The organism is Paenibacillus sp. B-A-8 (assembly GCF_048572915.1).
Lineage (GTDB): Bacteria > Bacillota > Bacilli > Paenibacillales > Paenibacillaceae > Paenibacillus_AQ.
In genome coordinates this window covers 4,210,022-4,440,707 of the sequence record NZ_CP183882.1, presented here as the reverse complement: position 1 = coordinate 4,440,707, position 230,686 = coordinate 4,210,022, and the positions used below count along the sequence as shown (strand labels likewise).

Genomic DNA, 230,686 nt, shown 5'->3' with positions numbered 1-230,686 from the left:
GCTGCCAAAACGATACTTCTGGATATGGAAGCGTTAGAGGAACAGCATAAAGAGGCTGAGAACCGAAAGCTGGTGCTGCATAAGAATCATGCCGAGCTCAGTGAGAAACATCGCTCTTATGAACGAGAGATTGATGAGCTTGGGGTACAGCTCGATTCTCAGACCTATAAAGAATCACAGTTATGGTCACAAATCGTTGTACTGCTGGAAATGTTTGATGAACATAATCGTTTGGGAGCTACCGGTCTTTTTGAAGAGAAGGATACGATTCAACTACGATTTATCCGCAAAATAGATGAGGTGGAGCAGCAGACTAAACGTTCAAGACGGGATTACTACAATCAGCTCATGGATGTGGAACTTCAAAATCAATCCTACTGGCTGCCGAATTCAGATATTTTGGCGGTTAAGGATACACTCGATTCGCTTAAAATTCAATCCACACCGGGCAGTTCCTATTTAAACGATCGTCCATATCTTGAACGTGAGGAAGAGCTAGAGCGTCATCCGCTTTTACCTTATAGTCTGATTGTAACCCGGCGTGAAGCTGATAAAATTAAACCAGATTTGCTGAAGGACACACTGCTAAAATCAGCGGTGCCTATCTTTATTCGTGAAGAAATGGCAGTTCTAGATCAAGTTTCTTTTAAGCTTTTAGCTAACCAAGGACCACAGATGGTACTGGAGCCAGATCGTTTCTTAAACTTTAAGAGCGGGATCCAGGCGAAGCTTAAGGAACAAGAACAGGTGCTTCAGGACGCAGAGGCTTATTTATCGAAGTTGAAATCTGTGCGTCAGGAATACGAGCGGTTATACCAAACAGAGAACACCGTGACGATTACAGTTAAACGCAATGCCCTTTTGAAACTGCAGAGTGAACTTCAGCAGCGCATTATCAGTCTGAGCAACGAGATGGATGAGAACGAGGGCACGCTTACTCGGATCGGTCGGGAAATCTCCGAGTATAAGTCACTTAGTGCAGAGCATGAGCAGAGGGCTATAGCGTTACAAGCCTGGATTGAACGTACGAAGAAGCATGAGCAGGCTCAAAAAGAGAAGAAAAATTATACAGATCGTAAGGGTCTGGTTAGCAAGGAAATGGCGAATAAAGACCAGCAGCTCGAGCATCTTGAAGCGCAAATGGTAAGCCTTGGCGGAGAGCGCGAGAAGTGGATGGGAGATGCCAAGTATGCTCTATTTCCTAGACTGCAGCATTGGTTTCCTGAGATTGTATTTCCGGCATATCACCAGCTTTCAGATGATATCGAAACCACACCAATTGATCCAGTAGAACAGAATCTTCTGTTGCAGCAGCTCAGTACCGTTGAAAGTCTGCAGCAATCGTTGACGGAGAATGAGCTTGAAATTCGAACAAGAGCCTCCCAGATCAAAGCGGCCAGCGAGAATCTAACAGAGCTTGAAGTCAGCCTGAACCAAGTTGATGTGGATTGGCGGAAGGTGGCAGAACCTGCTGAATCTACCGAATCCATTATGGCTGCAAGAAACCGTCAAAAGTCGGAAACCTCTTCGTTAGAAGAAGACTATCAGATGGTTCACGACTCTTTCATCCGTTGCCAGACCGAGTTGGACAATTTGCAGAAGGAACTGCGCAAGGTAGAAAAAGGAATCAAAGAGAAACACGAGCGTGCCGTAGAGATTTGGAATGAGCCACTCGAGCAAAAAGAGACTGACATTCAAGAGCGTTTCCAAGAGAATGAGCACATGCTTAATCAGTGTAAGCGATCTTTGGAACGAATGGATGCATTCATTCAGACGTTATCCAATCAAATCAAAATCATGAATGCACATATTGAGGAGCGGGTTAATTTACGGACTGTGCCAGAAGAATTAATGCTGAGTGTAAGAGAAAGCTGCGAGTCTCTCGTTGCTGACTGGCTTCTTCGGATTAAGGATAGCCGGGTTAGACGGGATGAGGTCTCCAGGAAAGTGAAGGAAGAGAAAAACTCATTAACCGGAAAACTTGCCAAGAATGAACGGAATTCTGAACTGGAGACCAAGATTCTGGATCGTTTAAATACGGTACATTGGGATAACTTCGCTATTGCTCAGCAAGTCCTAGATTCGATGTTACGTAGTTCGCGTGATCAGATTGAGAGCATTCAAAACGATAAGGAAGATATGGATCATTCCCGTAAGATGTGGGTAGCTCGGGCTTCTTATCGTGTAGTACAAATCATTGATATTATGAAGCGAATGGAACGACGGATGATTATTCATAATGAGAATAATTATGCCTTCCCGCTGGTACGACTGAATTATAAGAATATCAATGTACCGAGAGCAAGCGATGAAGTAGAGCCGATGGTGAGCGACTATTTCAATCGATGTATCCAGGAACTGCTTGCAAAATATCCAAAGATTGAACAAGTGCCAGCGGTGGTAATCAAAGAGGTTATTAATGATGGACGAATCGTCTATGCGGCACTTCAGAATCGCTTCCCGATTCTTCAGGTATATAAACCGGTAACGGAGAATTACTTCCTCTATGCCGCTCCGGAAGACTATCATTATTCCGACTGGGAGATTATCAATCGCGGTGCGTTGGATGAGGCTGTCGGCAGTGGTGGACAGCGTCAATCTGTACAGCTGCTGGTAGCCATGATGATCATGACGCATAAACGAGTGAATCGTGAGAACAAAGGATGGACGGTCTTTTTATATGACAATCCTTTTGGAGAAATGGTCTCTAATAACGTACTTGATCCCGTGTTTGAAATTTCTAAGGCTCTCAAATTTCAGTGGCTGATTGTTACGCCGCCGGAGCTTGTGAAGAATGACGTCAGCGTTCGCTTTGGTGTATACTGGCAGCTCTATTTCGGAGGTATGAAAGGGGACATGCTAGAATCCACTCTAGTCAAAGGAGGAAGAAAGCTCATTCCTGTTTCGCTTTTTTGATCACTTGCACCATAATGAAAGAAGTTCCAGCAGCTAATGCTACTGGAGCTTCTTTTTCGTTATACATTATCCTTATCATTCTCACTTATAACGCTTACCAGCTTTAAAGGAGGCCGAAGGCGTATATGCTTACTATAATAGAATTATAAAATTTCGAGATTGTGGAGAAATGTATGCGAAAAACCGAATGCAATGTGCCGCCGCTAACTAAACGAGTCAAATGTATGCGAAAAATCGAATACAATGTGCCGCCACTAACATAAACGAGCCAAATGTATGCGAAAAACCGAATACAATGTGCTAACGGTAACTTAAAGGAGCCAAATGTATGCGAAAAACCGAATACAATGTGCTAACGGTAACATAAACGAGCCAAATGTATGCGAAAAACCGAATACAATGTGCTGACGGTAACATAAACGAGCCAAATGTATGCGAAAAACCGAATACAATGTGCTGACGGTAACATAAACGAGCCAAATGTATGCGAAAAACCGAATACAATGTGCTGATGCTAACATAAACGAGCCAAATGTATGCGAAAAACTGAATACAATGTGCTGACGCTAACATAAACGAGCCAGCACCGTTATTCTCCCCAAATTACCCGGGAATGGACTTGTTAATAGGGAATAAGTGCAATACGGTCCGTTAAGCGGAACCTCACTACGAAGGTATGGATACTAGTATGAATAAGGATCATTCATTGTGGTTCATCAAATGCTAGATCGCAGCTTCCTCAGGCTCTAATATCATTGGAAGGGTTACTGTAAAAGTGGTACCTTGCTCAGGAATACTTTCTACTGTTATAGCTCCGCCATGATTATGTACAATATTTTGTGTGATCATAAACCCAAGGCCAGTTCCTGATTCTTTTGTCGTATAAAATGGTTTGCCAAGTGCTTTGATCTGTTCCTCTGACATCCCGCAACCTTCATCCTGTACACTAATTCGGGATTCACTTTCAGTTGTATGCACATGAATATATATGTTTCCTCCATTATTCATTGCTTCCATCGCATTTTTAAGTAAATTAATAAACACCTGCTTAAGCTGATAAGCCTCTCCATGAATCCAAATGGGTTGATCTGCACAGATAGGGAGAATCTTAAGGTTTCTTAGTGCAGCTTGACCATTCATTAATGTAGTAACTTGCTCGAGCAAAGATAATAAATCGACAGGTTTACTGATATGCGTCGTTTGTGGTTTGGATAAGACGAGCAGTTCGTTGACGATAAACTCGATGCGTTTCAATTCGGACTCTATAATGAAAAAATATTTATCATTCATGCGCTCGGAAGAGCGAAGCAGCTTCATAAAGCCGTTAATGGCTGTAAGCGGATTTCTGATTTCATGAGCAATTCCAGCTGCTAATTGCCCTGCGGTGGATAATTTCTCGGATTGGATTAGCCGTTCTTCTTCCAGCATTTGCTGTGAGATATCTTTAAAAATTCCAATAAATGCTTTGCTTCCATTGAAGATTATCGGTAGCGTGAACCCATCCACATATTTCTGCTGACCATTTAAGCAATTAATTAAGTAGCAAACGGAGCCTGACGTATTACCGCTGTGATATCTTTCCCTTCGTTCTTGAAGAATTTGATAATTGGAAAGGTCTACAATACTAGTAGTAGATGAACCTAATACTTGATCAAGGCTTTCCGCATGGATTAATTGTAAACCCGCTGAATTCGCATACTGAACAATCCCGTTTATTGTAATCACCACGGTCAGAGGTAATTCCTCTAGCAGCTGTAAGAAAGAATCATCTTTCTCCAACAGATTAGTTTCTACTTCCTGCAGCTGCGTTTCTATCTGCTTGATGATCGTCTTATTTTCGAATTGAATGAAATAATATTGGGGGGCACCATTGGTATCCGAAATAATAGAGATGGAGATCTCTAGGGATAATAGTTGTCCAGTTGGTTTGAAGTAATCCTGTTGGTATCGATACGGATGGATGTTCAACGAGGATAAAGACTCTTCAAGCTCAGCAATTTCACGGATCTGACTTAGAAGCGTACGAACAGATGAAGAGGATGTTAGTAACTCGCTATGATCATATCCCAAAAGGGCACTTAAGGCGGAATTCCATTTCAAGAGCGTTCCATCAAACGAAACAAGCGCCATTCCAATTACAGCATGTGTAAAAGCAAAATCGAAACTGTGCAATTCATAGGGCCGCACTGCTATTCACCTCTCATATTCTTTCCACCATATGTAATAGTCATAGTATAAAACATATATTCTATTAAAATATATAAATTTTTATGTAAACAAGTACCATTCGAAGCTATGTGTTGTTGTGAAAATAAGGGTGCAAGAGTCAAGTGGTTTCAGGTAATATTAGAGAATACGTGCATTTATAGAAAGTGGAGGGGTTGTACTGTGCAATCAATCGTTGGTGAAATCCGAGAAATTAACCGCTATCCAGTCAAGTCATTTGCAGGTGAACGATTGGAATCCTGTATGATAGAACCATATGGAATGCTTGGGGATCGTTTCTGTGCCTTTTATGATGAGTCAAAAGAGGGATGGTGGCGTTATTTTACGGCTAGAAATAATCCTAAAATGCTTACCTATCAAGCCCAATTTATCAATGGAGAAATTCATGTAAGAGCTTCGGATGGTCGAACCTTTGGGTGGGACGAGCGTTTGTTGGAAGAAATTCAAAGCCAAACTAAAACACAAATCTCCATGTCTACTATAAAAGCTTCGCATCCACAACCGGAGCATCCGCAACTGTTATCAGTGGATGGCGCTAGTATCTTACTCATTACGGATGCCAGCTTAAAGAAGCTTGAGGCATCATGGGGTAATTCCTTAGATCAGCGACGTTTTCGTGGGAACTTTGTTATCGCTTTAAATGATGAATCGCTTTTTGAAGGGGATTGGATCGGTCGGCAGCTTTCCATTGGAGAAGTGCAGCTACAGGTAGATAGTTTTTGTGAAAGATGTATGGTTATCACGATGGACCCGGATAGTCTGGAAAGAGACCCTAAACTATTGAAAAAACTGAACCAAGAGTTTGAACTCCACTTTGGAGTATATGCTTCTGTAGTTAAGACAGGGGAAATCAGAATCGGAGACAAAGTAGAATTAATGGATTAGCGTATGATATAAACTTACTTTACATTCTCATATGTATAAATTACCCTTAAAAGGAATGACAAATTCATAGAGGGAGGGAATGTATGAAGAAGAAAATAATATCCCTGTTGATGGTATTTCTGCTTTTAGTCGTGTATATTCCTACGAATGCTTTTGCAGCGGATAGTGGAAAAACGCAAACGTACGTGAACACTCAGAAGGTGGCGGCTGAGAAGGCAGCATTCTTAACGGAAAAGATAGGAACGACGAGTCTCCAATATGCTCTGATGGATGGGGATACAATCGTTGTGAGCGGCCAAGCAGGATACAGCCATGTGGAGAGCAAGACGGTACCAAGCTTTACAACGATGTATGGAATTGGCTCGACGAGTAAGGTGTATACGGCAGCTTCTATTATGAAGCTCGTAGAACAAGGGAAAGTTGATTTAGAGGCTCCCATTGTAACTTATTTGAATAATTTTACGATGGAAGATTCACGTTATAAGCAAATCACCGTACGTATGCTGTTGAATCACTCATCAGGTCTTGGGGGTTCGAACTTATCAAATTCTTTCTTATTTAATGATTCTGATTCTATCGCCAAAGATAATTTGCTAGCGACTTTGTCAACACAACGTCTAAAGGCAGATCCAGGAGCGTACTCTGTATATTGTAATGATGGATTTACGCTGGCGGAGTTGATTGTTGAGAAAGTCAGTGGCATGGACTTCACTACATTCATTCATCAAAATTTTACAGGTCCTTTAGGGCTTCAGCATACGAAAACGCCAGTAGATTCTGTGGATTCCAGCCAGCTGGCAAGTGTATACAATGCTACCTACCCAGCCGCTTTACCCAAAGAGACCATTAACGTAATTGGAACAGGGGGCATCTATTCCACGGCTGAAGATTTGGTGCGCTTTGCAACTATTTTCACTGGAGGATCGAAAGGGATTCTGTCAGAGAAATCAGTAAAAGCGATGGAGCAAGAGGAATATAAACGTGGAATGTGGCCAAAAGGAATCGATAATTCGTTCGCATATGGATTGGGCTGGGACAGTGTGAATTTATATCCATTCAATCAATACGAGATCAAAGCTCTGACTAAGGGCGGGGATACAAGTCTGTATCATACTTCACTTGTCGTGTTGCCAGAACAGCGGATGGCAGCAGCTGTGGTATCTTCTGGAGGATCGAGCACAACCGATCAGATGCTTGCTAACGAAATTTTGCTCAGTGCTCTACAAGAAAAGGGAGTTATCAAGGAACTGAAAGCTACGCCTACATTTAAAGCCACGAACAAAGAGAAGATGCCAGAGGATTTGTTAAGTTATGCAGGTGTTTATGCTGATTCTACGCAGCTAATGAAGATAGAAATTAGTAAAGCTGGGGAATTGAGTATCTCTTCGATCATGGCACCTACAATGCCAGCTCAGAAATTTTCGTATCATACGAACGGTGAATTCTTAGATGCAGTGGGTACGAGTAAAGTTAGCTTTGTGAAGGAGAGCAATGGTCGTATCTATCTTTGGAGTCAAGGGTACGGAGTCATTCCAGGGCTTGGTGAGACTGCCAGTACTCAATATGCAGCAGAAAAGCTAGAGGCGAATTCTTTATCCAGTGAGATTTTATCAGCATGGCAGCAGCGTCAAGGAAAAATGTATTTTGATGTCAGCGAGAAGTATAGCTCACAATTTTACATGAGTATGCCAGTAGCTGGTATTGCTATGTTCCCTGATGCACCGGGCTATATGGGCTCGAATAAAATAACTGGCCCGAATAAAGCTGAAATGACTGTGCAAATTCCAACTTTAGGTGGGCGCGATCTTGCGGATCTTGTTTTTGAAAATAAAGAGGGTGTGGAGTACCTTAAGGTTGGAAACCAATATTTTATATCACAGGATGCCATTAAACCTATCTATGCCGGCCCGCAATCATTGGTAACCATCCAAGCAGATGGATATGCGAGATGGTATGAAATACCTGAGACAGCATCAGGAAAGTTGATGACAGTAGAGCTACCAGCTAAAGGTTCCTTTGCTGTTTATGATCAGAATGGTATGTGTGTAAATTTCTCTACAATCAGCGGTCTTACGCAAGTTAAACTTCCGAGTAACGGGAAAATTGTATTTGTAAGCGATGTGGGTGCGAAGTTTAAATTGACAATCAAGTAGTAATAATCAATTTAATTTTTTTTATAAAAAAAGAATCCTGTTATCCAGATTATTTTATCTTGGTAACAGGATTTTTTATATATAAACGTTTACCGTCCTTATAGGGACGCAGAGGGCAATTATGCTAGTTGAAATTCTATCTTCCTATCTGAAATTCTTTGAAAACTCTTTTATTTTATCTACAAAAATCCCCTTAAGATGATCCGTTCCTTCCTTAGGAGCTTTATAGGCTTTGTAACCGCCAAAGGATTCGATGCATATTGCAGATTTTTTTAGATCATCCGGAAAATTCTTCTCTATTAATTCCTCAGTTGTTTTCGGTTTCTCGTTACAAATATAGTAGCCCATCTTCTTATTTAGTAACTCATCTTTATTTTTTTTGATAAAATCACGAATCGCTTTGTATATTTTCTCATCTCTTACTCCGGCACCTAAAATAATGCTATCAAATTCCTCAAGATTTGGTTTCTCTATTTCAATATTACAGATCTTACTCTGAGGAATCTCTTCTAATAATACCTTTGCGCATTGCTCTGTTGCTCCTGATTTTGTTGCATATAGAATAAGTACTGCCATTGTGGTTCCTCTTTTCAGCTTAAATTATTCAGGTTCCAAAAGACTCTTGTAATTCAATTATCTTGATTATCGAGATAATATATATATTATCGAAAATAGCGATCTTTTGTCAAGTTAACAGCAAGTTCTTATGTACTAATTCTACATCCTTATTATGGTATCATAGGAATAATTGATCTATCGTTAGCTATATCTTTAAAGAAATTACAATAAAAAGGGGTGTGGAGATAAGTTGAGTATCATCGTAATGCTAGTCATCTATTTTTTGCTTGGAGTAACCGTGATTAAATTAGGCATCGATAACTCTAGAAGTACGCAAATATCAAAGGAAATATTAAATGAGTTAAGAGAAATCAAAGAACTAATGATAAGAAATAAATACGAATAACTGCTTAGAAGGAGGGCAACAGGATTGGCCATTCCATTTTTAGTATTAATTCTTGCTTTTTCTGGTTTTTTTCTAAGGGTATGGATTGTTGGTCCGGATAAAGAAAAAATCTCTGACGACGGTAATGAGCTAAATATAAAAGGTAAATTAATACTCGGACTTATTGGATTAATTTCGGCAATTGTCATAATGATAGCTGATGGCGTACAGGGGATAGGAATGAAGTGGTTTTGGATTGTATTCATAATTATTGCCGTAGGATTTCAGTCATATATTGATTGGAAATTTTTAAAGCATACGAAACAACATATCGTTTCAATGATTTTGTTAGTCGAAGGTGTGGTGTTAGTTTATTTCTTTTTCTAATAGGTTGAACGATTAAAGCCTAATCCCCTGTCAGCATACATAAGGGATTAGGCTTTTTAATTTCACGACCTTTTTGGTACATGAGGTTCAGCTGGTGGAATGGATGCGCTTATGGCGGGGTTATTTACAACTGGACAGAATCCTGGGTTTGTTAAACATATCTGCTCGGAGTACCGTGGTTGGAGCTTTGAAAGTTCAGTAAAATAGTTGCCGATCATATGATTGCCACTTGCAGATCCATTCTGGAAAGAAAGTGATACGAAGGTATGGACATGACTGTAATAGTACTTCGTTTCCCGTTTAGGCAGCTTATATACATGTGGAGGAGCGTACGTAACAATATCAAAAAGATTGGCATAACGGTAACTCTTCCGGACATATGGTTTAAAAACATTAACAAAGTTCGGATCGCCTACACGTGGTGAACCATAGGTGAACAGATTAGGTGAGATGTGCGAGGTGTTGGCCGCAATATCTATAGCACATAAAGTGGCGAGTGCTCCACCTAGGCTGTGACCAGTAATGTATAAGGTTTTATCGGGAGATAGCTTATCAAGTGTAGAGATAATCCCATCGCGAGCTGATGCGTAGATATTCGTGAAACCACGGTGGGTAAGGGTATCTTCTTTAATGTATTTGAATCTCTCCTGTGAGGCCATAACGTTAGACATCCAATCGGTTGTGGAGCTGGTTCCCCGGAAGGCCACAATAATCTCTTGTGGAGATTCCAGAATAAATCCGAAGCGTTCCCATACCTCGCTGATGGATCTTGCTTCAATTGTATCCACGATCTGATAATCTAATGGAACGACGAACAAACCTTCTGTATTTGAGAACTGCGCATAGGTCTGTCCGCAGATGGCAGCTAGAAAGATAGCCCTTTGCTCTTGATCATTTTTGGTACCCATGTGCATCCCGCCCTCCTTCCTAAACTATATTAGGGGGACGAGAGAGAGATTCCTATATCATAGGAGGCCTTGTACCAATTAGAAATATCTAAATTTTACACAGTTAAATTGTTACTTCAAGTGATTTTATTTCGAAAGTCGAAGGTTCAGCGGCGCTTAATGATTTCATTTCTTCTCTTTGCTATGATTCCACTTTGTGCCTTCGGTTTTCTAGCTTACCATAAATCAAATGAAGCGATCGAAGCTAACTGCTCCCTAAATCACTTCTGGTGTTACTGCCCACCCATAAGGATTCCTTCGGAAACTTAACTTGCGACAAGGAAATCCATACAGTACACTTTCTTTAACTAGTACAAACCTAAGATAGCTTGGGAAAGAACTTTGAAAAAGGAAGTGTTAAATAGTGGATTTAGAGATGGTCATGCAGGAGCTGGAAGCGCTCGGCAAGGAACGAACCAAGAAAATATATATGTCCAATGGAGCAAAGGAACCACTATTTGGCGTGGCTACCGGAGCAATGAAGCCAATCTTCAAGAAAACAAAAATAAATCAGCCATTGGCTGAGGAGCTTTACGCGACGGGGAACTACGACGCCATGTATTTTGCCGGCATCATTGCTGATCCCAATGCAATGACGGAAGCGGATTATGACCGATGGATGGATGCGGCTTATTTTTATATGCTGTCCGACTTTGTAGTGGCAGTAACCTTGGCAGAAGCGGATATTGCACAACAAGTTGCCGATAAATGGATCGCGAGTGGTGAAGAGCTGAGAATGTCAGCGGGCTGGAGCTGTTACTGCTGGCTGCTTGGCAGTCGGCCGGATGTTGAGTTTTCCGAAAGCAAGCTTGCTGGTATGCTTGAGATGGTGGAAAATACGATTCATGATTCTCCAGAACGTACCCAATATTCAATGAATAACTTTTTATACACAGTAGCCGTATCTTATTCGCCACTACATGATAAGGCTAGCGAGACTGCAAGGACTGTAGGTCCAGTTGAAGTTGATAAGGATAAGGCAAAAAGTAAATTGATTCACGCGTACGCAAATATTCAAAAAGCAGTCGACAAAGCTCGGCTTGGTTTTAAACGCAAGCATGTAAGATGTTGATCTAGCAGAAGCTTCTAGAGAAGAAAAAGGATTCCCTGAAACTTCACTCTGCGTTACTATATAGAAATAACTCCAAGTGGGAGAGAAGGGGGAAAAGCATACATGGGCAACTTATTGGAAATTTTGCACAAGGAAGTCGTACCGGCAGAAGGCTGCACAGAGCCGATCGCAGTTGCGTATGCCGTCTCCTTGGCGGCAGAGCTTCTCGAAGAAGAAATAACGGGGATTCAGCTGCATCTCAGCGGTAATATTATTAAAAATGCAATGGGAGTGGGCATCCCTGGGACAGGCCAGACAGGTCTTCCTATCGCAGCAGCCCTTGGTGCGGTGGTCGGACGTTCGCACAAGGAGCTGGAAATCCTATCAGGCCTGACTCAGGATGAGCTAAAGCTGGCAAATGACCTGCTTGATCGAAAGCTGCTAAAAGTGGAGATAATGGACACTCCTGAGAAGTTATATATTGAGGCACAGGTGAAGACAGAGAATCATACGGCGATTGCCATCCTTGCTAAGGAACACACTAATATTGAATACCTAGCTCTAGACGGAAAAAAAGTGACACCTAAGAAGTCTAAAGCTGACTGTGGAAAGCCCGGTCTGTCCGATACTGAAGCTTATGAAGGCTCTGTAGATCGGATTTTCGAGTTTATAAGTACGGCTCCATTTTCAGACCTTAGCTTCCTCTTGGAAGGTGCTCGGATGAACAAAGCGATCTCCGATGAGGGACTCCGAGGCGATTATGGCTTGCAAGTAGGAAAGAAGATGAACCAGCAATCTGCGATGAATTTATTCGGCAATGATGTGGCGAACAAAATTATAGCGGCCACTGCCGCGGCTTCAGATGCTCGCATGGATGGCAGTGCAATGCCTGTGATGACAACAGCGGGCAGCGGTAATCAAGGCATCGCCTGTACGCTTCCTGTTATATCATTGGCGGAATTGCTCGGCAAGGATGAAGAGACACTGGCTCGGGCGCTTGCACTAAGCAATCTGGTCACTGTGCATATCAAGCATTATATCGGGCGGTTGTCGCCTTTATGCGGTTCAGGGATTGCTGGCGGGGTAGGAGCGAATAGCGGGATCATTTATCTCATGGGCGGTAGTCTTGAGCAAATTAAGCATGGGATACAGAATACAATAGCTTCTTTGTCAGGCATGATCTGCGACGGTGCGAATTCAACCTGTGCACTGAAGATTTCCACCTCCACCAATACAGCGATTCAGGCAGCCACATTGGCGATGAATAATATTGCCCCTACGACCAAGGATGGAGTTATTTTCGAAGAGGTGGAAGACACTATTCGCAACATGGAGCGACTGGTTCAAGAAGGTCTGGCGGATACTGACAAGACCATTCTAAATATCATGCTCTCCAAAGGTGGAGCGAAGTAACCTTATAGTAACTTAGATACAAAATAAGAGATCATGAATTAAGACCGCCCGGTTCCCTGCTTAAAATGGCAGGAGGCCGGGCGGTCTTTGTAATTCTGCGGCAAGGTCATAGGTTTATAAGAAGATTTGCATTAAATTTTAACATAACTTATTCTGAGATCATAAAGGCATAGACTGATGGTATAAAAAGGAGATATTATGACGGAGAAGATAGATATTGGATGGAACTTTGAGAACAGTTATGCTCATCTGCCGGAATCCATGTTTACAAGGATCAAACCTACTCCTGTGCGAAAGCCGGAGTTAGTTATTTTAAATGAACAGTTGGCTGCTACTTTAGGGCTGAATAGCACAGCACTACATAGTAAGGATGGTGTACAGATTTTTGCGGGCAATGAAGTTCCTAAAGGTACTGAGTCGCTTGCTCAAGCCTATGCTGGGCATCAATTTGGACATTTTACCATGTTAGGTGACGGCCGAGCTGTGCTGCTGGGTGAACAGGTCACTCCCCAAGGTGAACGCGTAGACATTCAGCTTAAAGGCGCGGGAAGAACGCCATATTCTCGTGGTGGGGATGGCCGAGCCGGACTTGGCCCTATGCTGCGTGAATATATCATCAGCGAAGCCATGCATGGCCTTGGTATTCCTACCACTCGCAGCTTGTCGGTGGTCACTACAGGAGAAACGATCATTCGAGAAACAGAGCAGCCCGGTGCTGTTCTTACCCGAGTTGCTGCCAGTCATCTACGGGTGGGAACTTTTCAATATGTTGCGGCATGGGGGACTGCGGATGATCTCCGTATTCTGGCTGATTACACGCTGCAAAGACACTATCCCGAAGTACCTATGGAAGAGAACCGATATCTTTTCCTGCTTCGGGAAGTGATTGGACGTCAGGCTGAACTGATTGCCAAATGGCAGCTTGTAGGATTTATTCATGGAGTGATGAATACGGACAACATGGCGCTTAGCGGAGAAACGATTGATTATGGTCCATGCGCATTCATGGATATGTATAATCCGGAGACCGTATTCAGTTCCATAGACCAGCAGGGTCGCTATGCCTATGGCAATCAGCCGGGGATTGCCTCTTGGAACCTCGCAAGATTCGCGGAGACTCTCCTGCCATTGGTGGCTGATGATCAAGAACAGGCGATTCAGCTCGCTGAAGAGGAGATTGCAGATTTTAAAGAGCGGTCTTATCATCATTGGCTCTCAGGAATGAGAGCGAAGCTCGGAATCTTCAACGAAGAGGTAGAGGATGTTGCGCTAATTGAAGACCTGCTAGATTTGATGCAGAAATACCGGGCGGACTATACCAATACCTTCCGTGCCCTAACTTTGGAGAAGCTGGAAGAAACCGCTCTGTTTAGTGCAGCGGAATTTACCAAGTGGCATGAGTTATGGCAGGCTAGACTTAGCAGACAGCAGCAATCGAAAGAGGTTTCACAGCAGCTAATGCGCAATAGTAATCCTGCGATCATTCCGCGAAACCACAGGGTAGAGGAAGCACTCCAAGCGGCAGTGCAACAGGGAGATTACAGTGTGATGGAGCGGTTGCTTGAAGCTCTTTCCAATCCTTACGCGTATACCCCTGAACAAGATGAATATTCGGCACTTCCTGAGGAATCAGCAAGACCCTATCGAACCTTCTGCGGCACGTGATTTGCAAATAATGATCTAAATAATGAGGTGAAGTAAGAATGTTTCATGCATATGATGTTCTGGCTAACCAGTTGCTAGCGAATGCGAATGATCCAAGTTGGTATGTGCCCTTTGAGGTAGCCGTAAAAGACTTAAGCGAAGAGGAAGCATCTTGGAAAGTAACAGAAGAAAGCAATAGTATTATTGAGATTGTGCAGCATCTGCTCTACTGGAATGAAGCTTGGCAAACAAGGTATAAAGAAAAGAGCGTCCATGCGGTTCCTTCTGTAGATAACAATGATACCTTTGTTGTTGCAGAAGGAGTAACGTTCCAAGAGCTTCAACAACAACTTTTAGAAGTTCTTCTACGTTGGCAGGAACTGATTACGAAGGACGAATTGGAAGCTGATGTTCAAGGGTTCCCAGACAGTCAGTGGTGGGAAGTATTAGGTAATGTGACGACACATAATGCTTATCACGTGGGGCAGATTGTTTTTATTCGGAAGATCCAAAAGAGTTGGAATCGTAATGTGAAGTGAATTGAAGGACGTTAACGGATGTATAGCCATCTGGATAACGTCTTTTTTTGTGAATATCAATGAGGATAAGTTATAGAGTATTACTTATAAATACTTACATAATTATATTTAATGCTTGTAAATGCTTATTAAATGACTTATGATGACTTTAGGAGGTGCATACAAGATGTTTCAAGAGGAGAGATTGTTGAAGATACTCGAATATTTGAAACAACACCAATCGATGAGTGTTCAAGAGATCTGTACTCAATTTGATGTATCCAGAGATACCGCACGTAGGGATATTGTTAGATTAGTACAAGAAGGTGTTGTGATCCGAACGCATGGAGGGGTATCGTTACCTGAGTTACAAAAAGAATTGTTATCTTATCAGGATCGATTGATCGATAAATCTGAGAGTAAGCAGAGAATAGGGAAGACTGCAGCTCAGCTTATTCAAGATCATGAGACTGTGATTTTAGATGTATCCACCACTGTACAGTTTGTTGCAGAACAAATCACCGCGAAGGATATTACGGTTGTTACACACTCGATTGATAACGTAGGGATCTTGTCCAAACGGGAAGATCTGCAAATTTATGTTCTTGGCGGTTACTTGAATGTGAAAAACCGCTTGTTATATGGTCCTTCCATTATCGATAAACTTAGTGAAATCCGTGCAGATAAAGCCTTTATTGGAGCATCCGCGATCGGTGCTGATGGACTCTACTATCCTTATGAAGAAGATGCGAGGGTAAAAAGAGAAATGGCGCGAAGATCGGATCAAGTGATTTTAGTGGCGGATCACAGTAAATTTAATGCCAAATCCTTTTATCGGCTAGACTTTGATTTCGTTGATATTTTAATTACCAATCGAGAACTCCCAAGTCAGATTAGAGAAGTTCTAGATCAGAAGAACATCACAGTTATTGAGTGTTCAGAAGAGACGGAAGAGGTTCAATCACAAGACTGATGACATAAAGGAGAAGGATATTTATGAATTGTATTTTACAAAATGTGCAATTGGTGCTTCAGGATCGTATTGTTCCAGCAGCTAATGTGTGGATTTTTGAAGGGGAAATCATAAAGATAGATGCAGAGGCCCTTTCGATTCCAGAGGGAGATTATGAACGGATAGATGGCGGTGGTCATTTGTTAGTACCCGGAATGATAGATGTTCATATTCATGGCGCTAATGGTTTTGATATGATGGATGGTACGGAAGAGAGCATTCAAGAAGTATCAAAGGCTTGTGCTGCGTCTGGTTGCACCTCATTTCTGGCTACATCTGTCAGTTCTACGCTAGAAGATCTTTTAGAAATGATTCGTAGTGTCAAGCGTGTGATAGGACATGAAGTGGGTGCAAAGATCGCAGGCATTCATTTAGAGGGACCTTACCTGAACCCGAAGCGAAAAGGTATGCAGAACGAAAAGTTTCTGCGTCATCCCAACTTAGAGGAAATGAACCTAATTTTTGAAGAAGCGGGTTCACTCATTAAGATGGTTACAATTGCTCCGGAGTTGCCGGGCGGGATGGAGCTTATTTCCTTTTTGAAAGAAAAGGGCGTAGTAATAGCCATCGCTCATTCGGATGCCACTTATGAAGAAGCTAAACAAGCCTTTGCGTCGGGGGCAAGTCATGTTACGCATTGTTTTAATGGCATGCGGCCTATCCATCATCGAGATCCAGGGGTAATTGTGGCTGCTTTTGAAGAGAAGCATGTAAGCCTTCAAGCGATTGTGGACAATGTCCATCTGCATCCTGCAATTATTCGATTAATGCATACCTTGAAAGGACCGGAAGGCATGGTCTTGATTACAGATGCACTGCAAGCTATGGGATTAGGTGATGGGAATTATATGTTTGGAGGCCATCATGTTACGGTATCCGAGGGGGTAGCGAGACTGAAGGATGGAACATTAGCTTCAAGCACCGTGACTATGAATGAAGCCTTACGTTATACTGTTGAAACTGGAATTCCATTGATCGATGCTGTACAGATGGCTTCAACTACGCCAGCCAATATTCTGGAGCTTCAACAGAAGGGGACGATAACAGCTGGTTTTGATGCTGACCTGGTCCTCTTGGATGATGAATTTAAAGTGCTCTGGACAATGGTGGATGGTCAAATTTTATAAATCACGATGAATACAGGTTACTTCTGCTCAATGCAGCTGTAACCTGTATTCATGTGCGGTTATGCCAAACACGCTTTTAAAATGCCGGTTCAAATGAGTTAGATCCACAAATCCACACTCTGCCACAGCTGCATAGATATCCTTGGTTTTCTCAATGGACTGTTTAGCATGCTCTACTTTGCAATTTAAGAAGAATTGATAAGGAGATATTCCTGTGTGCATTTTAAACGCTCGGATAAATTGATATTTGGATAGATCAAATTCTTTGCAGAGGTCGTCTAGCTTCAGCACATGGTCTAAACTGCAGTACATCATTTCCTTCGCTTTTTTGACTAGGTTACTATTTGTTCTGCGGTCGGTATCTATTTCAGTATGGGATACTAAATCGAGCAGAGTTAACAATAGCTCACTGCACAAGGACTCCTCTTTGCCATACTGTATGGCATGACTTAGCGCCAATATGCACTGTGCCAATTTGTTGTCGTATAGGATAGGAGAGGTGAACCGCAGTTCTTTTTTTCCTAGTATCTCTTGTATAATGGTGGGCTTGATATAAAGCATGACATAATCAATGCCTGCTTTGTCAAACGATCTGCCGTCATGTGTCTGCTCTGGATTGAAGAGCATAACCCCATTTTTATGGGAGGATTGCAAGCTACCGTCGAGGTTATATTGCTGAATGCCGCGAAGAGTTACACCGAGTGCATATTCCTCGTGGCAATGTTTTTTATAAGTGAAATCAGTCATGCTAGCTGACAAGGTTAGGATATCTGCCGATTTTTTATAGTTGAATGTTTCCACGTTCTTATCCTCCATGCCTTTATAGGATTCCCGATATCAAAATGGCCGAGTATACTAAAAAAAGTGCCATCAGGGTATTTAGAACTTTTTGATGATGTTGCAGAAAGCTTCTGAAGATCGCGCCAAAAATAATCCATGTTATGAAGCCAAGAAATCCGATTACAGTTACAATTATAACAAATAGGGTCAAGGTAATGGATGAAGTGTAGAATGGCATAACGTAGCTGGGAATGACGGTTAGTGTAAATAGGAGCACTTTCGGATTCACTAGCTGCATAAGAAAGCCTGGCCAAAAATCGGCATTTGAGTTAGACTGTTCTTCCATTGAACCCATTATAAAGATTTTATAAGCAAGATAAAGCATATATAAGCTCCCAATGATTTGCATAAAGATCAGAATATTTGGGATGACCTCAACAAGAACACGGTTAAGCAAGGTTGAAAGGATAAGCAGTAGTCCAAAAGCCACCGTAGCTCCATATACATAGTTCATAGTTTTTTTGGCCCCTGAACGCTGCACAGAAGAAAGAATAACAATATTGGTTGGGCCAGGTGTAAATGTAACGACGATGCAGTAGATTAAAAAGGAAATTATATTCATGATGACCTCCAGTAAAAGTAGTCTCATGAATATAAACCTCCTAGCTAGAATGGTTATAGTATATTATTGCAGAGGTGATCAATAGAATGAACGAGAAAAATCAATGTACCATAGCTGTTCTCACCATGGCTGATTATGAAACTACATGCCAGGTGTTTGAAGAATCGATATCAGATGCTTTTAACAAAGAGGGAATAGGTCACTTACAAGAGGATATACAAAGTGAAATTGACGATAAAAAGAAAAAGGCACTTTCCTCCCTGGATCAGGCAAACTCGGATACGTGTTTCTTTATCGCTAAAATCAATGGGACGGTTGTGGGTACGATTTCCTACGGTCCCTGCGGTGAGGCAATTCAAATCTGTGCAGAACATCAGTTGGATCATTTGGGGGAACTGGGTAGTTTATACGTGGTGCCACGCTTTCAGGGTCAGGGGATTGGCTCAGTATTAATTAAGGAAATGATGACATTTCTAAACGAACAAGGAATCGAGCAATTTTGCTTAGACAGTGGATATCAACGCGCACAAATCAAGTGGCAGCGTAAATTTGGGAAGCCTTATAAGGTGGTAAAAGACTATTGGGGACCCGATTCCGCTCATATGGTTTGGTTGTGTAATGTGAGTGATCATTTGAAATAAGCTTTTTAAAAATTGAAGCCTTTAGCTTTTATAGTAGAGGTTTCTTTTTTATGGATGAGCACTCCAGTGATAAAATGGAAATTGTATGTCATATGGATTGAACGTGTCGTAATATTATATATTAGATGTCGCATTTACCTACTAATAAAGCGCTTTATAATATGCTATTTTATTAATAGATGTCAGAATAACATATATACGGGAGGCACAAGCAAATGACGATTAGAATAGGTAAGATTAGCTATTGGCATGTTCATGCTTGGGACTATACGAAGCAAGCTCAAGAGCATGAGGATACTGTATTAGCTGCGGTTTGGGATGAAGATGCAGAGCGAGGGAAAAAAGCTGCCGAAAGCTTGAATGTTCCTTTTTTCGAATCACTGGATGACCTGCTTGCGCAGGAGGATATAGATGCCGTCATTGTGGATGCACCTACCAATGTGCATAGAGATGTAATCATTGCTGCGGCTAAAGCGGGTAAACATATATTTACGGAAAAAGTAATTGCCCCAACTCATAAAGAAGTCGAAGAAATCATTAACGCAGTTGAAGAGAATGAGGTGAAGTTGACCGTCTCTTTGCCACGTCTAAATGATGGATATACATTAACGATTCAAGAGGTTCTGAGTCAAGAGCTGCTCGGAGAGATCACTTACGTTAGAGTTCGTTTATCCCATAATGGAGCTACAGAAAACTGGCTTCCTGATCATTTCTTCAGTTTGGAACAATGCGGTGGCGGTGCTTTGATTGATCTTGGCTGTCATCCGATGTATTTGACGAAGCTTTTCTTAGGTCAAGATGTGACCGGTGTAAGTGCTAATTTTGGTTATGTTACGGGCAAGGAAGTAGAAGATAATGCAGTGGTGACTTTATATACGAATTCCGGAGCTATTGGTGTGGTCGAGGCTGGGTTTGTGAATAGTCATTCGCCGTTTACGATCGAGGTGCATGGAACCGAAGGTACGCTTCTTTACGGAACACCAGAGGATAAGCTTCTACTTAAAAGTAACAAATCTGCTGACAAAGAGGAAGGATGGAAAGAAGTAGCGTTGCACGCTAATCGTGAAAGCGCATTCCATCAATGGGTTAATCATATCCAAAAGGATACGTTCGCCACACAGAATGTTCAAACCGCTGTGGAGCTTACGAGATTAATGGAAGCGGCGAATCGTTCTGCTAAAGAAGCTCGTATGATTCGGTTAGCAGATTTGGACGCTTAATTGCTCTCCACCTGTTAGGAGGATTTAACATTGAGTAACTTTCCCTATGAGATGATGTTTGAGAAGCATGATATGCTCGAGAGATTGGATATTTCTATTCAATGGGGACATTACGAGATTACAGTGCTTAGATTTCATTTGATCTCTTTTCCGCCGGGAAGAGTCATAGATTTCCATAATCATTCTGAATTCGAATTTCATTTTATCCCACGAGGAAAAGGAGAAGTTATTCTAGGCGATCTAAAATACCCCTTGTCTGAGGGAATGCTCTATTTAACCGGACCGGGTGTGATGCATCGCCAAGAGGCGGACCCAGAAGAATCCATGGAGGAACTGTGTCTGCATGTGGACATCAAAGAGAAGTTCAGAGAGGATGCAGATCCTTGGGAGGTTGCGGAGGCAGAGACCTGTGTTCAGAAGCTAAAGGAGCTGCCACTAGTTCCGGCACAAGATTATCACGGCGCTATGAAATGTTTTCTCGAAGCCTATGAAGCTTGTGAAGGTAAACTGACGGGATATTATACTTCCATTAAACATCTTGTTATCAGCATTTTATTAAAAGCAGTAAGAACGTATGATTCAGGTGGAATTCGAACAGAAGCGCCTGTTAGGGATATGTTAACTTATCGGTATCACTATGCCATTCAATATATGGAAGCTAATTATTCAGGAGCCGTTACCTTGGAGAATGTTGCAGAAAAATTGAATATTAGCGCTAGGCAGCTGCAACGAGTGTTTAAGCAAGTGGATGCTGACAAATCTTTTAGTCGATCGCTTGAGGATATTCGATTACAAGCGGTCTGCCGAAAGCTTGAAGAAAGCAATTATCCGATAGAACAAATTGCTAAGTCGGAAGGATTTACGAATGCAACGTATTTGCATATCGTATTCCGCAAGCGTTTAGGCATAACTCCGGCAACTTATCGAAATGCAAAACAAACCAATTAGAAGTGAGGGTGAAAGATATGAGTAAAGTGTTTCGCGTAGGAATTATTGGATGTGGTGGAATTGCAAATGGCAAGCATCTTCCAAGTTTGAGCAGACAAAGTAAGGTTGAGATCGTTGCCTTCTGTGACATTATAAAAGAACGTGCTGAAGAAGCGGCGGAGAAATACGGAAGTGCTGAAGCTGTTGTCTATACGGATTATACAGAATTGTTGAAAGATCAATCTATCGATATTATTCATGTACTTACGCCGAATGATGCTCATGCAGAGATCTCAATTGCGGCTTTAGAAGCAGGAAAACACGTCATGTGTGAAAAGCCAATGGCTAAGACGGCGGCAGATGCCAAACGAATGGTTGAAGCAGCAAAACGTACAGGTAAAAAGCTAACCATTGGATATGACAACCGCTACAGAGAAGATAGCCTGTATTTGAAAAAAGCATGTGAGTCCGGGGAGCTTGGTCATATTTATTTTGCAAAAGCACATGCCATCAGACGGAGAGCCGTACCGACATGGGGAGTTTTCCTCGATGAAGAGAAGCAAGGGGGCGGGCCACTGATCGATATCGGAACCCATGCGCTGGACCTAACGCTGTGGATGATGGATAACTATAAACCGAAAGTCGTGCTGGGTACCAAATATCATGAACTGTCTCAAAAAGAAGAAGCTGCAAACGCTTGGGGACCATGGGATCCGAAGAAATTCACTGTAGAAGATTCAGCCTTTGGAATGATCGTGATGGAGAACGGCGCTACGATTATGTTGGAAGCGAGCTGGGCACTTAATTCACTGGACGTACATGAAGCGAAGTGCAGCTTAAGCGGGACGGAAGCTGGCGCCGATATGAAGGACGGACTTAGAATTAATGGAGAGAAATTCAGTAAGCTGTACACCAATGAAATCGAGCTTGGTGCAGGCGGTGTAGCCTACTATGAAGGTAAAGCAGAAAGTGCGCCTGACATCGAATTAAGAAAGTGGATCGAAGCTATTGAACAGGATAAAGACCCGGTTGTAACACCTGAACAAGCTTATGTTGTTTCGCAAATATTAGAAGCAATATATGAATCTGCACAAACAGGCAAGGCCGTGTATTTAGATTAGATTTTGACAAGCACAACGATTTAGAGTAATATCCACTTGTGATTTAATGATAAGGATTTGAGACAAGACTCTCTCTTTACAGGGAGAGTCTTTTTGCTTTTTTTGCTTGTTGAGTACGGAGGAATAGGGGGATAATCATGGATACTGAAGAACGCAATCATGTGCTTATTGTGGAAGATGATGATAATATTAGACGATTTATATCTATCAATCTAACGAATAATGGGTTTGTGGTTAGTGAGGCTGCTTTTGGTGAACAAGCATTGCAGAGCTTTAATGCGAACCGGCCAGACGTTATTGTTCTGGACATCATGCTGCCGGATTCGAATGGGTTTGAGATTTGTCGCAAGATCAGAGAGCAGGACCCCGGGGTCATCATCATTTTCTTAACTGCACGTGGACAGGACTTGGATAAAATCAATGGCCTAGAAATTGGTGCCGATGATTACATTGTGAAGCCTTTTAATCCACTAGAACTGGTGGCACGGATTAAAGCGATATTGCGTCGTACAGAAACAGCTCTAAAACCGCAAAGAACTATACTTCAATCTGGACCGATTCGCCTGGATCTGAACTCGAACAAGATGTTTAAGCAGGATGACATTATTGAATTAACTCCGAAGGAGTTTCAATTGATGAAGACCTTTCTGGAGCATCCGGATACAGCACTCTCTAGGAATGAATTAATGAATTTGGTCTGGGGTGAGGATTATATTGGCGATCCAAAGACGGTGGATGTTCACGTGCGTAAGCTAAGAGAGAAGATTGAAGAGGATGCTTCAAACCCGCATTGGATTGAGACTGTATGGGGGCTCGGATACCGCTTTAGAAAGGATGGTTGAAGAATGGGGATTCAGAAAAGATTAGTGGGAAGCTATTTTGTAGTGATCTGTCTTACTGTACTCATTCTTGAAGTTATTCTTAATATTTCTGTACGATATTATTATTTCCATAATATTGAGCAAACCCTGATGAATCAAGCAGAGCTGTCGGCTTCTTTTTATCAGCAATATTTTGGCGACGAGGATTTAGAGGAACAATCGGATAGATTGTTAAAGGGTTTTGCCAGCCATTCCGATGCACAGGTACAGATTTTTAATGCTGAAGGTCGGCTGTTGCAGGATTCAAATGGAATTCAAGGCGATTTTACCATGACAGATTACATGGATGTGCAAGAAGCGATGAAAGGGCAGCCTGGCAGTTGGAAGGGGGAGGACCCTGTAACTGAGGAAGCTATTTTTGCGGTATCCTATCCTTTACAAGCCAAAGGGAATATCGTAGGGGAAGTCAGATTTATTACGTCCTTAACGGAAACGATACATACAGTTAATCAAATTGCAGTTTTACTGATCGGGGTAGGTTTGCTAGTGATTGGTATTGTCACCCTGCTAGGATTATTGCTGTCGTGGACCATAACGAGATCCATTAAAGATCTAAAACTGGCAGCAGACCAAATGTCCGAAGGAGATTTCAGCATAAGAGTACAAAAGCGATACCAAGACGAGCTTGGTTCCTTGGCGGATACGTTAAATATGATGGCCAGTCGAATCTCGAAAAGTGAGCAGCTAAAGAATGACTTTATCACATCCGTATCCCATGAACTGCGTACGCCTCTGACCTCGATCAAAGGCTGGGTAATAACTTTAAAGGCGGCTGGAGGAAGTAACCAAGCTCTGTTTCATGATGGGTTAGATATCATTGAATCTGAAAGTGACAGATTAACTCATATGGTGGATGAACTGCTCGATTTCTCCAAATTGGATAACGGAAGAATCGCTATTCATCTCACATCTGTGGATCTAACGGAGCTGTTGCAGCATATTGGCAGACAACTCACGCCTAGAGCAACCCGGCAAGGCATTTCACTCGAAGTGAAAATAGAAGAGAATCTGCCGGTCATTCAAGCTGACGAGAATCGTGTGAAGCAAGTCATGATTAATCTCATCGATAATTCGCTTAAATTTACTAGTTCCTCAGGTCGAATCCTTATCAGCGCCCATACGGTTCCAGGGAAAGTTGTAATTACGGTTGAGGATACTGGATCAGGCATCGCAGAAACGGATTTAGAGAATGTGCGGCAAAAATTCTACAAAGGGGATCAACAAGCGTCAGGCAGCGGTTTGGGCTTGTCCATCTCCGAACAAATCATTACATTGCATCATGGTGAGCTGCGAATAAGCAGTACTTTAGGCAAGGGAACGATTGTCCAATTTGACTTACTGAGAAAATAAGAACTTAAATTTAACTATTTCATAACCACTTTCATCTCTATCACAGATAAAATACTATATATGCGGACAAGCGAGGAGTCGATGATCCAAATGCCGAGCAAATTCATAAAAATAGGTGCTATGTTAACAACGTTATTTTTGCTCGGAGGATGCGGAGTCCCGGCAACACCCGGAGAGCTGATTAAGCCTCCATCATCGGAAGCAAGCCTGCAGCGTGACAAAACGAGCCAGGAATTTATCAAATGGCTTCCCGACAAAGCTCAATTGATAACTCCGTTGGATGGACAAGAGGATAATGCGATCTCCTTTGGGGATATGGATGGAGACGGTATCGACGAAGCTGTAGTTGTATATGAGTACAGCAAAAACAAAGGTTCTTCTATAAAAGCAATGCTGCTTAGGCAGGAAAATGAAGCGTGGCAAAAGATTTCGGAGGTTGAGGGGTTTGGGTATGGCCTGGATTATGCCGGATTCTATGATGTCGATGATGATGGGCATAACGAGCTCGCGCTGGGCTGGTCATTGGGTGAGGCAGGGAACGGCCTGGATATTTATACGCTGAGTGAAGATCAATTAAAGCTGTTATCGAAGAAGGCGTATCAGGGCAAATTTGATCTGAGATAATCATTCAACCTAATAATCCGTAGCACTTCAGCTTCATCTTGAAAGAAGGTGTATATGTGCTCAGCGGATTATTTATGCTGCTCATTTTCATGCATGTATCCCGTACACAACAAGAAAAATACAGAAATTAAATAGAGGTTGGTTCATGATTATCTCCACCAAAATTGCAAAGCTGGACAGATCCGTACTTTTTCTCGTAACATGCCTGGTTGGTATTGGTACTGTTGCTATTTATGGAGCGACTACGGATACACGGTTAGACGGTCTTTACATTAGTTCTTTATATTTATTTGCTATATTTTGCATACCCATGTTATTCATTGCGTTGGTAGATTATCAGATTCTATTGGGTAGGTTAGCGTATCTCTTATATGGTGTGGGTGTAGGTCTTCTTGTGCTGGTTAAGTTGGTTGGAGAAAACCTCAACGGTGCCGTACGCTGGTTAAGTATTGGAAGCTTTCAACTTCAGCCCTCGGAGCTGGCTAAAATATGTACAGTGCTGCTCATTGCTCATCTATTGGGTAAACGAGAGGGGCAGCAGCTACGTTTTTTTCAAGATTTAGTGCCGGTTTGTTTCGTTTTTTGTATTCCTTTTATTTTGATCCTGGACCAACCTGACCTGGGTACAGCACTCGTTTTTGCTGGTATATTGCTAAGTATGCTTTGGATTGGTAACATCCGTGCGCTTTATATGCTCCTGATCCTCGGTGTTGTGATTATTTCGATCGGCACGATACTATGGCTGTATTATGCCAACTTCGACTTGTTATCCAAGATTGTCGAGCCCCATCAACTGTCACGAATCCAAGCGTTTTTGGACCCGCAGAGTGATCCTGATAAATCTTGGCATGTTAAAAACGCGATGATAGCCATAGGTTCCGGAGGATTATCGGGCAGTGAAGGTATTTTTTTGCGAAAAGGATATATTCCTTACGCGTATTCCGATTCGATCTATGTAGTCATCGGAGCAAAATACGGTTTTATAGGTTCATCCGTGCTGCTGCTGCTATATTTATTGCTCGTGTATCGAATGATCTTTATCGCGCTTGAAAGCAGGGATCGTGCGGGGGCATACGTTGTCACCGGATTTATCGCCATGATCATCTTTCAAGTTTCTGTTAACCTTGGAATGCATATGGGGTTGCTGCCCCTGACGGGGATATCATTGCCTTTTATTAGCTATGGAGGCAGCTCATTGCTCACTAATATGATTGCGATTGGCATAGTGCTAAGTGTCAAAGTTCATAAAGATGAAAGCTTGGATTGAAAAAGCTACTGGAACTGAGTGGAGGAAATTATGTCTAACAAACGCAAGTGGACAACAACCCGTAAAATTCTGATTAGCATTGGTCTTGTCATAGGAGCGACTATAATAGGGATTGGGGGGTATGCAGGGTATTTGTACAAAAAGACGGATGATGCGATTCAGCGTATGGCTGCTCCAGTCACCGTCCAGGCAACAGCTGCTCCAGAGGAAAAAAAAGAATCGGTATCGGTTGAACCAATGATTGTTCTGCTTGCCGGGGTAGATAGTCGGGACGGCGGTGGCGGGGTAATGAATACCGATGTGCTGATGCTTGTCAGCTTCAATCCGGATACCAAGTCGACGAGTTTCTTATCTATACCGCGGGATTTGTTGTTAAAACCTAAATCGTTACCTTCCCGCAAAGCCAATTATTATTATGCTTACCATTACATAAAAGACAAAACAGAGGCTATTCCTAATACAAAAGAGTTTTTCAGTAATTTACTGGGTCTGCCGATTGATCACATGGTTGTGGTGAATTTTGATGTGTTGCAGGAGACGGTGGATTTGCTTGGCGGACTAACCATTGATGTCGATATGGATATGAAATATACCGATTCGGCAGATGGGACGAACATCGACTTAAAGAAGGGCTTGCAGAAGCTGGACGGCAAACAAGTACTTGATTTTGTGCGTTACCGGAAATCGAATCAAGGAACGGCTGAATCCTCTGATTTTCAGCGCAATGATCGACAGCAGCAAGTAATTAAACAAATTGTGGATAAGCTAGGGAATTTCCAAGGCGTGTCCCAGTGGGGAAATGTATTGGATATCATTGGTGATAATGTGAAGACAGATATTCCTCAAGCGGATCTCCAGCAATGGTTATTGAACTTTCCGAAACTAAAACCAGACCATATTAATTCCTTACATGTGGAATCGCTTTGGAAGAGTCCATACGTGTATGTGAATAAAGAGGATCTTAAACAAGCGCTTACTACTCTGAGTACGGAAGCGGGCGTTAGCACCGAAAGCTCATTACATTTGGAGAATATTGGGACGGTAGATTAACATCAAGTTTGCAGAGAGTCTTCCCATTCCCATTCCTATTCGAAAATTGTTTCAATAAAATGTTGTTCTATAAACTGCTCTTAGGAGCAGTTTTTTGCGTGCTCTTCTATTAATCCCGATAACCGTTAAAGTTATCCGCTAAGAGGTAGAGGCCCGGCTTCCAGACATAGTACTATGAACACAGCGATTATGAATCGTATATTGTTTTGGTTTTGTTGGGAGGAGAAGGGGATTTCATGAAATACAGATTGAGTATTATGTTTCTAATCGTACTTACAGGGATGATATCAATAGCTGCATTTAATCCGATTATCGGTCCGCTTGCTCGAAATCTGGGACTTAGTGATTTTCAATCAGGATGTTTGGTATCAGTTGCGGGACTTTGCTGGCTGCTTGGAGGTTATTTCTGGGAAAAACAAACGTTCATGAGCCGAAAATGGCTGCTCTCTTCGATTATGTTCGTCTATATGGCAACACTAGTCATTTTTGCACTGTTGGCTGATTATGCAGTACATGCTGAGAGTAAAACTAGCCTATTTTGGAGTTTCTTTATACTTCGTGCAATCGCCGGCTTTTTCTTTGGAGGTATTCCGGCATTAGCACAAGCTTATGTTATGGGCTGGAGTACAAAAGAGACCCGTACACAGGGAATGGCATTATTCGGTGCAGCCAATGGACTTGGCTTCGTAGTAGGACCTGCAATGAGCGGAGGAATGGCTTCGCTGGGACTCACCTCACCAATGTACGCCGCAGCGATATGTTTATTCACCTTGGCTATTTTATTTCTAGTGTTTATTCCTAAAGAAAAGAATATCGAGATCGAACGGCAGGCGATTTCACTTTCACCCAACGACAAACGGATACGCCTCTATTTATGGATTGGACTATTGCTATCGTTTGCTCTGAATATCGTGCAGGTTACTATCGGATTTTTTGTGCAGGATAGCCTTGGATATAGTACCCAGCAAGCTACTCAGTTAATTGGAACAGGTCTGGCTATCTCGGGAATAATGGTGGTACTCTCGCAAATTGTGATCAGTAAATATCTCAAATGGCATCCTAAAAAGGTGCTGCTAGTAGGGCTATTATTTGTGGCTTTGGGGCTGCTAGGCTTGTTATTGTTTATCAGATTTGCTTATGTAGACTTTACATTTTTGGGAATTGGCATCGGCTTTACATTGCTTGGCTACAGTGCGGGTGCTTCAATGGCGGTTCAAGATCACGAGCAAAGAAGCGTTGCTTCCTTTATTGCGGCCCTGCAAGGGGGCGGATCATTCATAGGTCCAGTTATAGGAACAGCTTTATACACCGCAAATATGGCACTTCCGTATGCTCTCTGCGTGCTATTGATTAGTATTGTAGGTATCGCGAATTTGAAAAAAAGATCAGCGGATCGTGTGGAGAGTTGTTAAAAAGAAATGCTGCTCATAGAGTAGATTCGAAGCTGTCGAGGAAGTCTCGACAGCTTTTTATTCTGCAGCTTTCTGCTGGCAGTGGCTTTATGTAGAGAATAAGGAGAAAGAGTTTTTTACCTCGTAACTGCCTTCCAATTAATAGTATAATAAGAACTCGTAGGAGTTATTTGAAAAAAGTTGTATACATACTCATAATTGAGGAATAAGGAGATGAGAGCATGACTGTAAAGACTACAGCGGAACAAATCCGCATTATCGAATATGATCCTTCTTATGCTAGGGCGGTAGCAGAAATGTGGAACCGTAGCAATGAAAGCTGGGGTGGAGGCACCAATCAGAGAACAGAGGATACAGTGCGCCGCGAGATGGAGATCTCGTCCAATCTAAATGTGTTTCTCGCCGTTGATGGCGAGGAAGTGGTAGGCTTCTGTAGTTTTGCCCATTACCGTCAAGACGAAGGGGCTTTGTATGTACCGCTGTTGAATGTGAGACCTGATTATCACGGATACAAGGTAGGTCGTAACCTGATTTTGAACGCTGTTCGCAAAACAATTGAAGCGGGCTGGCCGCGTCTTGATCTGTTTACTTGGGCAGGCAATACGAAGGCTGTACCGATGTATAAGAAATGTGGATTCTTTTGGGAAAAAAATGAGGATTACGTACATCTAATGAACTTTATTCCAACGGTTCTGCAAACGGAAGCACTTGCTCCTTATTTTGAGCAGCTGGATTGGTATGCAGATAGTACCCGTGAACTGCCCATTCAGCCAGATGGTCGCCGGGAGCGTGGTTTTGATTTCTTCGATTACACTTGGCAAAAGGGAGAACTCTCCTTACGCGCAGAATTCGAGAAGACCGGTCGCGGCCTGACGGCTCTGGATACACCTGACTATGAAATCTCCACGGAGATTGACGATCACGATCTTGTCTTCGGTTCCACATATAAGATTCGTTATCACATCAAGAATCGTTCGGCGTCTGATCTGGCCATTGAGATCAAAGGCCAAAATGACAAAAATATTCGGTTTGCCTTGTCTGCTGCACCAACACTCGCACCAGGAGAAACAGTTATCGTAGAAGGTGAGTTCGAGCTTGATCCGATTCGTGAAGAGCAAAACGACAAGAAGACTCACCCTGTGGTTATGAGCAAATGGATCATCGGTGGCAAGCGCGCTGAGTTTCGTATAGGTATTGCTCCTAAATTCCCACTGAAAATGAGGATGGAGTTGCCAACACGTGAGCTGTATCCGGGTCTTCCCGCTGAGCTATACTTAAATGTTGAGAATAATTTTGCAGCGGAAGCGGAATTTTCTTTTAATTTGCCAGAGGAAGAGTTTTTGACGTGGGCGGATCGGGCAGTAAGCTTCTCGGTTCCAGCTAAAAGTAAGGCTTCCGTCCGAGTACCCTTTACCCTAAATTCATATGGCCTTTATTCACAGGATATTGAGGTGACAGCCGTTCCGGCTGGAGAGAAGGCAGTGTCCTTCATCAGCAAATTATCTGTGCTAATGAAAGGAACACATGGCCGCTTTGGCGGGGAAAACGGGGATCAGTGGGTGGCTGTAAACGGCGCCTACTCCGTACATCTTAATAATAACGACAATGGGATGTGGATTGAATATCCCGGCTCGAGCCATAATTTCTGGTTGACCCATCCGAAGTTAGGTAAACCATTCGCCGAAGAATTCTCGAAGAAACAGGCTAAAACAGTAAAGATCTATTCCGAAGGAGAGGGCCAAGTTCTAGAGACCCTTTATGAATCAGATAAATTCCCGGGTCTGGAGATAAAAAGAGTGGCTAAGCTCTTTGCGAACGGAATCGCTGAGTTTTATAGCGAGGTACGCAATACTAGTAACCAAACGTTGGAAGAGGATATGTATCTACTAACGAATTTCGGATTTTTTGGTAAACGCCTCATCCTGCCCTATCAGGGTCGTTACGTAGATATGGGCGATGCTTACTCAGGCGATCCTGGTAATTGGGACAGCGCTCAAATTACGGAAAATTGGTTGTTCAGCAAGGAAGAAAACGTCACATGCGGCGTTTGCTGGGACCCTTCGTTGAAGCTGCTTCGTCCGGAGTATCCACTTGGACTGGAGCATAATCTTGGTCAAATCCCTGCTGGAGATGTCGTACGAACAAAGACGCTGGTGTTCGCTTTAAACACCTTCCTGAAGTGGTCGGATTTCCGCACCTTTGCACGGAAGCAGCCGGATCCGATCACACCGGTGATGGATGATCATCTTGAATTAACGCTTGGCGGTGGAAACCTGTTTGCGGCGGGGGCGCTTCATGCGGAGTTACTCGAACGAAAGATGACTTCGCTTAATGGGAGCCTCGAGCTGTATGTACAAACGGATAGAGGAGAGGAGCAGAAAGTCGCTGAGATGGAACTGAAAAGAGAGCAGAATCTGCACTCCGCGGGCTTTGAGCTCTCATCTGAGGAAGCGGAGACTTCTTCAGAACACAGCCAATCAGGACAGAAGGTTCGAGTCGTCTATCGTGGAGAGGATCGTATTCAAGAGCGAACAGGCCTCTGGTTCCCTCAAACGGAAACAGCAGCCGTTGTCTGTGACACAGAAGAGGGACCAGCGGGTACTATATACACTGTGAGCAACGGAGTTCTTTCTATTGCAGCTGCTCCTGAGTTCGGCAGTGTTGTACATTCCCTGAAGCATCATGGAGAAGAATGGCTAGATAGCTCCTATCCGGAAGCAGCACCACGTTCCTGGTGGAATCCTTGGCACGGTGGACTCGGTGTGGGTATTTCAGGCATAGGTGGATTTAGTCGGTTGGAGGAGCCAAGGAGCGCAGCTTGGACCGAGCAAATGGATGCTCAGGGTAATGTATGGAAAGGATTACGTATCACTACTTCGATCGAGAAGCAGGAAAAGAACCGAGGAATTGTTGTTAATCAGCATTACCTTATGCTCCCAGGTGTCTCTGTGCTCTGTGTGTTGCATTCGGTGACCAATGACAGCGGAATGACCCTGCCGAATTATTCGTTGTCGGAGGAAAATTATATCCAACCTTCGCCAGTCTATGCCGAGGGATGGATGGAATTCTCCAAGGAGGGTAAGTTCTTATTAGGAACGGTTGAAACCTATCTGGAGGCCAAGGGACTATTGCGAATTGGTGCATCTTCGCGTAAGGATATGCTGCATTTGGTGAGCAATCATCCGAATCAGAGTGCCTCGGCGTATGTGAACAATAAAGTATTTAATCACGGGGTGCATCATCACCTTCCACTTCTGAATGGAGAAACTGTTTGGACACAGCCGACCTTCCTGATCATGGGAGAACTCGCTCTGAACTCAGAGGATGTCCGCAGTCTTTTGAAGCTGACCTTTGCCAGACCTACTGACGAAAAGGAGATCTCAAATGCCGATCATTGATATTCACATTCATCTGTCGGACATCGACAGCTTTCATCAAACAGCACTGGATCTCTCCAAAGTCGATTACACTGCTGCCGGGCTCAAAGCAGAGTTTGATAAGAACGATGTTGTTCTTGGTATTGGAATGGGGGTCACGGAGCAGACGAAGGGAGCTTTCCCTGACTCCACTTCCCCTAATCCGATGGGCCTTGACTTGGAAGACACTGTGCCGCCTTTCTTAATGGAATGCGTGGGGATCAATCCGAACATGCTCGGAGGTAAGGATGCTCAAGAGGAGCTGGACCGAATTGAGGCACGGCTGCAAGCGCCCGAGGTAGCAGGCATTAAGCTCTATGCCGGGTACTATCATCATTACGTTTACGACAAAATTTATTCGCCGATTTATGAGTTGGCGGCTAAGTATGGTACGCCTGTCGTCATTCATACCGGTGATACGTACTCGATGAATGGATTGCTTAAGTATGCTCATCCTCTTACCGTGGATGAATTAGCGTTCCAACGGCGTGATGTGAATTTTATGATCTGCCATCTTGGCGATCCCTGGGTGATGGACGCCGCCGAAGTGGTGGCCAAAAATCCAAACGTCTATGCCGATTTGTCCGGCCTTGTGGTCGGTGACCGGCCTCATTTTGAACGGTTCATGAATGAACCACTGTTCATGGATCATTTTCGACGGGCGCTGGTGTACTCCGATCATTATGAGAAAATGTTGTTCGGCACGGATTGGCCACTCGCGCCTATTGACCTGTATGCGGAATTTGTCCGCCGACTCGTCCCTGAGCAGCACCATGAGAAAGTATTTTACGAGAATGCCTTCGCCTTATTTCCGCGCATTCAGCAGCGGATTGCGGCGCTCTAAGCATTACGAACAAGCCATCCCTTAGGATATCTAAAGGATGGCTTTTTTTGTTTTTATTTTTTGAATTAGAGATGAATAATTCAATCGTGCTTAACAAAAACTTTATTCGATTCGTCATTACTTTACCAAATCAGGAGGGGTCGTTATTAAACCATTTATCGTAATAGTTGCGTTGTTACTCGTTACAGCTTGTTCGGGTAATCACTCAGCCAACAATCAAATGACTACTCAACAAACGAAGGTTGGACATCCTGCTGGCAAAATGGCTGCAACGTCAACCTTAACGCAAGCGTCTTCTATTTCCACAGAGAATGCAGGAAATTCAACGATTAAGGCTAAACAAGTACCTGGCGGAGATGTATCAAAATGGCTGGATGGGTTTATTCGTACTTCACCACCTACAGGTAGCACAGCGGATCAGACGACTTATCCGCAACCGTCCGCGAAACCACAATATTCGGCTTATCCACAACAATCTGTCAATCCACAACCGTCCGTCAATCCGCAGCAGCCTGCCAATACATCTGATTCCGTTCAGCAAGTGTTGAATTTGGTGAATAAGGAACGTACAAATGCAGGCTTGAAAGCACTAAGTCTGAATAGTGAGCTTTCAAAAATGGCTATGGCAAAAGCAAAGGATATGTATGACAACAATTATTTTGATCATCAGTCACCGACTTATGGTTCTCCGTTTGATATGATGAAGGCATTCGGAATTAGCTATAGCTCAGCAGGAGAAAACATTGCCAAAGGCCAGAAGAGCGCGGAGGAAGTAATGAATCAATGGATGAACAGTCCTGGTCATCGCGCGAACATTCTGAATAGCAGCTTCACTGAAATTGGGATTGCTTCATATAACACTGAATGGGTTCAAGAATTTATTGGTTTGTAAAAAATCAATAAAGCAATAAGGTTGATAAACAGCTAATATCAAGCCCATGTCATCTGACATGGGTTTTTATTATGATTAGATACAATGAAGTCAGCTTACATGCTTATCTACCGAATCGAGTCATCTTTTACTACTAAAGCTTGTGATATTGATGTATTGTGGATTGTGGATAGATATGGTTGCTTTTCTATTTGTTATTGGTCATTTTGTGTGAAAGTAAGTTGCAAGGGAGGTATGGAGTAATTTGAAATTTGGTATTAAGAATTTGAGTATGCATTTTTATTTCATGTAGATTAATAATCGTATAAGGGAGATACAGTATGCTACCATCACTCACATTTCTTAAACTTCAATTGGAAGGGATTCTGCGTAATAAATTTGAGCAGGGACATCAAACCTCCGGTTATTTAGCCAAGCTGGAACAGCTTCCCGCAAGCTATGATGCCTATCTGGAATTCGCCCATAGCTTGGCTGTCATTCCAATGAGGGATAATTGGCCTTACTATGAGCCGAACGATTTAGATGAGATATGGCGGGAAAGCGATCCGGCTCGACCTCTCGGGCAGATCGGAATTTTGAATCTGAAGGATAGCTCCAAGCGTGTGGAGGCTGGTTTTCTCGCTTCAGTCTGCGGTTCTATGCTGGGCAAAACAATAGAGGTAAACCCCAGCTTGTCGGAATTACGTCAAGCGTTAACTTCTGTAGGGGAATGGCCACTGAATGATTATATTTCTGAAGAAATTCTCCATGCGCTGGATCGTCGTCATTGGTCTTGGTTTGAGACTACACGAGGGCGAATTCGTTATGTAGCACCTGATGATGATATCAATTACACATTAATGGGAATGATGGTGCTAGAACAATTCGGTGAAGGTTTTACGAAAAGAGATTTAAGGGATTTATGGTTAAATCACCTTCCGATAAGTACAACTTGGGGTCCGGAAAGGGCAATTTTACTACGATCAGGGATTAGCTATTTGGAACATGATAAGGAATTATTCAATCATTCTGAAATAGAGGCTTGGCCTGATTTTATGGTACAGGGTACAGAGCTATGCGGGGCGGCGATTCGTGCAGATGCCTACGGCTATGCCTGTCCTGGTCAGCCTGCTCTGGCTGCTGAGCTAGCTTGGCGGGATGCAAGCTTTACACATCGCCGGACCGGCATTTACGCCACGATGTTCATTGCTGCTGCGATTGCTGCTGCTCACGTGCTGCGTGATCCCATTGAAATAATCAAAACTGCACTGCAATTCATCCCTAAAAGAAGCCGGTTCTATGAGATTACTCAGGATTGTCTTGAAATGGTAGCGAATGCAGATGACTGGCTGGAAGCATATCAGAGTATTAACCAAAAGTATGAGACTTATTGCCACTGTGAGGTTTATCAAGAAGTAGGAACCTTAATTAATACCCTGCGGTTTGCAGACAATGTTGGTGATGGGATATGCAAGCAGGTAATGCAAGGCAACGATACGGATAGCTTCGGGGCAACGGCTGGCTCACTGCTCGGGGTTTATTTCGGTCCAGATAGTTTGGAATCTAGATGGCTTAAGCCTTTTCAAGACCGGATTTATACGGGACTATCTAATTTTCATGAGCAAAAGCTTTCTACTTTAGCGGAGCGGATGGGGCGTTTACCAAAGCTGCTGAAAACCGGTCAACATCGAGTTCTACCTAGTGAACTTTATGTTAAGAAGAATACCGGCCTCGGCCTTTAATATCAATCAATAAACCTGAGCAAATACAACATACATAATAAGCCTACAAAAAGTCCACAGCAATAATGTTGCAAGTGGATTTTTTACTTTGCTTATACTACTGTTAGTGGGCTGGATTCAAGAGAAGAAGAAGCTGAAATCTGCACATTGAGAAGCTTGCTTTCTCTTTTGAAGCGTATAGAAGGGCTGGCTTATCCAACCCATTGGAGCCATCGCGTTACAGCATGCCGAGGAAGGCGAAATAGCTACTCTCCGAATTGCGAAAAGGGTAAGCTGAAGCAGATATAATATTTGACTGTGACTTAAAATTGGATTAGAACTGTTGATTCTTATGCTTTTTCATGTGGTATCGAATAAAAGTGACCAATCTCGATGACAATTCCTGCGACATTACAAAGCAAAAAACAAGTTTTTATCTTCTCCCTGATTTAGGAATTTATTCAGCGGGGATTGAGTGATTGAAATCTATGAAATTTATTTTGCGGCATTTTCATTCTTTTGATTTTATTATGAAGTAGAGGATAAATATAGAAGAAATCTGTAAATATATGATAAGATAGGGGTATCTTATGAATGAGGTGGATAATATGATACACGAGATCAGCGGCGGTACATCATCTCTTGAACTATACGAGGATTACCTAGTAATTAAGCCTAGTAATGTTCAAAAATTGGGAGGACAGACTCAAACGATTCCCTTGGATTCTGTCATTACGATCAGCATAGTTAAGCCCTTTTTGAAAGTTCCTTATTTACAAGTAATTACAGCCAACCTTCAAACATCGAAAAAGGATAATTTAAAAGGAGCGAGTGCTAACGTTGTTCTTATTCAACCGGGAAAAATGAAAATCGCCGAAAAAATTCGTGATTACATAGCAGTATATAAATCAGAAAAACACAATCGTCCTAATCCTCCAGCTCCTGTTGGGTCGATCGATGATTTGAGACAGCTAGCAGAACTTAAGGATTCTGGTATCATAACTCCAGAAGAATTTGAAGCCAAGAAAAAGCAAATCCTTGGATTATAAAATGGACTTTTTTTCATTCAATGCATGATCCGAAATACGAAGCCGCTTGTTCTCCAATTACGGAGAATAAGCGGCTTCATTGTCTTTTTAGAACTAATAAGATAACAGGCCCCCTCTCTATCCCATCTTTATGGGATTGTCCTTGTAAGGGATCTACTTATAATTGTTAGTAATTCTTAGACAATGATGAGTGGGGGCGGGATCAGCATGAGTATTGCAAAAAATACAGAGCTAACAGGTACGCGCAGGCAGCGGTTGGGTATGATGGCGGCTATTTGTATGGGGGCTTTTATTTCTCATTTTACTGCCGGAATTATGAATGTATCGCTTCCTTTTTTTATAAGTCATTTTCAAACTGAGCTTGCAAAAGGATTATGGATCACAACGGGGTATCTACTTGTGATTACTGCGCTTCTCCCTGTGATGGGGAAATTGGGTGATCGTTATGGTTTTCGCCGTATTCACAATCTCGGATATGTGATTTTTACGGTTGGTTCGATCATGGTCGCTTTTTCACCTAATCTGCCAATATTACTTGTACTTAGAGTTGTGCAGGGGATAGGAGCTGCGATGTTTCAAGCAACGAATATTGCGCTTATCAGCGTTCATATGCCGAAAGAACAGAGGGGACGGGCACTCGGAATTCTAAGTACGGCTGTCGCACTGGGCGGGATGACCGGCCCTATTGCAGGAGGTCTGATTGCGGAGTGGCTCAGTTGGCAATGGCTATTTTTGATCCATGTTCCTGTGGCAATTGTGGCTACAGTTATGGCCTATCGGTACATTCCGAGCCGTGTGCATGAGCACAAGTCGGGAACTGTAAGTATCGCGGGCGCGGGCTTGTTCATGGCGTGGTTTACCTTGCTACTTCTCGTTATTACAAATGGGAGCAAATGGGGTTGGGTGTCCACGCGTACGATGGCTAGTTTGATGGGATTTTTCCTGCTGTTGATTACGTATCTATTATGGGAACGGAGGCAAAAGACACCTTTTCTACCTCTTCGGGCGTTGAAAATTCCTGCTGTAGCGGGTGGCTTGATCGTTAGCTGTGCCTCTTTTATCCTTTCTAATACCGTGCTCGTCCTTATTCCATTTTATTTAATGGGAACAGCGGCTGGCTTCACTTCATCTAAGACAGGCTACATTATGGCAGCTTATCCCATTGCATTAGCATTTTCAGGTCCTCTTGCCGGTTACTGGTCCGATCGTTATGGTTCTCGTCGGCTGATGTTAATGGGGCTGAGCTGCATGGGAAGCGGGTTCATCCTGTTGCTAATATTTTTGGAGAATATACCGGTGTATGGAATCGCTGCGATTCTATGTCTTATTGGACTCGGGATGGGGCTTATTGCTTCACCGAATAATAGTTATATTATGAAGCAGACGCCCAGGGAACACGTAGGTTCAATTGGAGGATTAATTGCCTTAACACGAAATGCGGGTATGGTCTTTGGCTCAGCGCTTGGGCTAGGGCTAGGGATGGTGAGCGGGGAGATAGGGCAGAGGAATTCGATTCAGGCGTTCAAAATGGTTTTTGGGATTAATATTGTTATTTGTATAGGCGTTATTATATTGATGATTGTTATTAATAGACGGACATTAAAATCTCTTTGATATAAAAAAATGTGTGTGTAATCACAACTCAAGGTTTGGTGTTCTGTTACGTTGTGAGTAACGAAAGATTATCTCGATATGGAGGATAACGATATGTTTTGTTACCAATGTGAACAGACACCAACTGGCGGTTGCACCGTTGTGGGAGTATGCGGCAAAAATGAAACCATCGCGAGTTTGCAGGATACGATGATTTTTGCTCTAAAAGGAATTGCAGCCTATGCGACACATGCTCGGCAGCTAGGATATAGTGATCCCGAGGTGGACCGTATTACCCACGAAGCTTTGTATATGACCTTGACCAATTCTAACTTTAATACGCAGGAGCATTTGGAGATGGCGATGAAGGTCGGGGATGCGGCGGTTCGCGTCATGGATCTATTAGATCGTGCGCATACGGATCGCTTTGGGATTCCACAACCCATTACAGTCAGCCAGAACAAAATAGAAGGTCAATGTATTGTGGTGACAGGGCATAATTTGTATGCACTGGAGGAATTGCTGCGGCAGACGGAAGGAAAGGGCATCAACATCTATACTCACTCGGAAATGTTACCTGCCCATGGTTATCCGGCGCTTAAGAAGTATAAGCATCTGAAAGGCAATATCGGCAAAGCATGGTACGATCAACGCAGACTTTTCGAGCAGTTTCCCGGTGCGATTCTTGCAACTACAAACTGCGTGATGCCGATTAAAGGCACGTATGCAGACCGCTTTTTCTCATATGAGGTGGCGGGGCTGGAAGGTGTTGCAAAAATCACGAATGACGATTTCTCTCCTCTGATTAATCGTGCGTTGTCATTACCTGCGGCTGATGTAGAATCAGACTTGGTACTCACGACAGGATACCATCACGAAACAGTAATCGGGTTGGCACCAGAGATCATTCAGGCTGTTAAAGACGGGCATATTCGCCGGTTCTTCGTTATTGCAGGCTGTGACGCGCCAGGTAAAGGTGGGAATTACTACCGCGAGTTGGCGACTTCCTTACCGAACGATACCGTCATTTTAACCACTTCCTGCGGGAAATTCCGCTTTAATGATGTGGATTATGGAACCGTTGGAGATACGGGCATTCCGCGTTACATTGACCTTGGACAATGCAATAATTCCGGTTCTACGGTGAAGATTGCCTTGGCTTTGGCTGAAGCATTTGATTGTACGGTGAACGAGCTGCCTGTAAGCATCGTGCTGTCATGGTTCGAGCAAAAAGCGGTAGCCATTCTGCTGGGCTTATTCAGCCTAGGTATTCAAGACATTCGCATCGGGCCGAAGCCGCCGGAGTTCATCTCGGATGGTGTGTTGGATGTGCTAGTTGAACTTTTTGGATTGAAGCTGATTACCACTGCCGAGGAAGATATGAACGCGATGTTGGCTTTGTCGTAAGGTAATAAGGGCATTACATTTAATATTGCAAGACTAAGCTCAAGCTGAGGATAAAGCTTGGGCTTTTCTTGTGTCTTGTCGCTTATATAGGGTTATTTTCTACAGATATGAATTGTGTATTTTTATATTGTTGCGAAGTTGATCTAAAAATTTATTTGCTGCATTAGAAAACACCTGATGTTTTTTCCAGATAATATTTAAATTAGCCTCTAATTTGGGGGTTAAAGGTTTAAAGCAAAGCTTGCTATCTCCTGATGTATTAATAAGTTTATCCAAGCATAATGCATATCCAATATTTTCTTCGACCATTCGTGCAGCATTGTACAGCAGATTGTAGGTTGCGACAATATTGAGATCCTCAATATTCGCTTCAAACCATCCTGTGAATTCGTTACTGACAGCAGTTTGACGTGAAATCAAAAGTGGTTTATCTATTAAATCTATTGGCTGAATGAACTGCTTGTACGCTAAAGGACTATCTTTGCGCATTAAAACACCCCAAACATCAGTAGCGGGTAATTTTATGTAATCATATTTTTGTTTATCTGTGGGTTCTATGACAATGCCAAAGTCCAATAATCCACTGTCTAGCTTGCTAGTAATATCGTCAGCATTACCACTGTATAAATCAAATCGAATACTTGGATACTGTTCAAGTAATTCTTTTGATGCTCTGGCAATAAAATTCATAGCTTCAGTTTCACCACCGCCTATGTAAATTTCTCCGCTAATCAATTCTTTTGATTCTTTAAAATTTGCTTCAGTTTTATCTACTAGCTCAACGATTTCCTTCGCTTTTTTAAATAAGTATTTCCCTTCATCTGTTAAAGTGATTTTTCGATTTCCTCTTTCAAATAGAATGGCTCCTAATTCCGTTTCAAGGTCTTTTAATTGTCTTGATAATGTAGGTTGAGACAAATGCAGCTGTTTTGAAGCCGACGATATATTCTCTTCATTCGCTACAGCAATGAAATAGCGTAATACTCGAATTTCCATAACAGTCTCCTTATTTATCTATGCTTAAAAGGCATGAGAGAGTATTTAATATAAGTATTAGTTATTCGAATCATATCAACTTATGATGTGAAAGAAAAGGTTTAACTTTAAAGGAGGGTTTATAGATAGCTATAAAAGATAAAGTGATTATTATTATGGGCGCATCAAGTGGAATCGGTGAAGCAACTGCAAAGGTACTTGCAAAAAGTGATGCGAAGTTGCTCTTAGCTGCACGCCGCTTGGATCGTCTCGAAGCTATTAAAGAAGAATTTCCTAAATCAAATATTCTCATTCAACAAGCGGATGTGACAAACTATGATGATGTGAACAAGGTCGCTAGACTCGCATTAGACACATATGGCAGTATCGATGTTCTCTATAACAATGCGGGTATAATGCCAACAGCACCAATCGTGGAAGGGCGTCGTGAAGAGTGGAAGCAAATGATTGATATCAATATCATGGGTGTTTTGAACGGAATCGCTGCGGTGTTGCCAATTATGGAAAAACAAAAATCAGGGCATATTATTGCAACAGATTCTGTGGCAGGACATGTAGTATACCCTAATTCAGCCGTGTACTGTGGAACATAGTTTGCAGTTCGTGCCATTATGGAAGGATTAAGACAAGACATATGAATCGAATTATCAGAAGTATAAATAAATTAGGGTGGTGATTTTTAAAATGGATATGAATGATTTTATGGATTTTTGTAAGAAAGGAAATCCAATTTCGGGTGAGGATAAAGAATTACATGAATTATTAACTCAATGCAGTTATCAAGCCCAAAAGGTCACGATGGAATTGAATTCATCCTATCATTCAAAAGAAGAAATAGTGGAGATTTTTAGTGAACTTACGGGCACTGAAGTTGATTCGTCTTTTATGTGTTTTCCGCCGTTTTATACAGACTTTGGAAAAAATATTACTATAGGAAAGAATGTGTTTTTCAACACAGGCTGTTCCTTCCAAGATCGAGGAGGAATCAGAATAGGGGACGGTACAATGATTGGTATGAATGTCACGATTGCTACACTTAATCATGGATTACCTTTAGAAACGAGAAATGTAACCTACCCCTCTCCAGTTATCATTGGAAAAAATGTATGGATTGGGTCAAACGCAACCATACTGCCCGGGGTGACGATTGGAGATAACTCTGTTATTGCGGCAGGAGCAGTTGTCACTAAAGATGTTCAAGAGAATTCTGTCGTTGCAGGAGTACCAGCAAAAGAGCTCAAAAAAATTTAATAAATTTGGAAAACTGAATTTGTAGAGAGGGACGCATTGATAGAAAGATAAAAAGACCCCGTCAGTGATTATACTGGCGGGGTTTTGTTAAAGGATCATCCCCATTTCACGGAGTCTATCTTTAATTTTCTTTAAACGAGCTTCTTTTTCGGCAGCTTTAGTCAATAACTCCACTGATGTTTCGTTATACTTCTTAATAATCTTTTTTAAAGTTAATTCTTTCATTTCCTTTTTACTGTGGATTGTTACACGAGGGACGATGTTGTAGTTTTCTATGGTCTTGGGATCTGCAGAAATTCGTTCTAGTAAACGAAGCAGAAGCTTCAGTCTATTGTAGCCCAACCCCCGAACCTGGTATAGTTCTTTCCATGTGGAATTTAGTAAATGATCCAGGTTTGTATATCCCTTGGCGTATAGAGCATTTATGAGGCCCGTTAAATTTGCTCCCTGTTCTTCTACATAAGCCACAGCTACAAGACAAGCAATATCCTTACTATAAAGATGCGGTGGAATCGGGAAGAATTGTATTAATTCCCCGTTTCCTTTGATGATGTCATTCATGATGATTTACCCCCAATAAAAAATATGGTCACTATAACACTTCTAGTATTCTGATGAAGGAGTAGTTAGAGGATGCAGCCTAATTGGAGTCATCCTATTCCTCCTTTAGAGGGTCTGAAGCCCTTAAACATTATTAAACCCCATGCTACTGATCATTTTCTGAACACCAGCAAAGTCCATAGCATAAGCTCGTGGAATATGTAACAGAAATGTTATGATGGAGGCATCAATTTTGCGGGGGACACTGATATGGATATCCGAATTAAAGAACTAGTTAATGCTGCACAGGAAACGTACGGATTGGACAACTACTACTTACATACACATGAACTTTATCGCGAAGTTTCGATACTGGGAAAGACCGACTATTTGCTTAGTATGGAATGGTTTCCTTCACATATTACAGAGTGGAAGGAGGATTACAATCCGGAAGGAACGGCTGTCATCACTATAGACCTGCAATCCCGCAACTATAAAAGTGTGATTTTTGTGGGTGGGAAATCATATGCGAATGGGGCACCATTTCAAAATATTGATTTAAACGGCGTTATCCAGTGGATGGAAGCCGAGGCGGGGATCGTGTACGGTAAAGGATTCCACCTAATAAAGGAACAGGTAGGTGAATATCATTTTGCCGAATCTATAGACGGCGTGCCGGTCTCCCCCGGTGGGCGGATGGAGCTCCGCTTTGATGCAGAGGGGAGGCTTATTTTTTACAGTGTGTATGTCCAGTTTCCTTCTAGATCCCTTGTGCAAAAAGAGAACTATTCACTCACACTTCAAGCGGTAGAGCCGCAAGCCAAAAAACAGCTACAACTTATAGAATATCCGGTTTACGAGATGAAGCAATTCCTGCCGATCTATGGGATTGAAGAAATCTACATTACAAATGATGGAACCACCATCCCATTTGAGATTATTTCAGGCACGAAAGCACAACTGAATATAGATCAAGTAATCCATTGGGAGCAAGCGAATACGGAACCGTTTGTAAGGACGGAGATACGTCTGCAAGAAGTGGTTACAATCGAACAGGCAATAGCTCGTGAACCGCACCCAGACTCATTTCCTATCACAGACGCAGAATTATTCAAGTGTATAGCCGGAGTCGAAGCTGGTCTAAGCCAGCTCTATCCGGATGAATCCGGACAATGGATACTGAAGACGTTACATCGGGAAAGAGGACATATTCAAGCGACATTGAGGATGAATGCACCAAGTAATCGTATATTCCAGCGTAAGCTCCTCCTGTTCATCGATGCGAACCTTTATAAGGTTATAAACTATATGGATAACAAATCTCTGCTCGATACGTTTGATGAGTTCCAGAGCGAAGGAGAGATTACTGTAAGTCATAACGAAGCCTATAACAAGCTCCAAGGATGGCTCGAATTAACACCCGTCTATGTGTATGATTCTGGGCAGAAGAAGTATGTGCTGTGCGGGAAGCTGGATTGTAATTATGCCGTGAAGGCCACTAGCGGAGATGTGGTGGAGTTGGGTAGTTTGGAATGATAGTGAAAGCTATCTTATAGCTATATGATTAGATAAAGAGTCTAAGTGATAAGGGAGATATCCGTATCACTCAGACTCTTTTTTTTTGCTTTTTATACTCAGAGGTATAAGACTTAAGCAATTCTCCAACCCTATGAAGCTTTGTTTTTATCTTTTTGCTCCATGCTTTGTTCCATAGGTCATCAATCGCCAGACCTTTTCTAAAGGTCCCATGGAAAAGAACTTGAACCAGATGGTGCTAAAAATGATTTGAATCATATAAATCAGAACTGCGATGTAGAGAATATCTTTTGGTGAAACGACTTCGAGACCTATAATCGAAATGATTGCCGTCCCAATAATGCTTTGAGCTACATAATTTGTAAATGCCATTTGACCCACCCGGGATATAGGCGTCAGGAATTTCACCATTTGTTTGTTTTCTAATAGTAGAAATAATGTTGTTAAGTAAAACAAAGTGGTTGGAAGTGATCCTAAGCCCGTAACTGAATCTACATTGCTGCTCCCGCTTTGAGAAGCGTTCCAAATCCATAATGAGAAACCAACGAACACAAGAAATGATGCCATTTGAATCCATCTAATTGGTTTTGATAATTCCTGTATATGTGTCAACCAACCTGACTTTGCAGTTAAAAAACCAGCTAAAAACATAATAAAGATTAGCATAGCGTCATTAGAAAAAATATCAAGGATAGATGAGATTGTCCCTAGCGATGGTGAAAATATTTTTACCGTCAAGGAAATGATGTATATGGATGTCACACTAATAAGCCACTTTTTAAGTGTAGAAACCGTTGTGTGATAAAAAGGGATCAGAAACAATCCGATAATGGCGTATACGGGTAGAATGGTTCCCCAAAAGATAAACACATGCACGATTCCCAGCAGTAAGAGGGTTAGTAATCGTCTAGCCGTACGCCATCTTGGTTTATCTCCCCGGCTTTCGGCTCTTGAGGCAAAGATGAATAGACCTACTCCAAACAGGAATGAAAAAATAGAAAAGAACTTTTTCTGTACGAAGATGATTATCAAACTATTGATGATTCCATTAATGCCGCTATAGTCTGGTAAGGGATCTCCTTCAATAATAACTTTAAAGGCCCCGACATTTATAAGCAGTATGCCAAAAAGAGCAAATCCGCGAATGATATCGAGTGAAATAATTCTTTCTTTTTGTGAAATGGAGGGATTCATGTATGGTTCTCCTTTGAATAAAAATTTAATTATCTAGGAGTCAGTATAAGTTGCGAACCTTACATTAATTTGATGCCAACATTACAGAATCCTTAAATATGATAAAATGTTCCATTTCCAGTTGAATTAGAATCCGTTATATGGTTAATATAAATACTAAATCATTTTGGGGTGTGAACTAGAAATGTCAGCATATACTCAGCCAATCTTTGTGGCTGCAATCTTTTTTGTTCTTTTAGCATTTGCTTTATTTATTCCATGGCTCATTTATACGTATAGAAAATACAATTACCTGCCATTTTCTACTACTTTAATTTCATCTTCGTTTATTTTTTACTTTCTAGCAGCGTTATTTTTAGTATTGTTACCGTTGCCAGAGGTACGCAACACTTGTTCTCTTCAAAAACCGGGTACACAGCATTATTCACTTATGCCATTTCAATTTATTGTGAGCACCTTTGGGAATAGTGGTATCGTGTTATCACAGCCTTCAACTTATAGACTGTTATTTAGCCAACCTTCATTCTATCAAGCATTTTTTAATTTCTTGCTATTATTACCTTTTGGTGTTTATTTGCGATATTTTTTTCAAGAGAAGAAATACTGGAAAAAAGCGCTAGCAATCACGTTCTTATTAACATTATTTTATGAGGTAACACAGGTAACCGGCATTTATGGGATTTATAATTGCCCTTATCGCATTTTTGATGTGGATGATTTATTGTTGAATACTGCCGGCGGGGTGCTGGGCTTCTTTATTGCTCCAGCTGTATTAGCGTTATTCCCATCAAAAAAGAAAATTAATGAGAAAGCAGAAAGATTATTAGCTCTTGATGAAGTAAGAGGGATGTCTGTGTTGTTGGCAGTTATTATTGATCTATTGATCAGCAACATGGTAGTTAAAGTTGTGCTGAGTATGACCAACGTTAATATGGTTAGTGAATTTATTGCGAGTACAATTACGCTTTTTGTAACCTTCTTTATTATTCCATGGATTTGGAACGGATCGACAATCGGTACGAAAATAATGCGTTATCGCTATGACAGTAATATAAGTCGAGGGGAAACTAACAAGCGATTATTTAAACGTTTTGGTGCGATTTACGCGATGTACTTCATAACGGTCATTGCGAAAACTTTGAATAACGTGGAGCTATCAATGGACTCACCATTTTATAAGGCATCTATATTCTTAACACTAGGTGCTGGATTGACCTCTATCATTTTAACGATCGTGTTGTTCATCCATGTGATCTTAGTCGTGTTTGGCAAACAAAAACGCCGCTTTTACTTTGATGAAGCTTCTGATTTGTATACAACCAGAAGAAAATGAATTCTTTTCAATAGCAAAGGGATACTCCGTAGTCTTAAATGGCTACAGGGTATCCCTTTTTTAAATATAAGAATTTATATGTTCCATGTTATAAATTATCCTTATATTTCTTCGAGAAACATTGTCTTCTTTAAAGGAAGACAACTCGTTTCTTCTTGGTAGATTTAAGCTTGTTGTAAGGTTGGCATGAATTTGCTGTAAGGTTCGCAGCCTATAGTAAAAGTATCAGCAAATTATGAGGTGAAATGTATGGAACCATTATTAAAAGTAGAAAACATAAAAAAAGTGTACGGGAAGTTAAGTGCTGCTTACACAGCGTTAGAAAACGTGTCTTTTGATATTCAAGCAGGTGAGTTTGTAGGGATTATGGGACCTTCCGGCGCTGGAAAATCAACCTTGCTAAATTTGTTAGCAACCATTGATTCTCCAACTGAAGGGAAAATTTATATGAAGAACAAGAGTATTCATGATATGAAGGAAGCAGCTTTGTCAGACTTCCGACGTGAAAATCTCGGCTTCATCTTCCAAGATTACAATTTACTCGATTCCTTAACTGTAAAGGAGAACATATTGCTTCCTCTGGCGATTGCTAAAATTCCAGCGAAGAAAATCAATCACCTCGTGACTCAGATCTCCAAAGTATTTGGTATTGAAGATTTACTGACCAAATATCCGTACCAAATCTCTGGTGGTCAAAAGCAAAGAACCGCTGCGGCTAGAGCGCTTGTGACAGAGCCTGCGCTGATATTGGCTGATGAACCAACTGGTGCCCTTGACTCCAAATCAGCAACAGATTTATTGGAAAGCTTAAGTTCTTTAAATGAAAATAATAATTCGACCATTATGATGGTGACCCATGATGCCTTTGCCGCAAGCTTCTGCCGCCGGATTATTTTCATCAAGGATGGTTCATTCTCAACAGAAATCTATCGTCGTGATCAGACACGCAAAGCCTTCTTCCAAGAGATCTTAGATGTTCATGCGGCCATTGGGGGTGAGGTTGATGACGTTATTTAGTCTAGCAAGAAAAAATATAGCACGAAACTTCTCTCAATATTTCTTATACATTGCATCGATGGTGTTTAGTATCATCATTTACTTTACATTTGTGACCTTAAAATATAGCGATACGATAGCAGAACAGACAGCTTCATCCCAAAAACTTGGTTCACTAATGAGTGGAGCGGCAGTCATTCTTATCTTTTTCGTATTCATATTTATAGCTTATTCCAATTCGTTTTTTATGAAAAAACGTAAAAAAGAAGTCGCACTGTATGCGTTGCTAGGGGTACGTAATCGACAAATAGGTTTTATGCTCTTTTTCGAAAATTTATTGTTAGGATTATTCTCTTTAGTAGTAGGAATTGTACTTGGGTTCCTATGTTCAAAAGGATTTATGACGATTTTGATTCATTTAATGGGTTATGACGTTGTAGCACCCTTTACATTTTCAGCGTCGGCAGCGATGAACACGGCTATCGTATTTCTAGTTATTTTCTTAGTGACATCGTTTCAGGGCTATCGCTTGATCTATCAATTTAAGCTGATTGATTTATTTCATGCTTCCAAAAAGGGAGAAGTGGCACCTAAACCATCTATGATAGTAGCTGTTCTTGGAGTGCTGCTCATTGTCTTAGGCTATTGGCTCGCGATGCAGGACCTTTTCACTTCTAAGGTATGGGAAAAAATCGGATTTCTCATGACTGTATTAATTATTTTAACTACGGTTATTACGGGTACATTTTTATTGTTCCATAGTGTGACTGGCTTTGTGTTAGCAATGATTAAGAAAAATGAAAAGTGGCTGTGGAAAGGCCTTCATGTAATAACCATTTCGCAATTGCTTTATCGTATCCGTGGAAATGCACGTACATTAACTGTGATTGCTGTGTTAAGTGCTACGACAGTAACTGCCGGTGGAGCGGTGTATGGCCTTTATTACAATACGAATGACTCGGCGAAAACAATTAATCCGAATACCTTTATGTATCAATCAACAGATGCAAAAATGGATAAACAAGTGAGTGCTGTGTTACCAGATACAAAATACGATAAAAATATTGAAGCACTATCCATTACATTTCATACGAAAGAGTTAAACTCGCCATCAACGTTCGATAGCACTGATAAAAGAGAATATACAGTTATCGATGAAAAAACATACAACCAATTAGCAAGTGTACAGCATAAAGAAAAATTAGATGTAAAGGACGGCTACGCGGTTATTTTAGATATCGGATATGACAAAAGGTTCTCACCAATATATACAGGGAAAACGATAACAACAGGCAACGGCCATCCTCTCACATTCCAAAGCTTTAAAACGCAAAGCGTATTGAATGCAGGCACAGCAGGTATAACCGTGGTAGTCTCGGAGGACCAGTATAAAGTGTTGCATAATGATGGGGAAGTGCTGCACTATCGTGTTCTTGGGGTAGATGATGCGTCTGTGGATTTATCTAAAAAAATTGCAAACCAATTACCTGAAGAAGCGATATTTTCAAGTGGTCCACAAGATTACCAAACAAGTTTGGAAGGTGTGGGTTCTCTACTGTTTATCGGAAGTTTCCTTGGTCTAGTATTTCTGGCTGCTACAGGCAGTATCATATATTTTAAGGTTTTAACAGAGGCAGAAGAGGATAAATCACAGTACAATATGCTGCATAAAATGGGTGTCAGTGCAAAAGAAATGCGAAAATCCATTGCGTCACAGGTATTCGTTATCTTTGTTGTACCGCTTATAGTAGGGTTGTTGCATAGTGTAGTGGCTTTAAAAGCATTTTCTAGTCTAATGATGATAGATTTAGCGAAACCTGTGTTGCTCTGGATGATTGCTTATACCGTAATTTACGGGTTGTATTATTTCTTAACCGTAGCCTCTTACAATCGTATTATTACACTAAATAATAGAACAGAAGGATGATTGAGATGAAAAAATTTCTAATTACTATTGGTATTTTGTTTGTTATTGGAGTTGTAGGGGTCTTTGCTATAGCGAAGATTGATTTCAATCGCTTCAATGCCGAAAATTACTACTTACAAATCACAGAGGATGGGGAACCCCATGAATATAAACTGAGCGATGGTTCAGTCATGACCTCTTATTCTTATACACTAGAGGCTACAAATGCTAAAGGTAATACCATTCCACTGGAATTTAATGCACAGAAAAACCTTCGTAAAGGCGCCTACTTGAAAATGTATGTAAAAAAAGGCGATCAAGTCTCCTCATATGATGAAGTGAAATTAGAGGATATTCCGCTAAAAGCAATAAAAAACTAATAAATTGAAGAAGGGCTGTCTCCAAAAAAGTAAATGGAGCACAGCCCTTTTCTCTGTCTAATGAGTAAGTAAGGTAATTATATTATAAAAGAATAGTAATGGTGGTTCCGGTATTTTCAACGCTCGTCAAATCGAGTTTCCCCTCATGAGCCCAAATAATGTCTCTTGCGATGGCCATTCCTAACCCAGTCCCATGCTTGCTTGTTGTGTTTGTACCCCGATAGTAGCGTTCGAAAACCTGTTCCAGATCTTTAGCCGGAATACCCTGGCCATTATCAGAAATTGTAATTTGGGTATGCGGATTAATGGTCTCCACTCGAATCTTCACCACGACATTTTCATCGTTGTGCACCAGCGCATTGTAGATAAAGTTAAGGATTGCACGTTTTAGTAATTTTTTATCCACTTTATGTACTGCTTTAACCTCATCTGCCTCAAATTCGATCTGCCTTTCACCAAAGGTTGGGTCATTTAAAAGTTCAATTGTTATTTCTCGTAGAAACTGAACGAGATTCACCTCTTCAAATTGCAGGGATAGCTGGTGATTACGCAAACGCGTCGTTAAATTGAGGTCATCTAACAAATCTTTCATATACATCGATTTACTCTTGATAATTGCTGTGTATTCCTGTAATTCTTGGGCTGTTAAATCTGTGGCACTGTCATTTATAAATTCTGCATAACCTTGAATAGAAGCCAGTGGTGTTTTCATGTCATGCGAAACATTGCTAATCCATTCCTCACGCATTTGATCTAGGCGTTTACGTTCCTCTTCGTGCCGATCAAGCTTTTCAGATAGTTCATTCATATTACGAAAAACATCTTCATAAACGCCTTTGGGAGCAGGCATTTTCTTAAACCGTCGTTCCCTGAGTTGTTGAATACCATCTATTAAGGTATGAAGGGGTGCAGTTAACTTTTTCCCAAATAGAAATCCAATGATAATTACAATAAGCACATCCACGATTAAAAAAATGGAAAGGAAAACATTAACATCTTTGAAAATTTTAGCGTAATCATAGGTCAATACGTAGCGGCCTATTTTAGGATTTTGAATCCCTAAAAAGTAGCTGAAATTTTGAGCTGTGCTGACAAAAACTGTCGTGCTAGCATCTAATTCTTTATATTTATACATTTGTACAATCTCAATCGGGGAATACTCTGTTTGCAACTCTTCAGGGGTATTAAATGCTGATACTTGCTCCCCATGTTCATTCAGAAATTGTACCCAGGCGCTCATTTCTTGTAGTTTTTTGAGGCCTTCTTCGTTTACAACAGGTTTGCCAGATTGTAGTTCTACATATTGTGAAAAGGTCCGGCTAAAGGTTTCTGCAGACGCTTCTTCAGTGCCAAAATTATTATTCTTTAGCTGTATAAAGAATAGGGAAAGGAACAAAATCGCGTTTACGATACCAACGATTACAACAATAGTCATAACCGATCTTAAAAATCGGAGTGTTAATTTCCATTTCAACTTGTCTCACCCCTTGGTATGTAATTTATAACCTAACCCTTTAACCGTTAATATAAAGGCAGGCTTTGAAGGGTCTACCTCAATTTTTTCGCGTAAGCGCCGAATATGTACCATCACTGTATTATCGGAACCAAAAAAATCTTCACCCCATACCTGTTCAAACAAGGTCTCTTTACTTATGATCTGATTCGGATGATGCATAAAACAGCTCATTAAACCGACTTCTTTGGCGGTAAGCACAAGGAGTTCGCCATTCTTTTTTAATTCTGTCTCATTGGCACTAAGCTCAAAGGGGCCAACCTGCAAGCTTTTCGGAGCCTTTTTTTCCTCTGTAAAGCCAGCTCTTCTTAGTTGTGCCTTTACCCGATAAGCGACTTCTTTTGGACTGAATGGTTTAGTAATATAATCATCGCCACCTATCGCCAGCCCTAAAAGCTTGTTAATTTCCTCGTCCTTTGCGGACATAAATAAGATCGGTGCATTTGATGTTTCCCGAATTTTTCTGCATAAGTCATAGCCTTCTCCATCTGGCAGCATAATATCTAGCAAGATTAGTTCAGGATTATACTCCTGGAACTTGTCCCATCCCTCTGCAACTGTCCCGGCAGTTACAACGTCCGGAATACCTTCTTTATGTAAAACTGCCTTCATTAGACGCGCTAAATCATCTTCATCGTCTATGATTAATACCCATTTATGACTTGCCATTTGTTTCCCTCCATAACACAACATTATCTACATTATAAAGTACTTTAATTCTTTCGCAAAAAAGCAAAAGAAAGGCTTGCATGAAGATGGGTATTACTTAGACGAACATAGCAAAGCAATATTCGGTGAATGATTATATTCCGCTTTCCGGTTATTCCAGTAATATCACTTCTGACGGTAGGGAGATCCTATTTTGGTATCCATGTGAATTTATTGGAAAAAAATGATAAGTATGAATCTAAACAAGGACAAGCAAGTAGAGCTTACGTTAAATGGCAGCGATTTGCCAGGGGTGCAAGCAGACTTAACAGGAACAACAGCAACCAATGTTGATTTGCAGAATATTTCACAGGATGACTTTGTACGTACAGCCGTGATTATGCTGGTCGGAATCATAATTGTGCTAATAGTCATTACGCGCTCTGTGTCCAGTTCTCTGTTCATTATTGCTTTCTTGGTGCTAGTGTACTTACTTCTTTTGGAATCAGTGAAATCTTGAGTTGGATCGTTCCATTTTCAGCTTCATTATGGTTGCAGCCCTAGGCGTTGATTACAGCATATTCCTGATGATACGGTATAACGAGCTTGAAGGGGATGTTGGATCAAGAATGGAGTGGCATCGCGTTATATGGTCGGTGTAGTATTGTCTACTGCCTTTATGGTGCTACATCAAAGAATGTAGTTGACAAATCGAGTTATATTTAGACGGCAGTAAAATTTAAAAATACATGCGTATTACGTATGCTGAGAACAATAGAAAGAATCTTAGGGGACCTTTGTGGTCGCTTGTTTCACCATATCAGAAAGTATGTAATTATCGACTATACCTTACAACTTTATTACGCTATAATCAACGTAAAGTCACCAGATGACCTAAGAGTAGGATGATTTTAATAGATTAATTAATATTAGCTTTTGATATGCCGAAACGTATTTTGTTATTGAAATATGTTGTTTATATTGTTTATGATAATTTAAAGGTGTTAATTAAATCTAGAGTAGGTAGATTATGAGTCTAAATGACAACGTATTAATTAAAATTCGTGATATGCGAGAGAGTTTTACACCAGTTGAACGATTGGTCGGAGATTACATTTTAGAAAATACGGAAGAGATCCCTCATTTGTCGATTAAGGAATTGGCTCAATCGAGTAAGACAAGCGATGCATCTGTCCTTCGTTTCTGTAAGACGATGGGTTACAGCGGATACCGCAATTTTATTGTGAGTATATCGGCATCTTTGGGTTCTCGTGATGAGGATTCAAAGGCTCAATATACAGATATTCAGCCAGGTGATGATCTCTCGACAATTATATCAAATATTTCATTGAATAATTGCAAGTCCATTGAGGATACGCTTAGTGTTATTGATCGAAAAGAAATTACAAGAGCTGTAGAATTACTATGTCATAGTAAGCGAATTGTTTTCTTTGGAATAGGTGCTTCGGGACTCGTTTGTATGGATGGGGAACAGAAGTTCTCGCGAATTAATAAGATGTGTCATGCCTATACAGATGGTCATAGTCAGCTCACGGCAGCAACTTTACTTGAGAAAGATGATGTTGCCATTTTCATTTCTAACTCTGGAGCAACTAGTGATATTATTGATGCACTGGAAATTGCCCAAAAGAATAGAGCGAAATGTATTGCGATTACGAAGTACAATAAAAGTGAGCTTGCGGAGCGGGCGGATATTGTACTGAGCATATCCACACCTGAAATAACAATCCGCAGTGGGGCTATGGGCTCGCGTATTGCGATGCTTACGATCATCGACATATTATTTGCTGGTGTGGCAAGTGCAGAATATGAAGAAGTAAAAACCTACTTAACAAAAACGCATAATATATTAAAGAAAAAACTTAGAAATTAGGTTCTGATAGAATGAATGTGGAGGAAAGCATTGATCATGGATCAATGCTTTCTTTTTTTTGTATTTCATTCACTTATTCGTGTACTAAAATGTACTACTTATCAATCCATGTCAGATTATCTACATGATGAATACGTTGATCTAATGAATATAATAAGTAGTTTAATTCAATAATTAATAGCTTGGCACACAATTATGAGGAAGAAAATGAATGGAATTGAAGATGAAACATCATCCGGTTGAACACGGATGATGTAACTTTATGTTTCGTTTGGAGCGATAATCAGCAAATAATACATTTTTTTTAAATCGCTTTAACCTTAGAGCCATAGCGATCAAAGCAATTTGTAAAAATTTAAATTGTATCTTGTAAGCGCTTTATAAATGTGGTATAACATAGTGTGTAAGGAATGAAATAAAACATCAGAATATAATTTCTTTATGAAATTATATTTCAAAATCTATTGACGAAGCGATGGTGTTGTATTAGTATAAGAACATAATAATTGTAAGTTAATCTAACGCGTTTTGTTAATTTCATGACAGATTAAGGCTAGGAAGAAGGAGGATGGCTATGAATGACTACCTTGCGGGATTGACAACAGAGGCTGTGAATCCAGACACATTAATGATTGATGAATGTACTACGGAAGAAATGATCCAGTTAATGAATCAACAAGATGCACTGGTCCCCAGAGCTATAGCTGAGGAGATTCCGCAGATTGCAAAGGCGGTAGATATTCTACATCATAGGTTGTCTAATGGTGGAAGAATGTTTTACATAGGAGCTGGCTCATCAGGAAGATTAGGTGTTCTGGATGCTTCCGAATGTCCTCCTACCTTTGGTACAGATCCTTCCTTGGTGCAGGGCTATATTGCTGGTGGTGATATTGCTTTGCGTACTGCGGTTGAAGGCTGTGAAGACGATATGGATGAAGGGATCGCATTAATCGAAAGCATTGGTGTAACAAACAAAGATGTACTTATTGGGATTTCGGCAAGCGGTAGTGCAAACTACGTTATTGCAGCTTTAGCGAAAGCAAAGGAACTTGGAGCAGCCACTATCGGTGTTTGTAACAACAGAGGCTCAAAGTTCGAACCCATTGTAGATGTTTGTATAACACCTGTTGTAGGACCTGAGGTCATTAGCGGTTCGACTCGATTAAAGGCAGGAACTGCTCAGAAGTTGGTGCTTAATATGCTGACAACATGCACAATGGTCAAGTTAGGAAAAACGTACAACAACTTGATGGTTGATCTGAAGGCTAGTAATTTTAAGCTCGTAGATCGCTCGATTCGTATCATCATGAACACGACTGGTGTAGATACATCAACCGCCGCAGAAACACTTGAAAAAGCATCTATGAACTGTAAGCTGGCAATTATGATGATTAAATCGGGGTTAGATGCAAAAGAAGCAGAACAAGTACTTAACACAAACGGAGGACGCTTGAAACAGGCAATCGCATCATTGGTTTAGGTGTGAAAAGTGGAATAACAGGATGGATGCTATTAATAATTGAGGAGGCTGTTTTCGATGAAAAAAAGATCACGTGGATTAACTCTGTTTTTGTCAGGAATCATGATGGTATCACTATTATCGGCTTGCGGAGGAAACGGAAATAACGCTCCAGCTTCTACAGATTCCGGTAACACAGGAACTAGTAACGGTGGTTCTGAGCCTAAAAAGGATACGATTACAGCACTTTTACCTCCGATATCAGCGAACTATCAAACACGTTTTGCTGATATGGAAAAAGAATTTAATACACTACATCCTAACTTGACTTTGAAAATCGAGCCAGCGAGCTGGGAAGATATGACGCAAAAACTTGATACTCAAGTAAATGCAGGTTCTCCTCCAGATATTGCTTTTATCGGTGCTTCAGGAATTTCGAAATATGCAGCACTTAATGTATTAATCGACCTTAACGGTGCCCTTTCTGATGAAGCCAAGGCAGATTATGACGAAGTTCCATTGAAATATTTCCAACTAGGTGACGCTCAATACGGTCTACCAGCATATATGGAAATCCACACTATCGGTGGTAACAAACAATTCCTTGAAGAAGCCGGAATTGATTGGAAAAGCGTTCAACAAAACGGTTGGACTTATGAAGAGTTTCGTAATGCAATTTCTAAAGGTGTAGTGAAAAATGATAAAGGTGAAACTACTCGTTATGGTTTCGTGTTCGCAACATCTGGTGTAGCATCTAAAGACTATCTGGCTATTCTTGCTAAAACTGCAGGTTTACCAGATTACTTCGATAAAGATCTTAAATATACGTATACAAGCAAAAACTTCTTGGGGCTACTTACATCTATTCGCGAAATGATCAACGATGGTTCTATGCCTAAAGAGCTAAGCTCTATCGATGCTGGTAAACGGTGGAACATGTTCCTAACGGGTCAAACGATGATCACAGGTAAAGGATTATCTGCATTTGAAAACTCTGCTCGTCTAAACAATGAGAAGATTAAAGCGAACGATGGTTCAGCTGTTGCAGATTCTATTGAAGTTGATTATATTTCACTTCCAGTCCCAACATTCAACGGTGCCGATTATGTCCCTACTTCAATCGTTGATGGTTATATCGCACTTCGTGGTAAAAAAGCTCCATCTGAAGAGCACATCAAAAATATTGCCCTAGCAACGAATTTCTTGTCTTCTGGTTCAATTGCTGCTAACTACAGTAATGAGCTGTTCTTATCACCAATTACTGAATCTGCACGTAATGCAGAAGTACTTGAAAAATTCCCTCGTAACGAAGATAACGTTGCTGCAGGTAAAGCTATGATGGCAAAAGCGCTTCCGGCTCGTACAGATATTCCTACTGATCTGGCTGCTGAAGCATTAAAAATTGAAACAGAAGTTATTATTCCTAAACTACAAGCCTTACTTGCAAATGAGATTGCTCCACAAGAAATGTATGATGCAGTTAAAGCAGCTGCAATTAAATCTTTCGGTAAAGATGGTATTGTAGTTGACTAGTCTGTCGTAGGCTGACATGTGAAAGCTGTGCGTAGCTAGAACGTACAGCTTTCCTTCTAAATTAGCTAGAGCTTGTACTGTTTTTAGAAGAGAGGTGCGACCCAATGAATCAATCGTTGACTAAAAGAAAAAAATTGAAACTCGAAAGTGACTCAGGTTGGGGATACGCGTTTATCGCAGTAGCACTTATTGCGTTTTCTTTATTTACCGCATATCCAGTCATCAATGCTTTTATTATCAGCTTACAAAAATATGGTCCATTAGGATCCACTTTTGTCGGCATGGATAACTTCGTTAACTCGTTTTCAGATGAACTTTTCTGGAAAGCGCTGAAAAACACGTTAGTATATACGCTATTAACTGTTCCATTTAATATTCTTCTATCATTTTTAATTTCAATTTTGATTATTCCTTTCAAGAAAAAAACACAAACGATCTTTAAAGCACTATATTACTTGCCAGCCGTAGCATCTGGTGTAGCGCTTTCTGTTGTGTGGCTGTGGATCTTCGATCCGTTAAAATCAGGTATTGCCAATAAGCTCGTGAGTTTTTTAGGTATTGAAAATCAAAACTGGCTTGGTTCCAGTGCAACTGCAATGTTCTCACTTGTGTTAATGTCATGGTTATCAAGTCATGGTACAGCAATTATTATTTATATAGCCGCATTACTCGCTATTGATAACAGCTATTATGAAGCAGCTGAAATTGATGGCGCGTCTTTCCTGCAAAAGCTTTGGTTTATCGTTGTCCCTTTCCTTAAGCCAACAACGCTATTCCTACTTGTTACTGGTGTTATCGGTTCCTTCCAAGTATTCCAAAACGCTTATCTTATGACAGGCGGTGGACCAGACCATGCAACAACAATGGTAGGTTTGTTAATCTTTAACAATGCGTTCACATATTTTGAGTTTGGTGAGGCAGCGGCACAATCATTAGTACTAGCGGCGATTATCGGATTTATATCATTCCTTCAATTCAAATTTTTAGGTAAAGATGTAGAATACTAGGAAAAGGAGCAGAATACTATGGGTTTGTACAACAACAGCTTAAGAAGCAAAGGGTATCTGTTCATACGTAATGGCGCAAACATTACGTTCCTTATCCTATTTGCCGCAGCTACCATATTCCCGATATACTTTATGGTCATCTCCTCGTTCGGTGATCCGGTAGAAGCTGGTGCAATGAGCTATTCTATCTTACCATCGAAGATTTCATTTGATTCCTATAAATTCTTCTTTAACTTCAGCCCACATACATGGGACTGGTTATTGAACTCCTTTATAGTGGCAGCGTGTATTACGGTATCTAACGTATTTTTTGCTACACTCGCTGGATATGCTTTTGCAAAAATGAAATTTAAAGGAAAAAACATTTTGTTCGCTATTTTGCTGGGATCTATGATGATTCCTGTTCAAGTCACACAGGTTCCACTATATATTTTGATCGTAAATATTTTTGAATTACAAAATACGTACACGGCGTTGATTATGCCGAGCATAGTAACGGTATACAACATCTTCTTGGTTAAGCAGTTCATGTCCTCCATTCCAGTTGAAATTATTGAATCTGCTAAAATCGAAGGTTGTTCCCAGCCTAAAATCTTCTGGTATATCATTATGCCTTTATCTAAAACAATTATGGCAGTACTAGCAATCCTAACGTTCATGGCGGCATGGAATGACTTTTTCTGGCCTTTCCTAGTAACGAATACAATGGATATGCAAACCATTCAGGTTGGCTTGAAGAACTTTCGCTTTGCGAATACAACTTACTTTGCACCGATGATGGCGGGGGCAACCATTTCAGCAGTGCCAATGTTTATTTTGTTCTTCAGTTTACAAAAATACTTCCTTGAAGGGGTAACAGTTGGAGCGGTGAAAGGTTAATGGACAAACAATCAAAAGTTGATGCAACATACTTAGTTGGCTTGATGTCCGGTACATCAGTAGATGGTATTGATGCAGCAGTAGTTAAGCTTTTTCCATCAGCCGAAAAAGAGCGTGGAGTAGAGATTGAATTACTGGCTTTTGAAAACACACCTTTTGAGGTGCAAGTTAGAAACTCCATATTTGAGCTTTTTGATCCCGCTAGCGCTACGATTGATAAGGTTGGCGCAATGAATATGTGGCTTGGCGAATTATACGCCCAAGCCACATTATCCGTTATAGGGAAATGTGGCCTTTCGCCTTCGCAAATATTCGCAGTAGGATCGCATGGTCAAACGATATACCATGCTCCGGAAGAGAAGGTTATGGGCGGCTATAATCTGCATTGTACCGTTCAGATAGGGGATGGTGCAGTTATAGCGAATCGAACAGGAATTCCTTGCATATCAGACTTTCGAGTTGCTGACTTGGCAATGGGTGGACAAGGAGCTCCGTTAGTACCATTTACCGAATACTTATTGTTTAACAATCCAGAGAAAACACTTCTGATGCAAAATATTGGCGGAATAGGCAATGTGACTGTTTTGCCTGTAAATGCCTCACCGGATGAGGTATTTGCTTTTGATACGGGTCCTGGAAATATGATTATCGATGGCCTTGTATCGCAATTATTTGCACCAATGACAATAGATGTTGATGGCGAAATTGGTGCGGGCGGTCAAGTGATTGATGAGCTATTGAAATGGATGCAGCAGGATAAATATTATACGATGCCGTTACCAAAATCGACAGGCAGAGAACGGTTTGGCCAACAATACGTGGCACAAATCATTGAATTGATGAATGTTAATCACTGGAAAGCAGAAGATGTTGTTGCGACAGCTACGTTTTTAACTGCCTGGAGCATCGTCGATAGCTATGAACGGTATATTGCACCACAGCATCAGGCTGAGCAATTGTTAATTGGCGGCGGTGGAAGCTATAACAAGACGCTTTTGCGTGATTTACAGCACTTATTTGCACCGCATAACGTGCAGGTGCTGACGCAGGAGGATATCGGTGGTAATAGTGATGCTAAGGAAGCAATTGCTTTTGCTCTGCTAGCGTATTACACGATGGAGCGCTTACCAAACAATATCCCGCTAGTAACTGGAGCTTCACAGCCAGTAGTAATGGGCAAAATTTCCTGGCCCTATATTGGACGTTCACAGGAGGCTTAAATGATGCAAATCAGAACCTTTTCAATTGAAGATCACTCTGCAGTTGTGGAGCTTTGGAATCGTGAGGCTACAAAATATGATTATAAGCCATTTACAGAGCGAGAGTTTCAAGATACATTCATCGACCATCCTTATTTTGACGCTGACTGTATATGGGTAGGCTGTGACGAAAAAGGGATTGTTGGTTTTGCAGCTGGCTGCTGCGGTGACGATCTCCCTCTTGGAGATGTGGCCGGTTATATTACGAGTGTTATTATAGATACCCATGTGGCTTCTCTGGAGCTTTACGATGCTTTTCTATTGCGTTTAGAAAAAAGATTCCAAGAACTTGGGAAAAGACAAGCGGATGTATTGTTTTTCAACCCTGTTAAGCTGAAGTGGAGTATACCAAGTGCACCTCAGCATGAGCATAATAATGCCCCGGGCATCAGTAAGGACCAGCCATTATATGAAGCTTTAATGGCTAGAGGCTACGAAGATCGAGCGACGCAATGCGGCATGTATTTAAAACTCGGAAGCTTTATAGTTCCCGAAGATATTTTAGATAAGGAAACAAATGCAAATAGCAAGGACTATTACATTACGTCCTATGTCTCTGATTTACATACAGGGCTTGAAGCAACGCTTGCTGCCCTGCAAAATCCGCAGTGGAAGAAGGATATTGTTACTTATGTGAAGGTTGGCGCACCACTTGTAGTAGCTGTGTACGGCAACGAGGTTGTGGGCTTTGCAGGTCCAATTATTTCGCAGCCTGATGGAAGAGCATTTTTTTGCGGTATCGGAGTGCACCCAGAGCATGAGGGTCATGGACTTGGCAGTGTATTATTTTTCAGAATGGTTGAAGCATTTCAAAATGTGGGCTGTCAATATATCTCTCTATTCACTGGAAATAATAATCCGGCTCTTCGAATCTATCAAAAAGCGGGCTTTAATATTGAAAAAAAATTTTCTATATTGCGGAGGGAACTTTAAAGATGAGCGAAAAATTCACAGTATTAGCAATTGGAGCGCATGTTGGTGATGTGGAACTAGCTTCTGGTGGTGTGCTCGCTAGTCATAGTTTAAAGGGAGATCGCATTGTGACACTAGCGTTAACTGCGGGTGAACGAGGGGTTCCGGCAGGACAGGATATGAAGGATTATCGTCAGCAAAAAGTGAAAGAGGCACAGGTTTTTGCGGATATGCTAGGCGGTGAAGCCATTGTATTCGATGATTATTGTGACGGAGAGTTGCCTGACAATCAAGAAATTCGTATGGAGGTTTGTGATGTAATTCGTCGCGTGAAGCCTAACATTATTATTACACACTGGAAAAACAGTATGCATAAGGACCATGCGCTAACGCATCATATCGTAAATGATGCCCGTTTCTTCGCAAGTCTATCATCCTTTGAACGAGCGCTCCCCGCGCACTTTGCAGCAAGATTATATTACTCCGAAAACTGGGAGGATGCGGTTGATTATGTCCCTTACGTATATGTGGATTTCGATCAAGCGGCATTTGATCTATGGATAGATGCTTTAAGCAAGCATTGGTTTGTGACGAATAGCAAATCTTTCAAATACATGGATTACTATAAAGCACTAGCAGTTGTTCGCGGCTGTGAAGCAAGAAAGACATATGCAGAAGCATTTATGGTGCCTGCTGAAACGGTGAAGGTTAGGCAGTCTAGTCTTTGGTAACTATTCAACTAGCTAAGAGGGAGTGTTTCTATGTATAGCAGGAAACATTCCCTTGTTCTATCCATTTATGCAAAAAAACAGCTAGGAGGCAGCTTCATATGGTGTTAAATGGGATTGATTCTATAACGAATTATCGTTATTTGTTCGAAGGTAAGCGCGTAGGATTGATTACAGCGCCGACAGGTCTTACGAAGGATTTTGCATCAACGATTACTATATTACATGAAAATTTTAATCTTGCTGCGATGTTTTCACCTGAGCATGGCGTTCGCGGAGATTTGGATGCAGGGGCAGTAGTAGACACTTACATGGATCCTTTTACGAATGTTCCAGTCTATAGCTTGTACCGTAAAGACTCCAAGCGTTTAACAAAAGAAATGCTGAATGAAGTAGACATCATTGTATACGATATTCAAGATGTTGGTGTACGCTATTACACATTTATTTATACGATGCTGTATGCACTTGAAGATTGTGCAAATGCAGGTGTAGAATTTGTTGTTCTTGATCGTGTTAATCCGCTTAACGGGGTAACGGTAGAAGGGAATGTCTTGAAGCCCGGCTTCAAATCATTTGTTGGAAATTACGAGCTAGCCGTGCGATACGGCTTAACAGCAGGTGAGGTAGCAACGATGGCAAATGATCAAATGAATTGGAATGCATCGCTGCATGTCGTTCGTTTGGAAGGCTGGGAAAGGAGCATGTCCTTCCCGGATACAGGATTAACTTGGGTTCATCCTTCACTTGGAATGCCACGATATGAAACAGCGTTATTATATACAGGAACATGTTTATTTGAAGGCACGAACTGCTCGGAAGGAAGAGGCACAACGTTCCCGTTTGAAATGATTGGTGCTCCGTTCATTCAAGCGCAGCAATTGGCAGATGAGATGAATGCAAAAGGTATTCCGGGTGTGCTTTTTCGTCCAGTTCATTTCAAGCCAACGTCATCTAAACATTGTGGCGAGCTATGCGGCGGGGTACAAATTTACATTACAGATCTCCAAGTGCTGAGGCCTTTAGAAGTTGGGGTGACCTTATTATTTACGATAAGAGATTTGTACGAGCAATTTTCATTCCTGCCTCCTGTGAAGGAGGGCTCTCGTCCATTTATCGATTTGCTGGGGGGAGACAACATGTATCGTACGGAAAATATGCAAGCCAAGCAGCTGCTTGAACAGTTTGCAGCGGAAAGCAAGCAATTTGCAGAAATAACACAGCAGTATCATTTATATCGCTAGAGGAAGGTGAATAATTGATGAGAACAATAGAACATATGAGCTTGCGTGAAAAGATTGGACAAATGTTCGTAACAGGCTTCCCTTCAACCGAGATCACTCCTGAGCTGAAGGAAGTTATTGAGCATTATAAAGTCGGCAATATTATTTTATTCTCACATAATATCGAAAATAAATATCAATTAGGCGAGCTTGTTACTGAGCTGCAGCAATGGTACACGACACATACTGGTATCCCGGGTTTTATTACGATCGACCAAGAAGGCGGTCGAGTCACTCGTATGCCTAAAGACGCGACGAATGTTGCTGGAGCCATGGCAATTGCTTCTTCAGGACGACCTGAAAATGCGTATGCAGCAGGCAGAATGACTGCCAGAGAATTGAAAGCATTAGGTATTAATTTTAATCTAGCTCCAGTTATGGACGTTAACAATAATGCATTGAATCCAGTCATAAATGTTCGTTCCTATGGTGATTCTGTTGCAACAGTATCCCAGTATGGAATTCAAATGATGAAGGGATTGCTCGATGGAGGCGTCATGTCCTCGCTTAAGCATTTTCCAGGTCATGGTGATACAAATGTCGATTCACATATTGGCTTGCCTACCATTGAAAAAACACTTGAGGAATTAGAGCAGCTTGAGCTGCTGCCGTTTAAGGCCGCAATTGAGCAAGGCGCTCAAGCGATTATGAGTGCACATATTTTATTTCCGAAAATTGAAAAATCCGGTGTGCCCGGAACTATGTCTCATACCATTATTACAGAGATATTAAAAGGAAAATTAGGATATAAAGGGTTAGTTGTATCGGATTGTTTAGAAATGGACGCGATCAAACGATACTATGGCACGGCAAAAGGAGCGTTAGGAGCTGTTAAAGCAGGGATTGATTTGGTATTCATTAGTCATACTCCTGAGACAGTGAAGGAAGCAGTTCATTTGATCGAAGAAGCTGTAGCAATCGGTGATTTGGATGAAGCGCTAATTGATGCGGCTGTTACAAAAATTTTAGCTTATAAAGCACAATATGCGACGATTGAGGAGCTAGATTATGAAAGGGTAGGCTGCGATGTACATCGCCGTGCAAATGAGCTAATGCGTACGGAAACGATCTGCCTTGTTAAAGGTGAGCTCCAGCCCATTCCTATCGGTGACGAGCAAGTATTATTTATGGGCTCCTATTCCTACCGTACCGATCTTGCGTCTAGCAGCTTGAATCAAGCTCTTAGCTTCCCGCAATATATGGGGGAATATTTTAATACAGCTTATGAGATTATCGACATTGACCCGAGCGAGGAGCAAATCAACGCTGCGCTGCCAAAGGTACAAGGCTACAAGCATATTATAATTGGCTTGTTCAATGCGCGTGAAAACAAAGGTCAGCTTGCGCTTGTGCAGAAGCTGTTGGCAGCAGGCTGCAAAGTAACGGCCATTACATTAGGGCGCCCGTATGATTTACCTTTAATCGAAGGCGAGTTCTGCGGAATTGCGGCATTTGAGTATACACTTGATGCATTTAAATCACTCCTTCCAATCCTAAATGGTGAGGTTGTACCCACCGCCAATATTACGATACAGATGTAGAGAAGCATAAACGCCTTCGGCGTCCTTTCAAGGACGGCAAGCGTTCATGCGAGAAATATAAGGATAATATATCGCGTGAAACATATAAATTCTTATCTTTGAAAAAAGTACAACAAGGGGACATAGGTATGGCATTTATCATTGGAATTGATGGGGGCGGCACGAAAACAGCTGTCACAATTACCCATGACCAGGAAGACGCTTTATTAACCTTTTCTGTAGGGCCTATTAATTATAACGGTGGTGATGCTGATGCTATTGCCGCCTCCTTTGAGGAAATTTTTAGTCAAACGAAGCTCTACTGCGGTAATTTACAAGAAGTTGCTCATATTTGTATAGGTGCGGCAGGAATAAGTAATCCGCTGGTTATCAATTTTTTGGAGCAGCATGTGAGAAATAACGGTTATATCGGGCCATTAACGATTACAGGCGATCAAGAAACCGCATTATACGGGGCACAAAATGCGATGCAAGGCATCATTCTCATTGCCGGTACAGGATCGATTTGCTTTGGGGTCAATGAAAAAGGAGAGCAGCATCGCACAGGAGGCTTTGGTCATCTGATTGATGACGAGGGAAGCGGTTATAGCATTGGGCGCGATCTATTATCCGTATTAGTTCAAGTGGAGGACGGAAGAATAACCGATACGGTCATCCCAGCGATGGTATATGAGCAGCTTGGATTAAGCACTGTGAAAGAGATTATTGGCTTTGTTTATGATAACAATACGACGAAAAAAGATATTGCGCAGCTCGCACCGATTATGACGACCGCATGCGAGAAGGGCGATGCACATGCAATAGCGTTAGCGGAGAAATGTGCAGCCAATCTATATGAGCTTGTTGTGCCTGTTATTGAACGGCTTAAGCTATATGAAAGTCCGATTGCGATTGCAGGAAGTGTGCTGCAAAAGTCTCGCTTTGTGAAAGAAGCCTTGGAGCGAAAGCTCGCACAGAGCTACCCGCAAACAAAGCTGATTTTGCCGATTAAGGATGCAGCCTACGGTGCTGTCCTGTTAGGAAGATCAAAAATGAACAACGATTAGTTTTTGTCGCTAAGCAAAAATAAGGGTGTGTCATAAGTCCGAGCAGTTGGACTTGCGACACACCCTTATTTTTAAATGGTAGGAATCAAAAAATGGCTTAAAATTTATCTGTCAAATAAAACACGGCTTGTTGTTTCGGAAATAGAGCTTGAAGGATGTTAGCATGCTCAGTACTGTCCTTTGCTGCGCCTGCTTCATTATAGCCGAACATGATATAAGTCATTAGCTCGCGTTCATCTACTTCTATTGAAGTATAGGGATTGGTATGATTACTAGCATCGGAAACAGAAAGCCGCTTTTGCTTATAATCCAAGTAGATACAGTCCTTATTGCTGCGAAGTGCAATATGCAGCTCCTGGTCTGCAATTATGTTGCTACGGTTTAGGCGATCTTCTAATTCAGGCTGAAGCTTATGGAAAGTTGAACTGAGATTGATCATTTTCCACATCGCCATATTGATTTGAATTGAATTTGCTTGATGCTGTTGGTAATAGGAATATAGCTTATGGTCCTCTGGGAGCATCGCTAATATTTGCTTTGCATTTTGGCGCAGCTGACATAAGGCATGAAAAAGAGCTTCAACGCCGTTTTCGGCTTCGTTCAAATACAATAATTCATTAATAAATACTTGTTCAGTATCTTTCTTTTCAATGATGCCATAAGCGACGATTTTTCCATTTCTGCGAAGGAGCAAGCAGTCAACTTTCTTCCATTCCGGCCAGGTCAATAAATCATTCCAATACGTTCTACTTCGGATCACGGTGTAGGTACGATTCTTATTGAATTGTTCATAAATGAAACGGATATCATCGAGATAACAGGCTTCAAAAGGAATGATTTCATCACTGTTTTGCTGCTGCTCCAAACTTGCAGGTTTTTCAATTGCGAAAGCAGTCTCCGAAATAAGTCTCCAGCCAGCCTTTTCATAAAACGCATGCTTGCTAGCCAAAAGCAAGCTTATATCATAATCGCTTTCTTTCATATAGTTGGTCTGCGCATGAAGAATTTTGTGAGCAAGCCCCAGCCCGCGGTAATTTAAATCTGTACCGACACTCCCCATTGCACCCGTTTTCAAGATCGCTTGACCGACTCTAATATGAAACGGAAAAATTTGTACATTAGATGCAATCTTATCGTCAACCATCGCAAACCATGTTGTATCTGGATCATATGTGGTGTCTAGGTCTAATCTTTCTTGGAAAAAGGCTCGGCCTACGGAAAAGCATTCATCTAAAATATCGTAAATATTTTCAAGCTGCTCTCTAGTTGGATGGTTCATTACGATGATGTTTGGTGTCGTCGTCATCTTTCATTTCCTCCTGCGCCGTAATGTTGGGATAAATTTACTAAATGAAAAAAACGATTTTTTGGAATTTAATTTCTTATTTATAGTTTAATATTGAAAGAAAAATTCGTCAATAAAAGGAACGTGTGGAATCATAGAAGTGATACAAATCAGTTACCTTAGTCGAGAATCGAAATTGGACCTATAGACTCTATGAAGAAGTGGCCTCTGGTGAAAAGATAGAGTCCCGTAAGGAAATGCAGAAGTTATTTCGGCATGTTGAAGACCAGCTCTATGATGGAGTAGTGATCATGGATATTGACCGTTTAGGGCGTGGAGAAAAAGATTAAAATCCCTTCTAAGCATCTCTTTATTTCGTCATATGCCCCACTTACTAGGTATCAACAGCTATGATTTTAAATTAGCACCCTTTTACATATTTCAAGCGTGTTTTGAATGATGAACTAAAGCTATCTTTCTGGATTGTGATAGTTATTCTTTTTGTTGTATCTTTTATCGCAGTTGGGTATTTTAGATTTAAATGGATTGAAGCCAATTAACGAGAGAGTGCTTAGTTATTTAATCACTTATGTAATACCTTTAACTGCTATGGATATTAGCAATGCGAATAGTTTGATTGTAAATGGTTTGCTTTTTTTGATCATAGATATTGTCTACGTAAAGAGTGACTTATTGTAATTAAATACATTTATGGTGTTGTTAGGGTGAAAATTGGATAATGACTCATTAATAATGTAATTATTACAAATTAAAGTCCTGTTGAGATAACGGTTTTAATGAATACTGGTCAAGTGACATTATGCCGAAAAGTTGTTAAGGGAGTCTATTTGGTTAGACGTTCCTAATATTTGCACTATTCTTCATATTATTTTGTTAGTTTAATCAAATAGCCAGAGGTAGTATATTGCTGGCAATGTTTATTGATTCACACATACCTGTCATTGATGAGATGTTCGCGTGAATCAATTTATAAAACTCCTGCTAATATAAATATTGGTGGGGTTTTTTTGTTTTTAAGTATAGTTAGCAATCTTAATAATCTTCCAATTGATGCAATAAAACATGCATGGAAGAACTTATTTATACTCTGACGCAGCAATCCGCACCATTCAGATCCGAGGCGAGCATTTCGCCCAATTTTGATACTGCTGGTTATCCCACCCTTCATCCGAAAACCTGTCCATTACCTTCTCACAGAATTTCAAACAGATGTACTTGCCATAATTCAGTTGTCAGATGAGTAGCTCTGCATAGCAAAAAAACTGGATAAATTGTTAATTTAAGCCCTATAATCACTAAAATCGATTATAATTAAATTTATGTTCAAGTCGATTAACTATCCTAAGTTAATAGGATATGCTATAGAGTTTTCAAATAGTTTTCAAATACAGCATAAGAGGGGGCGAATGATATGACGATAATGCCTGTTATAGTAATGATCTTTGTATTTGTACCTGCCATTGTACTCATGGTAAGCATGCCTTATTTATCAAGAGAGACGATTAATTTTGGGGTCACCGTCAGCCCTGTACAATTCCATAGTGAGCCTCTGCGCCAGATGCGGAAGTCATATGCTTGGATTAGTACTACCTTGCATACTATCCTATTCATTGTTTGTATCATCTGTCTAATATACGGTGACGAACATTCCATGCAACAAAGTTGGATCATTGTCACTTATTCACTCGCCATGGTCGTAATCTCCCTAGTCATAAACATTAGCTATCATTTCAAAATGAAAAGTTTACTACCTATGCTGCCTATTGCTCTGGAACCATCGATCATGGCAGTGGACACTGAATTTCGGAAAAGAAACATAGGCTTGTCTAGTAATTGGTTCCTCATTCATGTTTTAATTATTGGTGTTACTATTGTAACTGTGCTACGTAACTACGATCTGATTCCTGATCAGATTCCGATCCATTACAACAGCAGTTGGAACGTAGACGGCTATGTAGCTAAATCTTATAGTACTGTGTTTATGCCTACGATAATGCAAGTGTTGGTAACACTTTTGTTTATATTTGAGAATTGGAGTATTCGCAGAGTGAAGCAGCAGGTTCAACCCACTGATCCTAATCGTTCCATCAGACAAGACGTAACTTACCGCCGTACTTGGTCATATTTTATGATTACAGCAAGCTTCTTAATAGTTATCCTGTTTTCCGTCGTGCAACTAAACATGATATCTCTGCTTAACATGAATTTCGCTATCCCTATTATCCTAATCATAATAGCCCTTATCATCCTATACGCCTTCGCCTTAACGTTCTGGGCTGGTCAGAGCGAAAGCCGCTTGGAGAGATCTGCCGATAGCTCCAATGTCAGACCTGTCCATGATGATGATAAATGGCTATTAGGTATGATTTATTTCAATAGCAAAGATCCAAACCTAATCGTCAAGAAAAAGCTCGGAGTCGGCTGGGGATTGAATTTCGGTCACCCAGTAAGCTGGCTGTTTTGGCTCGGAATTATTGTACTGTTAGTTGTGGTGCGGTAACAAGGCAAACTCTTATTGAGCAATTGATTTAAATCAGCAAGTTTGATCAAATTAACAACCGGGATATTCCGCGACCAGCTTATGTGGTATATCCTATATATTTATCACCTTAATGTTCATCATACTTTAGCGAGTAGACCGCTATTAATTATTGGACATAATATAATATTTCTAGAATTATTGTCTATTTTGATAATTAGTCATAAAGGAGGAGAACGACGATGATAAGAGGATTAACAACAGCAGGCTTGGGTGAACTCAGTTCTAATGAAGAATATATCAGACTTGCGAGCCAATTCGGCTTTCAGTCGATAGACGCAAATCCATTGGAGTTAGTGCAGCAGTATGGTAAGGATGGGGCTGTTCAATTGCTAGAAAGCCATGGAATCATGCTAGGATCATTTGGTTTAGTGGTAGATTGGCGCACAACAGAGGAAAGCTTTAGAGAAGGGTTGAAATCGCTTACCCAAATGGCTGAGGCCGCTGAAGCATTAAATTGTACGACATGTTGTACATATATTTTACCTTCGACAGATCTTCCAGTCGCAGCTTTTATGATTGCAGCCACAAGACGTTTAAGACTATGCGCGGAAATATTAGGCGCTTATGGAATTACATTAGCATTAGAGTTCGTAGGCCCTCATCACTTACGTACACAATGGGCAAATCCACTGATCTGGACGATGCAAGATACGTTGAGCTGGATGGAAACGATGCAAGTAAGGAATGTTGGGTTGTTACTGGATTCCTACCATTGGCATACGAACGGATTAACGAGCGAGGATCTGCTGAAATTACAACCGCATCAAATTGCATATGTCCATATTAATGATGCTAAACTTCTACCGATAGAGGAATTGTTAGATTTCGATCGATTGTATCCAGGAGAAGGTTCTATTGATCTCACAGGATTCTTGGTAAGCCTGAAAAAGATTGGGTATACCGGTGTGATCGCCCAAGAAGTTCTGGCGCCAGCTTCCGCGCAAAGTTCATCTGAATTATTTTCTCGTTCTAAAGCAGGCTTCGATAAAGTATTCTCTTCGCTGGAAAACGTATTAATATAGATTAAACTTGAAATATTCAAAAAAAGGATAAGTGCTAAAATTCCAAACATTCTCTGGAGTCACGGCCAACCCGAAATAGGAAAATCATCAGATCAATCTATATAGCATTTGATGATCTCGCGTAAATTAAATTCTATAAAAACTTCTGCCGGAGTGTTGGTAGAAGTTTTTTTCTGTTAGCAAACGTTCTCCCCATGTGATAGTATTTCACTAAAATACGGAGATGATTATTTAGCGGCTCCATTGTTAGTGAGAGGGGAGAAGTCGTGTCAATTCGGATAAAATTACTGTTATCTTATACGGGAATGCTAGTCGTTAGTTTACTTATGATCGTAATGACGGCAGCTTTATTTACAATTGCTTCTACAGGAGATGTTCACAGTCTTCGTGATTTTTATAAAGTGCACTATCAATTAAATCCGTTGTCAGAGCAAGAAGAATCGATTTTTTTAGAATTAAAGTATTTAGCCAAGCATGACCCCGATGAATTGCAGAACAAGGATTTGTTACTGGAGTATGATTTTAAGCTAAAGACCGAGAAAGCAGGACTATTTGTAAGGCGAGTGAATGACCCCGTTTTTGAATCACGCACCTTCAATCAACCTGAGTTAAAGGATGCTTTACCACCTTACGATCTGAATAACTATCAGATTCGTAACACATTTAATATTAAAGAAAGATTTTATGGCTATGCCAAATTTGACTTTAAATATTCAGATGGGGCGAAAGGCAGTGTTTTCGTCATCAAAGAGCATAGTCCATTTGCGGAACTCACACGGAGGCTGCTACCAATCTTTTCATTAATATTAATTGGCGTTCTTGTAGTTGCGAATCTGCTATTATATCGCTGGATTACACGAAGTGTTATTAAGCCACTGAACAAGTTAAGGGATTCCGCAGAACGAATTCAAGAGGGTGACCTTCAATTTGAGCTTAACCTGCAATCCAAAGATGAGATAGGGGAGTTAAATAAAGCGTTCGAAATGATGAGACAGAGGTTACAAGAGTCAGTGAACCTTCGTCTGCAATATGAGGAGAATCGAAAAGAGTTAATCTCAAATATTTCACATGATTTGCGGACTCCGATTACAAATATTAAAGGGTTTATTGAGGGCATAAGAGATGGCGTCGCCAATACACCTGAGAAGATGGACATGTACGTCGACATTATTTATAACAAGACTATTGGAATGGATAAATTGGTCGATGAATTGTTCTTATATTCCAAACTGGATTTGAATCAGGTTCCATTTTCGTTCGAAGCTGTTGATATTATTGCATTCCTTGAGGACTGTATCGAAGAGATGCGCTACAATAACGAAAATAAAGGAGTTTCATTTCAGCTAGACAATCACACCTCCGAACGTATTGAGGTTCTTGCAGATTTGGATAAATTAAAACGGGTATTACTGAACGTAATTGGAAATGCGCTAAAGTATATGGACAAACCTCAGCCTTTAATCCGCTTTTCTCTGCAAGTTGATAGTGAATGGGTGACGGTTGAAGTGAAGGATAATGGAATGGGCATTGATGCTGAAGCTCTTCCACATATCTTTGAACGGTTTTATCGTGCGGAGCCTTCTCGAAGCTTATCGACAGGCGGCAGTGGACTTGGTCTTGCGATCGCTCGTCAGATTATTGAAGGACATGGTGGAGCGATATGGATGGAAAGTGAACCAGGTGTGGGATCAAGTCTGTTCTTTACTTTAAAGCGAACGACCGACGAAGGAGGATTTCAGTCGCATGACACGGATTCTGATTATTGAAGATGAGGCAACGATAGCGCAATTGGAAAAAGATTATTTTGAGCTGAACGGTTTTGCCGTTGATATATGTCATACAGGTTCTGAAGGGCTTGGGCAGGCTCTGGAAGGGGATTACAATCTTATTATCGTAGATTTGCAGTTACCTGGCATCGATGGTTTTGAATTATGCCGCCGTATCAGGGAGGCGAAGGAAGTGCCGATCTTTATCGTATCTGCGAAAAAAGAAGAAATCGATAAGCTTCGGGCGTTTAATCTCGGAGCGGATGATTATATAACGAAGCCCTTTAGTCCAAGTGAATTAGTAGCAAGAGCGAAGGCGCACCTAACAAGATATGAACGCATGCTTAGTAAGCTGGAACCTATGGAGAAGCATGAGATTCAAATTCGCGGAGTCCATATCGATAAAAATTCCCGCAGGGTGTTTGTGCGTAATCAAGAGGTTTTGTTTACAGCGCGGGAGTTCGATGTACTGGTCTTTTTAGCGAGTCATCCGAATCGGGTGTTTAGCAAAGATGATCTATTCGAACGGGTTTGGGGGATGGATTCCAGCGGGGATATCGCAACAGTGACGGTTCATATTCGCAAAATTCGAGAAAAGCTGGAATCAGATCCCTCGAATCCACAATATATTGAAACGGTGTGGGGTGCGGGATACCGATTTACGGTGTAATGGCGCTATCCTTGACGATTTTCGATATTATTAATATCCAGTTAATACTTTATTAATAAATCGTTTCTGGAGAGTTTATTTCTTTCCTTTATCATTTAGTTATAGACATGAGCAACTATTAACTTAATGATACTTGAGGGGGAAATACAGTGAAAATAGTTTCTAAAAAAGCAGCAGCATTAATGGTCGCAGCAGCACTAGGCACAACCTCTTTACCCTTTGCGGTGTTAAATGTACAAGCAGCACCTGCATCAAGCAACATAGGGATATCCGCAGTAGCATCGAAGGTATCCGACAAAGAAATTCAAGAAGCCGTTGAAGCACTTGTAGGGCTGGGTGTGTTGCAGGGGTATGCAGATCAATCGATGGGTGTACACAATCCAATCACTCGTGCAGAATTAGCGAAAATGGTAGCATTGACCTTTAAATTACAAGGCTCCGACGAGAATAATGCTTCATTCACCGATGTGAATTCAAACGTATGGTATTACCAATATGCATCAGCACTTGTTGGTTTAGGGATAATGGAGACGGAAGAAGGTAAATTCAACCCTAAAGAAACGGTTACGGATGCAGAGCTTGTACAAGTAGTATCAAAGGCGTTGAAGCGTGATGTCTTATCGGTTAACTACTGGGCAAATCAATTGAATTCCACTCCTGAACCCGCAACACGCGGAGAAGTCGCAGCCTTACAGAATACAGCTCGTAAAGCAGTGCCTTCCGATAAAGCTCAAATTATAAGTATAAAATCGATCAATGAAATTACATTAATCGTGACATTGGATGCGCCATTGACTGCTGAGAATGAAGTGTTTGCTAAAGCGAAAGAAGATTTTGTATTCAATGATGGTCTAAGCTTGACGAATATGCCTCGTCTGAAAACGGGCTCCATTGCAACGTACATCGTTCCTACATCGGTACAAAAAGCTGGAACAAATTATAATTTAACGTACAAAGGTAAGAATGCAGGATCATTTGTAGGAAATTCAGCGAAGGTGGATATGACGACAACCACTCAGGTAACCAACGATACCTTCGAGATTGAAGCACTGAAAACAAATGGCGTTATTGATTATGGATATGTCATCTCTGCATACAGTGGCGGTCGTGGTGCTAACGCATTTGTTTTAGATGAGAATAATAAAGCAAACGGCATCACGTATCAAATCATTTCTTCCATGCAAGGCAGACAAGTAACGATAACTCCGGAAGGTGGAGAATCTATCGTTGCCAAGTATGTCCCATTCACACAATCAACAGATGGTAAGATTGAGCCGAAATTCCGGCTGCCTGAAGGACAAGTCTTGAAACCGGGTGTAAAATATACCGTAACGTCCGAATGGGCCAATATAGCAAATCCATCATTCGAAGCGAAAGAAATAGCGCCACTGCAAATCTCCGGTGCGGAAGCTGTCAGCGAAACATCCATTAATGTAACTTTGGCTCAAGATCCTGGGGATGAATTATTTTCGGGCCGTAGTGTACAACTAACTGCTCCAAACGGAGACACATTGGCTGCAACGTATAAATTCTCCAGTCGTAAAGGTGCGGTAGGTGTATTCGATATTACGAATAATGGTAAATTGGCTGCAGGCACAGTGTATTCTGTAACACCGCTGGGTGCATGGGCAACATCCCAAGCAACATTTACTTCGAATTAAGGATAATTCACAGGAAAGGTGTTGGTTGCCATGCGCTTTCTCGTGTTAACACTCATCCTCTTGATTACTGGATGTCAGACCGATGATTTCAAGGTGTTAAACAACCAAGGGCAGCAATCAACTCAGGAGGTGAACAATGAAATGGATAAATTGAACCAAGCACTGTTAGCTGCTGCTCGTCAAGGAGATAAGGATCTTATAGCCAAACTATTAGCAGACGGTGCAGATATAGATTCTACGGACAAAGATGGTAGAACGTCCCTTATGATCGCAGTACACACGAATCAACTGGATATATTCAAATTTTTGCTTGAAAAAGGTGCCGATATCAATATGCGCGACAACCGCTCGGATAATCCACTTCTTTATGCTGGAGCTGAAGGTATGCTTGATTTTGTGAAGGTATCTGTTGCTGCAGGTGCTGATACATCAATCCTGAACAGGTTTGGGGGAACGGCACTCATCCCTGCTGCAGACCGTGGTCATGTGGACATTGTGGAAGAGCTTCTTACCACTTCTGACGTCAATATTGATCATGTCAATAATCTGGGTTGGACTGCATTACTAGAAGCTATTATATTGGGTGATGGGGGCAAAGAACATCAGGCTATAGTTCAACTCTTAATTCAGCACGGTGCTGACATCTATCTTGCAGATTCTGATGGAATTAGTCCCTTAGAGCATGCTCAAAATCGGGGATATAAAGAAATGGTTGAAATGTTAATGAAAAAGAGTAGCGAGTCGTTATAATGTATGAAGAAAAAAAGGAAACTTCGATCAATTTGGAGTTTTTTTTTTGTTCTTTGATCCTTGGATTCCTTACGTCAACAGATCTCATAATATAGTATAATCAGACTATAATGTTCAATAGTGGAAGATGGGTATATAGGACTATTAAATTTTGTCGAAGAATGAGGCGTGCATGAGAACTTCGGAGAATAAAATTAAGTTAAGTCATATGTTATACATAGTAGTATTTATAGGTCTTTTGCTTGTGGTGCGCTGGGGTTGGCATAATCATTTTTCGTTGTCCAATCCACCAACTGTGAAGCAAGGTGTGCTAGATTTACGCGGGGTGGACATTGAATCAATTAGATCCTTTCCGCTGGATGGAGAATGGGAGTTTTATCCTGAACAATGGGTGAATAACGCCAACATTGATAGTGTTTCTGGGGGACAGAGGCTACAAGTTCCGGGTAACTGGAATGCTATATTCAAGCCTGAAGAACAAAAAAAAGCATATGGATACGGAACGTATCATTTGCGAATTCTGCTGGATCGACCCTTATCTGAGCCACTTAGCTTTTGGTTCCAATCCATCTATACGGCTTCTGAAGTGGAGATTAATGGAACAGTTCTCTCACGGTTTGGTGTGTTATCTAATGATAAGGAAGGCCATGTCTCTGTGAAGAAGTCATTCCTGATTAGTTATGCACCTACAGATCAACACGAAGTGGATCTGTTTGTTCGGGCTTCAAATTTTGAGTCTCCGTTAAAAGGAGGCATTGTACGATCCGTGGAGTTTGGCATTCAACATGAAGTGGACACCGTTTACTGGAATTCCATTGGCTTGCAGCTAATCGTAGGGGTACTGCTTCTATTACATGGATTGTATTTATTGATCATTTATTTGATGGATGTGCGAAAAACAGAATTGATTATTTTCTTCTCCATGATGGTTGCAGCGGCTGTATCCATTGGAGTTGAACATAACGGATTATTGTTCCGAATTCTTCAGGTTGATTTTATCTGGACGTTGAAGCTAAAGGTGCTTTCGTATATAGGGTTCTGCTTGTTCCTATTCCTGATGGGTAGAGAGCTCTATGGGAATCTGCGAAAAGGTAAGGCCTTTTATAGTTATATCCTCTCACTTCTCGGTTTTACCCTATTTATAATCTTTGGTCCAGATGATACCGTGCTATATTCGATCGAAAAAGGGGTCTATATGATCCTGTATTACGTTCCAGTATGTTGGACGGCTTATTATTTTATGAAGATGGTATTCATTCGTGCTGAGGGTGCATTATTTTTATTATGCTCAGTGCTTGCTGTGTTAAACAATATATTATGGGCTTCTATTTATTACGCAGGAACCTCACAATTTATGTTTTATCCGGTAGATTTAATTGCTGCACTAGCCACTTTTTCAGCTTATTGGTTTAGAAGATACTTTCATCAATCCCATCAGAATGTGTTATTAAACGCTCAATTAGCAGAGGCAAATAAATTAAAGGACCGTTTTCTGGCGAATACGTCACATGAACTACGGACTCCCCTGCATGGGATTATGAATATTGCCCAGAGCGTGTTAACGAGGAAAAAACATGTGCTGGATGAAGAAAGTCAACGTGACATGGAACTGCTAATTATGGTCAGTCGGCGGATGTCGCTCATGTTGAATGATTTGCTTGATGTGGTGAGATTGCAGGATAAACGGATTGTGATGAATATAAAAGCCGTGCAAGTAAGGTCCTTGGCGGAGGGTGTGCTGGATATGTTACGCTTCCTTACCGGTGGAACAAAGGTGGAGCTTAGCATGGATATCGATGAGAATTTGCCGTGTGTGTATGCTGATGAGGAGCGATTAGTTCAGATTCTGATAAATCTAGTTCATAATGCGCTTAAGTATACTGAACAGGGGAAGGTTGAACTAGTCGCAGAGCAAGTGGGAGGGCACGTATGGATCCATGTTACAGATACAGGAATTGGTATGGATGAGTCACTGAAAAAGCGTGTTTTTATGCGTTATGAACAAGGGGCTTATGGCGAGGGTGGTATCGGTCTGGGACTTAGTATCTGTAAGGAGCTGGTCGAACTACACGGTAGTGAATTATTGTTGCAATCGCAGCCGAGTCAGGGTAGTAAGTTCAGCTTCAAATTACCTGTAGTAGATGAGAGTGTTCAATCATCCGTTTCGAATGCACAACTAGAGAAGGATACGGAAACATTGTCACCATTCAGCGCATGGATAACTGCTGAGACGTCTGCTATGGTAGCTGCCACATATTCCACGAAGGAAGAAGAGCCACTCACAAAGCTTGATCCAGACTCTGATGTTATACGTGTTCTGGCGGTTGACGATGATTCGGTTAATCTAAAAGTTTTGCAAAATATTTTGTCAGATGGAACCTATCAGATGGTTACTGCGACTTCTGCACGTGAAGCGCTGGATAAATTAAACCATGATCGATTTGATTTGATCATCACGGATGTGATGATGCCGGGTATGTCAGGTTATGAATTGACAAGATTGATTCGTGAGCGGTTCACGATGTATGAATTACCTATTATTCTACTGACCGCTCGTAGTGAGCGGGAGGATGTTTATGCGGGTTTCTTGGCTGGAGCAAATGATTATGTCACCAAGCCGGTAGATGCTATGGAGTTGAAGTATCGCGCCTTGTCCCTTTCATCTATGAAGCGAGCGGTTAATGATCGGTTGAGGATGGAGGGTGCTTATTTACAAGCGCAGATCCATCCGCACTTTCTTTTCAATACACTGAATTCGATCATGTCTTTAAGCGACTTTGACACTGCCAAAATGAGAGAGTTATCAGATGCGTTCACAACTTATCTGCGCATTAGTTTTGACTTCTTAAATGCAGGCAAGCTCGTTACGCTGTCACAGGAGCTTGAACTGGTTGAGAATTACGTATATATCCAGCAGCAGCGTTTCGAGGAGAGGCTCCATGTGGAATGGGAAGTAGATGCGAATCTGGAAATGTTAATTCCTCCGCTTACGATTCAACCACTAGTTGAGAATGCTGTTCGACATGGCGTTTTGAGTCGGGCTAAAGGTGGAACACTGCGTATTCACATTGAGACACGTGCGGATGCTGTCCATTTTAACGTTGTAGATACAGGGATGGGAATGGACGAAGGACAAGTCAACAAGCTATTAAATCCAAAAAGCTATAAGAACCAAGGCATTGGGCTGCTTAATACGGATAGAAGATTGATTCAATTATATGGAATTGGCTTACAAATAAAAAGTACTCCTGGTGTGGGGACTACGGTGTCTTTTATCATTCCTGATGAGGGTTGACTGTGATCATGGGGTAACTCCTTGGAGTTATCCTTTTTGGTATTTTATTTAGAAAATTATGTGATTATTTCACTATTATCCCTTAGGAGATTGTAAAAATAAAAACGATCTGGCATGATTACAAAGAAAGGAAAAATTGTAGGTGAGAGGAAATAGGCATGGGGAATGTCAGAAAATCATTGACGATAGGAGAAGAAGAATGACTTTAAACTTATTTGTAAATGAAACAAGAAACAAACTGAGCTGGATGAATCGTCCTGAGCACTGGGAGTTTACAGACTTAGATGAGCTTACAATAATTGCACCTCCTGAATCAGATTTTTTTCAAGACCCGGCAGGTAAACATATCGCGAGCTCAGCACCATTCTTATCCACACCTGTAGGAGCTTCCTTTGAAATGACAACCAGAATTAGTGTCGATATGCGGCATAAATATGATTCAGGCTGCCTAATGTTTATGATGGACCATTATAACTGGGCCAAGATTTGTTTTGAATTCGACGGACAGTGTCCCATAATCGTGTCTGTGGTGACAAGAGAAGGGATGTCAGATGATTGTAACTCCGTACAAGTTGCTGTAGACAATCCTTATTTGCGTATGACCAAGCAAAATCAGTGTGTCACCTTTTCTTATTCAGAGGACGGTGCGGATTGGAAACTTATCCGATATTTTGGAATGAATAAAGGTGCTGAATGCGTAGCAGGTGTAGTCGCGCAATCCCCGCAGGGTGAAGGCTGTTCAGTGAAGTTTGATTATTTGAGCTTGACGGAATCGAAGGCTGAAAGCCGCTTCTAATGAATCAATGTTTAATAAATAATCCTTTTCGGTCTAACTTTAATTGTTTTGAAGTGAATTGGATGATGAATTCCTCCACGGCGGATATGGTAGCAATGATACATACAAAGACATTCCAAATGGAGTGATCGATGTGGAGAAGCCATAGAGGAGTTATAAATAAGAGGAGCCCGGTGATTTTATTACCATAGGTATGAATGCTTGCGTAAGTTTTGAATCTTCGGAGGGCAACCCCCATCGATGTTATACGGATGACAGCGATCATGAAGATCCAGAAGATGATTACATGTGTAAGTCCGAGAAACGGATACAATGTAAATAAAGTGACAGCTATCAGTATTGTGTCGGCTGCAGAATCTAGCTTTGCACCAAGACTACTTGTTGTGTTCGTCATTCTTGCAATAGGTCCATCGATCAGATCGGTGATTCCGCAAAGGACATAAATAGTAAGGAAGACCGAACTTAACGGCTTGAAGAATAACAGCATTATTGCCAAAATGATTCTGCTAAGCGTGATATAGTTAGGCACAAGCTTCAATCTCACCCCCACCTTTGTTTACATATTATGGGAAGACTTAAGGAACCGAGGAGTACTCATTATGCCACGAACACTCAATCAATCCCGGTTGATTTTGATGGAGGGGCTTCCTTCAACAGGCAAATCAACTAATGCAGGAATATTATTTCAACAATTAGAGCAAAATGGCGAGCAGGCTAGATGGATTCACGAAGTAGCGAGACCTCATCCAACTTTATTTTTTTATGAAGCATATATGGAGAACGAAGAGTATCTAGAATTTATCGCTAGTTATCCCCATACAGTTCCGATATTGGAGCAGCTTCTCATTAAACGAAAGCGTGGCATTGGAATTGATCTGCTAGAAGTAGAGTGGAATTATCAAGAATACTTAGGTAGTGATGCGTTTACGGAATTAAAAAGATATGATGTATGGAACTTCGACTTGGAACGTTATAAACAAGTGGCCATTGAAAAGTGGGAGCATTTCGTAAAGAAACAACTACACTCCAATCAAATTGTAATCTTGGACAGTTGTATTTTTCAATTCCAAATATACACCTTTATCTTAGCTGACGCACCATTCATCCAGCTTCAGTCATTTATCGAAGAAATTTATAAGATTATATCCCCGCTTCAACCCTCATTGATTTACCTGTACAGGAATAATACGGATGACACAATTGATTATCTTGCAAAGAGTCGAGGAACTGCATTTTTGGAGCGAATTTGGGAAAGAGACAATCATCAACCATACTATAGAAATCGTCCTTCAGGGGCGGAAGGCTATAAGATGTTCTTAAGAGATTACGGTAGATATGCAAGAAAGCTTTTCGACTCAGCTCCTATAAGTAAACTTTCGTTGGAAATTTCAGAGAGTAGATGGGAAGACTATGTTGATTCGCAACTAAATTTTCTGGGTATCAATTATTTACCTTTTTGCGGCTTTACAATGCCATATGGTACTTACAGATGTGAGGAAATAAATGAGCAGCTTCAATTGGTTGAGGGGCATATTATTACTCCAGATGGTTCTAAAAAGAAGTTAGTGCCCAAATCAGGCTCGGAATTTTATATCCATGACTTGCCAGTAATTATTAGGCTTGATGGGGAATGCCTTATTATTAAGGGAGAACAGTTATGTGACAGATGGACGACAAATGGGGTAATCTATCAAAAGCAACCATGAAGTGTTCTTCCAAAAGGGAGCGGCAATCTGGCTATTTTACCAGAGGCGTGCGAATTATATAAAAAAACAAGCAGGAGCGAATGAACGCTCCTGCTTGTTGCTATGCTTGTGAAAGCTTATTGCGCGGATACAGACTTGAACCATTCGTTAACTTCTTTGGTGATTTGGTCACCGCCATTGGATTTCCAATTGGCAACGAATTGGTCAAAAGAGTCTACTGGCAGTTTGCCATAAATAATTTTGTTGAAAGTTTCCATTTCGGACTGACGAAGCAGGTTCCATTTAGAAACCATTGTTGGTGTAGCAGCACCAGTAAAGTAGTTTTGTTTACGGACGTCTAACTGCGACATAACAACTTTTCCTGCCGCCCAGTTTTCTGGTTTACGGAACTCTGCCATTTGTTTTTCATAAGGTGTTACAGGTGTCTCGCCATCAGCAAGTTTAACCAAAGTCTTCATAAACAGATCAGGAATACGGGCCGGACCTGTTAAGAATGGGAATTCATTGGAGAAGTCTTTAATCTTGTCTTTATCACTTGTAGGTTGTCCATCAATCATATCCCAGTCGTAACCTTTAGCAAAGCCATATTCATATTGACTGCCTGCAGCCGGGTTAGCTAGGTTATCAAGCAAGTAGTTATAGTACAAGAAAATCGCTTCAGGGTGCTTAGCATCCTTGTTAATCATGATACTAGCGTTTACACCGGAATTCTGCCATTTGGTTCCAATCAAACCATCGGGTCCTGCTGGAACCGGATAACCTTTAATCTTCGCACCAGGTACATTCTTCATAAGGTCGGGAGCGGGCCAGTCTGGAACCCAGTTGGCGCCTGGCAGAATACCAGCTGCACCTTTCGTGAAGCTCTCAGCAGATTTACCTTCATCCCAAAGAGCGGAGTCCGTGTGAATATAGCCTTTATCCATCCATTCGCTAAGCTTCGCGAGTGCTTGCTTAGCACCTGGGTTAATGGAACCGTATTCTAGATTGCCGTCTTTGTCTTTGTTCCATTGTTCCTCAATCGTACCGTATGCCCCGAATAACCAGTCGAGTTGGCCCATCCAGGTATTTGTATTGTTTTTCAAAGAAATTGCAAGCGGGTACACATCTTTAGGTGCTAAGCCATCAGGGTTTTCGTTTTTGAATTTGTCCATGATGTTCTCAAGATCAGCGATGGTCTTAGGCGCTTCAAGGTTCAGCTTTTCCATCCAGTCTTCACGCAACCACAAGAGCGTATCATCATTGTCGGTATATTCAAGGATCGGCAGATTATACTTCTTGCCGTCTTTAGTGAATGGGTACCAAAGTTCTGGATGTGCTGCAACGTGATCTTTCAGAATTTTGTTGGCATACTTATCAAATAACTCATCAATAGCGATGAACTGACCGGAATCAATAAGCTGATTGGTCAATACTGCGTTAGTTGGTGCAAAAACGAAATCAGGAAGCTTTTCGCCGGAAGCAATGGCAAGTTGAAGCTTTTGTCTGTATTGATCGTCATTTGCAGGATACCAAGTATCTTTATGCTTCATACCCAATGTTTCAAGCATCCAGCGATCGTGAACGTTGTTTTCTTTGGTATCACCTTGAACATACTTCTTAGGCATCAATACGGCACTGAACTCGATTGGTGGATCGTATTTGCCTTTTGCGAAAGCAGCATCTGCTTCGGATTGGGTATTATTGGTAGCGTTACCATTTTTGGTGTTCTCATTAGATGTGCCGCTACTGCCACATGCTGTGAGAGTGATAAGTGCTGTGACCGTGAGAAGCGACCACATTTTCTTGAACTTGATCATTCTTCAATTCCCCCTACTGTGTATGATCTTTACAAGTGTAACTTTAACAACTTGTCGGGGATGTCATCTATATGAGATTTTTAGTTTTGATAGGACTCTATCATGCTCTTTATTTTGTGTCTCTATATTCCTGCGGTGTTACCCCAAACTGCCGTTTGAATACTTTGATAAAATAAGCAGGGTCCATATATCCAATCTCCATGCTGATTTCATAGACTTTTTTAGTGGTGGTCTTCAGCTTATGACAGGCACGATCCATCCGCAAGCGCGAGATATAATCGCTGATTCCTTCACCCGTTTCAATCTTATAGATTTTTGATAAATGTGTCGGATGGAGATTTACATGGTCAGCTAGAACACGTAACGATACATCATCATGCAAGTTCTTATCCGTATAATCTTGAATTTTCTTTACATATTCGGAACGAATGTCTTTAATTTCGTTGGATGTTCCTTCTTTTAGCTGGGCCAGAACACTTAGAGACCATTTTCTTAGTTTACTAATGCTGGAAAAAGCATCCCCGCTCTGCAACGCTTCGATATCGGTCCCCATTAAGTTTGCCAATGTATGACCATTACGATGTGCGAGATTCGTGAAAGAGGCAGTAATTAAAAAACCAGCCTCCATGCAATGCTCCCAGGATTCAGACCATTTCTCATCTAGCTCGGCACAGACGGCAAGCAATTTTTCTTCAGCCGCATCCCAATGTCCACTCTCCAGTAGATGAATCAAAGTGGGAGGGGTATAAAGAGCATCTAAGGGGCCATGCACTGAAGGAAGCTCCAAGTCACTGACGCGCATAATGAATTCACGCTCATCCCCGACAATTTGACGGAAAGAAGATGAAGCTTGCTGGAAACGAGTCGACAGCTGCTCAGGGAATTTGAACCACTCCGTGATTACAATGGATAGTGAACCTTTCAGAAATTGCTTAACCTTATACTGAAGTTGTAAAGAAAGCTTCTCTAATATGGATTCTTTTTCAAGGTCGGTTCCTTGATCTTTAAGCTGAAGCAGAAACACAAGGTAACCATGTTCTTCCTTAACCCCCCAGACCTCCATAAATTCTCCCATAATTTCTTCAGCCATGTTAATGATCGCATATTCGATCAAGGTTTGATCTGTGTTATCAAATTCTCCGAATTCTTCTTCCATTCGTACAAGCATCAAAGCGGCTTCTCCGGATTGGAAGGGCAGATCGTAACTCACAAGCTTCCGTTCCCATTCACCGGCTTGAAATCGATGTCCTTGTAAGGCATCCAGGAGTAATCGCCCCCGTAAAACCGGAAGATTCTCCCGAAGGGTAAACTGGGTCCGCTTAAGTGAACTTATGAGCTCCCATTCTGCGTTTAATTGATTGATCGCATTTTTAACTGCTCCGAGCAATTCATCATCAGTAGGCGGTTTAAGCAAGTAATCCACGGTCTTATTTTGTAGTGCTTTTTTGGCATAATCAAATTCTGAATGACCGGATAATATAATACACTTTATTTTTTTATTGTGTTTTCTTATTCGTTCAATCAATTCAATTCCTGTCATTTCTGGCATTTGGATATCTGAGATCACTATATCAATGGGATGCGTATCGATAATTTGCAGCGCTTCACGTGCGGAATAAGCTTTATGCACCTGTTCAATTCCTAGCGTATGCCAGGGTTTAGTCATGGAAAGATTATCTACCCAGTGTGCTTCGTCGTCTACTATGATCATCTGCATGTTGTTAGTCTCCTTGATGTTCCTTTAATTTATAACTATCATCCTCAGTTGGGATTTCCCAGACAATTTCTGTTCGGAATCCACCGAGAGGGGATGGCTTGAAGGTAAGACTTGAATGATTGCCGAACAGGTGCATGATCCGCTGATTCGTATTCCAAAGACCACAACCCATTTCCTCCTGTAAAGGCTCTTGCATTTTACGGTTTAATGCTTCTAGCTGATCCGGATTCAAGCCGGGGCCGTCGTCATCAATATAAATTCTACAGAAACCGTTTGATTTCTCACCACTAATCTTGATCTCGCCTGATGAATAGGACTTCGCTACTCCATGAATCACAGAATTCTCCACCATAGGTTGGAGCATTAGGCGAGGTACAGATTGGCTAAGCATATCCTCAGGAATATAAATATGATAATCAATTCTGCCGTTGCGCAGTTTTTGGATATCTAAATAGTTGACCAAGAGCTTGATTTCTTCCTCCAAAGAAGCCGTCTCCCGTTCCATACGGGTGGTATAACGGTAGTAAGCACTTAAATTATATGCCATTGATACGACAGCGTCTTCATCCTTCATCTGGGCCATATTGATAATATAACCAAGACAGTTATAGAGGAAATGTGGATTAATTTGCGCTTGAAGCTGCTTGAGAGTAGCTTCTCGAGCTCGGATCTTTTCATTAAATACATTTTCTATCAGGTCTTGAATTTGATGGGACATATCATTAAAACGACGGAACAGAAACGAAAACTCATTTTGCTCATTGCTATGAAGCCGTACGGAGTAATCTCCTTGCTGTACGCGCTGTAAACCGCTGACTAGCTTTTTAATTGGATATTGAACGTTTCTATATAGCAGAATGGAAGAGGATACTCCCACAACAAATAGCAGAATCATTGTGATATAGAATAAATCCCGACTAAGAGAAATTGGTTTGAGAATTTGATAAAGCGGGACAACATCTACTAAATGCCAATCCAAAGAGGCTGATTTCACAGAACTGACCAAATAGTTCTTCCCATTTAGTTTCACTACATCCTGAGTTGTATTCTCTGGAGAGTGATTATCCAGGTAATTAACTAGTTCGTCGGATAGCTGCTTGTCCGCGCTACGGTTGAGGATCGGTTTCTCCCCTTTGTGATAGAAGAACGGATCGCCTTGTCCACCTGCTTTGTACGAATCGAGCATGTTCTGAATGTTCGTATAACTAAAACTAGCTTCAATGACTAGGCTACTTCCCGTTAATGTCCCCGGCTGAGCTAAGGAATCCGTTAAGAACCAGTAAAAGGATTTTAGATCGCCTTGAGATTCCACACCATGATCACCGTACGTCCATCTTCCGCTCATATTTGCTTTTAAATAATCCTCGTCATACCCGATGGGTCTGTCGTAATTGGCGATGACATCTTTATTTTGCTGTGAATGAACGGCGTATCTGGTCGGCCAAATATCTGTAACCCCAGCTTGAAGCACCATCTTTTCCTGGAGAATATATCTGGTCTGCATCTGATCATATCGATCTTCCCATACATTTAGTCCATTGAATGCCCTGACGTTGGGATCTCTTGACAGAATAAGAGTGAAGTCCATCATCTGATTAATTCGCGAATCGATCTGATTGGATAAAAAAGTAAGTTGTTTCGTATTGGACGTCTGCAACTCTTTGCCTACAACCTCGAAGGTGACGTTATTTGAAAAGGTATACATGATAATGATGGGAATGAATAGGATTATGATCAAGCTGTTTATTTTGGCAAACAGACTAAATCGAGATTGTAAGTTTCCTCTAAGTATTGTAAAGCGCTTCCATAAATTCATAAATGCCCCTCCAGATGTTGTCCTAATAAAACCCTATCAAGCCTAACAATGTTATATAGTCAAACCTGAGAAACGCCTGATACTATTTATAGCAGAGATCCCCATCACACACAAAATATTTTTTTTGGGAACAGGAGAGAGCTATGGAGGCTAATATGGAGGTTAACTCGATACCACAGGCGAGCCTAGAAAGTCAGCCGAGTAAAAAAAGAAAAAAAGGCTTTAATCAACCATGGATTCTCCATTTTATGGTGTTGCCAGCGGCAATCATGGTTTTTATTTTTTCTTATATTCCGATGTCCGGAATTCTTATGGCATTTCAAGACTATAAACCTGCACTAGGTTTTTTTGATTCCGAGTGGGTCGGACTTAAGCATTTCAGGTACATGTGGGAGAATGATTATTTCCTGTCCATTACGTGGAATACGTTATTTTTTGCTTGCTCCAAAATTGTTTTGAACTTGATTATTCCGTTTATCTTCGCCTTATTGCTTAATGAGGTAAGAAGAATGGGCCTTAAAAGAACTATTCAAACACTCGTTTATCTTCCGCACTTTCTGTCTTGGGTTACACTTTCAGGGATTCTTATTGATATCCTTGCTCAGACAGGTATTGTCAATCAATTCCTCACATCTGTATTCGGCATCAAGCCGATTTTCTTCCTAGGAGACGGCAACTGGTTCAGGTTCACTATCATTGCCAGTGATGTTTGGAAAGAGTTTGGTTTCAATACGATTATCTTTTTAGCGGCACTTTCGGGTATCAATCCATCACTTTATGAAGCTGCTGAAGTGGATGGGGCGGGGCGTTGGAAGCAAACGATGTATATCACAATCCCAGCGTTAATCCCAATCGCTATCGTAATCGCAACCTTGGCACTGGGTAATGTGCTAAATGCAAACTTTGACCAGATCTTTAACTTGTACAGTCCATTGATCTATCAGCAGGGAGATATCATTGATACCTTCGTGTATAGAGAAGGTCTTCTAAGCGGACAGTTCAGTTTCGCAACCGCAGTTAATCTATTTAAATCGTTAATTAGCTTAGTGTTAATCGTAGTCTCTTACCGACTTGCTTATAGATTTGCAGGGTACAGAATTTTCTAGAAAGGATGACAACTGATGTACCATAAAACAATTCCATATCGAATATTCAGTATAATCAATAATGTGTGTTTGACAATCCTTTCCGTGCTCTGCCTGCTACCTTTGTACCACTTACTCATGGTATCTCTTAGTGCATCCGCACCTGCTAATGCTGGATTAGTCACATTCTGGCCGATTGGCTTTACCTTTGAAGCCTATGCAAAGACGTTTAATAATGTCAATTTCCTTAACTCCTTGTGGGTGTCTGTGGAACGGACAGTACTCGGAACAGGTCTAGCGCTGGTGGTAAATACGGTTGCAGCTTATGCGCTGTCTAAGGAAACAAGAGTCTTTCGTGCAAGAAACGTCTATCTTTGGTATTTTGTTGTCACTATGCTATTCAGCGGAGGTCTGATACCGGGTTACATTCTAATTCTGAAGCTTGGTCTTATGAATTCATTGATGGCACTTATTCTTCCTGGATTAGTGGCTGTATTTAACATCATTTTGCTTCTGAATTTCTTCCGTACCGTACCTAAAGACCTTGAGGAAGCAGCTTTTATTGATGGGGCAGGACACTTTCAGACCTTTGTGAAAATATATTTACCGGTCTCCTTACCTGTTATTGCGACCGTTTCTCTATTCCTTATGGTAGGACACTGGAACGCTTATTTTGACGGTATTATTTATATCAGAGATGCAGACAAGCTTCCGCTAGCAACGTTTATGCAGACGATTATCGTTCAGGCAGATATGTCTAAGCTTGATCCGGCCGCCGTTGCTAATTTATCACAGCGAACCATCCGGGCCTCGCAGATTTTCATTAGTGCTTTGCCAATTCTATTGGTTTATCCTTTCCTGCAACGTTTCTTTGTAACTGGGATTGTGGTAGGGGCTGTAAAAGAATAATTTCTTTTTAGAAAAAGAATTTGAAGAAGGAGCTACGGTTCTAGTCCAAGACTAGGGCATGTAGCTCCTTTTTTTTTTTGATGAATTTCATGTCTAATTTGGATAATTATTGAAAACGATATAAATATTCAGAAAATTTTCATATGACGATCATGCTAACATAGGCTATAATGAGGTCTAAAAAAAGAAAAAAAGAAAACGGGGCATAAGAATGAATCAATTTAAAGGTGAAAAAAATCTTCTCTCGGAGAAGAAGGAGCGATTCTCTTCCGCCGGCTTTATTTTCGCAGCTATCGGAAGCTCAGTAGGTCTGGGGAATATGTGGAAATTTCCGTATATTACTGGAGAAAATGGAGGAGCGGCTTTTTTCCTTCTCTTCATTGTATGTCTAGTATTGATCGGTTTACCGGTATTGCTGGCAGAGCTGGCCATCGGTCGCAGCGGACGTGGAAGCGCGGCTACTGCATTTGTACGTGCCGGAGGCGGGAAGAGCTGGATGGCGGTCGGATTTCTGCAAGTCCTTGCACCATTTTTAATTCTATCCTTTTATATCATTGTTGCAGGATGGACGCTGAACTACGCAATGATCGCATTTAATGGACAATTGTTTAGTTCTAGTAATTATGCAGGTGAATTCAACTCCTTTATCTCTGGACCTATGCCGATTGTTTGGCAGGGGATAGCAATCCTTATAACAGCGGGTGTAGTTATTCTTGGAGTATCAGGCGGGATTGAGAAATTTAATAAAGTATTAATCCCTGGTCTAGTCGTTCTTCTTTTTGTATTGATGATTCGCGCAGTAACCTTACCGGGTGCAGAAGAAGGGGTATCCTTTTTCCTAAAACCGGACTTCTCGGTATTAACGGCGGAATCTGCGCTAGTCGCATTGGGACATGCTTTCTTTTCATTGTCGCTAGGGATGGGAATACTCCTGACCTACGGCTCTTATGTGGATAAAAAACAATCGCTAGGAACTGCAGCGCTCGCAGTCGGGGCGGGAGATTTGTTATATGCGTTTATCGCAGGATTAATCATTTTTCCGACGACTTTCTCATTTGGCATTGCTCCCGATCAAGGCCCTTCGCTAATTTTCATTGCTTTGCCGGCAGCTTTCTCAGCTATGCCGTTTGGTGCATTCTTTGGCGGTCTGTTCTTTATTTTGCTGGCGATTGCGGCTTTAACCTCTGCTGTTTCCCTGCTTGAGGTACCTGTATCTTTCGCGATGGAGCGCTGGAATTGGAGCCGGAAACGTTCAGTTTGGATTTTGTCGCTAGTATGTTTCCTACTCAGTGTTCCTTCGGCGATGTCTCTGGGAATGTTCCCTGAGCTATCGTTTGGCGGCAAAGCGCTATTCGATTGGGTGGATTTTGTAACCTCTAACATTATGTTGCCACTAGGCGGTTTGCTGGTTACCATCTTTGCCGGTTATTTCTGGAAAGGGGCAGCAGAAGCGGCTGGGCTTAAGGCAGGTTGGTTCCGCGTTTGGTTGTTTATGCTCCGGTATGTTGCGCCGATTCTGGTATTTTTGGTATTGCTTCATACCTCAGGGATTATTAAATTTTAATTTAATTCAATGTCTAAAAAATCATCAAAAAAAGCTCTACGACCCTTGTGGTTGTAGAGCTTTTTTTGATATTGAAGATAAATACATTATTCCTCTAAATCCTACTTGACTAGGTGGATTAATTGGAATATAGTATAAAAAAGATTGAACGAATCCATTCAAAACTAATAATTGTATACAATTATACAAATATATTGTTGAGGCTCTCTTGCCTGACAGATTATCGATGAGGAGCTACATAGATATGGCGATTCGAACACGAAGGCTGTCAAAGGATAATACCTACGATGCATTAAAACAAAAAATTATTGATAGTGAATTAGAGCCGGATCAACCTGTACATGAAGAAAATTTGGCGGCGTTATTAGGAGTTAGTCGTACGCCACTAAGAGAGGCCATACAGAGATTGGAGAACGAGGATTTTCTCATTCGACAGCCAAATGGAAGACTGCGGGTAGCTTCTGTGACACTCAAAGAGGTTGAAGAAATATTTCATATTCGCAGCATGCTGGAGGGTTATATTGCAAGAAGTGCAGCTAAGCATGCTACAGAGAAAGATATTGTTAATTTAACGACAATGATTACCAAAATGAAACACTCCTTCCAGCTTGGCGACAATCAGAATTTCGTTACCTATGGATTTGAGTTCCATGATTATTTATCAGAAATCAGTGAGCTTAGAACGTTCGAAAAAGTTCTGAATCAATTAAGAGATCATTCCCTTCGTTATTGTCGTTTCGTCTCCATGCATGGAGATTGGAATACACAGGCAGATGAAGAACATGATCTGATCTTGCAAATGATTGCTGACCACAATGAAGATGGCGCTGAAAAAGCAATGCGAGATCATATTTTAAGCAGTCTAGCTACTGCACTTGACCGGATTAAAGGTATTGAAGAAAAGTTGGAAGCATAAAGAAAGGGGAGCACTATACTATGAATTTACTTAATGAAGTTGATCAAGCTTTAGCAAATCAATTAATAGATGTTCGAAGAAACCTGCACAGAGAGCCTGAATTAGCTTATGAAGAATTTAAGACCACTGAGAAATTACGAGAATGGCTGACTAACGCCAATATTCATATTTTAGACCTTCCATTACAAACCGGACTTATTGCAGAGATCGGGCAAGGTAACGGACCTGTTGTAGCCATTCGCTGTGATATTGATGCACTTCCGATAGAGGAACAGACTGGATTATCTTTTGCTTCTGAGATTCCTGGGAAAATGCATGCTTGTGGGCACGATTTTCATACGGCTACGATTCTAGGAGCTGCCTTATTGTTAAAGGCACGTGAAAGTGAATTGCCTGGCAAGGTTAGAGTATTGTTCCAACCAGCAGAAGAAACAGGGCATGGGGCGGAAAGTGTCTTAGCATCAGGAGGACTCAAGGGTGTAGATGCAATATTTGGTCTACATAATTCACCAGACCTGCCAACTGGAGCATTTGGAACTAGAACGGGAGCTTTAACAGCAGGTGTTGATCGGTTTGAAATCACGGTAAAAGGTGTCGGCGCTCATGCGGCTACTCCGGAAAAAGGTGTAGATTCCATTGTCACTGCGGCTCAGATCATTACGTCGCTACAAACCATTGTTAGCCGCCAAAATAGCACCACTGAACCAGTTGTGTTAAGTGTCACCAGAATTAATGGGGGCTTCACATGGAATGTCCTGCCGGAAAAAGTGGAATTAGAAGGTACGGTGCGAACTTACAATGAAGAGATCCGTCACCAAATTCCAGTCCAAATGACTCGAATTATTGAAGGGATTGCTGCAGCTGCTGAAGCAGAGGCTAAGCTACATTGGTATCCAGGACCACCAGCAACGATTAATCATGGAGAATGGGCTGACTTTACCAAAGAGGTCGCTTCAGATGCCGGATATATAGTACATGATATCCCTCCGCAAATGGGAGGAGAAGATTTCTCTTTTTATTTACAACAGATACCGGGTGCTTTTGTAAATATAGGATCAGGCCCAGCCTATGCTTTACATCACCCTCAGTTCGATGTGGATGAAGCTGCGATTTTACCCGCTGCGAAGTACTTCGCTTTATTGGCAGAAAAAGCGCTGGTGAAGCTACAAGTCAAAGCTTAATTAATCTCCTAGACCTAAATCCTAAAGATGATTGAGAGGAATGTATATGATTGAACTAAAACAGGTTTCCAAAACGTTCACTCGGAAAGGAATCACGATTGATGCTCTTAAAGGGATCGATTTAAAGGTTGATAAAGGCGATATCTTTGGCGTTATCGGCTATAGTGGTGCGGGGAAAAGTACATTAATTCGTTTAGTCAATTATTTGGAAAGACCGACAGAAGGACAAGTATTTGTTGCCGGGCGTGATTTAGGAACCTATAACGATAAAGAGCTGCGTGCGGCTAAGAAGAATATCGGCATGATTTTTCAACATTTTAATCTATTAGAATCTAAAAAAGTATTTGATAATGTAGCGATTCCTCTGGTTCTTCTAAAAAAGAATAAGAATGAAATCCGTCAGCGTGTACAAGAGTTGCTAGAGTTTGTTGGATTAAGTGACAAAGCGGGGAGTTATCCCAGTGAATTGTCAGGTGGGCAGAAGCAGCGTGTAGGGATTGCTAGAGCACTTGCCTCGAATCCATCTATCCTTTTATGTGATGAAGCGACTTCTGCCTTAGATCCACAGACAACCCATTCTATTTTACAGCTATTAAAAAAGATCAATGCAGAGTACAACATTACAGTGATGATCATTACACATGAAATGTCTGTCATTCAAGAGATTTGTAATAAGGTAGCGGTCATGGAAGAAGGCCGGATTATAGAGCAAGGTAGCGTACTAGATGTATTCGGTAGCCCCAAGCATAAGACCACTCAAAATTTTGTGAAGACAGTTATTCAGAACAGCATTACACCGAGCGTGCAAAAAACCATTAAAACGGCGCCTGGCAGTGTTCTTCATAAGCTTAATTTTGTTGGTGAAAGTGCATCTGAGCCTATCCTGTTCGAAATGATTCGTTCCTTTGATGTGATGGTCAATATTTTATTTGCGAATACGACGGAGATTCAGGAAACGACACTGGGCACAGTAATTATTCAATGCAGTGGAGATACAGCTGAAATTAACAATGCGTTATCTTTCTTAAAACGTCATGGAGTCGGTGTAGAGGAGGTAGAATCTAATGTTTTCGACCACATTAACAGGTGATCAATTTCTGCAGGCGATTATTGAAACGATTCAGATGGTTGGCGTCTCCTTGTTTGTTGGCTCTTTGATTGGGATTCCTTTTGGGATATTGCTTGTAATCACTCGTCCTGGTGGTGTTTTGGAGAACAAAGCGCTTTACGCCATACTTAATCCGATTATTAACATCATACGTTCTCTGCCATTTATTATTTTACTTGTGGCAATCGTACCTTTCACACGTTTGATTGTTCATACTTCGATTGGCACAAGCGCAGCGATCGTACCATTAATTATCTATATTGCTCCTTACATTGGACGTTTGGTAGAGAACTCCTTGCTTGAAGTGAACCCGGGAATTCTTGAAGCCGCCGAAGCGATGGGGGCTACGCCATTTCAAGTAATATGGTACTTTTTATTGCCAGAGGCGGTTGGATCATTAATTCTGTCTTTGACAACGGCAACGATCGGGTTGATCGGTGCTACTGCAATGGCTGGAACGGTTGGAGGCGGCGGTGTCGGAGACTTGGCGATTGTATATGGATACCAACGTTTTGATACGGTTGTCGTGGTAGCTACCGTGATCATTCTCATTATTTTAGTGCAAGGCATTCAATCCTTAGGTAACACGCTAGCGAGAAAAATTCGCCGTTATTAGTCATTACATATTCCGGGAGGGAGTTTGGCAGATGAGTGAATGGAGTAAGCAAGATCGATTTAACGCAATATTATCCGGTGAAAAGGCAGATCGTCCAATTGTAAGTGGGTGGCGTCATTTTATCGACAAAGAACAAACAGCAGATGACCTAGCACAAACTACGATTTCTTTCACGAAGCAATATGATTGGGACTGGGTCAAGATTAATCCTAGAGCGACTTATTTGGCGGAAGCTTGGGGCAATCAATATGATTTTACGGACTATCAGACTGTATTTCCTAGGCAGCAAACGACTGCGATTCCATCAGCGACTAATCTATGGGATATTGAAGTCAAAAAGGCTGTGCATACAGCTTCCTTGGCAGAACACTTAGACGGGGTTAGAAAAATTCGTCAAGGACTACCTGATACCCCACTAATCCAAACGGTATTTTCTCCATTGACTGTATTGCTATTTATTGTAGGGCGTTCTGCTTATGTTACAAAAACAGTGTTTGGCATTGAGCATCCGGTAACTTTGGAGTCGTTATTTAAGGAGCATCGTGCGGCAGCACACCATGCGTTACATGCAATTTCATTAACCTTAGCCGATTATGTACAAGAGCTGCAGCATGTGGGTTCTGACGGCTTATTCTACGCTGTGACAGGCACCGCTCATCCAGGATTATTTAATGAAGCCATGTTTGATGAGTTCTCCAGACCCTATGATTCTATAGTCTTAGAAGCTGCAAGCTATGGCAAAAACATTCTCCATACTTGTGGAGCCTATGCACAGCCTGAGAAATTTAATGATTATCGAATTGATGGGATCAGCTGGGATACTGTAGCCGAGGGGAACCCAGGTTTAGAGGCGGATCTCAAAGCTACTAAAGTAGGTGGCGTCGATCATGGGTTGTTCGCTGTAAACGATATCGCACAAATTAAGCAGCAGGCTAAAGAAGCATTGACATTAATGAAAGACCAGCCTTTTATTCTTTCTCCAAATTGCGCTATCCCGCTTAATGTGACGGATGAGGCGTTAGCACAACTAAAACAATCTATATTTGAATAGGAGATGAAGTTATGAAAAAGTTGATAGTAGTGTTGATGATTGGGGTTCTAGCGGTGTTGACGGCTTGCGGGAATAGTCAATCCGATAATTCCGGAGATAAGAAGAAGCTTACCATTGGATTTGGTGTGGGAACTTATGAGGAGCAATTCCGCCAATCGATTCTACCCATCCTAGAGAAACAAGGCTATACCGTTGAAATTAAGTCCTTTTCACAAAATATGCAGGTCAATCCAGCGATGAAGGAAGGCTCTATTGACGCAAGTATCTTCCAAAGCACAGCATATATGGAGGCAATCAACAAAGAAATCAAAGCAGACATGGTAGGAATTGCTTATGCGCCTGGTGCACCACAAGGTCTTTATTCCGTAAATCATACAACACTTGACGATGTTAAAGATGGTACAACCGTAGCTGTTCCGAATGATCCGGTTAACCAAGAGCGTGCACTGCGTATCCTTGAAGAATTGGGCTGGATCAAGATTAAAGATGGCGCGGGCGTAGCTGATTTTAACATCAACAGTATGGAGCCGGATAAATATAACATTGATATTAAAATATTGGATCCTGCTCAAATCCTTGTTTCACTGCAAGATGTTGATTACGGCGTTGTAAACGGGAATTATATTGCTAATTCAGACAGAAAGATTACGGATGCCTTGAAAATCGAAAATACGCCTATGGAACACAGAATTATCGTATCGGTTAATAAAAAGGATGAAAATACACAGTGGGCGAAAGACTTGAAAGCCGCTTATGAATCTAAAGAGTTCGAAGAATATATTCGTGGAATAGAGAAATATGATGGTTTCATTCTGCCTGAAGCATGGGACAACAATTAATGAGGGATGTGAATGTTGTGACACAAGAGAAGATCCATTTTATTGGTGGAGGACAGATGGCGGAAGCGATCATTCGTGCATCTTTATCCAATAACACCCTGTCTGTAGATCAAATTAGTGTATCAGACATTAATGAGACCCGTCTTCAGTTTTTGAATACCAAATACGGAGTAGATACGAAAAGCTCGCAAGAGCAAAGCCTAGCTACAGCAGATCTGATTGTGGTTGCGGTGCGGCCACAGGATGATTTGACTACACTTGGACAAATTGTACAGCAATTTGCTACATCCACTTCCGCAATCGTATCGATTGTGGCGGGTGTGACGAATGAACAATTAGCCGGGTATTTTGGAGCTGATCGTTCCATAATCCGAGTTATTCCCAATACTTTGACGGATACAGGCTACGGATATAGCGGTGTTGCGTTAAATGCTCACGCTACGCGTGATCAAGTGGAGCATTTCTTACTCGGATTTGGTAAGGTGCAATATCTGAATGAGGCATTGATGGATATTTTCACTGGATTTGGTGTGGCTGGCCCCAACTATATTTATTATTTCATTGAATCTTTTGTAGATGCAGGTGTACTTGCCGGACTGCCGCGTGAGCAAGCCTGGAAGGTAGCGCTGGAGAACGTTATGGGATCGGTTGCTATGCTGCAGCAGACAGGACTGCATCCAAGACAACTGCTTGATATTAATAATTCACCAGGCGGTGTCGGAATGCATGGCTTGTTCGAATTAAATAACAGTGATTTCGCAGCAGGTCTGCAAAGAAGTGTTCTGGCAGCTGTGAAGCGTACTACTGAGCTGGGAGTGAAGTAATCATGGCAACGGTGAAATGGGATCATTTAGTACACTACGTCAATGATCTGGCCAAACCGGTTGAAATTTTTGGAGATCATGGATTGGTTGCTTTTAAGGGAGGCTCTCATAAAGATTGGGGCACATATAATTCATTAAGTTATTTCGGGCTGACCTATCTCGAATTTCTGGGTATTGAGAATCTTGAGCTAGCAAAGGCGACGGAACATAATCTAGTGGTGCAAGACGCGGTAAAACTTCTACCTGAGCATGAAGTCTTAAGCAGAGTAGTCATCCGGACAGATGATATTGAAGAAGTAGTGGCTTCCCTGAAAGCAGCGGGTTTATCATTATCTCCAATTATCGATGGGAAGCGTCTAGATAACGAGGGAAGATTAATCGAGTGGCGCATGATGACTATCGGTGGTGACTTTCAAGGCCTAGTCTATCCGTTCATCATTCAATGGAGCGGAACAGATGCAGAGAGGTTAGAAAGATTAACTTCGTCTGGAGTCATCCGGCCTCATCCTGCTGGTCATGTCGAAATCGTGCGCGCTGTATTCCATGTCTCTGACCCTGCAGCTACTGCTAACCATTGGGGAACGTTATTCGGATTGCCTGTAACAGAGTCAGACGACAGTACTTTTATCCTTACGATTGAAGATAAGTCTTTTGCATTCGTGCATGGGGATGAGAACCAGTTCAAGCAGGTGATTTTTGAAACGGATTCGTTAGCGCTGAAAGGGAAGACGATTCAGATCGGTGACGGGGAGTATGTTTTTGTATAAGGCATTAGTTTCTTTATAATTTAAGATCAAAAGACTTGCTCGAAGTCATCGATACTTCGAGCAAGTCTTTTTGCTATCCATAGACTTATACTGAATAGCTATGTTTTTGTAGTATAAACATGTTTGCCCACATCATTCAACAAGTACTTTAGCTTGATTGGTAGTTTGCTAAATAGGATATGATAACTTTTTTAAGTAAAGATAATCGGCAGTCATCGAAATATCGTTGTTGTCACAAAACGACTCCTTATCTCGTTTTATATGCAGACGGAATAAGGAGTGGTTGCAATGAAAGAATTGACATGCATCGTTATTGGCGGAGGATATGCAGGTATTAATGCAGTTAAAGCGATTCGGAAAACATTTAAGGGGCAAGCAAGTAAACGAACACTCCGACTTATTTTAATAGATAAGAACCCTTATCACTTTCGCAAAGTATTGCTTTTTAAGCCCGCGGTCGGAGATGAAGAGATTACTATCCCTCTGACTAGGTTATTTCCCGAGGGGGTTGAATTCGTTCAGGCTACTGTAACGAAAATCGAATCAGAGGAAAGAAGGCTACTCTGTCAGGATGCTGTAGGAAATAAGAATTCGATAAAATATGACTTCCTCGTTCTGGCGGTGGGCAGCGTCGTGCGGCAACCCGACCCTGATCAAGGAGGTATGGCATTAGCGAGTTTAGACGCTGCGTGGAAGATCCGAGAGGCATGGCGCGCGAATATAAAGAAAGCTGTAAAGGAAAAAAGCTCGAAAGAACGTCAGAGATTAATGACCATTGCCGTTGTTGGAGCGGGCATAAGCGGCATCGAGACATCTGCCGAACTAGCTTATTTTTTTCGTGATGATGCGATATCATTGGGACTTGACCCGAATGCTGTAAGGATAAATTTATTTAACGCGAATAAGAGACTTTTCCCAGAAGGCCCGGCAAAAGTAGGGCTTAAACTGGAACGTTCACTTGACGCTATCGGAGTAACTACCTTACATGGAAGTAGGGTGTTACAGGAGAAAGAGGGGGTTTTAACCTTATCTAACGGCGAGACGATGTCCGCTGGCCTATGTGTCTGGACACTGGGGCTGTTACCCAACCCAATGCTGCAAAGCATCGGGTTACCGATCAATCCGGAAGGATACGTGATCGTAGATGCAAGTTATCGGGTTCAAGGGGCCCAGGGTGTATACAGTATCGGCGACTGCGCGCGAATCGTAGATCCTGCTAGTGGACGGGTGGACGGGAAGACGTGTAAGGAAGCGACCGCCCAAGCAGCAAGGCTTGGAAAGATTTTATCGGCGGATATTGCAGGGCGTCCGGCACCCATGCATAAGGAATTTATTGACTTTTTTTGTTTTGCCTTAGGTCCGGAGCAGGGTATGGTATGGACACATCAATGGGGGTTAGATATTATTTTTACAGGAAAGCTGGGTTGGCGTATAAGGAAATTCACATGGGATTCGGCAAGTCTGTTAAAATAATGTGAACAGAGGGTTAGTGGAAAAGGGTGGAATTTTAAGATGCAAGAGTTATATGAGCATTATAAAGGGCTGCTTTTTACGCTTGCCTACCAACTGACTGGATCGGTCTCCGATGCGGAGGACGCTGTGCAGGACGTATTCCTGAAGTTGTATGATGTAGAGCTGGATCGATTGGTTGAACCTAAAGCATATTTGTGCAAAATGGTAACTAATCGCTGTCGGGATTTATTCAATTCGGCGCGTAAGCGGAGGGAAAAGTATTTCGGGCAATGGCTTCCTGAGCCCCTTCTTACTCCGAATGATGAATCGTTTGAATCGGTTGTTCAAGGCGAGCTGCTGTCTTATGCTATGCTCGTATTGCTTGAAAGGCTGTCCCTTACGGAACGGGCAGTGTTCGTGCTTCGTGAGGCGCTCGGCTTTGAATATGCTAATATTGCTGAACTCGTTGGCAAAAGCGAAGCGAATTGCCGCAAGCTGATCAGCCGTGCGAGAGGAAAAATGGGGATTACCCCCGATGAACCAGTCAATCCCGAAGCTGCAAGCGAAGAGTGGGTCCGTCGACTCTTAGCGGCTCTCGAACAGGGTGACGTGGATAGGGTTATATCCATGCTCGCCAAAGATGTCGTGTTGGTCTCAGATGGAGGGGGTAAAGCCTCTGCCGCCGTCCATCCTATTGAATCGCGCGATCTCGTCGCCCGTTTCCTTCTCGGCTTAACTCGTAAGGCTCCTCATTACGAAGGAGGCATGCATGTAGAAATGAGGGATATAAATGGCCAAACAGGACTCGTTGTCCGTTCAGGAGATGGCATCGTTACTGTTGCGCTAATGCATGTCGAGAGAAATTCGATTCGCAACTTATACTTTGTTAGGAACCCAGATAAGCTGAGGCATTTATTGAAATGAACAGAGGATTTGAAAAAATCGCCGTTAGAACCGTTATGGAGATGTGGGGGAGCGAGCCTAAATAGGCTACGCTCCTTGTCCTTAACTCCGGTAACACTAACGGAGTTGATTAGTAATAACAAGGAGTTATGTTATGCCAAAAAATGATAATATGCTAACAATTCTATGGATGTTGAATTCGGGAGAGAAATTGACTGCAAAGCAAATATCGGAAAAGTTAGAGATAAATATAAGAACAGTTTATCGGTATATTGATGCACTATGTGTCAGTGGCGTCCCTATCATATCCGACACAGGGCACAATGGCGGGTATAGCTTGCTGCACAATTTTATCAAATCTCCTCTGCTATTTAGTATTGATGAAAAAAAGACACTGCTTCATGCTGCCCAATTTGCAAAAGAAGCCGGATATCCTTTGAGTGAGGCATTAGAGAATGCAACATCCAAGTTGAAAATGTATTCGAATCAGGAGCAGGAAAGTATACTAAGCCATCATTTAGCCGGATTTGAAGTAATAAACCGCAGGGGATACCCCGCTGTTCAGCCGGTATTGCAGGAATTGGAGCACGCTGTTGCAAATGAATGGTCTGTAGAAATTTCTTATCGTAACAGTCATGAAGAGCAGTCCCCAAATAGGGTAATAGACCCCTATGGCGTGGTTAATTGGAACAATAAGTGGTACACAATTGCATTTTGCCACCTGCGGAATGAGATCCGCAGCTTTCGGGTAGAACGAATTCTGAACATCACACGCACGCCATTCTCATTTAGGCGTCCCAATGATTTTTCAGCGCGTACTTTTTTTATGAAAAATCTGTTACCAGATATAGTAGGTAAGTCCGAATTAATTTCTTTAATTATTGGTGGCAGGGCAGAGGCGTTGGATGATTTATGCATACATTGGTTTATGGAGCATCATTTGCAGGAGCGGACATCAACGCAAGCATTTTTTTTACTTGAGGAAGAATCACTGTATGCATATGTTCCGTATATAATTCTTCCCTATGGGAAATCCATTCAAGTTATAGAGCCACAGAATCTAAAGAATAAACTTGTGGCGGTTGCTTCAGAGTTAATGGAATATTATCAAGTTTAACAACTTCACTGACAGTAGATGTCAGTGAAGTTGTTTTATTATAATGATAACCACTCATTAAAGATGAATGGTTGCTGTTACCTAATAAACTTTATGAGGAGCACTTAGAAATGAATAATACAGTATATCTTTATGTGTTTGATACCATGTCCGATTGGGAAATAGGTTATTTAGCCGCCGAGCTGAACTCTGGAAGACACTTCAGACAGGGGCTGGCTCCAGCAAAAATAGTCACCGTTGGGATAGAAAAGACTCCAGTAACTACAATGGGCGGATTGAAAATAATGCCTGACATTAAAGTGGATGAGTGCAGCATTAAAAGCGTAGATGCACTGATTTTACCTGGTGGAAATACATGGACAGAAGCTATTCACGTGCCCATATTAAAAATTGCCGAGATGTGTTTAAAGGAAGGGATAGTAGTTGGAGCAATTTGCGGTGCTACCTTAGGACTTGCTCAAGCAGGATTGTTAGATTCACGTTGGCACACAAGCAATGATTTGGCCTACCTTAAAATGATTTGCCATTCTTACACGGGCGAAGAATATTACAAAATGGAATCTGCTGTCACCGATGGGAAATTGATTACCGCGTCCGGAGTAGCTCCATTAGAATTTTCTGTTCATGTTTTAAAAGCTCTAGATGTATTCTCTCCAAAAACATTAGACGCTTGGTATCGTCTTAATAAAACTCATGAACCTAAATATTTCTACGAGTTAATGAATTCAATCCAATGACAGTATAGGAATATAAGGGATGTGAAGTGCTGTGTGTTGTTGATTCACGAATAATGTCTGAAGGCCACAAGTTAATGGAGGATATAACAAAAGTCCATCATACCTTATCGGATAGGTCTTTACTGGGGTGACTGTTGCAATTCCGCCGTTTATTCTACCTCACTAAGAATCTTTTCGATTTTTTCGAAGCGGGTTCGAATTTGCGACAATTCCTTATCATCTACTTGGGAGACATTAGCGCTAAATGTTGGGACCAATTTCGCTATTATTTCCAGCGTGAGTAGGATATTAAAATCCGTCAGCTCATGTTAATTAGGTGATAGTCCATACTTTTAGAATAGTGGTGCATATGATGTTTTAGGAAGTAAAAGGGAGGGATAATCAATGAGCTGTGGAGTTGGAGGCAGATTCACTTCTACTGGAGAAATTTTGGTTCTTTATATCTTATTGGTAATTATATTATCTGCTTGTTTCTTTGTATAATAGCAGGCTATCAGAATGAACAATAGCCACTGTTCCAAGGCTATTGTTCTTTTTTTGCAAATGTTGATGGACATGCCAATCCTTTATTTCGTTCCAATAACGAGAATAAATCCGATGTATTCATGATAACGGTCCATTATACTGTTGTACTTACTGATCACTTCCCAAATCGTGTGGTCAAGAAAGGAATCAGCATCCATTTGTTGATAATGGTCTGGATGCTCTGTAAGATCCTCACTTGATTTAGGAAACAAGAAGGGACCATCGATCTGGGAATGATTGAATCCTGTTGCATTTACTAATGCTGACCAATCACTAATATTCCATAGCTTTTCAATATGATAATAAGTAGTGATCTCTTGATTGATTTCTGTGGGTATAGGTTTATATTGGACCATTTCTCTGTCAAAAAGCTTGCCCCCAGTCCGTAAAACCCTATAATATTCCGAAAAGGCTGTATCCGTATCAGTGAATATAGATACAGACTCAACAAGAATCACATCAAATGACTCGTCAGGAAAAGGCAGCGAGCTTGCATCCCCTACTAAGAATTCAATGGAAGCATTTTCTTTTTCAGCCCGTATTTTTGATTTTGAGATCATATCCGGTTGAATATCTACACCTGTTACATCATGACCCTGTGCAGCTAAATAACAAGAGCTTCTGCCGGTTCCACATCCAACTTCAAGAATTCGGGAGGCAGTGGGTAGAGGATATTGTTCAAATTGCTTTAAAGTTGCAGTAAACCCTCCAGGGTGAGCATTCCCAACCCCTAATTTAGCCAGCATATTCAAATATTCCATGAGTTTAAATTCCTTTCACTGCGGGTTATATTTTATAATATGAATGGAAATCAACATTGTACCGCAATGTTGATTATTACTGACTTAAGGACATACATAAAAAAACTTTTAGGATTCGAAAGCGCTGAATGGGAAGAATTTAAGAACGGGGAGCATAAAACTTTTGATTTGTGTACAAAACTCAATAGCCAGATCGTCAAGCAATGTATGTAATTGCTCGGTGGTCTGGCTTTTTTTGCGTGAAAGGATATGATTACGCTTCCTAAGAGTCATTGACAATTAATGTTAAATTGGTGTATTGTAAATGATAAGTAGTAAGTAGTAAGTAGTAAGTAGTAAGTAAATCACGCGCTCGCCATTCGGAATAAATATCATCATCCAGTAAATACGAATTTATGGATAGGGGTGGATGGTTATGATGGATTTAAAATTAGCACCGAGTTTCTCATTGATTGCGCTAAATGCACAGAGAAGTCTTCATATGACTACTGTCAAGAAAGTGTCTTTACGCTGTATGGCGGCTGCGGTTATCTTGGAGCTTTACTTAGAGGAATGTATTACGCAATCTGAGTACAATTTAACTTTGCATAAGGAAGCTCTTGAGCAATCTCATTCAACTCTTTATAGAGAAACTGTTCTACAACCCTTACTTCATAATAGTGCCGAGGTGAAGGGTGACCTGAATTGGTGGTTAAAAAAGGCATCCATGCCGTCTAACAATCAATTGAAAAAGTTTGAAACCGCGATTTCAGATTATCTTAAAGCAATGAATTTACTTGAAGATATCCCAAGTCTGTTAGGGAGCGACATGTTTTTTGACTCTGCTGAAGTTGAAGTTAGAGCTTATCGCAGTAATATGGAGGCATACACAAACATTACAGAGAACATTCGGGCAGAAATTTTGGAAGAGGGTCCAGTAACGGATGAGGTTATTTGTATGCTATGGCTACTTCGTGAAAGTGGATGTATGCATGCTTTTTTCTCGCTGAATGAATTAGAAAAGGTAAATATCAAACTACATGAACTATACCAAAGTAATTTATGGGCAAAGGCTTTATTTTCTATACAAATTCGCCATGGAATTGAGTTAGGTCTTAAACGTTTCTTAGAATTGAAGACAAAGTTTGCGAAGACATTTATCGGTAGTAGTATCAACCTAATCTTCCCTGCCCTAGAGCGATCACGAGCTGTCTTTATTGAAACAGAGTCTTGGTTTGATAATTCTAATCAAAGACTAGACGCAGTTATTACAAGATTGGAGTCCTATGGACATGAAGTTAAGGTGATGGAGAGAGGATCGATTGCGACTCTTAAAATTGATAATTTGTTATACGATGCGATCCCGCATTTTGTAATGATGAAAGTGCCAATTCAAGGTGTGCGTATTGTTCCGAAACGCCCGCTGTAAAGGAGTTGGTAATCCATGTCTAGACAACGTACCATGGAGAATATTTTGGCGTCAGAGTATGTATCTATAGGTGAATTGGTAAGAATCACAAATGCTCGTTACAGTACACTCAAACATTACACAGAAGAAGGCATGCTGCCCTTTGAACAGGCGGAGGAGAATTTAACACGCAGATATAAAAGAGAGGAAACCGTCGCACGCATTCTTTGGATCAAAGAGATGAAAGCCAACGGTTTATCTATCCCACAAATGAAAGAAGCTTTAGGAATGAAGTAAACACTGGGAATTCCGGTGTTTTTTTCTTTTTTTCAGTCAGTCAAAGAATTTAACATCCTCTGATAACTGCGTACCAATCATCCGAACGAAATGCTCAGCCGCAACAGATAGTTTTCTATCCCGTCGTACTGCAAAGCCTATACTGCGAGGTAAAAGCGGATCATCTAGCTTCAGCTCATAAAGTTTTCGACTATGAATATCCTCTTGCACGAAAGAACGGCTAATAAAAGCAGCCCCGTACCCTAATCTAGCGAACTCTGCTAGCAGTTCTATGCTCCCCAATTCAATATCTGGAATTACCGATAGTCCCTTAGCTGCAAACCATTGCTCTACAAATACTCTTGTACTGCTCCCCTGTGAAAATAGGATTAACGGCAGCTCTGACACTTCTTTCATGGTTAATGAACGATTCGCTATTTCTTTATAGGCTTCACCAACTACAAAACAATCCTCCAACACCGCGAGTGTCTGGATGTTTAACAGTGGATCTTGAAGAGGCATATGTACAAAGGCACAGTCGATCTCACCATCTTTTAAACGCTTAGTGATATCGGGTGTCTTCCCATGTGAGAGCCGAATTCGTATACCTGGGTATGTGCTATGAAAGGTGTTCAACTGCGGCAACAAAAGATGCTTGATCAGATAATCGCTAGCTCCGATGCGTATTTCTCCTTCATTTAATTGCTTCAAGTTCTTCAGATGTTTTTGTGCAGAATCCAGCATAGTAAAGGATTGCTCTACATATTCGAAAAGAGCTCGCCCTTCTTCTGTAAGTTCTACACCTTTGGATAACCTGTGAAACAGCTTCAGCCCCAAGGCCTCTTCCATCTGTTTAATGGCATAACTCACAGAGGGCTGTGTAATATGCAGTTCCGCTGCTGCTTTTGTTAAATTTCGATGACGTGCCGTTTGCCAGAAAATTCGATACCATTCTAAGTTGAACATGGTGGTATAGATCACCTCTATATCATTATAGTGAAAATACGATTTCATTTATTTCATTTCATTTATTATAATCAGTCTAGAGGAATAATTCAAAGGGGTGGATGTAATGGAATCCAATCAACCGGACTTAGAAGCGCGTTCTCCTTGGTCAATAAATAGCGATAAACAAGTAGTGAAGGTTAGTCCAGCGGAAGCGGCAATCAATGGGACGATAATTATATCAGGGAGCAAAAGTCTGACGAATCGGGCCTTGATAATCGCTGCTTTAGCTGAAGGACGTTCAGAGATAAAGGGAATATTAAGAAGTGACGACTCTTATTGGTGTATTGAATCCTTAAAGAAACTTGGAATTTCCGTTGTGATAGATGAAGAGACAGCAGTTATCGAGGGATGTGGAGGCAATTGGCCGAATCCGACTGGGGAACTATATGTAGGAGCGGCAGGCACAGTTGCGAGATTCTTACCCGCTGCACTCGCGGCAGGGAATGGCACTTGGACAATGAATGGAAGTAAACGACTGTGTGAGCGACCTCTGGCGCCATTACTCGACGCATTAACGAACCTTGGCGCACAGTTTGAGTATAAGCAAGCCGAACGCTGTTTACCTTTTACATTAGAGACACAAGGTCTGCAAGGAGGAAAGGCAACACTACCCGGCTCTACTTCAAGTCAATTTATTAGCGGATTGCTGCTAGCTGCACCGTATGCCAAAGAACCGGTAACCGTGTTTATTGATGGTGAAGTTGTGCAAAGAGACTATGTCGAGATGACTCTTGCTATGATGGCTTCATTTGGTGTAACACCAGAAGCCTCTCAGGACGGTCACTCGATAACAGTTCCAACAGGAAAGTATCAAGGTCACACGATTACTTTAGAGCCTGATGTATCCACATGCTGTTACTTTTGGGCGGTAGCTGCGCTTACGGCAGGGCGTGTACGAATTGAAGGGATCAATGCTAGCAATACAAGTCAACCTGATATCGAGTTCTTAGACGTTCTGGAGTTAATGGGCTGTACCGTTCTTCATGGGGAGAACTATGTTGAAGTACAAGGTGTCCCACAGATTAAGGGTGGATTCACAGTGAGTATGAAGAAATGGTCGGATCAAACACTAACTGTGGCTGCTATGGCTATTTTTGCCGACGCTCCAATCACTTTGAAAGATGCTGCGCATATCAGACATCATGAATGTGATCGGATATCCGCGATATGTGAGGAAATTAGTAAGCTCGGAATCCGTGTGGATGAGTTTGAGGATGGCCTAACGGTATATCCGGGTCAGCCTATTCCCGAATTGCTAGATTCTCACGACGATCATCGCATGGCTATGGCGCTTTCTTTAATCGGCTTGAAGATTGAGAATATTCAGATAATTGACCCTGGTTGTGTCTCCAAGACCTGTCCAGATTATTTTGACAGATTGTCAGCGTTAGGTGTACAGATCCAATATTAAATAAGGGGTGCATATATAATGGCAGGAAATACATTCGGTGAAGTGTTCAAAATTACAACCTTCGGTGAGTCACATGGTGTGTCGGTAGGTGTCATAGTGGATGGTGTAACACCTGGCGTTGAGATTAACGAAGCTTATATTCAGAAGCAAATGGATCGGAGAAAACCGGGTCAATCTTCAGTGACTACGCCTCGTAAAGAATATGATGTTGTCCACATACAATCAGGAGTATTTGAGGGTAAAACAACAGGGACACCACTCTTTGTAGTTCTACAAAACCACGATATGAGGCCAGAAGCGTATAGTGAGATACAGGATGCTTTTCGGCCGGGCCATGCCGATTTTACTTATTTAGAGAAATACGGCATCCGGGATCATCGCGGTAGCGGACGTGCTTCAGGTAGAGAAACTGCGGCAAGAGTGGCTGGAGGTGCAATAGCCCGTAAGCTGTTAGAGAGAAGAGGCGTACAGGTAGTAGCATACTCACAAGAAATCGGTGGTATAAAGTGTGAATCCTTCGATGAGGAGATTATTGAACAAAATGCTGTCCGCGCCTGTGATCCGATTGCAGCTGCCAAGATGATTCAAAAGATTGAGCGGTTAGCTGAGGTTGGAGATAGCTGTGGAGGCATCGTGGAATGCCGCATTCGTGGCGTAATTCCGGGTCTTGGAGAGCCGGTTTTCGATAAATTGGATGCAGAACTGGCGAAAGCCATGCTGTCCATTGGCGCAGTTAAAGGGATAGAATTTGGAGCTGGCTTCGAAGCGGCAACGATGCTGGGGAGTGAACATAATGATGCGATGAATGGCGATGGTTTCCTTACCAATCATTCCGGAGGAATCATCGGGGGAATTAGCACCGGACAAGAAATCGTATTTCGGATTAGCGTAAAACCGACGTCTTCCATCTCTGTACCACAGCAAACAACTAACATCAGAGGCGAAGAACAAGAGATACGCACTGAAGGTAGACATGATCCATGTATTTGCCCGAGAATTGTCCCTGTTGTAGAGGCTATGGTCTGTTTAGTGCTGGAGGATCAGTATAAACGACAAGCTGCTATGCTTGGATAATTCATGAGCCGTCTCGCCCATTACCGCATATTGCGCTAATGGGCTTTTTAAGCTTTACGCATATCCTTATGCAAAGAATAAGTTTTAGCAAAGAAAGAGATGAATTTCCAATTTAACTATATATAGAAACCTTTATTAGTATATTATGGAATCATAGGATGAGTCATAGATTTTATAGGAAAAACTATTTTCTATATAATTATTAGAAAGGTGGTTTTATGAGAATATTCACGTTAGGTATTGTAGTGTTGATGTTATTTGTTTTAAACCCTACCACAATAAATGACAATTCCATTGAATCGATATCAAAGATAGAAGCATCTGTTGAACCGTCAGAGAAATCAGCAACAGAACTATTAAGTGAGTTGGCTAATCAACAATTTTTCATTAAAGAAGATCAGATCAGTGAAGATGATTATGTTTCCATTGAGGCTTTTGGAAAAGCTTTCGTTAATCTTTATACCGGAGCTGTTACAAAACAAGAAATTGTATCATTTGAGAACTACATCTCGAATGCAAATCTTCTTAAATTCACAGATAAAATGTTGGAATTAACACAAAAGCAGGAATTGAATGGTGCCAGTAGTGTGAATTTCGGCTTTGATAATGAGTTTAAGGAAGTAGAGTTTAAGAAACTTGATAAGAATCTTTACTATTTAAGATTACCTTTTTCAAACGAAGGGTCTGGAATGACTTGCGAATTACTAGTTCAATCTTCAAATAAGTCTTTAGAATTAGTTGATTTGTACTTTGGATACAAAGATGGTGTAGATACTATCACAACGGGTCACCCTGCGGTTAGAAAGCTTAACAATCCCAAGCTATGGGACGACCAAGAATGGGTGAATGGTGTTTTTGAAAAGCTTGAACAATATGAATCCGAACTCAAGTGACTACTTGCTTTCAGTGTTCACCGATAACAATAAAGCAGCGGTGCTAAGGCTTTGGTTTCTAGCACTAGCACCGCTGCTTATTTATTAGGGAGTCCTAGTTCAAATCTGTAATTATTTCACGGCTTTACCCAGGACTCGTTCAAATCCATTTCCCGAATACATTCAGCCGAGTCATTTCTGTTGTTGTTAATCATTGGTGTGACCGGGTACACCTGCATTTCATCTGCTGAATAAGGCCGCAGAATCGGATTCAGTGCTTCAAGATCATTGGTCTCCTCATCAAGCCATCGAGTGATATCCTGGGGGGATAAAATCGCCGGCATCCGGCTCTCAAATTCACTAATCAGTGGGTTAGCTTCTGTCATAACCAGAGAGCAGGTGCGAAGAGGTTCCCCGCGCGTATCACGCCAAATTTCGTATAGACCAGCTACTCCGAACATACTGCGATTATTCATGACTACCCGAACTGGATAAGTCTTCTTGCCTTCTTTTTTCCAATAGTAAAATCCATTGCACGGAATAATACAACGATGCTTGTCCACCATCTTGCGATAGGTTGGATTCTGATGCACATTTCGGAGATCTGCATTGATTGCATCTTTTCCCCAATAAGGAACGAACCCCCAACGGAACTCATCTAGAATTCGCTCGCCATCCTGTTGTAAAACTACCGGCATATCCTGCGTGGGACTAATGTTATAGCGGTCTTTATAGTAGTACATCACCCGGTTAATTTCAAAATGATCCCTAATTTCCTGCAGTTCGGCCGCCAGGGAAAAACGTTGACACATGAAACATCAGCCTCCTTTTGTTTCGTAGTGTTTGTAAAAGAAGGTAAATTATTCATGGCTTTCGTAGTCATTCGAAGTGAGGATGAATTAAGTTTTCAATCAATCCTTGATAGCAAAAGAGAAGCCGTTAGGTAACGGCTCCTCGAATTATTAAGCTTACTATATAACCTGGAGTTTTTTTGCAGATAAGTCATTGCAGACTAACACTATCTACATAAATAGCTGATTGGCCACTACTGTTTGAGGAGGCGCGGAATTCTACCCCAATTTCTTTGACTGTGGACAAATTCGAAATGCCGCTGAGGGATAGTGTCAAAATGGTACCGCCGTTTGACTGAATCAGATTCTCTCCGGAATCGTACCATGTCCACCCGGACCCGGTCTTTACGTATAGTTTTGCATAAATCCCGTTGCCGATATTGCCCCAGTTCGCATGCTTAACCGTTGCTTTCAGACTGCTTTTTCCAGACAGATTTTGATTAGAGGTTATATATAGACTATGCGTGGAATTGGATTGTAAGGAGACATCGGCTTTGAGAGTTTGCGCTCCCGTTGCTTTCCATTCATTGGTGACCCATGGGCCTCCCGAAATATTGTTTCCCGACCAACCTTGAGTTCCTGATTCGAAATCATATAAGATTGTCCCGTTATTCCCCGGACTCGGGGTCGGACTTGGCGTAGGAGTAGGAGTAGGAGTAGGAGTAGGAGTAGGAGTAGGAGTAGGAGTAGAGGTTGGCGTAGATGTAGGTGTAGAAGTAGGGCTTGAGGTTGGAGTTACACCCCCGAAAATGCCGGATAACACAGAAGTTGCTTTAATGCCGTTACTGCCATTCACTACGGTATTACCGAACGAGGTGAGGGAGTTACCAGCCCAATCATTCGTCATATCGAGATAAGCCAAATCACTGCTATTTCCCTTCCAGGACCAAGCCAACCAGCCGACTCCCTTCTCTTGGGAATAACTCATAATGGTGGCTTCATCCACATCACCGTTTGTATGTTGTCCACCAAATTCGCCGATAATCAGCGCAAGATTCTTGTTCAGCACACCGTCAATATTGGATTTGACGGTACTTGCATTGCCCCCAGCATATTCATACATATGGATAGAGAATACTGTATTTTTTAACGGGTCTGCATTCAGTACTTCTGTCCCATAATTTTTGACGGAATCTGGATATTGTCCCCATCCAGCGGAGTCAACAATCAGCGTATGAGTTAGACCAGCATTACGCAGTTTGGGTATGGCTTGCTTATAACCATTAGCCCAGGCGACTCCATCCCATGTTCCGTACCACTCGTTAGCTATATTAATGATTACACGGTCTTCCTTACCGATCAATGCGCTTTTAATACCAATCCAGTAATTAACGGCGTTGTCCAAATCGGATAGACTATCGCTTCCTGTGGCGTCATGTACTTCCAAAACGGCAATTAGTTTGTTTTGTTCACAGAGGGTGAGAATATTGTTGACAGTGTTTACATCATCAAGCGTCCATTTGTGTCCATTCGCCAGTACAATACGTATCGTGTTGGCACCTGTTTTGGCAATGGCTGGTATTGCGGTGGATAGTTGATCTTTATACCATGTGTGCGCATGATTGACTCCTCGCATCACAAATGGTTGTCCTGTAGCATCCAATAGCTTGGTACCGCTTACATAAAATCCGCTTGCAGCATGTGCTTTGTTCGTAAATTGTCCAGTCCACGAGAACATCAGTAAAAATGCGACAAAAGCAATCAACCACTTGCGTAAAATCACTAAAAACCACCCCATGAATTTTATTTATGTAAACCCTCATTAGGTTAATACCGGTAGCGTGCGTTCACCTCCTAGTGTTTGAATAATGAGGGTGACATATTTAACTGTGCTTTCGAGGAATTACTAACTTCATAGGAATTGTCGTTATTATATTAGCATTATGTTATTTAAGGGGCGTATAATTATTTTATGCAGTTGACCATTTTTTTCTTGAAAAACTTGTTTTTAATTGTTGATTAGTGATTTTGAATAAAAAAACTTAATAAACCGCTAGAATATTCGAAAAATATGTATTTTTGTTATCTTTTTGTTATCATATTTAATCCTAGCTCCGCGGAAGCTTTCCTCCATACTGCGCTCTTAGCTGCTGTAAATTGTCCAGCTTGCTCAGACTACTATCCCTATTTGCTAAACCTACTCCAAGAATCAGATTCTCGATGATATAAGTGGGACCGACCATAGAGTGAAATTCCCATACCTCACCTCTCCCGGCATACAATACAATATCTGCATCTTGGGATCGAGGATATACGAGTCTGTCGGTGATCAAGATGACCTGATATTTTACTTCCCGTGAATGGTCCAGAATCACTTCGATTTCCGGTAACAGTTGAACGAATCCAAAAACAAGTACTACATCTTGTTTATCAGCATGCATCAAGGACTCTAACAACTCGTGTCCGCTGGGAGCCATTTTTTTCATTTGTAATCCAAAACGCGCCATACGATAGATCATCAGCTCCGCCAATCCAGCACATGGACCGGGGCTATATACATATACAATGCGAGCTGTAGATAATGCTTCTATTGCACGTTGCAGTGCCTCGTCGCTCAAATAGCGGCGTGTTTCTTGTAGATGATGTGAGCAATTGTCCAGCAGTACTTGAGGGAGTGAACTATCATCCGATCTTTGCATGGCATCACGCATTTTGATGGAAGGTGTGGACTCGAAACGGAAACGAAGTCGGTTCTTGAAATCCTTGGCATGGTTGTATCCAGCCGCTTTCCAGAAACGAGAGACGGAGGCGATGCTCAATTTAAGCTCATCGGCCATTTCCTGTTCGGTCATATATACCACACGTTGCTCATTTTTCTGGATAAAGTCAGCAATAATTCGTTGATTTGGTGAGAAAGCGCGGCGATTCCAATCTTTATACAATTTCTCATTCCTCCTAATATGAAGCGATAAATAGAATATATCGTGCGAAGATGTTGTAAATATTTTTACAACGTTAAAAATATTGAAAAAAATATTACTCTCATTTAACAATTGGTAAAAGTTGTGCTGACATGACCTTCTTATAATGAAGATAAATTCCTGTAGGGAGGCCAAATATTCATGAGTACGATAAAAACGCGCTACACGCTGACACAGTCACAAAAAATGATGATTTTTGTACTATCGATGTCGCTTTACGGTTTGTCCAATATGTTCACGGAGCTAGTGCCTGGGATCAAACTAGGCCCCATTGAATTATCGATTGAATATTTTGCTTTCATTCCTTTGACCTTATGTATGCTGTTTCATCCTTTATATGCGGCCATTGGGGCAGCTGTAGGTGAAGTGATTTTCGGAGAACTGATGTTAGGTCAATTTGGTGGGTTAGGAGAACTGGAGAAATTCATTACCTTCTCACTAGCGATGTATACTGCAGGTCGTATGGTATCCGATCCGAAGAATCGCAGACAGGTTGGAGTGGCGGCGATTACTGGTGTAGTGATTCATCAGTTCTTCAGCTCTGTTGTGGATATAGTGAAGGTATGGGTGGGTGTGGAAGAGCTTGAAGCTGTTAAAGGTCTAGCAGAGAGTATCGTAGTCATTGAGGGAGTTGGCTTTTTGAATGATGTACTCTTCTCTGGTATCTTGTTCGCTTTGATTCCTACCATGTATCTGGTTCCACGCTTATATGGAAAGATCGAACCTTTACTTGGCATGAAGCCGCGTGAACGGAATATGAAATATGCAACAGGGGCTTGGTTATCTCCTAAGCTCGTCATTTCTGGAACAATTCTGGTAATGGTTGCTCTTGGATCGGAATTGCTGTCGGAATCCGGATGGAATTTTGGTGATTTTGAGTTTGCTTGGGCAGAGTCCAATGAAGAGAGCTTGATTTGGCTGAGTATGCTGGTAGCAGCGGTTGTTGCAGCAACAGCGATTATATCCCTCATTCGGCGGTCAGCACGTAAAAGACAGGAAGCAGGTCAAGTAGATGCGTAAATCAATACTCGAACTGAATGGGGTCACCTTTACTTATCCGGGAGCCGAACAACCAGTACTGCGAGATGTATCTCTGCAGTTAGATGAAGGAGATTTCATTGCCATTATAGGTAGTAACGGTTCGGGGAAATCCACGCTCTGTAAATGCTTTAACGGCTTAATTCCTCATTATTACACAGGTGATTTTGCGGGTGAGGTGACGATCTGCGGTCAACCAGCGGATGGGAAAAGTGTAGCGGAGCTTTCCAAACATATAGGATATGTATATCAGGATTTTGAGAATCAGTTGGTACGCCCGACGGTACTTGACGATGTGTCGTTTACACCGCTCAATTATGGATTTGCCGATTATAAGGAACGGGGAGAACGGGCACTGGCGCTAACCGGACTTAGCGATTTAAGAAATGAATTTATCTGGCAATTGAGTGGCGGACAAAAGCACTTGCTCGCTCTTGCCGGAGTACTAGCGATGGATCCGGAAATTCTGGTTATTGATGAACCAGTAGCTCAGCTGGATCCACAGCATGCCCGCCATATTTATGATATTTTGCGCCGATTGAACGAGGAGCAGGGGAAGACCATTGTAGTAATCGAACACCATGCGGAATTTATTGCAGACTATTGTAAGAATGTCGTCCTGATGGATAAGGGGGAGGTTCGATGGCAGAAGCCTGTAAGGGAGGCTCTTTCATCTGTAAAAGAACTGTTGGAGCTTGGCATCTATCCACCGGATGTCACCCGTGCAGCTTGGCTGTTGCAATCTGATGCACCGCGAACCCACTTACTTCCCTTAAATGCTGTGGAAGCGAGCGCCCACATGGTGCTTCGCCAGGATTCGATCGTGAGAACGGAATCATCTGAGCCTAATTACGAGCAGTCCCTTACTATAACTGGGGAAGTGAAGCACGTCGTTCAGATGGAGAATGTTCACCTATCTTATCGCACGATTCATAAGACGATGCATCCTGTTTTGAATGGTGTTCAGTTAGAGCTGCGGCAAGGTGAATCTATAGCTCTTATTGGAAACAACGGAGCGGGCAAATCTTCTTTAATGAAGCTGATTGCTGGAATTGTCAGACCTACAGCAGGAACGGTAAATGTGAAGGGGATGGTTGTGAACGGTCTGCCACCCGAGCGTCTTTCCGGTACCGTAGCTTACGTATTTCAGAACCCAGAGGAAATGTTTATTGAGGATTCTGTACGTAAAGAAATTGCTTATTATTTGAAAGCGCGAAAGCTAGTCGACGCAGAAGAGAGAGTAGAAGAAATGCTCACAGCATTCCGGCTCAGTGAATTAGCAGAACGTGACGCTCGTCTTCTGAGTGGAGGTCAGCAGCGCCGTGTATCACTGGCTATTGGAGCAGCGGTTCGTCCTGCTGTCATGCTGCTCGATGAACCAACGGCGAATCTGGATATTTCGACGAAACAGGAAATGGTACATGTACTAGATACGCTTCGCAGCCATGTTGAGACGGTTGTGATTGCGACTCATGATATGCAGCTTGTATCAGAATGGGCGACTAGGATTATCGTTATGCATCAAGGTCAAATTATTGCTGACGGAACGAAAGATGAAATCTTCGCGGACGGACTTCTATTACGGCGTGCGGGTCTGGCTCAGACACAATTGATGGAACTGAGTCGGTTGCTCGGTCTGCCCCGCATTTGCAGCAGCTTGGAGGACTTCGTAAGTCTAGTGGAAGTACAGAAGGAGGTGGCAGCAATTCATGGAAGCCGTTAAACGGGCACTTGACCGTATATCTGTAGAACAAATCAAACTGGAACTCTTAGGGACGGCTTATAACAGCAGCAGCACTTTTCTAGGGAGACTCGACCCGCGAACTCTGCTGCTCTGGTATTTGTTCTTTGCCATAGTACCTTGGTTCGTACATAACCGTACGGTCCTGTTGGGGATGTTCGTACTTATGGTCTTAACGACAGTCCTCTCACGCGTCAGTCCATATATTATTTTCATATTGTGTTTGGGATTAATCAGCCAAATTGGGTGGATGTTCATCCTGTCGCTCTTTTTCGGCGGAGGAATTGAATCGTTGCTGCCCATGTTGACGCTAACGCTTAAGCTCTCAGTGATTTCACTCGCGAGTATTACGGTGTTCTCCAGTCTCGATCCGGAAAGGCTTAGTGACGGCCTGCTATCTTTAGGAATACCTGATACGTTTGCATTTAGCTTATCTTATGGTTATCGTATTTTGCCTACGTTACTGGAGGAATTTCATCAGATTTTGTTATCTTTCAGACTGAGAGGGCAAAGACCCCTGCAACATGGACTGTTGTATTGGAGAACCGCAACGTATTATTTACGAATTGTAATTTTGGCCTTTTACCCACTTATGCTGAACACAGCTAAACGTTCTCGGACCACGATCGAGGCGCTTGAAACTCGGGGATTTAGCTACGGTTTGAACAATAAGAATGTGAAGAAGATCAAGCTATCTTACTTGAAAATGAAGCGGTCCGACTGGTATTTTTTATCCGGTTCCACGGCTTATATCATTTTGCTATTCTGGATCGGTTATCTCTACCCTAAACTGGTGTATTAACATAACTTACAAGCTCAAAGGAGACGAATTAGTCATGAATATTGATCTGCATACTCACGGTAAATTATCTAAGAAATCAACGTTTTCCCCAGAATATTTTGCTGAAATGATGTTTGAGGCAAAAGTGAACGGATTACAGGCAGTGGCTTTGACTGAGCATTTTAACACTTCGAATTTCTTTGCAATGTATGAAGAACTGGATCAGATGTATCCCTATAACGGGCATTATTATGATGTAAATGGGCTAAAACTGTTTCCGGGTATGGAAGTAGATATTGCGGAGACAGGTCATATCCTGCTGATCGGACTTAAGGAGAATGTGTTAGCGGTCCGAGCTTTACTGGAAGAGCATACTCAGGAGGGCAATTTTATTGCTTTTAAGAGATTGCTTGATATGGCGGACGAACATAACCTTTGGAAAATTGGAGCACATCCCTTCCGCACTTCTACGCCATTACATCAACTGGACCCAGAGCTGCTTCGGAGATTAGATGCTTTTGATTTCAATGCAAAAGATATTTACATGCAGGGAGCAGAGACCTATAAGAACCTAATTACACCCTTTGCGGAGACGCTGGGTGTACCCGTGATCGCCGGCAGTGATAGTCATCAGTGTCTGCAATATGGGAGCGTATTGAATCGGTTGAATACCAACTGCTCCACTGTTGAGGAATTGAAAGAAACGATTAAGCAAGGCAATTACGAAATTGAGCTCTCACCTTGTCTTCATACTAAAGTGAAGGCCTCGGTCATGATGAAGAAACTATTGAAGCAGTTGATCGGTGAAGCTCCCTCCAGAGATGAAGCAGAGGTTGGCTATAGGGTCTAGTCGGTTCCAAACATTCCTGTTATACTTTTTTCGTGAATGTATTTGGAGGTGGTACTGTGCTAATGCTGGTTTGCCCATTAGCTAGAAGTTCCTCACGCAAAGCCTAAATTAGGGCGATACTTTGCGTGAGGTGCGATAGATGGATGATCGCCCAAACTAAACATATCGTTTCTAATAATGGGCTTTGCACCTTATGGAATTTCAATATAAATAAGGGGCTGAAAAGCAATGAACACACCATTTATTAGAAACCATCAATATAATTTTATTAAGAAGCAAACAGATTTTCTTCTGAAAACACTGCGTACTGTAGCAGATCGAAGAGTCTTGGAGACAGTGAGATATCGTTCATCGTTGAACGTTATAGAAGCTTTTCCGACACTTAATGATACTCAGCAGCAGATGCTGCAACAAATATCTACCTTTGAGACGGCAGACGATTTTCAGAAGTATCTAAGTGGATTAGAAGTTTATTTAGAACCTTTTCCACAGATTACGCCGAAACAAGTTCAGAAGTTATTTCCTAAGAATAAGAAGCTGAAGGTACCGGATTTATCAGTGATTGACTTTCGATATATGACATATCTGAGCTGGATAGATATTGCTACCAACAAATTATATATCGTATATCCGTTCGAAGGACAGTTTATCGGTATCGAGGGAAGAATGACACCTATGAACAAGAAGGGGTATTGCTTGTTCTGTAATCGGCAGCAACAGCTTGCCTTTTTTACGGTCAAGACCAAGCTTGCGAAATCCTCGCCGGATGATTACTCTTCTATTGGCCAATATATATGCATAGAAAGCCAAGAATGTAATCATAGGATTACGGATACAGCAGCACTTGAGAGATTCATTCTCTCCACACGTGCATGAGGTTTAGATTAGCAAAGGCTGCCCTTGAGGGCAGCCTTTTTTTCAACGTTATTGTTTATCTTTGGAATCTTTATTGATGACCCGCGTTGGACGAGTTACCCAGTTTGTACGATTCATCGGTTTAACTGTATCAATTCTAGAATTTGATATTTCATTCGATGCTTCATTGGTCTCTGTTTCAGTAGATGCTGTTACTTCTTGATCTACACTTTTTTTCCTTGATAGTCCTGTTCCGTCATGCTTGCCTCTATTCCATACTCTTCCCTTACTCATACATACACTCCATTTCTATACGCTTATTCATAAACCATATCATATTAGGACAAGTTAAGGAAGAATGACATAAGCACAAATCGAAGGATTTTTCAAGTTATAAAGGTTACTGGAGATTTCATTTTATGATAGCTATAATAGTACTGATATTGAAAGGAGAGTACTTATATTATGGCAATCAAGATCATAACAGACAGCGGTTCTGACCTACCCCTTGACTACATGGAGAAGTATAATGTTTCCGTCATCCATCTACCGGTTCACTTTGGGCATGAGCTTATGCCTGAGGATACGGATACGAAAACCTTTTATGCTAAAATGGCTGAATCCAAGGAGCTGCCCACTACGGCAAGTCCAAGTCCAAACCAATTCCTTGAGGCATTCAGGCAAGTAGAGGAAGGCACTGACATTATGGTCATATGTATGTCCTCTAATATTAGTAGCACTTATCAGACTGCTATGATCGCTATGGAAATGTATCAAGAAGAAGGGCACTCCAATGCGATAGAGGTTATAGATTCTAAGACCTTCTCAGGAGGTTTGTCACTGATTGTGGGTCTCGCAGCCAAGTGGTCATTGACTTGTACGAGTCTGCAAGAACTGAAGGGAAAGGTGCTTCAGCAAATTGACGAAGTTCGCGCTTATTTCACACTGGATACACTTGAGAACGTGATGAAAGGCGGACGTCTAAGTCGGATATCGGGGGCAGTTGCTTCCGTGCTAAATATTAAATTACTGCTCAAAATCAGCGAAGAGGGCACCGTTGAGGTAGTAGAGAAGACCCGGGGTCTTCCAAAGGCATTAAACCGTCTGCTTGCACATTTGGATGAGAAGCAGCATGATTACGAGAAGGCTGTTATCGCTATAGTACACAGTAACTGTGAGAAGCTTGCGCTTGAAATTAAAGAGCGTATTTTACAAAAGCACCCCTTCAAAGAGGTTTTACTCTCAAGTATGGGGCCTGTAATGGGAACCTATGCGGGTGAAGGTGGAATTGGGGTAGCTTTTTAAGACCTGATATTTTGATTTTTGGGATTTTACGATCGTACATGGGACGAGTTCCTGTGTGCGATTTTTATTTAAATATATGAATTAATATGACTTGGTTGATGGACGTGATAATTTAGCTTTTCTTTAGATTGCATTTAGGTGGGTTTAATAATCGAAGCTTATAGTTAGATGGGGTGATTACTATGTATACAATTCTGATCGCAGATGATGAAGCAGAAATTGTAGAATTGTTGAGATTATATTTAGAGAAAGAGTACAACATTGTGGAAGCGAACAGTGGTACCGAAGCGTTAATGCAAGTTCAGAACCATAAAATTGATTTAGCGATCCTTGATATTATGATGCCTGGTTTAGACGGATTGCAATTATTGAAAAAGATTCGTGAGGTTCATCATTTTCCGGTGTTGTTTTTATCTGCAAAAAGCGAACATTATGATAAAATCCTGGGACTTGAACTCGGTGCCGATGATTATATTTCTAAACCGTTTAATCCATTGGAAATTGTAGCTCGTGCAGGAGCTTTGCTGCGGAGGGTGCATCATTTTGACGCACAAATCATTGAAGAAAAGGCCGCTGAACAGATTGTATTGGGAGAATTGAGGCTGGATCAAAGCCAGTGTCTGCTCTATCGTTCAGGGGAGCCCGTCGTCCTTACCTCTACCGAGTACAAAATTCTGGAATTAATGATGAAGCAACCGGGACGTGTCTTTACACGAAAAAAAATATATGAGGCTGTATGGGAAGATTTCTATGTGTACGAAGATAATAGTATCATGGTGCATATCAGTAATATCCGTGAAAAGATCGAGCAAGATTCCAAAAAGCCGGTTTATTTAAAGACTATTAGAGGGCTGGGATACAAAATTGAAGCGCCTATGGAGCAATAGAGATCAACGACCTTTACAATCATCGCTGACGCTGGATTTTTTGTTATTTATCTGCATTTTGTTTTTTCTTGTGATTGTTTATTATTTGTTCATTAATCTTGATGTGACCCATATGTTCGAAAAAAATAAAATCGCTGATCCAGATTTAAAGGTTGAAGCAAGTGCCTATCGAGATAATCTGGAGCATGGGATAGAAACCAAACGCCTTCTGCGTAGCAGTGGATGGATAGAGGTCTTGGATCAAGACAAGATGGTTATTGAGGTTGTTGGGGAGAAGAAAGATAATGTAACACAATATACCGATGACCAGCTCTTAAAAAGTCTGGAAAACGGAGAAGACCAGGAGTACTACTACTCATTGGCTACACGTAATAATCAGAATGAATCAGAATGGCTGCTCCTAAAGGTTCCTAGAGAAGTGATTGATATTTCAATTAATAGTGACCCACTGGTTGCTTACTTCAACCACTCGATTTCATATTATGTCTTTTTTGGAGTCGGCATGGTTCTTATGCTTATTATCGTGTATAGCTATTGGGTGGCACGAAGAATCAGGAAGCCGCTGCGGATCATTACGCTTGGTTTGAAGCAGATGATTGAAGGGAACTATGATACTCGTATCTCGTTATATGCAGAGAAAGAATTTTCTCAAATTGGGGAGACTTTTAATTATATGGCGGACGTAATTGAGAAGACGACCAAAGAGAAACGCCAAGCAGAGGAAAGTAAGAAACGTATGATGGTCGATCTTTCCCATGATCTGAAGACGCCTATTACGAGTATACAGGGTTTTGCACAGGCATTGGTTGAGGGTCGTGGTGAGGATGAAGAACGCCAAAAACGGTATTTAACCTATATCTATAATAAATCCTCGCAAGTGACTAAGCTGATTCAAAATATGGTGGAGCTGCTCAAAATAGATTCCCCGGATTTTTTGTTACGGATGGAACGTCAAGAACTGGGTGAATTTATTCGTGAAATCGTTGCAGACTCTTATGGTGAGATAGAACAAAAGAACTTTATCCTGCAGCTGAATGTTCCGGAACAGGAGGTATTCGCAAGCTTTGATGCGGAGCTGCTCTCGAGTGTAGTTCATAATTTGATCTCCAATGCTTTGACCTATAATCCGCCAGGCACTCATTTGCGCGTGGAGGTTATACCTGCAGAGAGTGAGGTTGCTATTGAAATTGCAGATACCGGAGTAGGCATTCCTGAAGAGCTTTGGTCAACGCTTTTTGATCCGTTTGTTCGTGGAGATAAAGCGCGGTCAACTACAGGTGGAACGGGACTTGGTTTATCCATTGCTATGAAAAATACAGAGAAAATGGGTGGCACGCTTCATCTCAGTCGTGGAAAGAAGGAACCAACGGTATTCACCATACGTATTCCCAAATAGCGAGATGAAAGACACCCAAAAATAGAAGATGGGAGAGAAATATGGCTAAACTGAACACATTCATTCGAGTTTGTATAGCGATCCTTTTGGTGTTAGGTATAGTATTTTTAGGCTCGCAAGTTAATTTTATTTTCAGTCCAATCTTGTCTTTGTTCAATGTTATTATCGTGCCCTTAATGTTGGCAGGATTTTTCTATTATTTACTCCGACCTCTAATCAATACTTTGGAGAGATATAAACTAAATCGCTCTGTTGCGATCATCATCGTATATGTGGTCATTGCATTGCTTTTGTTTGGTTTTAGTATTGGAGTATGGCCTTCACTTCGAACACAGCTCATTAATTTTGTTGATAATATGCCAAATCTGATCGCAGCCGTGAATCAGCAGCTATTGAGGCTCGAGGACAGTGGATTTTTGGCTTCTATTATCCCAGCAGATATGGACCTTGCTTCCCAATTGACTGAATATTTGAATAAAGGATTTAATCTGATTTCGAATTACGTAACGGGTCTATTCTCCTTTGTTTCAAATTTCGCGATTATTTTATTTACCTTTCCTATCATGTTGTTTTACATGCTTAAGGAAGGTGGGAAATTTGGTCGTAAGATTGTAAGTTTCTTTCCAAAGAAGTATCGTGGAGAAGGGACTTCAATGATGAGTGAAATTGACAGTGCGTTAAGTGGATTCATCGTTGGGCGGGTATTAGTAAATCTGGCGCTTGGTGTTCTGATGTATATTGGTTTCCTTATTATTGGACTACAGTATGCATTGTTGCTGACAGTGATTGCCGTAGTGATGAATTTTGTACCTTTCATTGGTGCAATTCTCTCCAGTATCCCAATCTTTATTATAGGATTCATCCAATCGCCGTCCATTGCAGTGTGGTCCATCATCATCGTTCTTGTAGCTCAGCAAATTCAGGATAATCTGATCGCTCCCTACATTTTTGGGAAAAAGCTTGATATTCATCCGCTGACAACGATCATCTTAGTGTTGGTTGGTGGAGATATAGGCGGGATTATTGCGATATTGCTGATTATTCCACTGTATATGATTGTGAAAATCCTCTTGACCAAAGTGTATAATTTGTTTGTTAAGAACCACAGGGCAGAGGTAGAAGTAGAGGTAGAGGAGAGCCTTTAATATCTCTTAAATTATCAAATATGATGGAGGTTGTTTATATGAATGAAGGAACGGAGCAAGGATTAATTCATATCTCAGATGATGTAGTCACATCGATTGTTGGACAGGTGGTTCTGGAAACGCCAGGTATCGCTGGAATGTCAGGAAGCAATATTTCGGAGAACTGGGCCAAACGTTTGGGCGGTAAAAATGTGAAAAAAGGATTGTCTGTAGAAGTAAAAGAAGAAGACGTTGCCATCGACCTGCGGGTTATTGTTAATTACGGATGCGTAATTCAAGAGGTCTGTTATATGTTGCAGAAAAATGTACGAAATGCAGTGGAAAATATGATGGGTCTGTCCCTCGTCTCGGTAAATGTGAAAGTTGAGAAAGTAGCCCTCCCAGTATAATGATGTCTCTTAAATAGGCACCGTGATATAGGCTTCTGCATAGAATGGAGCAAATCCATTTACGGAGGTCAGAGCATCCATGTCGACATATAACACTGGGCAAGAGCAAAATGTGATTTATCAGGCCGATCCTGCGGTGATCCGGCACCTGCACGGTGTTCGTGATTCCCTGCATCAATCTTGCAAGCCCTACTTAAACCATAGGGTGAATGTACAGACTTTAGATGGCTTAGTACACGAAGGTACTATTGCCGGAGTAGATAATAAACATTTGTATTTGAACGTTGCAGTGAATGGGCAAATGTCACGCGGATATTATAATCCATACCAGCCTTATCATCCGCATCCGGGTCCTGGCCCATATCCAGGTCCATACCCAGGTCCTCCTAATAATAATGTGATCTTGCCGCTTGTGTTGTTCGAGCTACTGGCTATTTCTTTACTCTAAAGTGTACATTATATTGAATAAGAACATGTGCTGAAATCGCGATTGCACGTTGACGCGATTAGCCATGTTCTTTTTTTGTGTAAATGATGTGTACTCTTGATATAATTGCTGTAAACTGGAGGTGTCATATGATTAGATATCCTATTTTGAACAAGAATGCGACAGTAGGGGTAACAGCACCTTCATCTGGTGTAGGCGCTCAAAATGCGGAGTTAATTAAGCTGGCTACAAGTCGTTTGGAGTCTAAAGGATTTGAAGTGATTTGTGGGGAGACAGTATGGACGCAAGAGAAGGCCAAGTCCGCACCCGCTAAAGTTCGTGCTCAGGAGTTTAACGAGATGATGGGCAGTGAGCATATTGATATAATTATTCCGCCTTGGGGCGGAGAGTTGTTGATTGAGATTCTTGAATTTATTGATTTTGATACCATGAAGAATAAGTGGATCTTAGGGTATTCGGACATTAGTGTGCTGCTCCTTGCAGTTACGTTAAGAACAGGGATTGCAACGGCTCATGGGACAAACCTTGTTGATTTAAGAGGGGAGTATTCGGATGATACCACAGCGATGTGGGAAGCGGTACTTACGACGCAAGTAGGCGATTCTATTGTCCAGCGTTCATCCGATAAATATCAAGGGGAATGGCAGCATGATGCTCCAACGCCTTATGTATTCCACTTGACAGAAGTTACCAGTTGGAAGACTGTAACATCTGTCCCTGTAACTATGAAAGGGCGTCTACTAGGGGGCTGCATAGATGTAATTAGGCATCTGATAGGCACACCATTTGGAAATCTGAAGCATTTTCAAGAAAAAATCATTAACAATGAACCAATCCTATGGTACTTAGAGAATTGCGAACTGAATACGGTTGATGTACGCAGGTCATTAGTTCAGATGAAGCTGTCAGGTTGGTTCGAGAATTGTTCTGGCATTATGTTTGGCAGAAGTCCTGCTAATCGGCCAGTAGAGAACTATACGGCCGAAGACATCTACGCTGAGCTTTCTGAGGAGCTTCAAGTGCCCATAGTGTATGATATTGATTGTGGTCATATTCCACCGCAAATTACGCTGATTAACGGAGCGTACGCTGAAGTTGATGTGGCGAACGGAGTAGGAACGGTAAAGCAATTTTTCTATGAATAGGTGCATACAAAAAAAAGGGGACAACCACTTGGGCTGTCCTTTTTCTTATATTTGTCGCTAGAAGGCTTAGTTCTGTGTAGTTACAATCGCGGTGATTTCCTCATCCAGGTCTAGCCTCACATCTTCGCGATAGGCACGAATGCCATATTCGCTAAGCATGTAACGCAGGATCGCCTCGATCATGTTGGACTCCACTAGATATTGACTACGTCCCTGTACCCAAACCTCAGCAGAGTAGCCAGTGTCTTCTTCCCAGCTCAGTTCTACCTGAACATCTTCAGGGCGAACCGCTTTACGTTCAGCCATGTGTAAACATAGGGCGTTGATGATCTCATCCATGCTTAGAACCATTGTTGACATTAGTAACGACCACCTTGATCTTCTAAGCGGCGACGTTCTTTTCTACGACGGAAGAAGGACATCACAAGCATTACGAGTACATAGATAGCAAGCATATTAATGGCGAGTCCTAGAATGTTACCGAAGGCACCCATACCGGCGAACATACCACCGAACATTAACCCAGCCAAACCGCCGATCATCATACCTTTCATTAAGCCGCCACCGCTGAAAAATCCGCGTTTCGTATTTGCAGCAGTAGATCCTGCTGTGGAGCTTTTTGTGCTATCGCTTTTTCTTACGTTATCGGTTGTTGATTTTTTTGGAGTTGTTGAATAGCTGCGAGTGCCGGATTTAAATCCGCCACCACCTCGCTTCGCATCCACAAAGTTCGGGGTAGCTACGGCGAAAAATAGAGTAAAGGCCATTACAATCATCATTACGCGTTTCATTGGTTTCATTTAGTACGAAAACCCTCCTGTGAGTATGAATTTGTGTGCATATTCGTTAATACGCAGCACGTCCCATGAGGTTTCAATTTTTATTTAAAATATAAGAAAATTTATGCTTGTCATAACTTATACTTTTTTAATCGAAAAAAGCGTGGATCCAGGATCCACGCAATCAACTGTTATAAGGTTGTTTCTTAAATCATTTATACCCGTCAGCGACTAGCTCAAGCGCTCCAGTGGCGGGATCAATGATCATGCCATGAACAGGTACATCAGAAGGAAGCAGTGGATGACGTTTAATCAAGTCTACGGTCTGAATGACCCCTTGTTCAATGTTGTCAAAACCGCGGAGCCATTTGGTTAGCTTGATTCCGGAATTCTCCAGCGTGCTCAGCACCTCTTCGGATACTCCACGTTCTTTAATGGAATTGATCATATGGTCTGCGTTGAGGGAAGCCATACCACATTCATAGTGTCCCACGACAATAACTTCTTCAGCATCAAGCTCATACAGTGCAACCATGACACTACGCATAACACTACCAAAAGGTTGAGAAATAACCGCTCCGGCATTTTTGATGATTTTGACATCACCGTTCTTAAAGTTCATAGCTTTTGGTAATAGTTCAACCAGACGGGTATCCATACAAGTGATAATCAACATTTTTTTATCTGGATAACGACTAGTTAAATATGCTTCATACTCTTTATTCTCTACAAAACTCTTATTAAAGTTAATAATATCGGATACATGGCTCATGGCTGTTTTTCCTCCCTGAAATTACTGAATTGTACTTACATTACGCATATCTCTGACCAGGATATTTTTTCCGTAAATCTGTGAATCACTGTCTAGCTTAAAGGAAGAGAATCGTTCCTCGGCATCTAGACGCATCTTGTCTTCATAAAAAATTTCTTGCTGGCGGCTTACGATAAAGGGAAGGGAATCACTTTCAATCCTAGAATCGCCGTCCTCCATTTCTGAAACAATTAGTAATACATTAATTCCGTCACACCCGCAGCCTTCCGTATCATAAAAGAGCTTGAAAAATCCTGGCCGATCTTCAAGCCTTTCCTTTAACTTCCTTTCTGCGAGAGGTGTAACTTGAATCATCATAGCCTGTTCACGCTCCTTCGAATTTTGTGCGAAGCAGGTCCTGCTTCTTATGTAACCCATTGAATATTTTAAATTAGAGATGTAATCTCTGAAGTTGATTATACTCATTCAAAAAAGTATCATCAAGAGGAGTCGGCAAAACAGAGAAAGCAGGTGTAATAAAATGGAACAGCAAGTGAAGGAACAGTGGGAGAAATTCAGCGAGTTATTATCAAAAATAAGTGGATATTCAGAGGCCATAGAATTACTTCACTGGGATTTGCGCACCGGTGCGCCGCGTAAGGGAGTAGAGGTTCGTTCGGGTACGATAGGGATGCTGAGTGGAGAATTGTTCAGACTCGGAATTTCGGAGGAAATGGGAGATTTTACAGCATTTTTTACCCGTCCTGAAGTGTTTACCCAGCTATCACATGATCAGAAGAAGATCGTTACCGATTGCCGTAAAGAATATGAGCGCAGCAAGAGCATCCCTTCCAAAAGATTTGAGGAGTATGCTGTTCTTTCCGCACATTCCCAAACGATCTGGGAAGAAGCTAAGGAAAACGATGATTTTGCCACTTTTGAGCCTTACCTAAGCAAGATAGTTGCTCTGAAACAAGAATTTATCGATTATTGGGGTGTAAAAGGAACGCGGTACGATACGCTACTGGATATGTATGAGCCCGATCTTACGGTAGAAAAAGTGGATGAAGTATTCAGCCGGCTGCGTAGCCGTTTGGTTCCATTGGTAGAAGCTATCGCAGCTTCGCCTAATAAGCCGGACACGAGCTTCTTACAGCAGATCTTCCCTAAAGAGCAGCAGGAAAAGTTCGGCAACTTTATTTTAGAGCAAATGGGCTACGATTTTGATGCAGGTCGTTTAGATGAGAGTGTGCATCCTTTTGCTACAGGATTGAATCCAGGCGACGTTCGTATTACGACCGCTTACCTGCTTGATAATGTGACTAGCGCCATATTCAGCTCACTACATGAAGGTGGACATGCGCTTTATGAGCAAAATATCAGCAAGGATTTTGTTGGAACACCACTGGCACAAGGTGCATCGATGGGGATTCATGAATCTCAGTCGAGACTATGGGAGAACATGATCGGACGCAGCCGGGCCTTCTGGCAACGTTATTACGGGGATCTTCAACAACAATTCCCAGAGCAGCTTGCAAATGTTGATTTGGAAGATTTCTACCGGGCGATCAATAGCGTGGAGAACTCATTTATCCGGATCGAAGCAGATGAGCTTACATACAATCTGCACATTATCGTGCGTTATGAGATCGAGAAGCTTATTTTTAATGAAGGACTTTCTGTAAAAGACTTGCCTCAAGTATGGAATGCTAAGTATCAAGAGTATCTAGGTATTACTCCACCTTCTAACGCACTTGGTGTGCTGCAAGATGTCCATTGGTCTGGTGGGGATTTCGGATACTTCGCTTCCTACTCCTTAGGTAATATGTACGCTGCACAAATTTTGAATACACTTCGCAAAGAGTTACCGGAGTTTGATGAATTGATTGCAGCAGGAAACCTGCTCCCTATTAAAGAATGGCTAACGGAAAAGATCTATCGTTTCGGAAATAGCTTAACGCCATCCCAAATCATTGAACAAGTAACAGGTGAACCGCTAAGTCCGGATTATTTGGCTGATTATTTAGAAGCGAAGTATACGGAGATTTACAAACTGTAATCAAGTAGGGTACGCGTGGTATAATAGAAAGAAAGCTTAGACGGAAGGATATGGATATGGCAAATACTCACACCTACAGCCGGCGAGAAGAAGTCGCGAATGCGATAACGCACGGGATCGGAACAGTATTAAGCGTGGCTGCACTTGTCCTGCTTGTTGTTTTTGCAAGTCTAAAAGGAACGACATGGCATGTGGTCAGCTTCTCCATTTATGGAACGACAATGCTGCTTCTATATCTAAATTCAACACTAGTGCATAGTCTCAAAGAGGGTAAGGCGAAGGATTTGTTCGAATTTTTCGATCATTCCGCTATTTATCTGTTTATTGCAGGCACGTATACACCCTTTTTGTTAGTCGCCATTCGGGGTACGCTTGGTTGGAGCTTATTCGGAGTTATTTGGGGGATCGCAGTGTTTGGCGTTTTCTTCAAAGCATTTTTTGTGAAGAAGTTTCTGTTCATGTCTACCATATTCTACATCGCGATGGGGTGGCTGATTGTAATCGCCTGGAACCCTCTTTCGGCTGTTGTAGCAGACGGTGGTATGATCCTGCTGATGGCTGGTGGGGTGCTCTATACATTAGGTACGGTGTTTTATGTGTGGAGAGGGTTTCCGTACCATCATGCGATTTGGCATGTATTTGTCCTTGCAGGTAGTGTCACACACTTCTTCGCCGTATTGATTTATGTACTGCCGATCCAATAACTACAAGCGAATAAATTGCATGAAAAAAGGATTTTTAATAAAGAAAGAGATGACAAGCAAAAATGCTTGACATCTCTCTTTCTTTTAGGTATCATAAGGGACGTTGTGAAGGTGTAAAGTGTTTTTCCTTGACGAAGGGAGTGCCCTTAATGAGTCAGGAGAATAGACTCGAGAAAACGAATCGTATCAATTTGCTTTTTGCCTTCTATGAACGACTGCTTACAGATAAGCAGCAAACGTTTCTTAAATATTATTTTCACGATGATTTTTCCTTGGGAGAGATCGCCGCTGAATTTGAAATCAGTCGCCAAGCCGTTTATGAGCATATTAAACGGGCCGAGCAAGTTTTAGAGAATTATGAAGAAAAACTTGGTTTATTAGAGAAACATGAGAGTCGTACCAAATATTTAGATGAACTGCGCAGACTGCCGGAGAATGGGATGCTGCCTGAGCAATATAAACTTCGATTCGCGGAGATCGTGGATCGCTTGCAGAGGTTAGAGTAGCATGAAGGGAGAAATCTGCATATGGCGTTTGAAGGTTTAACCGGAAGATTGCAGAATGTGTTCAGCAAGCTGCGCGGTAAAGGTAAAGTATCCGAAGATGACGTAAACGAAGCTATGCGCGAAGTACGGCTGGCCCTTCTGGAAGCCGATGTAAACTTCAAGGTAGTTAAAGAATTCGTGGCCAAGGTGAAAGAAAAGTCTATTGGTAAAGAAGTTATGGACAGCTTTACACCAGGTATGGTCATTATCGACATCGTTAACAAGGAACTAACCGAGCTGATGGGCGGAAGCCAAGCGAAGCTGGCCAAGTCGAACAAGCCACCGACTGTCATTATGATGGCGGGTCTACAAGGGGCAGGTAAGACAACCACTTCGGGTAAGCTGGCCAAGCTGTTACAGAAGGGCAATCATCGTCCATTACTCGTTGCGGGAGATATTTACCGTCCTGCTGCGATCAAACAGCTTCAGGTGCTGGGAGAACAAATTAAAGTTCCGGTATTTTCGCTAGGTGATCAGACTAGTCCGGTAGAGATTGCCAGACAAGCTGTACAACATGCCAAGGATAACGGACTTGATTACGTCATTATCGATACTGCAGGCCGCCTGCATATTGATGAAGAATTGATGGAAGAACTGAAGCAGATTCACAATGTTGTAAATCCAGATGAAGTTCTGTTAGTAGTAGATGCAATGACCGGTCAAGACGCTGTGAACGTGGCTGAGAGCTTCAATAAGCAGCTTGAGCTTACAGGGGTTGTATTGACAAAGCTCGACGGCGATAGCCGTGGTGGTGCTGCACTATCCGTCAAAGCTGTTACTGGTTGTCCGATCAAATTCGCTGCGTTAGGTGAGAAGATCGACGCGCTGGAGCCGTTCCATCCGGAACGTATGGCTTCACGGATTTTAGGTATGGGTGACATGCTGTCGCTAATTGAGAAAGCCCAAGCGAATATCGATACGGATAAAGCTAAGGAAATGGAACGTAAGATGCGTAATGCGGAATTTACGTTTGATGATTTCCTTGAGCAAATGGATCAGGTGAAAAAGCTGGGTCCGATCGATCAAATACTTGATATGCTGCCTGGCATGAACAAAGCCAAGGGCATCAAAGATTTAAAAGTTGATGATAAGCAAATGGGTCGCGTTGAAGCCATAGTTCATTCTATGACGAAGACGGAGAAACGCCAGCCTGAGATCATTAACCATAACCGCCGCAAGCGTATTGCTGCCGGTAGCGGAACCTCGGTCGCTGAGGTCAACCGCCTCATCAAGCAATTTGATGAGATGCGTAAGATGATGAAGCAATTTTCCGGCATGATGGGCGGAGGCGGCAAGGCCTCCAAGAAGAATGCCATGAAGCAGCTTAAAGGATTAGGCGGAAAAGGGATGAAGTTCCCTTTTAAATGATCTTGCTGTTCTAATATCTCGAAACTATTATAAGGAGGTGATTTTTCGTGGCAGTACGTATTCGTCTAAAAAGAATGGGAGCGCATAAAGCGCCTTTCTATCGTGTAGTGGTTTCCGATTCCCGGTCCCCTCGTGACGGTCGTTTTATCGAGGAAATCGGTTATTATAATCCGATTGAACAACCGGCAGTAGTTAAGATCGATGAGGAAAAAGCTCTTAAATGGCTTCAAACAGGTGCGCAAGCATCTGATACAGTACGCAACTTGCTTTCCAAAGCAGGCGTAATGAAGAAGTTTCATGAGCTTAAGCAACAGAAATAATGACTGATTGCGAGGGTCCTCTATGGAAGAATTAGTTGGAGTAATTGCTAAGGCTTTAGTGGATCATCCAGAAGATGTGACGGTACGAGCGGTGGAGAAGGATCACCTAATTGTCTATGAACTGTCCGTGCATCCTGATGATGTAGGAAAGGTCATTGGCAAACAAGGAAGGATCGCTAAGGCGCTCCGTACAGTAGTCACATCTGCAGCAGTCAAGAGCGATAAACGCGTAACTGTAGATATTTTATCTTAAATGATGCGTACAATGAGGGGCTAGGGATAGTATATCCCGGCTCCTTTTTGTTCAAATATAAGAAAGTATAAGTTTCACACCATACTTTATGTCTTATATTTCTCGCATTAACGCTTGCCGTCCTTATAAGGACGCCGAAGGCGTTTATGCTTGAAATATAGATTAGATGAAGCTTGTAAAGGAGAGGGTTGTATGACAGAAGAGTTAACCGTAGGCAGACTTGTGAATACGCATGGTATTCGCGGGGAGATTAAAGTATTATCACATACCGATTTCCCTGAAGTTCGTTTTGCTGCAGGCAAGAAGCTGCTGGTGATCCCTGCAGATGGCGGTGCGAAATTCGAAGTAACTGTAGAATCCGCTCGTGAGCACAAGGGGATGTTCATCGTTAAGCTCAAGGGATATACGAACATCAACGAAGTGGAAAAGTATAAAGGAAGCCTCCTGAAGGTTCCAAGTAATGATCTGGTTGATCTGCCTGAGAACGAATACTACTTCCACCAAATCGTCGGTTGTGAGGTATACACGGATGAAGATGAAAACACACCACTTGGTACGATAACGGAAATCTTACAGCCAGGCGCGAATGATGTGTGGGTTGTTAAGCCTGCAAAAGGACAAGACATCCTTATTCCTGTAATCAATGATGTAGTGCTGAATGTAGACATAGAAGCCAAAAGAATTACTGTTCATTTGATGGAAGGGCTATTGCCATGATGAGAATTGATGTGCTTACGCTGTTTCCAGAAATGTGCGAAGGCGTATTCAGCACAAGTATTCTTGGTAAAGCGCGTGAAAAAGGAATCGTATCCTTAAATGCTGTGAACTTCCGCGAGTTCTCAGGGAATAAACACAATAGTGTGGATGATACTCCGTATGGAGGCGGCGGGGGCATGGTGCTCAAGCCTGATCCGATTTTTAATGCAGTCGAGCATGTGCTCGGTATTACATCGAATGAGGGAGATAAACGTCGATCTGATGAAGAGGTTTCTGTAAAACCACGTATCATCCTTATGTGTCCACAAGGAAAAACCTACAATCAGAAGATTGCTGAGGAACTGGCACAAGAGCAGCATTTAATCTTCATTTGTGGGCATTATGAGGGGTATGATGAACGGATTCGTGAGCATTTGGTAACAGATGAGCTTTCAATCGGTGATTATGTGCTAACTGGCGGAGAGTTGCCTGCTTTGACGGTTATAGATTCCGTAGTCCGGCTTCAGCCAGGAGCACTGGGAAATGAAACCTCTGCGATATCTGACTCGTTCAGCACTGGACTGCTAGAATATCCACACTACACACGTCCTGCTGAGTTTCGTGGCTGGAAGGTACCAGATATTTTACTGAGTGGTCATCATGCAAACATCGACATATGGCGGAGAGAGCAGGCACTGCTGCGCACGTTGGAACGCAGACCGGACCTGCTTGAGACTGCAGAACTTACGTTGAAAGACAAGAAGACACTGGAACGTCTAAGAAATGTGGACAAGCCGGAGTGATAATTTAATGAAACAGGTATATCTGACGTCTTTTTAACGTATCTTACGTTAAGGAGGCGTTTTTGTTATGTGAACCTGAGAACAAATAAAAATAATAGTTTTCAAATTAATATGCTTATTGGTGCGTTGAAAGCTTCTTTTTAGGGTAATGAATAGAGGTGCCGCACTAATATATGCAGCTGATGATGCAGCAAGCTCAACTATTGAAAGGAATGAACTGAAGTGACTACGAAGACGCATGAAGAATTCAAGCCTAACGTGGACACGATCCACAAGGAAGCGGAGCCGCTCCGCACCGTGAATGATATTATCGATTTTTATACAAATCGCAATTCCCATTCGCCATATAAAGAGTGAACATATAAGATCGAACGTTAGGGATTGATTGTTAGGCTGAATAAAACCATTAGATACAGTGAATTTTGTATTCGCTGTCGCTAATGGTTTTATTGTTTAGAAGGTAACATGGTTTGAACTCTGTTACCCCGATTAAACTGTAAATAACCACTTTCCTTCGAGATCTAGGATCTAGAGAGAAAGTGGTTATTCTGTGAAATTATAAGAAAGTACACGATTCACGATATACTTTATTCTTATAATTCTCGCACAAACGCTTACCGTCCTTAAAAGGACGCTTAAGGCGTTTTAGCTTGCTATAAGAGTTCGTGGAGGCACATGTTATTCTTTGCGTAAGATTTTGTGTACTCCAGTAAGGAGGGAGTACAGCGCAACACATACGAGAACAGTAACAGCCCATGCATAGTTGCGAACGGTGTAAGTAAGCGATGCTAAAATAACGAAAATGGTAATACGCAGTACGCCTTCCTTAATAAACTGTTTTCTTTCTACATTCATGAGATTGGCCTCCTCGAATGGATGGAATAAGACGAACTACAGGTGAAAGAGGAATACGAAAGATACAGGGGACGAAAAAGTAAATATTGACCCAAACTCCGACCTATGTAACTTCGCCGTTACCGACCTGTACTCCTACACATAGAGTATATCATTACTGACAAGGAGGAGTACACTAGTGGAAGCATATTATAACTGTTTGCGTTGTAAGGATAAAAGGGTGCGGATTCTGACTAGAGATGGTAGACAGCACGAAGGCGTTATAACAGATGTAGACAGATACAATGTTTACTTAAGAACTGACAATGGCTCTGTGCATACTTCTGCTTTTTGGGGAAATCCTTTTGCCGCAAATCAGATTTTAACTTTGAGTTTATTCACTTTGCTGGCCATCGCATTAATCTAATCATGGAATCAAAAACAGACCGCCTGGTTATCCCGGCGGTCTGTTTATTGTCTATTTACTGTACTGTAATTGCACCTATATCTGAGCTGAGTGATACCAAAGGACCGCCTCCATTGATATCGGTCTTTCCGCCTTCTACCCCTTTGATTTGTCCGAGATCACTTTTGGCTTCCAAGCTGCATTTCATTCCATCGGCTAGGACAGCGCTAAGGCTGCCAACCTCTGTTTTAGCTTGTAGGCTGCTGTCACCCTTCATCCCTGCTATATCCATACGTATGCTACCCGTATCGGACTTTACAGTAGATTTTCCAGTAAATTTAGCCCCTTCAATATTGATCGCTCCAACGTTGCTGACGATTTGATAATTCCCCTCCAGGTTACGAAGACGAATTTGTCCTACGTTATTTGTAATGATATATTTATTCATGCTGGCAGGGAGCTCTATATTATAGCTTATGCTAAAATCGGAATAACCATATTTGTCTTGCGCCCATGTCCATAAATCCTTCTTAGGATTTGATTTAGAATGCGTAGACACCTTTAATGTATCGCCACTCACCTTAACTGAAACTTCAGCATCATCCATAATCTTTTGACGGTCAGAGGTATGGAAGGAACTATTGTGTGAGGAGATGGTTGCACTTACATGGATCAGATCTCCTGTAACAGCTGCAACTTCTATTTCTCCTACTGCGTTGTCCATGCTGAGCACGGATGCTGTACCGATCGCTTGTGATACTGAGAGTTCTTTGCTAATGCTATCTGCTTTAACTTCGTCAACTACCGTAGTAGCAGTTTCCTCAACGGCTTGCTGTACAGTTGCAGCTGCTTTACCTAGCTCTTGCTTGACAACTTCACCAAAGTTCTGGTGTGCATCCTCAGAAATACTCTTTTCCACCTCATTTTTCGCAGATTGTCTGCCTGGTAATTCTGTACAACCTGCCAAAAGTACGATAGATAATACGGCTACTGCTGCTAATACGCTATTGCTATTTCTTTTCCTCATGAAACGAACTCCTCCTCATATATGGGTGTATGTGATCTTACCAATGTGACTTCGTTATGTACTTCTGTAAGTATAGCTTATGGAATTTTTCAGTAAAAACGGCTGGAGGCGGGTTATTATACTGGACCAAAGACTAGGTCACTAAAGTGTCCACTACACTTCGATTTTTAATTGTGCTAAAATAAACGAAAGATCTCTTATTGAAATACGGTATAGGTACATATAAAAAGGGCGTGGAAGCCAGCCCTCATATAGAACCTTCAGCAGCTTCTGGAAACCGCTTTTTTTCGGATAGAAGTGCTTAGGTGTGCTAAGGCTACTTTGTATACAGATATAGACCGTTACCTCACTTGAAGTACAGGGCGGTCTTTTTACTTTCATTTAATAAATCCTGAAGGGTGGAGGGAGCCAAATGAAATATGTAGCCATTTTGCTTGCCTTAGTAGTTTTGGCAGTCGTGTATTTTTTAGTCAAGAAGCAGAAAATAAATACGACAAGCAATCATTCGCACACCACACGGAGTAACGTGATCTCAATGGACAGTCATCGAAAAGCTAAACAGAGCCCAGGGGAGCAGCCTTGTTCTTCTTGTAAGAAGAAGAATGGAAAATTAATCTTCTACGCTCAAGATAATGGAACTGTAGTTGGCCTGTGTAAGGATTGCCAATCGAAGGCGAAAAAAAGAGATATGTTGCCGCTTTAAATAGACAAAAATAAGAAAAATATGTTGTATTAGCCCGTCCTTTATGGTATTATTATTTCTGTTGTGTGGAATACGGTGGTCCGCTGCGGATAATGAGGGAGAGAAAGATCTCTCCGGAAGAGGCAAGAACACCTGTACGGAAGGAGGAAGTCCTTAATGAATATCCTACAAGCTATTACGCAAGAGCAACTTCGTAAAGATATCCCGAGTTTTCGCCCGGGTGACACTTTGAAGGTGCATGTAAAAGTTATCGAGGGAACTCGTGAGCGTATCCAGTTGTTCGAAGGCGTTGTAATCAAACGTCGTGGCGGTGGAATCAGTGAGACTTTTACGGTTCGTAAAATTTCTTACGGTGTTGGTGTGGAAAGAACATTCCCAATCAACTCGCCTAAAATCGAGAAAATCGAAGTGGCTCGTCGTGGTAAAGTGCGTCGTGCTAAACTTTATTACCTTCGTGAACTACGTGGTAAAGCAGCGAGAATTAAAGAAATTCGTCGCTAGAATAGTGACAAAGGAAAGGGGCTTGAGTTCAAGCCCCTTTCGTTTTATTATTTTTTTTGAAAATATAAGAAAGTATAAGTTTCACGTTATACATTATTCTTATATTTCTCGCATAAACGCTTTCTGTCCTTAAAGGACGCAATGGCGTTTTAACTTGGTATACAATGCGTACGACATATACGCTTGGGGATCAGCTTCTCCGAAAAGGCCTCCTGAAGGAGTATCTGTGGAGGGGTTTTTGGCAGGAGTTTTTTTGTGTTGTATAGTAAGAGTAGTATTTTAGAGAGGACGGTGAACTATGCAGCAGGAACAAAGTGAAACTTTGGAATCAAGCGCGCAGAACCCACGTAAACCCAAAAATGAAGTTTTGGAATGGATTAAAGCCATTGCGATTGCTTTAGTATTGGTTTTTCTGATCCGCTGGCTTTTGTTCAAGCCTTTTATTGTAGATGGACCTTCCATGCAGCCTAATTTCCATACGGGTGAACGTGTTATCGTAAATGAGATTTTGTACGATATTAGATCTCCGCAACGGGGCGAGGTTATAGTATTCCACGTGCCTTCTGAGGGTAGAGATTTTATTAAACGTGTAATTGGTGTGGCTGGAGATACCGTGAAAGTAGAAGGGGATGTAGTTACAGTTAACGGAGAGGTTGTTAACGAGACATATATCCAAGGCGCTATTGATGCTGCGCATAGTAACAACGCTCTGTATAATAATAAAGACTTCCCTAATGAAAAGTTTACGGATGGTACCGTACCTGAAGGTCATGTATTTGTTATGGGGGATAATCGCTCGGATAGTACGGATAGCCGAATGATCGGTTATGTACCACTGGGGGATATAGTGGGTCGTGCAGATTTAATCTTCTGGCCGCTAAAGGATATTACACTGATTAACCATTAAGTTGACAGAAGTCAAAGGAGGTGACGGCAATGGCCATTCAATGGTTTCCTGGTCATATGACGAAGGCTAGGCGGCAAATCGAGGATAAGCTGAAGCTGATTGATGTTGTAATAGAATTGCTCGATTCCCGTCTGCCGCTTTCCAGCCGCAATCCGATGATTGACGATATTTTGCGGGACAAGCCAAGATTGATTATTTTGAACAAGGCGGATCTGGCAGATCCGGAGATTACACGGAAGTGGCTGGCGTACTTCAAGGGACAAGGGCATGTTGCTTATCCTGTTGATGCATCTACTGGAACGGGTATTAAGGAAATACCAGAGCAGGTCAAACTGCTGCTAAAAGAAAAGATTGACCGGCAGATCGCTAGGGGAATGAATCCGCGAGCTATGCGTGCATTGATTGTCGGTATTCCTAACGTTGGTAAATCAACACTCATTAACCGGATGGCTGGTAAGAGTATCGCTGCTACTGGTGACCGTCCTGGGGTAACCAAGGGTCAACAGTGGATTAAGACAGCCGGTAATTTGGAGCTTCTGGATACCCCGGGTATTCTGTGGCCGAAGTTTGAGGACCAAGATGTAGGTTATCGCCTAGCGGTAACGGGTGCAATAAAAGAAGAAATTCTGAATGTTGAGGACATCGCCTTTTACGCGGTGAAATATTTGGTGAAAGACTACGGATCTAGATTTCAAGAACGCTTTGGCATTGAGAAGCTTCCTGAGGATCTGGAGAATCCAGATGAGATCGTAGCTGTTATGGAAGCCGTGGGTCGTAAGCGCGGTTGTCTGATTAGCGGTGGACGTGTAGATCTGGAAAAAGCTTCCCGAGCCTTGTTGCATGAGCTGCGGGCAGGTAAGCTTGGACGTTTTACGCTGGAAACGCCTTAAGTGCATTGAATTCAGTGTTTAATGACTAGGTATGGAAGAGCCATCCGAAATTTCGGAGGCTCTTTTTTTATGGGAATGGATCAAATTGGAACGTCTATTTTAAGATGACCATGTCAGCTTTACTGTGATAAGCTGACTTATATAGATCATTGAATAATTCATAATTGGCGGTGACAAAATAGTGAGTTCGTTAGATATGTTAGCCTATGAAAAAGAGGGCTGGGAACAGTCATATCGCCGTATAGCAGGCGTAGATGAAGTGGGAAGAGGCTGCTTGTTTGGGGACGTCGTAGCAGCAGCGGTGATTTTGCCAGAGGGGCTTATTATTGATGGTGTAAATGATTCCAAAAAGCTTACAGCTAAAAAGAGAGACGCTTTATACGAGATTATTATGGAGCAAGCGCTGGCGGTAGGTGTGGGGTATGTGGATTCTACTGTCATTGATGAGATTAATATCAAGCAAGCTTCACGCTTAGCCATGAAAAAAGCGGTAGAGAGTCTGGAACACATTCCTGACTATATGCTGATCGATGCTGAAAAGGTAGACCTCCCTTTGCCACAACGGGCAATTATTAAGGGGGATGCAAATAGTCAGTCTATTGCAGCAGCCTCGATTATTGCTAAAGTGACACGAGACAGGCTGTGTGAAGGTCTGTGGGAGGAATTATACCCTGATTATGGGATTGCGATACATAAAGGTTACGCGACCAAGCTTCACCGGGAACAAATTACGGCTCTAGGTCCAACACCTATGCATCGGCGCAGTTTTATTGGGCGGATTCTCGCGGAGCAGCAAACGTTATTCTAGAAGCAATGCTTAAAAAAGTAGGATGAATACCGATATAGTAAGAAGAGAGAAAATGGAGGGAGGACAAACGGTATGAATATCGGAACATTGATCCGTGGATTACTTGGAGATCAAAAACCGGGTGCGGCCAAGTCTTTAGAGTTAAAAGAAGGGCAGGTTGTTCGTGGTGTTGTTCTCTCTGTATCGGATTCAGGAAAAGAAGCGGTTGTACAAATCCAAGGTACACCTGTTCGTGCGGAATTAGAAACACCGCTGCTGCCTGGAGAAACCATGAATTTACAGGTCGGACCACCCGGAGAAGGCGGATTACCCGTATTGAAGCCGGTCTCCCTCGGTGAAACGGCGTTAGTCACCCCTCAAAGCATGGGGGAAGCCTTGGAATCACTAGGGCTAGCTGATTCCAAAGCAGGTAGAGAAATCGTATTAGCGATGCAATCAGGGGGCGTCCCGCTGACCAAAGAGACAGCGGCTGCGCTGAATGCGGTAATGAGTGCCAAGCCAGCTGGTGTGCCTACATCAGAGTGGCTTGACGCGGCAGTCATTTCTTTAAAGCGGGGACTCCCTGTTACAGCTGAGAGTGTGAAAGGATTGCAGCAGGCTGTATTTGGTCCGCAGCTGCATCAGCTTTTGTCAGCACTAGAAGACCAGATTACGATATGGGCAGGGCAAATTGCTAGTGAAGAAACAATAACCGCGGAACCTAAAGCTGGAATGGGCACCAGTAATGGAAAGCTCGATCCTTCTGTAAATACAAGTGCAACAAGTGGGAATAACGTGGGTGTTGCGGAGAGTGACATTACAGAGGCGGCTGCCATCCAATTGGCAGCCAGAGGAAATGGACAAGCTGTGAGTAAAGCTACTGATAGTACTGTCGCAAGCGGAAGTACTTCTCTTTCGGGAGGAGCCGCTGTAGATGCCTCCGGCCTTACGGCTACTATGGCATCGGATGAACAAGGTGCACCAGTCAAAGCGGCTCTTAACATTATTTCTGATAATGAAACGGGTATTGCAACTGGTAAACCAGTAGCTCTTGATGAAACGGCTGAAGGTGCACAGATTTCCAAGGGTGCACTGGTTACTGAACCTGTGGCTGGTAAAACGACAGCTGCTACGCCTTCTAGCGCTCTGAATAATGCTTTAAGCGCTCAAGCTGATGTTGCGACGAGCAATCTTATCAGCTCCAGTCAAGGTGAGATTCAAGGTAATGCCTTAAATTTGAATAAGGATGGAGCACTGGATAGTGCTATTCTTGCAGATAAGAGCTTGGCAATGAATATTGATAAGAGCGGGGCAGGGGTTGGTGGCGCGAGTGTGAGCGCCGAAGGCACTGCTGCTGGTTCTGCGCCCCAGGCAGCTGCACCTAGCGGTGCCGCCCTGCTCGCGAAGCTGCAGGGCGTGCTCACCGAGCTGCGCGGTTCCCTGCCGCAGCTCGCCATGCTCCCGCCCGCTGACGCGGCGGGAGCAAGCCCTGCCCCCGCGGCTGCTGTGCCGCGCGGGGAGACCCCGGCTGTGACGGCTTCGCCGATACAGCCGGACACCGCCCCACCCGCGGACGCGGAGTCGTGGGTGGGGCGGGTGCTGAAGCTGCTCGGTGCGGAGCACGAGCAGCAGGCGGTGCGCGGCGGCGTAGTAGCCGCCGCTGAGACGGCCCGCGCGGCGGCAGGTACGGCCGCGCTTGGCAGTGCAGGTGTCGGCAGCGATCAAGCCGCCGATACCCTGAAGGGCGTACTGCTGCAGATCATGAGCAGCAGCGAGGTGCCGCCCGCGGTCAAAGAAGCCGCGAGCGGACTAGTGCAGCAGCTGACAGGACAACAGCTGCTGCTCAATACAGATCGAACGGCACCTTTTGCGCAAGTGACTTTATTTTTGCCGCTGCAAGGTCCAGATGGGCAGGAGACAGCTTCCGTTCATATTCAGTCGCGTCGGGGACGCAAGGGTGAATTGGATGCAGCTAATTGCCGTCTCTGGTTTGATTTGGACATGAAGCAGATCGGCCAGACGCTGGTTGATGTGCAGGTTGTTGATCGAATCGTTAGTCTTAAGCTGCATAATGATCATCCTTGGGTGCTTGAGCTGCTGGAACAGCGGCGTGATGATATTAAAACGGCAGTGGAATCTATTGGTTATCAGCTATCGGGATTAAGAACTGAACCTTTACCAGAACTAAAGCTATCTACAGAACTTGCCAATCCCCATAGCAAGCTTGTTGATTATGTTCCTGATGCTTATAAAGGAGTGGATTACCGTATATGAACGAAAATGAGCCTGTACCTCCAATTTCACAAGGGCTCAAAAAAGCGGTCGCTCTCAAATATAGCCCAGGACAAAGCGAGGCGCCTGTCGTTGTTGCCAAAGGACAAGGGGCGATAGCGGATCTGATTCTGCAAAAAGCTAAAGAGAGTGGGGTTGCTGTCCAAGAGGACGCAGCTCTCGTAGAAGTGCTTTCAAAGCTCGATCTAGATCAACAGATTCCATCTGAACTTTATCAGCTAGTGGCTGAAATCCTCAGCTTTGTGTATCAGAGCGACCGTTCCGCCGGTGAACGGAGACCGGAATGAAAGAGCGATACACAAGAGAGCGCTACAACCGCAAACAGAAGGGGGCCGCTGCTGAAGACGGGGCTGTGCAGTACTTATCTACTTGTGGATACAAGATCTTAGAACGAAATTGGCGTTGTCGAACTGGAGAACTTGATATTATTGCGGAGAACGAAGGCTGTATTATTATTGTTGAAGTTCGCAGTCGTAGTGGAGAGCTATATCAGGGGACTCCGGAGGAATCAGTGAATACTCGAAAAATACATCAAGTGCGAAATACAGCACAGGTTTATTTGCACATGAAAGGTTATGATGATCGAAGAGTAACTTTTGACGTCATTAGCATTTTACTGAATGAAGATTTAAGCATCGCTTCTTTGGGGCATATACGTGAGGCTTTTTAAGCTGCACCCCATATTCTCGCTCCATTCATTATGGGCACTAGCATTCTTGTAAAAAAAGTCTTTACATAGCCTCCGCGCAGTGGGTCATTTCTCAAAAGAAATGGGTAAACATTAGAGTAACTTTTTAATGTCATCATGAGGAGGGCTGTTTAAGTGAAGAATAAACCTTTTGAAATGCAGGTTAGTTTTGCTTGCCAATATTGCCAGCAGAAGATTGAAGTGAAATTTACCGCAGAACCAGTATCCGTTGTCTGTTGTGCGAATTGCAATAAGAACTTCACGGTTATGCGGCCCACTATAGCTGAGGAAATATTAATCGATTGGAAAAATGAGGCGCTATTTCAAAAAATCCGTGCTGATAAATCACAAAACAGCAATAGCAGTCTCTTAGCGCTTGTTATAAAAGTCATAGAGCTTCTTACATGGCGTGATAAGGGAAATGGACAGGTGGAAGCGATTAAAGAGATGCGTGGCTGGCTCATTGAGAATGAAGAGACTCCTCCTCTAGCTGAACTGATCCAGAGCGATAATAAAAAAAGATCACATAAGCGGCGTGACTGGAGATAATCATTCAAACTATGATCAGAAAAGAAAGAAGGGTGGATATGGCTAACGTTTTTTTCACATCTGACCATCATTTTGGACATAAGTTGATTATTGATTTTGAATCCAGACCCTTTATAGATGTTGAGCAAATGAATGAAGCCATGATTGAGAGTTGGAATTCAGTAGTGGGTCCGGATGATAAAGTGTTTCATTTGGGTGACTTTTCGTTTCTTAACAAGGAAGCGACACGTGCTATTGTGCGGAGGTTACATGGTTATAAGACTCTGATTCTCGGCAATCATGATCGCGGGCGCAGTCGTACGTGGTGGCTTGAAGCAGGCTTTGACGAGGTAAGTGAATATCCGCTGATTTACAAGGACTTCTTTTTTCTCTCCCATGAGCCAATGTATATGAATAAGCATATGCCTTACGTAAATGTGCACGGTCATATTCACGGTCAAAAATATGAGGGGAATAATTATTTTAATATTTGTGTGGAGCATTGGAACTATAAACCGTTGACTTTTGAACAGATCAGAGACTCTGTCGTAGTCAGTGAAGAAGGATGATTTAGGTCTAAAGATTTACTAATGCGCGTTTATGCAATCTAGTTTTTTGCTGATAATTATTGAATAATTGTTGATTACGATAAGTTTCTCTCTATATAATGAGAAATAATAGCTATTTTATAGTCGGAAAATAAGGAAGCACCTTTTTTCTTGAAGATTTAACACCCAATCAGGGGTGTATTTCAGGAGATGAGGTGTTTTTATGTATGGAAAAATGCATAGTGCGTGTTTGTATGGAATTGAAGGGGTAATGATTGGTGTTGAAATTGATCTTGCGAATGGATTACCGCAGACAAATATCATTGGCTTACCGGATTCAGCGATTCGTGAGGCGGTAGAACGAGTAAGAGCCGCCGTTAAGAATTGCGGTTATCGCTATCCCCAGCAGCGCATCACGATAAATCTAGCTCCAGCCGACTTACGAAAAGAAGGCTCCGCCTTTGATCTTGCGATTGCTCTGGGGATACTGATTACTAGTGGTCAAATGGTTATGCCTTCAGCTAAAGAGGTACTTTTCATTGGAGAGCTTGCGCTCGATGGCAGTCTGCGGCCAGTATCGGGAGTACTGCCGATGGTGGAAGCTGCCCGGAAGAATGGATTTAAGGCTGTTCTGCTCCCGGAAGGCAATGCAGCCGAGGCAGCTTTGATCAGTGGCATTAACATTTACGCAATCGACCATTTGCGAGCTTTAGCGAACCCAGAAGAACAGCAGTCCAACTCAGCAATGGATATAAAAGGGAGCGACGAGCAGTATCAATTGAATGGGAGAGATTCGGTAGAAAAACCGTCTATATCAACTCTTCCTTTTCCTGTATCTGTAAGCAAGGGGATGGATCTAAATGAACGACCTCCGGTACTTGTCCTTTCTTTGGAACATCTTAAATATACCCCGATTTACGGTACTTCTGAGGTCTCCTCGTGTGCAATGAATGAGATGATGGATGATTACAGTGATGTGCTTGGTCAACAGCATGTAAAAAGAGCCCTAACCATTGCGGCAGCGGGCATGCATAATATTTTGCTCATGGGTCCACCCGGTACAGGGAAGACGATGCTGATTAAACGACTCCCGAGCATACTTCCAAAATTGACTGAGAGTGAGGCACTTGAGGTAACCAAAATTTTTAGCGCAGCAGGAACTTTAAAAGATGCCCACAACGGCTTGCTGCGTAGTCGTCCTTTTCGCTCTCCGCATCATACGATATCAGCCGCAGGCCTTATTGGGGGTGGGGGAATTCCGAAGCCGGGTGAAGTCAGTCTCGCCCATCGAGGTATTCTCTTTCTAGATGAATTGCCCGAATTTTCTCGGAATGTACTAGAAGTGTTGCGTCAACCGCTCGAAGATGGGGTTGTTACTATAAGTCGTGCTCGTGCTTCCTTTACCTATCCTGCAAAATTCATGCTCGCTGCATCGATGAATCCATGTAGCTGTGGTTATTTTGGGAGTGGGCTTTCCCAACAACATTGTACTTGCAGTCCCGCTAGGATTGCTCAATATCGCGCAAAGATATCAGGCCCCTTATTGGATCGTATTGATTTACAAGTGGATGTCCCTCGCCCCAAGGAATGGGGTCGACAGGGGCATGCTTTATCTTCGGCTGAGATGTATGCAGCGGTGATGGCGGCACAGGCGATACAAGCTAAACGGTTTAAACGCTTGCCTATTTCTTGGAACAGTGAACTTTCTGGCGCTTCACTTCGGCGCTATGCAAGTCTTAGCCGTGAAGGTGCCGAATTGCTGTATGATATTCTGGAGAATTTAGGTCTAAGTATGCGAGCGCATGATCGAATAATTAAGCTATCCCGTACAATAGCTGATCTGGAAGGCGTACAGGATATTACTTCTGCTCATCTTGCGGAGGCTGTTCAGTACCGTAATTTAGACCGGCAAGTGATGACAGAAGAATAAATAAAATAGAGCAGCGATTCCCGATAATGGCGAATGGCTGCTCTGGTATTTTGGGCCAACAATTCCGCCCAAGGATGTTTTTATAGCTGCTTACAGTACATTCAATTCAACAGCGATATTGCCACGAGTTGCGCGGGAGTAAGGGCACGCGCCATGAGCAGCTTCTACTAGAGAAGTTGCAGTTTCTCTGTCAACACCTTTAACCAGCACATCAAGCTTAACTGCGATGCCGAAACCTCCATCTTCAACTTTACCGAAGCTGACCGTAGCTGTTACTTCACTACCTTCAATTTTCACCTTTCCGAGTCGAGCAACCATGTTTAGAGCGCTATCGAAACAAGCAGAATATCCCGCTGCAAATAGTTGTTCAGGGTTTGTACCTTCACCGCCGGCACCTCCCATTTCGCGTGGTGTACTGATTGTAAGATTGAGCTTAGGGCTTTCTGATTCGATATAACCGTTTCTTCCTCCTACGGCTTTAACAGTTGTTTCATACATTTTTTGCTGAATAGTCATCATATTGTATCTCTCCAATTCCATATTAGTTTGTGTACAATATAATTTAACACAATTAATATAAAAGTCAAATTGATTTTTCGCTATTAACATGATGTTATGAGTGAATTATGATAAAATAAAGGAATAAGGCAGGTGAATAAGATATGAAAATGAATGAAGAAGATACGCAAAAGATGACGACCACACCTGAGCTGCTGATTGAGAATCAACTTTGTTTTACCATTTATGCTTGCTCTCGTGAGATGACAAAGCTGTATCAACCTTATTTGGATAAGATCGGTTTAACATACTCGCAATATCTAGTAATGCTTGTATTATGGGAACGGCAGCAATGTACAGTTAAGGAAATCGGTGAGGCGCTATTTTTGGATTCGGGTACGCTGACGCCTCTTTTGAAACGTCTGCAGGCTGCAGGTTTAATCGTGCGTGAGCGTTCGACACAAGATGAGCGAAAAGTTCTGATATCACTAACGGAACAGGGCTGGGCTCTTCAAAGTAATGCGGCTTGCATTCCAGGTAAAATGATGGAAGAAACAACGATGTCCAATGTTGAGACTTTAGAGCTACTTGAACAGTTCAAAAGCTTGCTGAACCGTGTTCATGAGGCGAATACTCAAGTTAGTAAAAAGTAAGTGTCTTCCGCAGTCAATGCGATCGTTCGCATTCCGGCATGAAACCAAGCGAAAAAATGTGTACAAATCATGAATATATTTAAGGAAAGCGTTTTAAAAACATGTTACACTATTCTGGGTTCCTTTATATGGCATATAGGTAAGTATAAGCTTAGTCTTATAGATTTACTCAATGTCTCTCACAGAAACAAGGCCATTCTTATAGGAGTGGTAGAACAGTTTCTGCTGGTTCCGGAATAGTGCTGCATGTTTAGCATGAGCCTATCCCTAACCCCGCGGCAATCAAAACGGAAGGCGAGATGACAACAGGCTGCCTGTTAGGTCACCACGCTACTTTAGGAGGCTACCGCTATGAATATCCACGAGTATCAGGGAAAAGAAGTGCTTAAGAAGTACGGTGTGGCCGTACCGAATGGAAAAGTAGCTTATACAGTGGAGGAAGCGGTAGAAGCCGCAGAGTCACTGAGTACACCGGTTGTTGTAGTCAAAGCTCAGATTCACGCAGGTGGACGCGGTAAAGCTGGAGGCGTAAAGGTTGCTAAGAATATCGATGAAGTGCGTACTTACGCAACCGAGATTCTAGGCAAGACCTTGGTTACTCACCAGACTGGTCCGGAGGGTAAGGTAGTAAAGCGGCTTCTCATAGAAGAGGGCTGTCAAATTGTTAAAGAGTATTACATCGGTATCGTTGTTGATCGAGGAACGGGTCGAGTGGTCATGATGGCTTCTGAAGAAGGAGGCACAGAGATTGAAGAGGTTGCAGCAACACATCCGGAGAAGATTTTTAAAGAAATCATTGATCCGGCAGTAGGTTTGCAGACTTTCCAAGCTCGTAAGCTAGCTTACAGCATCTCTATTCCGAATGAATTGGTAGGCAAGACTGTAAAGTTTATGCAAGCGCTATATCTAGCTTTTGTGGATAAAGATTGCTCTATTGCCGAAATTAACCCATTGGTAGTTACTGCGGATGGTAATGTGATGGCTCTAGACGCTAAGTTAAATTTTGATCCCAATGCTTTGTTCCGCCACAAGGATATTCAAGAGCTTCGGGATCTAGATGAAGAAGATTTGAAAGAAATCGAAGCCTCGAAGTATGACCTAAGCTATATTGCGCTTGATGGCAATATTGGTTGTATGGTGAACGGTGCAGGCCTAGCGATGGCAACGATGGATATTATTAAATATTACGGAGGCGAACCCGCTAACTTCCTCGATGTAGGGGGCGGTGCAACAACCGAGAAAGTTACTGAAGCTTTTAAAATCATTCTATCGGATGAAAAGGTAAATGGAATTTTCGTTAACATATTCGGCGGTATTATGCGCTGTGATGTTATTGCTAACGGTGTTGTGGAAGCGGCCAGTCAATTGGGATTGACCAAACCGCTTGTTGTGCGTCTAGAAGGAACAAATGTTGGATTGGGCAAGCAAATTTTGGCTGGATCGGGACTTAACATTGTAGCTGCTGATTCTATGGCGGACGGTGCCCGTAAGATTGTATCTCTTGTGCAATAATGGCTTGGAAGTAGGAGCCAGTTATCGTATTTGACAATATAAGTAGGGATGTGACTTAAGGCATGAGCATTCTTGTAGATAAAAATACGAAAGTTATCACGCAAGGTATTACGGGAGCAACGGGCTTGTTCCATACTAAGGGTGCGCTGGATTATGGGACACAAATGGTTGGAGGAGTAACGCCGGGCAAAGGTGGAACGACAGTTAATATCACCCTTGAAAATGGCAGTGAAGTTAGTCTTCCGGTATTTGATACTGTTGCAGCCGCTAAGGCAGCTACTGGAGCAACTGCTAGTGTAATTTATGTACCACCAGCATTCGCAGCAGACTCCATCATGGAGGCAGTTGATGCAGAGCTGGATTTGGTTATTTGTATTACCGAAGGAATTCCCGTACTTGATATGGTAAAAGTCTCACGTTATATGGAAGGCCGTTCTACAGTGCTGATCGGTCCAAACTGTCCGGGTGTTATCACTCCTGGAGAGTGTAAGATTGGAATCATGCCTGGTTATATTCATATGCCTGGTTATGTTGGAGTAGTCTCACGTAGCGGAACGCTAACCTATGAGGCTGTTCATCAGCTAACCACACGTGGAATTGGGCAATCTTCTGCTGTAGGTATTGGCGGGGACCCGGTTAAAGGCTCTGAGTTTATTGATATTTTGAAGCTGTTTAATGAGGATCCGGGTACAAAGGCAGTTATCATGATCGGAGAGATCGGTGGTACTGCAGAGGAAGAAGCGGCAGAGTGGATTCGTGAACATATGACCAAACCGGTTGTAGGTTTCATTGGAGGAGCAACTGCTCCTCCAGGCAAACGCATGGGGCATGCTGGCGCTATCATTTCTGGAGGTAAAGGTACGGCTAGTGAAAAAATTGCCGTACTGGAAGCTTGCGGAATTAAGGTAGCCCCTACACCTGCTGAAATGGGCTCAACGCTCGTAAGTGTGCTAGAAGAACGCGGTATTCTCAATGCTTTTACATCGCACTAATGATTGACGTTATGACATGTAAATCACTCCACGTAGTGAGGTTATTTCGTGTATAATTAATTTAAGAGGTAAGCAACCTTTTGTTCCTATCCAGGGATGAAAGGTTGCTTTTTTTATTTTAAATAGAAATTTATAGAATTTAAAGAAATGCTTGCGTTTTCAGAATGTGTAACACAAAATAGGGAAGGCTAGGCCTTCCATGTTAAGGAGCGAAAAATGATATGGAAGAACGGGAACTACTATTCGGCTTTAATGAAGTGGAAGGTATTGGCTGGAAAACAATCGACAAGATTCGCAGAGCTGGGCTTTTGTCAGAAAAAGCATTTTCTTGTAGCGCAGAAGACTGGGAAAAGATTGGGTTGACCGAGAAAATGTCGATTCATCTTGCTTCCATATACACATTGGAGTGGATAGCAAACCGCCGCTTACTAATGAAAGAAAGTGCTGTGAACATGGTTACGGTTTTTGATGCAGGCTATCCAAATTTATTGAAGGAGACAGTCCAGCCGCCATGGATTCTTTATTATCGTGGGCGTTTGGAACTGTTATCGACACCCAGTGTGGCGATGGTCGGTACTCGTGTGCCAACAGCTTATGGACGGAAGGTAGGGGAGATCCTCGCGGAAGAGCTTTGTACAGCTGGTCTAACAGTGGTTAGCGGATTAGCTAGGGGGATTGATAGTGTGTGTCATGAAGCTGCACTAAGACGCGGTGGAGGCACTATAGCGGTAGTAGCTACAGGACTTGATCGGGTCTACCCTCCCGAGAATAAGGAGCTTGAGCGATTGATTTCCCGTGATGGGCTAGTGCTCACAGAGTATCCCCTTGGAACCAAAAGTCATCCTGGGTTATTTCCACAGCGCAATCGTATTATTGCAGGTCTCACATATGGGACAGTAGTTGTAGAGGCGGATAGTAGAAGTGGGTCACTCATTACTGCTGATGCTGCCTTGGAAGCAGGACGTGATGTTTTTGCTGTCCCTGGACCGATAACATCTCCTAAAAGTAGAGGTGCTCTTGATCTAATTAAACAGGGGGCAAAACTGGTAACCTGTGCATTAGATATTTTAGAAGAATATACTTCTTATCTCCCGATAAACCGTTCAAAAGCGGATGAAAGCGGTCCCCCTAAACAGGTGATTGATGACTTATTAATTGAAAAGAAATTGACAAATGAGGAGTCACACCTATACCATATACTGCATCAAGGCCCCTTTATTTTGGACGATCTGCTTGTGAAGACTGGATGGGATTTTGGACATTTGCATTCAGTTCTGTTATCTTTAATCATAAAAAAAGCGGTAGTACAATTACCAGGAGCTATTTATAAGGTAATTTAATATAGAGGTACGAGTGTTAACGAGGAGGAAGAGTCTATGGCAGATGCATTAGTAATTGTCGAATCGCCCGCAAAAGCGAAGACAATTGGCAAATATCTAGGTAGTAAGTATATTGTGAAGGCATCTATGGGACACATCAGAGATCTACCGAAGAGCCAAACGGGTGTCGAAGTGGAGAATAATTTTAATCCTAAATATATTACTATTCGTGGTAAAGGTTCTATATTGAAGGAATTGAAAGATGCCAGTAAAAAAGTGAAAAAAGTTTATCTCGCAGCTGACCCTGACCGCGAAGGGGAAGCGATCGCCTGGCACTTGGCGCATGCACTAAATTTGGATCAAACACAGGAATGTCGAGTTGTATTTAATGAGATCACCAAACAAGCGGTGAAGGATGCTTTTAAGACGCCGCGCAAGATTAACATGGATCTTGTGAATGCGCAGCAAGCAAGACGTATACTGGATCGGCTGGTAGGTTACAAGATTAGCCCCCTATTATGGAAGAAAGTCAAAAAAGGGTTATCGGCTGGACGTGTTCAATCAGTAGCTGTAAAGATCATAATGGATCGTGAGAATGAAATCTCCGCTTTTGTGCCTACTGAATATTGGAGCATTACGGCAAAGCTAGGGATTCGAGATTCCGTCTTTGAAGCTAAGTTTCATAAGCTGAACGGTGTGAAGAAAGAACTTAATCAAGAGAGCGATGTTCAAGAGGTCCTTGAGGCAATCAAGAACGCAGCTTTTAAGGTGAGTAATGTGAAAGAGAAGGAAAGACAACGGCATCCTTCGGCTCCTTTTACAACAAGTTCCCTTCAACAAGAAGCCGCACGTAAGCTTGGATTTCGAGCAGCTAAGACAATGTCTGTTGCCCAGCAACTATACGAAGGTGTGGAACTAGGCAAAGAGGGAACCGTAGGTTTGATCACTTATATGCGTACGGACTCGACACGCTTATCTGTCACAGCACAGGATGAAGCTAAAGAGCTGATTACTGCTAAATATGGTGAAAAGTTCTTACCAGAGGCGCCGCGCCAGTATTCAAAGAAAGCAGCTGGAGCCCAAGAAGCGCATGAAGCGATTCGACCAACTTCAGCACTTCGTGAACCTGAAATGGTTAAAGAATTCTTGAGCCGCGATCAATTCCGTCTTTACAAGCTGGTCTGGGAGCGGTTCGTATCCAGTCAAATGGCTTCAGCTCTTCTTGATACACTCTCAGTTGATATAGAAGCGGGTACGGCAACATTCAGAGCCGTAGGTTCGAAGGTTTCATTCCCAGGGTTCATGAAGGTTTATGTGGAAGGCAACGATGATGGGACTACAGATGAAGATAAGTATTTACCGCCTCTTCAAGCGGGGGATGCTTTAAATAAGCAAGAGATCGAGCCGAAGCAGCATTTTACACAGCCGCCGCCGCGTTATACAGAAGCAAGGCTTGTAAAGACTCTTGAGGAATTAGGAATAGGACGCCCAAGTACGTATGCACCAACACTTGAAACTATTCAGAAGCGTGGTTACGTAGCTATTGAAGAGAAAAAATTCATGCCTACAGAGCTTGGAGAACTAGTCATCGAGCAGATGGAACAATTTTTTCCGGAAATATTGAACGTAGAGTTTACGGCGAATATGGAAGGGGATCTTGACCATGTGGAAGAAGGATCAGAAGATTGGGTGAAGGTTCTTTCCGAATTCTATGAGTCTTTCGAGAAGCGCTTAGTGTTTGCCGAAGAAGAGATGAAAGAAATTGAGATTGAAGATGAAGTCTCTGATGAGATCTGCGAGAAATGTGGTAAACCACTAGTATATAAATTAGGGCGTTTCGGGAAATTTCTAGCATGTTCCGGCTTTCCGGATTGCCGGAATACGAAGCCTATCATCAAAGATATCGGTGTAACTTGCCCTAAGTGTCATGAAGGTAAAGTTGTAGAGCGTCGTAGCAAAAAAGGACGTGTCTTCTATGGCTGCGATCAATATCCCGGCTGTGATTTCGTCTCTTGGGATAGACCTTCCACTAAGCCATGCCCATCTTGCGGGGCTTGGATGATTGAGAAACGCAATAAGCAAGGCACCAAGCTGCAATGTACGTCTTGTGATCATACAGAGGCAGTTTTAGACAACGAAGAAGAGTTAGCAGAATAATAGTCTCCACAGGAGGAAAGAAGACAGTGACAGATACAGCAAAGGTAACAGTAATTGGAGCAGGTCTAGCAGGAAGTGAAGCGGCCTGGCAAATAGCTTCTCAAGGCGTACCGGTAAGATTGTATGAAATGAGACCAGTGGTGAAGACGCCGGCACACCACACGAATCAATTCGCAGAGCTAGTGTGCAGTAACTCTTTGCGTGCAAATGGTCTAGGCAATGCGGTAGGTGTATTAAAGGAAGAAATGCGACGTTTGAATTCCCTTGTATTAGGTGCAGCTGATCGCCACGCTGTACCTGCTGGCGGCGCACTTGCCGTAGATAGGGACGGTTTTTCGGGAGAAATTACGAGTACATTGCATAATCATCCGCTCGTGGAAGTCATAAATGAAGAACTTACGCATATACCGGAGGAAGGGATTGTTGTTATTGCAACAGGTCCACTTACCTCACCCGCTTTATCTGCAGAAATTAAGGGACTGTTAGGTGAAGAGTATTTCTATTTTTATGATGCTGCTGCACCGATTGTTGAGAAAGACAGTATTGATATGAATAAAGTATATCTGGCTTCCCGTTATGACAAAGGAGAAGCGGCATATCTGAACTGTCCAATGACTGAAGAGGAGTTTGACGTGTTTTATGATGCGTTGATTTCTGCGGAGACGGCAGCGCTCAAGGATTTTGAGAAAGAGATATACTTCGAGGGCTGTATGCCTATTGAAATCATGATGAAGCGCGGTAAGCAAACAGCATTATTTGGACCGATGAAACCTGTAGGGCTTATTAATCCGCACACAGGTAAGCTTCCATATGCGGTAGTTCAGCTTCGTCAGGATAACGCTGCTGGAACGCTTTACAATCTTGTTGGCTTTCAAACGCATTTGAAATGGGGCGAACAGAAGCGTGTATTCTCGCTGATTCCGGGTCTTGAGAACGCTGAGTACGTTCGGTATGGCGTAATGCATAGAAATACCTTTATTAATTCCCCTAAACTCTTGCATCCTACTTATCAAATGAAGGGCAAGGAAAGGCTGTACTTTGCTGGACAGATGACAGGTGTAGAAGGTTATGTAGAATCAGCGGCCTCAGGCTTGATTGCCGGCATTAATGCTGCTAGAGCCGCACTCGGTCAAGAAGGACTGATCTTCCCTCAGGACACGGTGCTTGGCAGTATGCCTGCTTATATCACTTCTGCTGATCCGGAGCATTTTCAGCCTATGAATGCCAACTTTGGCCTTTTGCCGAAGGTAGAGAAGAAAATCCGTAATAAAAAAGAAAAGAATGAGATGTTAGCGCATCGTGCACTTGACAGTCTTGCCGAGTATGCTAATCGTACGGGCCTCGCTTATACAGAGCCGGAGGCTGTCGATAACGAAAGTCCATCATCTTAAGGAGGTAACTACAATCATGGTACCCAGCTTTCATGCGACTACAATTTGTGCTGTAAGACATAACGGACAGGCAGCTATAGCAGGTGATGGTCAGGTTACATTCGGAGAGAGTGTAATTATGAAGACGACGGCTAGAAAAGTTCGTCGCTTATACCGGGGACAAGTAATAGCGGGGTTTGCAGGTTCTGTGGCGGATGCGATCACTTTGTTCGAAAAATTTGAAGGCAAGCTGGAGGAGCATCATGGAAACCTGCAGCGCGCAGCCGTAGAATTAGCGAAAGACTGGCGTCAAGATCGTATTCTTCGAAAACTTGAGGCATTGATGATTGTTATGGACAAGGAAGGCATGCTATTGATCTCCGGAAACGGTGAAATTATCGAGCCGGATGATGATGTGCTTGCTATTGGTTCAGGTGGTAATTTTGCACTTGCTTCCGGTCGTGCGCTTAAACGTCATGCTCCAGCACTTGCTGCTGCAGATATAGCTCGAGAGGCTCTTCAGATTGCATCTGAAATATGTGTGTACACTAACTCCAATATTATTGTTGAGCAATTATAGGCTCAGTGCCATAGAGACAAGGAGGAATTCACGATGGTGAATCAATCGCTAACACCCCGTCAAATTGTAGCCGAATTGGATAAATATATTGTAGGTCAGAAACAAGCTAAGAAATCGGTAGCTGTCGCGCTTCGTAATCGTTATCGGCGCAGTCTACTCGCTGAGGAACTGCGTGATGAAGTTGTTCCTAAGAATATCTTGATGATCGGACCTACTGGTGTAGGGAAAACCGAGATTGCGCGGCGTCTTGCTAAGCTTGTTAATGCTCCGTTCATCAAGGTAGAGGCAACCAAATTCACAGAGGTGGGTTATGTAGGGCGAGATGTGGAGTCTATGGTGCGTGATCTGGTAGAGACCTCTATTCGTATGGTGAAGCTAGAACGTACGGAAAAGGTCAAGGACCGTGCAGAAGAACTAGCTAACGAGCGGATTGTCTCTATTTTAGTGCCTTCGTCTTCAAAAAATAAATCTCAGAAGAATCCTTTTGAGATGATTTTTGGCGGGAACTCTTCGCAAGAGGATTCTAAAGAAGATTCCGAACCGGATGGAAGCTTAAGTGAACGCCGTCGCGGGGTTAGATTTAAGCTGCTAGCTGGTCAATTGGAAGACGATATCATTGAAATAGACGTTGAGGATACAGCGCCATCTATGCTGGATATGTTTGCGGGGCAAGGGAACGACCAGATGGGGATGAATATGCAAGAAATGTTTGGTAGTTTACTTCCGAAGCGGACGAAGAAGCGCAAGCTTCCTATCCGTGAGGCTCGTAAAGTACTGATTCAGGATGAAGCGACCAAACTGATTGATATGGACGATGTTATTCAGGAATCTGTGACACGCGCTGAACAATCGGGGATTATTTTTATCGATGAGATTGATAAGGTTGCAAGTCAAGGCAAGGGTTCCGGTCCCGATGTATCACGTGAGGGTGTACAAAGAGATATTCTTCCAATTGTAGAGGGTTCTACAATCATGACAAAATACGGTCCTGTAAAGACGGATTATGTGCTCTTCATGGCTGCGGGGGCATTTCATGTTGCTAAACCTTCTGATCTGATTCCTGAGCTTCAGGGTCGTTTTCCGATTCGCGTAGAACTGAGCAGTCTGACGCTGGAGGATTTTGTATCCATTTTAACAGAGCCAGAGAATGCTTTGACAAAACAATATGTTAATTTGTTAAAGACTGAGGACATTGAAGTGGAGTTCCAGAAGGATGCTATTCATGAAATCGCCAAAATAGCGGCTTCAGTGAACCAAAATATGGAAAACATAGGTGCTCGGCGACTTCATACCATTTTGGAGAAGTTATTAGAGGATTTATCGTTTGAAGCGCCAGAGTTGACTTTGGACAAAATGGTAATTACACCTGAGTATGTGCGTGAGAAATTGGCAAGTATTGCACAGGATCGTGATTTAAGTCAGTATATTCTCTAAAGCGACAAATTTTATTCATTGGAATTTGGGCATAAGGAATTAGAAAATTACAATATAGTGTCAGTTAAAGGGAAATAAATGTAAAAATATGCAATTAAAAAGATATTTTTGAATGAAAAAAGGAATAAAATAGCAATAAAGTGCTTAAAGCCCTGTCTTTTTTAAAAAGATAGGGCTTATTTCTTATTGTAATAATATACAAATTAAATGAAAATCAATGTATGTGAAAATACTAATAAGTTATACTTTGCGACAAGGTTCGACGTGAAAGCTGATAAATAGAGGACTTTTATACTTTATTTGTCGAAATCAAGCAGGTTTTTTAAGGAAAGTTGTGGAATTCATTTCATTATGATAGCTTTGAAAGGAGGAATTATCTTGGGATTGCTGAATAGTGTCAGTTTTCAACGATTGCAGGGAGGCATTGATGCTGCCTACAAACGACAAAATGTTCTAGCAAATAACGTGGCTAACGAAGATACGCCAAATTTCAAACGTTCTGATGTTTCATTCGAAAGTTTCCTTCAGCAACAGGAAAGTGGAATAAAACCTACACTTAACGCGAAGGTAACGGACTCCCGACATTTTCAATTTGGTACCAACACCATTGTACCGGCTGCTGTCGTTAGTACGGATGAGACTACCTCTATGAATAATAACGAGAACAATGTGGATGTAGAACGAGAAATGGCGTTAAGCGCTGAGAACCAACTCAGGTATAGTTCTTATGTCGAACAGATTAACAGTCAGATTTCGATGATGCGAGCTGTAATTCAAGGAGGATAAGATTGCATGAACTTTGGGAGTAGTTTTGGAATAAGTGCATCAGCATTAACAGCTCAACGATTACGGATGGACGTAATCTCCTCCAACGTGGCCAATGCGGAAACTACTAGAGCATCGGTGGTTGATGGCAAAGCCGTTCCTTACCGGCGTAAGCTTGTTGTTATGGAGGCTACAGAAAGTAATAAGTTCTCGAATATACTAAATTCGAAAATGAACGGTAGTAGCAGTGAAGGCGTAAAGGTTCAATCCATTATAGAAGATGATTCTCCGTTAAAGCCGGTATACAATCCAAGTCATCCTGATGCGGATGCCGAAGGTTATGTTTATATGCCAAATGTGGATATTACCAAAGAAATGGTAGATATGTTATCTGCATCACGTTCATATGAAGCCAATGTAACGATGCTGAATGCATCTAAAGCTATGGTAAGTAAAGCGCTAGAAATTGGTCGCTAAACGTAATTTACAAGAAACGCTTCCAAAGTGAGTTTTGTACGAAGTGAATTTAGGAAGCATAGGCTTACAAAACTTTTAGGAGGGAAACAGTTGATACAGAATATCACTAATGGAGTTCAAGCTGTACAGCAGCTTGCCATGAAACCAACATCTACCGAAGCTTCGTCCACTCCTGCTAATTCCATGGAGAGCTTTGGTTCTTATCTTGAGAATGCACTCAATAAAGTAGCAGATCAGGAACAACAAGCAAAGGATATGAGTAATAAATTTGTATTGGGAGAAGTGAATATAGACGAAGTAATGATTTCTTCCCAACAGGCTTTACTGAGTTTGCAGTTGACTACACAAGTCCGGAACAAAGTGATTGAAGCCTATCAAGAAATTATGAGAACTCAAATTTAATTAAATCCTAGCTTAGTTCCGGATGGGGTGACACTGTGAATGAAAGATTTGCCCAATATCGGGAGAAGGTTACCCTGTATTGGAACAGATTTAGTGGTAAACAGAAGATTTTATTCTTTTCAACATTGTTTATCATTCTAATAATAATCGTAGTATTAACCATGCAGCTTTCAAAGACAGAATATGAAGTAGCGTTTCAAGATTTGGACAGCACAGATTCAGCGGGAGTAATGAACTACTTGGATAAAGCAGGTGTTTCATACCGATTAAGCCAAGATGGAAAGAGCATCTCAGTGCCAAGCACAGAAGCGGCTCGAATAAAGGTGGATATCGGTTCTCAGGGGATTGTTCAGGGGGGCTCTATCGGTTATAAGGTCTTTAATGAAAATTCGTCAATGATAGGAACGACAGATAGTGAGTTTAATGTGAAGTATAATAATGCATTAAACGGTGAAGTAGAACAGCTAATGAGACGTATGCAAGGAATTAAGGATGCTAAAGTACTGATTAATCTGCCTAAAGAGACAGTTTTTGCATCTCAGGCGGATCAAGAACAAGCATCTGCATCTGTTGTGCTTTCATTTAATCCGGGATTCAGACCCAGTCAAGATAATATCGATGGGTATTTCAACCTTGTAAAGACTGCGGTTCCAAATCTACCAATTGATAACATTACGATTGCTAATAATGAAGTTGAGTTAATGCCAACGGCCAAAGGTGGACAAGCAGGAGTTTCTAACCAGGTCGAAGAGAACTTCGCTCTACAGAAGAAATTTGAAGAAGAAGTCAAGAAAGATGTGAAACAATTCCTAAGCACTCTTACGGGTCCAGATAAAGTTGATGTTCTTGTATTTTCGAAGCTGAACTTTGACAAGGAAAACCGGAAGGAAAATCTTGTAACCCCTGTGGATACAGAGAACATGAAGGGGATTGAGATCAGTTCACAAATTATCAGTAATTCGTATTCGGGTCAGGGAAATACAACTGGCGGAGTGGCAGGCACTGGTTCACAAGATGTAACGGGCTACCCTTCACAAGCCGGCACGGATACTTCTACTTCAGAGGAATCTTCTGAGACGAGGAACTATGAAGTTAACCGAATTACAAAGGATGTTATCGCTAGTCCCTTTACTGTAAAAGATTTAACCATAAATGTTGCGGTTGAACCACCTACAGGACAAAATACTTTGGATGCTGCTACATCGGCAGCGATTCAAAACATTTTGGTAAATATTGTTCGTGCTTCTCTTGCAGATTCAGGTACTACATATACAGACGCTGATTTAACCAAAAAGGTTTCGGTGTATTCTCAACAATTTGGTGGTAATGCTGCTAATACCGCACCAGGTGGTCTTGCCACATGGATGTTATGGGCTATCGGAGCAGCTGCATTGCTGGTTGGAGCAGGTGGAGGATATCTAATCTATCGGAGTCGTAAGAAGACTGTGGAAGAGGAAGATGAAGACATTCCATTGCAGGTTCCTACCGAATTTCCATCTATTAATTTGGAAAGTGTGACGAATGACAGTCAAGTTCGTAAGCAATTGGAAAGTTTGGCGAAGAAGAAGCCAGACGAATTCGTGAATTTGCTGCGTACATGGCTTGCAGACGAACAGAGGTGAACTAATGGCAAAGGCTAGTCAGCAGGGGCTTAGTGGTCGTCAAAAGGCCGCGATCCTGCTTATCACACTAGGGCCCGAGGTATCGGCGCAAATATTCAAACATTTAAGAGACGAGGAGATTGAACAACTCACTCTTGAAATCGCCAATGTCCGTAAAGTGGACAGCAGTGAGAAAGAGTCAATCATGTCTGAGTTCCATCAGATATGCCTCGCTCAGGAATATATTTCACAAGGCGGTATTAACTACGCCAAAGAGATTTTGGAGAAAGCACTTGGTTCAGCAAAAGCGATGGAGGTCATTAACCGTCTGACTGCAACTTTACAGGTAAGACCCTTCGATTTTGCGCGCAAAGCTGATCCAAATCAGATCTTGAACTTTATCCAGAATGAGAATGTTCAGACTATCGCACTTGTATTGTCTTATCTGCAATTCGAACAAGCAGCAGCCATTCTCTCCTCGTTACCTCAAGAGAAGCAGGCAGAGGTAGCTAGACGAATTGCTGTAATGGATAGCACCTCTCCAGAGGTCATTACACAAATTGAACGAGTGCTGGAGCAGAAGCTTTCTGCTACTGTAACTCAGGATTATACAAATGCTGGCGGTATCGAATCAATCGTACAAATCTTGAATGGAGTTGACCGGGGGACAGAGCGCACAATTCTGGATTCTCTCGAAATTCAAGATCCAGAGCTCGCCGAGGAAATCAAGAAGCGGATGTTCGTATTCGAGGATATCGTCAATGTGGACAATCGTTCGATTCAGCGTATTATTCGTGATATTGATAATGCGGACCTGCAGCTTGCCCTTAAGGTTGCAAGTGAAGAAGTACGAGATGTCATTTTCCGGAATATGTCCAAACGTATGGCAGAGACATTCCGAGAAGAAATGGAGTACATGGGACCGGTGCGGTTGCGTGATGTAGAAGAAGCACAAACGCGCATTGTAGGTACGATTCGCAGACTCGAAGAGTCTGGAGAAATTATCATCGCTCGTGGCGGAGGAGATGACATCATTGTCTAAGCTGATTAAGCATTCTCAGTATGTTCCAGTTGATGTACTGAAAAGATTGGAGCAGGCCCGGCACTATGCGGGCCTAACTGAGGAGCCCGTTCCAGAGGAGACTGTAAGCGAGACTCACTATCATGATCCCGCTCGTGAAGAGGCAGAAGTAGCACGTAAGCAAATGCTTAAAGACGCCCAAGAATTTGCTGAAGAGCAGGTTCGAAATGCCTCTCTAGAAGCGGAACAGATTGTTGAATCCTCAAAAGCGGAGGCTGAAGAGTGGTGGAAGAAGCGGCGTGAGCAGGATGAACATCTGGTAGAGGCTGTCAAAGCCGAGGCTTATCAGCTAGGGTATCAGGAGGGTGTCTCTCAAGCTGAACAAGAGATGAAGCTCAAGGTTGCAGCGATGATGGATGAAGCACGTGCTGTTTTAGCTGAGGCATATAAGGCAAGAGATGTCATTATTCAGGAAGCTGAACCTTTCTTAGTAGAGTTAAGCTGTGATATTGCCGAGAAAATTGTGGACAAGCAGTTAACGGTAGAGCCGCAGTTTGCAATGGATTTGATTCGGAAGAATCTGGCTCGTAAACGTGAACAGGGGTTGATCTCACTGTGCGTATCACCTGCGCAGTTCGCTTTCGTAAACGCAGCAAGGGAAGAACTGTCATTAGCGGTTGACTCACAGGCTGAATTACAGATCTTGCCTGACTCGACTGTGAAAGATCAAGGTTGTGTAATCCGCTCTTCCTTTGGCAGCATAGATGCCCGAATTGATACTCAGCTTGCAGAAATCAAGAAAGAGCTGGTTAGAATCGCGCTGGACACCGATGAGCAGAGAAATGGGGAAGAAGATGCTTGATAGTAACCGTTATAAGGAGCAACTTCGTAATCTCGATCCGGTGAGGATCAATGGGAAAGTGACGCAGGTTATCGGTCTTATGGTTGAATCGGAAGGACCTGATGCTAGCATTGGAGATGTCTGCTACATCTATCCTTCTAAAGGAAATAAGCCGCTGCAAGCTGAAGTCGTTGGTTTCCGTGACAACAAGGTGCTATTAATGCCACTTGGAGAACTGCAAGCTATTGGACCTGGCTGTGATGTAGTGGGTACTGGCAAGCCGCTTAGTGTGCAAGTGGGTTCAGAATTGTTGGGCAAGGTACTGGATGGACTTGGACAACCGCTTGATGGTTCTCTAATCCCAGCTCGAATGCCACATAGTTCTACCTTTAACATTCCGTCCAATCCACTCAATAGACCACGAGTCCAAGAACCTATTAGCATCGGAGTAAGAGCGATAGATGGCTTGCTAACGATCGGTAAAGGTCAGCGGGTGGGGATTTTCGCTGGTTCAGGGGTCGGCAAAAGTACGCTCATGGGAATGATTGCGCGTAATACATCGGCAGACGTAAATGTTATCGCTTTGATAGGAGAACGTGGCAGGGAAGTGCTGGATTTTATAGAACGCGATCTGGGACCTGAGGGTTTGCAGCGGTCAGTCGTTATCGTTGCTACATCTGATCAGCCTGCATTAATTCGAATTAAGGGAGCTCTTATTGCTACAACGATTGCTGAGTATTTTCGGGATCGAGGACTTAATGTGATGCTGATGATGGATTCGGTGACTCGGTATGCTATGGCTCAACGTGAAGTTGGACTTGCAGTAGGGGAACCGCCAGCTATGAGGGGTTACACACCATCGGTGTTTGCAAGCTTGCCCAAACTACTAGAACGTGCTGGAACTGGACCTACGGGGTCTATAACAGCCTTTTACACTGTACTGGTTGATGGCGATGACATGAATGAACCGATCGCTGATGCTGTTAGAGGGATACTCGATGGTCATATCGTCCTTAATCGAAGTATTGCGAACAAAGGACATTTTCCAGCAATAGATGTGCTTTCCAGCATTAGTCGTGTAATGAAGGATATTGCGCCAGAAGAACAGATCGCTGCAGCAGAGAATGTGAAGCGACTAATGGCTGTATACAAGGATTCAGAGGATTTAATTAATATCGGAGCGTATCAAAGAGGCTCGAATGCTCAAATCGATGAGTCGATGGAGTATATAGACAGTATATGGGAATTCACCAAACAAAGGGTGAATGAAAAAGTTACGCTGGCTGAAGTTCAACAGTCTTTAATTTCACACTTCTCGAGGAGTTGATTCAGTATTATGAGATTTCATTATACTTTTCAAAAAGTCGTTGACTTGAAGGGCAATGAGAAGACACAGGCAGAATGGATGCTCTCAAGCGCGCTTGGAGAATTGCAGGCACAAGAAAGAAGCCTGGATGAACTCACCTTTCAGCGGAGCGCTATCATGTTATCCTTACAAAATGCCGCAGAACAAAAGACACCTATGGCGAAGATTCGTGAAATGCAAGAGTATGTAGAATACCTGGATATATGCATTGCCCGTAAGCATACGGACATTAGAAGTGCACATCAGGAAGTCTTGAAGAAGCAAGACCAGTTAAGCACAAAGGTATTAGACGAAAAAGTATGGTTAAAGGCAAAAGATAAGGCTGAGACACAGTTTCAGCAAAGTATGATTTTACGGGAACAAAACGAACTGGATGAGATGGCAACCGTCCGCTTCGCGATGAAATCCCTCTAACCCGGGAGGTTTCCGCTAGTGGCTAACAATGATATGGAACTTGAAAATGAAGGGTCAGCGGGGAAATTTGAGCGGTTCTTATTTTTAATGATACCGATTATCTTCACGCTAGTACTGCTTGGAGTACTGTTGACGCTTTTTAATATGGACATTCGTAATAATGTGCTTGAGGTTGCGAATAAAATTCCTATCCTGGAAAAATGGGTTCCTGATCCGCCTGGAGATCCTTCTAAACCGAAGGAAGAAAGCAAAAAGCAGGAAGTGAGCTCAGCGACTACGATTAAGGAGCTTAAAGCTCAGCTCGCCCAACAGGAAGAGAACCTGAAGAAGGTTACAGATGAAAAAACAGCCCAGGATACCAAGGTTCAGGCGCTTGAGTCGCAGATCGATGGAATGAAGACAGAAGCTGCTGCAGCTGCTGAGGTAAACGCGGAGGAAACAGAAGACCCATATCAAAAGCAGGTTGCTGATCTGGCAAAGCTCTACGCGGGTATGAAAGCTTCCAAAGCTGCGCCGATTATGGAGAATTTGACTACAGAAGAAATGGTGCAAATATTCAGCGTAATGAATAAAGCAAGTAAGACTGCGATTCTGGAAAAAATGGATCCTCAAAAAGCGGCCGATGTCACGATTAAGTTGAAAGAAACTACCTCTTCGAGTGATATGGCTATTGCCGCTCTTCAATCTAGATTGAAAAAAGAAGCAGGCACTGCTCCAACGACTAAAACTAGTACAAATCTGGATAAGGAAAAGTTGAACCAAACCTTTAGTTCAATGACGCCTGCCAATGCAGCTTCTCTACTAGGAGAAATGTACAAGATTAGCCCTGATAAAGTAGTAACGATTATGAATACCGTAAGTGATAGTGTCCGTTCTTCGATTTTGGGGGAAATGACTAAAAATGATAGTGCGCAAACTGCGAAGATTGTTAATCGTTTGATGGGCGCTAAATAAATATTGAAAGGAGGTGAAAATAACATGAGTTTAGTTGTTCAATCGCTTGTGAGTGCAAATACAACAGCTGCAAGTGGTAGTTCATCAACATCTACTGGAACATCAACTGCTGTACCTTTCGCTCAGACATTAGTGCAAACAATGGGAGGAACTACAGCGAACAACACATCGGTGCCCACTGATCCTTTACTGGGAAACATAGCCTCTTTATTGCAAGGTCTTCTAAAGGAAGTTCAAACGACTGGAGAAGATCAAGGGGGACAAGACACTCAGAATTCCGATCTCATCGAGAAGCTTACTGCAGATGTTGAAAATCTGGATGATACCATCCATAGCGATCCTGCTATTTTGGTAGCTTTGCAAGCTTGGCTACTTCAGGTCTCTGCTCTTCTATCAGGAAGTCAAGCGACAGAGGGCGATGCTGCATCAGAGACGGAGTCGGCAGGAAGCTTGTCACCGTTAGCACAGAATGCAGATACGCTGAGATTTGCTGTTCAAGATGATTTGCAGAGTTTAGTTACTATGATTCAGGAAGCTACAGTAAGTGGTAATGATGAAGTTGCAAGTAAGGGAGTAAGTCTGTTAAATAACTTCACGGCACTGATAGAACAGACCTCGGCTAACAGTAATAAGGGTAAGGGGAAGGTCTCCAGTTTGAATGATAGTTCTGGTGTATCTGTACAACAACCTATTGTAACTGAAAGCAACGGTAAAACGGTGGACAAGACCATTCAAAATCTAAGTAACCGTGCTGGAGAAGCTGCTGTAAGTAAGAGTGAGGGAGTCCTTACTTCGACTGTGACCTCAGGGACTATTCAAGATCCTGATGCAGAGCCTGCGAATACTCCAGTGATGAAGAGCAGTACAGCCGGAGAAACGAAGCTGGTCGAATCAGCACAAGACTCCACATCAGGGACTACCACCATTGAAGGAGATCATGAGGTTGTAACTGCCGGTCAACTAGCTCTTCGGGGAGGAATTACAGCTCCACTGAAGGCTGAGGTTCCAGTAGCACCTGTACCCGTTCATCAGTTTGCACAGGAAATGACCGGTTTTATTACAGGTAAATTGGAGATTGTGCAAAAAGGCGGAGTAGCTGAGGCTACGATATCACTCTTTCCAGAAAATCTCGGACAAGTAGATGTTAAGATTACTATGCAAAACGGCCATCTGGTTGCACAGTTTATGACTGAACATTCCGGAGCAAAGGATATGTTGGAACAGCAGATGAACCAGCTTCGAGCAGCATTGCAGTCTCAAGGCCTCCAAGTAGAAAAATTGGAAGTCACACAAAATAATACCCCTCTCAATTCACAATGGGGTCAAGAAGGACGCCAACCTGGTTCTGGAAGTGGTCAGCAGGGAAGACGCTCCAAAGAAAGTCGTGAGGAAGCTAATGATGCCATTCTTGCCGCAGAGCTAAATGGTGAATGGAAAGATTGGGTTTCAAACGCAGGGCAAGAAGATGATAATCAAGGGAACTCCTTCTCTGCCAAAGCTTAAACTTATCACAATTGAAAGAGAGGTGAACGGTTATGACGACAACAACAACTCCTCCTGTTTCTACCAAAGACCAGTGGAATTATACAACTCCTGAATCTACTAAAACAACAGGGAATTCTGTGTTGGGTAAGGATCAGTTTTTGAAGATATTGATCACCCAGCTGCAGAATCAAGATCCGATGCAGCCGATGCAAGATAAAGAATTTATTGCCCAAATGGCACAGTTTACATCTGTTGAGCAGCTGATGAATATCTCGACACAGCTTACATCCATGAATCAGTCTCTTGGCTCAGTATCCGGCTTGATTGGTAAAGATATCACATGGACGGATACCTCCACAAATCTACCTAAGACAGGGAATGTTGAATCAATCGTTGTCAGCAAGGGGATTCAATATGCGGTTGTGGGGAAAGACAGAATTGCTTTAACCGATATTACACAAATTCAGAATTCCTCAACAACAGAGAATGGTTCTGGTACAGATAGTAATACTCCGGAGAATAACGGAGGAAGTGGGGAGACAGTATGAGTGACAGGCTAACTATTGGCCAAATGTATCCTGCGTCCCTTCATTCCGCCACATTACAGCGATCTTCATTACCGAAGCAGACTTTGACTGGAGAAGCAACCTTTGAGAGTGTTCTGCAACAAAAGCTTCTAAAATTCAGCAATCATGCCGCTAAGCGACTTGAACAAAGAGGAATTGAGCTTGGAAGCAGACAACTGGATGAGATTTCTTCTGCTGTAGATAAAGCTGCTGCCAAAGGCAGTAAAGAATCCTTGATATTAATGAAGGACTTGGCATTTATCGTAAGTGTTCCAAATCGCACGGTTGTAACAGCTATGGATGGAAATTCGATAAAAGATAATGTGTTTACACAAATAGACAGTGCCATTGTGATTTCATAAACGGCTGGTCCTAACGGAAAGCCGAGGTGGCCGCTGACCGACTGACGCGGTCCCGATCCATTTAGTAAGTTATTAGGACTCTATAATCTGGGAGGACAACAAACATGTTAAGATCTATGTATTCAGGGGTTTCAGGGATGAGAGGCTTTCAGACTAAGCTCGATGTAATCGGTAATAACATTGCCAATGTCAATACAATTGGCTTTAAATCCGGACGCGTTATGTTTAAGGACATTATGAGTCAAACGGTTTCTGGAGTAACAGCTCCAAGTGATGATGGCGCTGGTGGTGTGAATGCTAAACAAGTCGGACTGGGTGTAAGCATCGCTTCTATTGATACACTCCATTTGGCTGGTAGTGCTCAAACTACTAATAATCCGACAGATTTGCGTATTGACGGCGATGGTTTTTTCCTAGTGAAGCTATCAGAAGACCAAGAAACACCATTCTTGACTCGTGCAGGAGATTTCCACATAGATGCTGCGCGTAACCTTGTTACTTCTGACGGATTACATGTGCTAGATTCCGGAGGTGGACTGATTCAACTGGGTGATGATGTAACAGCATTCTCCATTTCCAATGATGGAACAATTGTTCAGACTATGGCCGATGGAACGACTGAAGCAGGTGTACAGATTGGAGTAGCCAAGGTTACTAATCCATCTGGTCTAGAGAAAATCGGTGGTAATCTGTACCGTATGACGCTTAATGCGAATGCAGAAGGCGAACTTGTACCGACTACAGCGAATAATACAGAAGATGGTACTGGGTCGATCATATCTGGTCAACTCGAAATGTCCAATGTGGATCTTACGAATGAATTTACAGAAATGATCGTATCGCAACGTGGATTCCAGGCGAACTCTCGTATCATTACGACTTCTGATGAAGTGCTGCAGGAAGTAGTTAACCTGAAGCGTTAATTTTATCAATAATTTAATATTTAATTAATGGTTAACGCGAAGTCGTGGGGGAGATACTCCTCCCCCTATTTTTGTTAGGAGGCCTGTTATGATATCGGTAACGAGATTAAATGGAACACCGATGTGGATCAATGCCCTACTGGTAGAAATGGTAGAAGAAAGCCCGGATACATATATTACGCTCGTAACCGGAAAAAGACTGATCGTGCTTGAAAAAGCGGATGAAGTTATTACGAAGATCCGGGATTATAACAGGGACATAGGCACATATGCTGCCACCATTAAAGTCCAGTCAATGGAGGAGCTAACATGAAGAAGATGCTGCCGTGGTTACTTACGATTTTGCTTGCGATTACACTTATTGTGATAGCCGCATTTTTATTAATGGACAAGATCTTTCCGAAAGATACGAATGATGTAAATGCTGCGGTACAAAGTGTGGAAACCAAACATTTAACTGCAGATGAAATCGTCGAACTAACGGCAGAGATCAAAGACATCAAAACAAATCTTGCTGATCCCGATTATATCGTTCAAATAGATTTCGCTTTCCAATTGAATTCTGCGAAATCAAAGGAAGCCTTCGAGAAAATAAAAGAGATCAAAATTAAGCCGATTATTATCAAAACGCTTGCAGATACCAAACCTGAGGAGCTTAACGGAGCAAATGGCAAAGATCAGCTTAGCAGCAAGCTTGTTAATTTGATCAATAAGACATTGACCGAAGGCAAAATCACTCAGATCGAAGTCACCAAATACCTTTTGGCTTCTATGTAGCTTCAGGCCTGATAATTCTTTGATGGGGGGGTGATTGAATTGGTTGATGTACTATCACAAAACGAAATAGATGCTCTACTTGCTGCACTTTCTTCAGGTGAGATGGATGCCGATGAACTTAAAAAGGAAGAAACTCAGAAGAAGATCCGATCTTATGACTTTAAACGGGCTGTTCGCTTTTCTAAAGATCATATCCGTAGTCTTACAAGGATTCATGACAATTTCGCCCGCTATCTTACAACGTACTTTTCAGCCCAATTACGCACCTTTGTGCAGATTAATGTCGTTCAAGTAGAGCAGCTCCCTTATGATGAATTCATACGTTCCATTCCAAAAATGACAATACTGAACATTTTTGAAGCTGAACCTTTAGAAGGTCGAATGGTAATGGAGGTTCATCCAAACATTGCTTTCGCTATGCTGGACAGATTGCTGGGAGGTTTTGGGACAGCGCCTTCTAAAATTAATGCTTTAACTGAGATTGAAACAACGATCATGGAGCGTATCTTCAGCAGATGCTTTGAGAGCTTGCAGGAAGCATGGAAGACTGTACTGGATATTCACCCGCGCATGGAAGCGCTCGAAACGAATCCGCAGTTCATGCAAATTGTATCGCCCAATGAGACCATTGCATTAATCTCGTTAAGCACCAAAATTGGAGATACAACAGGCATGATCAATCTTTGCATACCGCACGTCGTCCTGGAACCAATCATGTCTAGACTATCTGTTCACCAATGGTTTGTAACAGAGAAGAAGACGCGGGATGCAGATGAACTTGAAGCCATTAAGGCTAGAGTTCATAAGGCGAAATTGCCGATTGTCGCTGAACTTGGAGAATCACGTTTATCAATATCTGAGTTTCTTGGGCTTAGCGTCGGTGACGTGATCTCTCTTAACAGGAATGTAGATTCCGGACTCTCGATTAAGGTAGGGGAGAAGCTTAAGTTCATCGGAAGTCCTGGAATGGTGAAAGACCGGGTAGCCGTGCAAATAGACGAGATTGTCAGTGAAGGAGTTGAAGAATTTGACGAGTAAAGATTATTTATCCCAAGAAGAAATCGACGCCCTTCTGAGACAATCTGCGGAAGGCTCATTGGCTCCTACAGAGAAAACGGTAAATGACTATTTAACACCGTTTGAACAGGATGCTTTGGGTGAAATCGGTAATATAACATTCGGTAGTGCTGCAACAGCACTTTCCACTTTACTTGGGAAAAAGGTTGATATTACAACCCCTCAAGTTTCCATCATTACACGCGGGGAGTTTGAAGTGGCTTTTCCAAAACCACATGTAGCTGTACACGTGGAATATGTAGACGGATTTCAAGGTATTAATTCACTTGTAATTAAGATTAGAGATGCACAGGTCATCGCCGATTTAATGCTAGGCGGGGAAGGTGAACCCAAGGATGAAGAATTGAATGAAATTCACATTAGTGCTGTGCAGGAAGCTATGAACCAAATGATGGGTTCTTCTGCCACATCAATGTCTACCATTTTCAATCGCTTTGTTAATATTTCACCTCCCGGTATAGACATCCTGAATATGTCCAGCGGTGAAGGCGTAGGAAGCTTGCCGAATGACGAAACCTTAATTCGTATTTCGTTCCGTCTTAAAATAGGAGATTTAATAGACTCTACCATTATGCAGCTCTTGCCTGTCCAGTTTGCTAAGGATATGGTAACGATGCTTCTGGGTGATGTAAGCCCTGCAGCACAGGAGGCTGCAGTTACGTCAACAGAGACTCCTGCTAAGCCAGCGCATGAGACGCCGCCTATGGCTCCTCCAGTGCAGCAGGCACCTTCACAGCCCGCAGGAGAAACGCCTCCGCCATATCCACCGCAGGGGATGCCTGGTTATCCTGGAATGCCGGAAGGCGGATATTATTATCCTCCAGCAGGCATGCCGGCGTATGGCATGCCGGGGATGCCGCCATACGGAATGCCGCCACAAGGCATGCCTTATGGGCAGACACCACCGCTTAGTCCTGAAGCTAATCGCAATGTAAATGTACAGCCTGTACAATTTGCTAACCTTAACGGTGGAGCTTTTGGTCATATTGATGAAAATAATTTAAATTTATTGATGGACATACCGCTTAGAGTAACCGTAGAATTAGGAAGGACCCAGAAGCAGATAAAAGATATTTTGGAAATGTCTCAAGGCTCGATCATTGAGCTGGACAAGCTCGCCTGTGAGCCTGTAGATATTTTGGTTAACAACAAGCTTATTGCCAAAGGCGAAGTCGTAGTTATCGACGAAAACTTCGGTGTACGCGTTACGGATATCGTCAGCCAGTGGGACCGAATTCAGAAATTACAATAAGCATACTTAGGGAGGATTTTGTAAAAATGGCTAACCGAATTCTAATCGTGGACGATGCAGCATTTATGAGAATGATGATCCGTGACATTTTGTCGAAAAACGGATTTGAAGTAGTGGGCGAAGCTCAGGACGGTTCTCAAGCTATAGAGAAATTTAAAGAACTGCGTCCGGACCTCATCACGATGGATATTACTATGCCTGAGATGGACGGAATCGCCGCCCTGAAAGAAATCAAGAAAGTAGATCCGGCTGCTAAGGTTATCATGTGTTCAGCCATGGGCCAGCAGGCTATGGTTATCGATGCTATTCAAGCGGGAGCAAAAGACTTTATTGTGAAGCCTTTCCAAGCAGACCGTGTTATCGAAGCTATCAACAAAACGTTGGGTGTGTAGGAAAGAGACATGCCCGTCAATTCAGAACCGCTCGGTAGCAATAACACCCTGCTGAATTTGCTTAACGTTATTATTGTCCTTGCGGTAATCATTGTACTTATTGTGCTGCTGATCCGTTTTCTTGGACGTCGTAATCAGACCTTTATGAGCGGGCGTTCCATTCGGACGCTTGGTGCTGTAGGGTTGGGACCTAACAAGTCGATGCAGGTTATTGAACTGGGAAGCAGCCTTTACTTAATCGGGATTGGTGAGAACATATCCATCTTGGATAAAGTCACTGATCCAGATGAGGTGGCTTTGATCATTGCAGCATTTGAGGATCAATCCTCTAACCAGAATAATTTTCTCGCACCGCTTATTGCCAAGGTTAAGGTTAAGCTGCGTGGGGAGGTTCCATCAGAGGAAATCGAACTTAGTGAAACATCATCTTTTTACGAGACACTGCAATCCAAGCTTCGTTCTGCACCAGAGCGTAAAGAGAAAATGGAAGAGTTGTTCCGGGATGATGCTACTAAGGATGAGTCGAGGAATTTATGAAAAAAAAGCTAATTCTTGCTATTCTGCTGTTCGGGTTCATTAGTATAGTTATGATGCGGCCGATACATGCTGATCCTATACCTAATGTTAATATTCAGGTCGGTAATGATGGTTCAAGTGGTGGTACCAGTTCCATATCAATTCTTCTTCTCGTTACGGTTCTGAGTATTGCTCCGGCGTTTCTAGTTCTTATGACCAGTTTTACTAGAATTGTAATCGTGCTCGGCTTTGTCAGAACCTCACTTGGTACTCAGTCCATGCCTCCGAATCAGGTGCTGGTAGGGCTTGCTCTATTTTTGACCCTGTTCGTTATGTCGCCAACTTTGGCACAAGTGAATGAAACGGCGTTACAGCCGTATATGAAGGGGACAATTACACAGACTGAGGCTTTTGATAAAGCTGCTGATCCGATGAAAGAGTTTATGTTTAAACAGACCAATTCCAAAGACCTTTTGTTATTTATGAAGTATACCGGTTATACGGGATCGGCTAAACCTGCTACATACAGTGATATTCCACTGACGGTGATGGTGCCTGCTTTCGCAATTGGGGAATTGAAAAAAGCTTTTACAATGGGCTTCTTAATTTTTATTCCATTTTTGATTATTGATATTGTTGTGGCGAGTACGCTGATGGCCATGGGGATGATGATGCTTCCCCCGGTCATGATTTCATTACCTTTTAAAATAATGCTCTTTGTACTGGTAGACGGCTGGTACTTAGTCATTAAATCACTACTTCTTAGTTTTAACACCTGACCTTAAGAGGAGGCATGAGGATTGAGTACGGAGTTTATAATCGGTCTAGCAAGCCAAGCCGTATATTTAGTGCTGGAAGTCAGCGCTCCCATGCTGATTCTTGGTCTGGTGGTAGGGCTAATAATCAGTATTTTTCAAGCTACGACACAGATTCAGGAACAGACGCTAGCGTTTGTTCCCAAAATCGTCGCAGTACTGCTGGCTTTATTGCTATTTGGTCCGTGGATCATCACGAAGCTAATTGACTTTACTAGCCAAATTCTAGGAAATCTTTATATGTATATTGGTTAAGCAATGAACATGGATACCCTATTGCAAAGTTTACCCGTCTTTTTGCTTATTTTTTGTCGAATTACCGCTTTTTTTGTTGTCGTTCCAGTGTTTTCTTCTCAAGGGGTACCGACAACTTTTAAGATCGGCATTTCTTTTTTTGTAGCTTTGGTAGTCTTTAGTGCTAGTGGAACCGGAATTACGATTCCGCAGGATTTTAGTTATATTTTGCTGATTATGAGAGAGGTATTAATAGGTCTTTTACTAGGTTTCATTGGATATTTGATGTTTATGGCGATTCAGACAGCGGGTTCTTTTATTGATATTCAGATTGGCTTCGGTATTGCGAACGTCATTGATCCTATGACTGGAACGTCAGCACCTATTCTCGGTAATTTCAAATATATGATAGCCCTGCTAATGTTTCTGAGTATGAATGGACATCACCATCTGCTAGATGCCATTGTATACAGCTATAAATGGATTCCTATGAATAATGATTTATTTCTACGCATGGTAGATGGTAGTTTATCAGAGTTTCTGGTCCGAACATTTGCGCAGTCGTTTGTATTAGCTTTTCAAATGTCTGCACCATTAGTAACCGCACTGTTTCTGACTGATGTTGGCCTTGCCTTTTTGGCGAGAACGGCTCCGCAATATAATGTATTCGTTATAGGGGTTCCGCTCAAAATCATTATAGGTCTTGCACTTCTTTTAGTGCTGATGCCAGGTCTGGCTGTGCTGTTTCAGAATCTCTTCGAAATTATGTTCGAATCCATGGAGAATTTACTGGGTCTCATGGGGAAGAAGCCGTAGGTGACCGTAAGGGGAGAGTATTATGCCTAAGACGAAGCGTTATAGACTAGATCTTCAACTCTTCGCCGGTGAAAAGACGGAAAAAGCAACCCCGAAGAAACGGCAGGATGCTCGTAAAAAAGGCCAAGTCGCCAAAAGTGCTGAGCTGTCTGGTGCGGTTGTATTGTTAGCTGCGGTAGTTAGCTTGATGATGTTTGGCGGTTTTATGAAAGAGCGTTTTATGAAGCTATACACGGACGTATTTCAGAATCGAATGATGCTGGACGTTACGCCTGAGAATATAACGCTGCTATTTAATCAGTATGGCTTGCAAATCTTGATTTTGCTAGCTCCATTACTTGGAATTACGTTTGTTATGGCGCTTGTCTCCAACTTGGCGCAGGTAGGCTTTATGGCTACGGGAGAGGGGATTACTCCTAAATTCAGTAAGATTAATCCTATAAAAGGTTTCAAAAATATTTTCTCTATGCGTTCTTTTGTAGAATTCCTGAAATCAATATTCAAGCTTCTAATTATTTCTTATCTGGTATATAGCACATTATGGGGAGAAAAGAAGAACTTTGCATCCCTGTCGCATATCAGTGCGGAGGGGATTTTTAAGTTTGCGGCCAAGCTGACGATGAGTCTTGGTTTGAAAATCGGGGTTGCTTTGCTAGTTATGGCTTTTCTTGACTTTATGTATCAGAAGTACGAACACGAAAAAAGTCTGAAAATGTCTAAGCAGGATATCAAGGATGAATACAAAAAAATGGAGGGTGACCCTCTAATCAAAGGCAAGATCAGGGAACGCCAACGTAGAATGGCCATGCAGCGCATGATGCAGGAGGTTCCTAACGCGGATGTAATTATTACAAATCCAACGCACTTTGCTGTTGCACTAAAATATGACGGTTCCAAGATGGAAGCGCCTCAGATTATTGCAAAAGGGCAGGATTATGTAGCACTTCGTATTCGGGAGCTGGCTAAAGAACATGGCGTCGTGACTATGGAAAACAAACCGCTGGCACGGGCATTATTCCAAAGAGCAGAAATTGGAGATGTCGTTCCAAATGATCTGTTTCAGGCTGTGGCTGAAGTGCTGGCATATGTATATAAGCTAAAAGGTAAGAGGAAATAAGGCGGGGGGGTTAGGACATTGAAAGCTAAAGATTTAACAGTTTTGCTAGGCATCATCGGTATCGTGCTTATGATGATTCTGCCTATCCCGTCCTGGCTTTTGGACGTTTTGCTTGTCATTAATATCTCTATAGCATTAATTATCATATTAGTGGCTATGAACACGAAGAATGCACTCGAGTTTTCAATTTTCCCTTCATTATTGCTGGTTACGACATTGTTTCGTCTGTCACTAAACATTTCGACAACAAAACTGATCCTGACCTACGCAGATGCCGGTTCGGTGGTATCTACTTTCGGTAGCTGGATCGCCGGCGGACAAATTGCCGTTGGATTTATCGTGTTTCTAATTTTGGTAGTGGTTCAGTTTATTGTTATTACCAAAGGGTCAGAGCGTGTAGCTGAGGTAGGGGCGAGATTTACCCTGGATGCGATGCCCGGCAAGCAGATGAGTATTGATGCCGATCTTAATGCAGGCATGATTAACGAAACTCAGGCACGTGAACGGCGCCGTAATGTTGAGCGGGAAGCGGATTTTTTCGGAGCCATGGATGGTGCGAGTAAATTCGTTAAAGGAGACGCGATTGCGAGTATCATTATCCTGTTGATCAATCTTATTGGTGGATTTATTATCGGTATGGTTGTTCACGGAATGGATTTTTCCACTGCGTTATCTACTTATTCCGTATTGACGATCGGGGACGGTCTAGTCAGCCAAATTCCTGCTTTGCTCATTTCGACTGCAGCAGGTCTTATCGTTACTAGAGCTTCATCGGAAGGAAATCTGGCAGAAGAACTAACTGGGCAATTGCTGTCCTATCCAAAGCTGTTATACATTGTTGCAGTTACTGTTGCTTTTCTAGGTCTCTTCACACCTATACATATGATTACTACGCTCCCACTAGCAGGTTTGCTGGCTTTTGCAGCCTATAGTATGGGACAGAATTTAAATCGAAAACAGATTGCCGAAGAGCAGCTTGTTGAAGAGAAGCAGATTGAAGAGGTACGAAGTCCGGAAAGTGTAATCAATTTACTCTCTGTGGATCCAATTGAATTCGAGTTCGGTTATGGTCTTATACCTTTGGCAGATACAGGTCAGGGTGGCGATTTGCTAGATCGCATCATCATGATTCGACGGCAATGTGCCCTTGAAATGGGTCTTGTAGTGCCTGTTATTCGCATTCGCGACAATATTCAACTAAAACCGAATGAATATGTCATAAAAATTAAAGGAAATACTGTCGGCGGCGGTGAATTATTACTTAATCACTACTTGGCTATGAGTCCAGGTTATGATGATGAATCTATAAACGGTATTGAGACCATTGAACCATCGTTTGGACTTCCTGCGCTATGGATTGACGAGTCGGTTAAAGAGCGGGCTGAATTGTCCGGGTATACCGTCGTAGATCCACCATCCGTTGTTGCAACACATTTGACGGAGCTCATTAAGCGGCACGGACATGAGCTGATAGGACGACAAGAAACTAAGATGCTGGTGGATAACCTAAGAGATAATTATCCAGTGCTTGTCGACGATCTAATTCCTTCCGTATTGGCGATTGGGGATGTGCAGAAGGTACTTGCCAAGTTGCTGCGCGAGAAGATATCGATCAGGGATTTGGTCACTATCTTTGAGACGTTAGCAGACTATGGGACGTACACCAAGGATCCTGATATTCTTACCGAATATGTTCGTCAGTCCTTGTCCAGACAGATTACTCAGCAATTCTCGCAAGTAGGAGAGACGCTGAAAGTTATCACGGTGGGACCTAATCTGGAGAAGAAAATTTCTGAGAGTGTACAGCAATCAGAACAGGGCAGTTATTTGGCACTGGATCCAGCTTCGACTCAGACGATCTATCAGCGGTTAAGCGAACAGATCAATCGACTGCTACAGTCTGGACAACAGCCCATTGTACTCACATCACCAACCATTCGTATGTATTTGCGACAGGTGATTGAACGGACAATGCAGGATATTCCTGTGCTGTCTTATAGCGAACTAGAGCCTAACATTGAAATACAGAGCGTCGGAGTGGTGAATTTATGAGAGTGAAGCGTTATGTTGTCGATACGATGCCTGACGCCATGCATTCCATTCGCAGTGAGCTTGGAAGCGAGGCCGTCATTTTAAGTACAAAAGAAATCAAGATTGGCGGATTTTTAGGATTGTTTAAAAAGAAAAAAATAGAGGTTGTAGCGGCTGTTGAAAAAGCTCAACAGGGGAGTACTCCTGAAAAGCCTGTCAAGCCTGCGATGAACATTCCGCGCAGCGCTGTCCCGCAGGCTTACCAAAAAGCATCATCTACAACATCTACAGCTACTGTTACGTTGGAAAAGCCCGAAGAACCTAGGTCATTTGCTGAGATCGCCGCAGCCTTGTCTGAAGCAATTGATGTAGAGCAATCGACGAAAAAGCATCCAGAGCCCTTACAAGAATCTCGGAATGTAAGCAAGGATCATCTCAAAGCGTCTGAAACAAATCAGGAGGATATGACATCTGTATCTGCACTTTATGAGTCTCTTGGTCTGGAACAGACACCCGCCGTTGCTTCGGCTATTGATAATGATGTCCTTCGTGAGATTAGAGATATGAAGCAGTGGATGGAACGAATCGCTAGACAATCTTCGGGGGCTAGGGAGTTGCCGGACAGTCTTCAGCAGCTTAGAGATCTTTTGATTGAGCAGGAGATGGATACTGTACTTGTTGAAGAATGGATTAGTAATATCTCAGAACGTTGGGCAGATGAAGGACGTACTTGGGGGCCAGAGAAATTTCAGGAGTCCTTGAAAGAACAACTCGATGGATTTCTGGCAGGTCGAATCGCTGATGGAATTGCACAGGATACCCAAATTGTATATATTGCAGGGCCCACCGGAGTAGGGAAAACAACTACAATAGCCAAGCTTGCGGCTGAACAGCTTTTCAAATACGGACGCAAGGTTGGTTTTATCACCTCTGATACGTATCGAATTTCAGCTGTGGAGCAGTTGCGTACATACGCATCTATTCTAAATGTTCCGCTAGAGGTGGTTCAGTCGCCAGGTGATTTACAAAGAGCACTTTTTCGATTAGAGAGTTGTGATCTTGTAATTATGGATACAGCTGGACGGAATTATCGCAATGATATGCTTGTAGCAGAACTGCAAAGCTTGTTGGAGAAGGAATTAAGAAGTGAGACCTATCTTGTGCTCAGCTTGACCTCGAAAAGCCGTGATATGAAATTGATTGCAGAGCATTTCGGCAGGTACAGGCTGGATAAAGTTATTTTTACCAAGCTAGATGAGACGGGAAGTTATGGACCACTCTTTAACGTCCTGAATGATTTCCCTCTCACATTATCTTATATGACCAATGGTCAAAATGTACCCGACGATTTATTGATGGCTTCCAAAGAACAACTTAGTGAAATGCTTCTTGGAACAGGTGAATCATGATGGATCAGGCACAATCCTTGAGACAGCTTGTATCCAGTCAGGAGCCGAAACTAGCTGAAAAAGGGGAAACATCCGCCCGTATCATTACTGTTTGTAGTGGTAAAGGTGGCGTAGGTAAATCGAATTTTACACTTAATTTCGCTTTAACCTTAAAAGCAATGGGAAAGAGAGTATTGCTGTTCGATGCAGATATTGGCATGGCTAACATAGACGTGTTAATGGGCGTGTCGGCGAAGTATAACCTATATCATCTGTTAAAAAGAGAAGCGGATATTGAGCAGATTATTCAGTTAGGACCGAACGGCCTTCCTTTTATAGCTGGTGGATCGGGCATGGATGAGTTGTTTTCCCTTTCGGAATCGGATCTTAATTATTTCACAGCCCAGATAGCTCATATAGCGGACAGCATGGATTATATTTTGTTTGATACAGGTGCTGGATTATCTAAGGAAACGATGAAATTTATAACCTCTGCGGACGATTGCCTAGTAGTTACTACGCCAGAACCGACTGCTATTACAGACGCCTATGCTTTAATGAAGGTTGTGAATCGGACGCATCCGGAAATTTCATTTAAACTGATCGTGAATCAAGCGGGTGATGAAAGAGAAGCGTCAGTGACAAGTGATAAGATTCGTATGGCTGCCAGTCGTTTTTTACAATTAGATGTTTCCTATCTTGGTCATATAAGCTCAGATGCCCATGTAGTGCAGGCCGTCAAAAGGCAAACGCCATTCTCATTGGCTTTTCCAAACAGCGTTGCTGCAAGAGATATACATCGGCTAGCCCTAAGTTATTTGACCATAGATGGTAAAAAGGATACAAAAGTTCAAGGTATTAAAGGCTTTATTCATAAATGGTTAAAGCGAAGTAAATAATTGTTCTGAATCTGGAACAGAGGTGGAAATGATATGAAGCCATATAAAGTTTTGGTTGTTGATGATTCTGCATTTATGCGCAAGATCATTTCCGATTTAATTGAAAATGACGCTGACTTTCAGGTGACGGCAACAGCCACAAACGGGCGTGAAGCTATCGAGAAAATTAACAAGCTGCGTCCGGATCTAGTTACCATGGATGTGGAAATGCCGGAGATGAACGGCCTGGAAGCGCTGAAAATAATAATGGCGTCAGATCCGCTGCCAGTGATTATGCTGTCAGGTATCAATGAAGAGGGTATGAAGGAAACCATTCTTGCACTGGAATGGGGCGCTTTTGATTTCATTCGTAAACCTTCGATATCAAACTCTCAGGATATAACGGGAGTAGGGGAATCCCTAAGAGAACAAATGAAAGAAGCTATGTTGGCTCGGGAGCAGCGAGAAGCGCGAGCATCTGCATTTAGGCTGCCTGACATTGCACCTTTAGAGCCATTACTGCCGACTGCTACAAGATCGATACCAGACAAACCCAAGGCTACGCTTAAATCTTCTCTCAAAAATGAAGGGGTAAGGAAACCTCGGGGAAAACAGCCAGTAGATAGTACTATCCCTAAAGTAGCAACTAAACCAATAATCTCTGCTAAAACACCGATATCTGAAAAGACCAAACCAAAGTCTAAAGTAGAGAATAAACCAACTCCCCGCAAACCGGTGATAGAATCTTTAGTGGAGGTATCCTCTGATCCTCCGGTACTTCCTCCGGATCGAATGGTTGGTAGCAAGAATTTGCAAAAATTAGTTGCTGTCGGTTGTTCTACAGGCGGCCCCCGTGCACTAAAGGTGCTTCTGGAGAAGATTCCCGCAGATTTTCCGGCTCCGATAGTCATTGTGCAGCATATGCCGCCTAACTTCACGAAATCACTGGCCCAGCGACTGAATACATTCAGTCCGCTAGAAGTGTTAGAGGCAGAGCAGGGGATGATATTACGAAAAGGGACTGCTTACATTGCGCCTGGAGGTTATCATTTACAAGTTACCCCATCAGCTAAAGGGCAATATGCAGTTGTACTCACGAAGGAGGAGGCACGAAATGGCCACCGACCTTCAGTGGATGTTTTATTCGAATCATTGCTTCCACTCACATCGCTAGATCGGCATGTGTTGCTGATGACAGGGATGGGCAGTGATGGTGCAAGGATGATGAAATCTCTCTATGACTCAGGCGTAACCTCAACTTTTGCTGAAAGTGAAGAGACCTGTGTCGTATACGGGATGCCGCGATCTGCGGTGGAATTGCAGTGCGTCAAATATGTACTACCTTTGCAAGAAATTGCTCCAAGGCTAGTGCAAGCCGTTAAATAACGGAAAAGCGAACTCGAAGGGGAGGTGCTCTACTATGGACATGAACCAATATTTATCCATGTTTATTGATGAGTCGAATGATCATCTGCAGTCATTGAACGAGAGCATGATGGGGTTAGAAGCGAATCCTGAGGATCTTAGTATCGTACAGGTAATATTCCGCTCTGCGCACACCTTAAAAGGTATGGCAGCAACTATGGGTTTTGAAGATTTGGCTTCACTTACACACCAAATGGAAAATGTGTTAGATCTTGTACGTAATAACAAGCTGCGCATGCAGGATTTTATTTTTGATACGTTATTCAAAAGTTTGGATGCCTTAGAGTCTATGGTTGAAGACATTACTGGCGGTGGCGAAGGTAAAGCAGATGTATCAGCCATTGTCTCCTCCCTACAGGCTATTGTTCGAGGAGAGATTCCTGTTGAAGGTGGCGGAGCATCTGCTGCTGCAACTCCAGCAGCACAAGCAGGTGAAACTCCGATTCATTTGGACGAGTTCCAATTTTCTGTTCTAGAACAATCGATTCAGGAAGGGCATCATGCATTGTATGTGGACGTAACAATCCGTAAGGATTGTCAACTTAAGGCTGTCCGTGCATACATGGTGTTCGATCTACTCGAACGTTCGGGTGAAGTGGTTAAATCCTTCCCATCCGTTCAAGATATAGAACAAGAGAAATTTGACCAAAGCTTCTCACTCTATTACATAACCCAAAAAACCGCGGATCAAATTCAGGCGATGATTATGAATTTGTCTGAAATTGATAAAGTAACGGCAGTAGCACTAGATCAAGAATCCTTGAAAATGCTTGGTCAAGAATCAGGATCCGCTGTGTCAGAGGTGGCCGCAACAGCCGTCGAGGTGGAAACAGCTCCTGCTCCAGTAGCATCGGCTAAACCATCACCTACCAAAGATGAAAGTAATAAGCCGGTAGCAGCCAAAACAGGAGGGGCACCTTCCCGTACAATTCGTGTAGATATCGAACGTTTAGACGTGCTCATGAATCTATTTAGTGAGCTTCTGATTGACCGAGTTCGTTTGGAGCAGCTGGCTTCAGAGGTACAGAATAGTGATCTTACGGAAACCGTAGAGCATATGGGCAGAGTAAGTGGTGATCTACAGAATATCGTTATGAAGCTTCGAATGGTTCCAGTAGATACCGTATTTAACCGATTCCCACGTATGGTTCGTGATCTAGCTAAGTCGCTGGACAAGAAAGTAGATCTTATCGTAACGGGTGCCGAAACTGAGCTTGACCGGACGGTAATCGATGAAATTGGTGATCCGTTAGTGCATTTATTGCGTAACGCGGTGGATCACGGGATTGAATCCATTGCTGACCGCATTGCTGCAGGTAAACCAGAGACTGGAACCGTTCATCTTCGAGCTTTCCACAGTGGAAATCATGTTTTCATTGAAATCGAGGAAGATGGAACAGGTATTTATCCAGAGAAGGTCCTGAAGTCTGCTGTGAAAAAAGGCGTGATTACACAAGAGCAAGCAGCGAATATGACGGATGAGGAAGCTTATCAATTGTTATTTGCACCAGGTTTCAGTACAGCAGAAGTTATTTCTGATGTCTCTGGTCGTGGCGTAGGGCTGGATGTTGTAAAAGCTAAGATTTCTTCTCTGGGTGGTAATGTAACGATCTATTCTTCTCCTGGAAAAGGAACGAATTTCTCAGTTCAGCTGCCACTTACTCTATCCATTATTGCGGCCATGCTTATTCGATTGGGCTCTGAGAAGTATGCCATTCCATTATCCTCCATTGTGGAAACTGGAATCGTGAAGAACACTCAGATTCGTACGATTCATGGTAACAAAATGTTAGAATTCCGGAATTCTCATATTCCACTGGTTTCGCTTAGTCGTCTATTTTCGGTACCTGATTACGACGAAAGTACTGAAGAAGAGACAGAGATCGTAGTTGTTCGTAAGGGAGAACGTCTTGTGGCTTTAGCTGTACAGGATTTTATTGGTCAAAACGAAATAGTTATCAAGAATTTGGGTAAATATTTACCTGAAATTCAAGGGATATCTGGTGCAACGATACTTGGAGATGGTCAAGTAGCACTTATTATCGATCCGAACGCTTTTATTAAATAACTAGGATAGAACAGGGAGGTTCATTCCATGGCTGAAGATATTAAAGTGATAGTGTTCAAATTAGGCTCAGAGGAATACGGTATTGAAGTTGAGAAGGTACAGACTATTGAGCGTATGATGCCAATTACACGCGTACCTAAAACGTATTCTTTTATCAAAGGTGTAATTAATTTACGTGGAGTTGTTATTCCCGTGATTGACCTTCGTGGCCGCTTTGGGATCGAAGAGGCGGAGCACACGGATCAGACTCGTGTAATCATCGTATCTGTTAATGAAATGGAAGTAGGTTTCATTGTAGATTCAGCAAACGATGTAATAGATTTGAATAGAGATTCTATCGATACACCTCCAGATGTTGTTGGCGGCATCAAAGCAAAGTATTTAGATGGGGTGGCCAAGATAGGCGAAGAGCGCTTGCTGATCATGCTTAATCTGTCAGAAGTGCTTAACAAAGGCGAAATCGTTCAATTAGAAAGCCTAGAGGGCTAACCTGTGGAATTATTTAAGCACTATAAGGATTTCAAAATGGATGTGCTTAAGGAAGTCGGGAATATTGGAGCTGGAAATGCAGCCACCGCATTATCACAGCTTTTGAATAAGCCGATTGATATGGCAGTTCCCAAGGTACAGCTTCTCAACTTTGAAGAGATTACGGACAAAGTTGGTGGAGCTGAAGAATTTGTATACGCAGTTTTCTTACGTGTAGAGGGTGAAGCTCCGGGCAACCTGTTTTTCATTCTTTCACCGGAAGCGGCTTTGAACTTACTTAGTCGCATCGCAGGCATCGAGATTTTGAGTGACCAAGAGCTTGGAGAAATGGAGCTTTCTGCGCTGAGTGAAATTGGCAATATTTTGGCCGGGTCGTACCTATCTTCTCTTGCAGACTTCACCTCACTTTCTATGTATCCAACAGTTCCTGCACTTGCCATGGATATGGCTGGAGCCATCCTAAGCTACGGTTTGCTGCAATTTGGGCAAATGGGTGACGATGCATTGTTGATCGATACTACCTTTTTTGAGGGGAAAAACGAAATTGAAGGGCAATTTTTCCTTATTCCCGATCCGGAATCATTCCCGAAAATCTTCAAATCGCTAGGAGTCCCGTTTGAAAATGATTGAAGAACAAAGCATCATTAAAGTAGGGATGGCAGATCTTAACATTGGAAGCCAGGATAGTTTGATTCGTACAACGGGTCTTGGCTCCTGCGTAGGATTGACATTGTTTGACCCTGGAAAAAAACTCGCAGGTATGGCGCATGTAATGCTCCCTACTTCTGAGATTGCTAGGGAAGGGCAATTAAACATCGCTAAGTTTGCAGATACTGCAGTGCCGGAGCTCTTATCCCGTTTGCTGGAACTTGGTGCGGTTCGAAGTCGGATCGTGGCCAAGATGGCAGGAGGATCACAAATGTTTGCCTTTGCCGGGGGGAGCGACACCATGAGGATCGGGCCTCGTAATGTTGAATCTTGTAAACTTGCTCTTGAGCTCTTAAAAATTCCGTTAATTGCGGAAGATACGGGCGGTAATTATGGCCGTACGATAGAAATTGCCTGCAACACTGGTGTATTGTTCATCCGCAGTGTGCAAAAAGGCGCTAAGGAAATATAAATATGAAGATGATAGGAAACATTTTAATAAACTTGCTGTTTGGTTTGATAGGTTTTGTATTCACATTTTTTGTAACCTACAGTAATAATGTTCTCGGCACTAGTTTATTACGAAGCCTATTAGGATTTATCATATGGTTTCTGCTTGCTTTCCTCCTAAGATGGGTATTGGGTTTTATTATGTATCAATCTTCGCCTCCAGTTGAACAGGATGCTGACGGAGAAGAACTTGGTGCGAAACTAGACATCAGTACCCCTGATGAGGATGAAGAGTTAATCAACCTGCTCAAACCGAAGCCAGGACAAGGAAGTGGGAACAGTGAGGGGTTCAAGCCTCTTACACCCCCAAAACTAGTCTCTATGAAAGATCCTGAAGAATTGGCCAAGGCCGTTCGTCACCTGAAAGAAGAATAAGCGAGCGCTGTGGCGGAATCGGTTATCTTAAAATATAAGGGTGTATAAGCTTCCGCTATACATTATCCTTATATTTCTCGCTTAAACGCTGCCGTCCTTAGGAGGACACCGAAGGCGTTTATGCTTGTGACAAGGCAGGTTTCGCCGCGACAAGCTCTCTGACTAAACTTTGGGAAGGGTGAAAGCTATTGAACGAGCGTAAAGCTTCTCAATTGGAAACTGACGAGCTATGGGAACAGTGGAAAGAACACAATAACCCTGAAGCCAAAAAGAAGCTGATAGAGAGTTACCTCCATATTGTTGATTATGTATCCAGCCGTTTGGCTGTGGGATTACCCAAGAATGTTTCTAAAGATGATCTAGCGAGCAATGGAGTAATGGGACTAATTGATGCGATTGAAAAATTCGACTACAAACGAGGATTACAGTTTCAGACATATGCTTCCTGGCGAGTACGCGGTGCAATTTTAGATTCCTTACGCCAAAGTGATTGGGTTCCTAGATCTGTGCGAGAAAAAGCTAAAAAAATCGAGGACGCTTATCAGCAACTTGAACAGAAGTATCTAAGATCTGTTAGTGATGAGGAAATGAGTCTATACCTGGATATAAGTGTAACAGAATTTCAAAATATGTTGCAGGATGTGGCTGTTATGTCACTATGTTCACTAGAAGACCCGATCCGTGAAGAGGAATCAGAGACCCGAATGTCCATACTGGTGGACGATAAAGCTAAGAATCCGGATAGCAAGGTAAATGAGTTCTACTTACGCGAAGCGCTCACCAAAGGTATTGAGAAATTAACGGTGAAAGAACGGACCGTCGTGTCCCTTTTATATTATGAAGATTTATCATTGAGCGAAATTGCAGAGGTCATGTCATTATCTCCTTCACGGATTTCGCAGCTTCATTCCAAGGCCATTTTACGGCTGAGGGGAACGCTTGAGAAAAATCGCGATCTACTTATGCAGAATGATTAACCGTTAGCGGTGACAAGGGGGAGCAAAATTGATCGGTCAAAATGCTTTGGATCAGTACTTAAGTATTACTTTTTCGGATGACAAAGGGATCGCGTATTTGCAGTTCTCCAAAAAAGATGAGAAATTTTCCTGCTCACCTACAGAATTGGAAAGCTTCCTGAACAGTCACAATATTCGCTACGGGATCCAGCGAGATGTTGTTGAACGTATTTGTAGTCATCCGGAGGAGTTTTTTTGGAGCAAAGTCGCTATTGCTACGGGTGAACCAGCAGTTAATGGAGTCGACGGAAGTATAATGCTCACTGTTGATCTGGAAGAGGATCGCAAGCCGCTTGAAAAAGCGGATGGTAAGGTAGATTATAAGGATTTAGTTCGGCTTCGTAACGTGCTCAAAGGAAAATTGATCGCTAGAATTATCCCTGCTCAGCCTGGTAAACATGGAAAGACTGTAACTGGGGATCAGCTTGCTTTCAGAGCTGGAAAGGAAGCTCATTTTAAAGTCGGAAAGAATGTACTTGTTGATAACAATGGAACATCGATGTATGCCGCAATTGACGGTCTTGTTACTTTAACCGATAGCGGTAAAATCAATGTTTTTCCTGTATATGAAGTGAATGGTGATGTGGATTACAGTACTGGGAACATAGATTTTGTAGGTACTGTTGTTATTCGAGGAAACGTACTTTCCGGCTTTTCTGTAAAGTCAGCTGGTGATATTCGTGTAGTTGGTGGAGTAGAGGGAGCAGAATTAATCTCTGGTGGATCCATTGAAATCACGGGTGGAATTATCGGCTATAACAAAGGACATGTAACCGCTGGGAAGAATGTAAAGGTCTCATTCATTCAAGATGGCAATGTTACCGCTGGTGAAGATGTCATTGTATCCCAGAGTATTATGCATTCCAATATACGTGCGGGCAGGGATGTGCTTTGTAACGGTGCTAAGGGTTTAATCGTAGGCGGAACTGTTCAGTCCGGGGAAAGAGTTGTGGCACGCACAATAGGCAATACCATGTCCACAGCGACTGCGATTGAGGTAGGTGTAGTGCCTGAACTCAGAAATGAGATTAATGAATTACGTCAATCGCTACGACAGTTGCTTGAAAATGAGGACAAAACTTCTAAAGCGCTGTATCTCTTAAATCAACTGGCAACCAACGGTCAACTACCTGCGGATAAAGTGGCGCTTCGTGTTAAATTGAATGCTACTAAACAATCTCATCAACGTGAGGAAAAAAGAATTAAAGAACGGGTGCTGGAGATTGAAAGAATGCTAGAAGATACAGGTAGAGCTAGAGTTGAAGTGATCAAGACAATCTATGGTGGATCCAAGATTATGATCGGCAGATATACCCGATTTGTAAAGGACCCTACCGAACGAGTTGTGTTTGCCTATAGTGAAGGTGATATATCCTTAACGCCATACAATTAATTAGGCGGGCAGCATTAGCGGCCGGCCATTCTTGAAATTTAAGAAAGTGTAGGTTTCACGTTATACATTATCCTTATATTTTTACGAGAAATGGTTATCGTCTCTAAAAGACGACAACATCGTTTCTTCTTATGAGAAGAGGGTTATGATGAGCCTAAAACCAGTGGAACTGCAAATTGCGCTACCTCGGACTACGGAGGCGGGGAAGATTCAGAATGAATCTCAGCAGCGCCCCGCGATTGATCAGCATCAACTGGCCGGACAAAATGTGAAGCAAAGCCAGGAAATGACCATGCGAAGCTCTGAAGTGGATGAATCCTCTGAATCCGCTTTGCGTGATGGCGGAGATAAAGGTAATCATCATTCCGGAGGGAATCCATCCTCTGAGAAACGTTCGAAGCCAGGAACTCGTGATGCGGAACATCCTTACAAAGGACAACGCATTGATCTGAGTCTTTAATCAGTAATTATAAATTATATTTGATTTGTAAAAGGAGATAAGGCACTTGCAACCATGGGTGTATATTGTGCTAGTAGGTGTCGCCGCTATTCTTTATGCCCTTCTACTTCCAGCACGTATGAAGGAAGGAAAAGCCGAACAGCAGAGCCTCAAAGAAACGGAGGCTGCGCTTGAGCTATATATGGCTGACATAGAGCGCGAGAATGAAGAGCTAGTACAGCTAGTCAGCAGTATTAAACAGCAATCTCAAACTAATCATAATGCAATGCAAGGGCAGATTAGCGATTTGCAGCTTCAATTAAAAGAATTACAGCAAAGCTCTGTACTACTAGAAGGCCGGGTAACTGACGAAGAAAAACGGTTAAGAGAGTTGGAAGTTTCGGTTGAGAAGGACTCGTATATTAAGGTTACGGCGAGCGGGGATCCGTCTGTCGGGGCTGAAATGAGTTCAAAACAATCCGAGGTGAAAGCAAAACCTATTAGTTCTATTAAATTGCGATATCCACGATTGTTTGAACTGCATGAGCAGGGGAAATCGATAGACTCCATTGCCAAGACGGCTGGACTTCAGCGGGGAGAAGTGCAACTGATTCTGCAACTCGCCAAACAGGAGGAATCGGTATGATGAAGAACCGTTCTTTTTTGTTTGGACTTGGCACAGGGCTAATAGCAGGAGCATTACTGCTTCAATTAATGATATCCGGCGGGGCAGCTCCACTGACCAAGGAACAAGTATTACAAGGAGCCGAGAAATTGAACTTGAAGGTTATCGACGCAGCTACTGAATCCCCTTCAGATGAGGCTTCTTTGGAAGAGGCTGATCAAGATCAGGAGAATGTCGGACTAACTGATGGAAGTCAGGAGAATGTGACACCTTCTGAGCCTGCAGTAGCGGCTTCTCCCGCTCCTGTAGTAACTCCTACAGTATCTGATAACCCCAAGAAGGTTATCCCTCCACAAGAGCCATCAACGCCTAAAGAAGGTACTGTTGAGACGCCAGGGGTCACTACAGCACCGTCTGCTGTTACACCTGTTGAGCCTAAAGTCACTGCGAATACAGGGGTATTTGTTCGTATACCTTCAGGAAGCACACTGACAAAAACAGCAGATATTTTGGAGAAGGCTGAGGTCATTAAGGATAAGGCTGATTTTCTTAAAGCCGCCAATCAACGCGGGATCAACAAGAAAATACAATCGGGTTCTTACAACTTTAATAAAGACGAGACTCTAGACTCTATATTAGAAAAATTAATTAGTTTTCAATGATCGTTGCATACACTAATAAAATATGGTATAGTAATTGACGGTGTTAAAACACACGCCGGTTGATTTCGACAAGGGGTGCTTTCTTCTGAAGAAAGTCTTGCTGAAAGATGACGCACGGCGGAGGAGACACACAATAAACCAAACTTAGGAGGTGTGTGAAGATGGCAGTAATCTCCATGAAACAGCTTCTAGAAGCTGGGGTACACTTCGGTCACCAGACTCGTCGTTGGAACCCAAAGATGGATCGTTATATCTTCACTGAAAGAAACGGAATTTACATTATTGACTTGCAAAAAACAGTCAAGAAGGTAGAAGAAGCTTACAACTTTGTAAAAAGCGTCGCTGGTGACAACGGCACAATCCTATTCGTAGGAACAAAGAAACAAGCACAAGATTCCGTAAAAGAAGAAGCAGAACGTTCAGGTATGTTCTTCATTAACCAACGTTGGTTGGGCGGAACTCTTACTAACTTCCAAACTATCCAAAAACGTATTGATCGTTTGAAGAAATTGGAATCTTGGGAAGAAGATGGTACTTTCGAAGTTCTACCTAAGAAAGAAGTTATCCTTCTTCGCAAAGAGAAAGATCGTCTTGAGAAATTCTTGGGCGGTATCAAGAACATGAAAGGTCTACCAAGCGCGTTGTTCATCATTGACCCGCGTAAAGAGCGTATCGCAGTTGCAGAAGCTCGCAAATTGGGTATTCCAATCGTAGCTATCGTTGATACTAACTGTGATCCAGACGAAATCGACTACGTAATTCCAGGTAACGACGACGCTATCCGCGCCGTGAAATTGTTGACTGGTAAAATGGCAGACGCTGTTGTTGAAGCTCACCAAGGCGAAGACACAACTACTGCTTAAGTAGCGACTAACACATACAAGAACTTAAATGAAAAGGGTGGTTGGCAGGTGGATAACCTCTCACTGCCCTTTTTTTAGGATAAAGGCCTTAAATAATGTAAGAAAACGACAATTACCTGGAGGGAATAAACAATGGCAGTTGATGCAAAAGCAGTAAAAGAACTTCGTGAAAGAACAGGCGCTGGTATGCTTGATTGTAAAAAAGCGCTTGAAGAAGCTAATAACGATATCACTAAAGCAGCAGAATTGCTTCGTGAAAAAGGTCTGTCCGCAGCAGCAAACAAAGCAGGACGTATTGCTACTGAAGGCGTTGTAGAATCTTACATCCACGCTGGCGGCCGTATTGGTGTACTTGTAGAAATCAACTGCGAAACTGACTTTGTTGGTAAAACAGATTCCTTTAAGGAATTTGCTCGCGATATCGCTATGCAAATCGCTGCAGCAAATCCGCGTTATGTTCGTCGTGAAGAAGTTCCACAAGAAGATGTAGAAAAAGAAAAAGAAATCTTGAAAGCTCAAGCTTTGAACGAAGGTAAGCCTGAGAAAATCATTGAAAAAATGGTTGAAGGACGTATTGGAAAATATTACGAAGAATATTGCTTGCTTGAGCAAACCTTCGTTAAAGACCCTGACAAAACAATCTCCCAATTGCTGAACGAAAAAATCAGCACTATCGGAGAAAACATCTCGATCCGTCGTTTTGCTCGTTTTGAACTAGGCGAAGGTTTGGAAAAGAAAGTTGATAACTTTGTTGAAGAAGTTATGGCACAAGTTAATAATTAATAACAGCTTCATCATAAATGTGAAGAATTGAATAAAGGCAAGCATCAGAAGAGCGGAACACGTACACGTAGTGTTCCGTCTTTTGCAGAAAGTGAGGGTATACATTTGGAACAGCCGGTATTTAAGAGAGTAGTCCTTAAGGTAAGTGGAGAGTCTTTGGCAGGACAAAACGGATATGGTATTGATGCCGACATGATTATTTCCATCGCTGAACAGATCAAGGAAGTTGTTGAGCTTGGCGTTCAGGTTGCGATTGTTTGTGGCGGAGGTAATATTTGGCGTGGGATCGCCGGCAGCGCAAGCGGCATCGATCGCGCTACTGCAGATTATATGGGCATGCTGGCAACAGTAATGAATTCACTTGCTCTGCAGGATGCATTAGAGCAAATCGATGTGCCTACTAGAGTGCAGACTTCGATCTCGATGCAGCAAATTGCTGAACCGTACATTCGTCGTCGTGCGATTCGCCACTTGGAGAAGGGTCGCGTCGTTATTTTTGCAGCAGGCACAGGTAACCCGTTCTTCTCTACAGATACTACTGCAGCACTTAGAGCGGCAGAGATCGAAGCAGAAGTGATTCTGATGGCGAAGAATAAGGTTGATGGTGTATATTCAGCAGATCCGTTTAAAGACAGCACAGCCGAGAAATTTGAACAGCTCACTTACATGGATGTTCTGAACAAAAACCTTGGTGTTATGGATTCAACAGCATCATCTCTTTGCATGGATAATAATATACCGCTCATTGTATTTGCCATTACTGAACAAGGCAATATCAAACGTGTCGTTCTCGGTGAGAAGATCGGGACGATTGTTAAAGGGAGTGTAGATTAATGCCACAATCGGTCAAAAAAAATGCCGAAGAACGTATGGAAAAAGCGATTTCATCGCTGAAACGTGATTTGGCAACATTGCGTGCAGGACGCGCTACAACATCACTGCTGGATCGCATTCAAGTTGAATATTACGGTTCCCCTACCCCAATCAATCAGTTGGCGAATATCAGTACTCCGGATACCCGGACACTGTTAATCCAACCTTGGGACAAAACATCGATGTCTGACATTGAACGGGCGATCATGAAATCGGATATCGGTTTAACGCCTGCCAATGACGGTACAATTATTCGTCTTTCTATCCCACCGCTGACTGAAGAACGTCGGACGGATTTGGTGAAATTGACGAAGAAATTTGGTGAAGAAGCGAAAGTAGCGATCCGCAACATTCGCCGCGATGCTAACGATGATATCAAGAAGATGGAGAAAAACGGTATCTCAGAAGATGAGTCCCGTGGCCATCAGGAAGACATTCAAAAGACAACGGATAAGTTCATAGCCGAAGTCGACAAAGTGCTTGTATCCAAAGAAAAAGAGATTATGGAAGTATAAAGATATTCTAGAGACTTAAGGCCCCTCCGTTAATGGTGGGGTTTGTCTCTTTCTGATAAGAGCTTGGAGGAAACGGAAATGATCAAACGGGTTCAAGCGTGGCTGAGCCGTAAAGACAGGCAACAGCCAGTCGAGATTTCACCGGATAACATTCCCCGGCATGTGGCTGTTATTATGGACGGCAATGGGCGTTGGGCTAAACGACGCGGGTTGCCGCGCGTTGTGGGTCATCAGAATGGCATGAAGGCTGTTAAACGTGCTACAATCGCTGCAGACGAACTGGGTGTTGAGTTTTTGACGATGTATGCGTTCTCGACAGAAAATTGGAAACGACCAAAGGAAGAAGTCGATTATCTGATGCGCTTGCCAGTGGAGTTTCTAGCCATTGAGCTTGATGAGCTGATTGAGAAGAATGTCCAAGTACGTATGATGGGGGATACTGATGCATTGCCTTCATACACCCGTAAAGCTATGGAAGAAGCGATTTCCCGGACACAGGGCAATACTGGACTTATATTGAATTTTGCTCTTAATTATGGGGGACGCAAAGAAATTGAGGACTGCATGCGCAGCATTGGTAAGGACATCCAATCAGGGGCCTTATCACCGGACGATATTACGACTGATCTAATCGATAGCCGGATGTTATCAGGTGGGTTACCAGATCCGGATTTGCTTATACGTACAAGCGGAGAAATGCGACTTAGTAATTTCATGCTATGGCAGCTTGCTTATTCTGAGCTGTGGTTTACTGATGTGTATTGGCCTGAGTTTGATAAGGAGCATTTGCATCAGGCAGTTGCTGAATATCAACGCCGTACACGCCGTTATGGTGGACTGAAGTAGCTTGATAGGAGATGGAAACCTTTGAAGCAGCGATTGATTACCGGAATTGTTGCCGGAGCACTATTTTTAGGCTTATGCGTATTAGGAAATTGGCCATATCAGTTGTTACTTACTGCCATGGCTTTTATCGGGTTGTATGAATTTGTGAAAATGATAGGGATACCTGCGCTTTCCGGTTCTACCGTTCTTGGTTATGCAGCCATCCTAAGTTTCATGATCCCTTGGAATTTACTGGGAGTCTCTGCGCCGTTTTCGTGGGAACAAGGAATTTGGATTCTGCTGCTGTTGTTCCTTTTAGTTACAGTTTTTACTAAAAATAAATTGGATATTCGAGTAACAGCCTTGCTGTTTACTGGTATAGTATACATTGGAATGGGTTTTTCTTATATGGCCATGGCTCGTGCATCGGATGACGGACATGGTTTGTTCTGGACTTTTTTGCTACTTTTCTGCATTTGGGGTAGTGATGCTGGGGCTTACTTTGTTGGGAAAAGCATGGGGAAAAACAAGCTTTGGCCTGCCATCAGTCCTAACAAAACGGTGGAAGGTGCAGTAGGTGGAGTGCTGATCTCGATGCTGATCGCTATCATTTTTGCAATATTTGCTCCTGAGCATTTAGCGATAGGACGAGCGCTTCTTATAGGGCTTTCTTGTGCAGTGATGGGTCAGCTTGGTGATCTTGTGCAATCAGCCTATAAACGTGCGTATGGTATCAAAGATTCTGGCACACTTCTACCTGGTCACGGTGGTATTCTTGATCGATGTGACAGCTGGATTATCGTATTTCCATTCGTACATATCGTAACGCTAATGCCTTACTATTAACGGGAGGAGAGGGTATAACTATGAAAAAAATAAGTGTTCTTGGTTCCACCGGCTCTATCGGCACTCAGACTCTAGATGTCATCGCTATGCACCCGGACTCTTTTCAAGTAGATGGCTTGGCGGCTGGAACGAATACAGCATTATTGCTGGAACAAGTTCGCCTTTTTAAGCCACGTCGAGTTTCTGTTGCGACAAAGGAACTGGCAGATGAGATTAGATCCAGTCTGCCTGCTGGCATACAGCTATTCAGCGGAAATGAAGGCCTAGTTGAGGTAGCAGCGGGTGGAGACGCCGAAATGGTCGTAACGGCTGTTATGGGTAGCGTAGGCCTCCAATCCACATTAGCTGCTATCGAAGCAGGAAAACATATTGGACTAGCCAATAAAGAGACTTTGGTTACCGCAGGACATCTCGTCACTGAACTGGCTAATCGTAAGGGAGTTAAGTTGCTACCTATTGATAGTGAGCATTCCGCTATTTTTCAGTGCTTAAATGGTGAGAATCTTTCTGATATTGCGTGTATCACTTTAACAGCTTCTGGTGGATCTTTCCGAGATTTCACTCGTGATCAACTCAAAAATGTAACCGTAGAAGATGCACTTCGTCATCCGAATTGGAGCATGGGCGCGAAAATCACGATTGATTCTGCTACAATGGTGAATAAGGGGCTTGAGGTAATTGAAGCGCATTGGCTATTCGGTCTACCTTATGAACAAGTAAATGTACTTTTGCATCCAGAGAGTATCATTCATTCTTATGTGGAGTTCCGCGATAGCAGCATTATTGCTCAGCTTGGGAATCCCGATATGCGTGTCCCAATTCAATATGCACTCACGTATCCCGAACGCTGGGAGTCACCGGCTCAGCGTTTATCGTTAGCTGAAATTGGGCGTTTGACTTTCCGGGAAATGGACTTTGAACGGTTCCCTGCACTTAAGCTAGCCATGGATTGTGGAAAAGCTGGAGGGACTGCAACTACTGCTTTTAATGCGGCAAATGAAATCGCTGTTGCTCGTTTCTTGAGCCATGAGATCCCATTTCTGCGCATTGAGGAGATCATTGGGGAAGTGCTGCATCGTCATGTTAACGAAGACCATCCGAATTTGGAACAAATTGAATTCTGTGATAAACGTGTTCGTGAGCTGGCAGCATCGCTGTAGAACGTAGGAAACTCTCTTGTTAAAAATATAAGAAAGTATAAATTTCACTTTATACATTATCCTTATATTTCTCGCGTAAACGCGTACTGTCTCCTTAAGGGACGCCAACGGTGTTATTGCTTGACTGGAAATACTTACTTTGCCCTAAAAATAGGTTGGGACAGTTGATTCTCTTGTGCCTGATCGGAGAATAATGATAAATTAAGAGGACATACTTCGGTCTTACACCTAAAGGGGGATGATACGTTTGGAAATGGTTCAAGTCGTTTTATTAACGGTGCTCATGTTTTTTGTCCTGGTGACTGTACATGAATGGGGTCACTATTATTTTGCCAAACGCGCCGGTATTCTCGTGAGGGAATTTGCTATCGGTTTCGGTCCGAAACTGTTTTCTTATAAACGGAATGAGACACAGTTCACTCTGCGTTTACTGCCTTTTGGCGGTTATGCCCGGATGGCTGGTGAAGATCCAGAGATTATTGAAATTGGCTCAGGACAGACCATTGCGGTAAGACTCGGCCAGGATAACAAAGTGAAAAATATTTATCTGGACGCACTGGATACACGTAAAAATGTTATCCGTGGTGAGGCCCTGCATACCGATCTCGAAAATGATCTGCAAATCCGCTTGGATGTGGATGGCGAAGTTACTACTTATGACGTTCATCCGCAAGCGATGATGATTAAAGGAACGCAACAGACTCAGATTGCACCTAAAGATCGTCAATTCGGCAGCAAAACCGTGGGTCAGCGTGCATTGGCTATTGTTGCGGGTCCTGTAATGAACTTCCTGTTAGCTTTTGTTCTGTTTGCTATCCATTTGCAAATGGTTGGCATTCCGGTCGAGAATCCAACTTATGTTAAGATTGGCGACGTTTCTGCAGGAATGCCAGCTCAAGAGGCGGGATTGCAGAAGGGTGACATTATTGTCTCCATTAACGGTGAGAAGATTGGTGCCGATTACCAAAAAATGATTGATTTAACCTCAGAATCCAAAGGGAAAGAAATGAAATGGACGCTGCAACGTGGTGATGAGACCCTTAACGTGACTCTCGTTCCTCGCAGTATGGAGGGACAAGAAGGCGGGAAAATAGGGATTACACCTGAGCTGCCTACCCGTAAAGCTGGGGTTGGCGAGACGTTGACAGGTTCAGGTAAAGCGATGGTCGATACGACTGAAGCTATCTTTCTGGGCTTTAAACAATTGATCAATAAATTCAATATGGATGATATTGGAGGTCCGGTACGAACCTTTGAAGTAACCGGTCAAATTGCTCAACAAGGCATTCAGTATCTTACCTATTGGGCTGCTATCCTAAGTCTATATCTGGGGATTTTTAACCTACTACCGATTCCGGCACTTGATGGAAGCCGTTTGGCGTTCCTAGGCGTGGAAGCTTTACGTGGTAAACCTGTAGATCCAAGTCGTGAAGGCATGGTTCACTTTGTTGGATTTGCACTGTTATTCTTATTAATGATTGCTGTTACGTATAATGATATATTACGTTTGATCAGCGGCTAATTTTCTTCGGGAGGCATTCCATTACATGGCAAAAGATAAGCAATTCGTTACGGAAATCACGCCGCAAAGCGAGGATTTCTCACGCTGGTATATTGATGTTATTAAAAAAGGAGACTTGATGGATTACTCTCCTGTCCGTGGCTGTATCGTATTTAAGCCAGAAGGCTATGAAATATGGGAGCATATTCAGGAGGAAATGAACCGTCGCCTCAAGGAAACTGGGCATCGTAATGCTTATTTTCCAGTGTTCATTCCAGAGAGTTTCTTTCAAAAGGAAAAGGATCATATTGAAGGCTTTAATCCCGAGCTGCCATGGGTAACTGAGGCTGGTGGTGACGTGCTTGAGGAACGTTTGGCAGTCCGTCCTACATCTGAAACCATGTTCGGGCATATGTATTCTAAATGGATCCAGTCCTATCGTGACCTTCCAGTTCTAATCAATCAATGGGCGAATGTGGTTCGTTGGGAGAAGCGTACTTTACCATTTATCCGTACTACTGAGTTTCTTTGGCAAGAAGGGCATACTGCGCATGAGAATGAAGCAGAAGCTCGCGAAGAAACTATGAAGATGCTGGATAACTACCGTGATTTTGCCGAGACTTTTCTTGCCATTCCGGTAATCACTGGACAGAAGACACCTTCCGAACGCTTTGCCGGTGCAGTAGATACGTATTCAATTGAAGCGATGATGAAAGATGGACGTGCTGTTCAGGCTGCTACCTCACATTACTTAGGTACCAAGTTTGCAACAGCTTTTGAAATCCAATATTTGAGTCGCGACAATAATCTGGAATATGTGCATACCACTTCATGGGGATCCACTACACGCTTGATTGGTTCGCTAATTATGGTGCATGGCGATGACCGTGGTCTTGTTCTGCCGCCTAAGGTAGCACCGACTCAAGTGATTATGATTCCTATTGGACCACCTAAAACTCGCGAAGCCGTGATTGGACGGACGGACGAGCTGTTCAAGGAGCTGAAGAACGCCGGCGTTCGTGTACGTGTGGACGATCGTTCAGATGTAACACCAGGCTGGAAGTTCAATGAATATGAAATGCGCGGTGTACCTGTTCGCTTGGAGCTTGGACCACGCGACATGGAGAATGGCGTTTGCGTTATAGTCTCACGTGTCAGTGGTGAGAAGAAGATTATTCAGCAGGAGAACCTTGTTGAAGAGGTACAAGCAATGCTCGAGCAGGTTCATAATGAAATGTTCGAACGTGCCCTGAAATTCCGCGAGGACCATTTCTATTCTGTGGATTCCTTGGAAGAAATGAAAGCTTCGATGGAAGAAAAACGCGGCTTTGCACTAGCTGGCTGGTGTGGTTCCGAAGAATGCGAGTCCAAAGTTAAGGAAGAGACAGGTGCGGGCAGCCGTAACATTCCTTTCGATCCGGCGGAGAAAAAGCAAGTCTGCATTTGCTGTGGTAAACCAGCTGAGCATACTGTAGTTTTTGCAAAGGCATATTAATCTTTTGGCACCGATTAACAGTCTTGTAGTATTTTAATCTAGCTTCTGGAGAGAGGAGTCAGCGGGCCGAAAGAACCCAATGCTTTTTGAATCCAGAAGCTTTTTAAAATATATGAATTTATAGGCTTACGCTATAAATTATCCTTCTATTTTTACCAGAAACCGTTATTGTCTTTAAAAGACGTAATGTCGTTTCTTCTTAAAATATTGTACTTTCACTGAATATCATTGATTGGTTTTACGGAGTTATCAAAGGTGGGAGGAAAGCATGGAACAAAACCAGGAGAGAAGAAAAAGATTCGAGCTCTTGATGAAGCAAGGTGAAATTCCACCTGCAATCATGGATCCCTACTTTTTAGATGGATATATAGAACGTGTAGAGATCAGCCGCGGTAACCGAGACTGGCAAATTGTGATTTCGAAAGAAAGTCTGGTTCCAGCGCAGGTATACCGGACATTTTGCCTCAGAATGCGCGAAAAGCTGCAGCATATTGCCAAAGTTAGCTTTTTATTTGTATATGATGAAAAAGTCAGTCGGGCAGAGCTAATCCAAGAATATTGGGGATTGTTTCTGGAGTGGGTGACCCGCGAGATCCCTTCGGTTAACGGTTGGCTGACACGCTCTACCCAAGAGCTTAAAGATGACACTTTAATGTTGACAATGAGTGACTCCACTTCCATGGAGCTTGCTCGTAAAAAGGGCATCGATGGGGCAATTATTAAATTTTATGATAAGTATTTCGGACTCTCCCTAAAAGTTAAAGTGCTAATGGCGGAGAATGAAAATAACAATATTGAAGCATACGAAGAATTTCAGCAAAAGCTGCAGCAGGAACAACGAGAGATCGTTGAGCAAATGATGACTGCAGTAGAAACAGAAGCACCTCCTGATGATAGTGATCCTAATGAAGTGATTAAGCTTCAGGTGGGGTATGAAATTAAGGAACAGGCTGTACCGATTCTTGAAATTCAAGATGAAGAGAAGAAAATTACAATTCAAGGCACCATTTTTGGTCTGGATCGTAAGGAGCTTCGCAATGGCAGTACCTTGTTCACCTTCAGCTTGACAGATTTCACCGATTCTTTGCAAATGAAGATGTTTGCTAAGACCAAGGAAGATCTTAAGGTGATGAGTCAGCTTGCTAATGGCAAATGGGTAAGAGCACGCGGGAAGGTAGAATATGACCGGTTCATGCAAGTTCCTGAGCTAGTGATGATCCCTTCGGACTTAACAGAAGTTAAGGCACCACCTGCAAGGAAAGATACGGCGCCTAAGAAACGGGTGGAGTTCCACCTTCACACTACTATGAGTACGATGGATGCGGTCACTCCGATTACCAGCTATGTCAAAACAGCTGCCCAGTGGGGTCATCCAGCAATTGCTATTTCTGATCATGGCGGGGTTCAGGCTTTTCCAGATGCGAACCATGCAGCTCATAAGCATAAGATAAAAATGATTTATGGTGTGGAAGCCAATGTTGTGAATGACTCTGTGAATATTGTTGAGAATGCTCAGCCTTTGGACTTGAAGACAGCTACTTATGTAGTGTTTGATATAGAGACCACGGGGTTATCGATTACCCGCAATAATATTACGGAGCTCGCGGCCATTAAAATGTGCGAAGGCAAAGAAGTAGATCGTTATTCTACTTTTGTTAACCCGCATGAGAAGATCCCTTATCATATTCAGCAATTGACCAATATTACGGATGAAATGGTTAAGGATGCTCCTGATCTGGAGCCAGTGCTGCGTAAGTTTGTTGAGTTTGTGGGTGACAGTATCCTAGTCGCTCATAACGCCAGATTTGATATGGGCTTTATTCAGGCCTCATTACGTAAAATAGGTGAACCTGTGCTTCCGAATCCGTCTCTTGATACACTTGAGCTCGCACGGTTACTATTTCCAACTATGAAGAATCACAGGCTGAACACATTAGCCGATAAATATAAAGTTCTTCTGGAAAGCCATCACCGCGCGATAGACGATACCATAGCACTCGGTGGTATTTTAACAGGATTGCTTGCGGATGCTGAAAAGATGAAGGGCATGACTCGCCTTGATAGACTGAACGATTATGTGGGTAATGATCTTTCGAATACAAGACCGTTTCACTGTAATATCTATGCACTTAATCAGGTGGGCAAAAAAAATCTTTATAAGCTCATTTCCATGTCTCATACGGAATATTTCAAACGTGTACCTTGTATTCCTAAATCCAAGCTGGAAGAGCATAGAGATGGACTACTCGTAATTTCCGGTTGTGAACGTGGTGAGTTTTTTGAAGCAGTACTCAACAAAACGACTGAGGAAGCCATGGAGGTTGCTCATTTTTATGATGTGCTGGAGATTCAGCCATTGACCATGTACATGCATTTGGTGGACAAGGGCTTTGTAGCAGGTCCTGATGAGCTTCGCGATGTAGTCCGCAAGGTTTGCGAAATAGGTGAACAGCTAAATAAACCTGTTATAGCGACGGGGAATGTGCATTATCTTGAACCCCGGGACAAGCTGTATCGTGATATTACGATTAATGGGATCACAGGCTTTAGTCCGCTTAAAGACCAACGTAAACCGGATGCACACTTCCGCACAACGGATGAAATGCTATCTGAATTCGAATTTCTCGGTGCTGAAAAAGCGATGGAAGTCGTGGTTACAAATACAGTTGAGCTGGCAGAACGTTTTGAAGAGCTGGAGCTATTTCCAGATAAGCTATTTACACCAATTCTTGAAGGGGCGGACGAAGAAATTCGCGAGACCTGTTATAACACTGCCAAATCCATTTACGGTGAAGAACTGCCTGAGGTAGTTATTGCCCGTTTGGAGAAAGAGCTTGCTCCGATTATTAAATTCGGGTTCTCTGCCAACTATTTGATTTCTGAACGTCTCGTTAAAAAATCAAATCGAGATGGATATCTCGTAGGCTCGCGGGGTTCTGTAGGCTCTTCTGTAGTAGCCACATTTCTTGGGATTTCAGAGGTTAATCCTTTGCCTGCGCATTATATTTGCCTAAACCCTGAGTGTCGCCATAGTGAATGGTTCCTGGACGGTAGTGTGCGAAGCGGGTTCGATTTACCAGACAAAGTCTGTCCGGATTGCGGCGAGAAGCTCAAAGGTGAAGGCCAGGATATTCCGTTTGAGACCTTCCTTGGATTTAAAGGGGATAAGGTTCCCGATATCGACTTGAACTTCTCAGGGGAATATCAGCCGAATGCACATAACTTTACCAAAGAAATGTTTGGTGAGAAAAATGTATTCCGTGCCGGCACGATTGGTACGGTAGCTGAGAAGACTGCCTTCGGTTTTGCAAAAAAATACGAAGAATTGCACCAGAAACGTTGGCGCGGAGCTGAAGTTGGACGTCTAGCGGCTGGCTGTACAGGTGTTAAACGCAGTACGGGACAGCATCCCGGCGGTATAGTCGTTGTTCCAGACTATATGGAGGTAGAAGATATTACACCAGTGCAATTCCCGGCGGATGATGTCAATGCCGAATGGAAGACCACACACTTTGACTATCACGCTTTTGATGCCAATTTGCTGAAGCTTGATATTCTGGGTCATGATGATCCGACGATGATGCGGATGCTGCAGGATTTGACAGGTGTAGATCCAACCTCAATTCCGATGAATGATCCGAAGGTAATGAGCATGTTTAACTCTACAGATGCACTTGGCGTAAGACCTGACGAAATTAGATCGCCGGTTGCGACATACGGAGTGCCCGAAATGGGTACCAAGTTTGTACGACAAATGCTTATTGAGTCAAAACCGTCCAGCTTTGCTGACTTACTGCAAATATCTGGTTTGTCACATGGTACTGGGGTTTGGCTTGGGAATGCGCAAGAGCTTATAAAGAATAACACTTGTAACATTAAGACAGTTATCGGTTGTCGTGATGACATCATGCTCTTCTTAATTTATAAAGCGGGAATGGATGCGAGCTTGGCCTTTAAAATTACCGAGAGTGTTCGTAAAGGTAAAGGATTGTCTGACGAATGGATCGAGGAAATGAAAAAGTGCAAGGTTCCGCAATGGTATATTGATTCTTGTCTGAAGATTCAATACATGTTCCCGAAGGCGCATGCGGCTGCATACGTTATTTCTGCAGTACGTACCGCCTACTTCAAGCTGTATCATCCTATTGAGTATTATGCGACCTATTTCTCTGTACGCGCAGCGGATTTTGATATTGAACTGTGCTGTAAGGGATATGAAGCTATCAACCGTCAGATCGTAGAAATTGAGCAAAAAGGATTTCAAGCTTTGCCTAAGGAAAAGGCTATGTTGCCTGTCCTTGAGATGGCTTTGGAGATGACGGCACGTGGATTTACATTCAAAAATATTGATCTTTACCGTTCGGAAGCGAATAAGTTTATTGTGGATGGAACCAGTTTGATTCCTCCGTTTTCCGCATTAGCGGGAATTGGTGAGAATGCCGCTATCAATATTGCCGCTGCGAAAGATGCTGGGGAGTTCCTTTCTATTGAGGATTTCCAGCAGAAATCCAAGGCGAGTAAGACAGTTATTGAGTTGCTAACCAATATGGGCTGCTTCCGCGGCTTACCGGAAAGCAATCAACTTTCCCTATTTTAAAGGCTTTAACAACACTTATTTCATGGCTAGAGAAGAGAGCTCCAAAGGGGGAGTCAAGGGCTAGCACTTGTCAGTCCAGACTCACTATGGTATAATTTCTTTGGTAATAATGAGATAAGTCCGTTGTGTAAAGAGTGGGGAAACCCACTCTTTATCTTTGGTATATAGCAAAAGACAAGTTCGTGGAGGTAATTTTCTTTTGAGCACACCCAAATCTAAAATTAAACAAACGGTAGAGCAGATGCTCGGGCCCTATCTCGACGACAATGGTTTCGAACTGGTGGACGTTGAATACGTGAAGGAAGGCTCCAATTGGTTTCTGCGTATATTCGTAGATAAAGAAGGCGGCATTGATATTGATGACTGCGGCAGCATTAGCGAATATTTCAGTCAGCAGTTGGATGAGAATGATCCTATCCCTGAGGCATATTTCCTTGAGGTTTCCTCACCGGGAGCAGAGCGTCCTCTCAAAAAAGCTGCAGATGTAGCTAAAGCGGTAGGCAAGGACGTGTATGTGACTGTTTATGAGCCGATTCAAGGACTCAAAGAATTTGAAGGTCGTTTGCTCTCGTTCGAGAACGAGGAACTGCTCATCTCCGCGGGCAAAAAAGAACATGTAGTACCGTACGCCAAAGTCGCAAGCGCGAGATTGGCCATTATTTTTTAACGTCTTGAAAGGGGGGCCGGAAATTCATGAGTATGGAGTTTATTGAAGCAATGAATGAGCTGGAAAGGGAGAGAGGCATCAGTAAAGATGTGCTGTTTGAAGCCATCGAAGCGGCGCTGATCTCTAGTTATAAACGTAATTTCAATGCAGCACAGAACGTACGTGTTGACATGAACCGCAACACAGGCGTAATCAAAGTGTTTGCCCGCAAGCTAATTGTTGAGGAGGTCCTGGATACAAGGACTGAAATCTCATTGCCGGCAGCCAGAGAAATTAACCCGCATTTCCAGCTTGAAGATATTGCTGAGCTTGAAGTGACACCACGTGATTTCGGGCGCATTGCTGCACAGACTGCAAAGCAGGTTGTAACACAACGGATTCGCGAAGCAGAGCGTGGACTCATCTATAATGCCTTTATTGACAAAGAAGATGATATCGTAACAGGACTTGTACAACGTCAAGATATGCGGAACATCTACATTGATCTTGGTAAAATCGAAGCGGTCTTGCCGCTTAGTGAATTGATGCCAGGTGAGAAGTTTAAGCAAAGCGAGCGTATCAAGGCTTATATCACTAAAGTTGAGAACACCACTAAAGGACCGCAAATTATGTTGTCCCGCAGTCATCCCGGATTGCTGAAGCGTCTGTTCGAACTCGAAGTTCCGGAAATTTTTGATGGTGTAGTTGAAATTCGTTCCGTAGCTCGTGAAGCTGGCTTCCGTTCGAAGATTGCTGTGTATTCCCGCAATCCAGAAGTAGATCCAGTTGGCTCTTGCGTGGGCCCAAGAGGAACACGCGTTCAGACCATCGTTACTGAGCTTCGTGGCGAGAAGATCGACATCGTACGTTACTCTGATCTGGTGCAGGAATATGTAGCTAATGCACTCAGTCCTTCTAAGGTCCTTGAAGTTCAAGTCTTTGAAGCAGAGAAAATGGCACGGGTGATCGTTCCTGATTATCAATTATCACTGGCTATCGGTATTAAAGGGCAAAATGCACGTCTTGCCGCTAAACTTACCGGCTGGAAAATTGATATCAAGAGTGAAAGTCAAGCGGAGCAGGAATACGGTAGACCGAGATCTTCTATTGATGAAATGCATCAGGATTCCGTCTCCATTGATTAATTAACCTGCTTGACGGGAGGCGTATGTTATGAAACAAAAAAAGGTGCCGCTGCGCAAATGCGTTGCTACCCAAGAGATGATGCCGAAGAAAGAGCTGATTCGAGTGGTTAGGACGCCCGAGGGCGAAGTGCTGATTGATCTGACAGGTAAGAAGTCAGGCCGTGGTGCTTACATATGCGGCAAGCTTGAATGCTTTAAGCTGGCACAGAAGAATAAAGCACTTGATCGCGCTTTGAAATGTCAAGTGAGTCCTGAAATCTATGACCAGCTTGCCCGGCAGTTTACTTCCGTGGAAGAGCAGTTTCTAGCAGCAAAGGATAGTGAGGATAATGAGTAAGGCGCTTTCTTATTTAGGGCTTGCCATGAGAGCAGGCAAGATAGTCACCGGCGATGAGGCTGTACTCAAAGCTGTACGGTCTTCAGAGGCGAAGCTGGTCGTTCTGGCAGGTGACGCTTCAGATAATACCCAAAAAAAGTTCCGTGATAAATGCGGAACCTACGATATTCCACTAGTAATCGCATTTCACCGAGACAGCCTCGGTGCAAGTATTGGTAAAGACCAGCGTGTAGTACTGGCCATTACGGATAAAGGATTCGCGGAAATGATCTCCAAGCAACTCGGAGATACTGTCGGAGGTGGATTTATTGACTAAAGAAGAGAACAAAGATAAATTGCGCGTGTACGAATACGCCAAGTCACTAAACATGAGCAGTAAAGAAATTATTACAATTCTGAAGCGTTTGAATGTCCCTGTGAATAATCATATGAGTGTCATGGAGAACGGTTCCGTGAACAAAGTAGAACAATTCTTCAAGGATATCAAGTCGAACGCTGCAGCCAAGCGGGATACCAGCTCCAGCAGCCGTCCGGTGACAACCGGTGCGGTAACTGCCGAACCCCAAAGTGCTCAGAATGCCAACAAAAATCAACAGGAAAAGCAGGTAGGTATGAACAGTAACCAAAACAACAACCAATCGACGACGTCCCCAAGGCCCCAAAGCGGACAAGATTCCCGCAGAACACAAACAGGTTCAACGCAGAATGCACGTCCGCAACAAAGCGGAGCTCCACGTACTAACAGTACAAGCGGAAGCCGTCCGCAAGGAAGCAGCACAGGCGGTAATCGTCCACAAGGTAGCAATACCGGTGGCAGTCGCCCGCAAGGAAGTAATACTGGAAGCCGTCCACAAGGTAGCAGTACCGGTGGTAGCCGTCCGCAAGGAAGTAATACTGGTGGCAGCCGTCCGCAAGGTAGCAATACCGGAGGCAGCCGTCCACAAGGAAGTAATACTGGCAGCCGTCCGCAAGGACAAAGCAGTGCGCCTCGCACTGACAGCCGCCCACAAGGTCAATCTAACACCGGCGGAGGTTTCACACGCGGTGACGACAGAGGCCCTAAGAAGAACACAACGGGTGGTCGACCAAATACGAACAATAGACGTTTTGATGATGGTAAGGGCGGTAACTACCGTGGTCGTGGTGGTAAGAATGGCCGTGGTAAGAATCAGCCAATGGTTCACCGTGAGAAGATTGATAACACACCTAAGAAGATTATCGTTCGTGGCAGCATGACCGTTGGTGAAACAGCGAAATTGCTTCACAAAGACGCTTCTGAAGTAATCAAGAAGCTGATCTCTATGGGTGTTATGGCAACCATCAACCAAGAGCTGGATATCGACACCATCCTGCTGCTCGCTGCTGAATTCGGCGTAGAAGTAGAAGTGAAGATTCCTGTTGATGAGGATAGCTTCGAAACTGTGGAAGAGAATGATACTGAAGATGAACTTCAGTCCCGTCCTCCAGTAGTTACGATCATGGGTCACGTTGACCACGGTAAAACTACTTTGCTGGATGCCATTCGTTCGACAAGTGTGTCGCTAGGCGAAGCTGGCGGAATCACACAGCATATCGGTGCTTATCAAGTTGAAATTAATCAGAAGAAAATCACGTTCCTTGATACACCAGGTCACGAAGCATTTACTGCTATGCGTGCTCGTGGTGCACAGGTTACGGATATGACAATTATCGTAGTTGCTGCGGATGACGGTGTTATGCCTCAGACTGTTGAAGCTATTGCACATGCTAAAGCTGCTGGACTTCCGATCATTGTTGCTGTCAACAAAATCGATAAGCCGGGTGCAGATCCTGATAAGGTGAAGCAAGAGCTTACAAGCTATGAACTCGTTCCTGAAGAGTGGGGCGGAGATACCATCTTCGTTAACCTTTCTGCAAAACAACGTATTAACTTGGAAGAACTGCTGGAAATGATCTTGCTCGTTGCTGAAGTTAATGAGTACAAAGCTAACCCTGACAAACGGGCACGCGGTACAGTTATAGAAGCTGAGCTTGATAAAAACCGTGGTCCAGTTGCACGTGTTCTGGTACAGAACGGTACATTGAAAGTCGGCGATGCTTTTGTAGCGGGTAACTGCTTCGGACGTGTACGTGCGATGGTTAATGATAAAGGACGTAAGATCAAGGAAGCTGGACCTTCCACTCCAGTAGAAATTACTGGTTTGACTGAGGTGCCACAAGCTGGCGATCCGTTTATGGCTTTCGAAGACGAGCGTAAAGCCCGTGCGATTGCTGATAGACGTTCCACATCCCAACGTCAATCTGAGCTGAATACGAACACCCGTGTAACATTGGATGATTTGTTCCAGCACATTAAAGACGGCGAGATCAAAGACCTTAACGTTATCATTAAAGCTGATGTACAAGGTTCAGTCGAGGCACTTAAAGGTTCCCTGGCTAAGATCGAAGTGGAAGGCGTCCGCGTGAAGATCATTCACAGTGGTGCTGGTGCCATTACGGAATCCGATATTACACTTGCAGCAGCATCTAATGCTATTGTTATTGGCTTTAACGTTCGTCCGGACGCTCAAACCAAGGCAGCTGCTGAACAAGAAAAAGTAGATGTTCGTCTCCATAACATCATCTACAATGTAATCGAGGAAATCGAAAGTGCAATGAAGGGTATGCTTGATCCTATCTATAAAGAGAACGTTATCGGACACGCTGAAGTACGTAGTGTCTTCAAAATCAGTAAAGTGGGTACCATTGCAGGTTGTATGGTTATTGATGGTAAAATTACCCGTAATGCTGAAATGCGCTTGATCCGTAGCGGAATCGTTGTATTTACAGGTAAAGTTGATACCTTGAAACGCTTTAAAGATGATGCCAAAGAAGTGGCGCAAGGTTATGAATGCGGCATAACTTTGGAACGCTATAATGACGTCCAAGAGGGCGACATTATCGAAGCGTTTCTTATGGAAACTGTAGAGCGCTAAGCGAAGAGGTGAATATAGATGTCTAAAATTAGAGCAGGACGAGTGGGCGAGCAGATCAAGAAAGAGCTTAGTCAACTTATCCAAAGCGGACTGAAAGACCCTCGAATCGGTTTTGTAACTGTAACTGGCGTAGACGTGACTAACGATCTGTCGCAAGCGAAAGTATACCTAAGCGTGTTCGGGGATGAAGAACAGAAGTCAGGCTCACTAAAAGCGATTGAAAAAGCAAATGGTTTTCTTCGCTCTGAGCTTGGCAAGGCGATTCGCCTTCGGCACACACCGGAACTGATCTTCAAGATCGATGAATCTGTCGCTTACGGCAGTCACATTGAGAAACTTCTCGGAGAGCTTCACAAGAACGATTAGAAATCGGTACTAAAAGGAGTTCAAAATAGCTTAAGGCTATTTTGAACAACCTTTATAAAGGAGACGGCGAATGCAGAGCTATGAACAAAGTCTCCAGCAGACCCGTGAGTTTCTGCTGGAACACGACGATTACCTTGTAGTGTCGCATGTTCAGCCGGACGGAGATGCAGTCAGCTCCACCCTAGCGGTGGGCTGGCTTCTCTCATGTCTGGGCAAAAAATACACTATGCTGAATGAAGGACCGATACCGAAGCGGATGGAATACTTATGGCATTCGGATGAAATCATCAATATGGCCTCTAGTGAACCGCCCCGTCAATACAGCAATGTGATCTGTGTGGATTGTGCTGATTTTCAGCGAGTAGGGCTGACCCATCGCTATTTTGCGAATGATGCTCTAATCCTGAATATTGACCATCACCCAACTAATAACGGTTATGGACTTGTGAATTTAATCAAACCGGATGCTGCTGCGACTGCGGAAATTTTGTTCGATCTGCTAAAGACGTTCGAGATTACATGGGACATCGATATTGCTACAGCAATATACACAGGTCTCTTGACAGATACTGGTGGATTTCGATATACCAACACATCACCTAAAGTAATGGCGGCCGTATCCGAACTGCTTTCATATGGTGTTAACGGTCCTGAACTGGCTGAGACCTTACTTGAAGAAATGACATTGCCACAGATTAAAATTCTAAATAAAGCGTTAAATACTCTTCAATTATCACCCGAAGGGAATATTGCCTGGCTGTATGTTACACCTGAGGATATGATCGAATGTGCTGCTGCGAATGAAGATTTAGAAGGAATCGTGAACTACCCTCGTAATATTCGAGGTGTGGAAGTAGGAATTCTGTTCAAGGTCATTCATGAACATGCAGTTAAGGTTAGTTTGCGTTCTGCTGGTAAGGTGGACGTGGCTGATCTAGCGCAAACGTTTGGAGGTGGCGGTCATACCCGTGCTGCAGGTGCGCGTATAGAAGCTACACTTGAAGAGGCAATAGCTCAGGTGCTTGAGGAGGTTAGACGTCATTTATGAGTGAATTAGAAGGTGTACTGGCGGTTTACAAGCCGGCAGGCTTCACTTCACATGATGTTGTAGCCAAGGCGCGTCGTATTCTCGGTATGAAACGGATCGGACATACGGGAACGCTTGATCCTCAGGTGACAGGCGTACTGCCGCTTTGTCTGGGTCGTGCTACTCGTGTTGTGGAGTATATTCAGGAGTTGCCTAAAGAATATGTGGCTACACTGAGACTGGGGATGTCCAGTGATACCGAGGACTTAACAGGGACTATTACAGAAACTGTTGATGAGGTGCATGTAACTGAAGAAGAAATTCTATCAGTGCTTGCTTCATTTAAAGGTGTTATTTCTCAGGTTCCTCCGATGTATTCTGCGGTTAAAGTTGACGGAAAACGTCTTTATGAGCTGGCAAGAGAAGGCAAAACCGTTGAACGTAAAAGCCGTGAAGTAGAGATTTATGAAATTGAAATGACGGATATGACTTGGGAAGGCAATCATCCAGATATCACCTTCCGGGTGCTGTGCTCAAAGGGCACGTACATTCGTACTCTCTGCGTCGATATCGGACGAGCACTTGGACTGCCGGGTGTGATGGTAAAGCTTGAGAGAACGATGTCGGCAGGGATTTCTGCTAGTCATTGTCTTACGCTAGAGGATATTGCGACTCACAAGGAAGCCGGAACATTGGAAGATCATTTAATCGCTGCAGACGAAGCCATTTCTCATATGCCAAAGCACACTGTAATGGATGAGAAAAAGAAGGCAGCCTTGCAGGGGCAGCGTTTGTCCTCGCGATTTATCGCTCCAGAGGTGAAGACGAACAGTCAATTTCGGCTATACGATCTTCAAGGTGGATTTCTTGGCATTTATGAATTGGAAGATACAGGTGCAATTGCTCCAGTGAAGGTGTTTGCACAAGCTTAAATCAATTTTACCAAGTGAATTGTAGGTGAGAAACAGCGTGAGAACCGTAACGTTAACCTATCCGATGTCTCCGGAGACTGCTGCAGAGTGGGCTCAGCCTCAAGTGGCTGCTCTAGGGCAGTTTGACGGATTGCATCGTGGACATGCTAGCGTCATTACATCCGCTGTGGCCTTAGCCCGTAAACAAGGTGTACCGGCCGCAGTCCTTACATTTCATCCCCATCCTAAAGATGTTATGGGTAAGGGTGATTATGAAGGGTATTTGACGCCACCCGTAGAAAAGCAGGAGATTCTAGCTAGTATGGGTGTCGATATCTTATATGTTATTGAATTTAATGAGCAGCTTTCCCGTGTAAGTCCACAAAATTTTGTCTCTGTTATGCTTTTGCCGCTACATATTGTAACTGCAGTTGTCGGCTTTGACTTTCGTTTTGGTTATCAAGGTGAAGGCGATGTTGAGATGCTTCGCAAGCTGGGTGAAGGTGTTATGAATGTAGAGGTTGCTCCCCCTTTTCTGCTTGAAGGAGAAAAGGTCAGCAGCTCAGGCATTCGCAAAAGTCTCCAAAACGGGGATTTAGAGCTGGCAAACTCCTGGTTCGGACGTTGTTATTATCTTCGTGGTGAAGTGGGTCATGGTGAGAAGAGAGGTCGCACAATTGGTTTTCCAACGGCGAATTTGAAGCTCAGTGCTCATTTTGTAATACCAACTAAAGGTGTTTATGCCGTCCGAGTCTTTTATAAGGATAAAGTTCTTTACGGGGTTATGAATGTGGGCGTTAAACCTACTTTTCATGACGGTGTTTTGACTCCAAGCTTTGAGGTTCATCTGTTTGACTTCGAAGGAGACTTGTATGATCAAGAGCTCAAGGTAGAATTAGTATCTTACATTCGTCCTGAACGGAAATTCGAATCTATAGATGCGTTGATCACTCAAATTGGTGAGGATGCAGAAACCGCAAAGAAGATTTTGGGGTATAATCTATAGTCATCCCGGACAAGCCGTTTACTTTTGTTAATGGAGATGCTATACTAATAAACGTTGCTGGCTTACAGCATCATAACCTTAGCTTGGTTGCACGTTCTCACCGACGGTGACGAGGCTAGTGGCGATTATATTGAAGGAGGTGAACAGGATGGCATTGACTCAAGAACGTAAACATCAATTGATCGACGAGCACAAAACTCACGAATCCGATACTGGATCCCCTGAGGTGCAAGTTGCTATCCTAACGGAGAACATCGTTAATTTGACTGACCACTTGCGTACGCACAAGAAAGATCATCACTCCCGTCGCGGATTGTTGAAAATGGTTGGACAACGTCGTAAACTTCTGGCGTATTTGAAAAACAAAGACATCAGACGTTACAGCGCCCTGATCGAAAGACTGGGATTGCGTCGTTAATTTTCCATAAGATAACCCTTAAAGCAGCCTGGTTGTATACCGTATGTCCTTCTCGGAGCGACAGCGGGACAGCTGGGTTGCTTTTTGAAAATTTAGGGAAAACTTTATAGCAAGACTGATGAGATTATTCGTAAAAACGGCGACTGTACTTCATCTGTAAGACTTAGCCGTTTCTTCTTATATGCATACAGAACAGGCTACATACCTTAAATTATAAGAAAGTATAAGTTTCATGCTATACTTTATCCTTATAATTCTCGCATAAACGCTACCGTCCTTATAAGGACGCCGAAGGCGTTTTTAGCTTGGGGACAAGCCTTTCCGATTCATTAGATCGATATGTGAACCTGCAATATTTGACTGCGGGTCTACTACTATTCAAGGAGGTATTTATGGAAAAACGTGTAGAAATGCAGCTAGGCGGAAGACGCCTTGTGCTGGAAACGGGCCGACTAGCTAAACAAGCAAACGCAGCCGTTATGGTGCGTTATGGGGATACTTCGGTATTATGTACCGTTACGGCTTCGAAAGAGCCGAAGGACCTGGATTTTTTCCCGCTTACAGTTAACTATGAGGAAAGATTATATGCGGTAGGTAAAATTCCGGGCGGATTTATTAAACGGGAAGGCAGACCGAGTGAGAAAGCGATTCTGTCCAGCCGTTTGACTGACCGTCCAATCAGACCACTGTTCCCTGAAGGTTTCCGTAACGATGTTCAGGTATTGAACATGGTAATGAGTGTGGATCAGGACTGCGCACCAGATATTGCTGCTATGATCGGTACTTCAGCTGCACTTAGTATTTCCGATGTGCCTTTTGATGGACCAATTGGCGGCGTTGCTGTAGGTCGGATTAATGGAGAGTTTGTGATCAATCCGGATATGGCTCAGCAAGCAATCAGTGATATTTATGTAGTGGTTGCTGGAACGAAGGAAGCAATCATGATGGTTGAAGCAGAAGCGAACGAAGTGACGGAAGATGTGATGCTCGAAGCGATTATGTTCGGTCATGATGAAATCCGTAAGATCGTTGCAACCATTGAAGAACTGGTCAAAGTGGCTGGTAAAGAAAAAATGGCTGTGAAGCTGCATGCAGTGAATGCTGACGTGAATACTGAGGTCCGTGCATTTGCTGAGGCTCGTCTGGTGGAAGCCGTTAAAATTGCTGAAAAACATGCTCGTCAGGAAGCGATTGATGTCGTTAATGATGAAGCGGTTGCGTATTTCGTAGAGAAGTACATAGAAGCACCGGAGCTTCTGAAAGATGTTAAAGAAGTCCTACATGATATCGTGAAGGATGAAGTAAGACGTCTAATCACGCATGATAAGGTTCGTCCAGATGGACGTAAACTTGATGAAATCCGTCCGATTGAATGTGATACAAGCCTGTTGCCGCGTACACACGGTTCCGGTCTGTTCACACGTGGACAAACACAAATCCTTAGCGTTTGTACCCTTGGAGCTCTAGGTGATGTACAAATCCTCGACGGAATCGATCCTACTGAAACGAAACGTTTCATGCACCATTACAACTTCCCGCCGTTCAGCGTAGGGGAAGCTCGTCCGCTTAGAGCACCAGGACGTCGTGAAATCGGTCACGGAGCACTTGGAGAACGTGCATTATCCAAGGTAATTCCTAGTGAAACTGAATTCCCGTACACGATTCGTCTAGTATCAGAAGCGATTGAATCTAACGGTTCTACCTCCCAGGCAAGTATCTGTGCCAGCATTCTGGCTATGATGGACGCTGGTGTGCCAATCAAAGCACCAGTAGCCGGAGTAGCAATGGGTCTGATCAAAGACGGAGATCATGTCTCCATCCTGACGGATATTCAAGGTATGGAAGATCATCTCGGAGATATGGACTTCAAGGTAGCTGGTACAGCAGAAGGTGTTACAGCTATTCAAATGGACATTAAGATTGCCGGTATCGACCGCAACATTCTTCAAGATGCACTTCAGCAGGCTAAAGAAGGCCGTCTGTTCATCTTGGACAAAATGAATGAAGCGATCTCTGCGCCAAGACCTAATCTGTCCAAATATGCTCCAAAAATCATTATTATCAACATCAATCCGGACAAAATCCGTGATGTTATCGGTGCTGGTGGTAAGATTATCAATAAAATTATTGAAGAAACCGGCGTGAAAATCGACATCGAACAAGATGGCCGTGTCTTTATCGGTTCTTCAGATGAAGAAATGATCCAAAAGGCTCGTTCGATTATCGAAGGTCTTGTGCGTGAAGTACAAGTCGGAGAAATCTATGTGGGTACAGTTAGACGTATTGAGAAATTTGGTGCATTTGTTGAACTTATTCCGGGCAAAGACGGATTGGTACACATTTCCCAATTGTCTACTGAGCGTGTAGCTAAGGTAGAAGATGTTGTTGCTATTGGTGACACCATTACCGTTAAAGTTACCGAGATCGATCCACAAGGCCGGGTTAACCTGTCTCGTAAAGCAGTGTTGACTTCGGAAACTGGAGCTAAAGCGTAAGTTTGATCTTAGTAATAACCTTTACTAAAGGGATCTAATTTCATTATTAAAAGAGACAGAAGCGATTTACGTTCTGGCTCTTTTTTTATATGAACGATGCTGGAAAACTGTAGCAAACATTCCTATCTATTAGTCTTGTATCTGTTCATGACATAAATTCCTCCCTTGTCTCATAGATTGGGACAAAGTGTCTTTGTAATCGTGTGGAACGAACCTGAAATTCGTTTCTATCGGGGAGGAAGTCGTCATGAAGACGGAAAAGGTGGCATTAGTGGTTGCTTGTTTAGCAATCGTGATAGGAATTGGCAGCACGCAGGGGCCGGTCAAGGACATGCTTGCACAATTGAAACCGCAGGATGAGCTTGCAGTGTGGAAGGATATCCCTAAGGCGGCGAACAATGATCTTCGTCTGAGGATTGAGACCGCAGCGGCTAAGCTAAATGCGCCTCCAGTGGATGCCGTGGTTGATCGGGTCTGGAAAGCCATTCCGGGCTATAACGGACTTGAGGTTGATGTAGAGAGTACCTATCGGAATGCTCTTTTGGCGCCAAAAGAACCCATTAAGTTTGTGTATCGACAGATCGAACCAAAAGTATCGCTTAATGAACTGGGAGCAGAGCCTATATATCGCGGAAATCCGGCGAAACCGATGGTTTCACTGATGATTAATGTGGCTTGGGGAAATCAGTACATTGTGCCAATGCTGGATATTCTGGATGAAGAGAACGTGAAAGTTACGTTTTTTCTGGATGGAAGCTGGTTGAGTAAAAATCCGGAGCTTGCTGCAGAAATGCTAAAGCGTGGTCATGAGATGGAGAATCACGCGTATACCCACCCCAATATGAGTACCTTAAGTCGAGCGCGGGCTACCGTAGAAATTGAGAAGACACAAAAGCTGTTAAAGGAATCGCTTGGAGTCACTAATAAATGGTTCGCGCCTCCATCAGGTGATTTCGATCAAGAGACAGTAGAAATTGCTAGCAGTTTGGGCTTAAAGACCGTACTCTGGACTGTGGATACAGTGGATTGGCGCAATCCTGCTCCTGAATCCATTGTTGCCAAAATCACAAATAAAGCTGAACCCGGTACACTTGTTCTAATGCATCCGACTGCCTCATCCTCCAAGGCGCTGAAGGCCATGATACGCGGGATAAAGGCAAAAGGGTTACAGCTAGGTACAGTTAGCCAAACACTCTCAGCGGAGCGTCTAATCCCCTCTGATGTTGAGTGAGTGATCTATTTCTGGTAGGATTATAGGCACGTGTATTAATTTAGATAGAACATGGCTATTGCCAGGAGGACTTGAAGTGGAAAAAATAGTATTATCCAATGGATTGCGAGTAGTAATGGAAAAAATTCCGACAGGCCGATCCGTTTCATTCGGCATCTGGGTAAAGACAGGTTCGCGGAATGAAAACCCTGGAAACAACGGGATATCCCATTTTGTAGAACATATGCTTTTTAAAGGTACAGACCGATATAGTGCTAAGGACATCGCCGAGCAGTTCGATGCTATTGGCGGCAATGTAAATGCATTTACCTCTAAGGAATACACTTGCTATTATGCAAAAGTACTGGATGAGCATCTGCCTATCGCAGTAGATGTGTTAGCAGATATGTTCTTCCGTTCACGTATGGATGCTGAAGAGCTGGAGAAAGAAAAGAATGTCATCCTTGAAGAAATTTCTATGTGCGAGGACACACCAGACGATCTTGTACATGATTTGATGTGTGCTGCTGCTTACAAGGATCATCCGCTTGCGTATTCTATCCTTGGCTTAAAGGAACGGCTAGAGGAGATGAAGCCAGATGATCTTCGTGCTTACATGAAAGAGCAGTATACGATTGAGAATACGGTAATAAGTGTAGCGGGCAACATCAGCGATGGACTGATTGAGCTGCTGGAGAAGCATTTTGGTTCTTTTGCTAATCATGGCACATCTGCGCCGCTGACTCCACCGGATTATTATGGGGAAATGTTGTTCCACCGCAAGAAAACAGAACAGAATCATATTTGTCTTTCCTTACCAGGGGTCCGTTCTGGCGATCCATTACAATATGCTATGGTGCTTATTAATAATGCCATTGGTGGTGGGATGAGCTCACGGATGTTCCAAGAGATTCGTGAAAAACGGGGCCTAGCCTATTCTGTATATTCATACCATAGTTCTCAAGCGGATTCTGGATTGTTCACGGTCTATGCTGGAACAGCACCAAAGCAAACCAAGGATGTAATGGAGCTTATTAAAGAAATGATGTACGAACTCGCTACTAAGGGCCTCAGTGAAGATGAATTGAGAAAAGGCAAGGAGCAGCTTAAAGGTAGCCTCATTCTTAGCCTTGAAAGTACTAGTAGCCGGATGAATCGTATCGGAAAAAATGAACTTATGCTCGGAAAACACAACACATTAGACGATATGATCGCTAAGATTCAGTTAGTTACGATGGACAATATCAACAGTGTGCTTGATAATATGTTTGCTGAGCCGCTTTCTTTAGCGATGGTAGGTTCAACAGATAAAGCTATTGCAAATGTTAGGAGAGATGATCTTGTCTTATTACGTACAAATCAATAAACTAGCTGGAAACGAGGATGTTAATCTTCCTTGTAAAATGTCAGAACAGGCTTCCGGGTATGACCTTTATGCCGCTGTTGAAAACGAAGTTGTTCTTGCACCTGGAGAACGTGCATTAATTCCAACTGGCATATCATTAGCTATGCCAGACGGATTAGAAGCTCAGATTCGTCCAAGAAGTGGACTAGCCTTGAAGCATGGGATTACTTGTTTGAACACACCAGGAACGATTGATGCTGATTATCGTGGAGAGATCAAAGTGTTGTTGATCAATCTAGGCCAGGAGTCGTTTGCGATTGCTCGTAATGAGCGTATTGCCCAAATGGTATTTCAAGCGGTACCAGTGGTGAATTTGGTTGAAGTTGATACTCTATCCGAAACTGAACGTGGCGCTGGAGGCTTCGGTCACACTGGAAAATAATACAAATCATTAAAAAGCTTGCGAATCTATGCCTAATCGGCGTGATTTGTGAGCTTTTTTTGTTCAAATATGACAAATTATAAGTTTCACATTTAAGCCTGCATAGTAATTCTTCTCCGCTTTTCACCCATTAAGAATGCCCAGCATAAGATGCTCTATAGTCGATAGTGTATGTTGAAAGGAGCGTCATCCCTATGCTTACTGGCGTCAGGATCGTGTTCCTGGGCGGGGACGCGAGACAGCTTGAAGTGATTCGGAAATGTGTGGAATTGGATGCGACGGTAAGCGCTGCCGGGTTCGATAAGTGGGAAGCCCCTTGCCCGGGGGTTAGCCTAGAACAGATGTCGGTAGAGCTGCTTAGTAATGCAGATGTATTAGTGTTGCCTACAGTTGGTTGTGATGACGAAGGGAATATCAGTGCTCTATTTTCTTCTGATCGCTTGATGCTCTTGGAGGAACATTTTACTGCTCTGCCACCCCATTGTTTGGTGTATAGCGGTATGGCCAAAAGCTACTTGCGCAGCATGTGCGCTAAGCATTCATTAAAGTTAATTGAATTGCTTAATCGTGATGATGTAGCCATTTATAACTCCATCCCAACAGCGGAAGGAGCACTGGTTATGGCCATACAGAACACGGATTTTACTATTCACAGTTCCAAATCGATGGTACTGGGCTTAGGCAGAACAGGTTTTACGATGGCAAGAAGTTTGCAAGGACTGGGTGCTAGTGTTAAAGCCGGAGTTAGAAAACAGGAACATTATGCACGAGCAGAGGAAATGGGCTGGAAGCCTTTTATGACCAGTGAACTGTTGCTTCATGTGCCGGATGTTGATCTGATATTTAATACAATTCCAAGTATGATCATCACCGCACAAGTACTCTCACGAATCTCACCGCATTGCTTAATTGTCGACCTGGCTTCCGCTCCAGGTGGATGTGACTTTCGTTATGCTGAGAAAAGAGGAATTAAAGCGATGCTGGCACCTGGACTCCCTGGCATTGTAGCTCCTAAAAGCGCTGGGATTATTATGGCAAATGCGCTGGTTCAGTCGATATCGGACGAGGCTTTAATCAAGGGGGACGAATAAAATGGATTGGCACGGAAAAACAGTAGGGTATGCGATTACCGGATCTCACTGCACGTTTGCTGAGGTAATGCCGCAAATTCAACGCTTCGTGGACGGGGGAGCAAACGTAGTGCCCATAGTTTCAGCATCCGTACTAGGGACCGACACCCGCTTTGGAACATCGCAAAATTGGCTAAAACAGTTGAAAGATATAACAGGTAATGATATCATTTCTACAATTGTTGAAGCGGAACCGCTGGGTCCTTCCAAGCTGCTGGATGTGCTTACAATAGCACCTTGCACTGGAAATACAACGAGTAAATTAGCAAATGCTATGACCGATAGTCCAGTGCTCATGGCTGCAAAATCGCAGATGCGCAATGGACGTCCACTTGTTCTGGCGATATCTACCAATGATGGCTTAGGTCTTAATGCAGCAAATATTGCTAAGCTTCTAGTGGCCAAACATATTTATTTTGTGCCATTCGGACAGGATAACCCTGAGGGCAAACCTAACTCGTTAGTAGCGCGTATGGATCTTATCCCAGAAGCTTGCTATGCCGCTTTGCAAGGTAAACAACTACAGCCGATGATTGTTGAAAAGTTTCACTCTGTCTAGATTAGGGCGGAATCGGTAGAATTAGTTGCGGTCAATAAAAGGGGAGATGTACCAAATGAGCAATGAGAAGTTACATGCCGCCGTGGTCAGAGTTACCTCTTAATCAAGAGACACGGCCGTTAACGCTCAAAGCCAAGATCTGCCATACCCATTGCTGAGATCATTGCTACCAAAACAATATAAGCACTACTGCTACCGTCCTCATTTAGAGGGCGGTACAACCATTTTTCAAAATATTAGAACTTTACTTAAGAAATAAGCTTACGTACTGTAATGGAATTTCTCGTTTAGAAACGATATTAGTTCTGTTTACGAATGATTAGTGTGTTTGCTTTAACAATAATGGAGGAATTATACATGGGTATTCTGGTACAAAAATTCGGAGGAACATCACTTTCAACACCACAAGCTAGAGAGCACGTAATTCGTAACGTCAAACGGGAGCTCGCAAGCGGTTATAGTTTGGTCATCGTAGTTTCGGCTATGGGCCGACGCGGAGAACCTTATGCAACAGACACTCTACTGGATTGGGCTGTGCAGAATGGAGATGCATTACCTGAGCGTGAGAAGGATCTCTTGATGTGCTGTGGTGAGATTATCTCTGCGACTACACTTTGTGGACTGCTGGAGAATGAAGGGATTGCTTCAACCGTATTAACGGGAGCTCAGGCTGGGTTTATGACAGATAGTAACTATGGCAATGCAAGAATCCTAGATGTGCGTCCTGAACGAATTCTCCGCGAACTGCGTGAAGACAAAGTGGTTATAGTGACGGGGTTCCAAGGACAGACTGAAGCTGGTGACTTGACGACTTTGGGACGTGGAGGAAGTGATACCTCTGCTACTGCTTTGGGTGCTGCTCTTCATGCAGATATGGTTGATATCTATACAGATGTGAACGGGATTCTTACAGCAGATCCGCGGATCGTTGAAGATGCAAAACCGCTAACGTATGTTAGTTATACAGAAATTTGTAACATGGCTCATCAAGGAGCAAAAGTAATCCATCCACGTGCGGTTGAGATTGCTATGCAGGCACAAATTCCAGTGCGAGTTCGTTCAACCTTTTCAGAGGCTGAAGGTACACTGGTTACGAATCCAGAAGGATTCAACGACATCCAGTCTGGTGGCATTGTAGATCGCTTCGTGACAGGGATTGCTTATGTTAGCAACGTTACCCAAATTTCTGTAGAGTGTCCAGACGGGAATGGTACGGGCGTTCAACTGCAAATTTTTAAAAGTATGGCCGACAACGGAATAAGCGTTGATTTTATTAATGTAACACCTACGGAAGCACTTTATACTGTGTTCGATGATAAATCAGAAAAGGCCATCTCGGTACTCCAGCAATTGGGTTTGCGTCCTAAGAGCTTATCAGGTTGCGCAAAAGTCTCCGTTATCGGGGGCGGAATTAACGGTGTGCCTGGTATTATGGCTCGCATTGTTGAGGCACTTAGCTCACAAAATATTCAGATTCTCCAATCCGCAGATTCGAATACAACGATTTGGGTGCTGGTGAAGAAAGAGGACATGGTGCAGTCCCTGCGTTCGCTGCATGCTATGTTTGAATTGCACCGCTGACAAGGAGGAATTCAAAGTGGATTTCGGAAGATTAATAACAGCCATGGTAACCCCCTTTGACGGGGATGGAGAAATCAACTGGGATGTAACTTCAGAGCTTGTCGATTATTTAATTGAGGAACAGAAAACAGAGGCGTTGGTTGTCTGCGGCACGACCGGAGAATCTCCAACGTTAAGTGATGAGGAGAAATTGCAGCTGTTTTCTTTTGTACTTGAGAAGGCGAATGGTCGCTGCAAAATCATCGCTGGGACAGGTAGCAATAATACGAAACATTCGATTCACCTCACGAAGGAAGCTGAGAAAATTGGTGTGGATGGCGTGCTATTGGTCGTCCCTTATTATAATAAGCCTAATCAGGAAGGGCTTTATCAGCATTTTTCCGCAATTGCTTCGGAGACTTCATTGCCAGTCATGTTGTATAACGTTCCAGGTCGCACGGGTGTAAGTATGAGCGTAGACACAACCCTACGACTTGCTGAAATTCCGAATATTGTTGCGACAAAAGAATGTGCATCTGTCGATCAAATTACACTTATTGCTTCTTCGTGTTCGGATGACTTTCGCGTATATACTGGTGATGATTCAGCAGGATTAGCTAGTCTAGCTGTTGGAGGATACGGAATTATCAGTGTAGCTAGTCACGTCGTTGGTGCACAGATGTCAGAAATGATCTACGCATACACCTCAGGAAACGTTCAACGAGCAGGAGAGATTCATCGGCATTTGTTCCCAATTTTCAAAGGATTGTTCGAATGTCCTCAACCTCTACCGAATCCTTCTGCGGTTAAATATGCTTTAGGTCTGAAGGGACTGTCTGTTGGAGGCGTCAGATTGCCGCTTATTTCACCTACAGAAGCTGAAGCGGCTTTTATTGAGGCATTATTTCAATAAGTGCTGATCAGTGATATTTTAGTATTTATACCGGCTTCTCCTTTGGAGAGCCGGTTTTTATTTTTATAATATTTTGCTGAAATATTGGGTCACATTTAAGGAAAGAATTTGGATACGCGACAGGGTGACTTGTCTTTTGCCAAAAAAATCATGTATAATGATCTTAAGTGACTGGGTGCGGTTAAAATTAAATATGCGGTAATCTTCCGTCAATGGTATACATTGTGAGACAGGATAGGTCCCAAGATGAGTCTGTGTAAATGATTGACATGTCTTCGCGCGAGGGGCGCGACGGTGAATTTTGACGGCATTTGTCCGCTTCAATATGAACTTTACTGCCCGGAATCGGGAGCTTTCGCATTGCGCATTTTACAGATATCAGGAATATCCTTGTTAATTAAGGAAGCTATCAGCTGTTTGAAGAATGTGTTCAGCGCCGCTGAAATAATCGAAGTTCAATATTTACCAATAAAAGTATGACGTCCAACATCATAGGAGGGTTAGATTCATTTGTCCAAAAAAAACAACAACGATAAATTGATGATTTTCGCATTGGGCGGAGTCGGAGAAATCGGGAAAAACATGTATGTCATTCAATATGGAGCTGACATAGTAGTCGTGGATTCGGGACTGAAGTTCCCGGAAGAAGATATGCTCGGTATTGATATTGTAATTCCTGATATCTCTTATTTGACAGAGAACCGTGACAAGGTAAGAGGGATTGTGCTTACCCACGGACACGAGGATCACATCGGTGGTCTCCCATATGTCCTGAAGAACTTGAATGTTCCGGTTTATGGAACAAGACTTACATTAGGCCTTGTAGAGAACAAATTGAAGGAAGCAAACTTGCTGGGTGACACCAAACGAATTTTGATCAATGAAGATTCAGAAATTCAACTTGGAAGCTCGCTCAAAGTTACGTTCTTCAGAACAAACCACAGTATTCCGGATTCCGTCGGTGTGTGCATAGAAACACCGGAAGGTAACGTAGTTCATACGGGAGATTTCAAATTTGACCACACTCCAGTCAACGGTCAATTTGCAAATCTGCATCGTATGGCTGAAATTGGTCAAAAGGGTGTACTTGCGCTTTTGTCGGATAGTACGAATGCTGAGAAACCAGGCTTTACCCCATCTGAGAAGAATGTCGGTATCGTTCTGGAAGACATTTTCCGCAAGGCTGAACAACGTGTCGTTGTAGCAACTTTTGCTTCCAACGTGCACCGTATTCAACAAGTGGTTAATGCAGCAGAATCCACAGGCCGTAAGATTACAGTAATTGGCCGTAGTATGGTAAACGTTGTATCCATCGCTTCTGAGCTTGGATATTTGAACGTACCAGATGGTATGCTGATTGAGCCTGAAGAAATGAACAGAATGGCAGCGAACCGTGTCGTTGTTCTTTGCACAGGCAGCCAAGGCGAGCCAATGTCCGCATTGACCCGTATGGCACGTTCCAGTCATCGTAAAGTAGATATCTTGCCTGGTGATACTGTTATCATTGCGGCAACACCGGTACCAGGTAACGAGAAATATGTAGGCCGTACCATTGATGAATTGTTCCGTCTTGGCGCTAACGTTATTTATAGCGGTTCCAATTCCGGCGTTCACGTATCCGGTCACGGTAGCCAGGAAGAGCTTAAACTTATGCTCAACCTGATGAAACCGAAATATTTCATTCCAATTCACGGTGAATATCGTATGCAGCGCAAACATGCCCTTTTGGCAGAATCTGTTGGCGTAGATTCTCAGAACATTTTCATTACTGAAATCGGTGAGATTGTGGAAATTCAAGGCGGTGCCGCTCGTAAAGCTGGTAAAGTAACGGCTGGTAACGTATTGATTGACGGTCTGGGTGTAGGTGATGTAGGTAATATTGTATTGCGTGACCGTAAACTGCTGTCTCAGGATGGTATTTTGGTTGTCGTGGTTACACTTAGCAAACAAAATGGTGCGATTGTCTCCGGACCTGACATCATTTCCCGTGGTTTCGTTTATGTTCGTGAGTCCGAAGGACTGCTCGACGAAGCGAACCGAATTGTTTCCAGTACATTGCAACGCCTGATGAGTGAGAAAGTAAATGAGTGGGCTTCGCTTAAAACAAGCGTAAAAGATTCGCTCGGTCGTTTCTTGTATGAGCAAACGCGTCGTAGACCGATGATTTTGCCAATTATCATGGAAGTGTAAGGAGAATTCTCCTTAAATAAATATATAGCTAGGGCATTGGCCCCTTTTCCCCGGAAATATTGGACGGTTTCTACGGGAAAAGGGGTTTTTGTATTGTTTATATTCACATCATAAGGAGAGGGTTGCATAATGCGGGGCCCTGAAATGTCATACTAATGAAAGTTAGTAAGGCTATAGCAGACCAGAGCTGCATAAGAAAAGGGAGAGCTGCGAAGATGAACTACATGGATGGATCAAATGGAGCAAAGAATGAGGAAGTTATACCACAAGAGGGAAATCCGAGCACAAATGAGAATATGCCGCCCAATACAATGGGTGCAATAAAAGAGCTTGGACAAACAGCGGTTCCTAGCGGTGAACCGGATATCTTTTGCATAACGATTATTGGTCAAATTGAGGGTCATATTGTTATGCCTCCTCAGAACAAAACAACAAAATATGAGCATATCATTCCGCAGCTGGTGGCAGCTGAACAAAATAAGAATATTAAAGGTCTGCTTATTATTTTAAATACTGTAGGTGGAGATGTCGAAGCTGGTCTAGCGATTGCCGAAATGATTTCTTCTCTCTCTAAACCGACAGTAACAGTTGTCATTGGAGGAGGACATAGTATTGGCGTTCCAATCGCTGTATCCTCTACGTATTCGATTATTGCGGAAAGTGCAACGATGACGATTCATCCGATTCGTATGAATGGTTTGGTAATCGGTGTGCCACAAACGTTCGAATATATGGAGAAAATGCAGGAGAGGGTAGTAAAATTCGTCACTTCTCATTCTCGGATTTCTGAGGATCAGTTCCGTGACTTGATGTTTAAGACGGGTGAGCTCAATCGTGACATTGGAACCGCCGTTGGGGGACTCGATGCCGTTAAATATGGGCTCATGGATGAGGTAGGCGGGATCGGAGCGGCCTTAGCACATCTTAACCGCATGATTGGTGGAGATTTCTCTGCAGCGCCTACTGCAGCAATTTCGGGAGGGCTTACGCAATGACACTTTATACGATAATGTCGATGGAACAGGTGTGGGAAGGGGCATTTAATAATTACGCTACAACGCGAGAAGTTAGTGTTCAAGGGATGCTAATGCAGGTTGAGCCAATGGAGGAAGGACGCGCTCGCATAGTAAGATTGCTGGATTGTCCTTTGGAGCGTTATTTGGATCCATCGTTCTCTCCTGGAGCGATAATTACGTTAACATAAAGATTCATTTTCTGACAAAAGAGAACATAGGTACGCCACGCCATTATATGGTATAATGTTGTTCCGGGGGTGGCTGGCGTGGCTAAACGAAAAAAGAAAAAGAAAAAAGCGCTGCTCGGCAGCGTTTTAAAATATGAAATTTATGGAATTTTACTAATAACGATATCCGTTATTGCTCTGTCCGGTGAAGCGGCGGTAGGGCGATCACTTTCAAGTATGGCGGGTTATTTATTAGGGAGATTTTATTTTGTGTTGCCGCTTGTCGGTATTTTTTACGGTCTTATGGTTATGATCCACCGAAGATGGCCTTCATCTTGGAACAGTAGGCATACAGGCGTGCTTCTGCTTCTGCTATCCATGTGCCTTATGAGCACGATATCTGCAATGGAGCAGAAGCTTGGCCCGTTGTCACTGCTTCATCCTGGCAACGTGATGACACAAATACATAATGATCTTTCGGGATCTCTTTCGCCCGGTGTTAACAATAGTAATGTTTACATGCTGGGTAAGGATATTAGCGGTGGATATATCGGCGGTTTGGAGTATGCTGCACTCCTGTGGCTCTTTGGTAGTCTGGGAGCTAAGCTGCTAATGATCGTCATGCTTGCCATCAGTTTTATGTTAATTACAAATCTCTCTTATGTGGAGATTATTACTCTTTTGCGAGTGCGTACCGTTAAGTTTGTGGAAGGGATTCGTCTTCATGCGGCAAACCGTCCGAAGGCTGTCCCAGTAGCAGCGAGACCTTCCAAAGCAGCGGCACCCGCTAAGACACGGGCAGTGAAGCAGCCTGTCTATGAAGAGGATGACGAAGAGGAAGAGGATGATCGTTATTTGCCTAATCGCAAACAACCTGTCCTATTGAAAAAAATATCGGGCTGGTTCTCAAGATCAACACATCCAGAGGTAGATGTAGATCCTGAGGATGATCAGGGGCCGATTGTAACAAGTGCTTCGCAGGGTCTGATCATTTCGGGGCTTTCAGCAAATAGTCGTGTGACGCCACTTGAAGATATCCATCATGATTTTGATGATGCTGATATGGATATGGAACCTGTGACTCCAATTATCCGAGACTTTTTTGAGCATATCCGCTCAGAAGGGCTGAATGAAGAAGATCGGGAGGAATGGAGTGAATTTTCTCCTGCGGCTCGTGGTGTTACCGGCAAAGCTCCTGTTACTGGGGTTAATGCAGTTAATCAACCACCTTCAGATGAGCCTGAGGAAAATGTGAACATAGACTTGGATGGATTGTTAACTGCAACTCCTGAAGGGGAGATCATTCCTGCTCCACCGGCACCGCCTCCACCCAAGCCTTATAAGCTGCCATCTTTCCGTCTTCTAGCCAAACCTAACAACAGTGGTAAAGCGGGGGATCAGAATGATTATATGCAGACTGCCCGTAAGCTAGAAGCTACACTTGAGAGCTTTGGTGTTCGGGCAAAGGTTCTTGAAGTAGTTAGAGGTCCAGCAGTTACACGGTATGAGATTCAGCCGGATATTGGTGTCAAGGTTAGTCGCATTGTTAATCTTACGGATGACATTGCACTTGCTCTTGCAGCCAAAGATATTCGTATGGAGGCGCCAATTCCAGGTAAATCAGCCATTGGGATAGAGGTACCGAATTCCGAAGTGTCTGTTGTAACTATGCGTGAAGTTATGGAAACACAGATTTTTCAGGAAGCTGAATCCAGACTATCTATTGCTTTTGGACGTGATATTTCAGGTCAGACGATTATCGGGAACTTAGCGAAGATGCCCCATCTATTGGTAGCTGGTGCAACGGGTTCGGGTAAATCGGTTTGTATTAATGGGATTATAACGAGTATTTTATATAAAGCTAAACCCAATGAAGTCAAATTCCTGATGGTAGATCCGAAGATGGTAGAGCTGAATGTCTATAATGGGATTCCCCATCTTTTGGCTCCAGTAGTTACTGATCCGAAGCGGGCGAGTTTAGCTTTGAAGAAGATCGTTGTGGAAATGGAGAAAAGGTATGAACTCTTCTCCAAATCAGGAACGCGTAACATGGAAGGTTATAATAAGCTGATGGCAGAGAATCCAGCTGCGATACTTCCGTATATTGTTGTTATTGTGGACGAGCTTGCGGATTTGATGATGGTTGCCGCTAACGATGTAGAGGATGCTATCTGTCGACTCGCACAGATGGCGCGTGCAGCAGGTATTCATCTAATCATCGCTACTCAGCGTCCTTCTGTTGATGTCATTACAGGTCTGATTAAAGCTAATATTCCATCTCGTATCGCTTTTGGTGTATCGTCCAATGTAGACTCGCGTACCATTCTGGATATGCCAGGTGCGGAGAAGCTGTTAGGTCGGGGAGACATGCTGTTCTTACCGATGGGGGCTTCTAAACCGATTCGTGTGCAGGGTGCCTTTATGAGCGATCAAGAGGTTGAGACAATCGTTCAATATGTCAGCAGTCAAGGTGAAGCAGAATATGACGAGTCCATTGTTCCAGAGGTTGATGACACAATTGCTGAAGACCAGGAGCCACAGGATGAATTATATGAGCAGGCCGTAACGATCGTGCTTGAAGCGAAGCAAGCTTCAGTCTCGCTACTACAGCGCCGGATGAGGGTTGGTTACACCCGTGCAGCCCGTTTGATTGACTCTATGGAGGCTCGTGGGGTAATAGGGCCTTACGAGGGCAGCAAGCCGCGTGAGGTGCTTGTATCACTAGAGCAGTATCAGCATAACAAGATCAGTTCTTAAGCTGGACAAGTCAGTTTGAGCCTTTAATAGACAGTAAAAGGGGGTCGACTCCAAGTAGTTCATACTACTTGGAGTCGACCCCTTACTCATGCTGAAGAAGTGTAAATGACACTTTAAATAATGGCTTTAGTGAAGCTTCATTAAAATAATTAGGGAATTTCTCCCTGAAATTCTGAGATTATTGGTTCTCAGACTTACAATTAGGGAAAAGCTCCCTATAATTCATCTGGTTTGGTAAGAAATAAAGGAATTGGCCTTATTTTTAGGGAGGAATTCCCTGATTCCATTCATTATCAGAGAATATCCACTATTTTCAGGGAGTTTTTCCCTAAAAGTGCGAACCTGTTACTTGGACTATTGTGAGTTCATATCACTAAATTGTTGAGAAGTATGACGTATATCTATAATTTCTTTTAATGCGTGGTTCCACAGTAAAATGTGGTTCTTTAAATTCACGATTCATATTAAACTTCATTTTTTTTCTTATTTTGATTATAGTTGATAATAATTCTCGATTACAATGAAAAGCTATTTCTTCTTTTTTAGTAATGCATAGGATGCACTGACAGTCGTCATAATAACTTTAGCCATCCATGCAGAACTTACAAAAGAAAGGTAGAGCGAACCCTATGAAGAAACAAAAGATGTGGATATTTGCTGCTTTAACTCTTGCACTTGCAGCCGCGCCGTTTGCAGGAACGTTTTTCAAGGGAAATGGCATTGTTCAGACCAAGCAAAGTGCTGCTGCGTCATTTGTCCACGAGTTAAATAATCCTGACGAAGAAGCCTTGCCGGCTTTCAGTACAACACCCATTAAACTTGGTTCAACAGGTCAGGATGTCTATGAATTGCAGGGACGTTTAAAGCATTTAGGTTATTATGCCGGAAAAATAGACAGTCATTTTGGGCCAAAAACGAAGAATGCAGTAACCTGGTTTCAATGGAAATTCGGAATGAAGTCTGACGGCATTGTAGGAGCCAAAACTAAGCTGAAGTTGTATAACGCAACGAAGAATTGGAAGCCGACTGAACCTTCTTCAGGAACGGGAAATAAGACAGCACAGAATAACACTGGTAATAAAACAAATACGTCCAATAAAACGAATTCTCCAGGATTGTCTTCAGGTAATACGATGGGCTTATCGGAGAATGATCTCAAGATCATGGCCAATGCCGTGTATGGAGAAGCAAGAGGTGAGCCTTTCGAAGGTCAGGTTGCTGTAGCCGCGGTTATTTTAAACCGTGTGAAATCACCTAGTTTTCCCAATTCGCCGTCGGGAGTTATTTTTCAACCGGGAGCTTTTACAGCTGTAGCCGATGGACAAATCTATCTGGAGCCAAATGAACAAGCACGCAAGGCAGTGCAACAAGCGCTTAATGGTTGGGACCCTTCCGGAGGATGTTTGTATTACTTCAATCCTAAAACAGCGACCTCTAAATGGATTTGGACCCGTCCTCAGGTCAAGACGATTGGTCAGCATATTTTCTGTATGTAGAAAAGAAGGATAGAAACTTCAGAGAGCAACCGGGAAGAGGCTTCCGGTTGCTTCCTTACTTTGGAATGGTTTAGAATGGTTAATAATTCATAAACATGATAATGAGCAACTATCCACGCCGTAAAGGAGTTTTGGACTTGACTAATAATGTATTTCAGCATGGCACCGTTGGAGGCTTGCGTATTCACGTTATGCCAACCAAGGCGTTCAAGACCTACGCGATCTCACTTTATGCGGGTATTCCTCTTGACGAGAATACAGTGACCTCTACTGCACTAGCTCCATTCGTGCTTCGCAGAGGTACCGCGACTTACCCGGAGACCACGCAATTCCGCGAGCGTTTGGAGGAACTGTATGGCGCTGGATTTGGGTTTGATATTTATAAAAGAGGCGATTACCAAATCGTTCAGTTCCGTATGGATACCATTAACGACTCTTTCGTGCAAAACCAGGAGAACTTACTTGAACAATCCTTCGCTTTCTTAGGAGAAGTACTGACTCGTCCTTTAGTTGAAGACGGAAGCTTCCGACCTTCGTATGTTGCAACGGAGCGTGAAACCGTTCGCAAAAAGCTGGAGTCCATCGTAAATGACAAGATACGTTACGCTGCTGAACGTTGTATTGAGGAAATGTGCCGCAACGAGCCATACCGTCTTCACCCTCTGGGGCAAAGAGCGGATCTGGATCGAATCACTCCGAAAAGTTTGTATGAATCCTACAATTCATGGCTGGATGAAGCCATCCTTGATCTCTATGTAGTGGGAGACACAACAGTTGACGAAGTTGAAAAACTTGTACAGCGTCATTTCGGTCGGATTCAGTCCGAGGTGGGCTTATATAGCTCTAAGTTCGTCCCTGTATCGGTTAATGAGGTACGGACAGTAGAAGAGAAGCTGGATGTCAGTCAGGGCAAGCTGAACCTGGGACTACGCACCTCGATTACTTATAAGGATGATTCCTACGCCTCCGCGCTTATGTACAACGGTATATTAGGAGGGTATCCACACTCTAAACTTTTCGTTAATGTACGTGAGAAGGCAAGTCTTGCTTACTATGCTTCGTCTCGTTACGACGGACATAAGGGCATTGGAACGATTCAATCCGGTATCGAAACGCAAAATTACGGCAAAGCCGTGGACATTATAGAGAAGCAATTGGAAGAAATAAAAGCTGGCAATATCAGTGATCTGGAGCTTAGCCAGACCAAAGCTATGATCCGCAATCAGCTTTCTGAGATCCCGGATTCAGCTTTTGAAATGATCTCTTACGACTTCAACCGCCAGTTGTCAGGAAAAGATCGAACAGCGGATCAGCTATTACAGCAGGTGGAACAAATCGGCGCAGAAGACGTAAAAGCCGCCGCCGAAACCTTTCAACTGGATACGATTTATTTCTTGACAGGAAAGGAGGAATAACGATGGAACAAATTCATTACGACAGACTACAAGAGACCATTTATCATGAGGTCATGGATAACGGACTTCAGGTATACGTGCTGCCGAAACCAACATTCAAAAAAACCTATGCTACATTTGCTACTAAGTACGGTTCTGTTGACAACCACTTTCATGTCGCAGGCGGAGAAGAGACCACTGTTCCTGATGGTATCGCTCACTTTTTAGAGCACAAGATGTTCGAAGAGCCAGAAGGCGATATTTTTGCTACCTTTGCTTCAAACGGAGCCTCGGCTAATGCCTTTACAAGCTTTGATCAGACAGTTTATCTTTTCTCAGCAACTGAGAATATAGAGACCAATCTTAGTACGCTCGTTGATTTTGTTCAACGACCTTATTTTACAGATGAGAATGTAGAAAAGGAAAAGGGAATTATTGGTCAAGAAATCAATATGTATGCTGATAACCCGGACTGGCGTGTGTATTTTGGCCTTATTGAAGCGATGTATTCAAAGCATCCGGTACGGATTGACATTGCAGGTACGATAGAATCGATTAGTACTATTACGAAAGAAACGCTGTACACTTGTTATAACGCTTTTTATCATCCAAGCAATATGCTGTTGTTTGTAGTTGGAGGCGTGGATCCGGAGAAAGTATTCTCCTTGATTCGCAGTAACCAAAAGGGTAAAACCTACGGCAAGCAAGGTGAAATCAAGCGTATTTTTGAAGATGAACCAGTACAAGTGGCTACAAAACGTCTAGAAAGCAAGCTTGCCGTATCGATGCCCAAAATCATGTTTGGTTTCAAGGAAAAAGTAGACGGTCTAACGGGTGAAGCTTCTCTAAAACGTGATCTGATAACCAAGCTAATGCTTGATTTGTTGGTTGGTAGCAGCACAGCATTGTATCAAAAACTATATGATGAGGAACTGATCTCGGACAGCTTTGGACATGAATTTAATAGTTCTCCGCAGTATGCTTTTTCTGCAATGGGTGGGGATACGAAGGATCCGGATTTGCTTTTAAAACGAATAAAAGAAGAAATTGATCTAATCTTAAAAACTGGCTTTGCGGAGAAGGATTTCGAGCGGGCACGGAAAAAGAAAATAGGCGGATATTTGCGCATGTTGAACTCCCCTGAAAATATTGCACATGAATTTACACGCTACCAGTTCCGCGGTGGTGACCTGTTTGAAGTTCTGCCTATTTACGAATCAATTACTTTGGCAGAAGTTAATGAGCGTCTGCAAGCCCATGTAAACTGGGATCAACTTGCCGTATCATTGGTGGTGAGTCCTTAGGTGAGCGTTTTGGGAGAGAGCAGCAAACCACTAGGGGAAATGACAGTGCTCGTTACAGGGGGCAGCGGAGGGATCGGCGGCGCCATTGCGGAACGGTTTGCTTCTGTCGGGATGAATATAGTTATTCATTATAAGCACTCACATGAGGCTGCGAATGATGTCGCTCGGCGTTGTATGGCCCTTGGAGCAAAGGTAATGACAGTAAACGCGGATATGAAGGACCGTAGTCAGATTGTACGTATGGCTGAAAAGCTGGAGAGTAATGGGATGCAGCCGGATATCCTCGTCAATAATGCCGGTAAATCGCATTACGGAATGCTAGCTGATGTGACCGAAGAAGAATGGGATGATATTATGTCCATTAACTTGAAGGGAACCTTTATGTGCAGTCAGATCTTTATGCCGTACATGGTGTCTCAGCGTTATGGTCGTATCATCAACGTTTCTTCCGTATGGGGAATCACTGGAGCTTCTTGTGAAGTAGCTTATTCGGCTAGCAAAGGTGGAGTGAACGCCTTTACAAAAGCTTTAGCTAAAGAGCTGGCTCCATCTGGTGTAACGGTTAACGCGGTAGCTCCAGGAGCGGTTAATACGAACATGTTATCCAATTTACAGGAGGATGAAGTCCGTATGTTGGAGGATGAGATTCCGGCAGG

The 230,686-nt window shown here is 42.7% G+C and carries 217 protein-coding genes and 2 pseudogenes (2 of these 219 cut by a window edge); 191 read left to right on the top strand and 28 right to left on the bottom strand.

Annotated elements, in window-relative coordinates:
• Positions 1-2,916, top strand: partial view of a hypothetical protein gene (locus tag ACN6MV_RS19900; protein ID WP_419884693.1) — the 3' portion only. Its footprint begins 1,566 nt before the window's first position; the window shows 2,916 of its 4,482 coding nt (coding positions 1,567-4,482); its start codon lies beyond the left edge, outside the window; it ends in the stop codon at positions 2,914-2,916.
• A 723-nt stretch (positions 2,917-3,639) separates the two neighbouring features.
• Here the strand turns inward: ACN6MV_RS19900 and ACN6MV_RS19895 are convergent.
• On the bottom strand, positions 3,640-5,103 hold the full coding sequence (locus ACN6MV_RS19895) for an ATP-binding protein (protein WP_419884692.1): 1,464 nt from the start codon (positions 5,101-5,103) through the stop codon (positions 3,640-3,642).
• Between the two features lie 201 nt (positions 5,104-5,304).
• Between ACN6MV_RS19895 and ACN6MV_RS19890 the strand changes: the two genes are divergently transcribed.
• Both ACN6MV_RS19890 and ACN6MV_RS19885 read left to right on the top strand, forming a co-directional pair.
• Positions 5,305-6,027 carry an MOSC domain-containing protein gene (locus tag ACN6MV_RS19890; RefSeq protein ID WP_419884691.1) on the top strand — a complete coding sequence of 241 codons (723 nt, stop codon included), beginning with the start codon at positions 5,305-5,307 and terminating at the stop codon, positions 6,025-6,027.
• 83 nt (positions 6,028-6,110) lie between these two features.
• Positions 6,111-8,180, top strand: a complete 2,070-nt coding sequence (locus tag ACN6MV_RS19885; RefSeq protein WP_419884690.1) for a serine hydrolase domain-containing protein — start codon at positions 6,111-6,113, stop codon at positions 8,178-8,180.
• Positions 8,181-8,324: 144 nt separating this feature from the next.
• On the opposite strand, the gene ACN6MV_RS19880 is transcribed toward ACN6MV_RS19885, so the two are convergent.
• A complete protein-coding gene (locus ACN6MV_RS19880) occupies positions 8,325-8,756 on the bottom strand; it encodes a flavodoxin domain-containing protein (protein ID WP_419884689.1) in 432 nt (143 codons plus the stop codon).
• A 412-nt stretch (positions 8,757-9,168) separates the two neighbouring features.
• Between ACN6MV_RS19880 and ACN6MV_RS19875 the strand changes: the two genes are divergently transcribed.
• Complete coding sequence (locus tag ACN6MV_RS19875) at positions 9,169-9,510, top strand: DUF4181 domain-containing protein (RefSeq protein ID WP_375103361.1); 342 nt, start codon at positions 9,169-9,171, stop codon at positions 9,508-9,510.
• Between the two features lie 62 nt (positions 9,511-9,572).
• On the opposite strand, the gene ACN6MV_RS19870 is transcribed toward ACN6MV_RS19875, so the two are convergent.
• Entirely contained in the window at positions 9,573-10,418 is an 846-nt protein-coding gene (locus ACN6MV_RS19870) for a lipase family protein (RefSeq protein WP_419884688.1), read from the bottom strand.
• Positions 10,419-10,821: 403 nt separating this feature from the next.
• Here ACN6MV_RS19870 and ACN6MV_RS19865 point away from each other — a divergent pair, with 403 nt between their 5' ends.
• From ACN6MV_RS19865 to nagA, 6 genes are all read left to right on the top strand, one after another.
• Entirely contained in the window at positions 10,822-11,529 is a 708-nt protein-coding gene (locus tag ACN6MV_RS19865; protein WP_076121139.1) for a DNA alkylation repair protein, read from the top strand.
• Positions 11,530-11,631: 102 nt separating this feature from the next.
• Entirely contained in the window at positions 11,632-12,921 is a 1,290-nt protein-coding gene (locus ACN6MV_RS19860) for a serine dehydratase subunit alpha family protein (RefSeq protein ID WP_076121138.1), read from the top strand.
• Positions 12,922-13,119: 198 nt separating this feature from the next.
• Positions 13,120-14,586: a protein adenylyltransferase SelO gene (locus tag ACN6MV_RS19855; protein WP_419884687.1), complete on the top strand. Its 1,467-nt coding sequence runs from the start codon at positions 13,120-13,122 to the stop codon at positions 14,584-14,586.
• 38 nt (positions 14,587-14,624) lie between these two features.
• On the top strand, positions 14,625-15,104 hold the full coding sequence (locus tag ACN6MV_RS19850) for a DinB family protein (protein WP_419884686.1): 480 nt from the start codon (positions 14,625-14,627) through the stop codon (positions 15,102-15,104).
• A gap of 166 nt (positions 15,105-15,270) precedes the next feature.
• Positions 15,271-16,056 carry a DeoR/GlpR family DNA-binding transcription regulator gene (locus ACN6MV_RS19845; protein ID WP_042129169.1) on the top strand — a complete coding sequence of 262 codons (786 nt, stop codon included), beginning with the start codon at positions 15,271-15,273 and terminating at the stop codon, positions 16,054-16,056.
• A gap of 23 nt (positions 16,057-16,079) precedes the next feature.
• Positions 16,080-17,222 (top strand): N-acetylglucosamine-6-phosphate deacetylase, encoded by a 1,143-nt coding sequence (gene nagA / locus ACN6MV_RS19840; protein ID WP_042129167.1) that lies wholly within the window; start codon positions 16,080-16,082, stop codon positions 17,220-17,222.
• Positions 17,223-17,249: 27 nt separating this feature from the next.
• Here the strand turns inward: nagA and ACN6MV_RS19835 are convergent, their stop codons facing one another.
• Complete coding sequence (locus ACN6MV_RS19835) at positions 17,250-18,023, bottom strand: AraC family transcriptional regulator (RefSeq protein ID WP_419884685.1); 774 nt, start codon at positions 18,021-18,023, stop codon at positions 17,250-17,252.
• 19 nt (positions 18,024-18,042) lie between these two features.
• Positions 18,043-18,624, bottom strand: coding sequence for a LysE family translocator (locus ACN6MV_RS19830; protein ID WP_419886782.1), 582 nt, complete (start codon positions 18,622-18,624; stop codon positions 18,043-18,045).
• An 86-nt stretch (positions 18,625-18,710) separates the two neighbouring features.
• On the opposite strand from ACN6MV_RS19830, the gene ACN6MV_RS19825 reads away from it, so the two are divergent.
• The 17 genes from ACN6MV_RS19825 (at position 18,711) to hcp (ending at position 40,018) form a co-directional block, all read left to right on the top strand.
• Entirely contained in the window at positions 18,711-19,265 is a 555-nt protein-coding gene (locus ACN6MV_RS19825; RefSeq protein WP_419884684.1) for a GNAT family N-acetyltransferase, read from the top strand.
• Positions 19,266-19,480: 215 nt separating this feature from the next.
• The gene (locus tag ACN6MV_RS19820) at positions 19,481-20,485 is read left to right on the top strand and encodes a Gfo/Idh/MocA family protein (RefSeq protein WP_419884683.1); all 1,005 of its coding nucleotides are present in this window, start codon (positions 19,481-19,483) and stop codon (positions 20,483-20,485) included.
• Between the two features lie 30 nt (positions 20,486-20,515).
• Positions 20,516-21,433, top strand: coding sequence for a helix-turn-helix domain-containing protein (locus ACN6MV_RS19815; RefSeq protein ID WP_231573819.1), 918 nt, complete (start codon positions 20,516-20,518; stop codon positions 21,431-21,433).
• Positions 21,434-21,450: 17 nt separating this feature from the next.
• The gene (locus ACN6MV_RS19810) at positions 21,451-22,533 is read left to right on the top strand and encodes a Gfo/Idh/MocA family protein (RefSeq protein WP_042129159.1); all 1,083 of its coding nucleotides are present in this window, start codon (positions 21,451-21,453) and stop codon (positions 22,531-22,533) included.
• A gap of 137 nt (positions 22,534-22,670) precedes the next feature.
• Positions 22,671-23,375, top strand: a complete 705-nt coding sequence (locus tag ACN6MV_RS19805; protein ID WP_076121129.1) for a response regulator transcription factor — start codon at positions 22,671-22,673, stop codon at positions 23,373-23,375.
• A 3-nt stretch (positions 23,376-23,378) separates the two neighbouring features.
• Positions 23,379-24,764: a sensor histidine kinase gene (locus tag ACN6MV_RS19800; protein ID WP_419884682.1), complete on the top strand. Its 1,386-nt coding sequence runs from the start codon at positions 23,379-23,381 to the stop codon at positions 24,762-24,764.
• Between the two features lie 90 nt (positions 24,765-24,854).
• Positions 24,855-25,388: a hypothetical protein gene (locus tag ACN6MV_RS19795; RefSeq protein WP_076121127.1), complete on the top strand. Its 534-nt coding sequence runs from the start codon at positions 24,855-24,857 to the stop codon at positions 25,386-25,388.
• Positions 25,389-25,533: 145 nt separating this feature from the next.
• Positions 25,534-26,655, top strand: coding sequence for an FtsW/RodA/SpoVE family cell cycle protein (locus tag ACN6MV_RS19790; protein ID WP_419884681.1), 1,122 nt, complete (start codon positions 25,534-25,536; stop codon positions 26,653-26,655).
• Positions 26,656-26,685: 30 nt separating this feature from the next.
• Positions 26,686-27,705 (top strand): LCP family protein, encoded by a 1,020-nt coding sequence (locus ACN6MV_RS19785; RefSeq protein ID WP_419884680.1) that lies wholly within the window; start codon positions 26,686-26,688, stop codon positions 27,703-27,705.
• Between the two features lie 236 nt (positions 27,706-27,941).
• A complete protein-coding gene (locus ACN6MV_RS19780; protein ID WP_339287294.1) occupies positions 27,942-29,117 on the top strand; it encodes an MFS transporter in 1,176 nt (391 codons plus the stop codon).
• Positions 29,118-29,338: 221 nt separating this feature from the next.
• Complete coding sequence (locus ACN6MV_RS19775) at positions 29,339-32,515, top strand: GNAT family N-acetyltransferase (protein ID WP_419884679.1); 3,177 nt, start codon at positions 29,339-29,341, stop codon at positions 32,513-32,515.
• Positions 32,502-33,377, top strand: coding sequence for an amidohydrolase family protein (locus ACN6MV_RS19770; RefSeq protein WP_042129146.1), 876 nt, complete (start codon positions 32,502-32,504; stop codon positions 33,375-33,377). The genes ACN6MV_RS19775 and ACN6MV_RS19770 overlap by 14 nt, the downstream gene beginning before the upstream one ends.
• A gap of 220 nt (positions 33,378-33,597) precedes the next feature.
• Positions 33,598-34,269, top strand: a complete 672-nt coding sequence (locus tag ACN6MV_RS19765) for a CAP domain-containing protein (protein WP_419884678.1) — start codon at positions 33,598-33,600, stop codon at positions 34,267-34,269.
• Between the two features lie 320 nt (positions 34,270-34,589).
• Positions 34,590-35,990 carry an ADP-ribosylglycohydrolase family protein gene (locus tag ACN6MV_RS19760; RefSeq protein ID WP_419884677.1) on the top strand — a complete coding sequence of 467 codons (1,401 nt, stop codon included), beginning with the start codon at positions 34,590-34,592 and terminating at the stop codon, positions 35,988-35,990.
• A gap of 569 nt (positions 35,991-36,559) precedes the next feature.
• Complete coding sequence (locus ACN6MV_RS19755) at positions 36,560-37,018, top strand: SHOCT domain-containing protein (protein WP_052414648.1); 459 nt, start codon at positions 36,560-36,562, stop codon at positions 37,016-37,018.
• A 207-nt stretch (positions 37,019-37,225) separates the two neighbouring features.
• Positions 37,226-38,632: an MFS transporter gene (locus ACN6MV_RS19750; RefSeq protein WP_419884676.1), complete on the top strand. Its 1,407-nt coding sequence runs from the start codon at positions 37,226-37,228 to the stop codon at positions 38,630-38,632.
• A 93-nt stretch (positions 38,633-38,725) separates the two neighbouring features.
• A complete protein-coding gene (gene hcp, locus ACN6MV_RS19745; RefSeq protein WP_339287282.1) occupies positions 38,726-40,018 on the top strand; it encodes a hydroxylamine reductase in 1,293 nt (430 codons plus the stop codon).
• Between the two features lie 99 nt (positions 40,019-40,117).
• Here the strand turns inward: hcp and ACN6MV_RS19740 are convergent, their stop codons facing one another.
• Positions 40,118-41,014: a LysR family transcriptional regulator gene (locus ACN6MV_RS19740; RefSeq protein ID WP_375103353.1), complete on the bottom strand. Its 897-nt coding sequence runs from the start codon at positions 41,012-41,014 to the stop codon at positions 40,118-40,120.
• Between the two features lie 143 nt (positions 41,015-41,157).
• On the opposite strand from ACN6MV_RS19740, the gene ACN6MV_RS19735 reads away from it, so the two are divergent.
• Together ACN6MV_RS19735 and ACN6MV_RS19730 are read left to right on the top strand one after the other, a co-directional pair.
• A complete protein-coding gene (locus ACN6MV_RS19735) occupies positions 41,158-41,607 on the top strand; it encodes an SDR family oxidoreductase (protein WP_375103352.1) in 450 nt (149 codons plus the stop codon).
• A 91-nt stretch (positions 41,608-41,698) separates the two neighbouring features.
• Positions 41,699-42,265, top strand: a complete 567-nt coding sequence (locus tag ACN6MV_RS19730) for a sugar O-acetyltransferase (protein WP_042129136.1) — start codon at positions 41,699-41,701, stop codon at positions 42,263-42,265.
• An 87-nt stretch (positions 42,266-42,352) separates the two neighbouring features.
• Here the strand turns inward: ACN6MV_RS19730 and ACN6MV_RS19725 are convergent, their stop codons facing one another.
• Entirely contained in the window at positions 42,353-42,826 is a 474-nt protein-coding gene (locus tag ACN6MV_RS19725) for a hypothetical protein (RefSeq protein ID WP_042129133.1), read from the bottom strand.
• Between the two features lie 249 nt (positions 42,827-43,075).
• Between ACN6MV_RS19725 and ACN6MV_RS19720 the strand changes: the two genes are divergently transcribed.
• Positions 43,076-44,341 carry a hypothetical protein gene (locus ACN6MV_RS19720; RefSeq protein ID WP_042129132.1) on the top strand — a complete coding sequence of 422 codons (1,266 nt, stop codon included), beginning with the start codon at positions 43,076-43,078 and terminating at the stop codon, positions 44,339-44,341.
• Positions 44,342-44,488: 147 nt separating this feature from the next.
• On the opposite strand, the gene ACN6MV_RS19715 is transcribed toward ACN6MV_RS19720, so the two are convergent.
• Entirely contained in the window at positions 44,489-45,535 is a 1,047-nt protein-coding gene (locus ACN6MV_RS19715) for a DUF418 domain-containing protein (RefSeq protein WP_419884675.1), read from the bottom strand.
• 184 nt (positions 45,536-45,719) lie between these two features.
• Between ACN6MV_RS19715 and ACN6MV_RS19710 the strand changes: the two genes are divergently transcribed.
• The 4 genes from ACN6MV_RS19710 (at position 45,720) to ACN6MV_RS19695 (ending at position 50,150) form a co-directional block, all read left to right on the top strand.
• Entirely contained in the window at positions 45,720-46,868 is a 1,149-nt protein-coding gene (locus tag ACN6MV_RS19710) for a VanZ family protein (RefSeq protein ID WP_419884674.1), read from the top strand.
• 249 nt (positions 46,869-47,117) lie between these two features.
• On the top strand, positions 47,118-47,885 hold the full coding sequence (locus ACN6MV_RS19705; RefSeq protein WP_339287275.1) for an ABC transporter ATP-binding protein: 768 nt from the start codon (positions 47,118-47,120) through the stop codon (positions 47,883-47,885).
• Entirely contained in the window at positions 47,872-49,791 is a 1,920-nt protein-coding gene (locus ACN6MV_RS19700) for an FtsX-like permease family protein (RefSeq protein ID WP_419884673.1), read from the top strand. The genes ACN6MV_RS19705 and ACN6MV_RS19700 overlap by 14 nt, the downstream gene beginning before the upstream one ends.
• Before the next feature lie 5 nt (positions 49,792-49,796).
• The gene (locus tag ACN6MV_RS19695; RefSeq protein WP_076121081.1) at positions 49,797-50,150 is read left to right on the top strand and encodes a YxeA family protein; all 354 of its coding nucleotides are present in this window, start codon (positions 49,797-49,799) and stop codon (positions 50,148-50,150) included.
• 82 nt (positions 50,151-50,232) lie between these two features.
• On the opposite strand, the gene ACN6MV_RS19690 is transcribed toward ACN6MV_RS19695, so the two are convergent.
• Entirely contained in the window at positions 50,233-51,624 is a 1,392-nt protein-coding gene (locus tag ACN6MV_RS19690; protein WP_419884672.1) for a sensor histidine kinase, read from the bottom strand.
• A gap of 6 nt (positions 51,625-51,630) precedes the next feature.
• On the bottom strand, positions 51,631-52,332 hold the full coding sequence (locus ACN6MV_RS19685) for a response regulator transcription factor (protein ID WP_042129117.1): 702 nt from the start codon (positions 52,330-52,332) through the stop codon (positions 51,631-51,633).
• Positions 52,333-52,564: 232 nt separating this feature from the next.
• Here ACN6MV_RS19685 and ACN6MV_RS19680 point away from each other — a divergent pair, with 232 nt between their 5' ends.
• The 12 genes from ACN6MV_RS19680 to ACN6MV_RS19625 all read left to right on the top strand — a co-directional run bounded on the left by ACN6MV_RS19680 (position 52,565) and on the right by ACN6MV_RS19625 (position 65,852).
• The gene (locus ACN6MV_RS19680; protein ID WP_042129115.1) at positions 52,565-52,831 is read left to right on the top strand and encodes an MMPL family transporter; all 267 of its coding nucleotides are present in this window, start codon (positions 52,565-52,567) and stop codon (positions 52,829-52,831) included.
• Positions 52,832-53,341: 510 nt separating this feature from the next.
• On the top strand, positions 53,342-54,205 hold the full coding sequence (locus ACN6MV_RS19675; protein ID WP_042129113.1) for a MurR/RpiR family transcriptional regulator: 864 nt from the start codon (positions 53,342-53,344) through the stop codon (positions 54,203-54,205).
• Between the two features lie 574 nt (positions 54,206-54,779).
• A complete protein-coding gene (murQ, locus tag ACN6MV_RS19670) occupies positions 54,780-55,685 on the top strand; it encodes an N-acetylmuramic acid 6-phosphate etherase (protein ID WP_042129111.1) in 906 nt (301 codons plus the stop codon).
• Positions 55,686-55,742: 57 nt separating this feature from the next.
• A complete protein-coding gene (locus tag ACN6MV_RS19665; protein ID WP_042129109.1) occupies positions 55,743-57,197 on the top strand; it encodes an ABC transporter substrate-binding protein in 1,455 nt (484 codons plus the stop codon).
• Positions 57,198-57,301: 104 nt separating this feature from the next.
• Positions 57,302-58,204 carry a carbohydrate ABC transporter permease gene (locus ACN6MV_RS19660; RefSeq protein ID WP_419884671.1) on the top strand — a complete coding sequence of 301 codons (903 nt, stop codon included), beginning with the start codon at positions 57,302-57,304 and terminating at the stop codon, positions 58,202-58,204.
• An 18-nt stretch (positions 58,205-58,222) separates the two neighbouring features.
• The gene (locus ACN6MV_RS19655) at positions 58,223-59,083 is read left to right on the top strand and encodes a carbohydrate ABC transporter permease (RefSeq protein WP_042129105.1); all 861 of its coding nucleotides are present in this window, start codon (positions 58,223-58,225) and stop codon (positions 59,081-59,083) included.
• Entirely contained in the window at positions 59,083-60,303 is a 1,221-nt protein-coding gene (locus ACN6MV_RS19650) for an anhydro-N-acetylmuramic acid kinase (protein ID WP_419884670.1), read from the top strand. The genes ACN6MV_RS19655 and ACN6MV_RS19650 overlap by 1 nt, the downstream gene beginning before the upstream one ends.
• The gene (locus ACN6MV_RS19645) at positions 60,304-61,275 is read left to right on the top strand and encodes a GNAT family N-acetyltransferase (protein WP_249923636.1); all 972 of its coding nucleotides are present in this window, start codon (positions 60,304-60,306) and stop codon (positions 61,273-61,275) included.
• A gap of 2 nt (positions 61,276-61,277) precedes the next feature.
• Positions 61,278-61,985 (top strand): PIG-L deacetylase family protein, encoded by a 708-nt coding sequence (locus ACN6MV_RS19640; RefSeq protein WP_042129099.1) that lies wholly within the window; start codon positions 61,278-61,280, stop codon positions 61,983-61,985.
• Positions 61,986-62,083: 98 nt separating this feature from the next.
• Positions 62,084-63,226, top strand: a complete 1,143-nt coding sequence (locus ACN6MV_RS19635; RefSeq protein ID WP_076141025.1) for an exo-beta-N-acetylmuramidase NamZ domain-containing protein — start codon at positions 62,084-62,086, stop codon at positions 63,224-63,226.
• 17 nt (positions 63,227-63,243) lie between these two features.
• On the top strand, positions 63,244-64,806 hold the full coding sequence (locus tag ACN6MV_RS19630; protein ID WP_419884669.1) for a glycoside hydrolase family 3 protein: 1,563 nt from the start codon (positions 63,244-63,246) through the stop codon (positions 64,804-64,806).
• Positions 64,807-64,934: 128 nt separating this feature from the next.
• Entirely contained in the window at positions 64,935-65,852 is a 918-nt protein-coding gene (locus ACN6MV_RS19625) for an N-acetylglucosamine kinase (RefSeq protein ID WP_419884668.1), read from the top strand.
• A 97-nt stretch (positions 65,853-65,949) separates the two neighbouring features.
• On the opposite strand, the gene ACN6MV_RS19620 is transcribed toward ACN6MV_RS19625, so the two are convergent.
• Complete coding sequence (locus ACN6MV_RS19620) at positions 65,950-67,158, bottom strand: GNAT family N-acetyltransferase (RefSeq protein ID WP_419884667.1); 1,209 nt, start codon at positions 67,156-67,158, stop codon at positions 65,950-65,952.
• 176 nt (positions 67,159-67,334) lie between these two features.
• Here ACN6MV_RS19620 and ACN6MV_RS19615 point away from each other — a divergent pair.
• From ACN6MV_RS19615 to ACN6MV_RS19575, 9 genes and pseudogenes are all read left to right on the top strand, one after another.
• Positions 67,335-67,487 (top strand): annotated as a pseudogene (locus ACN6MV_RS19615) (recombinase family protein); the annotation flags it as partial.
• Between the two features lie 1,082 nt (positions 67,488-68,569).
• Positions 68,570-69,658 carry a DUF1648 domain-containing protein gene (locus ACN6MV_RS19610; RefSeq protein WP_419884666.1) on the top strand — a complete coding sequence of 363 codons (1,089 nt, stop codon included), beginning with the start codon at positions 68,570-68,572 and terminating at the stop codon, positions 69,656-69,658.
• A 221-nt stretch (positions 69,659-69,879) separates the two neighbouring features.
• Positions 69,880-70,722 carry a sugar phosphate isomerase/epimerase family protein gene (locus ACN6MV_RS19605; RefSeq protein ID WP_042129090.1) on the top strand — a complete coding sequence of 281 codons (843 nt, stop codon included), beginning with the start codon at positions 69,880-69,882 and terminating at the stop codon, positions 70,720-70,722.
• A 266-nt stretch (positions 70,723-70,988) separates the two neighbouring features.
• On the top strand, positions 70,989-72,488 hold the full coding sequence (locus ACN6MV_RS19600; protein WP_419884665.1) for an ATP-binding protein: 1,500 nt from the start codon (positions 70,989-70,991) through the stop codon (positions 72,486-72,488).
• Positions 72,466-73,158 carry a response regulator transcription factor gene (locus ACN6MV_RS19595; RefSeq protein ID WP_042129085.1) on the top strand — a complete coding sequence of 231 codons (693 nt, stop codon included), beginning with the start codon at positions 72,466-72,468 and terminating at the stop codon, positions 73,156-73,158. The genes ACN6MV_RS19600 and ACN6MV_RS19595 overlap by 23 nt, the downstream gene beginning before the upstream one ends.
• 149 nt (positions 73,159-73,307) lie before the next feature.
• Positions 73,308-74,819: an S-layer homology domain-containing protein gene (locus ACN6MV_RS19590; RefSeq protein ID WP_419884664.1), complete on the top strand. Its 1,512-nt coding sequence runs from the start codon at positions 73,308-73,310 to the stop codon at positions 74,817-74,819.
• 30 nt (positions 74,820-74,849) lie between these two features.
• On the top strand, positions 74,850-75,569 hold the full coding sequence (locus tag ACN6MV_RS19585; RefSeq protein ID WP_419884663.1) for an ankyrin repeat domain-containing protein: 720 nt from the start codon (positions 74,850-74,852) through the stop codon (positions 75,567-75,569).
• Between the two features lie 172 nt (positions 75,570-75,741).
• Positions 75,742-78,864 (top strand): ATP-binding protein, encoded by a 3,123-nt coding sequence (locus tag ACN6MV_RS19580; RefSeq protein WP_419884662.1) that lies wholly within the window; start codon positions 75,742-75,744, stop codon positions 78,862-78,864.
• 199 nt (positions 78,865-79,063) lie between these two features.
• Positions 79,064-79,660 carry a DUF1349 domain-containing protein gene (locus ACN6MV_RS19575; protein WP_419884661.1) on the top strand — a complete coding sequence of 199 codons (597 nt, stop codon included), beginning with the start codon at positions 79,064-79,066 and terminating at the stop codon, positions 79,658-79,660.
• A 4-nt stretch (positions 79,661-79,664) separates the two neighbouring features.
• On the opposite strand, the gene ACN6MV_RS19570 is transcribed toward ACN6MV_RS19575, so the two are convergent.
• Positions 79,665-80,189: a CDP-alcohol phosphatidyltransferase family protein gene (locus tag ACN6MV_RS19570; protein WP_419886781.1), complete on the bottom strand. Its 525-nt coding sequence runs from the start codon at positions 80,187-80,189 to the stop codon at positions 79,665-79,667.
• A 70-nt stretch (positions 80,190-80,259) separates the two neighbouring features.
• On the opposite strand from ACN6MV_RS19570, the gene ACN6MV_RS19565 reads away from it, so the two are divergent.
• Positions 80,260-81,366, top strand: a complete 1,107-nt coding sequence (locus tag ACN6MV_RS19565) for a hypothetical protein (RefSeq protein ID WP_419884660.1) — start codon at positions 80,260-80,262, stop codon at positions 81,364-81,366.
• Positions 81,367-81,482: 116 nt separating this feature from the next.
• Here ACN6MV_RS19565 and ACN6MV_RS19560 read toward each other — a convergent pair whose 3' ends face one another.
• The 3 genes from ACN6MV_RS19560 to ACN6MV_RS19550 all read right to left on the bottom strand — a co-directional run bounded on the left by ACN6MV_RS19560 (position 81,483) and on the right by ACN6MV_RS19550 (position 86,695).
• Positions 81,483-83,162 (bottom strand): ABC transporter substrate-binding protein, encoded by a 1,680-nt coding sequence (locus ACN6MV_RS19560; protein WP_341113750.1) that lies wholly within the window; start codon positions 83,160-83,162, stop codon positions 81,483-81,485.
• Between the two features lie 109 nt (positions 83,163-83,271).
• A complete protein-coding gene (locus ACN6MV_RS19555) occupies positions 83,272-84,879 on the bottom strand; it encodes a response regulator transcription factor (RefSeq protein ID WP_042129071.1) in 1,608 nt (535 codons plus the stop codon).
• 4 nt (positions 84,880-84,883) lie between these two features.
• Positions 84,884-86,695 carry a sensor histidine kinase gene (locus ACN6MV_RS19550; RefSeq protein ID WP_419884659.1) on the bottom strand — a complete coding sequence of 604 codons (1,812 nt, stop codon included), beginning with the start codon at positions 86,693-86,695 and terminating at the stop codon, positions 84,884-84,886.
• Positions 86,696-86,850: 155 nt separating this feature from the next.
• On the opposite strand from ACN6MV_RS19550, the gene ACN6MV_RS19545 reads away from it, so the two are divergent.
• The 16 genes from ACN6MV_RS19545 (at position 86,851) to ACN6MV_RS19470 (ending at position 102,247) form a co-directional block, all read left to right on the top strand.
• Positions 86,851-87,801, top strand: coding sequence for an ABC transporter permease (locus ACN6MV_RS19545; protein ID WP_042132288.1), 951 nt, complete (start codon positions 86,851-86,853; stop codon positions 87,799-87,801).
• 15 nt (positions 87,802-87,816) lie between these two features.
• A complete protein-coding gene (locus ACN6MV_RS19540) occupies positions 87,817-88,689 on the top strand; it encodes a carbohydrate ABC transporter permease (RefSeq protein WP_042129067.1) in 873 nt (290 codons plus the stop codon).
• A 211-nt stretch (positions 88,690-88,900) separates the two neighbouring features.
• Positions 88,901-90,253, top strand: coding sequence for a sodium-dependent transporter (locus tag ACN6MV_RS19535; RefSeq protein ID WP_042129066.1), 1,353 nt, complete (start codon positions 88,901-88,903; stop codon positions 90,251-90,253).
• 244 nt (positions 90,254-90,497) lie between these two features.
• Positions 90,498-91,169: a GntR family transcriptional regulator gene (locus tag ACN6MV_RS19530; RefSeq protein WP_076121067.1), complete on the top strand. Its 672-nt coding sequence runs from the start codon at positions 90,498-90,500 to the stop codon at positions 91,167-91,169.
• Positions 91,170-91,189: 20 nt separating this feature from the next.
• Complete coding sequence (locus ACN6MV_RS19525; protein ID WP_419884658.1) at positions 91,190-92,350, top strand: amidohydrolase; 1,161 nt, start codon at positions 91,190-91,192, stop codon at positions 92,348-92,350.
• Positions 92,351-92,396: 46 nt separating this feature from the next.
• A complete protein-coding gene (locus ACN6MV_RS19520; RefSeq protein WP_042129059.1) occupies positions 92,397-93,440 on the top strand; it encodes a methionine ABC transporter ATP-binding protein in 1,044 nt (347 codons plus the stop codon).
• Complete coding sequence (locus ACN6MV_RS19515; protein WP_042129057.1) at positions 93,415-94,074, top strand: methionine ABC transporter permease; 660 nt, start codon at positions 93,415-93,417, stop codon at positions 94,072-94,074. Before ACN6MV_RS19520 ends, ACN6MV_RS19515 begins: the two co-directional genes overlap by 26 nt.
• 31 nt (positions 94,075-94,105) lie before the next feature.
• Positions 94,106-95,125 carry a uroporphyrinogen decarboxylase family protein gene (locus ACN6MV_RS19510; protein ID WP_419884657.1) on the top strand — a complete coding sequence of 340 codons (1,020 nt, stop codon included), beginning with the start codon at positions 94,106-94,108 and terminating at the stop codon, positions 95,123-95,125.
• Between the two features lie 11 nt (positions 95,126-95,136).
• Positions 95,137-95,964, top strand: a complete 828-nt coding sequence (locus tag ACN6MV_RS19505) for a MetQ/NlpA family ABC transporter substrate-binding protein (protein WP_042129053.1) — start codon at positions 95,137-95,139, stop codon at positions 95,962-95,964.
• A gap of 17 nt (positions 95,965-95,981) precedes the next feature.
• The gene (gene proC / locus ACN6MV_RS19500; protein WP_419884656.1) at positions 95,982-96,788 is read left to right on the top strand and encodes a pyrroline-5-carboxylate reductase; all 807 of its coding nucleotides are present in this window, start codon (positions 95,982-95,984) and stop codon (positions 96,786-96,788) included.
• Positions 96,789-96,790: 2 nt separating this feature from the next.
• Entirely contained in the window at positions 96,791-97,555 is a 765-nt protein-coding gene (locus tag ACN6MV_RS19495) for a VOC family protein (RefSeq protein ID WP_419884655.1), read from the top strand.
• A 288-nt stretch (positions 97,556-97,843) separates the two neighbouring features.
• A complete protein-coding gene (locus tag ACN6MV_RS19490) occupies positions 97,844-99,028 on the top strand; it encodes an NAD(P)/FAD-dependent oxidoreductase (protein ID WP_419884654.1) in 1,185 nt (394 codons plus the stop codon).
• A gap of 39 nt (positions 99,029-99,067) precedes the next feature.
• Entirely contained in the window at positions 99,068-99,931 is an 864-nt protein-coding gene (gene sigJ / locus ACN6MV_RS19485; RefSeq protein ID WP_419884653.1) for an RNA polymerase sigma factor SigJ, read from the top strand.
• A gap of 133 nt (positions 99,932-100,064) precedes the next feature.
• Positions 100,065-101,027 (top strand): helix-turn-helix transcriptional regulator, encoded by a 963-nt coding sequence (locus tag ACN6MV_RS19480; RefSeq protein ID WP_419884652.1) that lies wholly within the window; start codon positions 100,065-100,067, stop codon positions 101,025-101,027.
• A gap of 110 nt (positions 101,028-101,137) precedes the next feature.
• On the top strand, positions 101,138-101,764 hold the full coding sequence (locus tag ACN6MV_RS19475) for a type 1 glutamine amidotransferase family protein (protein ID WP_042129040.1): 627 nt from the start codon (positions 101,138-101,140) through the stop codon (positions 101,762-101,764).
• 384 nt (positions 101,765-102,148) lie between these two features.
• A complete protein-coding gene (locus ACN6MV_RS19470) occupies positions 102,149-102,247 on the top strand; it encodes a sporulation protein YjcZ (RefSeq protein WP_139328621.1) in 99 nt (32 codons plus the stop codon).
• 83 nt (positions 102,248-102,330) lie between these two features.
• On the opposite strand, the gene ACN6MV_RS19465 is transcribed toward ACN6MV_RS19470, so the two are convergent.
• Entirely contained in the window at positions 102,331-103,050 is a 720-nt protein-coding gene (locus ACN6MV_RS19465) for a class I SAM-dependent methyltransferase (RefSeq protein ID WP_419884651.1), read from the bottom strand.
• A 415-nt stretch (positions 103,051-103,465) separates the two neighbouring features.
• Between ACN6MV_RS19465 and ACN6MV_RS19460 the strand changes: the two genes are divergently transcribed.
• Positions 103,466-104,458 (top strand): hypothetical protein, encoded by a 993-nt coding sequence (locus ACN6MV_RS19460; RefSeq protein WP_419884650.1) that lies wholly within the window; start codon positions 103,466-103,468, stop codon positions 104,456-104,458.
• Between the two features lie 15 nt (positions 104,459-104,473).
• Positions 104,474-104,734, top strand: coding sequence for a helix-turn-helix domain-containing protein (locus ACN6MV_RS19455; protein WP_042129035.1), 261 nt, complete (start codon positions 104,474-104,476; stop codon positions 104,732-104,734).
• A 36-nt stretch (positions 104,735-104,770) separates the two neighbouring features.
• On the opposite strand, the gene ACN6MV_RS19450 is transcribed toward ACN6MV_RS19455, so the two are convergent.
• Complete coding sequence (locus ACN6MV_RS19450) at positions 104,771-105,679, bottom strand: LysR family transcriptional regulator (protein ID WP_419884649.1); 909 nt, start codon at positions 105,677-105,679, stop codon at positions 104,771-104,773.
• A 106-nt stretch (positions 105,680-105,785) separates the two neighbouring features.
• Here ACN6MV_RS19450 and aroA point away from each other — a divergent pair, with 106 nt between their 5' ends.
• The 3 genes from aroA (at position 105,786) to ACN6MV_RS19435 (ending at position 109,099) form a co-directional block, all read left to right on the top strand.
• The gene (gene aroA / locus ACN6MV_RS19445; RefSeq protein ID WP_419884648.1) at positions 105,786-107,132 is read left to right on the top strand and encodes a 3-phosphoshikimate 1-carboxyvinyltransferase; all 1,347 of its coding nucleotides are present in this window, start codon (positions 105,786-105,788) and stop codon (positions 107,130-107,132) included.
• A gap of 18 nt (positions 107,133-107,150) precedes the next feature.
• A complete protein-coding gene (gene aroC, locus ACN6MV_RS19440) occupies positions 107,151-108,206 on the top strand; it encodes a chorismate synthase (protein ID WP_042129031.1) in 1,056 nt (351 codons plus the stop codon).
• A 218-nt stretch (positions 108,207-108,424) separates the two neighbouring features.
• Positions 108,425-109,099 (top strand): hypothetical protein, encoded by a 675-nt coding sequence (locus tag ACN6MV_RS19435; protein ID WP_076119527.1) that lies wholly within the window; start codon positions 108,425-108,427, stop codon positions 109,097-109,099.
• A 116-nt stretch (positions 109,100-109,215) separates the two neighbouring features.
• Here the strand turns inward: ACN6MV_RS19435 and ACN6MV_RS19430 are convergent, their stop codons facing one another.
• From ACN6MV_RS19430 to ACN6MV_RS19420, 3 genes are all read right to left on the bottom strand, one after another.
• A complete protein-coding gene (locus tag ACN6MV_RS19430) occupies positions 109,216-109,890 on the bottom strand; it encodes an SOS response-associated peptidase (RefSeq protein ID WP_042129026.1) in 675 nt (224 codons plus the stop codon).
• Positions 109,891-110,080: 190 nt separating this feature from the next.
• The gene (locus tag ACN6MV_RS19425; protein WP_419884647.1) at positions 110,081-111,652 is read right to left on the bottom strand and encodes a glycoside hydrolase family 5 protein; all 1,572 of its coding nucleotides are present in this window, start codon (positions 111,650-111,652) and stop codon (positions 110,081-110,083) included.
• A gap of 325 nt (positions 111,653-111,977) precedes the next feature.
• Complete coding sequence (locus ACN6MV_RS19420) at positions 111,978-112,811, bottom strand: MurR/RpiR family transcriptional regulator (protein ID WP_042129025.1); 834 nt, start codon at positions 112,809-112,811, stop codon at positions 111,978-111,980.
• A gap of 180 nt (positions 112,812-112,991) precedes the next feature.
• Between ACN6MV_RS19420 and ACN6MV_RS19415 the strand changes: the two genes are divergently transcribed.
• The 5 genes from ACN6MV_RS19415 to ACN6MV_RS19395 all read left to right on the top strand — a co-directional run bounded on the left by ACN6MV_RS19415 (position 112,992) and on the right by ACN6MV_RS19395 (position 118,136).
• On the top strand, positions 112,992-113,870 hold the full coding sequence (locus ACN6MV_RS19415) for a cell division protein FtsQ (RefSeq protein WP_076119529.1): 879 nt from the start codon (positions 112,992-112,994) through the stop codon (positions 113,868-113,870).
• Entirely contained in the window at positions 113,863-115,611 is a 1,749-nt protein-coding gene (locus ACN6MV_RS19410) for an ABC transporter ATP-binding protein (protein WP_419884646.1), read from the top strand. The genes ACN6MV_RS19415 and ACN6MV_RS19410 overlap by 8 nt, the downstream gene beginning before the upstream one ends.
• The gene (locus ACN6MV_RS19405; protein WP_076119531.1) at positions 115,598-116,431 is read left to right on the top strand and encodes an energy-coupling factor transporter transmembrane component T family protein; all 834 of its coding nucleotides are present in this window, start codon (positions 115,598-115,600) and stop codon (positions 116,429-116,431) included. The genes ACN6MV_RS19410 and ACN6MV_RS19405 overlap by 14 nt, the downstream gene beginning before the upstream one ends.
• A 34-nt stretch (positions 116,432-116,465) precedes the next feature.
• Positions 116,466-117,260, top strand: coding sequence for a PHP domain-containing protein (locus ACN6MV_RS19400; protein ID WP_419884645.1), 795 nt, complete (start codon positions 116,466-116,468; stop codon positions 117,258-117,260).
• A 228-nt stretch (positions 117,261-117,488) separates the two neighbouring features.
• Complete coding sequence (locus ACN6MV_RS19395; RefSeq protein WP_076119533.1) at positions 117,489-118,136, top strand: FusB/FusC family EF-G-binding protein; 648 nt, start codon at positions 117,489-117,491, stop codon at positions 118,134-118,136.
• Positions 118,137-118,184: 48 nt separating this feature from the next.
• Here ACN6MV_RS19395 and ACN6MV_RS19390 read toward each other — a convergent pair whose 3' ends face one another.
• Complete coding sequence (locus ACN6MV_RS19390) at positions 118,185-118,409, bottom strand: hypothetical protein (RefSeq protein ID WP_419884644.1); 225 nt, start codon at positions 118,407-118,409, stop codon at positions 118,185-118,187.
• A 171-nt stretch (positions 118,410-118,580) separates the two neighbouring features.
• On the opposite strand from ACN6MV_RS19390, the gene ACN6MV_RS19385 reads away from it, so the two are divergent.
• From ACN6MV_RS19385 to ACN6MV_RS19355, 7 genes are all read left to right on the top strand, one after another.
• Positions 118,581-119,420: a DegV family protein gene (locus ACN6MV_RS19385; protein ID WP_042129011.1), complete on the top strand. Its 840-nt coding sequence runs from the start codon at positions 118,581-118,583 to the stop codon at positions 119,418-119,420.
• 182 nt (positions 119,421-119,602) lie between these two features.
• A complete protein-coding gene (locus ACN6MV_RS19380) occupies positions 119,603-120,307 on the top strand; it encodes a response regulator transcription factor (protein WP_042129010.1) in 705 nt (234 codons plus the stop codon).
• A 112-nt stretch (positions 120,308-120,419) separates the two neighbouring features.
• A complete protein-coding gene (locus tag ACN6MV_RS19375; protein WP_419884643.1) occupies positions 120,420-121,703 on the top strand; it encodes a sensor histidine kinase in 1,284 nt (427 codons plus the stop codon).
• 41 nt (positions 121,704-121,744) lie between these two features.
• Positions 121,745-122,848 (top strand): AI-2E family transporter, encoded by a 1,104-nt coding sequence (locus ACN6MV_RS19370; RefSeq protein WP_042129005.1) that lies wholly within the window; start codon positions 121,745-121,747, stop codon positions 122,846-122,848.
• 38 nt (positions 122,849-122,886) lie between these two features.
• Complete coding sequence (locus ACN6MV_RS19365) at positions 122,887-123,237, top strand: Asp23/Gls24 family envelope stress response protein (RefSeq protein WP_419884642.1); 351 nt, start codon at positions 122,887-122,889, stop codon at positions 123,235-123,237.
• Between the two features lie 79 nt (positions 123,238-123,316).
• Positions 123,317-123,685, top strand: a complete 369-nt coding sequence (locus tag ACN6MV_RS19360) for a hypothetical protein (protein WP_076119535.1) — start codon at positions 123,317-123,319, stop codon at positions 123,683-123,685.
• A 128-nt stretch (positions 123,686-123,813) separates the two neighbouring features.
• Entirely contained in the window at positions 123,814-124,830 is a 1,017-nt protein-coding gene (locus tag ACN6MV_RS19355; protein WP_419884641.1) for a S66 family peptidase, read from the top strand.
• Positions 124,831-124,896: 66 nt separating this feature from the next.
• On the opposite strand, the gene ACN6MV_RS19350 is transcribed toward ACN6MV_RS19355, so the two are convergent.
• The 4 genes from ACN6MV_RS19350 to ACN6MV_RS19335 form a co-directional block, all read right to left on the bottom strand.
• Entirely contained in the window at positions 124,897-125,181 is a 285-nt protein-coding gene (locus tag ACN6MV_RS19350; protein WP_042132285.1) for a YxcD family protein, read from the bottom strand.
• An 8-nt stretch (positions 125,182-125,189) separates the two neighbouring features.
• Positions 125,190-125,621: a hypothetical protein gene (locus tag ACN6MV_RS19345; protein ID WP_076119612.1), complete on the bottom strand. Its 432-nt coding sequence runs from the start codon at positions 125,619-125,621 to the stop codon at positions 125,190-125,192.
• A 199-nt stretch (positions 125,622-125,820) separates the two neighbouring features.
• Positions 125,821-126,381 carry a beta-class carbonic anhydrase gene (locus ACN6MV_RS19340; RefSeq protein WP_076119537.1) on the bottom strand — a complete coding sequence of 187 codons (561 nt, stop codon included), beginning with the start codon at positions 126,379-126,381 and terminating at the stop codon, positions 125,821-125,823.
• Positions 126,382-126,402: 21 nt separating this feature from the next.
• The gene (locus ACN6MV_RS19335) at positions 126,403-126,738 is read right to left on the bottom strand and encodes an iron-sulfur cluster biosynthesis family protein (protein WP_076119538.1); all 336 of its coding nucleotides are present in this window, start codon (positions 126,736-126,738) and stop codon (positions 126,403-126,405) included.
• A gap of 163 nt (positions 126,739-126,901) precedes the next feature.
• Here ACN6MV_RS19335 and ACN6MV_RS19330 point away from each other — a divergent pair, with 163 nt between their 5' ends.
• The 9 genes from ACN6MV_RS19330 to ACN6MV_RS19290 all read left to right on the top strand — a co-directional run bounded on the left by ACN6MV_RS19330 (position 126,902) and on the right by ACN6MV_RS19290 (position 133,465).
• Positions 126,902-128,419, top strand: a complete 1,518-nt coding sequence (locus ACN6MV_RS19330) for a carboxypeptidase M32 (protein WP_419884640.1) — start codon at positions 126,902-126,904, stop codon at positions 128,417-128,419.
• A 56-nt stretch (positions 128,420-128,475) separates the two neighbouring features.
• Positions 128,476-129,123 (top strand): PAQR family membrane homeostasis protein TrhA, encoded by a 648-nt coding sequence (trhA, locus tag ACN6MV_RS19325; RefSeq protein ID WP_042128988.1) that lies wholly within the window; start codon positions 128,476-128,478, stop codon positions 129,121-129,123.
• Between the two features lie 149 nt (positions 129,124-129,272).
• The gene (locus ACN6MV_RS19320) at positions 129,273-129,629 is read left to right on the top strand and encodes a putative DNA-binding protein (protein ID WP_042128986.1); all 357 of its coding nucleotides are present in this window, start codon (positions 129,273-129,275) and stop codon (positions 129,627-129,629) included.
• A 21-nt stretch (positions 129,630-129,650) separates the two neighbouring features.
• Entirely contained in the window at positions 129,651-131,036 is a 1,386-nt protein-coding gene (gene ffh, locus ACN6MV_RS19315) for a signal recognition particle protein (RefSeq protein WP_042128985.1), read from the top strand.
• Between the two features lie 47 nt (positions 131,037-131,083).
• On the top strand, positions 131,084-131,356 hold the full coding sequence (gene rpsP, locus ACN6MV_RS19310; protein ID WP_036688604.1) for a 30S ribosomal protein S16: 273 nt from the start codon (positions 131,084-131,086) through the stop codon (positions 131,354-131,356).
• 22 nt (positions 131,357-131,378) lie between these two features.
• Entirely contained in the window at positions 131,379-131,609 is a 231-nt protein-coding gene (locus ACN6MV_RS19305; protein ID WP_042128982.1) for a KH domain-containing protein, read from the top strand.
• A 192-nt stretch (positions 131,610-131,801) separates the two neighbouring features.
• Entirely contained in the window at positions 131,802-132,326 is a 525-nt protein-coding gene (gene rimM, locus ACN6MV_RS19300) for a ribosome maturation factor RimM (protein ID WP_042128981.1), read from the top strand.
• A complete protein-coding gene (gene trmD, locus ACN6MV_RS19295; protein WP_042132284.1) occupies positions 132,326-133,108 on the top strand; it encodes a tRNA (guanosine(37)-N1)-methyltransferase TrmD in 783 nt (260 codons plus the stop codon). The genes rimM and trmD overlap by 1 nt, the downstream gene beginning before the upstream one ends.
• Before the next feature lie 222 nt (positions 133,109-133,330).
• Positions 133,331-133,465 carry a hypothetical protein gene (locus ACN6MV_RS19290; RefSeq protein ID WP_269321964.1) on the top strand — a complete coding sequence of 45 codons (135 nt, stop codon included), beginning with the start codon at positions 133,331-133,333 and terminating at the stop codon, positions 133,463-133,465.
• A gap of 321 nt (positions 133,466-133,786) precedes the next feature.
• Here ACN6MV_RS19290 and ACN6MV_RS19285 read toward each other — a convergent pair whose 3' ends face one another.
• On the bottom strand, positions 133,787-133,963 hold the full coding sequence (locus tag ACN6MV_RS19285) for a hypothetical protein (RefSeq protein WP_156113147.1): 177 nt from the start codon (positions 133,961-133,963) through the stop codon (positions 133,787-133,789).
• 178 nt (positions 133,964-134,141) lie between these two features.
• On the opposite strand from ACN6MV_RS19285, the gene ACN6MV_RS19280 reads away from it, so the two are divergent.
• Positions 134,142-134,369 carry an LSm family protein gene (locus tag ACN6MV_RS19280; protein ID WP_042128979.1) on the top strand — a complete coding sequence of 76 codons (228 nt, stop codon included), beginning with the start codon at positions 134,142-134,144 and terminating at the stop codon, positions 134,367-134,369.
• Positions 134,370-134,424: 55 nt separating this feature from the next.
• Here the strand turns inward: ACN6MV_RS19280 and ACN6MV_RS19275 are convergent, their stop codons facing one another.
• Positions 134,425-135,375 carry a hypothetical protein gene (locus ACN6MV_RS19275; RefSeq protein WP_042128977.1) on the bottom strand — a complete coding sequence of 317 codons (951 nt, stop codon included), beginning with the start codon at positions 135,373-135,375 and terminating at the stop codon, positions 134,425-134,427.
• A 412-nt stretch (positions 135,376-135,787) separates the two neighbouring features.
• On the opposite strand from ACN6MV_RS19275, the gene ACN6MV_RS19270 reads away from it, so the two are divergent.
• The 11 genes from ACN6MV_RS19270 (at position 135,788) to ACN6MV_RS19220 (ending at position 145,149) form a co-directional block, all read left to right on the top strand.
• Complete coding sequence (locus ACN6MV_RS19270; protein WP_042128975.1) at positions 135,788-136,078, top strand: hypothetical protein; 291 nt, start codon at positions 135,788-135,790, stop codon at positions 136,076-136,078.
• Between the two features lie 156 nt (positions 136,079-136,234).
• A complete protein-coding gene (rplS, locus tag ACN6MV_RS19265) occupies positions 136,235-136,579 on the top strand; it encodes a 50S ribosomal protein L19 (protein WP_042128973.1) in 345 nt (114 codons plus the stop codon).
• Between the two features lie 298 nt (positions 136,580-136,877).
• On the top strand, positions 136,878-137,486 hold the full coding sequence (gene lepB, locus ACN6MV_RS19260) for a signal peptidase I (RefSeq protein WP_042128972.1): 609 nt from the start codon (positions 136,878-136,880) through the stop codon (positions 137,484-137,486).
• Between the two features lie 29 nt (positions 137,487-137,515).
• Positions 137,516-138,376: a ribosome biogenesis GTPase YlqF gene (gene ylqF, locus ACN6MV_RS19255; RefSeq protein WP_042128970.1), complete on the top strand. Its 861-nt coding sequence runs from the start codon at positions 137,516-137,518 to the stop codon at positions 138,374-138,376.
• A 196-nt stretch (positions 138,377-138,572) separates the two neighbouring features.
• Positions 138,573-139,184, top strand: a complete 612-nt coding sequence (locus ACN6MV_RS19250) for a ribonuclease HII (protein WP_042128969.1) — start codon at positions 138,573-138,575, stop codon at positions 139,182-139,184.
• Positions 139,185-139,256: 72 nt separating this feature from the next.
• The gene (locus ACN6MV_RS19245; RefSeq protein WP_419884639.1) at positions 139,257-141,437 is read left to right on the top strand and encodes a DNA ligase; all 2,181 of its coding nucleotides are present in this window, start codon (positions 139,257-139,259) and stop codon (positions 141,435-141,437) included.
• A complete protein-coding gene (locus ACN6MV_RS19240) occupies positions 141,434-141,742 on the top strand; it encodes an EscU/YscU/HrcU family type III secretion system export apparatus switch protein (protein WP_042128964.1) in 309 nt (102 codons plus the stop codon). The genes ACN6MV_RS19245 and ACN6MV_RS19240 overlap by 4 nt, the downstream gene beginning before the upstream one ends.
• A complete protein-coding gene (locus ACN6MV_RS19235) occupies positions 141,739-142,125 on the top strand; it encodes a YraN family protein (protein WP_042128962.1) in 387 nt (128 codons plus the stop codon). Before ACN6MV_RS19240 ends, ACN6MV_RS19235 begins: the two co-directional genes overlap by 4 nt.
• Positions 142,126-142,278: 153 nt before the next feature.
• A complete protein-coding gene (locus ACN6MV_RS19230; protein ID WP_139328534.1) occupies positions 142,279-142,692 on the top strand; it encodes a hypothetical protein in 414 nt (137 codons plus the stop codon).
• A gap of 38 nt (positions 142,693-142,730) precedes the next feature.
• Positions 142,731-143,240 (top strand): phosphoesterase, encoded by a 510-nt coding sequence (locus tag ACN6MV_RS19225; protein ID WP_076119545.1) that lies wholly within the window; start codon positions 142,731-142,733, stop codon positions 143,238-143,240.
• A gap of 202 nt (positions 143,241-143,442) precedes the next feature.
• Complete coding sequence (locus ACN6MV_RS19220) at positions 143,443-145,149, top strand: YifB family Mg chelatase-like AAA ATPase (protein ID WP_419884638.1); 1,707 nt, start codon at positions 143,443-143,445, stop codon at positions 145,147-145,149.
• 90 nt (positions 145,150-145,239) lie between these two features.
• Here ACN6MV_RS19220 and ACN6MV_RS19215 read toward each other — a convergent pair whose 3' ends face one another.
• Positions 145,240-145,668 (bottom strand): organic hydroperoxide resistance protein, encoded by a 429-nt coding sequence (locus ACN6MV_RS19215; RefSeq protein ID WP_042128957.1) that lies wholly within the window; start codon positions 145,666-145,668, stop codon positions 145,240-145,242.
• 143 nt (positions 145,669-145,811) lie between these two features.
• Here ACN6MV_RS19215 and ACN6MV_RS19210 point away from each other — a divergent pair, with 143 nt between their 5' ends.
• From ACN6MV_RS19210 to ymfI, 81 genes and pseudogenes are all read left to right on the top strand, one after another.
• The gene (locus ACN6MV_RS19210) at positions 145,812-146,300 is read left to right on the top strand and encodes a MarR family winged helix-turn-helix transcriptional regulator (protein ID WP_197069693.1); all 489 of its coding nucleotides are present in this window, start codon (positions 145,812-145,814) and stop codon (positions 146,298-146,300) included.
• Positions 146,301-146,651: 351 nt separating this feature from the next.
• The gene (sucC, locus tag ACN6MV_RS19205) at positions 146,652-147,812 is read left to right on the top strand and encodes an ADP-forming succinate--CoA ligase subunit beta (protein WP_042128955.1); all 1,161 of its coding nucleotides are present in this window, start codon (positions 146,652-146,654) and stop codon (positions 147,810-147,812) included.
• Positions 147,813-147,874: 62 nt separating this feature from the next.
• Positions 147,875-148,804, top strand: a complete 930-nt coding sequence (sucD, locus tag ACN6MV_RS19200) for a succinate--CoA ligase subunit alpha (RefSeq protein WP_042128953.1) — start codon at positions 147,875-147,877, stop codon at positions 148,802-148,804.
• A gap of 221 nt (positions 148,805-149,025) precedes the next feature.
• Positions 149,026-150,144 (top strand): DNA-processing protein DprA, encoded by a 1,119-nt coding sequence (gene dprA, locus ACN6MV_RS19195; protein ID WP_419884637.1) that lies wholly within the window; start codon positions 149,026-149,028, stop codon positions 150,142-150,144.
• Positions 150,145-150,180: 36 nt separating this feature from the next.
• Positions 150,181-152,280 carry a type I DNA topoisomerase gene (topA, locus tag ACN6MV_RS19190; RefSeq protein ID WP_042128949.1) on the top strand — a complete coding sequence of 700 codons (2,100 nt, stop codon included), beginning with the start codon at positions 150,181-150,183 and terminating at the stop codon, positions 152,278-152,280.
• Positions 152,280-153,671, top strand: coding sequence for an FADH(2)-oxidizing methylenetetrahydrofolate--tRNA-(uracil(54)-C(5))-methyltransferase TrmFO (gene trmFO, locus ACN6MV_RS19185; protein ID WP_283936250.1), 1,392 nt, complete (start codon positions 152,280-152,282; stop codon positions 153,669-153,671). The genes topA and trmFO overlap by 1 nt, the downstream gene beginning before the upstream one ends.
• Before the next feature lie 16 nt (positions 153,672-153,687).
• A complete protein-coding gene (gene hslV, locus ACN6MV_RS19180; protein WP_042128945.1) occupies positions 153,688-154,230 on the top strand; it encodes an ATP-dependent protease subunit HslV in 543 nt (180 codons plus the stop codon).
• 33 nt (positions 154,231-154,263) lie between these two features.
• Positions 154,264-155,664, top strand: coding sequence for an ATP-dependent protease ATPase subunit HslU (gene hslU, locus ACN6MV_RS19175; RefSeq protein WP_419884636.1), 1,401 nt, complete (start codon positions 154,264-154,266; stop codon positions 155,662-155,664).
• A 378-nt stretch (positions 155,665-156,042) separates the two neighbouring features.
• Positions 156,043-156,450 carry a flagellar basal body rod protein FlgB gene (gene flgB, locus ACN6MV_RS19170; protein WP_042128942.1) on the top strand — a complete coding sequence of 136 codons (408 nt, stop codon included), beginning with the start codon at positions 156,043-156,045 and terminating at the stop codon, positions 156,448-156,450.
• Positions 156,451-156,456: 6 nt separating this feature from the next.
• The gene (flgC, locus tag ACN6MV_RS19165) at positions 156,457-156,906 is read left to right on the top strand and encodes a flagellar basal body rod protein FlgC (protein WP_042128940.1); all 450 of its coding nucleotides are present in this window, start codon (positions 156,457-156,459) and stop codon (positions 156,904-156,906) included.
• 90 nt (positions 156,907-156,996) lie between these two features.
• Positions 156,997-157,308 carry a flagellar hook-basal body complex protein FliE gene (gene fliE, locus ACN6MV_RS19160; protein WP_076119551.1) on the top strand — a complete coding sequence of 104 codons (312 nt, stop codon included), beginning with the start codon at positions 156,997-156,999 and terminating at the stop codon, positions 157,306-157,308.
• A 35-nt stretch (positions 157,309-157,343) separates the two neighbouring features.
• Complete coding sequence (fliF, locus tag ACN6MV_RS19155) at positions 157,344-158,930, top strand: flagellar basal-body MS-ring/collar protein FliF (protein ID WP_419884635.1); 1,587 nt, start codon at positions 157,344-157,346, stop codon at positions 158,928-158,930.
• Positions 158,931-158,934: 4 nt separating this feature from the next.
• Positions 158,935-159,951, top strand: a complete 1,017-nt coding sequence (fliG, locus tag ACN6MV_RS19150) for a flagellar motor switch protein FliG (protein ID WP_042128934.1) — start codon at positions 158,935-158,937, stop codon at positions 159,949-159,951.
• Positions 159,944-160,792: a FliH/SctL family protein gene (locus tag ACN6MV_RS19145; protein WP_042128933.1), complete on the top strand. Its 849-nt coding sequence runs from the start codon at positions 159,944-159,946 to the stop codon at positions 160,790-160,792. Before fliG ends, ACN6MV_RS19145 begins: the two co-directional genes overlap by 8 nt.
• Positions 160,773-162,098, top strand: coding sequence for a flagellar protein export ATPase FliI (fliI, locus tag ACN6MV_RS19140; protein WP_042128931.1), 1,326 nt, complete (start codon positions 160,773-160,775; stop codon positions 162,096-162,098). Before ACN6MV_RS19145 ends, fliI begins: the two co-directional genes overlap by 20 nt.
• 9 nt (positions 162,099-162,107) lie before the next feature.
• Positions 162,108-162,551 carry a flagellar export protein FliJ gene (fliJ, locus tag ACN6MV_RS19135; RefSeq protein ID WP_042128929.1) on the top strand — a complete coding sequence of 148 codons (444 nt, stop codon included), beginning with the start codon at positions 162,108-162,110 and terminating at the stop codon, positions 162,549-162,551.
• Between the two features lie 18 nt (positions 162,552-162,569).
• Complete coding sequence (locus tag ACN6MV_RS19130; RefSeq protein ID WP_339287147.1) at positions 162,570-163,505, top strand: MotE family protein; 936 nt, start codon at positions 162,570-162,572, stop codon at positions 163,503-163,505.
• 24 nt (positions 163,506-163,529) lie between these two features.
• Entirely contained in the window at positions 163,530-165,008 is a 1,479-nt protein-coding gene (locus ACN6MV_RS19125; RefSeq protein WP_419884634.1) for a flagellar hook-length control protein FliK, read from the top strand.
• 32 nt (positions 165,009-165,040) lie between these two features.
• Positions 165,041-165,538: a flagellar hook capping FlgD N-terminal domain-containing protein gene (locus ACN6MV_RS19120; protein ID WP_419884633.1), complete on the top strand. Its 498-nt coding sequence runs from the start codon at positions 165,041-165,043 to the stop codon at positions 165,536-165,538.
• Positions 165,535-165,918: a TIGR02530 family flagellar biosynthesis protein gene (locus tag ACN6MV_RS19115; RefSeq protein ID WP_042128927.1), complete on the top strand. Its 384-nt coding sequence runs from the start codon at positions 165,535-165,537 to the stop codon at positions 165,916-165,918. Before ACN6MV_RS19120 ends, ACN6MV_RS19115 begins: the two co-directional genes overlap by 4 nt.
• A gap of 104 nt (positions 165,919-166,022) precedes the next feature.
• Positions 166,023-166,841, top strand: a complete 819-nt coding sequence (flgG, locus tag ACN6MV_RS19110; RefSeq protein ID WP_042128925.1) for a flagellar basal body rod protein FlgG — start codon at positions 166,023-166,025, stop codon at positions 166,839-166,841.
• Between the two features lie 88 nt (positions 166,842-166,929).
• Positions 166,930-167,154, top strand: coding sequence for a flagellar FlbD family protein (locus ACN6MV_RS19105; protein WP_042128923.1), 225 nt, complete (start codon positions 166,930-166,932; stop codon positions 167,152-167,154).
• On the top strand, positions 167,151-167,618 hold the full coding sequence (locus ACN6MV_RS19100) for a flagellar basal body-associated FliL family protein (protein WP_042128920.1): 468 nt from the start codon (positions 167,151-167,153) through the stop codon (positions 167,616-167,618). Before ACN6MV_RS19105 ends, ACN6MV_RS19100 begins: the two co-directional genes overlap by 4 nt.
• Before the next feature lie 39 nt (positions 167,619-167,657).
• The gene (gene fliM, locus ACN6MV_RS19095) at positions 167,658-168,656 is read left to right on the top strand and encodes a flagellar motor switch protein FliM (RefSeq protein WP_042128918.1); all 999 of its coding nucleotides are present in this window, start codon (positions 167,658-167,660) and stop codon (positions 168,654-168,656) included.
• Positions 168,646-169,947, top strand: a complete 1,302-nt coding sequence (fliY, locus tag ACN6MV_RS19090; RefSeq protein ID WP_419884632.1) for a flagellar motor switch phosphatase FliY — start codon at positions 168,646-168,648, stop codon at positions 169,945-169,947. The genes fliM and fliY overlap by 11 nt, the downstream gene beginning before the upstream one ends.
• A gap of 26 nt (positions 169,948-169,973) precedes the next feature.
• Positions 169,974-170,339 carry a response regulator gene (locus ACN6MV_RS19085; protein WP_036688523.1) on the top strand — a complete coding sequence of 122 codons (366 nt, stop codon included), beginning with the start codon at positions 169,974-169,976 and terminating at the stop codon, positions 170,337-170,339.
• A 9-nt stretch (positions 170,340-170,348) separates the two neighbouring features.
• A complete protein-coding gene (locus ACN6MV_RS19080; protein WP_042128914.1) occupies positions 170,349-170,876 on the top strand; it encodes a flagellar biosynthetic protein FliO in 528 nt (175 codons plus the stop codon).
• The gene (fliP, locus tag ACN6MV_RS19075; RefSeq protein WP_341113681.1) at positions 170,873-171,634 is read left to right on the top strand and encodes a flagellar type III secretion system pore protein FliP; all 762 of its coding nucleotides are present in this window, start codon (positions 170,873-170,875) and stop codon (positions 171,632-171,634) included. Before ACN6MV_RS19080 ends, fliP begins: the two co-directional genes overlap by 4 nt.
• Positions 171,635-171,655: 21 nt before the next feature.
• On the top strand, positions 171,656-171,925 hold the full coding sequence (gene fliQ, locus ACN6MV_RS19070; protein WP_036688516.1) for a flagellar biosynthesis protein FliQ: 270 nt from the start codon (positions 171,656-171,658) through the stop codon (positions 171,923-171,925).
• 9 nt (positions 171,926-171,934) lie between these two features.
• Positions 171,935-172,720: a flagellar biosynthetic protein FliR gene (fliR, locus tag ACN6MV_RS19065; protein ID WP_042132278.1), complete on the top strand. Its 786-nt coding sequence runs from the start codon at positions 171,935-171,937 to the stop codon at positions 172,718-172,720.
• A 22-nt stretch (positions 172,721-172,742) separates the two neighbouring features.
• Positions 172,743-173,837, top strand: a complete 1,095-nt coding sequence (flhB, locus tag ACN6MV_RS19060; RefSeq protein WP_042128908.1) for a flagellar biosynthesis protein FlhB — start codon at positions 172,743-172,745, stop codon at positions 173,835-173,837.
• A gap of 18 nt (positions 173,838-173,855) precedes the next feature.
• Positions 173,856-175,889: a flagellar biosynthesis protein FlhA gene (gene flhA, locus ACN6MV_RS19055; RefSeq protein WP_042128906.1), complete on the top strand. Its 2,034-nt coding sequence runs from the start codon at positions 173,856-173,858 to the stop codon at positions 175,887-175,889.
• Complete coding sequence (gene flhF / locus ACN6MV_RS19050) at positions 175,886-177,277, top strand: flagellar biosynthesis protein FlhF (protein ID WP_042128904.1); 1,392 nt, start codon at positions 175,886-175,888, stop codon at positions 177,275-177,277. Before flhA ends, flhF begins: the two co-directional genes overlap by 4 nt.
• Positions 177,274-178,155: a MinD/ParA family protein gene (locus ACN6MV_RS19045; protein WP_042128902.1), complete on the top strand. Its 882-nt coding sequence runs from the start codon at positions 177,274-177,276 to the stop codon at positions 178,153-178,155. Before flhF ends, ACN6MV_RS19045 begins: the two co-directional genes overlap by 4 nt.
• 33 nt (positions 178,156-178,188) lie before the next feature.
• Entirely contained in the window at positions 178,189-179,520 is a 1,332-nt protein-coding gene (locus ACN6MV_RS19040) for a protein-glutamate methylesterase/protein-glutamine glutaminase (protein WP_419884631.1), read from the top strand.
• Between the two features lie 34 nt (positions 179,521-179,554).
• Positions 179,555-181,627 (top strand): chemotaxis protein CheW, encoded by a 2,073-nt coding sequence (locus ACN6MV_RS19035; protein WP_419884630.1) that lies wholly within the window; start codon positions 179,555-179,557, stop codon positions 181,625-181,627.
• 27 nt (positions 181,628-181,654) lie between these two features.
• Positions 181,655-182,116, top strand: a complete 462-nt coding sequence (locus ACN6MV_RS19030; RefSeq protein ID WP_042128895.1) for a chemotaxis protein CheW — start codon at positions 181,655-181,657, stop codon at positions 182,114-182,116.
• A gap of 36 nt (positions 182,117-182,152) precedes the next feature.
• Positions 182,153-182,746: a chemotaxis protein CheC gene (locus ACN6MV_RS19025; RefSeq protein ID WP_375105424.1), complete on the top strand. Its 594-nt coding sequence runs from the start codon at positions 182,153-182,155 to the stop codon at positions 182,744-182,746.
• Positions 182,739-183,236 carry a chemotaxis protein CheD gene (locus tag ACN6MV_RS19020; protein ID WP_042128892.1) on the top strand — a complete coding sequence of 166 codons (498 nt, stop codon included), beginning with the start codon at positions 182,739-182,741 and terminating at the stop codon, positions 183,234-183,236. The genes ACN6MV_RS19025 and ACN6MV_RS19020 overlap by 8 nt, the downstream gene beginning before the upstream one ends.
• Before the next feature lie 2 nt (positions 183,237-183,238).
• On the top strand, positions 183,239-183,649 hold the full coding sequence (locus ACN6MV_RS19015; protein ID WP_331281337.1) for a hypothetical protein: 411 nt from the start codon (positions 183,239-183,241) through the stop codon (positions 183,647-183,649).
• Positions 183,650-183,837: 188 nt separating this feature from the next.
• Positions 183,838-184,626 (top strand): FliA/WhiG family RNA polymerase sigma factor, encoded by a 789-nt coding sequence (locus tag ACN6MV_RS19010; RefSeq protein WP_042128890.1) that lies wholly within the window; start codon positions 183,838-183,840, stop codon positions 184,624-184,626.
• 28 nt (positions 184,627-184,654) lie between these two features.
• A complete protein-coding gene (locus ACN6MV_RS19005) occupies positions 184,655-186,058 on the top strand; it encodes a DUF342 domain-containing protein (RefSeq protein WP_042128888.1) in 1,404 nt (467 codons plus the stop codon).
• A 145-nt stretch (positions 186,059-186,203) separates the two neighbouring features.
• Positions 186,204-186,518 carry a hypothetical protein gene (locus ACN6MV_RS19000; RefSeq protein ID WP_339287128.1) on the top strand — a complete coding sequence of 105 codons (315 nt, stop codon included), beginning with the start codon at positions 186,204-186,206 and terminating at the stop codon, positions 186,516-186,518.
• 46 nt (positions 186,519-186,564) lie between these two features.
• Positions 186,565-187,143 carry a hypothetical protein gene (locus ACN6MV_RS18995; protein ID WP_419884629.1) on the top strand — a complete coding sequence of 193 codons (579 nt, stop codon included), beginning with the start codon at positions 186,565-186,567 and terminating at the stop codon, positions 187,141-187,143.
• On the top strand, positions 187,140-187,784 hold the full coding sequence (locus ACN6MV_RS18990) for an endolytic transglycosylase MltG (protein WP_419884628.1): 645 nt from the start codon (positions 187,140-187,142) through the stop codon (positions 187,782-187,784). Before ACN6MV_RS18995 ends, ACN6MV_RS18990 begins: the two co-directional genes overlap by 4 nt.
• 161 nt (positions 187,785-187,945) lie before the next feature.
• Positions 187,946-188,647, top strand: coding sequence for a 30S ribosomal protein S2 (gene rpsB / locus ACN6MV_RS18985; protein WP_036688493.1), 702 nt, complete (start codon positions 187,946-187,948; stop codon positions 188,645-188,647).
• A gap of 132 nt (positions 188,648-188,779) precedes the next feature.
• The gene (gene tsf, locus ACN6MV_RS18980) at positions 188,780-189,430 is read left to right on the top strand and encodes a translation elongation factor Ts (RefSeq protein WP_042128879.1); all 651 of its coding nucleotides are present in this window, start codon (positions 188,780-188,782) and stop codon (positions 189,428-189,430) included.
• A gap of 105 nt (positions 189,431-189,535) precedes the next feature.
• Positions 189,536-190,264 carry a UMP kinase gene (gene pyrH, locus ACN6MV_RS18975; RefSeq protein ID WP_036688491.1) on the top strand — a complete coding sequence of 243 codons (729 nt, stop codon included), beginning with the start codon at positions 189,536-189,538 and terminating at the stop codon, positions 190,262-190,264.
• Complete coding sequence (gene frr / locus ACN6MV_RS18970) at positions 190,264-190,818, top strand: ribosome recycling factor (protein ID WP_042128876.1); 555 nt, start codon at positions 190,264-190,266, stop codon at positions 190,816-190,818. Before pyrH ends, frr begins: the two co-directional genes overlap by 1 nt.
• Before the next feature lie 78 nt (positions 190,819-190,896).
• The gene (locus tag ACN6MV_RS18965; RefSeq protein WP_339287123.1) at positions 190,897-191,664 is read left to right on the top strand and encodes an isoprenyl transferase; all 768 of its coding nucleotides are present in this window, start codon (positions 190,897-190,899) and stop codon (positions 191,662-191,664) included.
• A 21-nt stretch (positions 191,665-191,685) separates the two neighbouring features.
• On the top strand, positions 191,686-192,489 hold the full coding sequence (locus ACN6MV_RS18960; protein ID WP_042128872.1) for a phosphatidate cytidylyltransferase: 804 nt from the start codon (positions 191,686-191,688) through the stop codon (positions 192,487-192,489).
• 20 nt (positions 192,490-192,509) lie between these two features.
• Positions 192,510-193,649, top strand: coding sequence for a 1-deoxy-D-xylulose-5-phosphate reductoisomerase (locus tag ACN6MV_RS18955; RefSeq protein ID WP_339287121.1), 1,140 nt, complete (start codon positions 192,510-192,512; stop codon positions 193,647-193,649).
• 247 nt (positions 193,650-193,896) lie between these two features.
• A complete protein-coding gene (gene rseP / locus ACN6MV_RS18950; RefSeq protein ID WP_076119569.1) occupies positions 193,897-195,171 on the top strand; it encodes an RIP metalloprotease RseP in 1,275 nt (424 codons plus the stop codon).
• A 25-nt stretch (positions 195,172-195,196) separates the two neighbouring features.
• On the top strand, positions 195,197-196,645 hold the full coding sequence (gene proS, locus ACN6MV_RS18945; protein ID WP_419884627.1) for a proline--tRNA ligase: 1,449 nt from the start codon (positions 195,197-195,199) through the stop codon (positions 196,643-196,645).
• 268 nt (positions 196,646-196,913) lie between these two features.
• Positions 196,914-201,242 (top strand): PolC-type DNA polymerase III, encoded by a 4,329-nt coding sequence (locus ACN6MV_RS18940; protein ID WP_419884626.1) that lies wholly within the window; start codon positions 196,914-196,916, stop codon positions 201,240-201,242.
• Positions 201,243-201,441: 199 nt separating this feature from the next.
• Positions 201,442-201,909: a ribosome maturation factor RimP gene (gene rimP / locus ACN6MV_RS18935; RefSeq protein WP_042128863.1), complete on the top strand. Its 468-nt coding sequence runs from the start codon at positions 201,442-201,444 to the stop codon at positions 201,907-201,909.
• A gap of 26 nt (positions 201,910-201,935) precedes the next feature.
• Complete coding sequence (gene nusA / locus ACN6MV_RS18930) at positions 201,936-203,033, top strand: transcription termination factor NusA (protein WP_042128862.1); 1,098 nt, start codon at positions 201,936-201,938, stop codon at positions 203,031-203,033.
• Positions 203,034-203,061: 28 nt separating this feature from the next.
• A complete protein-coding gene (gene rnpM / locus ACN6MV_RS18925; RefSeq protein ID WP_042128861.1) occupies positions 203,062-203,370 on the top strand; it encodes an RNase P modulator RnpM in 309 nt (102 codons plus the stop codon).
• Positions 203,363-203,684 (top strand): annotated as a pseudogene (locus ACN6MV_RS18920) (YlxQ family RNA-binding protein); the annotation flags it as partial. The gene rnpM and the pseudogene ACN6MV_RS18920, both read left to right, overlap by 8 nt.
• Positions 203,679-206,324 carry a translation initiation factor IF-2 gene (gene infB, locus ACN6MV_RS18915; RefSeq protein ID WP_042128858.1) on the top strand — a complete coding sequence of 882 codons (2,646 nt, stop codon included), beginning with the start codon at positions 203,679-203,681 and terminating at the stop codon, positions 206,322-206,324. The pseudogene ACN6MV_RS18920 and the gene infB, both read left to right, overlap by 6 nt.
• 18 nt (positions 206,325-206,342) lie before the next feature.
• A complete protein-coding gene (gene rbfA / locus ACN6MV_RS18910; RefSeq protein ID WP_042128856.1) occupies positions 206,343-206,690 on the top strand; it encodes a 30S ribosome-binding factor RbfA in 348 nt (115 codons plus the stop codon).
• Positions 206,691-206,760: 70 nt separating this feature from the next.
• Positions 206,761-207,738, top strand: coding sequence for a DHH family phosphoesterase (locus tag ACN6MV_RS18905; protein WP_042128854.1), 978 nt, complete (start codon positions 206,761-206,763; stop codon positions 207,736-207,738).
• Positions 207,735-208,649 (top strand): tRNA pseudouridine(55) synthase TruB, encoded by a 915-nt coding sequence (gene truB / locus ACN6MV_RS18900; protein WP_042128852.1) that lies wholly within the window; start codon positions 207,735-207,737, stop codon positions 208,647-208,649. Before ACN6MV_RS18905 ends, truB begins: the two co-directional genes overlap by 4 nt.
• Before the next feature lie 37 nt (positions 208,650-208,686).
• Positions 208,687-209,634: a bifunctional riboflavin kinase/FAD synthetase gene (locus ACN6MV_RS18895; RefSeq protein ID WP_042128851.1), complete on the top strand. Its 948-nt coding sequence runs from the start codon at positions 208,687-208,689 to the stop codon at positions 209,632-209,634.
• 148 nt (positions 209,635-209,782) lie between these two features.
• Positions 209,783-210,052, top strand: coding sequence for a 30S ribosomal protein S15 (gene rpsO, locus ACN6MV_RS18890; protein WP_036656390.1), 270 nt, complete (start codon positions 209,783-209,785; stop codon positions 210,050-210,052).
• 392 nt (positions 210,053-210,444) lie between these two features.
• Positions 210,445-212,547 (top strand): polyribonucleotide nucleotidyltransferase, encoded by a 2,103-nt coding sequence (pnp, locus tag ACN6MV_RS18885; protein ID WP_042189411.1) that lies wholly within the window; start codon positions 210,445-210,447, stop codon positions 212,545-212,547.
• Between the two features lie 247 nt (positions 212,548-212,794).
• Positions 212,795-213,778, top strand: a complete 984-nt coding sequence (locus ACN6MV_RS18880; protein WP_419884625.1) for a polysaccharide deacetylase family protein — start codon at positions 212,795-212,797, stop codon at positions 213,776-213,778.
• A 76-nt stretch (positions 213,779-213,854) separates the two neighbouring features.
• The gene (locus tag ACN6MV_RS18875) at positions 213,855-215,123 is read left to right on the top strand and encodes a M16 family metallopeptidase (protein ID WP_419884624.1); all 1,269 of its coding nucleotides are present in this window, start codon (positions 213,855-213,857) and stop codon (positions 215,121-215,123) included.
• A complete protein-coding gene (gene dut / locus ACN6MV_RS18870) occupies positions 215,098-215,544 on the top strand; it encodes a dUTP diphosphatase (RefSeq protein ID WP_419884623.1) in 447 nt (148 codons plus the stop codon). The genes ACN6MV_RS18875 and dut overlap by 26 nt, the downstream gene beginning before the upstream one ends.
• Positions 215,545-215,738: 194 nt before the next feature.
• Positions 215,739-216,635 (top strand): dipicolinate synthase subunit DpsA, encoded by an 897-nt coding sequence (dpsA, locus tag ACN6MV_RS18865; protein ID WP_042128839.1) that lies wholly within the window; start codon positions 215,739-215,741, stop codon positions 216,633-216,635.
• Between the two features lies 1 nt (position 216,636).
• On the top strand, positions 216,637-217,233 hold the full coding sequence (locus ACN6MV_RS18860; protein ID WP_042128837.1) for a dipicolinate synthase subunit B: 597 nt from the start codon (positions 216,637-216,639) through the stop codon (positions 217,231-217,233).
• 357 nt (positions 217,234-217,590) lie between these two features.
• Positions 217,591-218,814, top strand: a complete 1,224-nt coding sequence (gene dapG / locus ACN6MV_RS18855) for an aspartate kinase (RefSeq protein WP_042128835.1) — start codon at positions 217,591-217,593, stop codon at positions 218,812-218,814.
• A 16-nt stretch (positions 218,815-218,830) separates the two neighbouring features.
• Entirely contained in the window at positions 218,831-219,706 is an 876-nt protein-coding gene (gene dapA / locus ACN6MV_RS18850) for a 4-hydroxy-tetrahydrodipicolinate synthase (protein WP_419884622.1), read from the top strand.
• Between the two features lie 510 nt (positions 219,707-220,216).
• Complete coding sequence (locus ACN6MV_RS18845; protein WP_042128831.1) at positions 220,217-221,896, top strand: ribonuclease J; 1,680 nt, start codon at positions 220,217-220,219, stop codon at positions 221,894-221,896.
• 215 nt (positions 221,897-222,111) lie between these two features.
• Positions 222,112-222,891 (top strand): ClpP family protease, encoded by a 780-nt coding sequence (locus tag ACN6MV_RS18840; RefSeq protein WP_170880299.1) that lies wholly within the window; start codon positions 222,112-222,114, stop codon positions 222,889-222,891.
• Positions 222,888-223,100, top strand: coding sequence for a YlzJ-like family protein (locus tag ACN6MV_RS18835; RefSeq protein WP_042128829.1), 213 nt, complete (start codon positions 222,888-222,890; stop codon positions 223,098-223,100). Before ACN6MV_RS18840 ends, ACN6MV_RS18835 begins: the two co-directional genes overlap by 4 nt.
• A gap of 78 nt (positions 223,101-223,178) precedes the next feature.
• On the top strand, positions 223,179-225,836 hold the full coding sequence (locus ACN6MV_RS18830; protein ID WP_419884621.1) for a DNA translocase FtsK 4TM domain-containing protein: 2,658 nt from the start codon (positions 223,179-223,181) through the stop codon (positions 225,834-225,836).
• Positions 225,837-226,465: 629 nt separating this feature from the next.
• A complete protein-coding gene (gene sleB, locus ACN6MV_RS18825; RefSeq protein ID WP_042132275.1) occupies positions 226,466-227,332 on the top strand; it encodes a spore cortex-lytic enzyme in 867 nt (288 codons plus the stop codon).
• Between the two features lie 137 nt (positions 227,333-227,469).
• Complete coding sequence (gene yfmF, locus ACN6MV_RS18820) at positions 227,470-228,747, top strand: EF-P 5-aminopentanol modification-associated protein YfmF (protein WP_419884620.1); 1,278 nt, start codon at positions 227,470-227,472, stop codon at positions 228,745-228,747.
• A gap of 2 nt (positions 228,748-228,749) precedes the next feature.
• Entirely contained in the window at positions 228,750-230,030 is a 1,281-nt protein-coding gene (gene yfmH, locus ACN6MV_RS18815) for an EF-P 5-aminopentanol modification-associated protein YfmH (RefSeq protein WP_042128822.1), read from the top strand.
• Positions 230,031-230,069: 39 nt separating this feature from the next.
• Positions 230,070-230,686: the 5' portion of an elongation factor P 5-aminopentanone reductase gene (gene ymfI / locus ACN6MV_RS18810; RefSeq protein ID WP_042132274.1), read on the top strand. It continues 112 nt past the right edge of the window; 617 of the gene's 729 nt are visible here — the first part of the coding sequence; its start codon is at positions 230,070-230,072; the stop codon falls past the right edge of the window.

Bases quoted from the DNA above. Each gene is read 5' to 3' on its own strand.
- ACN6MV_RS19885 (WP_419884690.1), top strand. From the start codon at position 6,111: ATGAAGAAGAAAATAATATCCCTGTTGATGGTATTTCTGCTTTTAGTC.
- ACN6MV_RS19880 (WP_419884689.1), bottom strand. From the start codon at position 8,756: ATGGCAGTACTTATTCTATATGCAACAAAATCAGGAGCAACAGAGCAA.
- ACN6MV_RS19870 (WP_419884688.1), bottom strand. From the start codon at position 10,418: ATGGGTACCAAAAATGATCAAGAGCAAAGGGCTATCTTTCTAGCTGCC.
- ACN6MV_RS19860 (WP_076121138.1), top strand. From the start codon at position 11,632: ATGGGCAACTTATTGGAAATTTTGCACAAGGAAGTCGTACCGGCAGAA.
- ACN6MV_RS19855 (WP_419884687.1), top strand. From the start codon at position 13,120: ATGACGGAGAAGATAGATATTGGATGGAACTTTGAGAACAGTTATGCT.
- ACN6MV_RS19850 (WP_419884686.1), top strand. From the start codon at position 14,625: ATGTTTCATGCATATGATGTTCTGGCTAACCAGTTGCTAGCGAATGCG.
- ACN6MV_RS19845 (WP_042129169.1), top strand. From the start codon at position 15,271: ATGTTTCAAGAGGAGAGATTGTTGAAGATACTCGAATATTTGAAACAA.
- nagA (WP_042129167.1), top strand. From the start codon at position 16,080: ATGAATTGTATTTTACAAAATGTGCAATTGGTGCTTCAGGATCGTATT.
- ACN6MV_RS19830 (WP_419886782.1), bottom strand. From the start codon at position 18,624: ATGAATATAATTTCCTTTTTAATCTACTGCATCGTCGTTACATTTACA.
- ACN6MV_RS19825 (WP_419884684.1), top strand. From the start codon at position 18,711: ATGAACGAGAAAAATCAATGTACCATAGCTGTTCTCACCATGGCTGAT.
- ACN6MV_RS19820 (WP_419884683.1), top strand. From the start codon at position 19,481: ATGACGATTAGAATAGGTAAGATTAGCTATTGGCATGTTCATGCTTGG.
- ACN6MV_RS19810 (WP_042129159.1), top strand. From the start codon at position 21,451: ATGAGTAAAGTGTTTCGCGTAGGAATTATTGGATGTGGTGGAATTGCA.
- ACN6MV_RS19805 (WP_076121129.1), top strand. From the start codon at position 22,671: ATGGATACTGAAGAACGCAATCATGTGCTTATTGTGGAAGATGATGAT.
- ACN6MV_RS19800 (WP_419884682.1), top strand. From the start codon at position 23,379: ATGGGGATTCAGAAAAGATTAGTGGGAAGCTATTTTGTAGTGATCTGT.
- ACN6MV_RS19795 (WP_076121127.1), top strand. From the start codon at position 24,855: ATGCCGAGCAAATTCATAAAAATAGGTGCTATGTTAACAACGTTATTT.
- ACN6MV_RS19790 (WP_419884681.1), top strand. From the start codon at position 25,534: ATGATTATCTCCACCAAAATTGCAAAGCTGGACAGATCCGTACTTTTT.
- ACN6MV_RS19785 (WP_419884680.1), top strand. From the start codon at position 26,686: ATGTCTAACAAACGCAAGTGGACAACAACCCGTAAAATTCTGATTAGC.
- ACN6MV_RS19780 (WP_339287294.1), top strand. From the start codon at position 27,942: ATGAAATACAGATTGAGTATTATGTTTCTAATCGTACTTACAGGGATG.
- ACN6MV_RS19775 (WP_419884679.1), top strand. From the start codon at position 29,339: ATGACTGTAAAGACTACAGCGGAACAAATCCGCATTATCGAATATGAT.
- ACN6MV_RS19770 (WP_042129146.1), top strand. From the start codon at position 32,502: ATGCCGATCATTGATATTCACATTCATCTGTCGGACATCGACAGCTTT.
- ACN6MV_RS19765 (WP_419884678.1), top strand. From the start codon at position 33,598: ATGACTACTCAACAAACGAAGGTTGGACATCCTGCTGGCAAAATGGCT.
- ACN6MV_RS19760 (WP_419884677.1), top strand. From the start codon at position 34,590: ATGCTACCATCACTCACATTTCTTAAACTTCAATTGGAAGGGATTCTG.
- ACN6MV_RS19755 (WP_052414648.1), top strand. From the start codon at position 36,560: ATGAATGAGGTGGATAATATGATACACGAGATCAGCGGCGGTACATCA.
- ACN6MV_RS19750 (WP_419884676.1), top strand. From the start codon at position 37,226: ATGAGTATTGCAAAAAATACAGAGCTAACAGGTACGCGCAGGCAGCGG.
- hcp (WP_339287282.1), top strand. From the start codon at position 38,726: ATGTTTTGTTACCAATGTGAACAGACACCAACTGGCGGTTGCACCGTT.
- ACN6MV_RS19740 (WP_375103353.1), bottom strand. From the start codon at position 41,014: ATGGAAATTCGAGTATTACGCTATTTCATTGCTGTAGCGAATGAAGAG.
- ACN6MV_RS19730 (WP_042129136.1), top strand. From the start codon at position 41,699: ATGGATATGAATGATTTTATGGATTTTTGTAAGAAAGGAAATCCAATT.
- ACN6MV_RS19725 (WP_042129133.1), bottom strand. From the start codon at position 42,826: ATGAATGACATCATCAAAGGAAACGGGGAATTAATACAATTCTTCCCG.
- ACN6MV_RS19720 (WP_042129132.1), top strand. From the start codon at position 43,076: ATGGATATCCGAATTAAAGAACTAGTTAATGCTGCACAGGAAACGTAC.
- ACN6MV_RS19715 (WP_419884675.1), bottom strand. From the start codon at position 45,535: ATGAATCCCTCCATTTCACAAAAAGAAAGAATTATTTCACTCGATATC.
- ACN6MV_RS19710 (WP_419884674.1), top strand. From the start codon at position 45,720: ATGTCAGCATATACTCAGCCAATCTTTGTGGCTGCAATCTTTTTTGTT.
- ACN6MV_RS19705 (WP_339287275.1), top strand. From the start codon at position 47,118: ATGGAACCATTATTAAAAGTAGAAAACATAAAAAAAGTGTACGGGAAG.
- ACN6MV_RS19700 (WP_419884673.1), top strand. From the start codon at position 47,872: ATGACGTTATTTAGTCTAGCAAGAAAAAATATAGCACGAAACTTCTCT.
- ACN6MV_RS19695 (WP_076121081.1), top strand. From the start codon at position 49,797: ATGAAAAAATTTCTAATTACTATTGGTATTTTGTTTGTTATTGGAGTT.
- ACN6MV_RS19685 (WP_042129117.1), bottom strand. From the start codon at position 52,332: ATGGCAAGTCATAAATGGGTATTAATCATAGACGATGAAGATGATTTA.
- ACN6MV_RS19680 (WP_042129115.1), top strand. From the start codon at position 52,565: ATGAATCTAAACAAGGACAAGCAAGTAGAGCTTACGTTAAATGGCAGC.
- ACN6MV_RS19675 (WP_042129113.1), top strand. From the start codon at position 53,342: ATGAGTCTAAATGACAACGTATTAATTAAAATTCGTGATATGCGAGAG.
- murQ (WP_042129111.1), top strand. From the start codon at position 54,780: ATGAATGACTACCTTGCGGGATTGACAACAGAGGCTGTGAATCCAGAC.
- ACN6MV_RS19665 (WP_042129109.1), top strand. From the start codon at position 55,743: ATGAAAAAAAGATCACGTGGATTAACTCTGTTTTTGTCAGGAATCATG.
- ACN6MV_RS19660 (WP_419884671.1), top strand. From the start codon at position 57,302: ATGAATCAATCGTTGACTAAAAGAAAAAAATTGAAACTCGAAAGTGAC.
- ACN6MV_RS19655 (WP_042129105.1), top strand. From the start codon at position 58,223: ATGGGTTTGTACAACAACAGCTTAAGAAGCAAAGGGTATCTGTTCATA.
- ACN6MV_RS19650 (WP_419884670.1), top strand. From the start codon at position 59,083: ATGGACAAACAATCAAAAGTTGATGCAACATACTTAGTTGGCTTGATG.
- ACN6MV_RS19645 (WP_249923636.1), top strand. From the start codon at position 60,304: ATGATGCAAATCAGAACCTTTTCAATTGAAGATCACTCTGCAGTTGTG.
- ACN6MV_RS19640 (WP_042129099.1), top strand. From the start codon at position 61,278: ATGAGCGAAAAATTCACAGTATTAGCAATTGGAGCGCATGTTGGTGAT.
- ACN6MV_RS19635 (WP_076141025.1), top strand. From the start codon at position 62,084: ATGGTGTTAAATGGGATTGATTCTATAACGAATTATCGTTATTTGTTC.
- ACN6MV_RS19630 (WP_419884669.1), top strand. From the start codon at position 63,244: ATGAGAACAATAGAACATATGAGCTTGCGTGAAAAGATTGGACAAATG.
- ACN6MV_RS19625 (WP_419884668.1), top strand. From the start codon at position 64,935: ATGGCATTTATCATTGGAATTGATGGGGGCGGCACGAAAACAGCTGTC.
- ACN6MV_RS19620 (WP_419884667.1), bottom strand. From the start codon at position 67,158: ATGACGACGACACCAAACATCATCGTAATGAACCATCCAACTAGAGAG.
- ACN6MV_RS19610 (WP_419884666.1), top strand. From the start codon at position 68,570: ATGACGATAATGCCTGTTATAGTAATGATCTTTGTATTTGTACCTGCC.
- ACN6MV_RS19605 (WP_042129090.1), top strand. From the start codon at position 69,880: ATGATAAGAGGATTAACAACAGCAGGCTTGGGTGAACTCAGTTCTAAT.
- ACN6MV_RS19595 (WP_042129085.1), top strand. From the start codon at position 72,466: ATGACACGGATTCTGATTATTGAAGATGAGGCAACGATAGCGCAATTG.
- ACN6MV_RS19585 (WP_419884663.1), top strand. From the start codon at position 74,850: ATGCGCTTTCTCGTGTTAACACTCATCCTCTTGATTACTGGATGTCAG.
- ACN6MV_RS19580 (WP_419884662.1), top strand. From the start codon at position 75,742: ATGAGAACTTCGGAGAATAAAATTAAGTTAAGTCATATGTTATACATA.
- ACN6MV_RS19575 (WP_419884661.1), top strand. From the start codon at position 79,064: ATGACTTTAAACTTATTTGTAAATGAAACAAGAAACAAACTGAGCTGG.
- ACN6MV_RS19565 (WP_419884660.1), top strand. From the start codon at position 80,260: ATGCCACGAACACTCAATCAATCCCGGTTGATTTTGATGGAGGGGCTT.
- ACN6MV_RS19560 (WP_341113750.1), bottom strand. From the start codon at position 83,162: ATGATCAAGTTCAAGAAAATGTGGTCGCTTCTCACGGTCACAGCACTT.
- ACN6MV_RS19555 (WP_042129071.1), bottom strand. From the start codon at position 84,879: ATGCAGATGATCATAGTAGACGACGAAGCACACTGGGTAGATAATCTT.
- ACN6MV_RS19550 (WP_419884659.1), bottom strand. From the start codon at position 86,695: ATGAATTTATGGAAGCGCTTTACAATACTTAGAGGAAACTTACAATCT.
- ACN6MV_RS19545 (WP_042132288.1), top strand. From the start codon at position 86,851: ATGGAGGTTAACTCGATACCACAGGCGAGCCTAGAAAGTCAGCCGAGT.
- ACN6MV_RS19540 (WP_042129067.1), top strand. From the start codon at position 87,817: ATGTACCATAAAACAATTCCATATCGAATATTCAGTATAATCAATAAT.
- ACN6MV_RS19535 (WP_042129066.1), top strand. From the start codon at position 88,901: ATGAATCAATTTAAAGGTGAAAAAAATCTTCTCTCGGAGAAGAAGGAG.
- ACN6MV_RS19530 (WP_076121067.1), top strand. From the start codon at position 90,498: ATGGCGATTCGAACACGAAGGCTGTCAAAGGATAATACCTACGATGCA.
- ACN6MV_RS19525 (WP_419884658.1), top strand. From the start codon at position 91,190: ATGAATTTACTTAATGAAGTTGATCAAGCTTTAGCAAATCAATTAATA.
- ACN6MV_RS19520 (WP_042129059.1), top strand. From the start codon at position 92,397: ATGATTGAACTAAAACAGGTTTCCAAAACGTTCACTCGGAAAGGAATC.
- ACN6MV_RS19515 (WP_042129057.1), top strand. From the start codon at position 93,415: ATGTTTTCGACCACATTAACAGGTGATCAATTTCTGCAGGCGATTATT.
- ACN6MV_RS19510 (WP_419884657.1), top strand. From the start codon at position 94,106: ATGAGTGAATGGAGTAAGCAAGATCGATTTAACGCAATATTATCCGGT.
- ACN6MV_RS19505 (WP_042129053.1), top strand. From the start codon at position 95,137: ATGAAAAAGTTGATAGTAGTGTTGATGATTGGGGTTCTAGCGGTGTTG.
- ACN6MV_RS19495 (WP_419884655.1), top strand. From the start codon at position 96,791: ATGGCAACGGTGAAATGGGATCATTTAGTACACTACGTCAATGATCTG.
- ACN6MV_RS19490 (WP_419884654.1), top strand. From the start codon at position 97,844: ATGAAAGAATTGACATGCATCGTTATTGGCGGAGGATATGCAGGTATT.
- sigJ (WP_419884653.1), top strand. From the start codon at position 99,068: ATGCAAGAGTTATATGAGCATTATAAAGGGCTGCTTTTTACGCTTGCC.
- ACN6MV_RS19480 (WP_419884652.1), top strand. From the start codon at position 100,065: ATGCCAAAAAATGATAATATGCTAACAATTCTATGGATGTTGAATTCG.
- ACN6MV_RS19475 (WP_042129040.1), top strand. From the start codon at position 101,138: ATGAATAATACAGTATATCTTTATGTGTTTGATACCATGTCCGATTGG.
- ACN6MV_RS19470 (WP_139328621.1), top strand. From the start codon at position 102,149: ATGAGCTGTGGAGTTGGAGGCAGATTCACTTCTACTGGAGAAATTTTG.
- ACN6MV_RS19465 (WP_419884651.1), bottom strand. From the start codon at position 103,050: ATGGAATATTTGAATATGCTGGCTAAATTAGGGGTTGGGAATGCTCAC.
- ACN6MV_RS19460 (WP_419884650.1), top strand. From the start codon at position 103,466: ATGATGGATTTAAAATTAGCACCGAGTTTCTCATTGATTGCGCTAAAT.
- ACN6MV_RS19455 (WP_042129035.1), top strand. From the start codon at position 104,474: ATGTCTAGACAACGTACCATGGAGAATATTTTGGCGTCAGAGTATGTA.
- ACN6MV_RS19450 (WP_419884649.1), bottom strand. From the start codon at position 105,679: ATGTTCAACTTAGAATGGTATCGAATTTTCTGGCAAACGGCACGTCAT.
- aroA (WP_419884648.1), top strand. From the start codon at position 105,786: ATGGAATCCAATCAACCGGACTTAGAAGCGCGTTCTCCTTGGTCAATA.
- aroC (WP_042129031.1), top strand. From the start codon at position 107,151: ATGGCAGGAAATACATTCGGTGAAGTGTTCAAAATTACAACCTTCGGT.
- ACN6MV_RS19435 (WP_076119527.1), top strand. From the start codon at position 108,425: ATGAGAATATTCACGTTAGGTATTGTAGTGTTGATGTTATTTGTTTTA.
- ACN6MV_RS19430 (WP_042129026.1), bottom strand. From the start codon at position 109,890: ATGTGTCAACGTTTTTCCCTGGCGGCCGAACTGCAGGAAATTAGGGAT.
- ACN6MV_RS19415 (WP_076119529.1), top strand. From the start codon at position 112,992: ATGAGTACGATAAAAACGCGCTACACGCTGACACAGTCACAAAAAATG.
- ACN6MV_RS19410 (WP_419884646.1), top strand. From the start codon at position 113,863: ATGCGTAAATCAATACTCGAACTGAATGGGGTCACCTTTACTTATCCG.
- ACN6MV_RS19405 (WP_076119531.1), top strand. From the start codon at position 115,598: ATGGAAGCCGTTAAACGGGCACTTGACCGTATATCTGTAGAACAAATC.
- ACN6MV_RS19400 (WP_419884645.1), top strand. From the start codon at position 116,466: ATGAATATTGATCTGCATACTCACGGTAAATTATCTAAGAAATCAACG.
- ACN6MV_RS19395 (WP_076119533.1), top strand. From the start codon at position 117,489: ATGAACACACCATTTATTAGAAACCATCAATATAATTTTATTAAGAAG.
- ACN6MV_RS19390 (WP_419884644.1), bottom strand. From the start codon at position 118,409: ATGAGTAAGGGAAGAGTATGGAATAGAGGCAAGCATGACGGAACAGGA.
- ACN6MV_RS19385 (WP_042129011.1), top strand. From the start codon at position 118,581: ATGGCAATCAAGATCATAACAGACAGCGGTTCTGACCTACCCCTTGAC.
- ACN6MV_RS19380 (WP_042129010.1), top strand. From the start codon at position 119,603: ATGTATACAATTCTGATCGCAGATGATGAAGCAGAAATTGTAGAATTG.
- ACN6MV_RS19375 (WP_419884643.1), top strand. From the start codon at position 120,420: ATGTTCGAAAAAAATAAAATCGCTGATCCAGATTTAAAGGTTGAAGCA.
- ACN6MV_RS19370 (WP_042129005.1), top strand. From the start codon at position 121,745: ATGGCTAAACTGAACACATTCATTCGAGTTTGTATAGCGATCCTTTTG.
- ACN6MV_RS19365 (WP_419884642.1), top strand. From the start codon at position 122,887: ATGAATGAAGGAACGGAGCAAGGATTAATTCATATCTCAGATGATGTA.
- ACN6MV_RS19360 (WP_076119535.1), top strand. From the start codon at position 123,317: ATGTCGACATATAACACTGGGCAAGAGCAAAATGTGATTTATCAGGCC.
- ACN6MV_RS19355 (WP_419884641.1), top strand. From the start codon at position 123,814: ATGATTAGATATCCTATTTTGAACAAGAATGCGACAGTAGGGGTAACA.
- ACN6MV_RS19350 (WP_042132285.1), bottom strand. From the start codon at position 125,181: ATGGTTCTAAGCATGGATGAGATCATCAACGCCCTATGTTTACACATG.
- ACN6MV_RS19345 (WP_076119612.1), bottom strand. From the start codon at position 125,621: ATGAAACGCGTAATGATGATTGTAATGGCCTTTACTCTATTTTTCGCC.
- ACN6MV_RS19340 (WP_076119537.1), bottom strand. From the start codon at position 126,381: ATGAGCCATGTATCCGATATTATTAACTTTAATAAGAGTTTTGTAGAG.
- ACN6MV_RS19335 (WP_076119538.1), bottom strand. From the start codon at position 126,738: ATGATGATTCAAGTTACACCTCTCGCAGAAAGGAAGTTAAAGGAAAGG.
- ACN6MV_RS19330 (WP_419884640.1), top strand. From the start codon at position 126,902: ATGGAACAGCAAGTGAAGGAACAGTGGGAGAAATTCAGCGAGTTATTA.
- trhA (WP_042128988.1), top strand. From the start codon at position 128,476: ATGGCAAATACTCACACCTACAGCCGGCGAGAAGAAGTCGCGAATGCG.
- ACN6MV_RS19320 (WP_042128986.1), top strand. From the start codon at position 129,273: ATGAGTCAGGAGAATAGACTCGAGAAAACGAATCGTATCAATTTGCTT.
- ffh (WP_042128985.1), top strand. From the start codon at position 129,651: ATGGCGTTTGAAGGTTTAACCGGAAGATTGCAGAATGTGTTCAGCAAG.
- ACN6MV_RS19305 (WP_042128982.1), top strand. From the start codon at position 131,379: ATGGAAGAATTAGTTGGAGTAATTGCTAAGGCTTTAGTGGATCATCCA.
- rimM (WP_042128981.1), top strand. From the start codon at position 131,802: ATGACAGAAGAGTTAACCGTAGGCAGACTTGTGAATACGCATGGTATT.
- trmD (WP_042132284.1), top strand. From the start codon at position 132,326: ATGAGAATTGATGTGCTTACGCTGTTTCCAGAAATGTGCGAAGGCGTA.
- ACN6MV_RS19285 (WP_156113147.1), bottom strand. From the start codon at position 133,963: ATGAATGTAGAAAGAAAACAGTTTATTAAGGAAGGCGTACTGCGTATT.
- ACN6MV_RS19275 (WP_042128977.1), bottom strand. From the start codon at position 135,375: ATGAGGAAAAGAAATAGCAATAGCGTATTAGCAGCAGTAGCCGTATTA.
- ACN6MV_RS19270 (WP_042128975.1), top strand. From the start codon at position 135,788: ATGAAATATGTAGCCATTTTGCTTGCCTTAGTAGTTTTGGCAGTCGTG.
- rplS (WP_042128973.1), top strand. From the start codon at position 136,235: ATGAATATCCTACAAGCTATTACGCAAGAGCAACTTCGTAAAGATATC.
- lepB (WP_042128972.1), top strand. From the start codon at position 136,878: ATGCAGCAGGAACAAAGTGAAACTTTGGAATCAAGCGCGCAGAACCCA.
- ylqF (WP_042128970.1), top strand. From the start codon at position 137,516: ATGGCCATTCAATGGTTTCCTGGTCATATGACGAAGGCTAGGCGGCAA.
- ACN6MV_RS19250 (WP_042128969.1), top strand. From the start codon at position 138,573: ATGTTAGCCTATGAAAAAGAGGGCTGGGAACAGTCATATCGCCGTATA.
- ACN6MV_RS19245 (WP_419884639.1), top strand. From the start codon at position 139,257: ATGAATATCGGAACATTGATCCGTGGATTACTTGGAGATCAAAAACCG.
- ACN6MV_RS19240 (WP_042128964.1), top strand. From the start codon at position 141,434: ATGAACGAAAATGAGCCTGTACCTCCAATTTCACAAGGGCTCAAAAAA.
- ACN6MV_RS19235 (WP_042128962.1), top strand. From the start codon at position 141,739: ATGAAAGAGCGATACACAAGAGAGCGCTACAACCGCAAACAGAAGGGG.
- ACN6MV_RS19225 (WP_076119545.1), top strand. From the start codon at position 142,731: ATGGCTAACGTTTTTTTCACATCTGACCATCATTTTGGACATAAGTTG.
- ACN6MV_RS19220 (WP_419884638.1), top strand. From the start codon at position 143,443: ATGTATGGAAAAATGCATAGTGCGTGTTTGTATGGAATTGAAGGGGTA.
- ACN6MV_RS19215 (WP_042128957.1), bottom strand. From the start codon at position 145,668: ATGATGACTATTCAGCAAAAAATGTATGAAACAACTGTTAAAGCCGTA.
- ACN6MV_RS19210 (WP_197069693.1), top strand. From the start codon at position 145,812: ATGAAAATGAATGAAGAAGATACGCAAAAGATGACGACCACACCTGAG.
- sucC (WP_042128955.1), top strand. From the start codon at position 146,652: ATGAATATCCACGAGTATCAGGGAAAAGAAGTGCTTAAGAAGTACGGT.
- sucD (WP_042128953.1), top strand. From the start codon at position 147,875: ATGAGCATTCTTGTAGATAAAAATACGAAAGTTATCACGCAAGGTATT.
- dprA (WP_419884637.1), top strand. From the start codon at position 149,026: ATGGAAGAACGGGAACTACTATTCGGCTTTAATGAAGTGGAAGGTATT.
- topA (WP_042128949.1), top strand. From the start codon at position 150,181: ATGGCAGATGCATTAGTAATTGTCGAATCGCCCGCAAAAGCGAAGACA.
- hslV (WP_042128945.1), top strand. From the start codon at position 153,688: ATGGTACCCAGCTTTCATGCGACTACAATTTGTGCTGTAAGACATAAC.
- hslU (WP_419884636.1), top strand. From the start codon at position 154,264: ATGGTGAATCAATCGCTAACACCCCGTCAAATTGTAGCCGAATTGGAT.
- flgC (WP_042128940.1), top strand. From the start codon at position 156,457: ATGAACTTTGGGAGTAGTTTTGGAATAAGTGCATCAGCATTAACAGCT.
- fliG (WP_042128934.1), top strand. From the start codon at position 158,935: ATGGCAAAGGCTAGTCAGCAGGGGCTTAGTGGTCGTCAAAAGGCCGCG.
- fliI (WP_042128931.1), top strand. From the start codon at position 160,773: ATGGGGAAGAAGATGCTTGATAGTAACCGTTATAAGGAGCAACTTCGT.
- fliJ (WP_042128929.1), top strand. From the start codon at position 162,108: ATGAGATTTCATTATACTTTTCAAAAAGTCGTTGACTTGAAGGGCAAT.
- ACN6MV_RS19125 (WP_419884634.1), top strand. From the start codon at position 163,530: ATGAGTTTAGTTGTTCAATCGCTTGTGAGTGCAAATACAACAGCTGCA.
- ACN6MV_RS19120 (WP_419884633.1), top strand. From the start codon at position 165,041: ATGACGACAACAACAACTCCTCCTGTTTCTACCAAAGACCAGTGGAAT.
- ACN6MV_RS19115 (WP_042128927.1), top strand. From the start codon at position 165,535: ATGAGTGACAGGCTAACTATTGGCCAAATGTATCCTGCGTCCCTTCAT.
- flgG (WP_042128925.1), top strand. From the start codon at position 166,023: ATGTTAAGATCTATGTATTCAGGGGTTTCAGGGATGAGAGGCTTTCAG.
- ACN6MV_RS19105 (WP_042128923.1), top strand. From the start codon at position 166,930: ATGATATCGGTAACGAGATTAAATGGAACACCGATGTGGATCAATGCC.
- ACN6MV_RS19100 (WP_042128920.1), top strand. From the start codon at position 167,151: ATGAAGAAGATGCTGCCGTGGTTACTTACGATTTTGCTTGCGATTACA.
- ACN6MV_RS19085 (WP_036688523.1), top strand. From the start codon at position 169,974: ATGGCTAACCGAATTCTAATCGTGGACGATGCAGCATTTATGAGAATG.
- ACN6MV_RS19080 (WP_042128914.1), top strand. From the start codon at position 170,349: ATGCCCGTCAATTCAGAACCGCTCGGTAGCAATAACACCCTGCTGAAT.
- fliP (WP_341113681.1), top strand. From the start codon at position 170,873: ATGAAAAAAAAGCTAATTCTTGCTATTCTGCTGTTCGGGTTCATTAGT.
- fliR (WP_042132278.1), top strand. From the start codon at position 171,935: ATGGATACCCTATTGCAAAGTTTACCCGTCTTTTTGCTTATTTTTTGT.
- flhB (WP_042128908.1), top strand. From the start codon at position 172,743: ATGCCTAAGACGAAGCGTTATAGACTAGATCTTCAACTCTTCGCCGGT.
- flhF (WP_042128904.1), top strand. From the start codon at position 175,886: ATGAGAGTGAAGCGTTATGTTGTCGATACGATGCCTGACGCCATGCAT.
- ACN6MV_RS19045 (WP_042128902.1), top strand. From the start codon at position 177,274: ATGATGGATCAGGCACAATCCTTGAGACAGCTTGTATCCAGTCAGGAG.
- ACN6MV_RS19040 (WP_419884631.1), top strand. From the start codon at position 178,189: ATGAAGCCATATAAAGTTTTGGTTGTTGATGATTCTGCATTTATGCGC.
- ACN6MV_RS19035 (WP_419884630.1), top strand. From the start codon at position 179,555: ATGGACATGAACCAATATTTATCCATGTTTATTGATGAGTCGAATGAT.
- ACN6MV_RS19030 (WP_042128895.1), top strand. From the start codon at position 181,655: ATGGCTGAAGATATTAAAGTGATAGTGTTCAAATTAGGCTCAGAGGAA.
- ACN6MV_RS19025 (WP_375105424.1), top strand. From the start codon at position 182,153: ATGGATGTGCTTAAGGAAGTCGGGAATATTGGAGCTGGAAATGCAGCC.
- ACN6MV_RS19020 (WP_042128892.1), top strand. From the start codon at position 182,739: ATGATTGAAGAACAAAGCATCATTAAAGTAGGGATGGCAGATCTTAAC.
- ACN6MV_RS19015 (WP_331281337.1), top strand. From the start codon at position 183,239: ATGAAGATGATAGGAAACATTTTAATAAACTTGCTGTTTGGTTTGATA.
- ACN6MV_RS19000 (WP_339287128.1), top strand. From the start codon at position 186,204: ATGATGAGCCTAAAACCAGTGGAACTGCAAATTGCGCTACCTCGGACT.
- ACN6MV_RS18990 (WP_419884628.1), top strand. From the start codon at position 187,140: ATGATGAAGAACCGTTCTTTTTTGTTTGGACTTGGCACAGGGCTAATA.
- rpsB (WP_036688493.1), top strand. From the start codon at position 187,946: ATGGCAGTAATCTCCATGAAACAGCTTCTAGAAGCTGGGGTACACTTC.
- tsf (WP_042128879.1), top strand. From the start codon at position 188,780: ATGGCAGTTGATGCAAAAGCAGTAAAAGAACTTCGTGAAAGAACAGGC.
- frr (WP_042128876.1), top strand. From the start codon at position 190,264: ATGCCACAATCGGTCAAAAAAAATGCCGAAGAACGTATGGAAAAAGCG.
- ACN6MV_RS18965 (WP_339287123.1), top strand. From the start codon at position 190,897: ATGATCAAACGGGTTCAAGCGTGGCTGAGCCGTAAAGACAGGCAACAG.
- ACN6MV_RS18955 (WP_339287121.1), top strand. From the start codon at position 192,510: ATGAAAAAAATAAGTGTTCTTGGTTCCACCGGCTCTATCGGCACTCAG.
- proS (WP_419884627.1), top strand. From the start codon at position 195,197: ATGGCAAAAGATAAGCAATTCGTTACGGAAATCACGCCGCAAAGCGAG.
- ACN6MV_RS18940 (WP_419884626.1), top strand. From the start codon at position 196,914: ATGGAACAAAACCAGGAGAGAAGAAAAAGATTCGAGCTCTTGATGAAG.
- nusA (WP_042128862.1), top strand. From the start codon at position 201,936: ATGAGTATGGAGTTTATTGAAGCAATGAATGAGCTGGAAAGGGAGAGA.
- rnpM (WP_042128861.1), top strand. From the start codon at position 203,062: ATGAAACAAAAAAAGGTGCCGCTGCGCAAATGCGTTGCTACCCAAGAG.
- rbfA (WP_042128856.1), top strand. From the start codon at position 206,343: ATGTCTAAAATTAGAGCAGGACGAGTGGGCGAGCAGATCAAGAAAGAG.
- ACN6MV_RS18905 (WP_042128854.1), top strand. From the start codon at position 206,761: ATGCAGAGCTATGAACAAAGTCTCCAGCAGACCCGTGAGTTTCTGCTG.
- truB (WP_042128852.1), top strand. From the start codon at position 207,735: ATGAGTGAATTAGAAGGTGTACTGGCGGTTTACAAGCCGGCAGGCTTC.
- rpsO (WP_036656390.1), top strand. From the start codon at position 209,783: ATGGCATTGACTCAAGAACGTAAACATCAATTGATCGACGAGCACAAA.
- pnp (WP_042189411.1), top strand. From the start codon at position 210,445: ATGGAAAAACGTGTAGAAATGCAGCTAGGCGGAAGACGCCTTGTGCTG.
- ACN6MV_RS18880 (WP_419884625.1), top strand. From the start codon at position 212,795: ATGAAGACGGAAAAGGTGGCATTAGTGGTTGCTTGTTTAGCAATCGTG.
- dpsA (WP_042128839.1), top strand. From the start codon at position 215,739: ATGCTTACTGGCGTCAGGATCGTGTTCCTGGGCGGGGACGCGAGACAG.
- ACN6MV_RS18860 (WP_042128837.1), top strand. From the start codon at position 216,637: ATGGATTGGCACGGAAAAACAGTAGGGTATGCGATTACCGGATCTCAC.
- dapG (WP_042128835.1), top strand. From the start codon at position 217,591: ATGGGTATTCTGGTACAAAAATTCGGAGGAACATCACTTTCAACACCA.
- ACN6MV_RS18840 (WP_170880299.1), top strand. From the start codon at position 222,112: ATGAACTACATGGATGGATCAAATGGAGCAAAGAATGAGGAAGTTATA.
- ACN6MV_RS18835 (WP_042128829.1), top strand. From the start codon at position 222,888: ATGACACTTTATACGATAATGTCGATGGAACAGGTGTGGGAAGGGGCA.
- sleB (WP_042132275.1), top strand. From the start codon at position 226,466: ATGAAGAAACAAAAGATGTGGATATTTGCTGCTTTAACTCTTGCACTT.
- yfmH (WP_042128822.1), top strand. From the start codon at position 228,750: ATGGAACAAATTCATTACGACAGACTACAAGAGACCATTTATCATGAG.